General features: G+C 33.8%; 233 protein-coding genes and 2 tRNA genes (2 of these 235 only partly in view). 113 read left to right on the forward strand and 122 right to left on the reverse strand.

Annotated features, from left to right (window positions below; translation table 11 throughout):
- From D9R05_RS03655 to D9R05_RS03720, 14 genes are all read right to left on the reverse strand, one after another.
- On the reverse strand, positions 1-193 hold the beginning of the coding sequence (locus D9R05_RS03655; RefSeq protein ID WP_121665880.1) for a tetratricopeptide repeat protein. 455 nt of this gene lie to the left of the window's left edge; only the first 193 of its 648 coding nucleotides appear in the window; it begins with the start codon at positions 191-193; its stop codon lies off the left edge, out of view.
- A gap of 145 nt (positions 194-338) precedes the next feature.
- On the reverse strand, positions 339-1,424 hold the full coding sequence (bioB, locus tag D9R05_RS03660) for a biotin synthase BioB (protein WP_121665881.1): 1,086 nt from the start codon (positions 1,422-1,424) through the stop codon (positions 339-341).
- A 92-nt stretch (positions 1,425-1,516) separates the two neighbouring features.
- Complete coding sequence (locus D9R05_RS03665; RefSeq protein ID WP_121665882.1) at positions 1,517-2,674, reverse strand: beta-ketoacyl synthase N-terminal-like domain-containing protein; 1,158 nt, start codon at positions 2,672-2,674, stop codon at positions 1,517-1,519.
- A gap of 230 nt (positions 2,675-2,904) precedes the next feature.
- Positions 2,905-4,170: an adenosylmethionine--8-amino-7-oxononanoate transaminase gene (gene bioA / locus D9R05_RS03670; RefSeq protein ID WP_121665883.1), complete on the reverse strand. Its 1,266-nt coding sequence runs from the start codon at positions 4,168-4,170 to the stop codon at positions 2,905-2,907.
- On the reverse strand, positions 4,170-4,790 hold the full coding sequence (gene bioD, locus D9R05_RS03675) for a dethiobiotin synthase (protein WP_121665884.1): 621 nt from the start codon (positions 4,788-4,790) through the stop codon (positions 4,170-4,172). Before bioD ends, bioA begins: the two co-directional genes overlap by 1 nt.
- Positions 4,787-5,200 carry a putative signal transducing protein gene (locus D9R05_RS03680; RefSeq protein ID WP_121665885.1) on the reverse strand — a complete coding sequence of 138 codons (414 nt, stop codon included), beginning with the start codon at positions 5,198-5,200 and terminating at the stop codon, positions 4,787-4,789. Before D9R05_RS03680 ends, bioD begins: the two co-directional genes overlap by 4 nt.
- Complete coding sequence (locus D9R05_RS03685) at positions 5,197-6,339, reverse strand: aminotransferase class I/II-fold pyridoxal phosphate-dependent enzyme (RefSeq protein ID WP_121665886.1); 1,143 nt, start codon at positions 6,337-6,339, stop codon at positions 5,197-5,199. The genes D9R05_RS03680 and D9R05_RS03685 overlap by 4 nt, the downstream gene beginning before the upstream one ends.
- 19 nt (positions 6,340-6,358) lie before the next feature.
- Positions 6,359-6,778, reverse strand: a complete 420-nt coding sequence (gene mnhG, locus D9R05_RS03690) for a monovalent cation/H(+) antiporter subunit G (RefSeq protein ID WP_121665887.1) — start codon at positions 6,776-6,778, stop codon at positions 6,359-6,361.
- Complete coding sequence (locus tag D9R05_RS03695; protein WP_121665888.1) at positions 6,771-7,073, reverse strand: cation:proton antiporter; 303 nt, start codon at positions 7,071-7,073, stop codon at positions 6,771-6,773. The genes mnhG and D9R05_RS03695 overlap by 8 nt, the downstream gene beginning before the upstream one ends.
- The gene (locus D9R05_RS03700; RefSeq protein WP_121665889.1) at positions 7,070-7,540 is read right to left on the reverse strand and encodes a Na+/H+ antiporter subunit E; all 471 of its coding nucleotides are present in this window, start codon (positions 7,538-7,540) and stop codon (positions 7,070-7,072) included. Before D9R05_RS03700 ends, D9R05_RS03695 begins: the two co-directional genes overlap by 4 nt.
- 4 nt (positions 7,541-7,544) lie before the next feature.
- Positions 7,545-9,056, reverse strand: a complete 1,512-nt coding sequence (locus D9R05_RS03705) for a proton-conducting transporter transmembrane domain-containing protein (protein ID WP_121665890.1) — start codon at positions 9,054-9,056, stop codon at positions 7,545-7,547.
- Complete coding sequence (locus D9R05_RS03710; protein WP_121665891.1) at positions 9,053-9,406, reverse strand: Na+/H+ antiporter subunit C; 354 nt, start codon at positions 9,404-9,406, stop codon at positions 9,053-9,055. The genes D9R05_RS03705 and D9R05_RS03710 overlap by 4 nt, the downstream gene beginning before the upstream one ends.
- A 2-nt stretch (positions 9,407-9,408) precedes the next feature.
- Positions 9,409-9,822, reverse strand: coding sequence for a Na+/H+ antiporter subunit B (locus D9R05_RS03715; protein ID WP_121665892.1), 414 nt, complete (start codon positions 9,820-9,822; stop codon positions 9,409-9,411).
- Positions 9,823-9,834: 12 nt separating this feature from the next.
- The gene (locus D9R05_RS03720; protein WP_121665893.1) at positions 9,835-12,147 is read right to left on the reverse strand and encodes a putative monovalent cation/H+ antiporter subunit A; all 2,313 of its coding nucleotides are present in this window, start codon (positions 12,145-12,147) and stop codon (positions 9,835-9,837) included.
- Between the two features lie 252 nt (positions 12,148-12,399).
- Here D9R05_RS03720 and D9R05_RS03725 point away from each other — a divergent pair, with 252 nt between their 5' ends.
- From D9R05_RS03725 to D9R05_RS03745, 5 genes are read left to right on the forward strand one after another with little or no spacing between them, the layout of a single operon-like run.
- The gene (locus D9R05_RS03725; RefSeq protein WP_162984888.1) at positions 12,400-12,894 is read left to right on the forward strand and encodes a DUF2975 domain-containing protein; all 495 of its coding nucleotides are present in this window, start codon (positions 12,400-12,402) and stop codon (positions 12,892-12,894) included.
- Position 12,895: 1 nt separating this feature from the next.
- Positions 12,896-13,402, forward strand: coding sequence for a DUF2975 domain-containing protein (locus tag D9R05_RS03730; protein WP_121665895.1), 507 nt, complete (start codon positions 12,896-12,898; stop codon positions 13,400-13,402).
- A gap of 3 nt (positions 13,403-13,405) precedes the next feature.
- Positions 13,406-13,612 (forward strand): helix-turn-helix domain-containing protein, encoded by a 207-nt coding sequence (locus D9R05_RS03735; protein ID WP_121665896.1) that lies wholly within the window; start codon positions 13,406-13,408, stop codon positions 13,610-13,612.
- Between the two features lie 34 nt (positions 13,613-13,646).
- Complete coding sequence (locus D9R05_RS03740; RefSeq protein ID WP_121665897.1) at positions 13,647-14,591, forward strand: DUF4421 family protein; 945 nt, start codon at positions 13,647-13,649, stop codon at positions 14,589-14,591.
- A gap of 60 nt (positions 14,592-14,651) precedes the next feature.
- Positions 14,652-15,413, forward strand: coding sequence for a FecR domain-containing protein (locus tag D9R05_RS03745; RefSeq protein ID WP_121665898.1), 762 nt, complete (start codon positions 14,652-14,654; stop codon positions 15,411-15,413).
- A 73-nt stretch (positions 15,414-15,486) separates the two neighbouring features.
- Here the strand turns inward: D9R05_RS03745 and D9R05_RS03750 are convergent, their stop codons facing one another.
- The 5 genes from D9R05_RS03750 to D9R05_RS03770 form a co-directional block, all read right to left on the reverse strand.
- Entirely contained in the window at positions 15,487-15,765 is a 279-nt protein-coding gene (locus tag D9R05_RS03750) for a F0F1 ATP synthase subunit epsilon (protein WP_121665899.1), read from the reverse strand.
- A 27-nt stretch (positions 15,766-15,792) separates the two neighbouring features.
- Positions 15,793-17,304 (reverse strand): F0F1 ATP synthase subunit beta, encoded by a 1,512-nt coding sequence (gene atpD, locus D9R05_RS03755; protein WP_121665900.1) that lies wholly within the window; start codon positions 17,302-17,304, stop codon positions 15,793-15,795.
- Positions 17,305-17,431: 127 nt separating this feature from the next.
- The gene (gene glmS / locus D9R05_RS03760; RefSeq protein WP_121665901.1) at positions 17,432-19,279 is read right to left on the reverse strand and encodes a glutamine--fructose-6-phosphate transaminase (isomerizing); all 1,848 of its coding nucleotides are present in this window, start codon (positions 19,277-19,279) and stop codon (positions 17,432-17,434) included.
- Between the two features lie 2 nt (positions 19,280-19,281).
- The gene (locus tag D9R05_RS03765; protein WP_162984889.1) at positions 19,282-20,817 is read right to left on the reverse strand and encodes a DUF4270 domain-containing protein; all 1,536 of its coding nucleotides are present in this window, start codon (positions 20,815-20,817) and stop codon (positions 19,282-19,284) included.
- A gap of 1 nt (position 20,818) precedes the next feature.
- Positions 20,819-21,646: a glycogen/starch synthase gene (locus tag D9R05_RS03770; protein ID WP_121665903.1), complete on the reverse strand. Its 828-nt coding sequence runs from the start codon at positions 21,644-21,646 to the stop codon at positions 20,819-20,821.
- A 111-nt stretch (positions 21,647-21,757) separates the two neighbouring features.
- Between D9R05_RS03770 and panC the strand changes: the two genes are divergently transcribed.
- Genes panC through D9R05_RS03800 form a run of 6 tightly spaced genes read left to right on the forward strand, consistent with a single transcriptional unit; the run spans position 21,758 to position 27,656 of the window.
- Entirely contained in the window at positions 21,758-22,606 is an 849-nt protein-coding gene (panC, locus tag D9R05_RS03775) for a pantoate--beta-alanine ligase (protein ID WP_121666207.1), read from the forward strand.
- Between the two features lie 22 nt (positions 22,607-22,628).
- Positions 22,629-22,976 (forward strand): aspartate 1-decarboxylase, encoded by a 348-nt coding sequence (gene panD, locus D9R05_RS03780; RefSeq protein ID WP_121665904.1) that lies wholly within the window; start codon positions 22,629-22,631, stop codon positions 22,974-22,976.
- Positions 22,977-22,982: 6 nt separating this feature from the next.
- Positions 22,983-23,951 (forward strand): lysylphosphatidylglycerol synthase transmembrane domain-containing protein, encoded by a 969-nt coding sequence (locus D9R05_RS03785; protein WP_121665905.1) that lies wholly within the window; start codon positions 22,983-22,985, stop codon positions 23,949-23,951.
- A gap of 38 nt (positions 23,952-23,989) precedes the next feature.
- Positions 23,990-25,135: an alpha/beta hydrolase gene (locus tag D9R05_RS03790; protein ID WP_121665906.1), complete on the forward strand. Its 1,146-nt coding sequence runs from the start codon at positions 23,990-23,992 to the stop codon at positions 25,133-25,135.
- Between the two features lie 3 nt (positions 25,136-25,138).
- Complete coding sequence (gene radA / locus D9R05_RS03795) at positions 25,139-26,500, forward strand: DNA repair protein RadA (RefSeq protein WP_121665907.1); 1,362 nt, start codon at positions 25,139-25,141, stop codon at positions 26,498-26,500.
- A gap of 31 nt (positions 26,501-26,531) precedes the next feature.
- The gene (locus tag D9R05_RS03800; protein WP_121665908.1) at positions 26,532-27,656 is read left to right on the forward strand and encodes a M23 family metallopeptidase; all 1,125 of its coding nucleotides are present in this window, start codon (positions 26,532-26,534) and stop codon (positions 27,654-27,656) included.
- 75 nt (positions 27,657-27,731) lie between these two features.
- Here D9R05_RS03800 and D9R05_RS03805 read toward each other — a convergent pair whose 3' ends face one another.
- Both D9R05_RS03805 and D9R05_RS03810 read right to left on the reverse strand, forming a co-directional pair.
- Positions 27,732-28,694 carry an OmpA/MotB family protein gene (locus tag D9R05_RS03805; RefSeq protein ID WP_121665909.1) on the reverse strand — a complete coding sequence of 321 codons (963 nt, stop codon included), beginning with the start codon at positions 28,692-28,694 and terminating at the stop codon, positions 27,732-27,734.
- A gap of 12 nt (positions 28,695-28,706) precedes the next feature.
- Positions 28,707-29,471, reverse strand: coding sequence for an exodeoxyribonuclease III (locus tag D9R05_RS03810; protein ID WP_121665910.1), 765 nt, complete (start codon positions 29,469-29,471; stop codon positions 28,707-28,709).
- 126 nt (positions 29,472-29,597) lie between these two features.
- Between D9R05_RS03810 and D9R05_RS03815 the strand changes: the two genes are divergently transcribed.
- The 3 genes from D9R05_RS03815 (at position 29,598) to D9R05_RS03825 (ending at position 37,840) form a co-directional block, all read left to right on the forward strand.
- A complete protein-coding gene (locus D9R05_RS03815) occupies positions 29,598-33,011 on the forward strand; it encodes a hypothetical protein (RefSeq protein WP_121665911.1) in 3,414 nt (1,137 codons plus the stop codon).
- 99 nt (positions 33,012-33,110) lie between these two features.
- Positions 33,111-34,754, forward strand: a complete 1,644-nt coding sequence (locus D9R05_RS03820) for a S8 family serine peptidase (RefSeq protein WP_162984890.1) — start codon at positions 33,111-33,113, stop codon at positions 34,752-34,754.
- A 293-nt stretch (positions 34,755-35,047) separates the two neighbouring features.
- On the forward strand, positions 35,048-37,840 hold the full coding sequence (locus tag D9R05_RS03825; RefSeq protein WP_121665913.1) for a BspA family leucine-rich repeat surface protein: 2,793 nt from the start codon (positions 35,048-35,050) through the stop codon (positions 37,838-37,840).
- 77 nt (positions 37,841-37,917) lie between these two features.
- Here the strand turns inward: D9R05_RS03825 and D9R05_RS03830 are convergent, their stop codons facing one another.
- From D9R05_RS03830 to D9R05_RS03840, 3 genes are read right to left on the reverse strand one after another with little or no spacing between them, the layout of a single operon-like run.
- Positions 37,918-38,154, reverse strand: a complete 237-nt coding sequence (locus D9R05_RS03830; protein ID WP_121665914.1) for a hypothetical protein — start codon at positions 38,152-38,154, stop codon at positions 37,918-37,920.
- Positions 38,155-39,699, reverse strand: a complete 1,545-nt coding sequence (locus tag D9R05_RS03835; RefSeq protein ID WP_121665915.1) for a glycine--tRNA ligase — start codon at positions 39,697-39,699, stop codon at positions 38,155-38,157.
- A gap of 48 nt (positions 39,700-39,747) precedes the next feature.
- Positions 39,748-40,629, reverse strand: coding sequence for a hypothetical protein (locus tag D9R05_RS03840; protein ID WP_121665916.1), 882 nt, complete (start codon positions 40,627-40,629; stop codon positions 39,748-39,750).
- A 62-nt stretch (positions 40,630-40,691) separates the two neighbouring features.
- On the opposite strand from D9R05_RS03840, the gene D9R05_RS03845 reads away from it, so the two are divergent.
- Both D9R05_RS03845 and D9R05_RS03850 read left to right on the forward strand, forming a co-directional pair.
- Positions 40,692-41,372, forward strand: coding sequence for a ComF family protein (locus tag D9R05_RS03845; RefSeq protein ID WP_121665917.1), 681 nt, complete (start codon positions 40,692-40,694; stop codon positions 41,370-41,372).
- Positions 41,373-41,419: 47 nt separating this feature from the next.
- Entirely contained in the window at positions 41,420-43,033 is a 1,614-nt protein-coding gene (locus D9R05_RS03850) for an Ig-like domain-containing protein (RefSeq protein ID WP_121665918.1), read from the forward strand.
- On the opposite strand, the gene D9R05_RS03855 is transcribed toward D9R05_RS03850, so the two are convergent.
- Entirely contained in the window at positions 43,020-43,796 is a 777-nt protein-coding gene (locus D9R05_RS03855; protein WP_121665919.1) for an amidohydrolase, read from the reverse strand. The genes D9R05_RS03850 and D9R05_RS03855 overlap by 14 nt on opposite strands.
- A gap of 197 nt (positions 43,797-43,993) precedes the next feature.
- Here D9R05_RS03855 and D9R05_RS03860 point away from each other — a divergent pair, with 197 nt between their 5' ends.
- The 4 genes from D9R05_RS03860 to D9R05_RS03875 all read left to right on the forward strand — a co-directional run bounded on the left by D9R05_RS03860 (position 43,994) and on the right by D9R05_RS03875 (position 46,692).
- Positions 43,994-44,326, forward strand: a complete 333-nt coding sequence (locus tag D9R05_RS03860; protein ID WP_121665920.1) for a single-stranded DNA-binding protein — start codon at positions 43,994-43,996, stop codon at positions 44,324-44,326.
- A 177-nt stretch (positions 44,327-44,503) separates the two neighbouring features.
- Complete coding sequence (locus D9R05_RS03865; RefSeq protein ID WP_121665921.1) at positions 44,504-45,241, forward strand: ferritin-like domain-containing protein; 738 nt, start codon at positions 44,504-44,506, stop codon at positions 45,239-45,241.
- Positions 45,242-45,287: 46 nt separating this feature from the next.
- Positions 45,288-46,118: a ferritin-like domain-containing protein gene (locus D9R05_RS03870; RefSeq protein ID WP_121665922.1), complete on the forward strand. Its 831-nt coding sequence runs from the start codon at positions 45,288-45,290 to the stop codon at positions 46,116-46,118.
- 106 nt (positions 46,119-46,224) lie between these two features.
- A complete protein-coding gene (locus D9R05_RS03875; RefSeq protein ID WP_121665923.1) occupies positions 46,225-46,692 on the forward strand; it encodes a CBS domain-containing protein in 468 nt (155 codons plus the stop codon).
- A gap of 199 nt (positions 46,693-46,891) precedes the next feature.
- On the opposite strand, the gene D9R05_RS03880 is transcribed toward D9R05_RS03875, so the two are convergent.
- Positions 46,892-47,794: a histone deacetylase family protein gene (locus D9R05_RS03880; RefSeq protein ID WP_121665924.1), complete on the reverse strand. Its 903-nt coding sequence runs from the start codon at positions 47,792-47,794 to the stop codon at positions 46,892-46,894.
- Positions 47,795-47,803: 9 nt separating this feature from the next.
- Positions 47,804-49,864: a methionine--tRNA ligase gene (gene metG / locus D9R05_RS03885; protein ID WP_121665925.1), complete on the reverse strand. Its 2,061-nt coding sequence runs from the start codon at positions 49,862-49,864 to the stop codon at positions 47,804-47,806.
- 110 nt (positions 49,865-49,974) lie between these two features.
- Here metG and D9R05_RS03890 point away from each other — a divergent pair, with 110 nt between their 5' ends.
- From D9R05_RS03890 to D9R05_RS03910, 5 genes are all read left to right on the forward strand, one after another.
- A complete protein-coding gene (locus tag D9R05_RS03890; protein ID WP_121665926.1) occupies positions 49,975-50,589 on the forward strand; it encodes a hypothetical protein in 615 nt (204 codons plus the stop codon).
- A gap of 59 nt (positions 50,590-50,648) precedes the next feature.
- The gene (locus D9R05_RS03895; protein WP_121665927.1) at positions 50,649-51,548 is read left to right on the forward strand and encodes a S66 peptidase family protein; all 900 of its coding nucleotides are present in this window, start codon (positions 50,649-50,651) and stop codon (positions 51,546-51,548) included.
- Complete coding sequence (locus tag D9R05_RS03900; protein WP_121665928.1) at positions 51,548-51,907, forward strand: YraN family protein; 360 nt, start codon at positions 51,548-51,550, stop codon at positions 51,905-51,907. Before D9R05_RS03895 ends, D9R05_RS03900 begins: the two co-directional genes overlap by 1 nt.
- A gap of 60 nt (positions 51,908-51,967) precedes the next feature.
- Positions 51,968-53,230, forward strand: coding sequence for a hypothetical protein (locus tag D9R05_RS03905; protein ID WP_121665929.1), 1,263 nt, complete (start codon positions 51,968-51,970; stop codon positions 53,228-53,230).
- A 104-nt stretch (positions 53,231-53,334) separates the two neighbouring features.
- A complete protein-coding gene (locus D9R05_RS03910; RefSeq protein WP_121665930.1) occupies positions 53,335-53,976 on the forward strand; it encodes an SDR family oxidoreductase in 642 nt (213 codons plus the stop codon).
- Positions 53,977-54,038: 62 nt separating this feature from the next.
- Here the strand turns inward: D9R05_RS03910 and D9R05_RS03915 are convergent, their stop codons facing one another.
- From D9R05_RS03915 to D9R05_RS03960, 10 genes are all read right to left on the reverse strand, one after another.
- The gene (locus tag D9R05_RS03915) at positions 54,039-54,425 is read right to left on the reverse strand and encodes a VOC family protein (protein ID WP_121665931.1); all 387 of its coding nucleotides are present in this window, start codon (positions 54,423-54,425) and stop codon (positions 54,039-54,041) included.
- Between the two features lie 5 nt (positions 54,426-54,430).
- The gene (locus D9R05_RS03920; RefSeq protein ID WP_121665932.1) at positions 54,431-54,889 is read right to left on the reverse strand and encodes a DUF1801 domain-containing protein; all 459 of its coding nucleotides are present in this window, start codon (positions 54,887-54,889) and stop codon (positions 54,431-54,433) included.
- Between the two features lie 4 nt (positions 54,890-54,893).
- A complete protein-coding gene (locus D9R05_RS03925; protein WP_121665933.1) occupies positions 54,894-55,403 on the reverse strand; it encodes a DUF4199 domain-containing protein in 510 nt (169 codons plus the stop codon).
- 104 nt (positions 55,404-55,507) lie between these two features.
- Positions 55,508-55,924: a LuxR C-terminal-related transcriptional regulator gene (locus tag D9R05_RS15725; protein WP_121665934.1), complete on the reverse strand. Its 417-nt coding sequence runs from the start codon at positions 55,922-55,924 to the stop codon at positions 55,508-55,510.
- 6 nt (positions 55,925-55,930) lie between these two features.
- The gene (locus D9R05_RS03935) at positions 55,931-56,878 is read right to left on the reverse strand and encodes a 2-hydroxyacid dehydrogenase (protein WP_121665935.1); all 948 of its coding nucleotides are present in this window, start codon (positions 56,876-56,878) and stop codon (positions 55,931-55,933) included.
- Positions 56,879-56,880: 2 nt separating this feature from the next.
- Positions 56,881-57,279 (reverse strand): acyl-CoA thioesterase, encoded by a 399-nt coding sequence (locus D9R05_RS03940; RefSeq protein WP_121665936.1) that lies wholly within the window; start codon positions 57,277-57,279, stop codon positions 56,881-56,883.
- A 297-nt stretch (positions 57,280-57,576) separates the two neighbouring features.
- Complete coding sequence (gene recO, locus D9R05_RS03945) at positions 57,577-58,296, reverse strand: DNA repair protein RecO (RefSeq protein ID WP_121665937.1); 720 nt, start codon at positions 58,294-58,296, stop codon at positions 57,577-57,579.
- Positions 58,296-60,578, reverse strand: coding sequence for a type IX secretion system anionic LPS delivery protein PorZ (porZ, locus tag D9R05_RS03950; protein ID WP_121665938.1), 2,283 nt, complete (start codon positions 60,576-60,578; stop codon positions 58,296-58,298). Before porZ ends, recO begins: the two co-directional genes overlap by 1 nt.
- A 128-nt stretch (positions 60,579-60,706) precedes the next feature.
- On the reverse strand, positions 60,707-62,050 hold the full coding sequence (gene gdhA / locus D9R05_RS03955; RefSeq protein ID WP_121665939.1) for an NADP-specific glutamate dehydrogenase: 1,344 nt from the start codon (positions 62,048-62,050) through the stop codon (positions 60,707-60,709).
- 213 nt (positions 62,051-62,263) lie between these two features.
- Complete coding sequence (locus D9R05_RS03960) at positions 62,264-63,406, reverse strand: cystathionine gamma-synthase (protein ID WP_121665940.1); 1,143 nt, start codon at positions 63,404-63,406, stop codon at positions 62,264-62,266.
- A 95-nt stretch (positions 63,407-63,501) separates the two neighbouring features.
- Here D9R05_RS03960 and D9R05_RS03965 point away from each other — a divergent pair, with 95 nt between their 5' ends.
- A complete protein-coding gene (locus D9R05_RS03965) occupies positions 63,502-64,302 on the forward strand; it encodes a DUF3298 and DUF4163 domain-containing protein (RefSeq protein ID WP_121665941.1) in 801 nt (266 codons plus the stop codon).
- An 11-nt stretch (positions 64,303-64,313) separates the two neighbouring features.
- Positions 64,314-64,667 carry an arsenate reductase family protein gene (locus D9R05_RS03970; RefSeq protein WP_121665942.1) on the forward strand — a complete coding sequence of 118 codons (354 nt, stop codon included), beginning with the start codon at positions 64,314-64,316 and terminating at the stop codon, positions 64,665-64,667.
- A gap of 161 nt (positions 64,668-64,828) precedes the next feature.
- On the opposite strand, the gene D9R05_RS03975 is transcribed toward D9R05_RS03970, so the two are convergent.
- Positions 64,829-65,314: an acyl-CoA thioesterase gene (locus D9R05_RS03975; RefSeq protein ID WP_121665943.1), complete on the reverse strand. Its 486-nt coding sequence runs from the start codon at positions 65,312-65,314 to the stop codon at positions 64,829-64,831.
- Between the two features lie 145 nt (positions 65,315-65,459).
- Between D9R05_RS03975 and D9R05_RS03980 the strand changes: the two genes are divergently transcribed.
- The 5 genes from D9R05_RS03980 (at position 65,460) to D9R05_RS04000 (ending at position 69,631) form a co-directional block, all read left to right on the forward strand.
- Positions 65,460-66,332, forward strand: coding sequence for a YicC/YloC family endoribonuclease (locus D9R05_RS03980; RefSeq protein ID WP_121665944.1), 873 nt, complete (start codon positions 65,460-65,462; stop codon positions 66,330-66,332).
- A complete protein-coding gene (gene gmk, locus D9R05_RS03985) occupies positions 66,332-66,904 on the forward strand; it encodes a guanylate kinase (RefSeq protein WP_121665945.1) in 573 nt (190 codons plus the stop codon). Before D9R05_RS03980 ends, gmk begins: the two co-directional genes overlap by 1 nt.
- 5 nt (positions 66,905-66,909) lie before the next feature.
- The gene (gene nadD / locus D9R05_RS03990; protein ID WP_121665946.1) at positions 66,910-67,494 is read left to right on the forward strand and encodes a nicotinate (nicotinamide) nucleotide adenylyltransferase; all 585 of its coding nucleotides are present in this window, start codon (positions 66,910-66,912) and stop codon (positions 67,492-67,494) included.
- Between the two features lie 214 nt (positions 67,495-67,708).
- Entirely contained in the window at positions 67,709-68,713 is a 1,005-nt protein-coding gene (locus D9R05_RS03995; protein WP_121665947.1) for an NAD(P)H-dependent glycerol-3-phosphate dehydrogenase, read from the forward strand.
- A 21-nt stretch (positions 68,714-68,734) separates the two neighbouring features.
- On the forward strand, positions 68,735-69,631 hold the full coding sequence (locus D9R05_RS04000) for an EamA family transporter (RefSeq protein WP_121665948.1): 897 nt from the start codon (positions 68,735-68,737) through the stop codon (positions 69,629-69,631).
- On the opposite strand, the gene D9R05_RS04005 is transcribed toward D9R05_RS04000, so the two are convergent.
- The 5 genes from D9R05_RS04005 to D9R05_RS04020 are packed head-to-tail and all read right to left on the reverse strand — an operon-like array spanning position 69,628 to position 72,310.
- Entirely contained in the window at positions 69,628-70,023 is a 396-nt protein-coding gene (locus tag D9R05_RS04005) for a hypothetical protein (RefSeq protein WP_121665949.1), read from the reverse strand. The two genes, D9R05_RS04000 and D9R05_RS04005, sit on opposite strands and share 4 nt — an antisense overlap.
- Positions 70,024-70,026: 3 nt before the next feature.
- Positions 70,027-70,197 carry a hypothetical protein gene (locus D9R05_RS15445; RefSeq protein ID WP_162984891.1) on the reverse strand — a complete coding sequence of 57 codons (171 nt, stop codon included), beginning with the start codon at positions 70,195-70,197 and terminating at the stop codon, positions 70,027-70,029.
- Positions 70,198-71,220: a phenylalanine--tRNA ligase subunit alpha gene (gene pheS, locus D9R05_RS04010; RefSeq protein ID WP_121665950.1), complete on the reverse strand. Its 1,023-nt coding sequence runs from the start codon at positions 71,218-71,220 to the stop codon at positions 70,198-70,200.
- 52 nt (positions 71,221-71,272) lie between these two features.
- Positions 71,273-71,953 (reverse strand): hypothetical protein, encoded by a 681-nt coding sequence (locus D9R05_RS04015; RefSeq protein ID WP_121665951.1) that lies wholly within the window; start codon positions 71,951-71,953, stop codon positions 71,273-71,275.
- A gap of 3 nt (positions 71,954-71,956) precedes the next feature.
- On the reverse strand, positions 71,957-72,310 hold the full coding sequence (locus D9R05_RS04020) for a hypothetical protein (RefSeq protein ID WP_121665952.1): 354 nt from the start codon (positions 72,308-72,310) through the stop codon (positions 71,957-71,959).
- A gap of 49 nt (positions 72,311-72,359) precedes the next feature.
- On the opposite strand from D9R05_RS04020, the gene D9R05_RS04025 reads away from it, so the two are divergent.
- Positions 72,360-72,872: a CvpA family protein gene (locus tag D9R05_RS04025; RefSeq protein ID WP_121665953.1), complete on the forward strand. Its 513-nt coding sequence runs from the start codon at positions 72,360-72,362 to the stop codon at positions 72,870-72,872.
- Between the two features lie 48 nt (positions 72,873-72,920).
- Here the strand turns inward: D9R05_RS04025 and D9R05_RS04030 are convergent, their stop codons facing one another.
- From D9R05_RS04030 to D9R05_RS04085, 12 genes are all read right to left on the reverse strand, one after another.
- On the reverse strand, positions 72,921-73,547 hold the full coding sequence (locus D9R05_RS04030) for a carbonic anhydrase family protein (RefSeq protein WP_121665954.1): 627 nt from the start codon (positions 73,545-73,547) through the stop codon (positions 72,921-72,923).
- A gap of 30 nt (positions 73,548-73,577) precedes the next feature.
- Positions 73,578-75,158 (reverse strand): SulP family inorganic anion transporter, encoded by a 1,581-nt coding sequence (locus D9R05_RS04035; RefSeq protein ID WP_121665955.1) that lies wholly within the window; start codon positions 75,156-75,158, stop codon positions 73,578-73,580.
- Positions 75,159-75,257: 99 nt separating this feature from the next.
- Positions 75,258-75,563 carry a hypothetical protein gene (locus D9R05_RS04040; protein WP_162984892.1) on the reverse strand — a complete coding sequence of 102 codons (306 nt, stop codon included), beginning with the start codon at positions 75,561-75,563 and terminating at the stop codon, positions 75,258-75,260.
- Positions 75,564-75,636: 73 nt separating this feature from the next.
- The gene (locus D9R05_RS04045) at positions 75,637-76,389 is read right to left on the reverse strand and encodes a tetratricopeptide repeat protein (RefSeq protein WP_121665957.1); all 753 of its coding nucleotides are present in this window, start codon (positions 76,387-76,389) and stop codon (positions 75,637-75,639) included.
- Positions 76,390-76,391: 2 nt separating this feature from the next.
- Positions 76,392-78,161 carry a BatD family protein gene (locus D9R05_RS04050; protein WP_121665958.1) on the reverse strand — a complete coding sequence of 590 codons (1,770 nt, stop codon included), beginning with the start codon at positions 78,159-78,161 and terminating at the stop codon, positions 76,392-76,394.
- Positions 78,162-79,043: a tetratricopeptide repeat protein gene (locus D9R05_RS04055; RefSeq protein ID WP_240462918.1), complete on the reverse strand. Its 882-nt coding sequence runs from the start codon at positions 79,041-79,043 to the stop codon at positions 78,162-78,164. It abuts the gene before it with no gap.
- Positions 79,018-80,067, reverse strand: a complete 1,050-nt coding sequence (locus D9R05_RS04060) for a VWA domain-containing protein (protein WP_121665959.1) — start codon at positions 80,065-80,067, stop codon at positions 79,018-79,020. Before D9R05_RS04060 ends, D9R05_RS04055 begins: the two co-directional genes overlap by 26 nt.
- Positions 80,068-81,078, reverse strand: coding sequence for a vWA domain-containing protein (locus D9R05_RS04065; protein ID WP_121666209.1), 1,011 nt, complete (start codon positions 81,076-81,078; stop codon positions 80,068-80,070). It lies immediately after the preceding gene.
- Positions 81,062-82,744, reverse strand: a complete 1,683-nt coding sequence (locus D9R05_RS04070; RefSeq protein WP_121665960.1) for a BatD family protein — start codon at positions 82,742-82,744, stop codon at positions 81,062-81,064. The genes D9R05_RS04065 and D9R05_RS04070 overlap by 17 nt, the downstream gene beginning before the upstream one ends.
- 1 nt (position 82,745) lies before the next feature.
- Positions 82,746-83,612, reverse strand: coding sequence for a DUF58 domain-containing protein (locus tag D9R05_RS04075; RefSeq protein ID WP_121665961.1), 867 nt, complete (start codon positions 83,610-83,612; stop codon positions 82,746-82,748).
- 85 nt (positions 83,613-83,697) lie between these two features.
- Positions 83,698-84,702, reverse strand: coding sequence for an AAA family ATPase (locus tag D9R05_RS04080; protein WP_121665962.1), 1,005 nt, complete (start codon positions 84,700-84,702; stop codon positions 83,698-83,700).
- Between the two features lie 141 nt (positions 84,703-84,843).
- Complete coding sequence (locus tag D9R05_RS04085; protein WP_121665963.1) at positions 84,844-85,641, reverse strand: DUF4382 domain-containing protein; 798 nt, start codon at positions 85,639-85,641, stop codon at positions 84,844-84,846.
- Between the two features lie 190 nt (positions 85,642-85,831).
- Between D9R05_RS04085 and D9R05_RS04090 the strand changes: the two genes are divergently transcribed.
- From D9R05_RS04090 to D9R05_RS04105, 4 genes are read left to right on the forward strand one after another with little or no spacing between them, the layout of a single operon-like run.
- Entirely contained in the window at positions 85,832-86,584 is a 753-nt protein-coding gene (locus D9R05_RS04090; RefSeq protein WP_121665964.1) for an SDR family NAD(P)-dependent oxidoreductase, read from the forward strand.
- Positions 86,585-86,587: 3 nt separating this feature from the next.
- Positions 86,588-87,721 carry an ATP-binding protein gene (locus D9R05_RS04095; RefSeq protein ID WP_121665965.1) on the forward strand — a complete coding sequence of 378 codons (1,134 nt, stop codon included), beginning with the start codon at positions 86,588-86,590 and terminating at the stop codon, positions 87,719-87,721.
- 60 nt (positions 87,722-87,781) lie between these two features.
- Complete coding sequence (locus D9R05_RS04100) at positions 87,782-88,507, forward strand: metallophosphoesterase (protein WP_121665966.1); 726 nt, start codon at positions 87,782-87,784, stop codon at positions 88,505-88,507.
- A gap of 29 nt (positions 88,508-88,536) precedes the next feature.
- Positions 88,537-89,136, forward strand: a complete 600-nt coding sequence (locus tag D9R05_RS04105; RefSeq protein ID WP_121666210.1) for an autotransporter outer membrane beta-barrel domain-containing protein — start codon at positions 88,537-88,539, stop codon at positions 89,134-89,136.
- 173 nt (positions 89,137-89,309) lie between these two features.
- On the opposite strand, the gene amaB is transcribed toward D9R05_RS04105, so the two are convergent.
- On the reverse strand, positions 89,310-90,863 hold the full coding sequence (gene amaB / locus D9R05_RS04110) for an L-piperidine-6-carboxylate dehydrogenase (RefSeq protein ID WP_121665967.1): 1,554 nt from the start codon (positions 90,861-90,863) through the stop codon (positions 89,310-89,312).
- 63 nt (positions 90,864-90,926) lie between these two features.
- On the reverse strand, positions 90,927-91,469 hold the full coding sequence (locus D9R05_RS04115) for a 3-hydroxyanthranilate 3,4-dioxygenase (protein WP_121666211.1): 543 nt from the start codon (positions 91,467-91,469) through the stop codon (positions 90,927-90,929).
- A 203-nt stretch (positions 91,470-91,672) separates the two neighbouring features.
- On the opposite strand from D9R05_RS04115, the gene D9R05_RS04120 reads away from it, so the two are divergent.
- The 9 genes from D9R05_RS04120 to D9R05_RS04160 all read left to right on the forward strand — a co-directional run bounded on the left by D9R05_RS04120 (position 91,673) and on the right by D9R05_RS04160 (position 108,457).
- A complete protein-coding gene (locus D9R05_RS04120; RefSeq protein WP_121665968.1) occupies positions 91,673-92,737 on the forward strand; it encodes an isoaspartyl peptidase/L-asparaginase family protein in 1,065 nt (354 codons plus the stop codon).
- 123 nt (positions 92,738-92,860) lie between these two features.
- Positions 92,861-98,401, forward strand: a complete 5,541-nt coding sequence (locus D9R05_RS04125; protein ID WP_121665969.1) for an alpha-2-macroglobulin family protein — start codon at positions 92,861-92,863, stop codon at positions 98,399-98,401.
- A 10-nt stretch (positions 98,402-98,411) separates the two neighbouring features.
- Positions 98,412-98,807: an RDD family protein gene (locus tag D9R05_RS04130; protein WP_121665970.1), complete on the forward strand. Its 396-nt coding sequence runs from the start codon at positions 98,412-98,414 to the stop codon at positions 98,805-98,807.
- Positions 98,808-98,833: 26 nt separating this feature from the next.
- Complete coding sequence (gene pbpC / locus D9R05_RS04135; protein ID WP_121665971.1) at positions 98,834-101,200, forward strand: penicillin-binding protein 1C; 2,367 nt, start codon at positions 98,834-98,836, stop codon at positions 101,198-101,200.
- Positions 101,201-101,308: 108 nt separating this feature from the next.
- Positions 101,309-101,797, forward strand: a complete 489-nt coding sequence (locus D9R05_RS04140) for a GbsR/MarR family transcriptional regulator (RefSeq protein WP_121665972.1) — start codon at positions 101,309-101,311, stop codon at positions 101,795-101,797.
- Positions 101,798-101,807: 10 nt separating this feature from the next.
- A complete protein-coding gene (locus tag D9R05_RS04145; protein ID WP_121665973.1) occupies positions 101,808-102,941 on the forward strand; it encodes an efflux RND transporter periplasmic adaptor subunit in 1,134 nt (377 codons plus the stop codon).
- A 9-nt stretch (positions 102,942-102,950) separates the two neighbouring features.
- Positions 102,951-106,115, forward strand: a complete 3,165-nt coding sequence (locus D9R05_RS04150) for an efflux RND transporter permease subunit (RefSeq protein ID WP_121665974.1) — start codon at positions 102,951-102,953, stop codon at positions 106,113-106,115.
- On the forward strand, positions 106,115-107,512 hold the full coding sequence (locus tag D9R05_RS04155) for an efflux transporter outer membrane subunit (RefSeq protein WP_121665975.1): 1,398 nt from the start codon (positions 106,115-106,117) through the stop codon (positions 107,510-107,512). Before D9R05_RS04150 ends, D9R05_RS04155 begins: the two co-directional genes overlap by 1 nt.
- A 114-nt stretch (positions 107,513-107,626) precedes the next feature.
- Positions 107,627-108,457: a phosphatase PAP2 family protein gene (locus D9R05_RS04160; protein WP_121665976.1), complete on the forward strand. Its 831-nt coding sequence runs from the start codon at positions 107,627-107,629 to the stop codon at positions 108,455-108,457.
- 153 nt (positions 108,458-108,610) lie between these two features.
- Here the strand turns inward: D9R05_RS04160 and D9R05_RS04165 are convergent, their stop codons facing one another.
- Both D9R05_RS04165 and D9R05_RS04170 read right to left on the reverse strand, forming a co-directional pair.
- Positions 108,611-109,126, reverse strand: a complete 516-nt coding sequence (locus D9R05_RS04165; RefSeq protein ID WP_121665977.1) for a YciI family protein — start codon at positions 109,124-109,126, stop codon at positions 108,611-108,613.
- Positions 109,123-109,596, reverse strand: a complete 474-nt coding sequence (locus tag D9R05_RS04170; protein ID WP_121666212.1) for a CYTH domain-containing protein — start codon at positions 109,594-109,596, stop codon at positions 109,123-109,125. The genes D9R05_RS04165 and D9R05_RS04170 overlap by 4 nt, the downstream gene beginning before the upstream one ends.
- Before the next feature lie 116 nt (positions 109,597-109,712).
- On the opposite strand from D9R05_RS04170, the gene D9R05_RS04175 reads away from it, so the two are divergent.
- Positions 109,713-111,383 (forward strand): mechanosensitive ion channel family protein, encoded by a 1,671-nt coding sequence (locus D9R05_RS04175; protein WP_121665978.1) that lies wholly within the window; start codon positions 109,713-109,715, stop codon positions 111,381-111,383.
- Here the strand turns inward: D9R05_RS04175 and D9R05_RS04180 are convergent.
- The 12 genes from D9R05_RS04180 to hemH form a co-directional block, all read right to left on the reverse strand.
- Positions 111,355-112,836 (reverse strand): MltF family protein, encoded by a 1,482-nt coding sequence (locus D9R05_RS04180; protein WP_121665979.1) that lies wholly within the window; start codon positions 112,834-112,836, stop codon positions 111,355-111,357. The two genes, D9R05_RS04175 and D9R05_RS04180, sit on opposite strands and share 29 nt — an antisense overlap.
- Before the next feature lie 76 nt (positions 112,837-112,912).
- Complete coding sequence (locus D9R05_RS04185) at positions 112,913-113,581, reverse strand: NAD(P)H-binding protein (protein ID WP_121665980.1); 669 nt, start codon at positions 113,579-113,581, stop codon at positions 112,913-112,915.
- A 137-nt stretch (positions 113,582-113,718) separates the two neighbouring features.
- Complete coding sequence (locus D9R05_RS04190; RefSeq protein WP_121665981.1) at positions 113,719-114,789, reverse strand: PA0069 family radical SAM protein; 1,071 nt, start codon at positions 114,787-114,789, stop codon at positions 113,719-113,721.
- 78 nt (positions 114,790-114,867) lie between these two features.
- A complete protein-coding gene (locus tag D9R05_RS04195) occupies positions 114,868-115,485 on the reverse strand; it encodes a porin family protein (RefSeq protein WP_121665982.1) in 618 nt (205 codons plus the stop codon).
- 94 nt (positions 115,486-115,579) lie between these two features.
- Positions 115,580-116,545 carry a glycosyl transferase family 90 gene (locus tag D9R05_RS04200; RefSeq protein WP_121665983.1) on the reverse strand — a complete coding sequence of 322 codons (966 nt, stop codon included), beginning with the start codon at positions 116,543-116,545 and terminating at the stop codon, positions 115,580-115,582.
- Between the two features lie 143 nt (positions 116,546-116,688).
- Positions 116,689-117,471 (reverse strand): enoyl-CoA hydratase/isomerase family protein, encoded by a 783-nt coding sequence (locus D9R05_RS04205; protein ID WP_121665984.1) that lies wholly within the window; start codon positions 117,469-117,471, stop codon positions 116,689-116,691.
- Positions 117,468-118,928: a sensor histidine kinase gene (locus D9R05_RS04210; protein ID WP_121665985.1), complete on the reverse strand. Its 1,461-nt coding sequence runs from the start codon at positions 118,926-118,928 to the stop codon at positions 117,468-117,470. The genes D9R05_RS04205 and D9R05_RS04210 overlap by 4 nt, the downstream gene beginning before the upstream one ends.
- Positions 118,929-119,006: 78 nt before the next feature.
- Complete coding sequence (locus D9R05_RS04215) at positions 119,007-119,549, reverse strand: CopD family protein (protein ID WP_121665986.1); 543 nt, start codon at positions 119,547-119,549, stop codon at positions 119,007-119,009.
- Positions 119,525-119,671, reverse strand: a complete 147-nt coding sequence (locus D9R05_RS15450; RefSeq protein WP_162984893.1) for a hypothetical protein — start codon at positions 119,669-119,671, stop codon at positions 119,525-119,527. The genes D9R05_RS04215 and D9R05_RS15450 overlap by 25 nt, the downstream gene beginning before the upstream one ends.
- Positions 119,661-119,930: an addiction module protein gene (locus D9R05_RS04220; protein WP_121665987.1), complete on the reverse strand. Its 270-nt coding sequence runs from the start codon at positions 119,928-119,930 to the stop codon at positions 119,661-119,663. The genes D9R05_RS15450 and D9R05_RS04220 overlap by 11 nt, the downstream gene beginning before the upstream one ends.
- 32 nt (positions 119,931-119,962) lie before the next feature.
- Complete coding sequence (locus D9R05_RS04225; RefSeq protein WP_121665988.1) at positions 119,963-121,342, reverse strand: MATE family efflux transporter; 1,380 nt, start codon at positions 121,340-121,342, stop codon at positions 119,963-119,965.
- Complete coding sequence (gene hemH, locus D9R05_RS04230; RefSeq protein ID WP_121665989.1) at positions 121,342-122,376, reverse strand: ferrochelatase; 1,035 nt, start codon at positions 122,374-122,376, stop codon at positions 121,342-121,344. Before hemH ends, D9R05_RS04225 begins: the two co-directional genes overlap by 1 nt.
- Before the next feature lie 176 nt (positions 122,377-122,552).
- Here hemH and D9R05_RS04235 point away from each other — a divergent pair, with 176 nt between their 5' ends.
- Complete coding sequence (locus tag D9R05_RS04235; protein WP_121665990.1) at positions 122,553-122,933, forward strand: hypothetical protein; 381 nt, start codon at positions 122,553-122,555, stop codon at positions 122,931-122,933.
- A gap of 28 nt (positions 122,934-122,961) precedes the next feature.
- On the opposite strand, the gene D9R05_RS04240 is transcribed toward D9R05_RS04235, so the two are convergent.
- Complete coding sequence (locus D9R05_RS04240) at positions 122,962-123,858, reverse strand: helix-turn-helix domain-containing protein (protein WP_121665991.1); 897 nt, start codon at positions 123,856-123,858, stop codon at positions 122,962-122,964.
- Between the two features lie 207 nt (positions 123,859-124,065).
- On the opposite strand from D9R05_RS04240, the gene hemA reads away from it, so the two are divergent.
- From hemA to D9R05_RS04320, 16 genes are all read left to right on the forward strand, one after another.
- Positions 124,066-125,322, forward strand: coding sequence for a glutamyl-tRNA reductase (gene hemA / locus D9R05_RS04245; RefSeq protein ID WP_121665992.1), 1,257 nt, complete (start codon positions 124,066-124,068; stop codon positions 125,320-125,322).
- Positions 125,323-126,240: a hydroxymethylbilane synthase gene (gene hemC / locus D9R05_RS04250; RefSeq protein ID WP_121665993.1), complete on the forward strand. Its 918-nt coding sequence runs from the start codon at positions 125,323-125,325 to the stop codon at positions 126,238-126,240. It begins immediately after the preceding gene.
- A complete protein-coding gene (locus D9R05_RS04255) occupies positions 126,240-127,985 on the forward strand; it encodes a TrkH family potassium uptake protein (protein ID WP_121665994.1) in 1,746 nt (581 codons plus the stop codon). The genes hemC and D9R05_RS04255 overlap by 1 nt, the downstream gene beginning before the upstream one ends.
- Before the next feature lie 11 nt (positions 127,986-127,996).
- Complete coding sequence (locus D9R05_RS04260; protein WP_121665995.1) at positions 127,997-128,701, forward strand: potassium channel family protein; 705 nt, start codon at positions 127,997-127,999, stop codon at positions 128,699-128,701.
- Complete coding sequence (locus D9R05_RS04265; RefSeq protein WP_121665996.1) at positions 128,679-129,329, forward strand: uroporphyrinogen-III synthase; 651 nt, start codon at positions 128,679-128,681, stop codon at positions 129,327-129,329. The genes D9R05_RS04260 and D9R05_RS04265 overlap by 23 nt, the downstream gene beginning before the upstream one ends.
- The gene (hemE, locus tag D9R05_RS04270; protein ID WP_121665997.1) at positions 129,322-130,350 is read left to right on the forward strand and encodes a uroporphyrinogen decarboxylase; all 1,029 of its coding nucleotides are present in this window, start codon (positions 129,322-129,324) and stop codon (positions 130,348-130,350) included. The genes D9R05_RS04265 and hemE overlap by 8 nt, the downstream gene beginning before the upstream one ends.
- On the forward strand, positions 130,351-130,842 hold the full coding sequence (locus D9R05_RS04275; protein WP_121665998.1) for a DUF6973 domain-containing protein: 492 nt from the start codon (positions 130,351-130,353) through the stop codon (positions 130,840-130,842). It abuts the gene before it with no gap.
- Positions 130,832-131,734, forward strand: a complete 903-nt coding sequence (gene hemF / locus D9R05_RS04280) for an oxygen-dependent coproporphyrinogen oxidase (RefSeq protein ID WP_121666213.1) — start codon at positions 130,832-130,834, stop codon at positions 131,732-131,734. Before D9R05_RS04275 ends, hemF begins: the two co-directional genes overlap by 11 nt.
- A 50-nt stretch (positions 131,735-131,784) precedes the next feature.
- On the forward strand, positions 131,785-132,141 hold the full coding sequence (locus D9R05_RS04285; protein ID WP_121665999.1) for a four helix bundle protein: 357 nt from the start codon (positions 131,785-131,787) through the stop codon (positions 132,139-132,141).
- 21 nt (positions 132,142-132,162) lie between these two features.
- Positions 132,163-133,152: a porphobilinogen synthase gene (hemB, locus tag D9R05_RS04290; protein WP_121666000.1), complete on the forward strand. Its 990-nt coding sequence runs from the start codon at positions 132,163-132,165 to the stop codon at positions 133,150-133,152.
- A gap of 124 nt (positions 133,153-133,276) precedes the next feature.
- A complete protein-coding gene (locus D9R05_RS04295; RefSeq protein ID WP_121666001.1) occupies positions 133,277-134,392 on the forward strand; it encodes a CNNM domain-containing protein in 1,116 nt (371 codons plus the stop codon).
- Complete coding sequence (locus tag D9R05_RS04300; protein WP_121666002.1) at positions 134,373-134,846, forward strand: methylated-DNA--[protein]-cysteine S-methyltransferase; 474 nt, start codon at positions 134,373-134,375, stop codon at positions 134,844-134,846. Before D9R05_RS04295 ends, D9R05_RS04300 begins: the two co-directional genes overlap by 20 nt.
- A gap of 46 nt (positions 134,847-134,892) precedes the next feature.
- Positions 134,893-136,032 carry a serine hydrolase domain-containing protein gene (locus D9R05_RS04305; RefSeq protein WP_121666003.1) on the forward strand — a complete coding sequence of 380 codons (1,140 nt, stop codon included), beginning with the start codon at positions 134,893-134,895 and terminating at the stop codon, positions 136,030-136,032.
- A 129-nt stretch (positions 136,033-136,161) separates the two neighbouring features.
- A complete protein-coding gene (locus D9R05_RS04310; protein WP_121666004.1) occupies positions 136,162-136,875 on the forward strand; it encodes a 3'-5' exonuclease in 714 nt (237 codons plus the stop codon).
- Positions 136,876-138,546: an ABC transporter ATP-binding protein gene (locus tag D9R05_RS04315; RefSeq protein ID WP_205589267.1), complete on the forward strand. Its 1,671-nt coding sequence runs from the start codon at positions 136,876-136,878 to the stop codon at positions 138,544-138,546.
- A gap of 53 nt (positions 138,547-138,599) precedes the next feature.
- Positions 138,600-139,466, forward strand: coding sequence for a sterol desaturase family protein (locus tag D9R05_RS04320; protein ID WP_121666005.1), 867 nt, complete (start codon positions 138,600-138,602; stop codon positions 139,464-139,466).
- A 9-nt stretch (positions 139,467-139,475) separates the two neighbouring features.
- Here D9R05_RS04320 and D9R05_RS04325 read toward each other — a convergent pair whose 3' ends face one another.
- From D9R05_RS04325 to trhO, 8 genes are all read right to left on the reverse strand, one after another.
- On the reverse strand, positions 139,476-139,955 hold the full coding sequence (locus tag D9R05_RS04325; RefSeq protein ID WP_121666006.1) for an SRPBCC family protein: 480 nt from the start codon (positions 139,953-139,955) through the stop codon (positions 139,476-139,478).
- Between the two features lie 117 nt (positions 139,956-140,072).
- Positions 140,073-140,729: a CoA transferase subunit B gene (locus D9R05_RS04330; RefSeq protein WP_121666007.1), complete on the reverse strand. Its 657-nt coding sequence runs from the start codon at positions 140,727-140,729 to the stop codon at positions 140,073-140,075.
- A 3-nt stretch (positions 140,730-140,732) separates the two neighbouring features.
- A complete protein-coding gene (locus D9R05_RS04335; RefSeq protein ID WP_121666008.1) occupies positions 140,733-141,434 on the reverse strand; it encodes a CoA transferase subunit A in 702 nt (233 codons plus the stop codon).
- 116 nt (positions 141,435-141,550) lie between these two features.
- Positions 141,551-143,893 carry a penicillin-binding protein 1A gene (locus tag D9R05_RS04340; protein ID WP_121666009.1) on the reverse strand — a complete coding sequence of 781 codons (2,343 nt, stop codon included), beginning with the start codon at positions 143,891-143,893 and terminating at the stop codon, positions 141,551-141,553.
- Positions 143,894-143,906: 13 nt separating this feature from the next.
- Positions 143,907-144,392 (reverse strand): gliding motility lipoprotein GldH, encoded by a 486-nt coding sequence (locus tag D9R05_RS04345; protein WP_121666010.1) that lies wholly within the window; start codon positions 144,390-144,392, stop codon positions 143,907-143,909.
- A complete protein-coding gene (locus D9R05_RS04350; protein WP_121666011.1) occupies positions 144,385-145,551 on the reverse strand; it encodes a PSP1 domain-containing protein in 1,167 nt (388 codons plus the stop codon). The genes D9R05_RS04345 and D9R05_RS04350 overlap by 8 nt, the downstream gene beginning before the upstream one ends.
- 144 nt (positions 145,552-145,695) lie before the next feature.
- Positions 145,696-146,025, reverse strand: coding sequence for a hypothetical protein (locus D9R05_RS04355; protein WP_121666012.1), 330 nt, complete (start codon positions 146,023-146,025; stop codon positions 145,696-145,698).
- A 16-nt stretch (positions 146,026-146,041) separates the two neighbouring features.
- Positions 146,042-147,073: an oxygen-dependent tRNA uridine(34) hydroxylase TrhO gene (gene trhO / locus D9R05_RS04360; protein ID WP_121666013.1), complete on the reverse strand. Its 1,032-nt coding sequence runs from the start codon at positions 147,071-147,073 to the stop codon at positions 146,042-146,044.
- 367 nt (positions 147,074-147,440) lie between these two features.
- On the opposite strand from trhO, the gene recA reads away from it, so the two are divergent.
- The 4 genes from recA (at position 147,441) to D9R05_RS04380 (ending at position 151,114) form a co-directional block, all read left to right on the forward strand.
- On the forward strand, positions 147,441-148,454 hold the full coding sequence (recA, locus tag D9R05_RS04365; protein WP_121666014.1) for a recombinase RecA: 1,014 nt from the start codon (positions 147,441-147,443) through the stop codon (positions 148,452-148,454).
- Positions 148,455-148,586: 132 nt separating this feature from the next.
- The gene (locus D9R05_RS04370) at positions 148,587-149,006 is read left to right on the forward strand and encodes a hypothetical protein (protein WP_162984894.1); all 420 of its coding nucleotides are present in this window, start codon (positions 148,587-148,589) and stop codon (positions 149,004-149,006) included.
- 15 nt (positions 149,007-149,021) lie between these two features.
- Entirely contained in the window at positions 149,022-149,573 is a 552-nt protein-coding gene (locus D9R05_RS04375) for an RNA polymerase sigma factor (RefSeq protein ID WP_121666016.1), read from the forward strand.
- Positions 149,570-151,114, forward strand: a complete 1,545-nt coding sequence (locus tag D9R05_RS04380) for a hypothetical protein (protein ID WP_121666017.1) — start codon at positions 149,570-149,572, stop codon at positions 151,112-151,114. The genes D9R05_RS04375 and D9R05_RS04380 overlap by 4 nt, the downstream gene beginning before the upstream one ends.
- Positions 151,115-151,117: 3 nt before the next feature.
- Here D9R05_RS04380 and D9R05_RS04385 read toward each other — a convergent pair whose 3' ends face one another.
- Positions 151,118-151,858 (reverse strand): lysophospholipid acyltransferase family protein, encoded by a 741-nt coding sequence (locus tag D9R05_RS04385; RefSeq protein WP_121666018.1) that lies wholly within the window; start codon positions 151,856-151,858, stop codon positions 151,118-151,120.
- A gap of 78 nt (positions 151,859-151,936) precedes the next feature.
- On the opposite strand from D9R05_RS04385, the gene trpS reads away from it, so the two are divergent.
- A complete protein-coding gene (gene trpS / locus D9R05_RS04390) occupies positions 151,937-152,905 on the forward strand; it encodes a tryptophan--tRNA ligase (protein ID WP_121666019.1) in 969 nt (322 codons plus the stop codon).
- A gap of 155 nt (positions 152,906-153,060) precedes the next feature.
- On the opposite strand, the gene D9R05_RS04395 is transcribed toward trpS, so the two are convergent.
- From D9R05_RS04395 to dprA, 4 genes are read right to left on the reverse strand one after another with little or no spacing between them, the layout of a single operon-like run.
- On the reverse strand, positions 153,061-153,447 hold the full coding sequence (locus D9R05_RS04395; protein ID WP_121666020.1) for a hypothetical protein: 387 nt from the start codon (positions 153,445-153,447) through the stop codon (positions 153,061-153,063).
- 11 nt (positions 153,448-153,458) lie between these two features.
- The gene (locus tag D9R05_RS04400; RefSeq protein ID WP_121666021.1) at positions 153,459-153,680 is read right to left on the reverse strand and encodes a PLD nuclease N-terminal domain-containing protein; all 222 of its coding nucleotides are present in this window, start codon (positions 153,678-153,680) and stop codon (positions 153,459-153,461) included.
- A gap of 33 nt (positions 153,681-153,713) precedes the next feature.
- The gene (locus D9R05_RS04405; RefSeq protein ID WP_121666022.1) at positions 153,714-154,313 is read right to left on the reverse strand and encodes a hypothetical protein; all 600 of its coding nucleotides are present in this window, start codon (positions 154,311-154,313) and stop codon (positions 153,714-153,716) included.
- 50 nt (positions 154,314-154,363) lie between these two features.
- Positions 154,364-155,464 carry a DNA-processing protein DprA gene (gene dprA, locus D9R05_RS04410; RefSeq protein ID WP_121666023.1) on the reverse strand — a complete coding sequence of 367 codons (1,101 nt, stop codon included), beginning with the start codon at positions 155,462-155,464 and terminating at the stop codon, positions 154,364-154,366.
- 97 nt (positions 155,465-155,561) lie between these two features.
- Between dprA and D9R05_RS04415 the strand changes: the two genes are divergently transcribed.
- The 7 genes from D9R05_RS04415 to D9R05_RS04445 all read left to right on the forward strand — a co-directional run bounded on the left by D9R05_RS04415 (position 155,562) and on the right by D9R05_RS04445 (position 162,627).
- A complete protein-coding gene (locus tag D9R05_RS04415) occupies positions 155,562-156,527 on the forward strand; it encodes an HU domain-containing protein (protein ID WP_121666024.1) in 966 nt (321 codons plus the stop codon).
- Positions 156,528-156,571: 44 nt separating this feature from the next.
- Positions 156,572-157,084, forward strand: a complete 513-nt coding sequence (locus D9R05_RS04420) for an acyl-CoA thioesterase (RefSeq protein WP_121666025.1) — start codon at positions 156,572-156,574, stop codon at positions 157,082-157,084.
- A gap of 14 nt (positions 157,085-157,098) precedes the next feature.
- Entirely contained in the window at positions 157,099-158,433 is a 1,335-nt protein-coding gene (locus D9R05_RS04425) for an MATE family efflux transporter (protein WP_121666026.1), read from the forward strand.
- A 94-nt stretch (positions 158,434-158,527) separates the two neighbouring features.
- The gene (locus tag D9R05_RS04430; RefSeq protein WP_121666027.1) at positions 158,528-159,643 is read left to right on the forward strand and encodes a vWA domain-containing protein; all 1,116 of its coding nucleotides are present in this window, start codon (positions 158,528-158,530) and stop codon (positions 159,641-159,643) included.
- Between the two features lie 15 nt (positions 159,644-159,658).
- Complete coding sequence (locus tag D9R05_RS04435) at positions 159,659-161,122, forward strand: magnesium chelatase (protein WP_121666028.1); 1,464 nt, start codon at positions 159,659-159,661, stop codon at positions 161,120-161,122.
- 110 nt (positions 161,123-161,232) lie between these two features.
- On the forward strand, positions 161,233-161,454 hold the full coding sequence (locus D9R05_RS04440) for a hypothetical protein (RefSeq protein WP_121666029.1): 222 nt from the start codon (positions 161,233-161,235) through the stop codon (positions 161,452-161,454).
- Positions 161,455-161,529: 75 nt separating this feature from the next.
- Complete coding sequence (locus D9R05_RS04445; protein ID WP_121666030.1) at positions 161,530-162,627, forward strand: sulfotransferase family protein; 1,098 nt, start codon at positions 161,530-161,532, stop codon at positions 162,625-162,627.
- On the opposite strand, the gene D9R05_RS04450 is transcribed toward D9R05_RS04445, so the two are convergent.
- Entirely contained in the window at positions 162,602-163,243 is a 642-nt protein-coding gene (locus tag D9R05_RS04450; protein ID WP_240462920.1) for a 2OG-Fe(II) oxygenase, read from the reverse strand. The two genes, D9R05_RS04445 and D9R05_RS04450, sit on opposite strands and share 26 nt — an antisense overlap.
- Before the next feature lie 247 nt (positions 163,244-163,490).
- On the opposite strand from D9R05_RS04450, the gene D9R05_RS04455 reads away from it, so the two are divergent.
- Entirely contained in the window at positions 163,491-163,940 is a 450-nt protein-coding gene (locus tag D9R05_RS04455; protein ID WP_121666032.1) for a 6-pyruvoyl trahydropterin synthase family protein, read from the forward strand.
- Positions 163,941-164,085: 145 nt separating this feature from the next.
- Complete coding sequence (locus tag D9R05_RS04460) at positions 164,086-164,838, forward strand: UDP-2,3-diacylglucosamine diphosphatase (RefSeq protein ID WP_121666033.1); 753 nt, start codon at positions 164,086-164,088, stop codon at positions 164,836-164,838.
- Here D9R05_RS04460 and D9R05_RS04465 read toward each other — a convergent pair.
- From D9R05_RS04465 to recJ, 3 genes are all read right to left on the reverse strand, one after another.
- Entirely contained in the window at positions 164,835-165,173 is a 339-nt protein-coding gene (locus D9R05_RS04465) for a DUF6686 family protein (RefSeq protein ID WP_121666034.1), read from the reverse strand. The genes D9R05_RS04460 and D9R05_RS04465 overlap by 4 nt on opposite strands.
- 63 nt (positions 165,174-165,236) lie before the next feature.
- Positions 165,237-165,434, reverse strand: a complete 198-nt coding sequence (locus D9R05_RS04470) for a hypothetical protein (protein WP_121666035.1) — start codon at positions 165,432-165,434, stop codon at positions 165,237-165,239.
- A gap of 173 nt (positions 165,435-165,607) precedes the next feature.
- A complete protein-coding gene (gene recJ, locus D9R05_RS04475) occupies positions 165,608-167,299 on the reverse strand; it encodes a single-stranded-DNA-specific exonuclease RecJ (RefSeq protein ID WP_121666036.1) in 1,692 nt (563 codons plus the stop codon).
- Positions 167,300-167,391: 92 nt separating this feature from the next.
- Between recJ and D9R05_RS04480 the strand changes: the two genes are divergently transcribed.
- Complete coding sequence (locus D9R05_RS04480) at positions 167,392-167,982, forward strand: carboxymuconolactone decarboxylase family protein (RefSeq protein ID WP_121666037.1); 591 nt, start codon at positions 167,392-167,394, stop codon at positions 167,980-167,982.
- Here the strand turns inward: D9R05_RS04480 and D9R05_RS04485 are convergent.
- The gene (locus D9R05_RS04485) at positions 167,979-168,251 is read right to left on the reverse strand and encodes a hypothetical protein (RefSeq protein WP_162984895.1); all 273 of its coding nucleotides are present in this window, start codon (positions 168,249-168,251) and stop codon (positions 167,979-167,981) included. The genes D9R05_RS04480 and D9R05_RS04485 overlap by 4 nt on opposite strands.
- 133 nt (positions 168,252-168,384) lie before the next feature.
- On the opposite strand from D9R05_RS04485, the gene D9R05_RS04490 reads away from it, so the two are divergent.
- Both D9R05_RS04490 and D9R05_RS04495 read left to right on the forward strand, forming a co-directional pair.
- Positions 168,385-168,804, forward strand: coding sequence for a hypothetical protein (locus D9R05_RS04490; RefSeq protein WP_121666039.1), 420 nt, complete (start codon positions 168,385-168,387; stop codon positions 168,802-168,804).
- A gap of 144 nt (positions 168,805-168,948) precedes the next feature.
- Positions 168,949-169,350 carry an ankyrin repeat domain-containing protein gene (locus tag D9R05_RS04495; protein WP_121666040.1) on the forward strand — a complete coding sequence of 134 codons (402 nt, stop codon included), beginning with the start codon at positions 168,949-168,951 and terminating at the stop codon, positions 169,348-169,350.
- 53 nt (positions 169,351-169,403) lie between these two features.
- On the opposite strand, the gene rsmI is transcribed toward D9R05_RS04495, so the two are convergent.
- On the reverse strand, positions 169,404-170,075 hold the full coding sequence (rsmI, locus tag D9R05_RS04500) for a 16S rRNA (cytidine(1402)-2'-O)-methyltransferase (protein WP_121666041.1): 672 nt from the start codon (positions 170,073-170,075) through the stop codon (positions 169,404-169,406).
- Positions 170,075-171,118, reverse strand: a complete 1,044-nt coding sequence (locus tag D9R05_RS04505; protein WP_121666042.1) for a hypothetical protein — start codon at positions 171,116-171,118, stop codon at positions 170,075-170,077. Before D9R05_RS04505 ends, rsmI begins: the two co-directional genes overlap by 1 nt.
- A 101-nt stretch (positions 171,119-171,219) precedes the next feature.
- On the opposite strand from D9R05_RS04505, the gene D9R05_RS04510 reads away from it, so the two are divergent.
- The 7 genes from D9R05_RS04510 to D9R05_RS04540 all read left to right on the forward strand — a co-directional run bounded on the left by D9R05_RS04510 (position 171,220) and on the right by D9R05_RS04540 (position 180,038).
- Positions 171,220-171,855: a thymidine kinase gene (locus D9R05_RS04510; protein ID WP_121666043.1), complete on the forward strand. Its 636-nt coding sequence runs from the start codon at positions 171,220-171,222 to the stop codon at positions 171,853-171,855.
- Positions 171,856-171,858: 3 nt separating this feature from the next.
- The gene (gene alr / locus D9R05_RS04515; protein ID WP_121666044.1) at positions 171,859-172,968 is read left to right on the forward strand and encodes an alanine racemase; all 1,110 of its coding nucleotides are present in this window, start codon (positions 171,859-171,861) and stop codon (positions 172,966-172,968) included.
- A 184-nt stretch (positions 172,969-173,152) separates the two neighbouring features.
- Complete coding sequence (locus D9R05_RS04520) at positions 173,153-174,139, forward strand: aspartate-semialdehyde dehydrogenase (protein ID WP_121666045.1); 987 nt, start codon at positions 173,153-173,155, stop codon at positions 174,137-174,139.
- A 144-nt stretch (positions 174,140-174,283) separates the two neighbouring features.
- Positions 174,284-174,535, forward strand: coding sequence for a hypothetical protein (locus D9R05_RS04525; protein ID WP_162984896.1), 252 nt, complete (start codon positions 174,284-174,286; stop codon positions 174,533-174,535).
- 197 nt (positions 174,536-174,732) lie between these two features.
- Positions 174,733-177,138, forward strand: coding sequence for a TonB-dependent receptor (locus D9R05_RS04530; RefSeq protein ID WP_121666215.1), 2,406 nt, complete (start codon positions 174,733-174,735; stop codon positions 177,136-177,138).
- A 65-nt stretch (positions 177,139-177,203) separates the two neighbouring features.
- Positions 177,204-177,767: a type 1 periplasmic binding fold superfamily protein gene (locus D9R05_RS04535; protein WP_121666047.1), complete on the forward strand. Its 564-nt coding sequence runs from the start codon at positions 177,204-177,206 to the stop codon at positions 177,765-177,767.
- Between the two features lie 114 nt (positions 177,768-177,881).
- Complete coding sequence (locus D9R05_RS04540) at positions 177,882-180,038, forward strand: prolyl oligopeptidase family serine peptidase (RefSeq protein WP_121666048.1); 2,157 nt, start codon at positions 177,882-177,884, stop codon at positions 180,036-180,038.
- Between the two features lie 150 nt (positions 180,039-180,188).
- Here D9R05_RS04540 and D9R05_RS04545 read toward each other — a convergent pair whose 3' ends face one another.
- Both D9R05_RS04545 and D9R05_RS04550 read right to left on the reverse strand, forming a co-directional pair.
- A complete protein-coding gene (locus D9R05_RS04545; protein WP_121666049.1) occupies positions 180,189-181,097 on the reverse strand; it encodes a M28 family metallopeptidase in 909 nt (302 codons plus the stop codon).
- A gap of 10 nt (positions 181,098-181,107) precedes the next feature.
- Positions 181,108-181,740, reverse strand: coding sequence for a hypothetical protein (locus D9R05_RS04550; protein ID WP_162984897.1), 633 nt, complete (start codon positions 181,738-181,740; stop codon positions 181,108-181,110).
- Positions 181,741-181,846: 106 nt separating this feature from the next.
- Between D9R05_RS04550 and D9R05_RS04555 the strand changes: the two genes are divergently transcribed.
- Positions 181,847-182,812: an ABC transporter ATP-binding protein gene (locus D9R05_RS04555; RefSeq protein WP_121666051.1), complete on the forward strand. Its 966-nt coding sequence runs from the start codon at positions 181,847-181,849 to the stop codon at positions 182,810-182,812.
- Between the two features lie 2 nt (positions 182,813-182,814).
- On the opposite strand, the gene D9R05_RS04560 is transcribed toward D9R05_RS04555, so the two are convergent.
- The 8 genes from D9R05_RS04560 to pdxA all read right to left on the reverse strand — a co-directional run bounded on the left by D9R05_RS04560 (position 182,815) and on the right by pdxA (position 189,069).
- A complete protein-coding gene (locus tag D9R05_RS04560) occupies positions 182,815-183,267 on the reverse strand; it encodes a transcription elongation factor (protein WP_240462921.1) in 453 nt (150 codons plus the stop codon).
- The gene (gene mtgA, locus D9R05_RS04565; protein WP_121666052.1) at positions 183,254-183,958 is read right to left on the reverse strand and encodes a monofunctional biosynthetic peptidoglycan transglycosylase; all 705 of its coding nucleotides are present in this window, start codon (positions 183,956-183,958) and stop codon (positions 183,254-183,256) included. The genes D9R05_RS04560 and mtgA overlap by 14 nt, the downstream gene beginning before the upstream one ends.
- A 39-nt stretch (positions 183,959-183,997) precedes the next feature.
- Positions 183,998-185,356, reverse strand: coding sequence for an acetyl-CoA carboxylase biotin carboxylase subunit (gene accC / locus D9R05_RS04570; protein ID WP_121666053.1), 1,359 nt, complete (start codon positions 185,354-185,356; stop codon positions 183,998-184,000).
- Positions 185,357-185,444: 88 nt separating this feature from the next.
- Positions 185,445-185,963 carry an acetyl-CoA carboxylase biotin carboxyl carrier protein gene (accB, locus tag D9R05_RS04575; protein ID WP_121666054.1) on the reverse strand — a complete coding sequence of 173 codons (519 nt, stop codon included), beginning with the start codon at positions 185,961-185,963 and terminating at the stop codon, positions 185,445-185,447.
- Between the two features lie 23 nt (positions 185,964-185,986).
- Positions 185,987-186,982 (reverse strand): beta-ketoacyl-ACP synthase III, encoded by a 996-nt coding sequence (locus tag D9R05_RS04580; protein WP_121666055.1) that lies wholly within the window; start codon positions 186,980-186,982, stop codon positions 185,987-185,989.
- 216 nt (positions 186,983-187,198) lie between these two features.
- The gene (gene rpmF, locus D9R05_RS04585; RefSeq protein WP_121666056.1) at positions 187,199-187,396 is read right to left on the reverse strand and encodes a 50S ribosomal protein L32; all 198 of its coding nucleotides are present in this window, start codon (positions 187,394-187,396) and stop codon (positions 187,199-187,201) included.
- A 12-nt stretch (positions 187,397-187,408) separates the two neighbouring features.
- The gene (locus D9R05_RS04590) at positions 187,409-187,951 is read right to left on the reverse strand and encodes a YceD family protein (RefSeq protein ID WP_121666057.1); all 543 of its coding nucleotides are present in this window, start codon (positions 187,949-187,951) and stop codon (positions 187,409-187,411) included.
- Positions 187,952-188,022: 71 nt separating this feature from the next.
- Positions 188,023-189,069 (reverse strand): 4-hydroxythreonine-4-phosphate dehydrogenase PdxA, encoded by a 1,047-nt coding sequence (gene pdxA, locus D9R05_RS04595; RefSeq protein WP_121666058.1) that lies wholly within the window; start codon positions 189,067-189,069, stop codon positions 188,023-188,025.
- 116 nt (positions 189,070-189,185) lie between these two features.
- Between pdxA and D9R05_RS04600 the strand changes: the two genes are divergently transcribed.
- Positions 189,186-189,785, forward strand: a complete 600-nt coding sequence (locus D9R05_RS04600) for a riboflavin synthase (protein ID WP_121666059.1) — start codon at positions 189,186-189,188, stop codon at positions 189,783-189,785.
- 42 nt (positions 189,786-189,827) lie between these two features.
- Positions 189,828-190,436: an MCP four helix bundle domain-containing protein gene (locus D9R05_RS04605; protein WP_121666060.1), complete on the forward strand. Its 609-nt coding sequence runs from the start codon at positions 189,828-189,830 to the stop codon at positions 190,434-190,436.
- Here D9R05_RS04605 and D9R05_RS04610 read toward each other — a convergent pair.
- The 5 genes from D9R05_RS04610 to mce all read right to left on the reverse strand — a co-directional run bounded on the left by D9R05_RS04610 (position 190,411) and on the right by mce (position 192,601).
- The gene (locus tag D9R05_RS04610; protein WP_121666061.1) at positions 190,411-190,674 is read right to left on the reverse strand and encodes a hypothetical protein; all 264 of its coding nucleotides are present in this window, start codon (positions 190,672-190,674) and stop codon (positions 190,411-190,413) included. The genes D9R05_RS04605 and D9R05_RS04610 overlap by 26 nt on opposite strands.
- Positions 190,674-191,177, reverse strand: a complete 504-nt coding sequence (locus tag D9R05_RS04615) for a hypothetical protein (protein WP_121666062.1) — start codon at positions 191,175-191,177, stop codon at positions 190,674-190,676. Before D9R05_RS04615 ends, D9R05_RS04610 begins: the two co-directional genes overlap by 1 nt.
- A 35-nt stretch (positions 191,178-191,212) precedes the next feature.
- A complete protein-coding gene (locus D9R05_RS04620; RefSeq protein ID WP_205589268.1) occupies positions 191,213-191,914 on the reverse strand; it encodes a flavodoxin family protein in 702 nt (233 codons plus the stop codon).
- 154 nt (positions 191,915-192,068) lie between these two features.
- Positions 192,069-192,142, reverse strand: a tRNA-Ile gene (locus D9R05_RS04625).
- A gap of 54 nt (positions 192,143-192,196) precedes the next feature.
- Positions 192,197-192,601, reverse strand: coding sequence for a methylmalonyl-CoA epimerase (mce, locus tag D9R05_RS04630; RefSeq protein ID WP_121666064.1), 405 nt, complete (start codon positions 192,599-192,601; stop codon positions 192,197-192,199).
- Positions 192,602-192,711: 110 nt separating this feature from the next.
- On the opposite strand from mce, the gene rbfA reads away from it, so the two are divergent.
- A complete protein-coding gene (rbfA, locus tag D9R05_RS04635; RefSeq protein ID WP_121666065.1) occupies positions 192,712-193,113 on the forward strand; it encodes a 30S ribosome-binding factor RbfA in 402 nt (133 codons plus the stop codon).
- A gap of 2 nt (positions 193,114-193,115) precedes the next feature.
- Entirely contained in the window at positions 193,116-194,318 is a 1,203-nt protein-coding gene (locus D9R05_RS04640; RefSeq protein ID WP_121666066.1) for an ABC transporter permease, read from the forward strand.
- Positions 194,319-194,322: 4 nt separating this feature from the next.
- Here D9R05_RS04640 and D9R05_RS15455 read toward each other — a convergent pair whose 3' ends face one another.
- The 4 genes from D9R05_RS15455 to D9R05_RS04660 form a co-directional block, all read right to left on the reverse strand.
- Positions 194,323-194,871, reverse strand: coding sequence for an SRPBCC family protein (locus tag D9R05_RS15455; RefSeq protein WP_162984898.1), 549 nt, complete (start codon positions 194,869-194,871; stop codon positions 194,323-194,325).
- Positions 194,872-195,315: 444 nt separating this feature from the next.
- The gene (gene dusB, locus D9R05_RS04650) at positions 195,316-196,311 is read right to left on the reverse strand and encodes a tRNA dihydrouridine synthase DusB (RefSeq protein WP_121666068.1); all 996 of its coding nucleotides are present in this window, start codon (positions 196,309-196,311) and stop codon (positions 195,316-195,318) included.
- 69 nt (positions 196,312-196,380) lie between these two features.
- Positions 196,381-196,788 carry an outer membrane beta-barrel protein gene (locus tag D9R05_RS15675; RefSeq protein WP_121666069.1) on the reverse strand — a complete coding sequence of 136 codons (408 nt, stop codon included), beginning with the start codon at positions 196,786-196,788 and terminating at the stop codon, positions 196,381-196,383.
- 2 nt (positions 196,789-196,790) lie between these two features.
- A complete protein-coding gene (locus D9R05_RS04660; protein WP_121666070.1) occupies positions 196,791-198,743 on the reverse strand; it encodes an outer membrane beta-barrel family protein in 1,953 nt (650 codons plus the stop codon).
- Between the two features lie 225 nt (positions 198,744-198,968).
- Here D9R05_RS04660 and lepA point away from each other — a divergent pair, with 225 nt between their 5' ends.
- On the forward strand, positions 198,969-200,765 hold the full coding sequence (gene lepA, locus D9R05_RS04665) for a translation elongation factor 4 (protein ID WP_121666071.1): 1,797 nt from the start codon (positions 198,969-198,971) through the stop codon (positions 200,763-200,765).
- Between the two features lie 46 nt (positions 200,766-200,811).
- On the opposite strand, the gene D9R05_RS04670 is transcribed toward lepA, so the two are convergent.
- Positions 200,812-201,351, reverse strand: a complete 540-nt coding sequence (locus tag D9R05_RS04670) for a hypothetical protein (protein WP_162984900.1) — start codon at positions 201,349-201,351, stop codon at positions 200,812-200,814.
- A 124-nt stretch (positions 201,352-201,475) separates the two neighbouring features.
- Between D9R05_RS04670 and D9R05_RS04675 the strand changes: the two genes are divergently transcribed.
- A complete protein-coding gene (locus D9R05_RS04675) occupies positions 201,476-202,237 on the forward strand; it encodes a YebC/PmpR family DNA-binding transcriptional regulator (protein WP_121666073.1) in 762 nt (253 codons plus the stop codon).
- Here the strand turns inward: D9R05_RS04675 and D9R05_RS04680 are convergent.
- Positions 202,234-204,129, reverse strand: a complete 1,896-nt coding sequence (locus D9R05_RS04680) for a cation:proton antiporter (protein ID WP_121666217.1) — start codon at positions 204,127-204,129, stop codon at positions 202,234-202,236. The genes D9R05_RS04675 and D9R05_RS04680 overlap by 4 nt on opposite strands.
- Positions 204,130-204,305: 176 nt before the next feature.
- Between D9R05_RS04680 and D9R05_RS04685 the strand changes: the two genes are divergently transcribed.
- From D9R05_RS04685 to D9R05_RS04730, 10 genes are all read left to right on the forward strand, one after another.
- Positions 204,306-205,169 carry an MBL fold metallo-hydrolase gene (locus tag D9R05_RS04685; RefSeq protein WP_121666074.1) on the forward strand — a complete coding sequence of 288 codons (864 nt, stop codon included), beginning with the start codon at positions 204,306-204,308 and terminating at the stop codon, positions 205,167-205,169.
- A gap of 8 nt (positions 205,170-205,177) precedes the next feature.
- On the forward strand, positions 205,178-206,848 hold the full coding sequence (locus D9R05_RS04690) for a S8 family peptidase (RefSeq protein ID WP_121666075.1): 1,671 nt from the start codon (positions 205,178-205,180) through the stop codon (positions 206,846-206,848).
- A gap of 5 nt (positions 206,849-206,853) precedes the next feature.
- Positions 206,854-208,725 (forward strand): M1 family metallopeptidase, encoded by a 1,872-nt coding sequence (locus D9R05_RS04695; protein ID WP_121666076.1) that lies wholly within the window; start codon positions 206,854-206,856, stop codon positions 208,723-208,725.
- A 59-nt stretch (positions 208,726-208,784) separates the two neighbouring features.
- Positions 208,785-209,150 (forward strand): ribonuclease P protein component, encoded by a 366-nt coding sequence (gene rnpA, locus D9R05_RS04700; RefSeq protein WP_121666077.1) that lies wholly within the window; start codon positions 208,785-208,787, stop codon positions 209,148-209,150.
- Between the two features lie 7 nt (positions 209,151-209,157).
- Positions 209,158-210,783, forward strand: coding sequence for a S41 family peptidase (locus D9R05_RS04705; protein ID WP_121666218.1), 1,626 nt, complete (start codon positions 209,158-209,160; stop codon positions 210,781-210,783).
- 3 nt (positions 210,784-210,786) lie between these two features.
- Complete coding sequence (locus D9R05_RS04710) at positions 210,787-210,987, forward strand: hypothetical protein (RefSeq protein ID WP_121666078.1); 201 nt, start codon at positions 210,787-210,789, stop codon at positions 210,985-210,987.
- On the forward strand, positions 210,965-211,447 hold the full coding sequence (locus D9R05_RS04715; protein WP_121666079.1) for a nucleotidyltransferase: 483 nt from the start codon (positions 210,965-210,967) through the stop codon (positions 211,445-211,447). Before D9R05_RS04710 ends, D9R05_RS04715 begins: the two co-directional genes overlap by 23 nt.
- 31 nt (positions 211,448-211,478) lie before the next feature.
- Positions 211,479-212,264, forward strand: coding sequence for a DUF1853 family protein (locus D9R05_RS04720; protein ID WP_262696561.1), 786 nt, complete (start codon positions 211,479-211,481; stop codon positions 212,262-212,264).
- An 80-nt stretch (positions 212,265-212,344) separates the two neighbouring features.
- Complete coding sequence (locus D9R05_RS04725; protein WP_121666081.1) at positions 212,345-213,148, forward strand: DUF547 domain-containing protein; 804 nt, start codon at positions 212,345-212,347, stop codon at positions 213,146-213,148.
- 152 nt (positions 213,149-213,300) lie between these two features.
- Positions 213,301-213,972, forward strand: coding sequence for a TIGR04283 family arsenosugar biosynthesis glycosyltransferase (locus tag D9R05_RS04730; protein WP_121666082.1), 672 nt, complete (start codon positions 213,301-213,303; stop codon positions 213,970-213,972).
- An 80-nt stretch (positions 213,973-214,052) separates the two neighbouring features.
- Here the strand turns inward: D9R05_RS04730 and D9R05_RS04735 are convergent, their stop codons facing one another.
- From D9R05_RS04735 to D9R05_RS04755, 5 genes are all read right to left on the reverse strand, one after another.
- Positions 214,053-215,591: a SulP family inorganic anion transporter gene (locus D9R05_RS04735; RefSeq protein ID WP_121666083.1), complete on the reverse strand. Its 1,539-nt coding sequence runs from the start codon at positions 215,589-215,591 to the stop codon at positions 214,053-214,055.
- A 263-nt stretch (positions 215,592-215,854) separates the two neighbouring features.
- On the reverse strand, positions 215,855-216,295 hold the full coding sequence (locus D9R05_RS04740) for a GNAT family N-acetyltransferase (RefSeq protein ID WP_121666084.1): 441 nt from the start codon (positions 216,293-216,295) through the stop codon (positions 215,855-215,857).
- Positions 216,296-216,307: 12 nt separating this feature from the next.
- Positions 216,308-217,216 carry a cation diffusion facilitator family transporter gene (locus D9R05_RS04745; protein ID WP_121666085.1) on the reverse strand — a complete coding sequence of 303 codons (909 nt, stop codon included), beginning with the start codon at positions 217,214-217,216 and terminating at the stop codon, positions 216,308-216,310.
- A 6-nt stretch (positions 217,217-217,222) separates the two neighbouring features.
- Positions 217,223-217,654, reverse strand: a complete 432-nt coding sequence (gene rpiB / locus D9R05_RS04750; RefSeq protein WP_121666086.1) for a ribose 5-phosphate isomerase B — start codon at positions 217,652-217,654, stop codon at positions 217,223-217,225.
- A gap of 519 nt (positions 217,655-218,173) precedes the next feature.
- On the reverse strand, positions 218,174-218,413 hold the full coding sequence (locus D9R05_RS04755) for a putative signal transducing protein (protein ID WP_121666087.1): 240 nt from the start codon (positions 218,411-218,413) through the stop codon (positions 218,174-218,176).
- A 439-nt stretch (positions 218,414-218,852) separates the two neighbouring features.
- Between D9R05_RS04755 and rnr the strand changes: the two genes are divergently transcribed.
- Positions 218,853-221,051: a ribonuclease R gene (gene rnr / locus D9R05_RS04760; protein WP_121666088.1), complete on the forward strand. Its 2,199-nt coding sequence runs from the start codon at positions 218,853-218,855 to the stop codon at positions 221,049-221,051.
- Positions 221,052-221,108: 57 nt separating this feature from the next.
- Here the strand turns inward: rnr and D9R05_RS04765 are convergent, their stop codons facing one another.
- The gene (locus tag D9R05_RS04765) at positions 221,109-222,317 is read right to left on the reverse strand and encodes a T9SS type A sorting domain-containing protein (RefSeq protein ID WP_162984901.1); all 1,209 of its coding nucleotides are present in this window, start codon (positions 222,315-222,317) and stop codon (positions 221,109-221,111) included.
- A gap of 167 nt (positions 222,318-222,484) precedes the next feature.
- On the opposite strand from D9R05_RS04765, the gene D9R05_RS04770 reads away from it, so the two are divergent.
- Positions 222,485-223,162: a head GIN domain-containing protein gene (locus D9R05_RS04770; protein ID WP_121666090.1), complete on the forward strand. Its 678-nt coding sequence runs from the start codon at positions 222,485-222,487 to the stop codon at positions 223,160-223,162.
- 85 nt (positions 223,163-223,247) lie between these two features.
- Positions 223,248-223,940 carry a LysE family translocator gene (locus D9R05_RS04775; RefSeq protein WP_121666091.1) on the forward strand — a complete coding sequence of 231 codons (693 nt, stop codon included), beginning with the start codon at positions 223,248-223,250 and terminating at the stop codon, positions 223,938-223,940.
- A gap of 35 nt (positions 223,941-223,975) precedes the next feature.
- Here D9R05_RS04775 and D9R05_RS04780 read toward each other — a convergent pair.
- From D9R05_RS04780 to D9R05_RS04790, 3 genes are all read right to left on the reverse strand, one after another.
- Positions 223,976-224,046 (reverse strand) — tRNA-Cys (locus D9R05_RS04780).
- Positions 224,047-224,097: 51 nt separating this feature from the next.
- Entirely contained in the window at positions 224,098-224,454 is a 357-nt protein-coding gene (gene folB / locus D9R05_RS04785; RefSeq protein WP_121666219.1) for a dihydroneopterin aldolase, read from the reverse strand.
- Between the two features lie 37 nt (positions 224,455-224,491).
- The gene (locus tag D9R05_RS04790) at positions 224,492-225,208 is read right to left on the reverse strand and encodes a ZIP family metal transporter (RefSeq protein WP_121666220.1); all 717 of its coding nucleotides are present in this window, start codon (positions 225,206-225,208) and stop codon (positions 224,492-224,494) included.
- A gap of 101 nt (positions 225,209-225,309) precedes the next feature.
- Here D9R05_RS04790 and D9R05_RS04795 point away from each other — a divergent pair, with 101 nt between their 5' ends.
- The 5 genes from D9R05_RS04795 to D9R05_RS04815 all read left to right on the forward strand — a co-directional run.
- Positions 225,310-226,986: a glutamine--tRNA ligase/YqeY domain fusion protein gene (locus tag D9R05_RS04795; protein WP_121666221.1), complete on the forward strand. Its 1,677-nt coding sequence runs from the start codon at positions 225,310-225,312 to the stop codon at positions 226,984-226,986.
- A gap of 106 nt (positions 226,987-227,092) precedes the next feature.
- A complete protein-coding gene (locus tag D9R05_RS04800) occupies positions 227,093-227,467 on the forward strand; it encodes a YtxH domain-containing protein (protein ID WP_121666092.1) in 375 nt (124 codons plus the stop codon).
- Positions 227,468-227,476: 9 nt separating this feature from the next.
- Complete coding sequence (locus D9R05_RS04805) at positions 227,477-227,878, forward strand: phage holin family protein (RefSeq protein ID WP_121666093.1); 402 nt, start codon at positions 227,477-227,479, stop codon at positions 227,876-227,878.
- Between the two features lie 11 nt (positions 227,879-227,889).
- A complete protein-coding gene (locus D9R05_RS04810) occupies positions 227,890-228,123 on the forward strand; it encodes a DUF6327 family protein (RefSeq protein WP_121666094.1) in 234 nt (77 codons plus the stop codon).
- 138 nt (positions 228,124-228,261) lie between these two features.
- A protein-coding gene (locus D9R05_RS04815; protein ID WP_121666095.1) for a M16 family metallopeptidase crosses the window boundary here: on the forward strand, positions 228,262-230,686 show its 5' portion. Its footprint extends 416 nt past the window's final position; only the first 2,425 of its 2,841 coding nucleotides appear in the window; it begins with the start codon at positions 228,262-228,264; its stop codon lies beyond the right edge, outside the window.

Here is a 230,686-nt window from a genome sequence, read left to right on the forward strand (position 1 = left end):
CTGCAGTTTCAATGTAACTTATAGCTTTATCCCAATCTGTTAATTTCAGTTCTAAAGCTATTTTTTTTCTTAAATCAATTTTAACTTCCGGTTGAACTGCAAAATTTAAACTGTCTTTAAGACTGCTCAATTCAGTTTGAGAGAAACAAAAATTACCTAGAAAAAAAATTAATAAAAATAAGTGCTTTTTCATAAACTAAAGACGTATCCAAAGTAGCTAAATAATCAAAATTAAAGTTAATCGGAAAAATAAGGTCTAACAAATTACAATTTTTATAACCAAAAAAAAACCAAGCCGTTTGACTTGGTTCTTGTATTCTATTAAATTTTAAAGCTTTTTAAGCTTTTCTTTTTGCTTGCGCTTCTAAGTTTTTTTCAATTTTGTGTCCCGGTCTAGACCATCTTGGTTTTTCACCTAAAGACTGATGAACAGAATCTTCGGCTTCTATTGTTTCTCGCTGACTATGCTTCTCAAAAGGTTTTTGAACATTTAAGCCCAACTCTTTAAAAAGTTGCATATCTTCAGAAACATCAGGATTTGGGGTTGTTAATAATTTATCTCCAGCAAAAATTGAGTTTGCTCCGGCAAAGAAACACATGGATTGTCCTTCTTTACTCATATCTGTTCTCCCTGCAGACAAACGCACTTGTGTTTCGGGCATAACAATTCTTGTAGTTGCTACCATTCTAACCATATCCCAAATAGGAACTTTTTGCTGCTCTTCCATAGGGGTACCCTCAACTGGTACTAAAGCATTAATCGGCACAGATTCCGGTTGGGGATTTAGTCTTGCCAAGGCAACTAACATTCCTGCGCGATCCTCTTTGCTTTCTCCCATTCCTATAATTCCACCACTACAAACAGTTACGTTTGTTTTTCTAACGTTACTTAGAGTTTCTAAACGATCTTCATATCCACGTGTAGAAATAACTTCTTTATAATATTCTTCTGAAGTATCTAAGTTATGATTATAAGCATACAAACCTGCTTCTTCTAGACGTTTTGCTTGATTTTCTGTAACCATACCTAAGGTACAACAAACTTCCATATCTAGCTTATTAATGGTTCTTACCATTTCTAAGACATTATCAAACTCAGGTCCGTCTTTTACATTACGCCAAGCCGCTCCCATACATACGCGAGAACTTCCAGAAGACTTTGCGCGCAAAGCTTGTGCTTTTACTTGTTGCACACTCATTAAATCATTTCCTTCTACATCTGTGTGATAACGTGCCGCTTGCGGACAATACCCACAATCTTCGGGACAACCGCCTGTTTTTATAGATAATAAAGTAGAGACTTGAACCGTATTTGGGTCGTGATGCTTTCTATGAACCGTTGCCGCTTCGTACAACAATTCCATAAAAGGTTTATTGTAAATTTCTAATATTTCTTCCTGCGTCCAGTTATGTCTAATTTCCATATTTCTTATCGCTTAAATGCCAAAAATAATAAAAGCCAAGCATACATCGGTGATCTTGAGCCAACTTTTTATAATACTAATGAACAGTGTTTTTAACGTGAAACAATTACACTCACCGCATTACCACCAAAACCAACTGCGTTCACCATAATTGTGTTTAATTGTTTGGGTATATTTTTATTGCTATAAAACGGATTTTCAATGAAATGTTGTTCTTCTAACATCAACATTGCCATTTCTAAACTCATCGCGCCTGAAGCTCCAAAACTATGACCAATATAAAATTTATTTGAAGTTAATGCGGGTAATTCCTCCGGAAAAACTTGTTTAATAGCCGATAACTCAGATGTGTCTCCTTTTTTAGTTCCCGGAGCATGCAACACAATAGCATCAACATGTTTTAAGCCAGCTTTTTTTAGAGCCATTTGCATTGAAGTCTGTAAACATTGCGCATCGGAAGAAATAGAAACACTGTGCTTTAATTTTTCTGAACCAAATCCGTAACCTATTATTTTTAAGCCTTTATTTTTTTCAGTAGTTTTTTCTAAACAAAAACTTGCTGCAGCTTCCCCTAAAATCATGGTATTTTTATCTTTAGAAAAATCCATACTTCGGTTCGGAAAATCGGTTTTTCCAATAGGCGCATACAATTTTAATGCTTTCATTTGAGCAATTGTAAACGGTGTTAGTGGTGCTTCTGAACCGCCCACTAAAAACTTTTTACTCATGCCACTTTCTAACCAAGCCACTGCGTTCAACACCGAATGAAGCGCTGTAGAACACGTTATAGAATGACTTAAAGCTACACCCTCAATTCCTAAGTCTTGCATAACCCAAGAAGAGATATTACCAAGTGTTGTGCTTGGCGAAGCTAAAGTTGAAGATACTTTTTTGCTTAGAAATTCTTGATGATATTTTTCAAACAACGCAGTTGCTCCTCTTGATGATCCTATATTAACACCCACTGTTTCTTTCTCCCATCCTGCTTTTTTTATAGCCTTTCTAGCTGAAAAAATTGCATTTAAGACTGTATCATCTATTTGGTGGTATTTTTGATTTTCAGCCTGTAGACTTATAATTTCTTTACGATCCTCTTCTGTGATTTTGCTAACATAAACTTCCTCATCCTGAAATGGAACTTTTGAAAAAAGTGATTTTCCTGAGAGGTAATTTTTCCATACACTCTTTTTTGAAGTTCCTAAAGCAGAAATCGAGCCAGACGAGACAATAGCTATTGGGTTGATGGGCATCTATTTTTTTTGGCAAATATCTGAACTTAAATCCACAAAAAAAACTCCGGAAAAAAACCGGAGTTTCTTAGAAAAAATTAGGTTACCCCATACCTAATTTTCAATAACCCTTCATATAAACATATGATAATACTAATATCTCAATAAATTTATTAAAAAACAATTAATTTTTTATTTAATTAGCATTAAGCCGTATAATTGTTCAAACTTACAGGCATTATTTTTAATTATCACAAACCATCTAACACCTCTACTATAGCTTTATAAACTTCTGCTAACTCTTCCTGCTTAATTACATAAGGGGGTACAATATAAATTGTTCTTCCTAAAGGTCTTAAATAGACTCCTTTACTTAAAAAAGTATTAAAAATTTTATTCCTAGCTTTTCCATAACGCTGCAAATCTACCGCCAGATCTAATGCAAAAATCACCCCCATCGTTCTTGTCGCATTAACTTTTGGATGTAGCTTTATTTGCTCTTCAAAAGCGAGATTAGCTTCAGTTATTTTTTTTATTCCCTGTTGAATTTTTTCAGAATTCAATAATTCTATTCCCGCAAGTGCCGCTGCACAAGATAAAGGATTTGCCGTATACGTATGTCCATGGAACAATCCTTTTGCTAGATCATCATCATAAAAAGCATCAAATATTTTTTGTGAACAAGAAGTGGCTCCCATAGGCAACAAACCAGCAGTTAAGGCTTTAGACATACAAACCACATCGGGTTGTACCGATAAATAATCTGATGCGAATTTTTTTCCGGTTTTTCCAAAACCTGTCATCACCTCATCGGCTACCAAAATAATATCGCGGGTTTTACAAAAAGCCAAAATTTCCTGTAATCCGTTTTTATCGTGTATTTTCATCGCAGCAGCACCTTGTACTAAAGGCTCATAAATAAACCCGGCAAGGGGCGTTTCTTTATGAATTGATTTTATTTGCTCTAATATTTCTCCGGTATTTTTTCCGTTGGGCACCGGGATTCGTTTTACCGACAAAAAATGATCTTCAAAAGCGCCATGATAAACCGATAGATTAGAAACTGACATGGCGCCAAAGGTATCGCCGTGAAAGCCCTCTTCAAAAGCTAACATAGTTTTTCGCTCATGATTTTGGTTGTGATGGTACTGAAGTGCCATTTTTATACCAACTTCAGTAGCAGTTGATCCATTATCATTAAAGAAAATTTTCTGCTGCTCAGAAGGTAAAATACCAATCAATGCTTCCGCTAAATCTACGGCAGGTTGATGTGTAAACCCTGTAAAAACAACCTGATCTAATTGTTGCATTTGCCGATTAACTTTGTCAAGAATATAATCGTTACAATGTCCGTAAATCGACGTATACCAAGAACTAATAGCGTCTATGTATACGTTATTATCTTCATCGGTAATATAAACGCCTTTGGTCTTTTTTACGGCTAAAATTTCTTGCTGAACTTTATGTTGTGTTAACGGATGCCAGATATATTGCTGGTCGCGTTCTGTTATATTCATTATAAGGATTTTAATTTTTTCTGAAATAAATTTGCGTATTCTTTAACCACATTTTCATCAAAATAAGGTTCTTCTTCTATTCTTCCGATAATAGGAACACCGGTCATTTTTTTGATGATATTCTCGGTTGAAGGATTTTCTTCTCCACTGAAAATAATTCCGCTACAGCTTAAATTCCTCGCTTTTAAAGTTTCAATACTTAACAAGGTGTGATTTATACTGCCTAAATAATGGCGAGAAACAAGCACCACTTTATCGCTAGGCTGGATTAAATCGATAATTGTTTCGGTATTATTAATCGGCACCAACAGACCTCCGGCTCCTTCTAACACCAAATCATTTTCAGTTTTTGGTCTTTTGATGCTGTTTGCTTTAATTTTTATTTTATCTATTTCTGCTGCCGCATGCGGACTCATGGGTGTTTTTAAAGCAAATGCGTTGGGGTGAAAAACACTCTTTTTATTCAAAATTAGCTTTTTCACTTTATCGGTATCGCCAAAATCTAAATCGCCTGCCTGTATGGGTTTAAAATAATCGGCTTCTAAAGCCTCGGTAATTATGGCAGAAACAAGCGTTTTTCCTACTTCAGTTCCAATTCCTGAAACAACTATGGTTTTCATGAGATATTAAATTTTTGATTGCAATTTTCGCAGCGATATTTATAGGATACGTATAATGGCAAAACAACTACAAAGAGACAAATTATAAACGAAAAAAAAGATCGAAAGTCTGTAATACTTGTATAATAGCGGACTTTTTCGCTCTTGCATTTAGGGCATTCTATCGCATTTTTTTCGTCATCTAAAGAAAATTCAGAAATGCTTTGCAATACTTCTTCAGCAACTTTTTTGTCTTGCTTCCAAACTTTTAATTTTACGCCTCCAATAGCATTGCTTACTAACGGATCAGTATCAATAGTATATTGATCTGTTAAAAAAGCTTCAATTCCTTCTGACTCTATACGACCTTTTATAATCTGTGCTTCAGCAGAATACTGAAAGCGTGCAAGCGTAATCATTTTATCATTCATACAAACTGTTTTAACAGAGATAATGCTTCTTCCATTTCTTCCTTTGCGGTAAAACTATGCAAACAAAAACGCAATCGCTCTTTATCTTTAGCGACGGTTGGCGCTAAAATAGCTTTTACCCAAAAGCCTTTTTCGGCTAATAAAGCTGAAATTTCTTTTACTCTTGTAATACCAGAAAACACACAAGATTGAATAGCAGAATCACTTTCTATAAAATATTTTTCTAAATCCAATTCTTGCTGAAGTTTTTTAAAAACTATAATATTTTGCTGAAGTTTTTTTGGCGAATCACTCGTTTCTAATTCTTGATAAGCCGCATAAATAGTAGCTAATGAATGTGGTGGTAAAGCAGTGGTATAAATAAAACTACGGGCATAATTTGTTAAAAAATGACGTAATTTTTGATCTCCTAAAATAGCTGCGCCATGAGCGCCAATAGCTTTTCCGAAGGTTATTATTCTAGCAAAGATTTTGTCTTCTAACTGCAATTGCTGAATTAACCCGCTGCCTTGTTCTCCAAAAACCCCAACAGCGTGCGCCTCGTCTACAATTAAAAAACAATTGTACTCTTCACAAATTGCAGCTAATTTTTTTAAATCTGGTGAATCGCCATCCATTGAAAAAACACTTTCAGTAACCACAAAAATGTTTTCGATTTTACCTTTTAGCTTTGTTATTTTTTCAACTAAATCGATGAAATTATTATGCTGAAATTTTTGACTTTTTGCTAGGCTTAACCGAATTCCGTCTCGAATAGAAGCGTGCGAAAGTTCATCAAATAAAATAAGATCGTTGCGCTGTGGAACGGAAGACAGCAAACCAAGATTAGCATCGTAACCGGAATTAAACAACAAACAACTTTCTGACTGATGAAATTTGGCAAGCTGATTTTCTACAGTATTGTAAAGTGAATAATTCCCGGAAATTAAACGAGAACCTGTAGCACCGTTTTTTAGCAAGTAATTATTTTCTAAAATAGTTGAGGCTTGTTTAAAAATACTTGCAGAACGTGCAAAGCCTAAATAATCATTAGAAGAAAAATCGATTTGTTGATCAGGAAAATCATTCAAGTTTCTAAACGAATTGTTTCGTTTTCTCTCGTCAATTTTTTTTAGGATTCCTGATGGGTAATTTTGCACAAAGGATTAAAAATTTAGATTAATTTTCTGAAGACTTTTCTTCGGTTTTTTCTGTCTTTTTTTTCTTGTCTTTTTCTTCATCTTCTAAGCCGCTTGTCAACACGTGCGAATTCTCCTTATACTTCCCCTCCAATTCATCTAAGACAGAATTTTTCCACATTCCAACACCTAAAAAATAAGATGCTCTACCAATTAAATGAGCTCCTACCGGTGCAGTTAAGATTATAAACAAAATAATTGCCAAAACACGAGAAGTAACCGAAAGATCATCAAAATAAATAGCAGCACTAGCTAAAATTAGTCCAACACCTAGCGTAACTGCTTTTGTGGTTACCGAAATTCTTAGGTATGTATCTGGCATTCTTACAAAACCAATAGCAGCCAATAAAATAAAAATGGCGCCAAAAGTAGATAATATAATTATCGCGATATCACTCATCTTTTTCCTTTTTTTCTTTTCCTTTTGCTTTTGTTCGCTTTTCTAAATAATAAGAAAATGCTACCGTACTCAAAAAAGCAATCAAGCCCAAAATCATAGCTATATCTAAAAAGGTAGATTGATCGTAAACAATACTATACATCGCAATTAAAGTAATACCTATGGTGATGAGCAAATCTAGCGCCACCACTCTATCGGCAATACTCGGACCAATGACAAAGCGATAAAAAACCAATAAAACCGAAAGGGCTAAAATGGGCAATATGATATAATATAAATATTCTTCTATGGTCATCTTAAAATTTCAAGCAATTTTCGTTCAAATCCGTTTTTTATATCTTTTATAAACTCTTCTTTATCGGTAACATACATTGCGTGAACATACAATACTTTTCGATCTTCAGAAACATCTAAACTTAAGGTTCCCGGAGTTAGCGTAATTAAATTGGCAAGCAAACTAATTTCTAAATTTGTTTCTGCCTCTAGCGGTACTTTAACAATTCCCGGCGTCATATAGAACTTTTTTGTTACCACATCAAAAGCTACTTGCAGATTTGCCTTAATTAATTCAAAAAGAAAAAAGAAGATGAATGCAATTAATTTAGGTATTATTTTAAAATATTTTGCATCGCCGCGTGTTATTACAAAAAGAATAATAAAGCTTAGCACAAAACCGAACACGTAATTAGCGAATTGAAAATCTCCGGTAATGGCTACCCAAATAAATGTAAGCAATATGTTTGATAAAAATCTATTTTTCATCGTCTTAACTTTTTGGCATTACCGCTTTAATGTATTCTCCGTGGTTTAGTAATTCTCCTGCAATTCTGCTAGATATTTGCTGAATATGTTCTGCTCCAAACCCGATGTACAAAGATACTAAAGTAAGAAACACAACCGGAGCGATAAATTGCACCTTTCTTAAGTTTGTCATATCTTCAAAATACAAAAAATGTTCGCGTTTTGGTAGTTTTACAGGGTTTTTCCAAAACACTTCACTCCAAACTCGCGCAATAACGATTAAGGTTAACAAACTAGCAAAAATAATACCGCCAATAACTATATAATTATTAGTATCTAAACCGGCTAAAATCAAAGATATTTTTGGCCAAAATCCAGAAAGTGGCGGTATTCCTATTAGCGAGAAAAAAGGAATAGCGATCAGTAAACTTAATTTTGGATATTTTTCATATAAACCGCCTAAGCTTTTTATATTAATTGTCCCTTTAATACGGTAAATAACACCGCTAATCATAAAGAGGTTTGTTTTTACTATAATATCGTGAATCAAATAAAAGATCGCTCCGGCAATAGCAGCTTCGGTAAACATTCCTAACCCAGCAATCATAAACCCGATGTGGCAAATGATAAGGTATGAAAACACTTTACGCACATTTTTCTGAACCAGCGCCCCAATAGCACCGCTAAATAAAGTAAGCACCGCAATAATTAGAAGAATATCATCTAATAAAATATCGTCTAAAAAAATTAAGGTGAAAATTCTAATAAGCGCATAGACACCGACTTTGGTTAATAAACCACCAAAAATAGCCGAAACTGCCGAAGGTGGCGTATGATAAGACGCAGGCAACCAAAAATATAAGGGGAAAACAGCCGATTTAATTCCGAAACCTATTAAAAATAGAATCGCAGCAACTTCTACCAATCCTCTGTTTTCTAGTTTAGGAACAATCACCGCTAAATCTGCCATATTTAACGAGCCTGTTAAACCGTACATTACGGCAATAGCGGTTAAGAAAATTATAGAAGCTAAAATATTTAAGGTAAAATATTTTACGGCGCCTTCAATTTGTGGTTTTTCTCCTCCTAAAGTAATTAATACAAAAGAGCTGATAATAATAATTTCAAACCAAACATATAAGTTAAAAATATCGCCGGTTAAAAAAGCACCGATTAATCCCAAGAGTAAAAAATGAAAGATAGGAAAATACCCAAAGCGTAGTCGCGCAGGAATTACCGAAGCCGAGGAATAGCTAGAAACGGCCAAACCAGAAATAGAGGTTAATAAAACTAAAGTTGCTGCAAGCGTGTCGGCAACAAAAGTAATACCAAAAGGAGCATCCCAGCTTGCTGCTTGAACAGTCTGCGTTCCATTTGTCCAAACGTGGAAAAATAACCAGCCAGAAAGCGCCACACCCACGAGGCTACCGCAAATACTAATGATGCGCTGAAGATCTATTCTGCGCCAAACAAACATAAGTATTATACTTAGCAAAAGCTGAAATAATAATGGATAGGTAACTACTTGTTGCATCATACTTCTTCGTCGGTTGCATTCATTTTATCTATATCATCAGTATTTACCACTTTATAGGCTCTTTTTACCAAAATAATAGCAAAAGATTGGAGTCCGAAACTGATAACAATAGCGGTTAATATAAGCGCCTGCGGAACAGGATCTGCATAAATTTCTGAAAACATTTTAGCATCTTCAGGTATAATTGGCGGATGCCCTTTTGTAATTCTTCCCAAAAGGAAAATCAGCAAATTTGCTCCGTTACTAATAATTATTAAACCGATAATTAATTTTACTAAACTTCTTCGTAAAATCATATACAGTCCTGCTGCATATAAAACCCCGGTCATTATTGCAAGTAATAATTCCATAATTAAGCTGACTCTGAGATTGTAAAGATTATCGTTAAAGTTACTCCTTGCACTACCAAATACACGCCAATATCAAAAAATAAAGCAGTACCGATAGAACCAATAACAGGTAAAGGATGATGTAACCAAAGTCCGGTCATAAACGGTTCATCAAAACCAACTACCGGCAACAAACCACTTAAAAATGAAAGCGCCAAACCGGCCGGCATTAAATAACCCGGATGAAATTTTAATAGTTTTTTAGTGTCCTTTAATCCGTTGGCAAAAGCATGCAACACAAAAGCGATTGAAGCTATTAAACCACCTACAAAACCACCGCCCGGTAAATAATGACCACGCAGCAGAATGAATATTGAAAATAGTAACAATATTGGAAGTAAATAATTTGATGCCGTACGTAATATTATTGTTTTCATCTTCTTTCTACTTTATCGTTGGCCTCGTTCTGTTGATTTCAATCGTAATTTTAATAAACCAAAAACTCCAATTGCGGCAATAGCCAATACAGATATTTCTACCATGGTATCTGCTCCTCTAAAATCAACTAAAATTACGTTGACTACATTTTTCCCGTGTGCTTCAATGTAAGAATTCTTCGCATAAAACTCACTTATTTCCTCATTAACCGGTTGTGCTAAAACCTCTAGTGCCAAAATAGAAATTAAACCACCAAAGGCGATTGATAAAATTCCATCTCTAATTCTATTTTTATAGTCTGACAAAGACAAGTATTTTGGAAGTCTATACAACACCAAAACAAATAGTATGACCGTTAAGGTATCAATAGCAAACTGTGTCATTGCTAAATCCGGCGCGCTATAAAATACAAATAATAAACAAATAGAATAACCCATAACTCCCATTGCAGCTACAGCGGCTAATCTTGATTTTGTAAACACGGTAAAAATTATAGCAAAAAACATGATGCCTACAACAATACCTTCATAAATAGTTAATTTAGAAAAAGAGGCATAATCAATTTTATAAGTGGTGTTTTGCAATAAAACCCAGGAAACCAATGCTACTAAAAAAACGATGATGGTAGAAACATAATTTCTTAAATAACCATTTTGAAATGTGTTTGTCCAGAGACTTGAAAATCTTTCAAACACATTATTAAATTGTTCTAAGATATTTTTTGGGGAAATTACTTCTAACGAATTGATGAAGTTTTCTAGTTTCTTTGACGGTTTCAATAAAAAATACATAGCCACTCCAGAACCAATGGTAAGCGCACTTAAGGCTAAAATTGGTGTAAAGCCATGCCAAAATTTTAAATGAATTTCCTCGGTAGGTAAATTTAAGGAAGAAACAATTGGTTTTATTAAAGCCCCCTCAATTAACCCCGGAAATAAACCGAATAAAATTCCAAGCGAAGCCAATAAAACGGGTGGAAACCAAATAAAGAAATCAGGATATTTTGTTTCCTTAAATTCTTCCGGTAATTTTCCGAAGAAGGGCTTAATTCCCGCAACATAACCCGCATAAGAAATAAATACGTTTGTGATTAAAGCCAAAGCGGTAAGCAATACGACTGAATTCTCAAAATGCAGCGTTCCTTCATAAATTAAATCTTTTCCGATAAAACCAATACTTGACGGAATTCCCGCATTAGAAAGTGCCGCTAAAACACCGGCAATCGCAACAGGAAGCATCACTCTTCGTAACCCGCGAAGTTGGGTAACATCTCTGGTTTTTGTTCCTAAATCTATGGCTCCGGTAATTAAAAATAAAGTTGCTTTATAAAGTGCATGAACCAAAATAAAAACTGCTGCGGCTAAAAGAGAGGCTTCGGTTCCTAAACCGATTAAGAAAACTAAAATCCCTAATGCTGAAATAGTTGAATAGGCTAAAATCCCTTTTAAATCGGTTCTAAAAATCGTGTGCACTGCGGAATAAAGCATGGTAATTCCGCCGACAATTATAAGTGAAGTATTCCAAAAAGCCTCTCCACCTAAAACCGGTGTTAATCTTAATAATAAATAAATTCCCGCTTTTACCATTGTTGCCGAATGCAAATAGGTAGAAACCGGAGTTGGTGCTTTCATCGCGCCGGGTAACCAAAAGTGAAAAGGAAACTGTGCCGATTTGGTAAAGGCTGCGCCAAAAATTAAAGCAACTGCTAAAATATAATATTCGCTTCCGGTGATGACGGAAGGATCTTGCATCATTTCTGCAATAGAATAAGTTCCCGAAATACTTCCTAACACAATTGCTCCCGCAAGTAAAAGAAGTCCGCCAATGCCGGTAATTCCCAAAGCAGTTAAGGCTGATTTTCGAGAAGCTTCATTTGTATTATTAAATCCAATTAAGAAAAAAGAACTAATACTGGTTAATTCCCAAAAAACGAATAAAGAAATTACATTATCAGACAACACTAATCCCAGCATTGCTGCCATAAACGCGCTTAAATATCCGTAAAAGCGGTCGAGAAATTTATGTGTTTTTAAGTAGGCAGAAGTATAAGCAAAAACCAAGAAGCCAATTCCGGTAATCATCAGCGAAAAAAGCAATGAAAGTCCGTCTAAGGTAAAACTTAGATTTACACCAAAAGAAGGAATCCACTCGTAGTTTCTGACAATGGTTTTTCCTTGAGAAATTTCACCAATAAATTGAGCAAAATAAATGAATAAGCCAAGTGGCAAAAGACTTGGCAAGAGTGAAAATTTCCCTTTTACAAAACGCCCCAAAAATATAAGGAGAACAGAAAAGGAAAAACCCGTTAATATTGCTGTTAGCATATTTTTAAATCTGAATTACAAATATAAAAGTATTATTTGAAGTGGCTCAGGTTCTACCAATTATCGCACTTAGGTTTAACAACTTCATAACATTATTGTATTATTCAACTTTCTTTAAAAAATTATTGTTATTCGATAATTTTAAATACATTTGTTATTGAAAAACGATAATTTAAAAACATGCGAGTATTACAAATTCTTAAAACCCTAATCAATTTTTTGTTTATTATATATACATTGGTATATATTTCAATGATTTTTCTCTGTATATATTTTTTATGCTTTGAACATGAGATTCCTTCATTTTTAAATATAAAAATAAACAACCTCAGAATTAGCCATACCAGCGAAATTACTGAAACAGGTAAAGCAATATCTTTTTTTATCACTTATTTTATAGTCTTAAGCTTAACCTTAGGTAGTTTATTTTTTCTTCGGAAATTTGTACACGACATTAAACCAAGAAATATTTTTACCAAAAAACAAACACATTATCTAAAACGAATTGGACAATGTATTGTCGGGGCAACTTTAGCAAAGTTTATATTTACTATTTTATGGAGGTTATATTTTAATATAACAAATGGAGACTTAAGTGCAGAAGTTTATGCTGAATTAGGTTTTGGTGCTACCGATCTTTTTGGAAATGAATTCTTCATCATTTGCATTGGCTTATTTTTCCTGTTTCTTGCAAAATTATTTAGCATCGCTCAACGTCAAAAAGAAGAAAACGAATTAACTATTTAAGATGAAATATATCCTCAAAACTTTAATCGATTTCATGTTCTATTTATTGGGATTAGGAATTTTGTGTATCGCCTTTTTATTCATAATAGGATTGTATAACTTAGATTTTAAATATCTTTTTATGATTAGCGCTCCTGCAGAAAAAATCACAGCAGCTGTAATCATAATCGGTATTTTAAATTGTATCATTTCAATACTATTTTTCTTTGGTGTGGGCTATCTACGCGAAGCTGTAAAAGCGTTTATGGAGAAGAAAATATTTCAATTAAAAACGGTTTTATATTTTAAGCGTTCAGGAATTTATTTATCCAGCTGTGCAACTTTAGGTTTTATTTCTCGTTCGTTAGCTATTATTTATTTGAGAGTTGATAATAATGGATCTGGTTTTGGTTTAGGATATTCCAGTTTACTTATTTTTATGCTGATTTGCGGCTTATGTTTTATTTTAATTAGTCATGTATTAAAAGAATCGGTTGCTCTGAAAGAAGAAAACGATTTAACAATTTAAAAAATGAGCATCTATATCAACCTCGATAAAGTATTGGAAGATCGCGACATGAAATCTCATGAATTAGCTGAAAAAATAGGAATAACGCGTGCCAACCTTTCTATTTTAAAAACCGGAAAAGCCAAAGCCGTTCGCTTTTCTACCCTAGAAGCCATCTGCGAAGTTTTAGATTGCCAACCCGGCGATATTTTAGAATATAAAGCCGACTAACACAATAAATTTTCAATTTTTACTATAGCTATATATGAAGCAATTATTTTCGGTTATTTTTTTGAGCTTAGTATTTTTTTGCAACGCACAAAAAGACAGCACCACCGGTCCTCATTATAAAAAATACCTCAATAAATTATCGGTAGATGCATTTACACTTAGTCGTTCTAACGAATTTGAAATTTATAATGAAACCAAAGATAAACGCTTAGCCTTAATTCCTAATCGAAAAACTACCTTAGGTTTTTCGGCTAATTATGACATTTTAGCTTTTGGTTTTAGTTTTGCGCCGCGCTTTTTTACTGAAAATAAAAACAACAAAGAATCTACGCTCTATTCTTTTTCAACGGCTATCACACCAGGACAGTGGATTCATAAACTTGATGTTTTTTACCAAAAAGGAATGACATTTTACCCTGAAGAGGCGGATAAAATATATATTCCTGATTTAAAAAGCTTTAAAATTGGTGGCAAAACATCGTATAATTTTAATGAAAATTTTTCGTGGCGTGCCCGAAATTTTGGTAACGAACGACAATTAAAAAATGCCGGTAGTTTTATTCCCTCACTTTTTTACAATTACACCTCACTTCAGGATATTGAAGAAGTTCCGTACAGCACCAAGTCAAAATTTATAAATATTGCCATAGCTCCGGCTTATTATTACAACTGGGTAATTAACGATCATTTTTTAGTTTCCGGCGGACTTTCGGTCGGACTGGGAATGACGCAAACCATTGCCAGTGGAAACAACGTTACTAGTTTACTCACCACCAGCAGTCTGGACATTTCATTAGGCTATCATTCCGATAATTTTTTTGGCGGTATAATTTCGCGCGGAACCATTCAGAAGCGTCCCAACAGCGCCAATGTAATTGCAAACGACACCACACGTTACTTTTCATTTATTGTAGGTTATCGATTTAATGCACCCAAAGCTTTAAAGAATTTTGTCGGTAATTTAAAAGAGAAGTTGTAAGAGTTTAAAAATTTGATTTGTATTTTGACAATTAAAAGAAAGTATACAAATATTATTTCAATGAGAAAAAACCACTATCCATTTATAGTTTTTTTGAGTTTATTTTTAATGTTCATAACAAGCTCTTGCAGCCAAACTGTAAAAAAAGGAGAAAGTAAGCTTATAGTAGAGCAGAATGGCAAAGACTATAATTTTAAAATAGAAGAATCCGGTTTAAAATTAAATCCTGAAAATGAAATACAATGCTCCAATTATTACAGCTACAAAAGCAATACTGAAACAGGTTTTCAGATAAATGCCGGAAAACTAAAAAGAGTTATTTCAGCATTAACCGATATTGATGAAATTAATATCAGCATCGAAGCTGATACTACTTACGGAAAATTCTTTAATATAGATTATAATGGAAAAATTACATCAGAAAGTAATGAGTTTATTTTAAATAAACTATTGGAGTATTACAAGTTAGAAATGATTCCTACTGAGAAAAAAGTAGATGTATTTATGCTAGGTATTATCGAGCCAAATAAACTTAACCCTATTCATAACGACAAATCTATACCAATAAAGTCAACTCTTAACCGTATTGAAAATCAATTCATTTTTAAGAATTTACCGTTAAATGTTCTTGCAAAACAACTTCAAAATTTTTATAACCAACGTTTTGAATATATTGATTCAAATGATAAAACGTATAATTTAAAAATAGAAATGAAAAATGATTTAAATAAAACAGTAAGTTTTCTAGAAAAAGAATACGGAATTAGCATTTCTAAAAAGGAAATAGAAACTACTATTTACAGAGTCGTAAAGAAAGATTGAAAAATTATCTTAAGCTAAAAAAAAGCGCATTCTTAAAAAAGAATGCGCTTTTTAATATTATTTGTCAGAAAAATTAATCTGCTAAAATAACCGCTTTATTATTTTTCATTTCGAGAACCCCACCTTTTATATGTAAATGGTATTTATTATCAGCTTGTTTTACAAACTGATCCTCAACCGCTTCTTCAACAGTAAACGTTCCTTCAATTTTAACATCGCCTTCTTCTAATACAGAAACAATAGGCTCGTGATTATTCAGCATCTGAAATTCTCCTTCTACACCCGGAACAGTCACTGAAACTACCTCAGCGCTTAATAATACTTTTTCCGGAGTTACAATTTCTAAATACATAAGATTTTTTTTGCGTGGTTGTAGCTATTATGATTCTGCTAACATTTTCTCTCCTGCTTCAATAGCATCTTCGATACTACCTTTCAAGTTAAATGCTGCTTCAGGAAGATGATCTAATTCACCATCCATAATCATATTAAATCCTTTGATAGTCTCTTTAATATCTACCAACACACCTTTAAGACCCGTAAACTGCTCTGCTACGTGGAAAGGCTGTGATAAGAAACGTTGAACACGTCTAGCTCTACCAACCGCTAATTTATCTTCTTCAGATAATTCTTCCATACCAAGAATAGCAATAATATCTTGCAATTCTTTATAACGTTGTAATAACTCTTTTACACGCTGTGCACAGTTATAATGAGCTTCTCCTAAAATATCTGCCGTTAAAATTCTTGATGAAGATTCTAATGGATCTACTGCTGGATAAATACCAAGCTCAGCAATTTTACGAGATAATACAGTTGTTGCATCTAAGTGGGCAAAAGTTGTTGCCGGCGCCGGATCCGTTAAATCATCTGCCGGTACGTAAACCGCCTGTACAGATGTAATCGATCCTTTTTTAGTTGATGTAATACGCTCCTGCATCGCCCCCATTTCAGTTGCTAAGGTTGGTTGGTAACCTACCGCAGATGGCATACGTCCTAAAAGTGCTGACACCTCTGAACCTGCTTGCGTAAAACGGAAAATGTTATCGACGAAGAAAAGTACATCTTTTCCTTGTCCATCTCCTGCTCCATCACGGAAGTATTCTGCAATTGTTAATCCAGAAAGCGCTACACGAGCACGTGCTCCCGGTGGCTCATTCATCTGTCCGAATACGAAAGTTGCTTTCGATTCTTTCATCGCGTTTTTATCTACTTTTTGTAGATCCCATCCACCTTCTTCCATGGTATGCATAAAGTCGTCTCCGTATTTAATAATACCAGACTCAAGCATTTCTCTTAAAAGGTCATTTCCTTCACGTGTACGTTCTCCAACTCCAGCAAATACTGAAAGTCCACCGTGACCTTTTGCAATATTATTAATTAACTCTTGAATAAGTACGGTTTTACCAACACCAGCACCCCCGAAAAGTCCAATTTTACCACCTTTTGCGTACGGCTCAATCAAGTCAATTACCTTAATACCGGTAAATAAAACTTCTGTAGAAACCGAAAGGTCTTCAAATTTTGGAGCTTCACGGTGAATAGACATTCCGTCTTTTCCGGTTTTTGGTAATTCTCCCATACCATCAATAGCGTCTCCAGTTACATTGAAAAGACGTCCGTAAACATCATCTCCAATTGGCATTTGAATTGGGTTTCCTGTTGCAACCACTTCAGTTCCGCGACTTAATCCATCGGCAGAATCCATAGCAATGGTTCGCACAGTGTTTTCACCAATATGCGTTTGAACCTCAAGAACTAATTTTGACCCGTCTTTCTTTGTAATTTCTAAGGAATCGTAAATCTTTGGTAATTCAGCGTTCTCTGTGTTAAACTCAACGTCAACAACAGGACCGATAATTTGAGCAACTTTACCTGTAACTTTAGACATTATCTAATTCTTTAATTTATAGTTTGTAATGCGGAAAAATGTCTTTGCTTTTTCCGGCTGCAAAGATAGCTAATTTTTATGATATCTTACACCTGTATTTTCGAAAATTAATTTCTTCCTAAAAAAATTATTCTACCGTTACCGATTTCGCTAAGTTCCTAGGCTGATCTACATTTTTACCTAGCATTACCGCAATATGATACGAAAGTAATTGTAAAGGTATTGTTGTTAAGAGCGGCGTAAAGGCTTCAATTGAATCTGGAATTTCAATTACATAATCTGCTAATTCTCGTACATTTTCATCTCCTTCTGTCACAATACCGATAATTTTTCCTTTACGTGATTTTATTTCTTGGATATTACTGACTACTTTTTCGTAATGCCCTTTTTTGGTAGCAATCACAACTACCGGCATCATTTCATCAATTAAAGCAATTGGTCCGTGTTTCATTTCGGCAGCCGGGTAGCCTTCTGCGTGAATGTATGAAATCTCTTTCAACTTTAGCGCACCTTCTAAAGCTACTGGAAAATTAAAGCCTCTTCCTAAGTATAAAAAGTTGGCTGATTCTTTATATTTTTCAGCTACAACTTGAATGTGCTCATTAGATTCTAAAGCTTTAGTAATTTTATCAGGAATCATTTCTAATTCGCGCAAGTAATAATGGAAATCAGTATTATTAATTGTTCCTTTTGCTTTTGCTAATTTTAAAGCAATTAAACTCAAGACGGTTATTTGTGTGGTAAATGCCTTTGTAGAGGCTACACCAATTTCGGGTCCGGCGTGGGTATATGCTCCGGCGTGAGTTTCTCTAGAAATAGAAGAACCAACCACATTACAAACACCAAAAACAAAAGCTCCTTTTTCTTTTGCCAATTTAATTGCAGCCATCGTATCAGCAGTTTCTCCAGATTGAGAAATTGCGATTAATACATCGTCTTGATCTATTACAGGGTTTCTATATCTAAATTCTGAAGCATATTCTACCTCAACAGGAATCCGTGCTAAATCTTCAAAAATATATTCGGCTACTAAACCTGCGTGCCAAGAAGTTCCACAAGCCACGATAACAATGCGCTTAGCATTTAAGAATTTTTCCAAATTATCATCCACACCAGCCATTTTAATGATACCTTTATCTACAAGCATTCTACCACGGTAGGTATCGGTAATTGCCTTTGGCTGTTCGTAAATTTCTTTTAGCATAAAATGATCAAAACCATTTTTTTCAATTTGTTCCAAATTCAATTGTAGCTTTTGAACATACGGAGCTACTTCGGTATCATTTTGAATTTTTCTAAGCTTTATATCTTTTCCTCTCCTAACAACAGCCATTTCTCCATCTTCCAAATAAATAGCGTCGTTTGTGTATTCTATAAAGGGAGAAGCATCAGAGGCAATAAAAAACTCATCGTCTCCCACACCGATTGCCAATGGACTTCCTAAACGAGCCACTACAATTTCGTCTGGTTTACTTTTATCAAAAACCGCAATCGCGTAAGCTCCTATTGTTTGGTTTAAGGCGATTTGTACAGCCTTACCTAATTTTACATCTTCTTGCTTTTTCACGTCCTCAATTAAATTAACCAACACTTCAGTATCAGTATCTGACGTAAAAGTATAGCCTCGCTGAATAAGTTCTTTTTTTAAGGTTCCGTAATTTTCAATAATTCCATTATGAATTATAACAAGATTTCCTGAATTGGAATAATGTGGATGGGAATTAACATCGTTTGGAACCCCGTGTGTTGCCCAACGTGTATGCCCTATTCCAATAGTTCCATCGGTGCTAATTTCTTGCTCCAAACGGTTTTTTAAATCCTTGACCTTACCTTTGGTTTTGCTGATTTTTAAATCCTTGCCATCATAAAGTGCAATTCCTGCACTATCATATCCTCTATACTCTAAACGCTGCAATCCTTTTAAAACGATAGGATAAGCATCTCTTTTTCCTATATAACCAACAATTCCACACATAATTATTCTGCTTGTGTATAAAAAATATTCAACTTTAATTTTTTTGTATCCGTAGGAGCATTTACTCCATGTAAAACAGTTCCCTCTTGAGAAATTGATGCTGATGATGGCGCTATATCTATTTCCTCTTCCTCTGCTACCTCTACAGCTATTTGACTTACAACATTTACATTTTGAGTAACATAAACTCCTAAACGCGTGTTAGTTGAGTCGTTATTAATAATATTATGAATATAATCTGTAATTCTCAATTTGTAAAAACGATTGCCGTTTTCGTCTGTCGAAAGCGGACCTAAGTGATTAAAGCGAGAAGTGCTCCCATTATCTGTAGCTGATATGTCATTTGCGTAATCTGCCAAAATACTACCATTATTAACATCATAGATAAATATTCTTTCAGGCTCATGATCTCCTTCCGGCACCTCAGACTCGTTTACATAAAAGCTTAGGTTTGCTTCATTTACCAACCAATTTGAATCTCTAATAGAATCTAATTGTTGTGTATCCTTAAAGATATCTATAATTGCCAATGAACCCTGACCTCCTTTTAGGTATAAGTTATCTTGTGAAGGAATCTCTTCATATTCACTTTCATAAACATTTACAATATTAGGTCCAAAGGTTAGTCTAAACTCATTATTATTTTCTATTTCTTCTCCATCTATATCTTGAATAGTAGATCTGTAATATAAAGTTATGTTAGCACGGTTTTCTATTTGGTCCGGCTCTGAGGATGGATTTAAATTAAGTAACATTCCTATCCCTTCTTGAATACTAGGATCTACTTTAAAATAAAGCCCTCTAAAATAGTTTCTAAAATTATCTTGACTTAAAAGCACAGATGTCCCTTCTTTATCAATAATTTTATCTTGAAAAAAGTCTACCGGCAAAGCCAGTCTTAATTTTGGATTAGTTCTAATGGTATCAAGTCCACCATCATCGTTTGGCTCGTAAGTAATAATTTCATTAGCTGAAGGTGTAAAATTATCAACTTCTAAAATTGGGGTGCTTTCTATATTTTGCTCAAATTGTTCTTGTTGATCTGAATAATATACCTGAGGCTCATAGTTATTATTAGGATCTGTACTTCTCAGAAAATAATTAGACTCATGGATTGAAAAATTAATAGGACCGCTCCCAAAAATAGAATCTAAAACATAAGTACTTCCATTGGAAGATTGCTCTGTAATACTACTGTAATAAGGAAAGGTTAAAATTACGCTATCTAAAACGGTGTTATCACCAAAATCAGGATCCGTAGACTCCAACCTAACTTGCGTTAAAATATTCGCATTTGTTTTTCCGTAAACCGGGTCATTAAAAACACCCAGGTTATGGCCTGTTAACGCACTTGTTTGAATTCGTTCAATTTTACGATTATAGGCATCAATTTCTACCTCATCAAACAACAAGGCGTCAAAATTATTATTTCCTACAATATTACTTCCTACTTCACTAAAATCATCCTCACAAGAAGTGAAAGAGATTAATGCAATAAAAATTAATGCAAAAAATCTCATTACTTTTTTTATATTCATTCTAATCATTTTCTGTTTCATTCAACACATCCTTCAGATAAAACTCCTGGTAGGCTTGTGCAAATTCTTCTTTCGATTTAAAATCTAAAACCGGTTTATCTATAGCTTCCATATACTCATCTAGAGAGCTTGGAATTTCTGCACTTCCTTTTATAACAGCATCAGAGTTATCTATTGCTGTTTTCATTAGGTTTTCGTAATTCGGTGCTTTTTCCAGGTGAGCTACATTTTCATCAGATAAGCCATCAAAAAGCACTTTTTTGTACATATCTTCAGCTAAATCAGCTTCAAAACCTTTGTCATAAACCGAAGTAACTATTTTCGACTTATTGAACAACGGTTCATTTCCATAATAATTGCGTAAATACAATGGCAATAATGAAGCCAACCAACCATGTACATGAATAATATCTGGCGACCAGTTTAATTTTTTTACCGTTTCGATAACGCCTTTTGCAAAAAAGATAGCACGTTCATCATTATCTTCAAATAGATTTCCATCTTCATCCGTAAAAGTTGCTTTACGCTTAAAGTAATCTTCGTTATCTATAAAATAAACCTGCATGCGCTCTTTTGGAATAGAAGCAACTTTAATGATAAGCGGCATATCAAGATCATTAATCACCAAATTCATTCCAGACAATCTAATTACTTCGTGTAATTGATGTCTTCTTTCATTGATATTTCCAAACCGAGGCATAAAAATACGTATCTGTCCGCCTTGACTATTCACCATTCTTGGTGCTTCAAAAGACATTGATGATATTTCTGTTTCCGGGAGGTATGGGATTACCTCTGAAGATACGTACAAAATGCGCTTATCTTTCATAAAATTTTTACTCTTTGTATTACTATTAACGATAAAAAACAGGCAAAATTACAAAATTTTATGCAGTCTGCCAGTAATATATTAGTTTTGCACGACTTAAATTTGAAACGAGTGCAAGTATTTTATAAGAAAAAGGAACTGATTTCCTTTGTTAATGCGCAAAAAGAAGCGGCTAAAATCATTGGTTTTGTACCCACCATGGGAGCGCTTCATGAAGGACATTTATCATTAATTGCCGAAGCAGAAAAAACTTGCAATTTAGTTGTAGTGAGTATTTTTGTAAATCCGACACAATTTAACAATGCTTCTGATTTAAAAAAATATCCACGAACACTAGAAAATGATCTTAACCTTTTAGAAAAGCAATTTGATAATTGTATTATTTTTGCTCCTTCTGAAAATGAAATTTACGAAGATGATCTACGTGCCGAACATTTTGACTTTGGTGCATTAGCCAAGCAAATGGAAGGGAAATACAGAGACGGACATTTTGACGGTGTTGGCACTATTTTAAAGCGTTTATTTTCTATCATCCAACCCGATAAAGCTTTTTTTGGCGAGAAAGATTATCAGCAATTTTGCATCGTAAAAAAACTGGTTAAAATTACCGGTCAACCGGTAGAAATAATTGGCTGCCCAATTCACAGAGAAGCTAACGGACTTGCTAGGAGTTCTAGAAATAAACAACTTAGCGAAAAAGAAAGAGAAGAAGCCGGTCTTATTTTTGAAACACTAAAACAAGTGCAAGAAAAATTTGGCACAGAATCTGCTTCAAGTATAAGAAATTGGGTTGAAGAAAAATTTGAAGCAAATAATACGTTAGATCTGGAGTATTTTGAAATTGCCGATGCAGATTCATTGGAGCCCATTGAAGAAAAAAATAATAAAAAAAAATACCGTGCATTTATTGCCACTTATGCCAATAATGTAAGGTTAATAGATAATATCGCACTAAATTAAAAACGTTTTATAACTTACCCTTATGCAAATTCATGTTGTAAAGTCTAAAATCCATCGTGTTAAAGTTACTGGAGCCGATTTAAACTATATTGGCAGCATTACCATAGACGAAGACTTAATGGAGGCAGCCAATATTATTGAAGGTGAAAAAATTCAGATTGTAAATAATAATAATGGCGAAAGATTAGAAACTTACGTTATTCCCGGTCCTAGAAATAGTGGTGAAATTACACTTAACGGAGCCGCGGCAAGAAAAGTTGCCAAAGGAGATATTCTTATTTTAATCACTTATGCAATGATGAGTGTAGAAGAAGCAAAGGCTTTTAAACCTTCGCTTGTTTTTCCTAACGATGAAAATTTATTAGCTTAGCAAATCTTGCAAAAAAAGAAACGCATAAAACTATTAAAAATAATACTCCCACTCGCTTTAGGAGTTTTTTTAATCTTTTATTCTGTACAAAGTGCAAGTCCAGAAGAACGGCAAGCTTTATTCAATAATATTTTAGATGCAGATCCTTTTTGGATTTTTCTATCCTTAGCTTGCGGAATTTTATCGCACCTTTCTAGAGCTTATCGGTGGAAATTTCTGTTAGAACCTTTAGGTTATAAACTAGGTTTTGCTAATAGCTTTATGGCTGTAATGGCAGCTTACTTAGCCAATTTAGGCATTCCCCGATCCGGTGAAGTTTTACGAGGCGCCAGCATTGCCACTTATGAAAATATTCCTTTTGAAAAAAGCTTCGGCACCATCATTTCAGAGCGTGTTGCAGATCTTGTAATGCTATTACTTATTTTAGGAATTACTCTTATTTTTCAAGCAGAAACTATTCTGCCTTATTTTCAAAAGCACAATATCAATCCGTTTTTTACGCTTATTTTACTTTTTATCCTTGTTGTTTTAGGCGTTTTTTTTATTAAAATTTTACAACGTTCCACACATCCTTTTTTAGTGAGAATAAAAAATTTCGCCAAAGGAATTTTAGAAGGAATGAACAGCATTCTGCATATGAAGAAGAACAAACCGTTTATTTTTCATACTATTTTTATTTGGCTAATGTATATTTTAATGTTTTATCTCGCAAAATTTTCGGTTACAGGAACAGCTTCGTTAGAAATTGGTGCTGTTTTAGTAGCTTTTGTGGTAGGCTCATTTGCTATTTCTATAACCAATGGCGGTATTGGCATTTATCCTATTGCAATTGGTGCCGTTTTATTGCTTTTCGGAATTCCAAAAGAAGATGGCGAAGCTTTCGGTTGGGTGGTCTGGGGAACACAAACACTCTTAAACCTTGTAATTGGCGGTTTATCGATGTTTTTTCTTCCTATTCTAAATCAAAAAAAGTGATTTTTTTTGTTATCTTTCCATTCCTAAAATTCCAAACCATGAAAAAGTATATCGTATTCATGTTACTGTTTTATTCAGTGACGTTAATAGCGCAAATTGAATATAAAGTTGTCCAATCGGAAACACTTCAAGATAGTCGAGAGATAAAAATTCAACTTCCGAGAAATTACAACAGCAATCCCGAAAAATCTTATCCTGTTTTTTTTGTACTCGATGGCGATTATTTATTTGAACCGGTTGCAGGAAATGTAGATTATTACAGTTACTGGGAAGACATGCCAGAATCTATTGTAGTCGGTATTAATCAATCAGGAAAAAGAAGAAAAGACTCCGAGTACGATAAAGAAACATATTTACCCACCAAACAAGGAGCAGAATTTTTTGAATTTATTGGCGGCGAACTACTTCCATTGATTGATAAAAATTACAGAACAGCAAAATTCGCCATCATTGTTGGACACGACCTCACGGCAAGTTTTATGAATTACTATCTTTTAAAAGAGAATCCGCTCTTTAAAGGTTATATTAATTTAAGTCCAGATTACGCGCCAGATTTAAAAAACAGAGTAGCTAATGCATTAAGTAAAAGTGAGTCTAAAATATGGTATTATTTAGCTACCGCAACCGATGATATTAAAGCCCTGAAAGACGATAATATTGCAATGAATAAATTATTAGAAAGTATTGAAAATGATAAATTCTATTATTATTTTAATAATTTTGAAGATGCGACACATTATTCACTTGCAGGAAGAGGAATTCCGCAAGCCATAGAAAGTATTTTTTCAATTTATCGCCCTATTAATCAAAAAGAGTTTGAAGAAAATGTAATTCCTACCAAAGGTACTTTTTACGAATATTTACTCGATAAATATACCACGATTGAAGAACTTTACGGATTAGATATAACAGTACGCGTAAACGATTTTATGTATATTTCTGATGCTATTGAAGATAACGAAAAATGGGAGCAATATAAAGATCTAGGAAAACTTGCTAATGATGAGCATCCTAATAAAATGTTGGGCAGTTATTTTTTAGCTCGCCATTACGAAGAAACCGGTGATACAAGAAAAGCTATGAAAGCCTATCAATCTGCTTTTGCCTTAGAAGAAGCCGCTTACCTTACCAAAGATATGATGCTAAAAAAAGTAGAACAAATTAAACAAGACTTCGGTTACTAATTTATGGCTAAAACAAAAACTACTTTTTATTGTCAAAACTGTGGTGCCCAACACTCCAAATGGCAAGGGCAATGTTCTTCTTGTAAACAATGGAACACCTTAGTTGAAGAAGTTATTCAAAAAAAAGACACGAAAGACTGGAAGACCGAAAAATCACCAGTAAAAAGAACACCAAAGCCAACTTTAATTAATGATATCCAATACGAACAAGAAACACGTTTAAACACCAATAATAATGAGCTTAATCGTGTTTTAGGCGGAGGTCTTGTTCCAGGTTCTTTAACCTTACTTGGCGGAGAACCCGGTATTGGTAAAAGTACCTTATTGTTGCAAATTTCTCTTCACCTAAATTATAAAACCTTGTACGTTTCAGGCGAAGAAAGTCAGCAACAAATTAAAATGAGGGCAGAACGTATTAATCCAACTCCTGCCAATTGTTATATTCTAACCGAAACAAAAACACAACAAATATTTCGGCAGATTGAAAAATTAGAGCCAGAGATTGTCATTATCGATTCTATACAAACTCTTCATAGCGATTTTATTGAAAGTGCTCCCGGAAGTATCTCGCAAATCAGAGAATGTACTTCAGAGTTAATAAAATTTGCTAAAGAAACTCACGTGCCGGTTTTATTAATTGGCCACATTACCAAAGAAGGAAGTATCGCCGGACCCAAAATTTTAGAGCATATGGTCGATACGGTTTTACAATTTGAAGGCGACCGAAATCATGTGTATCGAATTTTACGTGCTCATAAAAATCGTTTTGGCTCTACACACGAATTAGGAATTTACGAAATGCAAGGCGAAGGTTTGCGCGAAGTTACCAATCCTTCAGAAATATTAATTTCCAAAAATGATCAAGACCTCAGTGGTACTGCTATTGCTTCAACCTTAGAAGGAATGCGACCGTTAATGATCGAAATTCAAGCCTTGGTAAGTACCGCGGTTTACGGAACCCCACAACGTTCCACAACCGGTTATAATGCCAAACGACTAAATATGATTTTAGCAGTCCTAGAAAAAAGGGCAGGTTTTCGATTAGGTGCTAAAGACGTTTTCTTAAATATTACCGGAGGAATTTCCGTAGATGACCCCGCTATAGATTTAGCCGTTGTTGCCGCCATACTTTCTTCTAATGAAGATATTGCAGTAGAACGTGATATTTGTTTTGCAGCAGAAGTAGGTTTAGCCGGAGAAATTAGACCTGTACCGAAAGCTGAACAGCGCATTTTAGAAGCCGAAAAATTAGGCTTTGCTACAATTTTAGTTTCTAAACAAACCAAACTTCCTCAGAAAAAATTCAACATTACCATTCAAAAAGCATCACGAATTGAAGAAGTAGTAGAATATTTATTCGGTTAAATTGGCATAGTTCGTGAATTAATTTCTTTTGATGAAAAAGAAAAATAATTTATGCTATTTGCTATTCTTCAGCATTATTGTAATAAGCTGTTCAAAACTGAATTCTGTTACCGATGCGATTACAAAGCCAAACGCTAGAAAAATTTATAGCCGAGAATTTAACGACCGACAACCGGTTTTTGATAGATGGGAAGAAGATTTTGAAAAGGCAAAACACGATAGTCTTCAAGTAAATTTACCTTATGCTGAAAAAGGAACTTTTTTTCCGCATCTAGCACAAGTTTACAGCTATTCAATTAACCTTCAAGAAGGAACAGTTTTTACTGCTGAAATTGAAAAAGATTCTAGCAATCAACGCATTTTTATTGATTTATTTGAAAAAAGAGATTCAACTTTCATTCCTGTAAAAAACAACGAAATCTCCCAAAATAAATTAAGTTTTACTCCGAATAAAGACGGAAACTATAAAATCATTATTCAACCAGAAATTGGTGCTCATTCTAATTTTTTCATCTCTTTGTTTACAAAGCCGACTTATTATTTTCCGGTAGCAGGTAAAGGAAATTCTGCTATTCAAAGTTTTTGGGGAAATACTAGAGATGGAGGTAAAAGAAGTCATGAAGGAATAGATATTTTTGCTAAAAGAGGAACACCGGTTGTTGCGGCAACTAAGGGAAGAATCAGCCGAACAGGAAACCGCGGTCTTGGCGGAAAACAGGTTTGGCTTCGCGAAGGTTTATTTGGAAATTCTTTATATTACGCCCATTTAGATAGCATAATTGCAAAATCTGGAGCTAAAGTTAATGTAGGAGATACGCTAGGCTTGGTTGGAAACACCGGAAATGCAAAAACTACTCCGCCACATTTACATTTTGGAATTTATAAAGGAGGCGCTATAAACCCCTTACCTTTTGTCTATAAAAGTAAAAAACTTCGCAAAGAAGATTTTCCTGTCAATTTCACTAATGAATTTTTATCAGTAAAAACAGAAAAAGCTAATTTAAGGCAAGGTCCAGGTACATCATTTAATAAAATTGGAGAGCTTACTGCAAAAGACACTTTACAATTATTAGGCGAACATAAAAATTGGCTGCACGTAAAAGCCACAAAAAACCAACAAGCTTTTATTCATCAAAGTCTGGTCAAAGCTTTGTAATATTAGTTTCAAAATAATTTGTAAATCCCTACGAAGTTATAAAAAACTTGCAGGGATTTTTTAATTGAATAAATACTACCTGTCTTCCAACAAACGTGAAAGCTCATCATATTTTGGTGTTAAAATAACTTCTATTCTTCTATTTTTTGCTTTTCCTTCAGCTGTATCGTTACTTGCAACAGGCGCATATTCTCCTCTTCCGGCAGCGGTTAGGCTTTTAGGATTTATGCTTTTATTTTCTTCTAAAATATGAACTATAGCCGTAGCTCGCTTCATAGAAAGGTCCCAATTGTCTTTTAAAGCCCCGTTTCCGCCGTAAGGTACATTATCAGTATGCCCTTCAATCAAAACGTTAATATCAGGATTCTCTGCTAATACCGCACCTAATTGTTTTACAGCTTGTCTTCCTTGCGTGCCGACAGCCCAACTTCCTGAGCTGAATAATAACTTATTCTCCATAGAAACGTACACTTTTCCGTTGCGTTGTTCTACGGTTAAACCTTTCCCTTCAAAATTGGTAAGTGCGGCTGAAACACTGTTTTTTAAAGCATTCATTTTTGCATCTTTTGCCGCTATTAAATTTTCTAAATCATCTATTCTTCTAGATCTTTCTGCCAAACTTCTTTGCAATTCTTCTAGTCGGCTTTTTTCTGTATTTAATGCTTTTTGCTTCTCTTCTAATTCAGTTAACAACTCACGATTTCTTTTTGAATTTTCTGCTAATGCAGAAGAACTATTTTCTTCTAAGGCATCATAAGATTTTTGTAAATTTTCAAGGCTTTTTTGCAATCGCTCCATTTCTCTTTGCTGCTCTTTTTTGGCTTGAACATTATTATCGTACTCTTCTAGTAGCCGACTATATTCACTTGAAGTAGCCTCGCTTTTTTCTTTACAGTCTCTCATGTTTTTAGAAAGCTTCTCATGAGTTGCTTGCAAATCTTTATATTCTTGCTCTAAATCATTAAACTTTTTTGCAGGAACACAAGAGGTTAACAAGCTTGCTGATATAATTGAACTTAATATTATTTTTTTTATCATTATTTCTTATTTTTAAATGGTTAATTCTAATAAAATTGGACAGTGATCGCTATGATATGCTTCCGATAAAATAACGGATCTTTTTATATTTTCTTGCAGTGGAGTAGAAACTAATTGATAATCTATACGCCAACCTTTATTATTTGCTCTCGCATTTGCACGATAACTCCACCACGAATATTCTACAGATTCTTGATTTAAATACCGAAAAGAATCAATAAAACCGCTATTTAAAAAGCCGCTAAGCCATTCGCGTTCTACCGGTAAAAATCCCGAGACATTTTTTAAGCGTACTGGGTCGTGAATATCTATGGGTTCGTGGCATATATTGTAATCGCCACAAATTACTAAATTAGGGATTTCTTTGTTAAGTTTATTTATGTACTCCTGAAATTCATCCATATATTGTAACTTAAAATCTAAGCGCTTTATATTGGTTCCCGAAGGTAAATATAAACTCATAACCGAAAGATCATCAAAATCTAATCTGATATTTCTTCCTTCAAAATCCATCGATTCTATTCCTGTTCCGTAACTCACATTATTAGGTTCTATCTTGCTTAAAATAGCAACACCACTATAACCTTTCTTTTGAGCCGGATACCAATAACAGTATTTGTAACCTAATTCATGAAAAACTGTTTCGTCAAACTGATCCGGATTGGCTTTTATTTCTTGCAAACAAACCACATCTGGGTTTGCTTGTGAAAGCCAGGTTGTAAAATCTTTACGAAGTGCTGCACGAATACCGTTTACATTATAAGAAATGATTACCATTGTATAGTTTTAAAACAAAAATAAAATTTTTAATCAATGAAGCTAACTTGTCACAAGATTTAGATAAAAAGAATTAAAAATCAATATCAGTTAAAATATTTTTAAAATGATTTAGTTTTACTCATGATGCGAATCATTATGTGTTTACTCTTTTTTTGTGCTTCAATTTTTATGGGTCGAGCACAAGAAAATCCAGTTTACGCGCAACAAAAAAAAGTTGCGGTGCAGGACACTATTCGCATAGATTCTGTGAGTATTCGCCCGGACGGATTTCAACTATATTCCGCAGAAGGCAACCTCATTGATACCACAAAATATCGTATTAATTTTGCAGAAAGCTATTTAATTCTCAGTGATAGCTTAAAAATACAACAAGATTCTATTGCCGTTACCTACCGGAAATATCCGGAGTTTTTAACCAAAAAATACTATCAATTTGACCCTTCTATCATTTCTGAAGGCAATAACAATCAGCAAATTTACAAACTCGGACAAGCCAACAACACACCCCAATTTACTCCTTTTGACGGCTTAAACACCAGCGGTAGTATTTCTCGTGGCGTAACCGCGGGTACCAATCAGAATACCGTTTTAGATTCTGAATTAGACTTACAAATTTCCGGTAAAATTTCTCCCAAAATCGGTTTACGAGCTTCCATTCAAGATTCTAATATTCCCATTCAAGAAAGCGGTTATTCACAAAATTTAGATGAATTTGATCAAGTTTTTATTGAACTTTTCGGTAAAAATTGGAACATCAGAGCGGGGGATGTCAACTTAACACAAACCGAATCTTATTTTGCTAATTATACCAAAAAAGTACAAGGTTTATCGGTGGGTGCAACCTTAAATCCCGACGGAAATAAAACCGAAGTTTTTGCTGCCGGTGCTTTAGTGCGTGGAGTTTTTACACGAAATCAGTTTCAGGCGCAAGAAGGAAATCAAGGTCCGTATAAATTAACCGGCCCCAATGGCGAGCTATTTGTGTTTATAGTTTCGGGAAGCGAAGCGGTATTTGTAAACGGAATTCGTGTAGAACGCGGCGAAAATGAAGATTATATTATTGATTATAATGCCGGCGAAATTATTTTCAACGCTACATTTCCGATTACTTCAGAAATGCGAATCACGGTTGAGTTTCAATATGCAGATCGAAATTATTCGCGTATTGTAGCTACCGGCGGCGGAAAATATTACGGTGAGAAAATTCAGCTAGGGGCTTTTGTTTATTCTGAAAATGATTTGCAAAACCAACCGCTTCAGCAAAATCTTAGCGATGATCAAAAACAAGTTTTAGCTGATGCCGGCGATGATGAAAGTGAAATGATTGCGCCCAGTGCAGTTCCTGATACTTTTGATGAAAACAAAGTTTTGTATCGAAAAGAACTGCAAAACGGAGAAGAAGTTTTTGTGTATTCTACCGATCCCGATGAAGAATTATTCAACGTAAAATTTAGTTTGGTCGGCGAAAATCAAGGAAATTATGTGTTAAGCAACGCAAGCGCCATCAGTAAAATTTATGAATATGTGGCTCCCATCAACGGAATTCCACAAGGAAATTATGCACCCGTCACCCAACTTTTTGCTCCTAAAAAATTACAAGTCGCGGTAGTAAATGGTGCTTATCAAGCTTCAGAAAACACCGCTATAGATTTTGAATTAGCCGGCAGTAAAAATGACGAAAATTTATTTTCTTCTTTAGATGATGACGATAACGATGGTTTTGCCGGAAGAGTTACAGCTCAACAAAATATTTGGAAAAACGATACCGAAAAAATTGAAGCTTTTGCTGCTTTTAATTACATTCAGGAGCGTTACCAAAGTATTGAGCGTTTGTATAATGTTGAATTTAATCGTGATTGGAATTTAACCAACACGCCCACCGGAAACCAAAGTTTTGTAGATGCGGGTGTAAATTACTTGAGCGAAAAACGCGGTTCTGCAACCTATAGTTTTCAAAAGTTAGATTATACAGATAATTATAGCGGAGCTCGACAATTACTTCAGTATAATTTAAAATTCGGTAAGTTAAGCACACAGTTAAGCGGAAGTTTTTTAAAAAGTAATGCCGAAATTTTTGATTCAGAATTTCTTCGCCTCTATACAAATCTCGTGTATGATTTTGGAAAAGTTTGGACCGGAACTAGAATATCTTTAGAAGACAATGAACAAGTTGATAATGAAACCAACGAGCTTACAGGCATAAGCCAGCGGTTTAACAGCTACGAAGTTTACACCGGAATTGGTGATAGTACCGATGTTTACGCTGAAATTGGTTACCGATACAGGGTAAACGACAGTTTACGGAACTCAGCTTTGCAGCGTGTAAGCAGTTCTGATAATTATTATTTACGTTCGCAATTGATTAATGCAGAAAACACCAAGCTTTCGGTTTTTGCAAATTACCGGAAATTGAATAATCAAGAAGAAGGTGTTGAAGATGAACATTCATTAAACTCTAGAATTTTATACAATCAATTTTTGTTTGATAAAATTTTGAATCTCAACTCGGTTTACGAAACCAACAGCGGGACACTTCCTCAGCAAGAATTTACCTATGTAGAAGTAAACGCAGGTGAAGGACAATACACTTGGAACGATTATAACAACAATGGAGTACAAGAATTAGAAGAGTTTGAAATTGCCCCTTTCCCCGATCAGGCAACTTATGTACGTGTTTTATTGCCCAACCAAATTTTTATAAAAACGCATCAGAATAAATTCAGTCAAATTGTAAGCCTTAATTTTCAGCAATGGAGTAAAAACGAAAATGGCACTAAAAATTTCTTATCTCATTTTTATAATCAGACTGCCTATTTAATTGATCGAAAAATAGAACGCGAAGGCGATAATTTTGATGTCAATCCGTTTAACGATGATGGCAAAGAATTGGCGGTAAATCTTAACTTTAGAAACACCTTATTTTTTAACCGCGGAAAGCAGCATTACACCACTTCTTACAGTTATATTTCTACCCGAAACAAGAACTTACTAGTCACCGGATTACAAGAAAACGCTATACAAAGTCACCAAATTACCTTTAACCACAAGTTTGATGAAAGCTGGCTAATAACACTAAAAAACCATTACACCGATACGCAAAGTATATCGGAAAATTTTGAAAATAGAAATTATAAAATAGAGAGTTTTTTAGGTAACCCGGAACTTTCTTATTTGCTATCGCAACGTACCCGTTTTGATGTTTTTTACCAATATGAAAATCAAATAAATTTACAAGGGGAACAAGAAGAATTAACCCAACATAAATTGGGCGCATCTTTTACATTTAATAATGCACAAAAATATTCCTTAAACGGCGAAGTAAATTACATTTACAACGATTTTACAGGCAGTCCGTTTTCTCCTGTTGCCTACCAAATGTTGCAAGGTTTACAACCCGACAAAAACTACACGTGGACACTTTTAGCACAAAAAAAATTGACCGATTTTTTAGATCTTAATCTTTCTTATTTTGGCAGAAAAAGCGAAAGTTCAGATACTATCCACACCGGAAGCGTACAATTACGAGCTTATTTTTAGTTTTTTTAACTACTTGGAAATTTATTTTTATATTGCATAACGTAAATTTTTATTAATCTCAACTTTTTGAACTTTATTAAAGTTGAACAAATTTTTCAAATGAAAATAGCACTCTTAGTTTTTAGTATCTGTTTAAGTTTTTTTTCCTACGGTCAAATAGAACACGAACATGTTACAAATGAAATTCTAGTTAAATTTAAAAACGATCACCCTAACGAAAATAAAATCAGTAGTTATTTTGAAAAGCCAGAGTTAAACAGATTACACAATATAATTAAAGTTTCTAATTATGAAGTAATAAGAAACTCAGAAAGCAACACTACGGTATTAATTCAATATCAAAATAATCAAATTAGTTTACAAAAAGTAATTGCCATGTATAAAAACACAGAAGTTTTTGAATATGTGGAGCCAAATTATATAGCAACAGCAGGAGGAAAAAAAATGACAACTATTCCTAATGATGCTGAATATTCAAGACAGTGGGGGTTAAAAAACGACGGAACCTTTGCTGATGCTCCAGCAATAAGCGGTGCAGACATACAAATGGAACAAGCCTGGGATATAGAAAAAGGCGATGATGATATGATTGTAGCTATTATAGATTCAGGTTTACGACTATCACATCCTGAATTCTCAGGTAGAATATGGACTAATACAGATGAAGTTTTAGACGGAACAGATACTGATGGAAATGGGTTTGTAGACGATATTTTTGCAGGTTGGGATTTTATAAATAATGACAATGATCCTACAGATGATCACGGTCATGGAACAAATGTGGCTGGTATTGCTCTTTCTTCGGGAGATAATTTTTATGGTTATGCAGGTGTGAATTGGAATTCTCAAGTTATGATTTGTAAAGCTCTTAATGCAAATAATAGTGGAAGCTACGCAGCTATGGCTGGAGCTATTTATTACGCCGTAGATAATGGAGCTAAAGTAATTAATATGTCGATTGGAGGTAGTGGAAGCTCATCCGTATTAAATGATGCAATTGATTATTGTTACAATAATGGAGTAGTGTTAGTTGCTTGCATGATGAATTTCAATAATAATATAAGCTATTACCCCGCAGCTTATGATAAAACAATTGCTGTTGGTTCAACAGATCCAGATGACACTCGAAGTAATCCTTTTTTCTGGAGTCCAACAAGTGGCAGTAATTATGGAGATCACATAGATATAGTAGCTCCAGGAAATTATATATATGGTTTAAGTTATGATTCGGATACAAATTATAACACTTATTGGGGAGGCACTTCTCAAGCATCTCCGTTGGTTGCTGGAGTTGTTTCACTTCTTTTAGCACAAAACCCTTCTTTAACTTTTGAGGAAATTAGAACAATATTACAAGAATCTTCAGAAGATCAAATTGGAGATCCTACGGAAGATAGTAATGGATTTGACATATACTATGGTTACGGAAGACTTAATGCAAAGAATGCACTCACTCATCAAATGCTTAATTCTGGAGATTTAAAAAACCCAAATAGTTCAGTAATAATTTCTCCAAACCCTATAGAGAGTTATAAAATCTTAAATATTACTAACCTAAAAAATTCTACATATACCATTTCTATTTATAACACACTAGGTCAACGTTTTTATAGTGTAAAAAAAGTAAATCAAAAGAAAGTATTAAGCCTAGAATTACCAAAACTTAACAGTGGAACTTACTTTATAGAGATTATAAACGAATCGAACCATACTTCAACTAATAAAAAACTAATTGTCAATTAATCAATACTTTTCAAGAAGAAAGATGATTATAAAATCAAACTATTAGTTTAGTTATATTGTTTTTGATCAATTAATGTTTAAACCAAAAAAGCACCGAATTTAACGGTGCTTTTTTGGTTTAAATATGAAGAAGCTTTATTCTTTCTTTTTTAAGGCCAGTTCTAATTCTTGAATTTTAGCGTTTTTTGCCTACTAAAATTAGGAAAAAAGCGTGCAATTACGAGCTTACTTTTAGATTTTTTTAACTTATTTTAAAAATTTGTTTTATATTGCTTAGCGTTAAAACTAATTTTATGAAAAATCTTTACACTCTTATTTTTTTAACATTTATATCTTTTACTATAAATGCACAAAACCAACCGTTTATTACTACATGGGGGGTTTCATCATTTGATGGCTTAGATATTACAATTCCTACTAAAGGAACAGGTTATAATTATACCATTGATTTTGGAGATGGAACTGTAGAAAATAATGTAACGGGCGACGTTTCTCATACCTACAATTCTTCAGGAATATATACAGTAAGTATTACTGGGGATTTCCCTAGAATATGCTTTGGAAACTATTGGTTTACCACATCTAATATGGAAGATAAAATCGCTTCTGTGGAGCAATGGGGTGATATTCAATGGTACTCTATGAGTGAAGCCTTTTACGGGTGTGATAATTTAAATATTAATGCAACGGATATTCCAGATTTAAGCCAAGTAACTGATATGAGTTCTATGTTAAGAGAAGTAAATTTCATTAATTCATCAATTAATAATTGGGATGTTTCAAATGTGACTAATATGAGTTACTTATTTGCTTATGCAGACTCATTCAATCAACCACTTGATAATTGGGATGTTTCGAGCGTAATCAATATGGAGTCTATGTTTTGGGAGGCTTATAGTTTCAACCAATCAATAGATAATTGGGATGTATCCAATGTAACTAATATGGTAGGCATGTTCTCTAATGCCGCAGCTTTTAATCAGGATATTGAAAATTGGGATGTATCCAATGTAACTAATATGGCAGGAATGTTCTCTTCTACAGGAGTATTTAATAAATCTTTAAATAATTGGAATACATCTAATGTAACTGATATGTCAGGAATGTTCAAAAACGCAAATTCTTTTAATCAACCTCTAAATAATTGGAATACATCTAATGTAACTAATATGAATTCTATGTTTACAAGCAATGGGGAATTTAATCAGCCTCTTGATAATTGGGATGTATCGAATGTCACTAACATGGGGGAAATGTTTGCTTCAAAAAACACAGGTATTCAAATGTCTTTTAATCATTCTCTTGAAAATTGGGATGTTTCGAATGTGACCAACATGGGGGAAATGTTTTTTTCTAATTCTTCTTTCAACCAACCTCTAAATAATTGGGATGTTTCAAATGTTAGTCTTTTGTCGGGTATGTTTTACAAAGCCACTTCCTTTAACCAACCTCTCAATAATTGGGATGTTTCGAACGTAACTTTTATGACAGGAGTTTTTTTTAATGCAACTACATTTAATCAGGATTTATCGGCTTGGGAAATAAACACCACAAATTTAACTAACTTTCTATCTAATTCTGGTTTGGATATTAATAATTACGACTATTTTTTGAGCCATTTAAATACTTTAGGTTTGATGAATGGATTTCTAGTAGCTGATGGACTTGAATATTGCGATCAAAGTTCGCACGATTACTTAGAAAACATTTTAGGGTGGAATATTCTAAGTGATAGCCAATCGCCAAATTGCAACTCCATAAACGGCGAAATAACCTATGATGAAAATAATAATGGTTGCGATCCAGCCGATCAAGGGGTTTCAGGTTTTATGGTTAACGCAAACGACGGTACAGATGATTTAAAAACCTATTCGAGTAATGGCAGCTATACTTTAGGAACAATTGGTACTAATTTTACCGTTTCAGTTATGAATTATCCTAGCTATTACTCTATAAGTCCGGCAAGCCAAAATGTAACTTTTAATACTTCTTCTACTGAAGTAGTCGATTTTTGTGTTACTGCCAATCAAAATATCGAAGATTTAAATATTACATTATTACCTACTAGTGAAGCGCGGCCCGGTTTTGAAGCTGACTACCAATTAGTAGTAGAAAATCTAGGAACTCAAAATGTTGCTAACGCAACGGTAACCGTAGATTTTGATGACGCCATGCAAAGCTTTGTTAGTGCTAGTGTAACGCCAACTTCTACTACCACAAATCAATTAAGCTTTGACATTACTAATTTACAACCGCTTACCAATCAAAAAATTGATTTTACCCAGCAAACTTTTCAGCCGCCCACAGTAAACGGCAATGATATTTTAAACTTTAACGCCACAGTGACACCTAACGCTAACGACAATACGCCAACTGATAACACATTTATCTTTGATCAAGTCGTGGTAAATTCTTACGACCCTAATGATAAACAAGTTTTACAAGGCGAGGAGATTTATGAAGAAGAGACCGATGAATATTTAGATTATCTTATCCGTTTTCAAAATACAGGAACAGCAAGTGCCATTAATGTTCGGATTTTAGATACGCTTCATCCAAAATTAGATTACAGCACCTTAAAGCCGGTAAGTGCAAGTCATAATTACCACATTGAAATTACAGATGAAAACCAAGTAGAATTTATTTTTGATAATATAAATCTTCCCGACGAAAATACTAATGAACCTGCAAGTCACGGATTTGTAGCTTATAAAATTAAACCGAAAAGCGATGTAGCAGTTGGAGATTTCATTGAAGGTGATGCGCGTATTTATTTTGATTTTAATGCGCCTATTATTACCAATATGGCTTCTACTGAAATTATTGATGATCTTAGTACTGATCCATATATCTTTGAAAGCTCTATTAGTTTGTATCCTAATCCGACACAGAACATATTGAATATCGAGACTAAGAATAAAGCTGAGATAAAAAAATTAAAGCTTTTTAACCTTAACGGTATCCAGATAGAAACAGTTGTTAACAACAAAAAACAACTTAATGTAGAAAACCTAAGCAATGGAATTTATTTTATTAAAATTACCACAAACCAAGGAACTGTAACCAAACGATTTGTAAAAAAATAGATTTTTCACAAGAATACAACTATCAAAAAAAAGCACCGGATTTAACGGTGCTTTTTTGGTTTAAATATGAAGAAACTTTATTCTTTCTTTTTTAAGACTAGTTCTAATTCTTGAATTTTAGCGTTTTTCTCGCTTACTAATAATCTTTGGTATTTTGCTTCGGCTATAAAATAAACAACAATAAATATATTTTGAACAGTCATTGAAATATATTCCTTTCCAATCGGAAAAAAACGTGCTATTAATAACAACATAAATATTGCCATTGCACTTAAACTCATGTATCTCCAAAATTTCTTATTCTTTAAAATCATCTATTTACCTTTTTGCATCCAAGTTCTAAAATCTACCTCTTTTGCAATGATATTTTTGACTTCTGAAATCGGCACACGTTTTTGTTCCATCGTATCGCGATGACGAATGGTTACTTGATTATCTTCTTTGGTGTCGTGATCTATAGTAATACAAAATGGTGTTCCGGCAGCGTCTTGACGTCTGTAACGTCTTCCTACAGCATCTTTTTCATCATAGCTTACATTAAAATCCCATTGTAATTCTTCCATCAATTCACGAGCAATTTCAGGTAGACCATCTTTTTTAACCAAAGGCAAAATAGCTGCTTTATACGGCGCTAAAATAGCCGGTAGTTTTAAAACCGTTCGTGTGCTGCCGCCTTCCAATTCCTCTTCTTTTAAAGAACTAGAAAAAACCGCCAAAAACATTCTATCTAAACCAATTGATGTTTCAATTACATACGGCACATAATTTTTGTTCATTTCGGGATCAAAAAACTGTAATTTTTTACCAGAATGTTCTTCGTGTGCTTTTAAATCAAAATCAGTTCTCGAGTGAATTCCTTCTAATTCTTTAAAACCAAATGGAAAGTTGAATTCAATATCGGTTGCTGCATTGGCATAATGCGCCATTTTTTCGTGATCGTGAAAACGGTAATTTTCTTCCCCTAAACCTAGCGAAGCGTGCCAATTTTGGCGTGTTTCTTTCCAATGTTCAAACCATTTAAGTTCATCTCCGGGACGCACAAAAAATTGCATTTCCATTTGTTCAAACTCACGTTGACGGAAAATAAATTGACGCGCTACAATTTCATTTCTAAAGGCTTTCCCTATTTGAGCGATTCCGAAAGGAATTTTCATTCTCCCGGTTTTTTGTACGTTGGCAAAGTTTACAAAAATACCCTGCGCGGTTTCCGGACGTAAATATAAATCGGTTGCGCTATCGGCAGAAGCACCTAATTTTGTGCCGAACATTAAATTGAATTGCTTCACGTCGGTCCAATTTTTAGACCCACTTTCCGGACAAGCAATTCCCAATTCTTCAATTAAGTCTTTTACGTCGGCTAAATTTTCTTCGGTTAAAGATTTTGCTAAACGCTCTAAAATTTCCTTTTCTTCTTTTTTATAGCGAATTACACGCGGATTGGTGTTAACAAATTCAGCTTCATCAAACTTATCGCCAAAACGTTTACGCGCTTTTGTAATCTCTTTTTGCGCTTTTTGATTGATTTTTTCGGCGTGATCTTCTACCAAAACATCAGCTCGATAACGCTTTTTTGAATCTTTATTATCAATCAACGGATCGTTAAACGCATCTACGTGACCAGAAGCTTTCCAAGTGGTTGGATGCATTAAAATTGCAGCATCTAAGCCCACAATATTTTCGTGCAATTGCACCATGCTTTTCCACCAATATTCTTTGATGTTCTTTTTTAACTCTGCTCCGTTTTGTCCGTAGTCGTAAACTGCGCTCAGCCCGTCATAAATTTCTGAAGATGAAAAAATATAACCATATTCTTTTGCGTGCGCAATTACTTGCTTAAAAGTGTCTTGTTGTTTTGCCATAAAGCAAAAATAAAAAACCCTTTGAATTAAAGTAGCCTGCGAGAAAAATTATTTTAAAGTAAAACTGGTAGAACCGATTAAGGTTGCACTATCAAAAATATTAATGACATAGCGCCCTTCTTTTAAGCCTTTTTCGGCAACTTTAACTAGCATACAAATATCTAACTGCTCATTATTATAATCAATAGAATTTACCGAACTATAGCGTAAGGTTTTCTCTTTAAATTTGATTGTTTTTTTTGAGCCTAATAAATTATTCTTAGGATTGATTACTTGCACAAACAACTGTCGTTCTCCTGCTTCAATAATTGGATTTTCGTTTATGGTAAAACAAACTTGTAATTGTTCTGCTCTATTGGCATTGGTTACTTCTACAGCCTCTTTATTATTACGTAAAATAACCGCTTGCCCATTAATTTCTGAAAGTTGTAACACGGAAGCTTTTTTTACTTTTTCGGCTAATTGTTTGTTTTGCGTATTTACAGAATCAATAATCCGCTGATTTTTAACAAGAATGCTGGATGTACTGTCAATCTCTGAGCGTAAAAAAGTATTTTCTTTTGATAAACTATCTACTGTAGTAACTAAACGTTGTTTTTCTAATTTAAGCACTTCAACTTGCATACGGTATTTTTGCAGACTACTTAAATTACCGTTCATTTTTTTAAGGCTATCTGTCAACTCTGCAATTCGATCTTGTTCAGCTTTTAAATCAATTTTCAAGTTCTTATGCTGCTCCATTAAAAGCTGATAATCTTCTTTCAACTCCTGCAATTCTTTTTGTAATTGCTCATTTTCTTTCTCAACTAAACTATTATTTTGCTTATTTTCTTGATAAAAGTTTACCGTATAAATGCCCAGACCAACCAAACAAATACATAAAATAGCAATTAATATTTTTAGAACCTTTGTATTCCTTTTTTCACTCATATAGAATAGATTAACGCAATATTTTGTACCTTACTATTTTAAGGTAAAAATTATGAGCTAACGTGATTGCTGATTTATTCAACTTATTTTTTCCTAAAACTTGCGTAACCTGCAATAAAACTCTTCTTAAAAACGAAGATCTTATTTGTCTGTTTTGCAGACATCAATTGCCACTTACCAACTTTCATCTAGATAACGAAAATACGGTAAAAAAAGTATTTTATGGAAGAGTTCCTTTAGTAAATGCTACTTCGTTGCTCTTTTTTTATAAAAAAGGAATTACGCAACGTCTTTTGCACGCGTTAAAATATAAAGGTGAAAAAGAAGTTAGTGCCTATTTGGGCTCTTGGACTGCAACTGAATTGGAAGAAACCAATTGGATTAAAGATATAGATGTCATCATTCCGGTGCCGCTTCATAAAAAGCGGTTAAAAAAACGCGGTTACAATCAAGTTGAAGGCTTTGGTAGAACCCTGGCAAATCATTTTTCCATTCCGTATGAAAGCAATGTACTTATCAAAAAATCTGCAACAAGAACCCAGGTTTTTAAGGGTCGCTTGGCTCGTGCTGTTATAAAACCACATCATTTTAGTTTACAACAAAAAGAAAAAATCACCGGGAAACACATTCTTTTAGTAGATGATATTGTTACTACCGGATCTACTTTAGAAACCTGTGCCACAATTTTGCAAGAAAGTCCAGATGTAAAAATTAGTGTTGCTACAATGGCAATTACTATCTAGTAAAAAAAATAATTGTTTCTTTGTGTAAAAATTTATTTCCTGAAAGAATGCTAAAGCGCTTTTTACTTGTTTTTTGTTTTATTCTGTTGGCTGCAAATATGTATAACTGTGCCAAAAAAGGGATGCCAACCGGCGGAGCCTTAGATACTATTCCGCCAAATTTTGTAGGTGCTTCTCCAGAAAATTTTTCGACGAATGTTACCACCAAGGAAATCAGAATAAACTTTAACGAATACATTAAATTAGAAGACGCGCAAGAGCAAATTATTGTATCTCCACCTTTAAATCCTAAACCGGAAATATCGCCTTTAGGAAGCGCTAGCAAAAATATTAGAATTAGAATTAGTGACACTTTAAAAGAAAACACCACCTATTCTATCAATTTTGGAAACAGCATTGTTGATAATAATGAAGGAAATCCATTTTCTTATTTCCGCTATGTTTTTTCAACCGGTGATTATATAGACTCCCTGAGTATTAGTGGAACTGCCATTAACTCATTAAAAAGAGAAATTGAAGCTAACATTGCCGTTATGCTTTACGAAGTAGATTCTACCTACACAGATTCTACAATATATAAAAAACCACCACAATATATTGCCTATACAAAAGACAGCGTTTATTCTTTTTCTGTTGAAAATATGAAAGCCGGAACTTATCAAATAGTAGCTTTAAAAGACAATAACAACAATTATACTTACGAGCCAAAAAGCGATAAAATTGGATTTTTAGCTGAACCTATTGAGGTTCCCACCGATAACTCTTTTGAATTGAAAATTTTTAAAGAGCAATTAAATTTTGAAATAAAGCGAACAAAACAACTGTCTAAAAATCATTTAATTTTTGGTTATGAAGGAAAGTCTGAAGCTACAAGCATTGACTTACTTTCTACACAACCGGAAGAATTTGATTATAGAATTATAAAAGATCCAGATAAAGATACATTGCATTATTGGCACAAACCTTTTATTGAGCAAGACAGCCTCATTTTTATGGTTTCTAACAAGGATTATTCTGATAGTTTAGTGGTAAAAATTAGAGATATGGAATCGGATTCTTTAGAAATGCGTGCATCTCCAAAAGCTGCACTTGCATTTGACGAGAATTTTGAAGTAACTGCTAATACTCCGCTAGAAAAAATAGATGCCGATAAAATTTCAATTCTAGATAGAGATTCGCTACAAGTTTCGTTTAGCACTACAAAAGATAATTTTAACAATAAGTTTATTTTCAATTTCAAAAAAGAAGAAGATCAACAATACAAAATAAAATTATTGCCCGGATCATTTACAGATTTTTACGGTAATAAAAATGACACTTTAGCCTATTCCTTAAAAACCAAGGCTTATTCAGAGTTAGGAAATTTAAATTTCACTGTAGAAAACATTCAATCTTATCCAATTATTGTTCAAGTGATTACTGAAAAAGATGAAGTTTATCGCGAACTAATTCACCAAGAAAAAGACGGAAACAAATTTGTTTTTAATCAATTAAAACCCAGCACATATTACGTTCGGGTAATTTATGATGAAAACAATAATGGCATTTGGGATACCGGAAGTTATCTAGAAAAACGACAACCCGAAAAAGTTTTTTATTACCCTAAAAGTTTTACTATTCGCCCCAATTGGGATTTTAGCGAGACCTTTATTTTAAAGTAAACTCATCCCGATCCCTTAAAAAACCAAATCGCTCGCGAGCATCGATTAATTTATCTTTGTACAGCGTAATAGTTTCCGAAAAGATACGGTCAAAATTTTTAGTAGATTGATGTGTTCCCAACATATCGTAAACTGCAGAATGCCCAGAATAGGCATGTTTATTCCCATCTTCGCCCACTCTGTTCAACCCAATTGTGTAACTCATATTTTCAATGGCACGGGCTTTTAGTAGAGCATCCCAAGCGGGAGTTCTTTTTGCCGGCCAATTTGCAACGTATAATAAAAGATCGTAATCTGTTGTGTTTCTAGACCAGACCGGAAAACGTAAATCATAACAAATTAAAGGACAAATTTTCCAGCCTTTATAATTGATCATCAATTTTTCTTTTCCGGGACTATATGTTTTTTGTTCACCTGCCAATGTAAAAAGATGTTTTTTACTGTAGGTTTTAAAAGTAGCATCGGGAAAAACAAAAAATAAGCGATTATAGTACTCGCCCTTATCCTTAATAATAAGACTTCCGGTTAAGGCTATTTCATGTTTTTTTGCCATTTTTTGCATCCATGTTACCGCTTTTCCTGTTTCGGTTTCAGCAAGTGATGCCGCATTCATAGAAAAACCTGTAGAAAACATTTCCGGTAAAATTATTAAATCGGTAGGTTTTTCTAGCTCTTCAATTTTAGCTGAAAACATATCTAGATTGGCTTCAATATCTTCCCAATAAAGCTCAACTTGTAATAGACTAACGCGTAAATTTTCCATACTCTAAAATTACAAAAATCTATAGGAATGCATTAAAAAACTAAGGATAGAAATAATCATTTACAAACGACTACAAATGTTTGTAAACGATTTTAAATGTAAACAATTATTTATCAACCAGTTAAAAACTACATTTCAATACATATTTGCACTGTTGAATGGAACTAATGAAATTCAATATAAAAAATAGATATATTATGAATGCTTTAAAAAACAAAGTTCAATTAATTGGAAACTTAGGAAACGACCCGGAAATTATTAGTTTAAAAAATGGAAAAAAATTAGCGAAATTTTCTTTGGCTACGAATGAAAATTATAAGAACAAAGAAGGTGAGAAAATAACAGAAACGCAATGGCATAATATTGTAGCTTGGGGAAAACTTGCTGAAATAATAGAAAATTATTTAAGTAAAGGAAACGAAATTGTCATGGAAGGTAAATTAGCTTCAAGAACCTTTGAAGATAAATCAGGTGAAAAAAAGTGGATTACTGAGGTAGTTTGTCAAGAATTGGTGATGATGAAAAAATAAATTCAAAATTAACAAAATTAAACATTTGTTAATTTATATTAATGAAAATGAAATTAATGTAAAAAACGCCAGTAATTAACTCTTTTTAACAGCGAATAACAAAGTTTTAACCTCTCAAATAAAACCAAACGGCAAGTTGCTCCGTAATTTTCGTGTAGATTAACAAAACTTAGAATTATGAAAAACAAAAAAATTAAAGTAGAAGAAGCTGTTTCAAGAGGAAGTAGAAATAGCCGAAGACGATTTTTAAAAATGAGTGGACTTGCTGTTGCTGGTACAGGTTTATTGTTAAGCTGTAGCGACGATGATGATTTTACAGAGCCAACAGATCCAGATCCGGATGTTTTTGATCTTGGAGCAGGAGACCTTGGAGTTCTTAATTATGCATATGCACTAGAACAGCTTGAAGCAGAGTTTTATACCAGAGTTCTTAACGGAAGTTATTGGTCTGGAGCTGCTATGGAAGAAAAAAATATCTTACAAGATTTATATAATCACGAAGTAAACCACCGTGAATTTTTTAATGCCGCTTTAAATGAAAATTTTGATGCTGATGTAGTGTTACCAAGTTCATTAGAATTTGATTTTTCTAGTGTAGATTTTAACAATAGAGATTCTGTATTAAGTACAGCACAGTTGTTAGAAGATACTGGTGTAAAAGCTTATAATGGAGCTGGTAAACTTATTGAAACCGGAACTTATTTGGTAATTGCGGGTAAAATTGTTTCAGTAGAAGCAAGACATGCCGCAGCTATTAGAAGTATTCGAGGTGGAGATATGGATGATTTTAAACTATTTGCAGGAGATGATATTATTGATTCTTCAGGATTAGACGGTGCAGAAAACCCTTCAGTAATTATTGAAGCTGCAGGAGGTTTTATCACCACTCCATTTACTGCAAACGAATTGCCATAATTTTTAAGGCAATCAAATTAAATCACTAACATTTAAAAAAAACATTATGAGTATTATAAAATTTTTAGACGAATTTACTTCTGATAATTTAAAAGACAGAGGTTCTTCAAGAAGAGACGCATTAAATACATTTAGTTCTTTAGGTAAGAAAGCTGCCATGGCTGCTGTACCTTTCGGATTAGGTGCAGTAAGTCAAAAAGCAAGAGCTACAACAACTGCTTTTCAAAATGATTCTATTACAGATGCATTACAATTAGCATTAACGCTAGAATATTTAGAAGCTGAATTCTATAATAAAGCACTTGATTCTGGAGTTTTACCAACCGGTAAACCAGAACAGATTTATATGCAAATTGCTAAACATGAAAATGCCCACGTAACTTTGTTACAAACCGCATTAGGATCTAGTTCTATTCCTTCTCCTGAGTTTGATTTTACAGCCGGAGGTTTATTTGATCCATTCAACGAAGATGGAACAGGACAAGAAACTGCTTACGGACAATTATTGGCATTAGCTCAAGCATTTGAAGATACAGGAGTGAGAGCATATAAAGGTCAAGCAGGAAATGTAATGAGTAATCCAGATGTATTAACAACTGCATTGCAAATTCACTCGGTAGAAGCTCGTCACGCTTCAGAAATTAGAAGACTACGTTCTCTTGACGGATGGATCACCTTAAATGAAAGAGGTGACAACATGCCATCTCAGACACAGGCAGTTTATAATGGTGAAGAAAACTTAATTCAAGGGGGAGTAGATGTATCTACACTTGGAAGTGGAGATCCGTTTACTGCTGCAGCGTCTTCTCAAGCTTATGACGAAATTTTAACCGGTCAAGAAGCTTCAGATATTGCTGGTTTATTTATAGTTCAGTAAGCTATATAAAATTATTATTTAAAAAGTCCCGTGTATAGCGGGACTTTTTTTATTTCCAAATCTCAGCTAAAATACTTATATTTAAGTGAATCTAAACTTTTTAGTTATGGGAATTAAAAGCTTTCAAGGAAAACATATTGGAGAAGAAGCCTCATTATCAGAGAATATTAAAGTTGAAGATTTTATGACCCGGAATATGTTTGTTTTTAAAGAAGGGCAACATATTCTTGAAGTAATGGAAAGCCTCATAAAAAATAGAATTTCCGGTGGCCCCATAGTTAATCAAAAAGATGAATTAGTTGGTATTATTTCTGAAGGAGATTGTATTAAGCAGCTTTCTGAGTCCCGTTATTACAATCAACCAATGGATAATATGAACGTTGAAAACTATATGGTTAAAAAAGTAGAAACGGTTTCTCCGGACATGAATTTATTTGATGTGGCCAATAAATTCTTAAGCTTAAAAATAAGACGTTTTCCGGTTTGCGAAAACGGAAAGCTAGTAGGTTTAATTAGTCAAAAAAATGTACTAAAAGCAGCGCTAGAACTTCACGGATATAATTGGAAAAGCTGATTAAGAATCATTGTTGCCCCATAAAGAAACAAGATCGCTTCGCTTTTTGAACCAAGAATCAAGACTTGAAGTTAAACAGTATTCACATAAAGCTATGATTTTTATATTACAGAAGTAAAAATTCTTAACGGTTGATTTACCGAAACCCAACAATAGTGATATGTTTTTTAAGCTAAAAAATTACTCATACACTAATAAATTAAAAATAAATTCCCTGTGCTAGACGATAAGTATTTGCATGCGCCTCAACAATATGTTTTATTTCTGTAGAATAACCTCCACCCATACTGCATTCCACTGGTAAATTATTAGCTTTTAGCGTTTCTAATACAAAACGATCTCTTTTTTTACAAGCCTCAATACTTAAGCTTAGCTTCCCTAATTTATCAGTAGCCAATACATCCACACCACTTAAGTAAAATACAAAATCAGGTTTTACGTTTTCTAACAAATCTGGCAAAGTTCTCTCAAGAGCCGTCAAGTATTCTTCGTCTTTTGTTTCAACCGGTAATCCAATATCTAAATCTGACTTTTCTTTTTTAAACGGATAGTTTTTTTCGCAATGCATGGAAAATGTAAAGACAGAATCATCACCTTCAAAAATTTCTGCAGTTCCATTACCTTGATGCACATCTAAATCGACAATTAAAATTTTATCTGCCAATTTTTTTTGCTGAAGATAGCGTGCCGCGATGGCTTGGTCGTTCAGCATACAAAAACCTTCTCCACGATTTGTATAAGCATGATGGGTTCCCCCAGCGATATTGAAAGCAATTCCATATTGAAGCGCAAATTTTGCAGCTTTTATCGTTCCGCCAGCAATTAATCGCTCACGATAAACTAAGGCTCTAGAAAGTGGAAATCCGGTTCTTCTAATTTCTTTCTGACTTAATTTTAAATTCAGAAAATCATAATAATATTCAGCATCGTGAACGGCTAAAATATATTTATCATTCGGTATTTCAGGTACAAAAAAATTCTCTTCAGTACAGGTTCCTTCATGTAATAATTGCTGCGGAAGCAACTCATACTTTTCCATCGGGAAACGATGTTTCGGTGGCAACGGATAAACGTAACTTGAGTCAAAAGCAATTTTAAGCATAGAAATTTCTTAAGAAATCATTGTTCCGCTTTTAACATTATCTTCATCTGGATTCACAAAAACCAATTTTCCTTCAGCATTTTCAGTCATTAAAATCATCCCTTCGCTTAACGTTCCACGCAATTTTATCGGTTTTAAATTGGCGACAACACTAACTTTTTTTCCTACAATTTCTTCAGGTTTAAAATGTTCTGCAATACCCGAAACGATGGTTCTTTTATCGATTCCCGTATCAACCTTTAAGACCAATAATTTTTTAGCCTTCGGCATTTTTTCAGCTTCAATAATGGTTCCTACGCGTAAATCCAGTTTAGTGAAATCATCAAATTCAATCAGTTCTTTCTGCGGAATTACTTCTTCAGCTTCGGTTTTATTTGCTTTTTTAGTAGCTTCTAACTTATCCAGCTGTTTTTGAATTTCATCATCTTCCACTTTCGCAAATAGCAATTCAGCTTTGCCAATTTGGTGACCTTCTTTTAATAAAGCTTTTTCAGTAGAAATATCGTCCCACGAATATACAGCATCACCTAAATTCAAAATTTTACTCAATTTTTTTGAAGTAAACGGCAAAAATGGTTCGCTTAAAGTTGCCAAAGCAGAAGCAATTTGAAGCGCGACATACATCACGGTTTGTGTGCGTTCTTTATCAGTTTTAAAAGTTTTCCACGGTTCTTCATCAGCTAAATATTTATTTCCTAAACGTGCCACGTTCATCATTTCGGCTTGCGCTTCGCGGAATCTATATTTTTCAATAGAGCTTGAAATTACCGCCGGATAAGCCTTAAGTTCTGCTAAAGTTTGTTGATCAATTTCATTTAATTCAGCTGGAGCAGGAATTTTTCCGTCGTAATATTTATTCGTAAGTACTACAACTCTATTGATGAAATTACCGAAAATCGCAACTAATTCACTATTATTTCGCTGCTGAAAATCTTTCCATGTAAAATCGTTATCTTTTGTTTCCGGTGCATTTGCAGTTAACACATAACGCAACACATCTTCTTTACCCGGAAAATCTTCTAAATATTCGTGTAACCAAACCGCCCAATTTCTTGACGTGGATAATTTATTACCTTCTAAATTTAAAAATTCATTTGCGGGAACATTATCGGGTAAAATGTAACTACCTTCCGCTTTTAGCATTGTCGGAAAAATAATGCAGTGAAAAACAATGTTGTCTTTTCCTATAAAATGAACCAATTTGGTGTCTTCGTCGCGCCAGTATTTTTCCCAATCGGTATTTTCACGTTCTGCCCATTCTTTTGTTGCTGAAATATAACCGATTGGCGCATCAAACCATACATAAAGTACTTTTCCGTCTCCGCCTTCAACAGGAACAGGAATTCCCCAATCCAGATCGCGCGTTACCGCACGCGGACGCAAACCGTCGTCTATCCAAGATTTACATTGCCCGTACACATTAGATTTCCAATCTTTTTTATGCTCTTTTAAAATCCATTCTTTTAACCAAGGTTCGTATTGATCTAAAGGTAAAAACCAATGGCGTGTCTGTTTTAAAATAGGTTTTGCACCGGTTATGGCTGATTTCGGATTTATTAAATCGGTTGCATTATGTGAGGTTCCACATTTTTCACATTGGTCGCCGTAACTTTCTTCAAAGCCGCATTTTGGGCAAGTTCCTACCACAAAACGATCGGCTAAAAATTGTTTTGCTTCTTCATCGTATAATTGGTCGGTGACTTCTTCAATGAATTTTCCTTCCTCATATAATTTTTTAAAAAATGCTGAAGCGGTTTTATGATGCGTTTCTGAAGAAGTACGGGAATAATTATCAAAATTTATCCCAAATTCTTGAAACGATTTTCTGATGATTCCATCGTATTTGTCGACAATATCTTGTGGCGTAACGCCTTCTTTTTTTGCTTTTATGGTAATGGGCACACCGTGTTCATCGCTTCCGCAGACAAAAACCACGTCTTTTCCCATTTTCTTTAGGTAACGTGTATAAATATCGGCAGGAACGTAAACACCCGCCAAATGACCTATATGAATTGGACCGTTCGTGTACGGTAAAGCAGCAGTAATTGTATATCTTTTTGGTGTACTCATTTCATAAATTTTAATGCGTAAAGGTAAGAAAACAAGCGTATTTTTTATAAAGAATTGCGCAGAAGTAAATTTTGACTATTTTTAGATTTTCTTAACTAAAATTTTACACGATGAAAAAATTAAAATTTATTACGTTTTTATTAGTTTCGCTTGTGTTTGCTACAGCTTGTAGTAGTGATGATGACTCAGGAAATGACAATAACACCCCAACCCAAGAAAACCAATTCGTTTTTGACGGAGATACTTTTCCTTTAAAAGCTGGCGCATTAGAATATTATGGTAATGAAAGTGGCTTACATAATACAGATATAATATTTGTTACTACAGAAGTTGATGAAAATGAAGAACCTGAAGATGAAATCTTTAACAGTATTTATTTTGAACTTTTTACAACGAATGAAAACTTAGAAACAGGTGATTATAGTTTTTTTGAGGGAGAAGCACCTAATACATTTTCAGACTTTTCTGATATTAGTATAGCAAGTGGAACAGCAGAAAATCCTACCCTCAAATACTATGAGATAATCTCTGGAGAAATAACAGTTGTTAGCAAAAATCCGTATGAATTTATATTTGAAGGAGAAGCTGTAAACTGGGATGATGAAAATGATATAGTAGATTTTTCTGGTCATTATAAAGGAGACATGTATGAGTTTGATTACAGCGATGAAGAAGGAAGACCAGAAAATAATTCCGACTCAAAATCTGTTTTCAAAAAGAAATAAGTAAAAGCTTACATAGTTATTTTAAAAGCATTAGTTTTAATTTTACTAATGCTTTTTTCATGATTATACCTAATAAACTTCAAGAGAGTGATAAAGTAGCCATTGTAGCTACAGCACGAAAAGTTATACAAGACGAATTGCAACCTGCCATAAAATTGTTAGAAAGCTGGAATTTAATTCCGGTTATTGGTTCTAGTATTGGCTTAGAAGAAAATCAATTTGCGGGAAGTGATGAAGAACGCGCTAAAGATTTTCAGCAACAATTAGACAATCCGAAAATTAAAGCCATTTGGTGCGCAAAAGGCGGCTATGGAACCGTGCGTATTTTAGATAAATTAGACTTTTCAGCATTCATGAAAAATCCGAAATGGATTATTGGTTATAGTGATGTTACAGCTTTGCATTCTCATATTCACAATTTTAAAATCGCTACTTTACACGCGCAAATAAGTTTAGGTTTAGATGCCAAATCTGAATCAACTCTGGAAAGTTTAAGAAAAGTACTTTTTGGAGAAAAAGTTCAGTATAATTTTAAAACTTCAAAACTGAATAGATTCGGAAAAGCTGAAGGCGAAATTATAGGCGGAAATTTATCCGTTTTATATTCGCTCTGCGGAAGTAATTCAGCTATAAAAACAGCAGGAAAAATTCTTTTTCTAGAAGATCTTGATGAATATTTATACCACATCGACCGAATGATGCAAAACCTAAAGCGCAACGGAATGCTAAAAAACCTTGCCGGTTTAATTGTTGGTGGAATGAGCGATATGAATGATAATGAAATTCCGTTTGGAAAAACTGCTAAAGAAATTATTGCTGAAACCGTAGCAGAATACAGTTTTCCGGTAGCATTTAATTTTCCCGCAGGTCATATTGAAGATAACCAAGCAATTATTTTAGGTAATGAAATAGAATTAATTGTTTCTAAAGAGAAATCAACTGTAAACTATTTGGAATAATGGCGCAGCATAACGATTTAGGAAAAAAAGGTGAGCAATTAGCAGTAGATTTTTTGATAAAAAAAGGATACAAAATTCGCGAACAAAATTTTCGACATCAAAAAGCTGAGGTTGATATTATTGCTCAAAAAGAAAATACACTTTGTGCCGTTGAAGTAAAAACCCGTAGCACACCAGAATTTGGCAATCCACAAGATTTTGTAAAACCACAACAAATACAACGCTTAGTAAACGCCATAGATTACTATGTAAATGAAAATAATCTCGATGTAGATGTTCGTTTTGATATTGTGGCAATTATAAAAAATAAGCAAGGCACCAAATTAGAGCATTTAGAAGATGCTTTTCTCTTTTTTTAAAAAACACAACGCTTTTTTATAAAAAATGATAGTTTTGCACAAGAGCAAATTAATTTAGCAATGAAAAAAATATTACTTTTTAGTTTACTTTCACTTGTTTTCACTAGCATCAGTGCACAAATAAAATATGAAAAAGGCTATATTATTAGAGATGATAATAGCCGAGTGGAATGCTTAATTAAAAATGAAGACTGGGAGAATAACCCAACAAGTTTTAAATATAAACTTACCGAAAACGCAAGCGTTTCTAAAGGAAATTTAAAGACCATAAAAGAGTTTGGAGATAACGCTAAAACATTCAAGTTTGTTCGTGGTGAAAATGTAAAGTTAGAACGAAAATCAAACGGAATAAACACATTAGGTTTAGAAAGGCGAGCAGTTTTAAAAGAAGAAACGCTTTTTTTAAGAGCGCTTGTAGAGGGAGAAATAGATTTGTATAGATATGTATCTGGTCCCGTAAATTATTATTTCTATAAAAAAAATGATCGAGATATTTTTGTGCCCTTAATATATAAAAAATATATTACTGCTAAAGGAAGTCAAAAAACAGTAAGAGAAAATAATCGCTATAAGAACCAATTAGCAAGTGTTTTTTCTTGTAAAGAGTTAACTGAAAAAGACTTTACAAGATTAGATTATCATAAGAAAGACCTTGTTAATTTATTTACTTCTTATCACCAATGCATAAACTCTGCATATACTATATTTAAGGAAACAAGCAGTAATGATGAAAAAGCCGAATTTAAACTCACTCCAAAAATAGGAGCTAATTATTATTCGTTAGAATATACAGACCCCTCTTTATTTGTTGATCCTACTTCATTCGATAAAGAAATCAACTTTACAGCCGGAATCGAATTAGAATATATTTTTCCTTTTAATAGAGGAAAATGGTCGGCGTTTTTAGAGAGTCGTTATAGTAATACTTCAAGTGAAGTTTCTTACGAAAACCCGAATAATGCATTTAATGGTAAGTATAGAAAGATAAGCGTTGATTACAGCTTTATCCAATCTTCATTAGGAGCAAGACATCGTATATTTTTATCTGATAAAGCAATAATTTTTGTAAACGCTGCTTTTGTATTTAATTCAACAATCGGCGATGCTAAATTAGAAGCTACTCAAGATAACAATGTGAGCAATTATTTATATGGTTACGACATCTCATCTGTTGGTAACTTTGCATTTGGAGCCGGCTTGATGCTTCATGATTTTCAAGTAGAAATTAGATACAACACTGCCACAGACCTACTTAATGACTTTGGAAACACTAAGCTACAATTACAAGGCTTCACTTTTCTTTTAGGTTATACGCTATTTTAAAATATTTAATTCCATCCTAAAATCTTTGTTAATCCTTTGTTATTTAAGGCTTTTTTGAGAAAAGTTCCCTCTCTCATTGCTTAACTTTAAAGAAAAAGTTAATCATGGAAAAAATATTAGTAGCCGGAGCAAACGGCACCACAGGAAAAGAAATTATAAATCTTTTACAAGATCATTCGAGTTTTGAACCTATAGCAATGATTCGAAAAGAAGAACAGCAAGCTCAATTTGACAACCAAAATGTAAAAACTGTTTTAGCCGATTTGGAAGGCGATCTAACTGAAGCGGTAAAGGGAGTTGACCGCGTTATTTTTGCAGCGGGTTCCGGGGGAAATACAAGCGACCAAAAAACCATTGATGTTGATGAAAACGGAGCCATTAATCTAATTGATAGAAGTAAAGCTGCCGGCGTTAGAAAATTCGTAATGCTAAGTGCGATGGGAACCGATAAGCCTAGCGATAATCCTGATTTAGAGCAGTATTTAAAATCTAAAAAAGCAGCGGATGATCATTTAAAAGCGAGCTTTTTAAATTACAGTATTGTAAAACCTGGGAGACTAACCAACGCAGAAAAAACGAACCGTATTAAAGCTAAAACGCGTTTAAATGAATATGGTGAAATTTCTAGAAAAGATGTTGCTCAAGTTTTGGTAGATTGCTTACCTCCAAATATGCTTCAAAATAAAGACTTTGAAATTTTATCGGGCGATAAAGCGATTGAAATTGCTCTGACAGAAGTAAAATAAATTCCTATTCAGAATAAAAATTAAGAACCTCGCAATTTTGCGAGGTTTCTTTATTTGTAGAATTATAAAAAGGCTTCGTCTTTGGGTTCCCAAAGTTCAATTTTATTGCCTTCAGGGTCGAGAATCCAGCCAAATTTTCCGTATTCAAATTCTTGCATTTCATCTACTATTTCAACGCCTTCTTCTTTTAAAATTTTCAGTAATTCTTCTAAATTTTCTACACGAAAATTCATCATATATTGTTTTCCTGAAGGCTTAAAATATTCAGTATCTTCACTAAACGGACTCCATTGCGTGGAGCAATCGTTTCCGTTTTCATCTTTCCACCAAAAGGTTTTTCCGTACTCATCGGTTCCTAAACCTAAATGTTTGTCGTACCATTCTTTTGCGGCTTTCGGATTCTTACTTTTAAAGAAAAATCCGCCTAAACCGGTGACTCTTTTTTTCATAATACTTATTTTTTCTTGAGGTTATTTTCGTAAATCTCGATAAAATCTTCAGGGGTCATTTTAGTGCATAATTCAGCTAGTAAATTAAATGGAATTTTCTTTACATTTTTAAACCGAATACAACTTTTTCCCATATCGAGTTTTGTGCTTACGTGTTTCGGGTATTCTTTTACAAACCACTCGTGTAATTTTTTATCGGCATAAATTCCGGAATGATAAAGAGCGATGAAATTTTTCTGTGAAGCAATACTCATAAACGGTAACGGCAATTCCGGATCGCAATGATAACCGTCAGAATATGTACTTTTTGGCACTACATAACCAATCATTCCGTAATTGATACATTCTTTAAATCCGTCGGGTAAGTTTTCTTGTATTGTTTTTCTCAATTTGGAGAATACTTCCTTTCTTTCCTCGGGAATCTGAGCGATATATTCTTCGGGTGTATGGGCTTTATAATTCATAATTTTATTTTTTTCGCTGTAAAATTAAGGCTGAAAGTAACGAAATTATAAGTCCGATAACAAACACGGTAGCAAACATAATAAATGCCATCATAAACGGACTTCCCATCATTTCTGCTTCTGCTTCTAATTTTTCTTTCTGAAGCTGAAATTCTTCCGGCGGTAGCGTTTCTTTTAAATTCGCTAAGGAATAATCCATATATTCTGTCATAAAATCTGGATTAATTTCGCTGGTATAAATAAAGTCGGCAATGCCAATTCCAACACCTGCCAAGACAGCAATTCCTAAACCGATTAATAGTGCTTTTCCAAAGGAAACTTCACCATTATTTACATGGTCTCGAAAATGTTTTATGCCGAAAAAAATAAAAGAAAGCGAAGCCAACATCGTGGCATAACCCACGATTTCTTGTACGGAATAACTTAAGCCCATGCCAAGCCATAAGGCCAATAAGAATAGAATTAATGCCATTAATAAACCGTAACTACCAAATTTTAAAATTGTTTTTTTCATAGATTAGTTAATTAAAATTTCAGTTTCAAAACTATACTTAACGTTGATTTTCAGCCTCATACTAAAGTGCCAAATCGCTCATACTTTTGTATAAAATAGGAATTTTAAATGATCTGAAGCTCTTTTGCAATTTGAACTGCTTGCGTTCTTCGCTTTGCATTTAATTTTGAAAGTAAACTGGAAACGTGCGTTTTTATAGTGCTTTCTGAAAGAAATAATTTCTCGGCAATTTCTTTATTAGATAAACCTTCAGAAACTGCTTGTAAAACTTCATATTCACGATTGGTAATTTCCAATTCTTCAATTTTATTGGCGTCAATTTCAGATTGTGGTTGATTTTCTTTTTTCTGCTGAAGACTTTTTTTGTTTAAAACCACACCAATTCCAAAAAATACCAGTGCAATTATTGCGATGACAATTTCAATAGTTACATTTCCAGTAATAAGCGAATATTCTCCTAATTGAAATAACAATAAGATTGAAAAAATTAAAGCGGCAAAAACCAGAATTGTTTTTTTCATAAACCTTTAGGCATTTACAATTTTCGCTTTTATTTTATCGACAATAGTTTGCGCAAGTTTTTCTTTACTTTCTATTGTCCAACCTGCAATATGCGGAGAAAGCAACACGTTTTCGGCTTCAATTAAATACTGAAAAGCTTCCGGCATTTCCATTTTAGAAGTGAATAAATTTTCGAACGATGTTTTCTCATATTCCAATACATCGAGTCCGGTGCCTAAAATTTTTCCGCTTTTTAAAGCTTCAACTAAATCATTCGTAACTACACTTTTTCCTCTTCCCGTATTGATAAACCAAAATGGTTTTTGAATCGAGTTTATAAATGTTGAATTTACTATGTTTTTGGTCTCTTCAGTCAATGGCGTATGTAAACTAACAACGTCTACTTTTTGTTGAAATTCAGCAAGCGAAACTTGTTTTGCATCTTTATTTGCTACGTTTTCTTGAATATCGTAACACAAAACTTCGCAATCAAAACCGCGTAATTTTTTGGCAAAAGCTTTTCCCATATTTCCGTAACCGATAATTCCCACGGTTTTTCCGTCTAATTCATAACCACGATTTTCCTCGCGTTTCCAAATTCCGTTTCGTACTTCTTGGTCGGCTTTTCGTAATTTATTCAACAAACCTAATAACATGGCTAAAGCGTGTTCGCCAACTGCATTTCTATTTCCTTCGGGTGCAGAAAATAATTTTATTCCTTGTTTTTTAGCAAAATCGGTGTCGATATTTTCGAGACCCGCCCCTAAACGTCCGATGAATTTTAAATTATTTGCAGCTGTTAAAAATTGTTTATCCAGCGTGAATCGGCTTCTAATAATTACTCCCTCATAATTTGAAATTTTCTGTTCTATAGTTTCTTTGGAAGAAGTATAATCTTCATGGTTTTCAAAACCAAGTTCAGTTAATTGTTGAATTAATAAGGGGTGATTGCTATCGAGGTGAAGAATTTTCATGATTATTCGAAATAAGGATGTGTAATTTCAGGTGTAATTCGAGTGGGTTTTTGCTTTTTTAAATCGATTAAACACCAAGTGGTTTTTGCTTTTACCACCATTTTATTATCGCTTTCGCGGAATATTTCTGTGCAACGTTGACTTTTAATATTTCCGTAGTTTTCGATCCACGTTTTTAGAATCAATTTTTCCCCTTTAAAAGAAGGTCGTTTATATTCAATAAAATGATCTAAAACCACCCAACCTACTTTATTTCTAATTTCTTCTGAAGTTTTAGTTTTCCAATGTTTTTCGGCCACATCTTGAATCCATTGTACGTAAGTCACATTATTAACGTGGTTTAATTGGTCAATTGCAGATTCAGGAATCGTAATGGTATATTGAAATGAAATAGGTTTCATAAAGGCGCTTTAGCCTCAAAGATAATTATATTCTTAATTGATTGGCACCGCCAAAGGGTTTAATACGCCTATACTTGCCTCGAAACTTAAAATTTGTTTCTTAACCAATGCCTCGCGGGCTTGCCCCGAGGTCGTTTACTTGAAATGAAAAATTACTGAATCTGTGTTGCGTTAAGGGTTACTCACTCACATTATCTTATTGGTATTTGTGACTGCTAGCATTTGTAGTGATAGCTTTTTGAAGTGAAACGGAAAAAACTACAAACGGAAAGCCTGACCCGAAGGGAAACGTTCAGGTTATGAAAAAAGTTGATTAAGAATTTCTAAGGATTTTGGCTTTCTAAATCCTTGTAAATGCAATTGAAAATATAGCAACAGCATTTCTAAAAAACTTTGTCGCCTTATCTTATTAAGTTTAATACTAGCAAAATTATCATAATCAGATTTTAAAAATTGCTTTAAAAGTTCTGAATTTTGGTTACTAATACAGTATTTATTAGTTTCAGCAATCTGAAAATCACCATCTAACAAATTAAAATAAGGGTGTTTTGTCGAAGATAAATTAGGAGAAAAACCTAAATAGTGTGTGAGATGGACCAAAAAAAACAGGTGGAAATTTGCAAATTTTTCCAATTCATCTAGTTTTTGAAAAGCTTGACTTAGAAAACGATATAAGGCTATATTTTCTTCTTCTTCTTGAATTGTATTTTTTAATGTTTCGGCCAAAAACATACTAATTGAAGACTTATAAATATCCGTGTGTAAATTTTTATAAGGAATATCTATTTTCGCCTCGCGAATACTTTCTAAAGTATTTTTATTCTTATGGTTTGCTACAATTTCTAATTGTGTAAGCGACTGAAACATAGCTTTCTTCAGCTTTCCTTTTTTTGATTTTAAAATATTACGCAGTAAATAGGTTTTTATACCGCTACTTTCTGTAAAACAAGTTACAATAAGGTCTGCCTCTGAGTAGCGAAGGCTATGAATTACAATTGCTTTTGTAGTAATAAGCATTACCGGATGATCATAATTTTTGCCACTTTTGTTTCTAATTGATCTTCTGAAGTTATTAAAACCATATAAACCCCCGAAGCTACTTTATGTTTTCCGAAAGCCTTTGTATCCCATTGCACACTGCCTCCCTCTGAAAATTCTTCGTATACTAAATTTCCTTCAATATCCGTAATTTTTACGTTTGCATTCTCCATTAATCCATCTATTGTTACCAAACCGTTGTACTGTGGACGCACGGGATTAGGGTATGCCCTAACATTTTCTAAATTATCTGCTGTGGCTGTTGCCGTGCCTCGAAAAGCTAACAAGCCTTTATCGGTGCCAATGTAAACTTTTCCGGAAGCGTCATCAATTGCGATATCTGAAATAGTATTTGAAGGTAATGGGGAGTTATCTTTGGTGAATTGATAAATCGTCTCTTGCCCATTTGATGAAAGGTAAAAAGCCCCTGCACCTGTTGCAATCCATTTATTATTATTACCATCTACAGTAATACCAATAATGTTGAGACCGGCAAGTAATTCTTGTGCGACACCATCTTCATCCTCTATAATAATTTGATTAGTGCTAACATTAGAGTTCTCAAACATTCCTGCTGGATTAAATAAAACACGTAAACCTCTACTTGTACCTACCCAAAGTTGATTATTGTTATCTAAAGCTAAAGAATTCACATAGTTTTCTGGTAGATTCCCAGCTCCTTCACCTCCCTCTACTTTTGCAAAACTATTTGTTGCTGGGTTATAGCCTATGATACCATTACTATAACTTCCAAAGTAAATGTTTCCAATATTATCGATTACTAATTCCGTTAAGCCTAAATTATCTCCTGTTGCATCAGGTACTATTTCAGTAATATCAAATGTTTCAATTTGGTTATTCTCTATATCTAACTTAAATAAGCCTTTTTCAACTTTAGAAGCATTGCCCCACAAATTCCCTTCTCTATCAAATGCAGCTCCATTTACCCAAACATCGGTTGTTAAAGCTGTACCTACTACCGACTCAAGAGAAGAATTGCTAGCATCATAACGGTTAGCTATTTCTTCATTTTGTATATCAACTATACCATCAAAATAAGAACTTAAAATTACTTGACCAGTTTGTGCAGGATTTATAGTTGCTTTTACAATATTCCTCGCATTTAGCATAAAATAAGGAGTGTTAAACCATTCATCATTAATTAAATGACTAATTCCTCTTGAATTTATTGGAAATGCATTTAAAAACCCATCATATTCTCCATAGGTAACCCAAACCTCATTTGGAATAGTCTCTAAATCGAATACATCATTCTGGATAGGTCCCGAAGGACTTAAAAAATTAAATTGAAAGGGGTTTGTAGTACGGGTTTGCAGAAGGCCTTGAGTATTATCTCCGATAAAAATCTCACCTAAGTAAATTAAAGCTGCACTATAGTTTGTAGACATCCCTGAAGGGCTTCCGATATTTGCGACGGGATTTAAAACTTGATCATATATTTTAACACCGTTAATTAATGTTACCACCAATTGATCATTATTTACACGAAGATCTGAAATAGTACTGTTAAACTGTAGTTCTTGAACAAAATCATTTTGCTGTAAACGCAATAATGAGTTTGATTCGTCGATTACATACAAGGAATTGGAAAGACTTACAACTCCCAGAAAAGTGCCGGAAGAAATAGTTTGCCAAACACTAAAATCAATTAAATTAGGATTAGTAACTCCAGCATAACGAACCCCGTTTTCTTTAGTTGCTGCGTAAATTCTATTTTGATAAACGGTGGTTTGAGTAACTGCTAATCGACTTCCGCCATCGCCAATAAAATAAGTGTCACCAAATTCTAAATTCGCTAAATTAAATTCTGAAATACCATATTCTGTAGCTATAAATAAACGATCATTAAACTCAAAAAAATGATTGATTTTTCTTTCTGGCGGTGGAATGGTTTGTTTTTCTACAATATCTATAAAACTAGTGACTTTTTCTTCGTTTGTGTTATAAACATCAATCAAGCCATTTTCATATCCAATTATCAAAAGGTTATAACCCCCAGAATAATGAATTGTAGAAATACTTTCTCCAGAAAGTCCATTAACGGATGATATTTTTTCAATTTCGCCTGTGTTTCTTTGATAAGTAAAAACCGCATTTTCTGCTGCAGCATAAACTTTTCCATTCCCGTAAGAAACATCTTTTATTTGATTATACGAGAATAAATCTTCCCAACTATTGCTAAAATCTTGTGAGATAACGAGGCTGGGGATTAAACAAAAAAGTATGATAAAATATTTCATTAAGCAAGCATGTGTATTTCTATTAACTTATGGTGTTAGCTTTTATTGCTTTATATATACAAAGATAAGCGGTAAACAAAAAAAGCCGCAAAATAAATGCGGCTTTTAAAATATTTTTAAAATTACTTTTAAACTGCTCCTTGCGCTAGCATTGCGTCGGCAACTTTTACAAAACCGGCAACATTTGCTCCTTTTACATAATCTACATAACCGTTTTTATCGGTTCCGTACTTTACGCAAGCTTCGTGAATATCGTGCATAATGGTAAATAATTTCTTATCTACTTCCTCTGCTGACCAACTTAAACGAAGTGAATTTTGAGACATTTCTAGTCCAGAAGTTGCAACTCCACCAGCATTTGATGCCTTTCCTGGAGAAAATAAGATTTTTTCTTTATGAAAAACTTCAACAGCTTCTGGTGTACAAGGCATATTTGCGCCTTCTCCTACTACAAAACAACCATTTTTCACTAAGGTTTCTGCATCTTCTTCTTGCAATTCATTTTGTGTCGCACAAGGTAAGGCTACATCACATTTTTCTCCCCAAGGTGTTTTTCCTTCGGTATATTTTGCTTTAGGATATTCGTTTAAATATTCTTTTATACGTCCTCTTTTTTCATTTTTCAGCTCCATTACAAAAGCTAATTTTTTCTCGTCTATTCCTTCTTCATCGTAAATATATCCTGAAGAATCTGAAAGTGTTACTACTTTTCCGCCAAGTTGCGTTACTTTTTCAGCAGCGTATTGCGCTACATTTCCAGAACCTGAAATTACAACCGTTTTTCCTTCAAAAGTTTCGCCTTTAGTTTTCAGCATACTTTGTGCAAAATACACGTTTCCGTATCCAGTAGCTTCTGGTCTAATTAAAGAACCACCATAAGAAAGACCTTTTCCTGTTAAAATTCCGGTAAACTCGTTTTGCAAACGTTTATATTGACCAAACATAAAACCAACTTCACGTGCACCTACACCAATATCTCCGGCAGGAACATCTGTATTGGCTCCAATATGTTTAGATAATTCTGTCATAAAGCTTTGGCAAAAACGCATTACTTCATTATCAGATTTTCCCTTAGGGTCAAAATCTGAACCTCCTTTACCACCACCCATTGGTAATGTAGTTAAGCTGTTTTTAAATACTTGCTCAAAGGCTAAAAATTTAAGGATACTTAGGTTTACTGAAGGGTGAAAACGCAATCCGCCTTTGTATGGGCCAATTGCTGAGTTCATCTGAATACGGAACCCTCGGTTAATCTGAACTTCTCCGTTATCATCTGTCCATGGTACTCTAAACATGATTACACGTTCTGGCTCTACCATGCGCTCTAAAAGCTTTTTGTTTTGGTATTTTTTATTTTCTTTAATAAATGGAATTACAGTTTCTGCAACTTCTCTTACAGCCTGCATAAATTCAGGCTCATTGGCGTTTCTTTTAGAAACAGAATCCAAAAAATCTTTTACACTTTTTTCCATAATTTATTGTAAAATGTGGTTTTAAAAAATCAAAAGTCAACTAGTTATGCAAATATATAGGTTATAAAATGAAGCGGACTTAATTTTTTTGCATTCTTGTTAATTTTAAGGTTTTTTTAGGCTTAGTTTTTTAAAAATTCTTCTAGTGAAGAAAAAAAGCTTCAGAAAAAATACTGAAGCTTTTCAAATTTCTATTAATGCGATCTCAAATTTTTAACCAAGCGCTTGTTTTAAATCTTCAATAAGATCATGCTTATCTTCAACGCCAACACTCAATCTAATTAAAGAATCTAACACGCCGGTTTTCTTACGTTCTTCAGCAGGAATAGAAGCGTGTGTCATACTTGCCGGATGACCCGCTAAAGACTCTACACCGCCTAAAGATTCTGCTAGTGTAAATACTTTTAGTTTTTCAACAAAAGCAACGGCATCTTTTATATTGTCTCTTTTGGTTGTAAATGAAACCATACCGCCAAAATCGCTCATTTGTTTTTTAGCAATTTCATGATTTGGATGATTTTTTAATCCCGGCCAATATACATTAGCAACTTTTGGATGGTTATTTAGGAAATCTGCTACAGCTTTTCCATTTTCGCAATGACGTTGCATTCTTAAATGAAGCGTTTTGATACCACGCAATACCAAGAAACTATCTTGTGGACCCGCTACCCCGCCACTTGCATTTTGTATAAAGTATAGTTTTTCTGCTAAAGCATTGTCTTTAATAACTAGAGCTCCCATAACTACATCACTATGACCGCCCAAATACTTTGTGGCGCTATGCATAACTATATCAGCTCCTAAGTCTAACGGTTGTTGTAAGTAAGGTGTAGCAAATGTGTTATCTACGCCTAATAAAACATTATGTTTTTTGGCGATTTTTGAAACTGCCTCAATATCAATAATCTTCATCATTGGATTAGTGGGCGATTCTATCCAAATCAGTTTCGTATTGTCAGTAATATGTTTTTCAATTTCGCTGGCATCTTGCATCCCTATAAAATTGAATTTAATTCCAAAATCTTTAAAAATACTAGTAAACAAACGGTAAGTACCACCATACAAATCGTTGGTTGAAACAATTTCGTCACCGGGCTTTAATAATTTCAACACAGCATCTATGGCTGCTAAACCTGAAGCAAAAGCTAAACCGTGTTTTCCATTTTCAATACTTGCCAACGAGTTTTCTAATGCTGAACGCGTTGGATTTCCGCTACGAGAATATTCAAACCCATTATGCCCTCCTGGTGTAGATTGAGAATAGGTTGAGGTTTGATATATAGGCGGCATCACCGAACCATAGGCCGGGTCAACACTTTCTTGCCCTCCATGAATGGTTTTTGTATTGAATTTCATAATTTTATTTTAAAGTTTAAGCAAATGTAGCATTCACTTTGGGCATAAAAAAAATACCACTTATCTTTAATCACAGTTTAACATATCTCTATTCTATGAAAAAAATTGCCTTGCTTTTTTGTTTATGCTTTGCTTTTACTGGCTGTTTAGATGACCCAAAAAAGCAACCTGCTACTGAAGAAAAAAATAATAATCAACCAAAAGAAGAATTAGCTTTCACAACTGTGGCTCTAAATAGCAAAACTATTGAAGGCTGCGCAGAAAAAGAATGTCCTCGAGTGCAAGTAAGTTATCTTAAAGCAGAGAACAGACCAACAATTTCAGAAAACATTAATAGAATAAATGAAAAAAACTTAATAGGAATTTTTAGTGCGCCGGAAGAAAAAAAACCAGATCCGGAGAACTTAGAAAAAGCAATTGAGCATTTTATTACTGATTATTTTTCTTTTAAAGAAGAATTTCCTGAATCTCCGGCAGATTATGAGGCTGAAATTTCTCAAGAAATGCTTTACCAAAATGATTCCTTATTCGTGATTAAAACAAATTTTTATCTTTTTACCGGTGGCGCTCATGGGTATGGCGCTACAAGGTTTCAACATTTTAGTACCACTACCGGAAATGATTTAACCCAAGCTGATTTACTTTCAGATAAAACAGCATTTACGGCTTATGCTGAAAAAAAATTCAGAGAAAAATTTAATATTCCTTCTGGCGAAACCATTAACAGCACCGGTTTTTTCTTTGATGATAATACCTTTACTTTACCCGAAAATATGGCAGTAACCAACGATAGTATTCAACTTGTTTACAATCGATATGAAGCTGCTAGTTATGCTGAGGGCGAATTAAAACTTTCGTTGCCAAAAAGCGAAGTTCAACAATGGATTAATTATTAAAAAACAATAGTTTGAAAAAAGTATATTACCTTTCTACTTGTGATACCTGCAAAAGGATTCTTAAAGAAGTGGAGCTGCCTGAAAATTTTGAAAAACAAGATATTAAAAAAGAGCCGTTAACTAAAAATCAAATAGAAAAACTACACGAAAAAACCAGTAGTTATGAAGCTCTATTTAACAAACGTGCTCAACTTTATAAGAAAAGAGATCTTAAAAATAAAAACCTGACAGAAGAAGATTTTAAAGAGCTTTTGCTAGAACATTATACTTTTTTAAAACGACCAGTTTTTGTTGTAGACAATCAAATTTTTGTAGGTAATAGCAAAAAAACTGTACAAGAATTAAAAGCTTTTTTAGAGGCTTAAGGGTTAAAAAAAGTGGCTGTCTAAAAAGTCTATTTTTGTCAACCTAAACTTGATTAAGGTTCTCTTACTGATTTGTTTTTCACTATGAGATTCTAAAATAAATTCAGAATGACGCTTTTTTAATCTTTTTAGACAGCTACTTTTATGTAGAAACTCTTCAATTAAATTTTTCCCTTTAAATCCTTAGGTTTTACTTGATGTTTACGCGTATCCTCTTTTGTTAATACTTTAAAATCTTCGGTCTTATCTAAGTGTTCTAAATTGTAAAATAACTTTTCTGGAAGCTCTATTAATTTTCTGGTTTTTAAATCTATCCACGAACCCATCATTTCGCAACGCGCACAATTTTTACCATTGTGATCGTAAATATTGTGTAGAAATTCAAAAAACATACCGTCCTTAGAAAGCCCCTTTAACTCTAAAGAAACCTTTACCGGTTTTTCTGATAAAATTTCTTTGAAATAATAAACGTGTTCATAAAAAACCACCGGACCAATATTGTGTTTGGCTAGTTCATCTTGACCAAATCCATTTTCAATTAAATAGCTCATCCTTGTGTGGCTCATAAAATTCAAATAAGCCGAATTCGCCAAATGTCTATTGGCATCGATATCGCTCCAACGGATTTCAAATTCTTTTAAATACATAAAGCTTTTTTTTCAAAAATACACATAAATAGTATGCATGCATAACAAAAGCTTGTTAAAGCAAATCTATCTTTTCAATTTCTCGAACTGATAAATTACAGCGAAATAATTTTCCGTAAATTTGTGCAACTTTTAATTTAAAGAAATGATCCAGTCCATGACAGGTTTTGGAAAGCAAGTTATAGAGCTTTCTCAAAAAAAAATTAGCATTGAAATAAAATCACTTAACAGTAAGAATTTAGATTTAAATGCGCGCATGCCATCGCAATATCGCGAAAAAGAGCTGCAATTGCGTAATTTAATTTCCAAAAACATGGGCCGCGGAAAAGTAGATTTTTCGCTTTATGTAGAAATTACCGGCGAAGAAACTACCGCTTCAGTAAACGCTTCTGTCGTAAAAAAATACATCAATCAGCTGCGGGATTTAAAGCTTGCAGGAATTGGCAGCAATCAAGATGCAGATTTACTAGAAATGGCTATGCGTCTCCCAGACGCCTTGAAAACCCAACGCGAAGAAATTGATGAAGATGAATTTATTGCCATAGAAAACGGTGTAAAACAAGCGCTTGTAGAAATTAATCAATACCGCTCTGATGAAGGAAAAGCGCTGGAAAAAGATTTTAAGCTTCGGATAGAAAATCTTCAAAACCTGTTGGCACAAGTTATAGAAATTGATCCTGAAAGAATTGAAGGTGTCAAAGAACGCTTGCAAAAAGCAGTAGGAGAACTTAAAGAAAATGTAGATGAAAATCGTTTTGAACAAGAACTGATTTATTACCTCGAAAAATACGATATTACCGAAGAAAAAATTCGACTAAAAAATCATTTAAGCTATTTTGAAGAGAGCTTAAACTCAGAAGATTCTAACGGAAAAAAATTAGGTTTTATCGGACAAGAAATCGGTCGTGAAATCAATACCATTGGGAGCAAGTCTAATTACGCACCTATGCAAAAATTAGTGGTACAAATGAAAGATGAGTTAGAAAAAATAAAAGAACAATTGCTAAACGTTTTATAATGATTGAAGGAAAGTTAATTGTATTTTCGGCACCATCAGGATCAGGAAAGACTACCATTGTACGCCATCTTTTAAAGCAAAAAGAACTCAATTTAGATTTTTCTATTTCAGCAACCTCAAGAGCTCCAAGAGAAGAAGAAATTGATGGAAAAGATTATCACTTTTTATCCTTAGAAGAGTTTAAAAAACGCATAAAAGAAGACCAATTTTTAGAGTGGGAAGAGGTTTATCGCGATAATTTTTATGGCACATTAAAAAGTGAAGTAGAACGTATTTGGGCAAATGGAAAACACGTAGTTTTTGACATTGATGTTGTTGGCGGATTAGATATAAAACACATTTACCCAGAAAAAACCTTAGCCGTTTTTGTTGAACCACCAAGTATAGAAGAGCTAAAAAAGCGACTAAAAAAACGCCAAACCGAAACAGAAGATCGTATCAATATGAGAATTGCGAAAGCTTCTATAGAAATGGCCACAGCACCGCAGTTTGATTTTATTATTGTAAATAACGATTTGCAAACTGCTTTAGACGAAGCCTATAATTTAGTCAAAGATTTCATTCAAAAATAAACGTAGTGAACAAAAAAGTAGGATTATATTTTGGTACGTTTAACCCAATTCACATTGGCCATATGGTCATTGCAAACCATATGGCAGAGTTTACCTCTTTAGATGAAGTATGGCTTGTGGTAACGCCGCACAATCCTTTTAAAAAGAAAAGCTCTTTGTTAGAAGATTATCATCGGTATGAATTGGTGTATCGCGCTACCGAGAATTTTGATCACATCAATCCTTCTAATGTAGAGTTTAACTTACCACAACCCAATTATACCGTTAATACTTTAATTCATTTAGAAGAAAAATATCCGGAAATAGATTTTGCTTTAATCATGGGCGAAGACAATTTAAATACGCTTCATAAATGGAAAAACAATGAAGTAATTTTAAACCGTCATGAAATTTTTGTTTACCCAAGAATTACAAAAAGCAAAAAAGATTCGCCACTTAGAAATCATGAAAAAGTAACCCTAGTCGATGCACCGGTAATGGAAATCTCTTCAACCTTTATTAGAAAAGCCATAAAAAAAGAAAAAGATATACGCCCCTTACTACCTACAAAAACCTGGGAATATATTGATGAAATGAATTTTTATCGATAAAAAATTCATATAAAAAGCCGCTTTACTAAATTAACTTCAGTAAAACGGCTTCAACTAAATAACCAACCAAAAAATCTATATTGATAACGAGCGCATTTCCATAAAAATTGTGCTCTTTTTCAACTAAATATGTTAAAGTTCTAAAGACTTCCTTTCACATCTTTATAGCCATACTTTAAAATTTGCGTATTTTTGAAATAGAATAAAATGTACTATGGAAAACACCCCAAATTTTGCAGTAATAGGAGGAGGAAGCTGGGCAACAGCAATTGTAAAAATGCTTTGCGAAAATGTAGCAACCGTACATTGGTATATGAGAAATACAGTTGCCATAGAGCATATTCAAAATGAAGATCACAACCCAAATTATCTGAGTTCTGTAGAGTTTGATGTAAGCCAATTACACTTAACCAATAAGATTGATGAAGCTGTAGCTGAAGCAGACATTGTTATTTTTGCCATTCCTTCTGCATTTTTAAAAAGCGAATTAGATAAATTAAGCATTCCGCTAAAAGACAAAATTATTTTTAGCGCTATTAAAGGAATTGTTCCCGAAACCAGCCTAATTGTTGGCGAACACTTTCATGAACATTACGAAATTCCATTTGAAAATATTGGTGTTATAACTGGTCCGTGCCACGCAGAAGAAGTTGCCTTAGAACGATTGTCGTATATTACCATTGCTTGTGCAAACGAAGACAACGCAAAATTATTAGTAAAATACCTTAGCAGCGATTACATAAAGTGTAAAACCAGCGAAGATATTATTGGTACAGAATACGCTGCTATGCTTAAAAACATTTATGCTATTGCAGCCGGAATTGCACACGGGCTTGGATATGGCGATAATTTTCAGAGTGTTTTAATGAGTAATGCCATTCGCGAAATGAAGCGGTACATCAAAAAGACCTACAAAATGAAACGAAACATTAACGACTCAGCTTATTTAGGTGATTTATTAGTAACCGGTTACTCCATTTTTAGTCGAAATAGAATGTTCGGAAATATGATTGGAAAAGGCTACACCGTAAAAAGTGCAAAAATGGAAATGAGCATGGTTGCTGAAGGTTATTACGCCACCAAAAGCGCTTATGAAATAAATAGAGCCAAGAAAAAGAAGAAAGCAAAAACACCTATTATAAATGCGGTTTATAGTATTCTTTACGAGAATAAAAACCCGAAAAAAGTATTTTTAAAACTCACCGATAAGCTCGATTAATCATCTTTATATTTTAATTTTTTGAAAAACTCAGCTTTAAAAGGAGGAATATTAGTCGCACTTGGCGCTTCTTGTTACGGAGTTTTAACCACGTTTGTAAAACTAGCTTATCAAGAAAATTTAACGCCGTATGAAGTTACTTTTGCACAATTATTATTAGGCTACTTAGGATTAGTTGTGTTAGATTTCGTCTTAAAAAGGAGTTCTTCTGCAAAAAGAAAAGTAAAACCGACTCGAAAAAATATTATTCAATTAGTTTTAGCCGGAACTTCTCTTGGTTTAACCAGCATATTTTATTATTTATCGGTACAATATATTAGTGTTTCAATTGGCATTGTACTGCTTATGCAAAGTGTTTGGATGGGCGTTGTGGCAGATGCCGTTATTTCTAAAACCTTCCCGAATTTTTTAAAACTAACAGCTGTTATTATCATTTTATGCGGTACACTTTTAGCCACTAATATTTTCTTTGAAGAAATCACACTCGACCTTAAAGGTGTTTTGCTTGGCTTGCTAGCAGCCGCTTCATATACAGTAACTATTTACACCTCCAATAGTGTTGCACTAAACCTAAGGTCTCTTTCCAGAAGCAAGTGGATGACATTAGGCGGTTTATTAGTTGTGATACTATTTACAGCTCCACAACTTCTTCAAAATTTTAATGCTGAAATATTTTTAAAATGGGGACTTATCTTGGCTGTATTAGGTGCTGTTTTACCTCCAATTTTATTGACTTCAGGAATGCCAAAAATTAATGTGGGTTTAGGTGTAATTATAACAGCTTTAGAACTTCCTGTTGCTGTTTTAATGGCTTATTTTATATTGGATGAACGTGTTTTCTTTTGGCAATGGGCAGGAATTATATTAATTCTTTTTGCCATTGTAGTTATGAATCTGCGGAAAGTAAAAAAAGCTTAGTCTGCTAAAATTCCTTCTTCTTTCATCAACGGAATTTCTCCTTGAGCCGATTCTTTTATCGTATTTTTTTTGAATAAAAACTTCTTGTGAAACATCGTATTTTCAGCAAAATAAGAAACCGAAAACTCATTGTTCAACTTTAAAATTTCCGGTTGAAGTAATTCTACTTTCGCAAAAGACTTAGCCGGTAAAATTTTTAAACTATGCCGCATTGTAGAGGTAATATCCTTCTTATCGGAACCGGAAGAAACAATTAAAACCGTTTCTATAGGAAAGTTATTTTCATTTAAAATATAAACATTCCAATCGTGCGTTCTAAAATCTTTATTCCACTCGCGTACTGCCGCTAAATAAACGCCTTTTACCTCTGGTATTTCAATATCTTTTTTCAAGAATTAATCGTTTAAGCGATGTTTAATTTTAAAATAAATTATCGATAAAATTATTGCGGCAACCGCTAATAAAATTAATCCGATCGTAATTTTTAATAAAGCGATGATAAAGGTTACATAAATAATTACGCCAAATACAATAATTGCTAATACAAAAAAGCCAAATTTTTTCATCTATAATACAGATTTAAATTGCTCTAAAAAACGAACATCATTTTCGTAAAACATTCTTATATCACTTATTTGATATAGCAGCATTGCAATACGCTCTATTCCCATTCCAAAGGCAAAACCAGAATATTCATTCGGATCTATATTACAATTTTTCAATACATTAGGATCTACCATTCCGCAGCCCATAATTTCTAACCAACCGGTGCCTTTAGTAATTCTATAATCGGTTTCGGTTTCTAAACCCCAATAAATATCAACCTCAGCACTTGGTTCTGTAAACGGGAAATAAGACGGACGTAAACGAATTTTAGATTTCCCAAATAACTGTTTGGTAAAATAAAGTAAGGTTTGCTTTAAATCTGCAAAAGATACTCCTTTATCAATATACAAACCTTCTACCTGATGAAAAATACAGTGCGAACGTGCTGAAATGGCTTCGTTTCTGAAAACACGACCCGGAGAAATTGTTCTAATAGGCGGCTTGTTTTCTTCCATATAACGAACTTGCACACTAGAAGTGTGCGTTCGTAAAAGAATTTCTTCAGGATCGGTTTGAATAAAAAACGTATCCTGCATATCTCTAGCCGGATGGTATTCCGGAAGATTTAAAGCGGTAAAATTATGCCAGTCATCTTCCATTTCTGGTCCTTCAGAAACATTAAAGCCTATATTTGAAAAGATTTCTGTGATCTGATTTTTCACTATAGAAATAGGGTGACGCGAACCGATCTCAATAGGCTCGCCTGGCCTTGAAAGATCTCCATAAACTCCTTTTTCTTCTTGTTTACTTTCTAGCTCAGCTTTTAGCTGATCTACTTTTTGTTGCGCTGCTGTTTTTAATTGATTAATGCTTTGCCCAAATTCTTTTTTCTCTTCGTTCGGTACATTTTTAAATTCAGCAAAAAATTCATTTAAAACTCCTTTTTTTCCAAGAAATTTAATTCTGAACTTTTCTATCTCCTCTAAAGAATCAGCTGTAAAGCTTTCTACATCAACTATATAATTCTTAATCTTTTCGATCATGATTCGCTTCTATTAAAAGGCAAAGTTAATAAATTTAAACGCTTAAAAAACTTTATACAGCAGCTTCTTTTTTATCTTTAAAAATATAATTCATTAAAAAGAAAACAGCAACAGCTCCGAAACTATGCCAAAGCCAATGCGTACCCATTTCAAATAAATCTAGTCGTTTGTCTAAGATTCTAAAGAGTATTGCGAGACTAAAAGAGCCAACCGCGTAGAGAATTTGACTTCCGTTTTTAAAGCTAGTTTTAATAAGGTAAATCGCCACCGGAAGCAGTAAAGCTAAAGCCGTCCCGATATAACCGATAGAAATTTTGAATTTTGTCGGCCAATCGATTAACCTTACACCGAACAGAAGTAAAAATACCAATAGTAAAAGTCCTATTTTTTGAAGCCAATTATTACCGTCTTTAAATGTGAAATAAATTGAAACTGCCAAACACAGTACCATAATTGGTATCCAATCCATCAGCAACCATATTTCATGACTTCGGGTAGCGTGATAAATACTTCCGCCAATAAAACCAATAAACAATATTGGAATTGCAAAAGCTAAAAATAAATGTTGCTTATAATTCCTATAGACATGATAAGAAAAGTATATAATTATGACCAAAAATAATAGGTTGCTACACGTATTAAAAGGCTCTACAGGAAATCTTCCGGCAAGGGTTTCTTTGTAAATTGGTCCGCTATCATTCGGAAAAGTTAATAGTAAAGAAAATCCCTTCATCGATTAAATATATTCTTTTTCTTGAAAATATTGAACGATGGCTTCTTTCATCATAATAGCCTGTTCACCAGCTTTTAAAGCAGGTAATTGTTCTACAATTTTATAATGGGGCCAACCGTCTTCATCAATGTAATCAAAATCATAATAACCGTAAGGCTCCAGCAATCTACAAATTGCTATGTGCATTAAATCTATTTTATGATCTTTTTTAAATCTTCTATGTAATTGACCTAATTCTTGTACGCCAATTAAATAAATGATACCATCTAAATCTAAAATTTCTCCGTCTGCAAACTGATCTGAAAGTTTTTGTTGAACTTCTTCCCAGTTTTTCTTTAATTCTTCATCTCTTGCCATAGCCGCAAAGATAAGTAACTTCTTTTTCTAATTTAATTATATTTGGCTTATGAATATAATTGATATAATTATTGGGATAATTCTGCTTTTTGGCCTGGTTAGAGGTTTTATGAAAGGGTTTATTGTAGAGTTAGCTTCGCTTGTAGCCTTGGTTTTGGGAATTTATGGCGCCATAAATTTTTCGCATTTTGCTTTAGATTATCTAAACGACTATGTTTCTTGGGATCAAGAATATATTAAACTTGCAGCTTTTGCTTTAACCTTTTTACTGATCGTAATTCTAATTTTAATACTCGGAAAATTACTCACAAAACTTGCAGGATTAATTGCTTTAGGAATTGTAAATAGAATTTTAGGGGGTGTTTTTGGAACATTAAAATACGCTTTTATTATAAGTGTTTTGTTGATGCTTTTAAATGGCTTCAATAAAAACATTAGTTTTCTTGAGGATGAAAAAGTTGAGAATTCTGTATTATATAAACCTGTAGAAACTTTAGCTCCAATGGTTTTGCCTCCAGTATTAGAAGAGTTTGAGGAACAGAATCGATTTTCTATTGAATAAAAAAAGCTACCTACAATAGATAGCTTTTTTATTCAAAAATAATGAATGTTATAACATTTTTATCTTGCCTGTTTTTAACGAGTATACGCCGCCAACAATTTTTATTTCTCCATTGTTTTCCATTTCCTTGAGAATCGAACTTTTTTCTCGAATTCTATCTATGGTGAGTTTTACATTTTTTTCTACCACAGCCTGAACAAAATCAGGGTTTTTAGAAGTTTTTTCTCCATTAACCTCAACGGCCTTTACAGCAGGTTTTATATTTTCTAGCATCGAAGTTATATTGCCTAGCTCAACTCCATCACAAGCTGCACTTACCGCTCCGCAACTTTCATGGCCAAGGACAAAAACTAATTTGCTTCCGGCAACTTTGCAAGCGTATTCCATACTTCCAAGAATATCGGTGTTTTCAAAATTTCCTGCTACACGAGAAACAAAAATATCACCAATAGCTTGATCTAGAACTGTTTCTACCGGTACGCGGCTATCTACACAAGACAACACAACTGCTTTTGGGTGTTGACCTGCGGTTGCGCTTTCCACTAAAGTTTTATTATTTTTATCGTTTAATTTTTCTTCAATAAAACGTTTATTCCCTTCTAACAAGTCATTTAAAACTTGATCAGGTGTCATTACTTCTTGTTCTTTTTTGGTAATGATTTTATCTATTTTCATAACCTATAATTCTTTTGTTAAAATTAAAATTTATGCGGTTTGCTTTTTATCTTTTTCAAAAAACTTTTTATAACTATCTGGATTTTCTTCTACTCCACGTTCAGAGATAATTTTGATGGTTATATTTCTTTCTTTGGCTTGGATTGAAAATTCATCTAAAATCTCAATAACGTCATAATCTAAACTTCGTGTTTTACGAACATCTAATTCTAAAAAAGCATCGTCTGGCAAGTTATGAAGTTCTCGTGAAATTGCTCCCTTATTTAAAAAAGACACCTCTTCAGCTAAAGTCATTTTAAACTTATTATCGTTCACATCGTACCCTTCTTTATGTAAAAAATGTGAGTTTCTATAACTATTCAATAAAATCACAACAATTCCTACCGCTAAACCAAGGCCAATCCCTATTAATAAATCAGTAAATACAATACCTACTATTGTTACAATAAAGGGTAAAAACTGTTTATAACCTAGGTTAAACATTTGTTTGAATAAAGATGGTTTTGCTAATTTATACCCTACAATAAATAAAATAGCAGCTAAAACCGCTAAGGGTATTTTATTTAAAAGAAACGGAATTGTGATTACCGAAATAAGTAAAAAGAAGCCGTGAATTATTGCTGAAGCTTTTGTTTTTCCGCCAGATTGAATATTTGCTGAACTTCTTACAATAACTTGTGTAATTGGTAAACCTCCAATAAATCCTGAAACAATATTTCCTGTTCCTTGCGCAAAAAGTTCTCTATTGGTTGGTGTTATTCTTTTTTGTGGATCTAACTTATCAGTAGCTTCTACACATAATAATGTTTCTAAACTAGCTACTATGGCAATAGTTACACCGGTTATCCAAACTTGAGGATTAGTAATGGCGCTAAAATTAGGAAAAGTAAATTGACCAAAAAAGTCTGCTGCACTTTCTGGTACTGGAACTTGAACCAAATGGTCTGGAGAAATTGCAAACTCTCCGGTTCCGTTCATTGCAATATAATAAGCAACCCCGGCAACAACTGCCACTAAGGGTCCTGGTATAATTGTAAATATTTTGTGTTTTTTGCTTAATACTTTTTCCCACAAAAGCAAAATAGCTAATGAAATTACCGTAACCATTACAGCTCCAAGGGAAATATAATCTAACATATTTACAAGTTCTGTAAATGTGTTTTCACCATCAGATTGACTAAAACTTAATTCTCCATGAGCAACTTTATCGTACCCAAAAGCGTGTGGGATCTGCTTTAGAAAAATGATAATCCCAATACCGGCAAGCATTCCTTTGATTACCGAAGAAGGAAAATAATAGCCAATAACTCCGGCTTTTAAAACCCCTAACAATATTTGTAATGCGCCACCAATTACTACGGCTACTAGAAAATTCTCGAAACCTAATGTTGCAATGGCTCCTAATACTATTACAGCAAGTCCTGCTGCAGGTCCACTTACTCCTAACGAAGAACCGCTAATTGCACCAACTACAATACCCCCTACAATACCGGCTATTAATCCAGAAAACAACGGAGCGCCACTTGCTAGGGCTATTCCTAAACATAAAGGAAGTGCGACAAAAAACACCACTATACTAGCGGGTATATCTTTATTTAAATGTTTAAACATAGAAACTTTTTTAATAATTAAATGAACGTCAAATTTTAAAACATTTCTAATTTGCTTTTACACCTTGACTAAGTGTACAAATTAAATTTGGAAAAAGTTCTATGCCATTTCTGGAGGCGGAGAAAGCAGCTCAAAATAAATAATTTCAGTACTACGCTTGTAATGTATCTGAAAAGCTTTTTTATTTAAAACAGTAAAAACAAAATTTGGTTCACCTTCTGAAAATAATTTCCACTGATTTTCCTTTACGTTATTTTCATCGCTAGAGCCAGAAGTATGTTCTTCCTCTTCAGAAAAGTTGAATACATAAGAAACATCAGCATTATGCTTAATTAATGTAACCGCAGTGGGCGTGATTAAAAAAGCAGCAAAAAGAAGAATAAATATTACCGCTAATGTTTTCAAATCAATTGCTTTAAGAAAGCCAAGATAGAAAAAAAGCGGCAATTTTCCTATCAGCAGATTACTAAATAAGATATTAGAGTTTCTTTAAAGCCTCTTCTTTTACCCAGCCTTGCGTGCCATCGCTCAACTCAATTTTTACAAAACCACTAAAATCTTCGAGAACAGCAACTTTTGTTCCCTCGTGTAACAAAAATGATTTTTCTGCTCTATTATTTGGTTCGGTTTGTACAGCAATTTCTTCCGTGAAAATAATTGCAAATTGATTGTTTTGTTGAAGGTTGTATTGTTGAAAGGCAAAAATAAAACTAAGAATACAAAGAATAATACTTACCAAACTTAAACTAAAGAACAAACGCTTTTTTCTAGTTTGAACTGAAAAGTAATAGACCAAAAACAATGCTATAAATCCGATTGAAAAAATGATTGTTAGCCAAGCCCAACAATTAAAATTATAGGTTGAAATTAGATTATTAATCATTTTTGCCAGACCGGTTTTTGGCACTTCTTCTATGGCATCAATTTTCATGTTTTCAGCAAAAGACAGGTTATTTTTTATGTCCTCGTCATTCGGGTTTAACTGCAAGGCCTTTTCGTAATAGTAAATGCTTGGCGCTACGTGATTCAATTTGTAATGCGCATTTGCTAAATTAAAATACAAGGCAGTAGATATTTTATCTTGACTTAAAATTTGCTCATAATTCTCGATTGCTTTTTCGTAATTTCCATCATTATAAGCTTGGGTAGCATTTTCAAATAAAGCTTCAGGCTCTTGTGCGAAAATACTTGTTACGAAAAATAATGCGGCTATGTAAACTATATTTTTCATCCTTAAATTTGCTTATCTAATCCTGCAATTACCTCAACTGCCTTTTCATAATCTTGCTCCATACTTGTTTTTGAAGCCGGGGTATATCTTGCATATTCACAACTTTCTAATAAACTGATGAATTTTGCAGTATCCTCTTGAGTTACTCCTTTTTCTGTCAGCAAGTTTTTTATTTTCTCTTTGCTCATCTCTCCTGTTTGTATAGAGAGTTTTGCTCTTAAGTAATTATGTAAAGCTCGCTCTAGAGAATCGTAAAAAGCTTGCTGATTTCCTAAGTTTTTCTTGGCTTCAGAAAGGTATTTTTTAGCCAATCTATCGGCTTTTCTCAATCGTTTTCCTTGTACATCGTTTTTGTATGCCTCACGTTTTTTTCCGAAAATTATAGCTAACGGAATTGCTAAAAAAGGAACTATTAACAATATCCAAAAAAGTGTGCTCTTAAAAAACCCATGTCTGCCTTTTTCCTTTAGGTTCGGCGTCAACTTTAAATACCTAAATTGTTTTTTCTCTGTCGGCACCACCTGTTTCTGCGTTCCGGCTGTAGTGGTTGTAGATTCTCCATTGGTTAATTGCGTTGGCCCATTTTCTACATTTACCATTAACTCTTCAGAAGTTATGGTTTTATAGCTTTCTGTTCGAACATCAAAATAAGAAAAAGAAATCGGTGCAATAGGATATTTACCTTTCAACTGCGGAACAATTGTATAATTATCAGTTATACCTCCATACATCCCATTCAAATTTGTCTTTACATCCTCCTGATGTTCTGGCTCATAAACTTCTAAAGATGCCGGAGTGGTTAATTTTGGAAGTTGAAAAAGTTTTAAATTTCCATTTCCCGAAACACGCACTTTGGCTTGTAAAGATTCTGTGGCGTTTAAACTGCTTTTTGTAGTGCTTACTGAAAAATTAAAACTTCCTACAGCTCCTGTAAAACTTGCTGGTTTCCCTTCAGTTGGTAAAGGTTTTACCTGTATTACTTTTCGGTCTGCTGCAATGGTTTTCTGGATAGTTTCTGAAATTCTTCTACCAAAAATATCTCTTCTATCTGAAGGCACTTGTACTGAAACATTCAGCGTAAGCGGTTCAATAGTTAATTCTCCTGTTTTCTGCGGATATAAAACCGTCTGTTGTAGAACCACATAGCGATATTCTTCTCCTTTATAGGTTCCGTTTTTTACTTGCAAGCGACCAATATCTATATTTTGACTCCAAAAGTCTGTGTATTTTGGACTATCTATTGGCCGCCAATCGCTGACATCTACACGCGGACTTACATATAATTTATATTGAAGCGAAATTCCTTCATTTAGATAAGGATTGGCTTTAGAAATTTCAGCAACTAAATGAATATTATCTGACGCAATTAACTCAGAATTATTTCCGTCTGTTGGTTTATCTACAGCTGTAGTAACTTCAACCGTAACTGGTGTAGTTTTATAAACCTCACCATCTATTTGAATCTCGGCTTGTCCAATTTTAAATTTTCCTCGCTTTGTTGGCTGTAAATAATAGCTGTATTTTTTTTGATACGTGCGTTTTCCGTTTAAATAACTATAACTGATTGATTGGTTTGGCCCGCCAACAACACGGAAATTAGTAAAATCTGGCGGATTAAAATTGTCGCCATCTTCATTCATTGTAAAATCTACCCGAAGACGCTCATTAATGCCCAGTTTTTCCCGGCTAACTTCGGCTTCAAACTGCACTTGACTAAAGGCAAATCCGCAGATAAAAAAACCGATTAAAAATAAGATGATTTTACTTTTCATTTACCAATCTTTTTCAGTCTTTCTTTTTTGTCCTTTTTCTTTTTTGGCGTTTATTTTATCCTGAATTTTTTTCTCTTGGTTTTCCATCGCCTCTAAGAGATTATTAATTTGCTGTGGAGAAAGCTGACCTTGAGCAGGCTGTTGTTGCTGATTTTTTTCAGCATTATTTTCATCACCTTTTTCTTGTTTAGGCTGTTGCTGTTCTTGTTTTTGCTGATCGCCTTTCTCCTTTTCTTTATCACCTTTTTTCTGATCCTGATCTTGTTTCTGGTCTTCTTTATTCTCCTTATTGTTTTGTTGATCTTCGCCTCCTTCTTTTTGATCTTGCTTTTCGTTCTCTTTTTTATCTTCGCTTTTCTTATCCTTATTTTTGTCTTTATTATCTTTATTTTGTTGCTGCTCTTTTTTTAGCTTTTCTTTTGCTAAGGCAAGATTGTAGCGCGTTTCATCATCTGTAGGGTTATTCCTCAACGCGTTTTTGTAAGCTTCTACTGCCGCAGCATAATTTTTTTCTTTCATAAAAGCATTACCTTGATTATGGTATGCATTATGTTTAAGGTCCTTGCTTGTAGTAAGGACAGAACTTTGTTGCAAACGTTGCGCTGCGTTTTGAGATTTATCTTTATTGTAGTACAAATTTCCTAAATTGTAGCGCGCTTCAGCATTTTTATTGTCTTTAGAAATTGCTTCTCTATATTTTGCTTCTGCTAAAGGGAAATTGTTTTCTGACAAAGCTTTTTTAGCCTCTGCCATAAACTGCTTTGCTTCTTTATTGTTTTCTTCCTGAGCTTTTAAGTTGAATGATAAAAAAAGCATCAACAAAAAAACTACCCGAAAAAAAAGTGTCGTATTTTTTTTATTCGTCATCATTTTTCTTTTCATTGAATAAATTTAAGCGTTTTACCCAAGAGGTTTTTCGCTCTAATAAGAACACATCTATCACTATAAAAAGTATGCCAAAACCTAAAAACCATTGAAACTGATCTTTATAATCTGCAAATTTCTTCGTTTCAAATTCTGACTTTTCAATATTTTGTAAAACTTCTTCAACACGTTTTATAACTTTATTGGTATTGCTTCCATCAATATATTCGCCATCGGTTTCCTCGGCAATTTGTTGTAAAGTTTCCTTGTTCAGTTTTGTAATAACAGTTTCACCTTGATTGTCTTTTTTGTATTGCTGTGTTACTCCATTTCTTTTTATAGGAATTGGACCTCCTTTTGCAGAACCAACACCAATGGCAAAAATTTTAATGCCATTTTCTGCTGCTTCTTCAGCAATAGCTTCAAGGTTTCCGCCGTGATCTTCACCATCACTAATTAAAAATAAAACACGATTTGTTTGTGCTTCATCATTATAATAGGTTTTTGCTAACTCAATTGCTTCATTTATCGCCGTTCCTTGACTTGAAACCATATCGGTATTCATACTTTGCAAAAACAACTTGGCAGAACCGTAATCTGTAGTAATTGGCAACTGTGGAAAAGCGCTACCTGCATAGGCTATAATCCCAATTCTATCGCTTGTTAAATTATTGATGATTTGCGTAACCAGCTGCTTAGATTTATCTAATCTATTGGGTGCAATATCTTCGGCTAACATACTTTTAGAAACGTCCATGGCAAAAACAATATCTACTCCAGAGCGTTTTACGGTTTCCATTTTGGAACCGATTTTTGGGTTTACTAATGCCAAGACAAAGCAAGTGAAAGCCAGCAGTAATAGAATTAATTTTACCCAAGATTTGAATACCGATTTATTAGGACTCAGTTTATCAAGTAATTCTTTTTCGGCAAATTTTTGTTGTGCCTTTTTTTTCCATAACAACATGGCCAAAAACAGCAATACCAGTATTGGAATAACAAGCAAAAGCCAAAAATATATTTTTTCTTCAAGTACTAGCATTTATACAAAACTTCTAAAAATTGTGTAACGCAAAGCTATTTCTATTAAAAGTAGTAAACCGGCTAAAATAGCTAAGGGTCTAAATTTTTCTTGGTAGTTATAATATTTAAATTCTTCTATTTCTGTTTTTTCTAATTTGTTTATTTCTTCGTAAATCTGTTCTAATTTACTGTTGTCTGTTGCTCTAAAATATTTTCCGTCAGTTTTTTTAGCAATATCTTTTAATAAATCTTCATCAATTTCTACTTGAATTCTACCGTACCGAAAACCTCCAGAACGCGATAAAGCTACCGGACTCAATGCCATTCCGTTTGTTCCTAGGCCAATAGTGTAAGCTTTTATGTCATATTCTATTGCTAAATCTGTAGCGATTTGTGGATCTATAAAACCGGCATTATTTACGCCATCTGTTAGCAAAATAATAACTTTACTTTTTGCCTTACTATCTTTTAACCGATTTACAGAAGTAGCTAAACCCATGCCAATTGCAGTTCCACTTTCCATAATATTGTTAAACTGAACATCGTCTAAGGCATTTAAAATAATAGATTTATCACTAGTAATAGGCGTTTTGGTATAACTTTCTCCTGAAAATAAAACCAAGCCAAAACGATCGTTTGGACGACCTTCTATAAATTCTGAAGCCACATTTTTTAAAGCATCCAAACGGTTTGGTTCTAAATCTTTTGCCAACATACTTGCCGAAACATCTATTGCCATAACAATATCTATTCCTTGTGTTTTGTTGGTCTTTGTAGAAACATCTACTGTTCTAGGTCTAGCCATTGCTGTTATTAATAAAGCTAAAACCAATAAGCGCAATACAAACAAAAAAGGTTTTAATTTTGGCAACAAACCTTGTTTTACCTTAAAGCCTTTTAAGCTAGAAATTTTCACTTCTGGGCTTTGTAGATGTCTTTTCCAGAAATACCATAGCCCAAGCAGCGGCATTACTAAAAAAAGCCAAAACCATTGCGGATTTTCAAAAGTTACGTTATTCCAATCCAGCATTTTTATTACTATTAAATTCAACAGAATTTATAATTCGGTTACTTATTTCTTCTAAATCTTCATTGTCGTCTGCATAAGAAACAAAAACATTTTCATTTCCGTTGGCGGCACCAAAATAAAGGCTCACATAATTTTTCTTTTCTTGTTGTCCCGTAATTGGGTTTTTTATTGAAAAGCTACCGTGTACCTTTAAGCCTTCCACACCATCTGCCGCAACAAATTTCTCTTGTTTAAACAAAATATTCTTAGCGCCAATCTCTTCTAATTGTTTGGCTCCGTTTTCTCCCGGGTTTTCTCCAAAACTGTTTTCTGCAGGAGAGCGTCCAAAACTCATGGTAAAAACTCGCACATAAAGTTCGCCTTCTAATTGACCATAAGCAAAGTTTTCTTTTATTAATTTTGCTTGCTTTTCTGTAGTTGCAGTTGGTAAAATAGTTATAGAATCTGGATTTTCTCTAACTAAAACTTCAGGTGTTATTATAGAAACTGCGGGATATCCGTATTCACTTTGCACCCAATCCCCTTCTAATAATTCCTTAGCAGAATTTTGAATGACTAAATTTTTAGCATAATCTAAACCTTTAATTCCTATAAAAGCTCCTAATCCAACTAGTACAATTAGCGCACTCGCGATGCTAATAGCCCAGATTTTTCTTTTCCTTTTTTGTTGAATAATTTTTTCTTGATAAGCTTTATCTTTTAGCAATTCTTCTTCGCTTGGCTCAGGAATAGCGGTTTTAAATGCTTCAATATCATCGCCAATTGTTTTTCTGTCTTCTTTAGCGGTTAGTCTGTCGGGTTTTATGCCGGCAAATTTTGCTAAATCTGCACGTTTTAAAATTGCTTCTAAACTGGCAATTACACTTTCTTTTAAATATAACTTATTGCTGTTTTTTAGGTCTTTTAAAATAGCGATTAATTCATTAGTTGTGCTTTCTAATGCGCGATCATCAATCTTTTCATCCAAATAACGCCGGACTGCATCAGTTAAATCAGAATAGTATGATTTTACATCGCCACGTTCTAAGACATCGCTTTCATCTAATTTTTTAAGCGTAAGCATTGCCTTATCGTAAGGCGGAATTTCTTTTTTAGCTTCATCTCTTTTCTTCTTTTGTTTCAATAAAAACCAAGTAAGAATAGCTAGTAAAATAATAATTCCCAACAGCCACCAAAACCAAGATGGAATAGAAAAAGATTCTTCAATTTCTAGCGAGGGTTTTATAGGATATAACTTTTGCTTAGTAGTATCTACTACAACATTTTTTACTTGAACTTGTAAAGAATCAGTAAAAAACGCACTATTATTAATAAGAATACGCTGTCGCGGAATGGTATAATTACCCGAATCAAATTGTGTTAAATTATATTCCTTAATAAGTTGAAAACGTTTTTCAATACTTGTTGTATCTACTTTTAATGAAGTGACCATTTCTAGCGGAATAAAACTTTGGCCTTCAGGGAAAATAACTTGATCGGTAGAGTCTGTTTCAACTTTTATTTGATAGGTAATTTGTTCGCCTATCTTTATGGAAGTGCTATCTATCTTTGCGCTTACTTCTTGTGCTCTTGTTGAAGTTTGAACAAAGAATAAAAAAAGCAGGATCATAAATCCGGTGAGAGACCGAAAAAATTCTGCGAAATATGATTTGCTATTTTTTTTCATATTAACCTCTCCGTTTAAAATATCCTAATAACTTTTTGACATAACTTTCACCTACTTGCATATTTATTGCCCCGGCACCACTGAGTTTAAACACATTGTTGAAATAACCTTCTCGTGAGCGAAAATAAGCCTCATAATTTTTTCTAACGCTCTTTGCTCCAGTATTTACCAGCATTACTTCGCCGGTTTCTTCATCTTTCATAGGCACCATTCCTACGTTTGGCATCTCTTTTTCGCGTTCATCATAAACGCGAATTCCGGTAACATCGTGTTTATTTCCTAAGATTTTTAAAGTTTTTTCATAATTATCAGTCATAAAATCTGAGAGAATAAAAACAATTGCTTTTTTCTTCATCATATTTTGTAAGAATTTTAGCGCAGCCGTTAAATCAGTTTTCTTGCGTTGTGGTTGAAACTCTAACAATTCTCTGATAATTCTTAGAACGTGAGAACGTCCTTTTTTGGGTGGAATAAATAATTCTATTTCATCTGAAAATAAAAGTAAGCCAATTTTATCGTTATTCTGGGTAGCTGAAAACGCCAAAGTCGCAGCAATTTCAGTCACAATATCTTTTTTGAAATTTTCCTTAGTTCCAAAAAATTCTGAGCCTGAAATATCAACCACGAGCATCATGGTTAATTCGCGTTCTTCTTCAAAAACTTTTACAAAAGGCTCATTATAACGAGCGGTGACATTCCAATCTATACTTCTTACATCATCTCCAAATTGGTATTGACGCACTTCGCTAAAGGTCATACCGCGACCTTTAAAGGTAGAATGATACTCGCCGCCAAAAACATGATTGCTTAAGCGACGGGTTTTGATTTCAATTTTCCGAACTTTTTTGAGTAACTCCTTTGTATCCATTTATTTGCAAACAGTTTTCAAAAAAACATTAGCAGAGCTGTTCAAGCATTAGACTGTTTACTGCCACTACAGACGTTAATTGCTGTTATGGCACTTCAATTTCATTTACAATTTTACCAATAATATCTTCTGAAGTTACATTTTCTGCTTCAGCTTCATAGGTAATTCCTATTCTATGGCGAAGTACATCGAGCACCACTGCTCTAACATCTTCAGGAATAACGTAACCTCTGCGTTTTATAAACGCATAACATTTTGCGGCAGTTGCTAAATTGATACTACCACGAGGTGAGGCTCCAAAAGAAATTAAAGGTTTTAAACTTTCTAATTTATATTTTTCTGGATAACGTGTAGCAAAAATAATATCGAGGATATATTTTTCTATTTTTTCATCCATATAAACGTCGCGAACGGCACTTTGTGCTCTTAAGATTTGCTCTATAGAAACTACCGGATTTATTTTCTCAAAACTCCCTTTTAAGTTGGCACGCATAACCAATTGCTCATCTGCCATTTGTGGATAATCGATAACTGTTTTTAGCATAAAACGGTCAACTTGTGCTTCGGGTAATGGGTACGTTCCTTCTTGCTCAACCGGGTTTTGCGTTGCCATTACCAAAAATGGCTTATCAAGAATAAAGGTTTCTTCACCAATGGTAACTTGCTTTTCTTGCATGGCTTCTAATAAAGCCGATTGCACTTTTGCCGGCGCGCGGTTAATCTCATCTGCCAAAACAAAGTTGGCAAAAATTGGTCCTTTTTTTATACTGAAATCATTCAATTTCATATTATAAATCATCGTACCAATAACGTCGGCGGGAAGCAAATCTGGTGTAAACTGAATTCTACTGAAGGATCCATGAACGGCTTTGGAAAGCGTATTAATCGCTAAGGTTTTTGCTAGTCCAGGAACACCTTCTAATAAAATATGCCCTTGTCCTAAAAGTCCAATCAACAATCGTTCTATCATGTGTTTTTGCCCAACAATGACTTTGTTCATTTCGTTGGTAAGTAAATCTACAAAAGCACTTTCTTTTTCTATTTTTTCGTTTAATCCTGCGATATCTACCGAGGTTGTTGACTCTTCCATAATTAATATAACATTTTATCCAGTAGCTATTTTACTAACGGTGCAAATTGTAAAAATATTCATTGAATAGCTGTTAACAATAGGTTAAAACTAAACAAGGCGGTAAATATACCGCCTTGTTTGCTTATGAGTCAATTAAAATTACTCAAAATTTATTTCTCCTAAAGTTGTGGTTTCTCCATTTTCTACTTCAACATCTGTAATTGTTTCAATTTCAAACCCTAACCCAACTTCTGGCTCTAAAGTAATTGTATATGTTCCTGCTGGAACTCCACTAAGTTCAAAATTACCATTAAGATTACTATAGGTCGAAATTTCATTTTCTCCATTTGTAGCGGTAATTAGTGTTGGTGTTGTTATTGGTAAGATAGTACCGCTTATAAAACCTGTTTCTGCAAGGGCTTCAATTCTTATTACCGGTTTTAATGAATAACCTCCGTTTCCTTTTGCTACAATTGATTTTTCTACATCAAAATCTAATAAATATTCGTAAGTAACATCAGATTCTAATGTTTGATTTAATTGAAGTTTTAATCCCGACTGTTGTGCGCTTGGCGTATCTAAATTTGAAGTTTCACCATCTACAACAATAGTATTATCCTCCCCTAAAATTAATCTGATTTGAGAAATAATTCCTGCAGGAATTTCTTCTTCTTCCGTTAACATAACACTCGCTCCTCCTGTTAATTCTAGCAAATCATAAACCCCAGCATTTACGTTATTTATTTCAACTTCATTTTCTTCACCGGTATATTTAATAACAATTCTCTCTATATCTACGTTTACCTCTTTATAATCTCCCGGATTATCTACCATCCGTAAACTCATTTTCGCATTTCCTTCACCAGAAGAAGAGTTTGAATCATCATCGCTGCAGGCTCCTAACAAACTCACGCTAACTATTAATGCTACTAAATACTTCAAATTAAATCGTTTCATGATTTTTCAATTTTTTATTTGAAACAATTTTAGAAAGTAATAACAACTGTTAAAAGATGATTAACGCTATTTAACCTTTCGCTTAACATAGACTTAACATGAAAATAGCACTTTTAAAAAAATAATTAAGTCAACAATTAGGGCTTTTTCTCCTTATAAAATTTAGTAGCTTTATATCTGAAAAAAAATTATGGAAAAAAACGTACTCATAACAGGAGCCACTAGCGGAATAGGAAAAGCAACAGCTATACGACTCTCTAAAGAAGGGTTTAATCTGATTTTATGCGGAAGAAGAACACAACGTTTAGAATCCTTAAAAAATCAACTTTCATCGTTTACAGAAATTTACACCCTCAATTTTGATGTTAGAAATCAAGCAGACATAAAAAATGCGATAAAAAGTTTACCCGAAAAATTTCAACACATTGACGTGTTAATCAATAACGCAGGAAACGCGCACGGACTCGATTTAATTCAAGAAGGAAATACTGATGATTGGGATGCCATGTTAGACATTAATGTAAAAGGTTTACTTTATATGAGCAAAGCTATTCTACCGGAAATGGTTTCTCGCGGAAATGGACACGTAATAAATATTGGCTCTACCGCAGGAAAAGAAGTTTACCCAAAGGGAAATGTGTATTGCGCGAGCAAACATGCGGTAGATGCAATAAATCAAGGAATGCGAATGGATTTAAACGGAACCGGCGTAAAAGTTGGTGCTATAAACCCGGGCTTGGTTGAAACCGAATTTAGTGATGTTCGCTTTAAAGGCGATCAAGAAAAGGCTAATAAAGTTTATCAAGGTTACAAAGCTTTACAAGCTGAAGATATTGCCGATATTATATGGTTCGTTATCAGCAGACCTTATCATGTAAACATAGCCGATTTAATGGTGATGTGCACAGCACAAGCTTCTTCTACTTTAGTCGACAAAAATTAAACTATGATTAATAAACGCTTGCTCATAAAAAATTTACTGGCTCATAATGATGAGAACAGTTTTTATGATAAAAAGCGAAAAATTAATATGGGCGAAAAAGAAGGCAAAGCAAAATTTCTAAAACACATTTGTGCGCTTTCCAACAGTAATCCAAAAAACAATAGTTACATTGTAATTGGCGTAGAAGATGAAGACAACAGCGTTGTAGGTGTCGATTTTTTTGATGACAGTAAAATTCAAAATTTAATCAATGCCTACTTAACAAACCCACCGTTGGTAACGTATGAAAATGTTTTATTTCCGCATTTACCCAACGGAAAAGTAGTTGGTTTAGTAAGCATTCGCCCAAATGAAGGGAAAATTTGTTCGCTCAAAAAAAATATCTGGAAATATTACGGCGGCATGGTTTTCTTTAGAGACGGAAGCATTAGCATGCCAAAAGCATTTGATATTGAATTGAAAGACATAAATTCTGAAATTGTTAAAGCCATTGAAAATCACTCGCAAAACACCATTAAATATACCTTAGACGGTGTGTTTGATTTTATGAATAAAAGCAAAGACTTTCACCCTACATATAAAGTTTTTAAAGAATATTTTGTGGTTTGTTGGGCAGGTAAAACCCAAAAAACTAAAGAAAACACCTATTTATCTCGTGTAAATATTGAGCTGATAAACGAGCAAGTAAAACTATTCTATTCAGATTTAGATGAAATTAGCATTAGTTATGATGACGATAGCTTCAAAATAATAGAGTATGTTCACCTAGGTTTATATGAAAGCTACAAATACTACCCGCTAGAAGAGGTTACCTTCAAATTTAAGAACAATATGAGTTATGAAATTGAAAGTGAGATGGTTTTTCAACCACCAGAATTCCCTAAACAAACGCTCTATCATATTTTCAACAACAACAACACCATTCTTAAAAAGATAAAACGAGGAGAAAGTCTAAGTCACATTCAAGAAAAAGATTTTTTAAAACTTCCCGCCACATATTTATTGTGTCATTTAAATGGCTTTTCTGAAGCGATTGAAATTCTAGAAAATGCAAAAATTCATTTAAAACCCTATCCAAAAATTTATGCCCGCTATAAAGAAAGTATGCGTATACTAAGAAAAGTTAGATACAGTTAGCGTATTAAAGTTTTACCAAAAAAAGGGCTTGTTTTTATTTTTTCCTTATTTTCGGATACTATGAGAACATTTGCAATAGGAGATATTCACGGCGGTTTAAAAGCGTTAAAGCAGGTTTTAAGCAAAGCTGAAATAACTTCAAAAGACACGCTTATCTTTTTAGGGGATTATGTAGACGGATGGAGCGATTCTGCAAACGTCGTTTCCTATTTAATTGAATTAGCACAAAAAAACACCTGCATTTTTATTAGAGGCAATCACGACGATTTAGTGCAACATTGGCTCGAGACCGAAGAAATGAATGAAAAATGGTTGCAACACGGTGGCCAATCGAGTATTGATGCTTACCGAAAGTTATCTTCAGAAGAAATTGAAAAGCATCTTCATTTTTATCGTGAAATGGTAAATTATTTTGCTGATCAAGAAAACCGACTTTTTTTACACGCCGGATTTGCAAATATGCATGGTCCGGAACATGAATACGATGATTATACATTTTACTGGGACAGAACTCTTTGGGAAACAGCGCTATCACTCGATAAGAATCTAAAAAAAGATGACCTTTTTTTCCCAAAGCGTTTAAAATTATTCGATGAAATTTATATAGGTCATACGCCAACCACCAGAATAAGTAAAACTAAACCTGTAAATGCCGCAAATATTTGGAATGTGGATACGGGTGCAGCTTTTGAAGGACCGTTATCTATGATTAACGTTGACACAAAAGAAATTTTTCAAAGCGATCCGGTATATAAATTATACCCTGAAGAAGCAGGAAGAAATTAATGATTACTTTTAACCAAAAAATAATGATGATGAAAAAAACGCTATTTGCAACTTTTTTGAGCCTGATTTTTGCTCAACAAAATTTTGCACAAACTACAACCGAAGAATCAACAACTACAAAAACGGAAGTTGTAAGCACTACAATTAACGACACTGATTTTCCTAAAAACGAAGTTAAGCTTAACATTGCCAACACGATAGCTATCGCATCTGTGGAAGTTGGTTACGAACGCTTTTTTGATTTTCATCAATCTGTAGCGGTAGAATTTTTAATTAACGACCGTATAAATTATCATACAGAATCAGGATCAAGAAAATTTAATACCAACAGTTTAAAGTTGGGCTACAACTATTATTTTGGAAATGAAACTGCAGGTTCCGGAATTTACGCCAATCCTTTTTTAAAATACCGTTTTGGTGATTTTGAAGAAGAAGAAAACAATGCAAAAGTTGAAACCGATATGAATGCGTTTATGCTAGGAATTGGGATAGGCTACAAATGGAACTTTAATAACAAATTTGTAATTGGACCTTATGCAACTGTTGCTAGAAATTTTAGTGACGAAGTTAAAGATCGTTTTACCGCAATTGAATTTAATGCAGGATTAACAGTTGGTTATCGATTTTAAAATTCCATAAAAAATAAAAGAAACTGTCTAAAAAGTCTATTTTCTGTCAACCTGAACTTGATTCAAGTTCTCATTCTGATTTGAATTTCAGCAATATGAGATTCTGAAATAAATTCAGAATGACATTTTTTTAATCTTTTTAGACAGTCTTCATTATACTTAAAATTTAATTTTTACAAATCAAACTTGATTCCTTGAGCAAGTGGAAGCTCTGTCGTATAATTTATGGTATTGGTTTGTCTACGCATATAGATTTTCCAAGCATCAGACCCAGATTCGCGACCACCGCCGGTTTCTTTTTCACCACCAAATGCTCCACCAATCTCAGCACCTGAAGTACCAATATTCACGTTTGCAATTCCGCAATCAGATCCTTCAACAGAAAGGAAACGCTCAGCTTCACGTAAGTTATTCGTCATAATTGCAGAAGATAAACCTTGTTTTACACCATTTTGCAAATCTAATGCATTTTGAACATCACCACTGTATTTCATAATATACAATACAGGTCCAAAAGTTTCGTGTTGTACAATGTCATAATGATTTTCAGCTTCAGCAATTGCAGGTTTTACGTAGCATCCACTTTCATATCCTTCTCCTTCTAAAACGCCGCCTTCAACTAAAATATTTCCGCCTTCTTCTACAACTTTCTTAAGAGCAGTTTGATAATTCTTAACTGAATCTTTATCGATTAACGGACCAACATGATTATTTTCATCTAATGGATTTCCGATGCGTAATTGCTTATAGGCATCTACCACTGAAGATTTCACTTTATCATACACATCTTCGTGCACAATTAGCCTTCTGGTAGAAGTACACCGCTGACCGCAAGTTCCTACAGCTCCAAAAACAGCACCAATAACCGTGTTCTTAATATTGGCGTCTGGCGTAACTATAATCGCATTATTTCCGCCAAGTTCTAAAAGTGATTTTCCTAAACGCTTAGCAACAGCTTGCGCAACAATTTTACCCATTCTAATAGATCCTGTTGCAGAAATTAAAGGCACGCGCTCGTCGTTGGTCATCATTTCACCAACTTTATAATCGCCTGTAATTAAAGAGGAAATTCCTGCAGGAACATTATTTTCTGCAAAAACACGTGCTGCAATATTTTGACAAGCAACGGAAGTTAATGGTGTTTTCTCAGATCCTTTCCAAATACAAGCATCTCCGCAAACCCAAGCTAAAGCCGTATTCCAGGACCAAACCGCCACTGGAAAGTTAAAAGCTGAAATAACTCCAACAACCCCAAGCGGATGGTATTGTTCATACATTCTATGTCCTGGACGTTCGCTATGCATGGTTAACCCATGCAATTGACGAGATAGCCCTACGGCAAAATCGCAGATATCTATCATTTCCTGAACTTCACCAAGCCCTTCTTGATAAGATTTTCCCATTTCAAAAGAAACCAATTTTCCTAAAGGCTCTTTTAAGCGGCGTAATTCATCATTAAATTGACGAACTACCTCACCGCGTTGCGGAGCTGGCCAAGTTCGCCATTCTTTGAATCCTTTATCAGCTGTGGTAATTACTTTTTCGTAATCTTCTTTTGTGGTAGCTTTTACTTTTCCTATTAAAGAACCGTCTACCGGAGAATACGATTCGATTACATCTCCATTACTAAAAAAATCTTTTCCTGTAGAAGTTCCGTTATTTATGTCTGTTAAGCCTAAATCTTTTAAGGCTTTGTCTATTCCAAATTCCTTTGCAATGTTACTCATGGTAAATTCGTGGTTTTAGTTTACTAATAATTAGTTTGCTACGAATGTAGAAAAAATCAAGCATTATTCCTCATCTGCCACAAAACGTTTGTCAACTGGCATTTCAGTTCCGCAATTATCGCAAGTGCGCAATTCTTTGCTGCTATAGAATTCTTTAAAATGTTTTAAAAAATCTTTTTCAATATCTTCTAGCGGAAAATAAACTTCATATAATTTATGGTTGCAATTATCACAAAACCAAAGCAATCCGTCTTTACCCGGTAAATCTTTTCTTTTTCGCTCAATGACCAACCCAATAGAACCTTCTTTTCTTACCGGAGAATGCGGCACTTTTGCAGGATGCAAATACATATCGCCCGCACCTAATTTCATGGTTTTCTTTTCACCATCTTCTTGAATATGAACTTCAATATTTCCTTCTAGTTGATAAAATAATTCTTCGGTCTCATTGTAATGGTAATCTTTTCTGGCATTGGGCCCAGCAACAATCATAACAATATAATCTCCCGCATCTTTATATAAATTTTTATTTCCTACAGGTGGTTTTAAGGTATCGCGGTTTTCCTCAATCCACTTTGTTAAATTAAAAGGTTTTGCTATGGACATAATTTTAAATTTTAGAGACAATAAATTTAAAAAAAGCATTTCAATTAAACCCGACTATTAGTTTTTATTTGGGCGCAACCCAAGGGTCGGGCTATTCGTTATATCTTTTTTCGTTTACACAAAACAAAAAAAGGATGCCACTTCTATCCCTTGCGCAAAAAATATTATCTTAGAACATTTACATTCAAATTGAACACTGGGTTATGAAAAAAATAATTCTTCTATTAAGTATTTTTATCATCAGTTTAGGCTGCGAAAATGCTTCACAAAATTCCTCTAAAAAATCGAAGCAAAAAAATAATACCGAAACACTACAGCAAGAAAAAAAAGCTGAATTCGGAATTGTAATTCACGGCGGAGCTGGTTTCATTAAAAAAAGTAATCTTTCAGATTCTTTAGAAAATGCTTATCGGGCAAAACTGAAAGAAGCTATTCTTACCGGAAATAAAATTCTAGAAAATGGCGGCTCTGCTGTAGAAGCAGTTCAGCGGAGTATTAATATTATGGAGGATTCGCCTTTGTTTAATTCTGCAAAAGGAGCAGTTTTAAATCACGAAGAAAAAGCAGAATTAGACGCTTCAATTATGGACGGAAAAACGTTGAATGCCGGAGCTGTAGCCGGCGTAACAATTATTAAAAATCCGATTAACCTAGCTTTCGAAGTTATGGAAAATTCAGAACACGTGTTGCTTTCCGGAAAAGGCGCCGAAAATTTTGCTAAAGCTAGAAACCTAGAAATCGTTGAACCTTCTTATTTTATTACCGACAAACAGCTCCAAAATATTAAGCGTATAAAAAAACAAGCAGAAAATAAACAGGCTACATTTTACAATAGTGATATAAATGGTGAAAAATTTGGCACCGTTGGCTGCGTAGCATTAGATAAAAATGGAAATCTTGCTGCCGGAACTTCTACTGGTGGCATGGCGAATAAAAAATTTGGCAGAATTGGGGATTCTCCAATTATTGGTGCCGGAACTTACGCCAATAACAAGACATGTGCGGTTTCAGGAACAGGTTGGGGAGAATATTATTTACGCGGTGTAGTTGCTTATGATATTTCGGCTTTAATGGAGTATAAAGGTTTATCATTAGCGGAAGCAACCAACGAAGTTATTCACAAAAAACAGCCTGAACTTGGCGGAAATGGTGGAATTATTGCCATCGATAAAAACGGAAATATTTCAACAGAATTTAACACGGCCGGTATGTTTCGAGCAAGTTTGGTAAACGACAGTTTATCGATCAAAATGTTTAAAGAAAATTAATTCTGAAAAACTACATCCAACTAAATCCAAGAAGCAAAAATTAAGAGCTATTATTTAAATAAAAATCTTATTGGCAGAAACTTAAATTTCTTAGTAACTTAGGAAGCATAAAATTTAGTTTTCATGCGTCATTTTCACTTCTTACTAAGCATTTTTCTATGCTTCAGTTTTATTGCTTGCGATAATTCTTCGTCAAAAAAAACCGATAATCTTTATCAGTTTAGAGAATATATTTCTTTTCATACACAAGGGCGACACTCTGCTTCAGAACCTATCCGAATAGATTTAGCAAAACCGCTTAATCAGTTTGAAAGCTCACAAGAGATTCCACAAAAATACGTTCAAATTTCTCCTGAAATTGAAGGCAAACTTTTTGTTGAAAACAATAAAACACTATTATTTAAACCTTCAAAAAAACTTCAGCCCAACACAGAATATACCGTTAGCATTTCTTTAGAAGATTTATATAAAACGGTTGAAAAAGAATTTGAAGAATATACGTTTAGCTTTAAAACAATTGAACCAAATTTTAAAGTAGAGCTTGGCAACTTGCAATCATACTCAAAATCCTGGCAATATGTACGCGGAACTATAGAATCATCAGATGAAATTAGCCTTGCAGAAGCTAAACAATTATTAGAAGCGAGTCAAAATGAAGAAAATTTAAGCATCAAGTGGACCCAAGAAAATAAAAATTCACGTTATTTTTCTTTTACAATAGACAGCATTCAGCGAGATATAGACGACAGCGAAATTCTAGTTTCGTGGAACGGTAAAGCTATAAAAGCTGATAATGTTGGCAGCAATACATTTTTAATTCCCGGACAAAATAGCTTTCAAGTTATTGATGTAAAAACAAACACCGGCGAGCAATCTTCCGTAGCCATTAATTTTTCTGATCCTATTGATGAACAACAAGAATTTTCAGGCTTAGTAAATATTCAAGATCAAGAAAATTTACGTTTTGAAGTTGAGGGAAATGTGCTTAATGTTTACCCAAATGAACGCATTACGGGAAAACTAAAAGTTGAAGTTTTTAAAGGCATAAAAAACACACAAGGTTTTGCCTTAAAGCAAGAATTTTCAGAATACATTTCTTTTGAAGCTTTAAAACCAAGCGTGAAAATGATTTCTAGCGGAGCTATTTTACCGAGTTCTGCCAATACGCCAATTTATTTTAAAACGGTAAATCTTGCGGCGGTAGATGTGCGCGTAATCAAGATTTTTGAAAACAATGTTTTACAATTTTTACAACAAGCAGATTTAAAAAGAACCGACTCGTATAATTTACGTCAAGTAGGAAGAAAAGCAGCTCAAAAAACTATAAAGCTCGAAGTTTCCAACGCTTTTGAGCAAAGCAATTGGAAGGCACATGCGTTAAATTTATCTGATTTAATAAGAACAGATCCCGGTGCAATCTACCAAGTAGAAATCAGTTTTAGAAAATCATACAGCACCTATAATTGCGGTTCAGAAACAACTGACGAGGAAGAAATTATTGCTGCCGAAAAGGCGTTTCCTGAAGAGCAATTTCGCGAAGAACAATATTGGGATAATGAGTTATATAATTGGCGACAGACACCTTATAACTGGAAAGAAAAAGACAATCCGTGTAGTTTATCCTATTATCGTGAAAATCGTTTTGTGCGTCTAAATGTGTTAGGATCAGATTTAGGTTTATTGGTAAAAGAAAGCAGCAATAAAACCTATCATTTTGTAACTACAAACTTGCTAAACGCAGAACCTGAAGTCGGTACAAAAATCACGCTGTATAATTTTCAGCAACAAAAGATCACTTCTAAAAACACCAATATTAATGGATTTTTAAAAGTAGAAAGTGATGAAAAAGCGGCTTTTGCTATTGCCAAAAAAGGCGATAATTACGCATACGCAAAATTAGATGATGGAAACGCTTTATCGCTTAGTAAGTTTGATGTTTCCGGGAAAAAGTTACAGCAAGGTTTAAAAGGATTTTTATACACAGAACGTGGTGTACATCGTCCAGGAGACAGCATCCATCTTACGTTCGTATTAAATGATAAAGCAAATCCTATTCCGCAGGAACATCCTGTTCAACTTTCTGTGAATGATGCCCGCGGAAAATTAGTTCAACAAGAAATTTTAAGCGAACATAAAAATCCCGCGAGAGCAAAAAACGGAATGTATTATTTTCCTATTGCAACTCAAAAAAATGATCCTACCGGAAATTGGACAGCTACTGTAAATATTGGTGGAGCTCGCTTTACAAAATACCTAAAAGTAGCTACTGTAAAACCAAACCGATTAAAAATTAAGTTAGATTTTGATCAAGAAATTTTAAAAGCAAATCAGCCCATTTCAGGAAATATCACTTCAAAATGGCTTCACGGCGCACCGGCTAGAAACTTAAGAACTGAAGTTGATGTTAAATTAACGCCTGCCGCTTCTGCATTTCAGGAATTTAAGGACTACAATTTTACCGATCCAGTGCGTGATTTTGAAACAGTTGAAATGAAATTAGTCGACAAAAAACTTTCTGAAGACGGGAAAACCAACTTTCAGAAAGAAATAGAACTCAACAAAAAAGCACCGGGAATGTTGCAGGCTAGTTTTCTATCGAAAGTTTACGAAGGCGGCGGTGATTTTTCTATGGATGTTTTTTCAAAAAACTTGGCGCCTTATTCACATTTTGTTGGATTAAAAACGCCAGAAACCAAACGTTACGGATCTTATGATACCGATAAAGAAATCTCATTTGATGTAATTAGTTTAACCGATGATGAAAAACCAGCTGCCAATAGAAAACTTCAAGTTTTTATTTACAAAATTGATTGGCGTTGGTGGTGGAATCGCGGAAAAGATAATTTATCGCGTTATGAAAATACAGAAGTTCACCGCACGTTTAAAGAACTAGAAGTAACAACCAACAGCAATGGGAAAGCAAATTTTTCGGTAAATATTCCTGACAGAGAAGGCGGGCGATTTTTAATTCGCGTTATCGATGAAAAATCGGGTCACGCAACCGGGAAAATCACCTATTTCTATAAAAATTGGTGGCGAAATTCTGGCGATAAAAATTCTGAAACAGCAAAAATGTTGGTTTTTTCTGCAGATAAAGAAGAGTATAAAGTTGGCGAAGAAGCCGTTATAACATTTTCTTCTTCTGAAAATGCACGAGCTTTAGTTAGCATAGAAAACGGCTCAGAGGTTTTATCAACACAATGGATTAAAACTGAAAAAGGAACTACGAAAGTCAGCATTCCATTAACCGAAAAAATGGCTCCGAATATTTACGCGCACATTTCTTTACTACAGCCACACGCGCAAACTAAGAACGATTTACCAATTCGTTTATATGGCGTGATTCCTATACTGGTAGAAAATCCGGAAACTAACTTGCATCCGGAATTACAAATGCCAACTGTGTTAAAACCTGAAGAGCATTACAGCGTTCAGGTGAGCGAAAAAAACAACAAATCTATGACCTACACATTGGCGGTAGTCGATGAAGGATTATTAGACTTAACTCGTTTTGCTACACCCGATATTCATAAAGCATTTTACGCTCGAGAAGCTTTAGGCGTAAAAACGTTTGATATTTTTGATGATGTTATCGGCGCATTTTCCGGCAGTGTCGATCAGATTTATGAAATTGGCGGAGGCGATTTAGCCGCAGGAGCTAAAAACAGAAAAGCAGACCGCTTTCAGCCTGTTGTAAGTTATCTCGGTCCTTTTCATTTAAAAGCTGGAGAAACCGCTAAACATAAATTATGGATGCCAAATTATGTTGGTTCAGTAAGAACCATGCTAATTACCAGCAATCAAGAAAAAGCGGCTTATGGAAATGCAGAAAAAACGGTTCCGGTTAGAAAACCGCTTATGGTTTTAAGTTCTCTTCCTAGAAAACTTTCTCCGGGAGAAGAAGTAACGCTTCCGGTTACGGTTTTTGCGATGGAAGAGCACGTGAAAAATGTTCGTGTTGAAGTAAAAGCTGATGAAGCTTTTATTCCCGTTGGCGAAAGTGTACAGAATATTTCTTTTGATGCTGTGGGCGAAAAAATTGTCAATTTTAAGTTTAAAATCAAGGCTAAAAATCAACCACAAAACATTCAGGTTTATGTAAGTGGAAATGGAGAAAAAGCAAAAACAGCGGTTGAAATAGACGTTGAAAATCCGAATCCTATTTCACAAAAATCAACTTCAATAACTTTAGAAGAGAATTTAGCTAAATCGCAAAGCTTTTCAACCTTTGGCGTTAACGGAACCAATAGCGCTAGTATTGAGTTTTCTACCTTACCACCGATGAATGTAGATAAACGAATGGAATATTTAATTCGTTATCCGCACGGTTGTATAGAACAAACTACTTCCGGAGCTTTACCGCAACTTTTTTTAAGCGATGTAGTTGATATCACTTTTCGGCAGAAAAAGGAGATCGAAGAAAATATAAAAGATGCTATTGAAAAATTAAGTGATTTTCAGCAAATTTCCGGCGGACTCTCCTACTGGCCCGGAAATCGTCAAGAAAGTGATTGGGGAACAAGCTATGCCGGACATTTTATGCTTGAAGCTAAACAAAAAGGATATGCTTTACCGGTTTCATTTTTATCTAATTGGATACGCTTTCAGCAACAAAAAGCGCGTCAGTGGCGAAATTCTTATACCACTTATAACGCGAGTTTAAATCAAGCTTATCGTTTATACACCTTGGCACTTGCAGGTCAACCAGAATTAGCTGCAATGAACAGGTTACGAGAATCCGGAGAAATGAATAATGCGGCAAAATGGCGTTTGGCAGCGGCTTACGCATTAAGCGGTAAAAAAAGTGTTGCCCAAAAAATTGTAGCTTCGGCAACAATTTATTTCGAAAAAAATGAGGCAAATAAATATACCTACGGATCTCCTTTTCGTAATAAAGCAATGGCCTTAGAAACTATGATTTTACTAGATGATAATTCGCAACGAGAATTGGCAGTTTCTTTAGCTAAAGGTTTATCTTCTCAATCTTGGTACAGTACACAAGAAACGGCTTACGCTTTACTTTCTTTATCAAAAATGGCAGCAGAAAATGGCGGAAAATCGGTAAAAGTCAGTTATACTATCAATGGAAAAAATGAAGAAATTTCAACTGAAAAAAGTATTGCGCAACGAGATTTATCAATTAAAGAAGGAGAAAATACAATTGATATAGAAAACCTTCAAAGCAATATTATTTATGCAACTATTTCGCAAAGCGGAAAACTACCTTTAGGAGAAGAATTAAAAGAAGAAAGTAAACTTTCTGTGACCACTGAGTTTTTAGATGCTGCGGGCGAAAAAATTAATGTTCAAAAATTACGTCAGGGTACAGAAATTACCGCAAAAGTAACTGTTAAAAATTCTTCGATGGATAATATTGACGACATCGCCTTAACTCAAATTTTTCCAAGCGGCTGGGAAATTGTAAATACCAGTTTTACCGATTTTGCCGGCGGAGCACAAGGGAATGCAACTTATAAAGATATTCGTGACGATCGGGTTAATTTTTATTTCGACTTAGATCGTTCAAAATCAAAAGTGTTTACCGTTAAATTAAATGCTTCTTATTTGGGGAAATATTATTTACCCGGAACACAAGCTGAAGCAATGTATGATAGAAGTTACTTTGCAAGAAACAAAGGACAATGGATTGAAGTAAAAAATTAAAAAAATATTGATGAAAAAAATTGAATATCCCTGTGTTTTCTTGCGCGTTAAAGCTGCTGTCATTGATGCGATTGTTCTTATTATTTTAATTATGATTACCTCAACTGTTTTTAGTGATATTGGAGAAGTTCCTGTTTATACAAAAGTGATTGTTTTTTGCTTTATTTTTTTAGGCTACGAACCGCTTATGCTTAGCATTTTCGGCGCCACATTTGGTCATAGAATGATGAGTTTAAAAGTCCAACAAGATTCTAAAGATAAAAAATTGAACATTATTAGTGCATTTTTTAGGTTTGTTATAAAAGCACTTTTAGGATGGATTTCGCTTTTGACTATTTCTTCAGACAAGAAAGGAAAAGCGATTCATGATAAGGCTGTAAAATCTGTTGTTATACTTGATAAATAATTGAACAAAATTCATTTCAAAATTTTATGAGCAAAAAAAATCGCTTTAAAAATTTTCACCGCTTTATAAAAAAACACCGAATAAGTTTAGGGGTTTTCTTGGTGATTTTTTTAGCCTGGTTTTTTTGTTTACCCACAACTATTTTTGATGAACCCACCTCTACTGTTTTAAAAAGCAAAGAAAATTTATTGTTGGGTGCACGAATTGCAGACGATGGACAATGGCGTTTTCCGCAGCAAAAAAATGTTCCACATCGGTTTAAAAAATGCATCCTTTATTTTGAAGATAAATATTTTTATAAGCATCCCGGTTTCAATCCTATTTCAATAAGCAAAGCTTTTTGGGAAAATATCACCACCAATAATCGCCGGGGCGGAAGTACAATTACACAGCAAGTTATTCGGCTTTCTCGGAATAATCAAAAAAGAACATACCTAGAAAAATTCATTGAATTATTTCAGGCAACGCGACTTGAAACACGTTATTCTAAAGATGAAATCTTGAATCTGTATGCAACTTATGCTCCTTTTGGCGGAAATATTGTAGGCTTAGAAACCGCTGCTTGGCGTTATTTTGGTATTCCCGCTAAAGATTTAAGTTGGGGACAATCTGCTGCTCTGGCAGTTTTACCCAATGCACCGGCATTAATTTTTCCGGGTAAAAACGAAGAAAAACTACAACAAAAAAGAGATCTATTATTACAAAAATTGCATCATCATCAAGTGATTGATGAAACTACGTATCAGCTAGCTTTACAAGAAAAACTTCCTCAAAAACCCTTACCGCTTCCTAAAATTGCGCCACATCTTACCGAAAAAGCTCGTAAAGAACACAAAGGGAAACATCTAAAAAGTTCTATTTCTTATTCGCTTCAGCAACAAGTAAATCAACTTGCAAAACAACATTATGAACATTTAAAACAAAATGAAATTCATAATCTAGCTATTCTCGTGTTAGATGTAAAAACTCGGAAAGTTTTAGCTTACGTCGGTAATAGTCCAACTACAACACAAGATCCGTATGTTGATATTATTCAGCGACCTAGGAGTACCGGTAGTATTTTAAAACCATTTTTATTTGCCTCTTTATTAGATGAAGGAACGATCTTACCCGAAAGTTTAATTGCCGACGTTCCTACACAAATAAATGGCTATTCTCCGGTTAATTTTGACAAGAAATTTAGAGGAGCTGTTCCTGCAAATAAAGCGCTGGCAATGTCTCTAAATGTTCCTGCGGTTAAAATGCTACAAACGTATGGACTACAAAAATTCTATCATAAACTTCAAGAAATTGATCAGCATTATATTAATAAACCGGCAGATTATTACGGCTTATCCTTAATTTTAGGAGGTGCAGAAAGTTCGCTTTGGGATATTACAAAAGCCTATGCCGGGATGGCTTCTAGCGTAAATTTTTATACTAATTCTTCTAGTGAATATCGAAATCAAGAATTTACAGAACCTAGCTATTTAGCTTCTTCAGAAATAAATTTTGGAGAAAATAAATTATCAAAAACTTGGTTAGGCGCCGGTGCCATTTACAAAACCTTAAATGTATTGCAAGAAGTTAACCGTCCGCAAGAAGAACTCAACTGGCAATTTTTTGATAATGCGCAATCTATTTCGTGGAAAACCGGAACTAGTCACGGTTTTAAGGACGCTTGGGCTGTTGGGGTAAATGCGAAATATGCGGTTGGCGTCTGGGCGGGCAACGCAGATGGCGAAGGCAGACCGGGACTAACAGGATTAGAAGCTGCCGCTCCGCTTTTATTTGATGTGTTTAAAAAATTATCGGAATCTGCCCCATTAAAAATTCCGTATGATGATTTAATTGAAGTAGAAACCTGTATAAAAAGTGGACAATTAGCAGGAATTTATTGTACTGAAATAGAAAAAAACTGGATTCCTAAAAATGGAACACGTTCAAAAACCTGCATTTATCACAAACAAGTTTTTTTAAATGCTGAAGAAACCTATCAGGTTAATTCTTCGTGTTATGAATTAGCCGAAATGAAAGTGCAATCCAAATTTGTTTTACCGCCTTTACAAGAGTTTTATTATGCTGATGCGCATCCCGAATATCAACCGCTTCCTCCTTTTCAAAAAAATTGTTTAAAGCCCGGAGAAAAAACAATGGAATTAATTTATCCAAAAAAAGAAGCGCATTTAATTCTTCCTAAAAACTTTAATGAAAAAAGTAATCCGTTTGTTTTAAAATTAGCCCATCGAAATTCAGATAAAATTGTGTATTGGTATATTGATGATACATATATGGGGAAAACTGAAAATTTTCACGAATTAAGCTTATTACCCAAACCGGGAAAACACATGCTTACCATTGTAGATGAAGATGGCAATACGCTAAAACAATACTTAACTATTGAAGTAAATTAGCTAAACTAAATAACAGAATACCCTATTTTTTTAACAACAATTTAAGTTTCTTTAGTTCGGTTAGTTCCGAACTTAATGTATTTTTGCGCTCTAAATTTAAAGCAAGATATGAATTGTTGTTCTCCAGAAAAACGAAAACTTATTGAAGAAATTGGCTTGCATTTTGAAAAAAATCATCAATTAGCTCCATTAGCTGCAAGGATTTATGCCATGATGATTCTTTCCCCTGCAGATGGTCACACGTTTGATGAAATACTTTCTACTACCCAAGCCAGTAAAAGTTCGGTTTCTACACAACTTAATTTGTTACTTCAAATAAAAAAAGTTGAATATTTCACAAAATCGGGCGACCGCAAAAGATATTTTAGAGCTAATAAAATGTATCTAAAATCTACTTTACAAGAATATCTTGAAAGCATTTCTAAAGAAATTCAACTTATAGAAAAAATTGTAGACTTCAATTCTAAATACAACAAAGAAAAATTTGAAAGCAACGGACAAATAGCTTTGCTCTTTAAAGATTATTTAAAATGCCAAAAAGAAAATATTAAGAATACCATTAAAAAAATGTCAACTATTAAAAATATCAACTCATAATTATAACTCGATGAAAAAATTATTCAATTATATAGCTATTATTTTGGGAGTCTTACTTCTAAGCTCTTGTGGTGACAATAAAGGAGGTCAAAACGCCCAGGCTGCAAACGCTCCACAAGCAAAACCTTATCCGGTAATTGAAGTTCCTACCAAAACGGTCACCGCTTATACTTCTTATCCCGTGAGTATTGAAGGAATTGTGAATAGTGAAGTTCGCGCTAAAGTTTCTGGTTATGTAACCGATGTTTTGGTTGATGCCGGTGAAAAAGTAAAAAAAGGGCAACTTCTCTTTAAACTGGAAACCGAATCTTTATCTGGTGATGCTGAAGCTGCACAAGCGAATGTAAATGCCGCTCGGGTAGAAGTAGAAAAACTTAAACCCCTGGTAGAAAAAGATATTATAAGCGAAGTACAATTGGAAACTGCCAAAGCGCAGCTTTCCCAGGCTGAAGCAAATTATAATAGTATTGCCGCAAGTATCGGTTATGCAAATATAAAAAGTCCGGTAGATGGTTATGTTGGCAACATCAATTTTAGAAACGGTGCCTTGGTTTCTCCGGGTGATCCTACGCCGCTAACCACAGTTTCTCAAACCGATGAAGTTTACGCTTTCTTTTCTATGAACGAAAAAGACTATATAAACTTTATTCAGGAAGCTTCAGGAGAGAATATGGAAGAAAAAATAACCAATATGCCTGCGGTTAGTTTAGTACTTGCCAATGGAAATGAATATAGTGAAAAAGGAAAGATTCAAACTATTTCTGGTCAGGTTGACTCTTCTACCGGGACAGTAACCTTTAGAGCAAAATTTCCGAATCCAAACCAAATACTATCCAATGGAAATAGCGGAAAAATTCGAATTCCAAAAACCTATAATGACGTAATTGTGGTTCCCGAAATTTCGAGTTTTGAACAGCAAGGGAGAACTTATGTTTATAAAGTTCAAGGTGATAGTATGGCCGTATCTACACCAATTACTGAAACTTCCAGGGTAAACAATTTAATAATTGTTAACTCGGGAGTAGAAAAAGGCGATAAAATTGTTGCCGAAGGTGTGGCTCAACTTCGAAACAATACTCCAATAAAACCGCAAGAAATTCCTTTTGATAGTATTGCGAATTCTATTAATACAGTATTTAAATAAGACTTTAAGATGCTAAAGAAATTTATAGAAAGACCGGTATTATCTACGGTCGTTTCCATTATAATTGTGGTATTAGGTGTGTTGGGAATTTCAACACTTCCGGTAACGCAATATCCAGATATTGCCCCTCCAACGGTTCAGGTTTCGGCTAATTTCCCGGGAGCGAATGCTCAAACAGTACTGGAAAGTGTAATTATTCCTATTGAAGAACAAATAAATGGGGTTGAAGGAATGGATTATATTACCTCAACCGCCAGTAACAACGGTAGCGCCAGTATTCAAATATTCTTTGATCAGGGAGTAGATCCAGATATTGCCGCGGTAAACGTTCAAAACCGTGTGGCACGTGCTACACCTTTACTGCCGCAGGAAGTAACCCAATCTGGGGTAACCACGCAAAAAGAACAAACCAGTGCATTGATGTTCTTTACCGTGGTTTCAGACAACGAAGAATATGACGCAACTTTTATTCAGAATTACCTGAATATTAACGTGATTCCAGAATTACAGCGTATTAACGGGGTTGGGAACGTAAATGTATTTGGCGCCAAGAAATATGCGATGCGAATCTGGCTTCAGCCTGAAAAATTAGCGGCTTATAATTTAATCCCTTCAGATGTTATTGGAGCCATTAATGAGCAAAGTCAGGAAGCTGCTGCGGGATCTTTAGGTCAAAATAATGCTGAAGCTTTTGAATATGTACTGCGTTATAGCGGAAGATACCAGGACGAAGATCAATACCGAAATATTATTATTAAAGCCCTTGATAATGGGCAATACCTAAGGTTAGACGATGTTGCAGAAGTTGAACTGGATGCCGAAGGTTATAATGTTATTGGATATACCAATGGTAAGCCAGGAGTGAATATGGCTGTTTACCAAACGCCAGGTTCTAATGCCCAGGAAATTATTGAAAATATTCACCAGAAGCTGGACGAAATGGAAGAAGATTTTCCAACCGGGCTTTCGGTATATATAAATTTTGATACCAACGAATTTCTTACCGCTTCTATAGATAAAGTGATTTTAACGCTTATTGAAGCGTTTATACTGGTATTTATTGTAGTTTTTATATTTCTTCAGGATTTTAGGTCTACCCTTATTCCTGCCATTGCGGTACCGGTTTCCATAATTGGTACATTCTTTTTCTTAAACCTGTTTGGGTACTCTATAAACTTACTAACGCTATTTGCGCTGGTACTGGCTATTGGTATTGTAGTAGATGATGCTATTGTAGTAGTAGAAGCCGTACATGCAAAAATGGAAGAAGGAGCTAAAGATGCCATAAGCGGTACAAGAAAAGCGATGGACGAAATTACCGGGGCGATTATTTCTATTACGCTGGTAATGGGAGCGGTATTTATTCCCGTAACTTTTATCACGGGACCCACAGGAGTTTTCTATGAACAATTTGGGGTGACTTTAATTGTAGCTATTGCAATATCTGCAGTTAATGCTTTAACTTTAAGTCCTGCGCTTTGTGCCATTTTCTTAAAACCACATCGTGAAGACGAAGAACATAAGAAAAAGAATTTTTTACAGCGCTTCTTTAGTTCGTTTAATACCGCTTTTAAAGTAACTACTGACAAGTATGTGAATTCCCTTTCATTTTTAAGTAAACATAAGTGGATTACAGGGCTAATCCTTGTAGCTGCGGTACTTGCTATATTTTGGGGAGCTAAGACTACTCCAACCGGTTTTGTACCAGATGAAGATCGTGGAATCTTATTTGTAAATGTTGAATTACCTGCTGGTGCTTCTTTAGACAGAACCGTAGGAATTACTTCAGAATTAGAGAAAAAAGCGCAACAAATAGAAGGTGTACAAGGCGTTTCTTTAGTAAATGGATATAGTTTAATTGGTGGAGCAGGAAGTAACTATGCGCTTGGTTTCATTAAATTAGACGACTGGAGTGAACGTGAAGAAGATCATCTTTCGGTAGAATCTATCCAGGGACAATTATTCCAGATTGGCGCCTCGTTTTCAGATGCCCAAATGTTATTCTTCTCCCCACCCAGTATTCCAGGTTTTGGGGTTTCAGGAGGATTTGAAGCTAAATTGTTAGATAGATCGGGCGGTAGTTTCAAAGAATTAGACAACCAAACACAAAGTTATCTTGCAGCACTTTCTCAACGACCAGAAATTCAGTATGCGCAAAGTTCTTTCAATACAAATTATCCGCAGTATGAAATGGATTTAAATATTCCGAAGGCAAAAGAAGCAGGAGTGGATATTTCTACTATTTTTACAACTCTGCAAGGTTATATTGGAAGTATTTATGCAGCAGATTTCTCGAGATTTGGTAAGCAATATCGAGTTTACGTACAGGCTTTACCCGAAGATCGTTCAAGTACCGACGATTTAAATTCATTATTTGTTAGAAACTCGCAGGGAGAAATGGCACCAATAAGTGAATTTGTTAGTTTAAAACGAGTATACGGTCCACAATCGGTAACCAGGTTTAACCTGTTTAACTCGGCAACTATAAATGGTGCACCGGCACCCGGCTATTCTTCGGGAGATGCTATTGCTGCCGTAGAAGAAGTAAATGCCGAATCATTACCATCTAATTTTAGTGTGGATTATAGCGGGCTTACCCGGGAAGAAGTTTCGGCAGGTTCTCAAACAACTTTTATTTTAATTCTAAGTATCCTGTTTGTTTACTTTATACTTTCTGCTCAGTATGAGAGTTACCTCATCCCGTTTGCGGTTTTACTATCACTTCCGGTAGGAATTATGGGATCGTATTTGTTTACAAAATTTACAGGGCTTCAAGCCAATATTTACTTCCAAATCGCTTTAATAATGCTGTTAGGACTCCTGGCGAAAAATGCCATTCTAATCGTTGAATTTGCTATGCAGCGACGAAAAGCAGGTCTTTCTATTGTAAATGCAGCTTTAGACGGAGCCAAGGTTAGGTTAAGACCCATTTTAATGACCTCCTTCGCCTTTATTATTGGGTTATTACCATTAGTTTTCGCAGGTGGAACTGGTGCTGCAGGAAACCGTTCTATCGGTACAGGAGCCGTAGGAGGTTTATTAGTAGGAACCATTTTGGGGGTATTTATTATCCCAATTCTCTACATCATATTTCAATGGTTACAGGAAAAAATAACCGGGGAACCGGAAGCAGCTAAAGCAGAAAACAAATCAATTTCTGAAAAAAATCAATAATGAAAAGAAATAGAATCTATAAATTATTGCTTGCAGGAGCCGTACCCTTTCTACTGGTTTCCTGCTTTGCAGCCAAAGAATATGATCGACCAAATATTGTAGAAGAAGAAAATTTCAGAACAAATAATCTTCCGCAAGATAGTCTATCTATGGCAACAGTTTCATGGAGAGAGGTTTTTAATGACCCTATATTACAGCAACATATTGAAACAGGTTTAGAAGAAAACATTGATATTCGTGTAGCTTTACAACAAATTTTAGCTGCAGAAGCTTACGTAAAACAGGGAAAAGCTGGATATTTTCCTAGCCTTAACGGAAATGCTTCTTTAACGCATCAAGAACTTTCTCAAAACAGTCAGTTTGGAGGATTTTTCTCTTCGATAAATCAGTATGAGATTTCAACAAGTTTATCTTGGGAAGCCGATATTTGGGGAAAAATTAGAAGTCAAAAACGTGCTTTTGGAGCCCAATATTTACAAAGTGTTGCGGCGCATAAAGCAGTTAAAACACGTTTAATTGCTAATATTGCTTCAACTTATTATCAATTATTAGCAACAGATGAACAAATAAAAATTACAAAAGAAACTATTAAAAACAGAGAAAATAGTTTAGAAACAACCAAAGCGCTAAAAGACGCAGGAAACGTAACCGAAGTTGGTGTAAAGCAAACAGAAGCACAATTATATACTGCAAAAGCTATTTTGGTTGACTTGCAGCAGCAATCGCGATTACTAGAAAACACCTTATCTATTTTATTAGGCGAATCGCCTATGGAAATTCAAAGAAGTGAACTAGAAACACAAACAATTACTACAGAATTAAAGGCTGGCGTTCCTGCACAACTATTAAGTAATCGTCCAGATGTTTTAGCGGCCGAATACAATTATCGCAACGCTTTTGAAATGACCAATGTTGCCCGAAGTAATTTTTACCCATCTATAACTTTATCGGCAACCGGTGGTTTGCAAAGTTTAGATTTTGATAATTTATTCAGCACCAATTCGCTGTTTGCAACTATAGTGGGAGGTTTAGCTCAGCCTATTTTTAACAAGCGACAAATTCGTACACAATTTGAGGTTTCTGAAGCTCAACAAGAACAAGCAAGATTGGAGTTTAAGCAAGCCATTTTAACGGCTAGCAAAGAAGTTTCTGATGCCATGTTTTCTTATGATGCTGCTACAGAAAAAATTGAATTAAAACAAAAAGAATTTTTAGCTTACCAAAAAGCAACCGATTACTCTGAACAATTGCTCAACAATGGGTTGGCAAATTATTTAGAAGTTTTACGTTCGCGCGAAAATGCTTTAAACTCTCAATTAGATTTAATTAATGCAAAATTTAATCAGTTAAAATCTATGGTAGATCTTTATAAAGCACTCGGCGGCGGTTGGCAATAAATTTTCATAGTTTGTAATTTTTGATTGATTGTAAGAACCGTTTCATGAGAAGTTATGAAGCGGTTTTTATTTTAATTATTTAACAAACACAATAAAAGCTTAAAAAATTGTATGATGAAGAAGATTATTTTAATTCTATTTTTAACTTTTCAAACTGTTTTATATAGCCAAAATAAGCAAAAAGACAGTCTGCCAACTACTTGGGAACTTCTAAAATATGATGGAGAAAGTGCTTTTAAAGGTTTAACAACAACATATACACAACCTTTAAAGTGGCAAAAAGATGATTTTTTAACCGCGGGAGCCATCATTTTAGGTACTGGAGCACTTTATGTTTTTGATGAAGAAACCAATAGGTGGTTTGAAAATCAAGAACCACATATTCCGGGAATTATTAAAGATTTCGGTTGGTATTATGGTAGTCCGCAGAACAATTATGCAGTAAATGGTGCAATCTATCTTTATGGCTTATTCACTAAAAATGAAAAGGTAAGAAAAACAGGCGTCTTGCTTATTTCAGCCGCATCTACCGCCGGACTAATTCAAACCATTGCCAAAACAGCCATTGGACGGGCACGGCCAGGAACAAGAGAAGGCAAAGGATCTTTTAAACCTTTCAGTAAAGAAGGTGGTTTTCATAGCTTTCCTTCTGGTCATACTATTCTTTCTTTTACCACAGCTTACGCTATTGCAAAGCAATTTAAAAATCCGTTTATAAAAGCAGGTATTTATGGCGTGGGAATGATTGCCCCAATATCTAGACTTTGGGCAGGTGCGCATTGGTTAACCGATGTAGGACTTAGTATGGCAATAAGTATTTTAGTTGTAGATACAATAGATAATTACCTTACGGAAGAAAGAGATTATGGAAATCCATATAAAACTAAAATTAGTTGGAAATTTCAAATAGGTTTAGGGAAATTTGGACTAATAGGAACATTCTAATTCTTATCTTTTAATAAATTACTTAAGATTAAACAAAAACTTTGAAGAGCTTATGGGGTAATTATGCAAGCTTTAAAATTGAAACATGATCTAACTTTAAAAGTGATTTATATATTACCGAAAAATAATTTATTGAGACTATAAAGCGGTTTTTTATTTTAATTTACTTCCTTTTGCTGTCCACCACGGGTGAATTTCTACCGTTAATCTTTCTGCTTTTACCATCGGATCCAACCTTGCTAAACTATCTGCCATTTTTTGGGTTGGCGTATTGTAAACCACAATTCCGCGAATTTCGCCATTATCGCCAAACGGCCCGGTTAAACTTGTGTAACCTTCTTGTGCCATTCGTTCTAAATGTGCTAAATGTAGTTTCTGTAAATTTGCAGTTTCCGTTGAATCTTGATTTCGGTTCTTTCCGGTTTTGAGAAAAACCATAAAATATTTTTGCATTAAATAAGTTGTATCGCCTTCTTTATAGGTAAAAACTTTATAACCTTGCTTCTTTAAGGCTTCCGTTTGTTCTTCAATGGAAGGTTTTCTAGCAACAATACTATCAGAATTTTTAATGTTTTTATTTGAAACTTCTTTTTGAGGATTGTCTTTTAAAATCATTTCGCAAGATGTGCAAAGTATAATTCCGCAGATTAATAAAAATAGTTTTTTCATTTCATCCAATTTTTATATGGGTTGCTAATTAATGCGGAATTATAATATTTTTTTTCGCCAGTAACTTCTTTTCCAATCCAATCTGGAAAAATTACATTTTCGTTTTCGTTTTTTAATTCTACTTCTGCAACAGTTAAGCCTTCATTTTCCCCATAGAATTCATCAACTTCAAACGTATGATTTTCAGATTTTACCAAATAACGCGTTTTTTCAATTTTTCCGGGTTCGCAAAGTTCCAATAATTTTTTTGCATCGTTTACGTCAATTTGTTTTTCCCATTCAAATCGTGTTAATCCGTTTGCTGAAGATTTTCCTTTAACTGTTATAAAGGCTTTATTTTCTGTTATACGAATTCTAGTGGTGCGCTCCGGATGAGAGTTTAAATAGCCTTGTTTTATTGAATAAGATTGATAAGCATCTTTTTTGTACTGATTTGTTTCGACCAAAAATTTACGCTCAATTTCTTTCATCATTATTTTTTCAATAAAAATAGGCTTCATTTTTTAATTTTTAAGCAGATTTTTATCTGTGTAGCAAAATTTTTAAAAATTAACTACATTTACTATAACCAACCTTAATCTATACTATGCGTTTTTTTGTTGCATTATTTTTGTGCTTATTCTCAATTAGCTTAACAACTGCCACTAATTTTCAAGCTGTTCAACAAGATTCTGTCGCAAAAGAACAGGATATGTTGAAAATAAAGGAAGGATTTCCTGTTATTGGAAAAAATCATCAAGAATTATTTTCCTTCTATGTAAAATCTGGTGCATTAAATGCTTCGGAAAGAGCAGCAAGAGTTTCAGAAAAAATTCAACAAATAGACGCTGGTGGTTTTCAAAAAGATTCATTAGAAATTATAACGCAGTCAGAAGAAACAGACATTGTCTATAAGAATTCCATTCTTTTAAGTATTTCTGAAAAAGACGCCTTGGCCAACAATAATACTAGAGATTCGCTTGCAAATATTTATCTAACTTTATTAAAAGAAAATATTAGTATTGCTGAAGAAAACTATATTCCCACAAATATTTTTTTAAAAATTGGCTTAACAATTCTCATTTTATTAGGCTTATGGTTAGCATTAAAACTCATTGCTTTTCTAAATAAAAAAACCATAAATTTTATTGAAAGAAAAAAAGAGAAATGGCTAAAAAGTTTAACCTACAATAACTACACATTTATTACACCAGAGCAAGAATTAAACGTAATTCTCCTAATGATGAAAATTGTTAAGTGGATTTTAATTTTATTAGTAGTCTATGTATTCTTTCCACTTATTTTTAGTGTTTTTGAATTCACAAGAGGCTGGTCTACTTATTTATTCGATTTAATTTGGTCTTCTTTTGGCAAGATTTTTTCTGCTGCCTGGAGTTATTTTCCTAACCTTTTTAGCATTATCGCTATTGTATTAGTGATGCGCTATTTTATTAGGTTTATAAAGTATATTTTTAAAGAAATTGAAGCCAAAAAATTAGAGATTTCAGGTTTCCACTCAGATTGGGCAATGCCGACATACAGTATTATTCGGTTTTTGCTGTACGCATTTATGTTTGTATTAATTTTCCCCTATTTACCGGGCTCAGACTCTACCGTTTTTAAAGGTGTTTCTGTTTTCCTAGGTGTATTATTATCCTTAGGATCTTCTTCTGCAATAGCTAATATGATTGCCGGTTTGGTTATCACCTATATGCGACCATTTAAAATTGGAGATCGCATAAATATTGGAAACACTTCTGGTAATGTGGTAGAAAAAACCCTGCTGGTAACCCGATTAAAAACAATAAAAAATGAAGAAATTACCATTCCAAATTCTGCGATTTTAAACGGAAATACGGTTAATTATTCTTCTTATGCAGAACAAGAAGGGTTAATAATAAATACCACCGTAACTTTAGGCTACGATATTCCTTATGAGAAAATTTATGAAGCCTTAATAAATGCAGCTTTAAAAACTAGTTTAATTGAAAAAAGCCCAAAACCATTTGTGTTGCAAACCAGTTTAGATGATTTTTATGTTTCTTATCAATTAAACGCTTATACCAAAGAAGCCAATAAGCAAGCTCTTATTTATTCTGAATTGCATCAACACATTCAAGATTGTTGTAATGAAATGGATATCGAAATTCTATCTCCACATTACCGTGCGCAACGCGATGGAAATATGACTACTATCCCTAAAGAGTATTTAGAAAACGACTATAAAGCTCCTCATTTTAATGTTTCTTTTAAGAAGAAGGAGGATTCAGCGGAATAAGTTTTCTATAATGATCAAAACGCAAGAAAATTTCTTTTACATATAAAAAGGGTTCTCTTCCTCGCACAAAACCATACCTGACTTCGGGTCTACTAAAATATTCCCTGGAAGACAATTTAAGCATATAATCTTCTACATTATCATCCCAAACCAACGGGTTTTCACCGGCAGATTTTGTTAATCGTTGCGCATCGCGCACGTGACCTAAGCCACAATTGTAAGCTGCCATCGTAAATTTTATACGCTGAATACTGTCCTTTACCTTGGTGAATTTAGATGCCATTTGCTGTAGATAAGTAGAACCGGCTCTTAAATTTTCAGCGGGATTTGTAACATCTTTTACGCCTAGATCTTTTGCTGTTGCGGGCATAATTTGCATTAAACCTCCGGCGCCCGCCCAAGATTGTCCCTTTGGTTTAAAACGGGATTCTTGATAAATTTGAGAACTTAATAAACGCCAATCCCAACCTATACGTTTTGCATTTTCCTTAATAATTTCATCGTATTGACTTATTTTTCCTTGATTTTTACTGTAAAAATCACTTTTAATTCTCCTTCTGTATGATTTTTTATTCTTAAAATATTTATTGTAAACCACGTAATAATAATCTTGCTTTTTGATTTTTTTCATCCATTTATTCACTCTGCTTAGAAGATCAGGTGAATTTTTTCGGACGGCCCAAGCAATTCGCTGTGAAAAACTAATCTCGGTATCAATATCTAAAATAGGATTGTATGTTTGGTTTATTGCGGCAACATTATAGTCTGAAATAGTAAAGTCTATTTCTCGGTCTACCACCATTTTTATAATTTCATCTGTAGTTTTGTTTCCCGAAACGGTTTCTATATTTATTTTTCCGCCAATTTCTTGACTCAAATTTTTAAGACGTTGGTAATACGAAGAGTTTTTTCTCACGTGTACCGTTTTATCCATCAACTCAACCGGGTCTCCTACAAGTTGTTTTTTAATTTTATACATCGGTAATTTTCGCCAATTTTTTGGTCGGCGCTGTACTAAAACTTGATGTGTTAAATAATGATGATTTGTAAAGTTAACAACCTCTTTTCTAGGCTCTGTAATAGAAAGTCCGTACGCAATTAAATCGCCCTCACCATTGTTCAACATATTAAAAAGCTGATCAATATCTTCAGCAACTTTTATACGCAATTCTAAATCTAGATCTTTGGCTAAACGCTCTACCAGTTCATACTCAAAACCCATTGCTTTTCCTCGATATAAAAAATAGCTGGTAGAATTATAAATTGTAATAACAGTTAAGAATCCGTCTTCTTTAATTTCTTCTAAATCTCGTTGAAGTTCAGGTTTTTTTTCAACAGTATTTTCTACAATGGTATTTTTCTTTGTTTCATTTTTACAGCTCAGAAAAAAAAAGGGCAATAAAAAAAAGAGTGTTATTTTCGGAAGATTTTTTAACAAGTAAAATTTTATCATTCACATTTATTTAGAACTATAATATAAAATATTTTTATGAATTAACCTAATTTCAATGCTTTACATAAAATTTCAATTAATTTTTTGAAGCTATTTTTTTGATTTCTTCTGATTCTATTATTGTTTTTGAATATGAATTATTTGCCAAAAAAATCATTGCATCAGCTATATAATTTGGATGAATAGAACGGAATTTTTTTAAGGGACCGCACATTAAAAAGTTGGCAAGTTTCATTACTTGTTTCCACAAAAATTCAAATGGTCGTTTTTCTTTTCGTTTTCCCGAAATTAAAGACGGACGTAAAATATAGGTTTCTTCAATTTTTTGCTGAAGCACCGCATTTTCCATTTCGCCTTTTGTTTTGTTATAGAAAAATTTACTCTCCGCATTTGCGCCAAGAGCAGAAATTACTACAAATTTTTGAATGTTATTTTTCTTGGCAAGTTTTGCCGCAGTTAATGGAATGCCATAATCTACTTTTTTATAAACCTCATTATCGGGCGTCTTTTTTTGCGTAGAACCCACGCAGCAAAAAACCTCATCGCCATTAAAAAGATCTTGATAATTTTCTAACTCAAATAAATCGATAAGGTGTTCTTCAATTTTTTCGTGTTGTAGATTTACGCTATTCCTAGAAAATAATTTCACTTTTTTATAGCGATTATCAGTCAGTAATTTTTTTAGTAGAATATTACCCGTTAATCCTGTAGCGCCTAAAATAATTGCTGTCTTTTTTTGTTCCATGAGCCCGAAAGTTTGCTTCATTTAAAAATACACAATTTCAACGAAGAGAAACTACATATCTACTTTAGTTCTTTAAGCGGTTTATTTTGAAAACGTGATGCTGAATTAAGTTTAGGCTGCCAACACATTCTAAAAAACTAAAACAATTTGTATTGCGGACTTTTTAGTTGAAGAAAATGCGACTTATCTAAAGGCGCAATAGATTCATTCTTCAAAAATTTTTGTTTTGCAATTTTAAACTGTTGCGCTATCTGTTTAGCAAATTCTCCTTTACCCTTCATACGAGTCCCAAATCGGCTGTCATTTAAATTTCCGCCGTGGCAAGCTTCAATTTGATGCAAAACTTTTTCTGCTCTATCGGGTAACGTTTTTTCTATCCAATCCTTAAAAATTTCGGCGATTGCTCCATTTAAGCGAACAATAGTATAACCGACAGAATTTGCGCCAAGTTCACTCACTTTTTTAACTAAAGGAAAAATTTCGTGACTATTAATCGATGGAATTATAGGCGCCATCATCACATTTACAGGAATATTATTTGAAGAAAGTGTTTCTACCACCTTCAGTCTTTTTTTAATGCTAGCTGTTCTTGGCTCTAAAATTCTGCGCGTTTCTTCCGATAAAGAAGTAATAGAAATATTCACCCGAATTAAATTGAATTCTGCCAATTTTTTTAAAATATCTATGTCACGTAGAATTAAAGCATTTTTAGTGATAATTCCGGTTGGGTGTTTATACTTTAGCATTACTTCTAAACACTTTCGTGTAATTTGAAGTTTCTTTTCAACCGGCTGATAACAGTCTGTATTTCCTGAAAAAATAATCGTGTCGCCGTCCCAGTTTTTATTGTTCAGTTTTTTTTCTAATAATTGCGGCGCATTTTTTTTGACTAAAATTTGTTGCTCAAAATCTTTTCCGGCAGAATAACCCCAATACTCATGAGAGTTTCTAGCATAGCAATAAATGCATCCGTGTTCGCAACCTTGATATGGGTTTGCAGAATAGCCCATCCCGACATCAGGACTGTTTACTTTATTAACAAAGGTTTTTGGAAAAACTTCTTGAATATGAGTTTTATCATCTTCAGGTTTTTCACCTTCTTTATAGCAATATTCCAGAAAATCATCCTCAGGAATATGCTTTAATTCAAAGAATTTATTGGCAACATTTTTTTGCGCTCCTCTTCCTTTTTGATATAATTTACCCATAAAACAACTCGACTCCTTAATAAGAGTCAAAGTTATTTATTTTTTGGACTAATTCCTATTTATTGGATATTTTCCTTATTAAAATAATATTCCAATATTAAATCCATATCTAATATTGCGTCCACTATTACCGGTATTATTATTAATTATATCTGTAACGCCAAACTGGCTATCGTATTCAACATACACTTTTGTAAAGCTAGACAAATTAAACTTTATCCCTATTCCTAAAGAAACACCAAAATCTGTCGATTCAAAAGCTTCTTTCAAATCGGTTTCTAATGTCGAATCTTTAGCCTGAATTAGATATCCAGCATATGGCCCTAAATTTAAAAACCAATTTTTTCTAGAACCAAAATGCCAAGAAGCCATTATTGGAAGTGTAAGGTAATTTAACTTAATATCTGTTTCAACAAAATTTGAATTCTCTTCAGAAATTGCTGCATTAGACAGTCCTTTTTTATCGAATATTAATTTTGCTTTTATTCCCCAATTCTTAGAAAGATAATATTCTGCACTTCCTGTTATATTAAAACTTACAGAAGGATCCGGCTGCAAAAAGCTATTCTGAAGAATAACAGAAGAAATATTCAAACCGGGACCAAAGCCGAATTCGAAATCTGATTTTTCTTGTGATACTCCCTTTTGAAAAATTAAAAATGAAACTAAAATAAAGAGGTAAAATTTTTTCATCATAATAAAATTAGTTGGGCGGGAATATAGGATTATTACAATAAAATAACGTTACCGAATAGTAAACAATTATATTTAGTAGAAATTCTACCTAAGTTTATAATTGTCCGGTCTTTTCAAAATACTTGCGCATCACTAATAAAGAGATAATTTCTTCGCGTTGTTTATTTTTAAATTGATCTACAAACCGATGCGCATTTTCTATAATTTGCTGTGCTTTTTCAGGATGTTGCAAAAAATAATTTAATTTTTCTTCTACGTTAGAATAATCATCATTTAGCGCTATATAATGTACATCAGGTTCCAGTAAACCTTCCATAAACCACGTTTCAAATTTTGGTTTTGGCATTACAGCAATAGAGTTAGAAGACATTACCCATTTTAAATTAGAAGCTACATCATTACCTTCTATACAAAGTATAAATTTATATTGTAGTTGTTCTTCTATGGTCATTCGCTCTACCATCCACGCTGGATTGAGTTCGTTTTGGTTTACTTTACCAATATTACATAAGGGATGATTTTTATATTTCTCTAAAAACCGAATGCGCTGCGGTTGTGTTGGATGAACTTTTCCACGACTTATGAGTTGATCTTTTTTTTCGGTAAAGCTTTTCTTATCATTTTGAATGAAAATAAAATGCCGCACTTTATTCCATTTTAATAGAACAGAATTGCTGTTATCTTTATGAATTGGTCTACTTTTTACAAAAGTAGGTTCTTCGGGAATGTGTGTAATATCGCCGAAAAGACAATTTACTTTTAACTCCTGCGGAAAATAGCGTGCAAATTCCCTAAAATCGAAAAAGTAAGTTTTTCCTTCTTTTAATTTAAAGGAAGAAAGCGATCGTGCTTTTTTTGAAAGTTGACTATTCTTAGGCAAAGCATTGTAATAATCAACCCGCTTTTCTATTTCTTTGATAGATTCTGGCGAAATGCTTTTTAATTTAGAAGGTAACTTTTGCTGGAAAAATACATTGGGAAGCAGCAAGCGTAAATAATTCTTTACATAATAAAGAGCCTTACTGTTTTTATGTTTGGAAGACATGCGCTTACTTTCCATAATCTGAAATGCTAACTGATTGTTTGCGTTAAGGATGGAGCGGTTTGTTGAAGCTCTTTTTAAAATAATGCCTTAGCAGAATTTTAAAAAAGCGACCCGCGAGAGCCTGCCCCACGCTTTTCGCGTGGGGAACGCCCTAGTAATTATTTGTTCGGGAAATTTGGTTTTTCTTTATTTAAAAAGGCAGAAGTTCCTTCTTTAAAATCTTCGGTTCCAAAACTTTTTCCGAAACCTTCAATCTCTTTATCGAAACCGTTTACACCGTCTTCGTAATTTGCATTTATTGCATCGATAGCTTGGGAAATGGCAACCATTGAATTTTTCATGATTTTACCGGCAATTTTTTCTGTAAACTCCATTAATTCTTCAAGCGGCGTTACGTGATTTACCAAACCATATTGTAAAGCTTGATTGGCATCGATCATTCCGGCGGTCATAATCATTTCCATTGCGCGGCCTTTGCCAACTAATTGCGGTAAGCGTTGCGTTCCGCCATAACCAGGAATTACGCCAAGCGAAGTTTCAGGAAGTCCTAATTTTGCATTTTCGCTGGCAATTCTAAAATGTGCTGCCATCGCCAATTCTAATCCGCCGCCAAGCGCGAAACCATTTACGGCTGCAATTACTGGTTTTTTAAAATTCGCGATCATATCAAAAACTTCTTTGTGACCTTTTGCTGAAAGGTCTTTTCCTTCTTCAACTGAATAATCTGCAAATTCTGAAATATCGGCTCCGGCAACAAATGCTTTTTCTCCGGTTCCTGTTATAATAATAACTTTTACTTCTTCGTCTTGCTCTAATTTTGCAAATGCTTGACGAATTTCGCCTAAGGTTTCGCGGTTAAGCGCGTTTAATTTTTTTGGTCTATTGATGGTTACCAGAGCGATTCCATCGTTATTTTCGACTAATAAATTGTTATAACTCATACGTTTTGTTTTGGAAATTTTACGATAAATGTTGTTCCTTCTCCTTCTTTAGAGGTAAAGGTTATGCTTCCTTGATAGGCTTCAATTATTGTTTTTATAATTCCTAATCCAAGTCCCATTCCGCTGGATTTGGTAGTAAACTTAGGTTCAAAAATACGATCTTTATTTTCTTCTGAAATACCCACGCCATTATCTTTAATAAAAATACAGGCGTTTTTTTCATCGGTTGCCACGTGAACGCATATTTTTGGTTCTGCTTCGTTTTCGGTAGCTTGAATGGCATTCTTTACTAAATTGGTAAGTACTCTAATAAGTTGTGTTCTATCAAACTTCACTAAAATTTCCTCTTCTTCTGAAGTGAATGAAATATGCGAATCATTAAAAATATCTAAGGCTAATTTTACAATTTTTGGAACGTTTAAGGATTCGTTTTGCTGTGCCGGCATTTTTGCAAAATTAGAAAAAGCCGAAGCAATAGAACTCATCGTATCTATTTGCTGAATTAAAGAGCGACTAAAATCTTTTATTTTTTCATCAATTTCAGGATCGTTAGCGTCGAATTTTCGCTCAAAACTCTGTACGCTTAATCGCATTGGCGTTAAGGGATTTTTAATTTCGTGTGCCACTTGCTTTGCCATTTCGCGCCAAGCTTGTTCGCGTTCGCTGGTTGCTAATTTTACAGCGCTTTCTTCTAATTCATCAATCATAGAATTGTAAGCTTTTACCAAGGATCTTATTTCTTCTGAAGCTGACTGAATAACGATTTTTTTATTTTTTTTATCAAATCGCGTCGCATGAATTTTTTCGCTAACTGCTTTTAAACTTTTGGTAATGTATTTTGATAAGAAATATGACAACACAATTGCCGCAATGATCATCAGTAAATAAACTTGTGCCAAAATTTCTAAAAAATCGCGCAGTTGCTTGTCTATAAAACCATCATCTTCTATATGTGGCAAATTTAAAATTGCAAGCGGCTTAAAATAATTATCGGTTATATAGGTGTAAGATGATTGGTAATCTTCTTCTTTTTCTCCAAAATGGTATTTTACAAAGCGTTTGTCTTTAGAATTTCTAAGTCCCTCGAGCGCATAATCGGGCATTTTTGTACTCGCGGTATCCCTAAAAAAAGTAGCTTTAGAAGATTTTAAAAGTTTTCCGTTAAGATTATAAATATTGATTTCTGTGTTATGAATGTTTTTCAATTCATAAATTTTATCCTTAAAAATTAACGGAATATGTTCTGCATCTACCGGATAGGTGGTCGTTTTTATTTCGTAATTAATGCTCGCTCTAATAGAAGCTTCTTTGCGTTTTAATTTGTCTTTTTGGTATGCTCTAGCCTCATCTTTATATTGGTAAATGGTAACGGCGGCAATTAAAATGGAAGCACCCAGCACCAAAAAAATCATGCTAAAAAAAATGCGGGTTCTTAAGGAGCGTTTAAAAAGCTTCATTTTTTATTTTTTGCTTGATTTTCGAGAGGTTTCTTATGGCTTTATCTCGGTTTCTACTGAAACAACTATTGCGCCAAGTTATTTCTTTTCGCGAATGCGTTTGTAAATTTTAAAACCGAGCATCAGCATAATTGCTAAAACAAAAATTCCGATGACACCAAAAATCCAGTTGACAGCATTTTTTAAAATTACTAAAAATACAACCGAAAAAAGAATTAAGGTAGAACCTTCATTCCATAATCGCATTTGATTAGATGTCCATTTTACAATGTCGTTTTGTAATTCTTTAAAAATTAAATGACATTTAAAATGATATAAAAACAATAAAAATACAAAAACAAGTTTTACGTGCATCCAGCCTTGTTGTAACCAAACAGGTTGCAAAATGAGTAATATAACTGCAAAAATTGTCGCCAATATTGCTGATGGCCACGTAATGATAAACCACAAACGCTTGGTCATAATTTTTAACTGCTTGCCTAAAATTTCTTTTTCCGGAGAGGTTTTTTGAGAGGCTTCAATTAAATACACAAACAAGCGCGGTATATAAAACAAACCTGCAAACCAAGTGATCACGAATATTAAGTGGAGTGATTTTATGTAATTGTAATATTCTTGCATTTAAGGCTTTTTTGCTGGGTTTTGAAACGAATACCTAATCCTTTTTGTTGAGATTCATAATATTCAATAGCTTCTTCAATATCAAAAAGGGCATTGGATTCAAAACGAATTTCAAACTCCATATTTTTTGTTTAATCTTGCTTTTACTTCATCAAATGAAAGAGTTTCAGCTTTTCCGCCTTCATATAATGCTAATCTTCGCTCAAGTTCCTGGTATTGCTCAGCTGATAAAATATCTTTTTCATATAAAATAGAATCTTCACGAAGTACATGTGCTTCATCATTCAATAAAACTTTTACCTTATTCAGTTTCTCAATATCATCACAAGCAATAATCGCTTTTAATAATTCTATTTTCAATTCATTCATCTTGCGTTCCATAACTTCTCATTTCATACAAAGATAACGGATTTTTATGGCTTTTGAACTGATGCCGCTTTTTCCATTTCTGAAGGTTTTAAATGTAACCGAATTTCACGATTTAAGAAAAAGCCTGTTACAATAGTTGAAATGACATCGGCTAGCGGAAAAGAAATCCATACGCCTAACTCACCAAAATAGTTCGGTAAAATTAAAATTAACGGAATGAAAAAGAATCCTTGTCTAGTTAATGTCAATAATAGTGCAGGAACCGCTTTTCCAATAGCTTGAAAATAAGCTGAACCAATTAGTTGCAATGAAATAATAGGAATCGCTGCAAAAACCCAACGCATAGCGGGCGGCGTTTCACTTATAATCCGTTCATCTTGTGTAAAAACTGAAACAATCGCTTCAGGAAAAATCATAATAACTGAAAACACAACTAGCGCCAATAAACAGGAGCCAATAATCGCTTTATTAATACTTTCACGAACACGCTCCGGTTTTTTTGCGCCATAATTATAACCGGCAATCGGAAGAAAACCTTGGGTAACCCCCAACACAGGAAACAACGCAAACATTAACATTCTTGCAATAATCGCATAAATTGTAACCGAAGTTTCTCCGCCAAGATCAAACAATATATTATTCATTAATAAGTACGTAATACTCACAACGGCTTGTCTCGCAAGTGTAACAAAACCCAACGCTCCAATTTCTTTTAAAATAGGAAAATCGATCCCAAAGTGTTTAAAATTGATTTTTAATTCTGAATGATCAGAAAGAAAAAACCACAAAATATAAAGAAAACAAAGAATATACGAACCGGTTGAAGCCCAAGCCGCACCGGTCATTCCCATATCGAGTACGTTTATAAAAAAATAATCGCCCACTAAATTTCCTACGGATGGAATGACCATGGCGACCATTCCGAATTTTGGTTTTCCTTCAGCTCTAATCACGTTGTTTCCCATCATCGCCAAAGCCAAAATCGGAACGCCATATAATACGATTCTGTAATAAATTTTAGCGGGTTCAAAAATTTCACCTTTTCCGCCGAAAACAGGAATAATATCATCTATAAAAATTAAGCCGATAATCATTAAGGAAACGCAACATAAAACTGTAATCGTAATTTGGTTACCGAAGGTTTTTAGCGCTTTTTCATAATTATTGGCTCCCAACGCACGCGAAATAATAGAAGATCCGCCTATGCCAATCGCCATTCCTAAGGCGGCAATAAAAAATGAAACCGGCAAAACCACATTAATTGCGGCTATCGCAGTTGGACCAATCCAATTTCCTACAAAAATAGTATCGACTAAAATGTTGAGTGACATCACCAAAATCCCGATTGAGGCCGGAACTGATTGTTTTATCAACAGTTTACTGATAGGTTGATTTCCAAGCGCTGCCGAGTCAACTTTTGCCATTATGCTTTTTCGGTTTCGGGTTGGTTTGCCCACTCGTCAATCCAACGACTAAGCGTTTTTACCCAATCTTCACGATCGTTTAAACACGGTACAACAGTAAATTCTTCACCGCCAACTTCTTCAAAAATCTCTTTTCCTTCCATGGCAATTTCTTCTAAGGTTTCTAAGCAATCTGAAACAAAAGCCGGGGTTACAATGGCCATTTTTTTCATTCCGTTTAAACCAAATTTTTCGATAGTTCTATCGGTGTATGGTTTTAACCACGGATCGAAACCTAAACGCGATTGAAAGGAAACACTATATTTATTTTCCGGTAAACCAAGTTTTTCTGCGACCAAGCGTGTGGTTTCAAAACACTGGTGACGGTAGCAAAATTGATGCGCCGGCGATGGTGTTTTGCAACAGCTTCCATCTATTTGACAATGAGAATTGGTAATATCACTTTTCTTAATATGTCTTTCCGGAACGCCGTGATAACTAAACAATAAATGCTCGTAATCTACATGTTCCAGCTTTTCTATAATGCTTTTAGAAAGTACATTTATATAATCTGGATGATTATAAAACGGCGGAACAGTTGTAAATTTTATCTGCGGAAAAAACTCTTGTTGCAATTCTTCTGCTAATACCAAAATAGTTTCTGTAGTAGCCATGGCAAACTGCGGATATAACGGAAGTAACAAAACTTCATCTACACCTTTATCTACCAATTCTTGCAAACCAGATTTTAAAGATGGCTCTCCATAACGCATTGATAATGCAATGGGAACGCTGGTAAAATCGTCAATTTTTTCTTGTAAGCGTTCAGAAAGTACGATGAGTGGCGAACCTTCTTCCCACCAAATTTTTTGATAAGCTTCTGCCGATTTTTTTGGGCGAGTATTCAGTACAATTCCTTTTACAATAAAGGCTCTCAATAACCACGGAACGTCTATTACGCGTTCATCCATCAAAAACTGATCGAGGTATTTTTTTACATCTTTAGGGTCTGTACTTTTTGGCGAACCCAAATTAACGAGTAAAACTCCTTTCATGTTATTTTTTTTTCAAAGGTAAAGTAAATCACTAAACCCACATTTTTAGATCTTATTTTATTCTTATAAAACGATAATTAAATTAAATATTAGGTTTAACTATTATTACTCTCTAGTAAAAAGTCAATTAATTCAATTTATTTTTATTACCTTTATACATATAAAACTAATTTATCATGAAAATTAAAAATTTTTTAACCGGAGTTTTTTTAGTGTGCTCATGCTTAACTTTTGCTCAAACTAAAAATGATACTAAAACTGAAACAAAAAGCACTTCTGCTGTTACTGAATTTAAATTTGAAACAAAAAACATTGAAGCGCTAAAGAAATTTGATTGGAATATAGTTCATGATTTGTTTGAAGAAAATGAAAAAGACCAAGATATAACCTTAGCCTTTGCTTTTGAAAATCCTGATAAAACTAAAAAAACAGGGATTAGAATTGATGATTTTAATTTTAAAATCACCGGAAAAACCGCCGATGCGAGTACGCTTATAAAAACAACAAAATCTTCAGTTGAAAATTTTATTAACCTTAGTGAAAAATATGACGATTAGTTCGTTTATTTAATCAATCAAAACCGTATCAAGTTAAATTAACCGACTGAATATATTTTTTTGGCGTGGTTCCAAATTTCTTTTTAAAAGCGGCAATAAAATGACTTGCCGTGCTGTAACCTACGCGTAAACCGACTTCGTTTACATTATGCTGTCCGGTTTCTAAAAGTTTTCTGGCGTAATCCATTTTATAATCAAATAAAAAACCGAAAACAGTATCACCATAAATTTCTTTAAAGCCTTCTTTCAATTTCTTTAGACTTAAGCCAATTTCATCAGAAAGCTCTTGTAAGCTTGGCGGTTCTGCCATTCGATTTAAAATTATCTCCTTAGCTTTTCTAATTCTTCGTACATTATCTTCATCAACCAAAAACGGACACTGTTCTACATCGGCTTCTTCTGGGCGGTTAAAATATAAACCGATAAGTTCGTAAGCTTTTCCCTTTAAATAAATTTTCTTGACTGAAGGATGCAAATTAAAATTTAAAATCTGACTTAGAACTACTGCCATTGACGGACTAATATTCAACTCTTGATAATATTTTTTATCGCGGTTGTCTTCCTTTAGAAAATCGATGTAATTGGCTTCTTCAGAAAAAAGTCCGTGAAATTTTTTGATAGAAACAAAAACCGAAACCAACCATGATTTTGAAGAAACCTCTACATTCAACGGCAATTCTTGTGTAGGGTTGTATAGCAATAATGCTTTTTCATCAGCCAGATTTAATGCATAACGACCTTCGTTAAAATTAAATTTAGCGCTTCCTTTCACACAAAAATGAAATTGAATAAAATTTCGATGAATATCGCGCTGTGTTTTCTCTACGCTATCTGTCTCATTTTGATAGGTTAAGATTTTAAAACCCTCTTCAATATCAACTACATTAAATGAACTTTCAGCGTTGTTTTTGTCGTCTATTTTCATTGCTCTACACGTGTTTTTTATTTAGAATCGTTCTAAAGTAATAAAGCCATAAGGGCTGTTATTCCTGTAAAAATAAACTAAAAAGCCGGAAAATAACCAGATAATCATCAAAATAACTTATAACGATACTAAAAGTTCTTTTAGCGTTACTTTTATAAAATCAATCGTTTTAAATTTGCTCCGAAATATTTTCGGATAAATTCTTCCATGAAGAACTACAACATATCAAAACATAATTCATTTTACGCTATTGGCCTAAACTACCAAAAGGCAGATGCTGATATTCGCGGGCATTTTAGCTTAGATGAAGAACAAAAAAAAGCACTTATTCTTGATGCAAAGACTGAAGGGATAGACGGTATTTTGGTAACTTCTACTTGTAACCGAACCGAAATTTATGGTTTTGCACAGCATCCCTTTCAGCTTATAAAATTATTATGCCAACATACTCGTGGTACGGTTGAGGAGTTTGAAAAAGTTGCTTACGTTTATAAAAACCAAGAAGCAATTAGTCATCTTTTTAAAGTTGGCACCGGTTTAGACAGTCAGATTTTAGGTGATTTTGAAATTATCAGTCAGTTAAAATATGCTTTTATGCTTTCTAAAAATGAAGAAATGACCAATCCGTTTTTAGAGCGATTGGTAAATTCTGTAATTCAAGCAAGCAAGCGTATTAAAAATGAAACCGGCATTTCTTCAGGAGCAACTTCTGTTTCCTTTGCTTCAGTTCAATATATTTTGAATGAAGTTAAACATGTTTCCGATAAAAAAATATTGCTTTTCGGAACCGGAAAAATAGGAAGAAATACCTGTGAAAATTTGGTAAAGCATACCAAAAATGATCATATTACTTTAATCAACAGAACAAAAGGAAAGGCTGAAAAAGTTGCTGGAAAATTTAATTTAATCGTAAAAGATCACGCCGAATTACAAGCGGAAATTCGCGATACCGATATCTTAATTGTAGCCACCGGAGCGCAAAATCCGACCATTTCTAAAGAGCTAATTTACCCGAAAAAAGACCTCTTAATTTTAGATCTTTCTATTCCTAAAAATGTTGCTGATGATGTAGCAGATTTAGATAATGTTAACTTACTGCACTTAGATCATCTTTCTAAAATGACTGATGAAACCTTGGCAAATCGCAAAAAATTTATTCCGGAAGCCGAAGCAATTATAGAAGAAGTAAAAGCAGATTTTAAAGCTTGGTTAGAAACTAGAAAATTTGCACCCACCATAAAAGCGCTAAAAAAGAAATTGCGCACTATGAAAGATAATGAGCTTAATTTTCAACGTAAAAAAATAGCCGATTTTAATGACGAGCATGCCGAAATTGTAAGCAACAGGATCATTCAAAAAATAATGAATCAGTTTGCCAATCACTTACGTGACGATGCCGATGCTACCGATGAAAGTCTTGCGCTTATTCAAAAAGTTTTTCAACTAGAAGATAACCGAAACTAAATGTCTAAAGTAATTCGCATAGGAACCCGCGATAGCGAATTAGCGCTGTGGCAGGCTAATACCGTAAAAAATAAATTAGAAAAACTAGGCTATAAAACTAGCTTGGTTCCTGTAAAATCTACCGGCGATCTCAATTTAGATCAACCGCTTTACGAAATGGGAATAACCGGTATTTTCACCAAAACTTTAGATGTAGCAATGATCAAAAATGAAATTGATATTGCTGTACATTCTATGAAAGATGTGCCAACTGCTTTACCAAAAGGAATTGTAGAAGCCGCTGTTTTACCCAGAGCCAACACGAGCGATATTCTAATTCACAAAGGGACAGATTTTTTAGCCGAAAAAAACGGAATTATTGCTACCGGAAGTCTACGCAGAAAAGCGCAATGGTTACATAAATATCCCGAACATTCAGTCGTGAATTTACGGGGAAACGTAAATACGCGAATGCAAAAATTAAACGATAATAACTGGAACGGAGCCATTTTTGCAGCAGCCGGTTTAGAACGAATTCATTTAAAGCCTGACAATTTTATTAATTTAGATTGGATGATTCCTGCACCGGCACAAGGTGCTATGCTAGTTGTGGCAAAAAAGAAAGATGAGTTTTCAAGAGAAGCTTTAGCCAATTTAAACGATGAAAAAACCAATGTTTGCGTACAAATAGAACGTGAATTTTTGCGCGTTTTAGAAGGCGGTTGCACCGCGCCTATTGGAGCTTTAGCAACTATAAAAAATGGCGAAGTTTCTTTTACCGGCGCATTATTTAGTTTAGACGGAACAAAAAAATTAGAAGAAAAAGCTAGTTTTTCCTTAAAAAATTACAAAAACAAAGGTAAAGAAGCTGCAAATTCTATACTTTCAAAGGGTGGAAAAGAGTTGATGAACTCCATCAAAGCTAAATTAAACAGCTAATGCTTAAAAAAATAAGCCAATCTAATATTGCCCTTTGGTTTTTAGACCTTATTTTACTGGCCTTTTTAATATTTGATTTTGGTTTTGAAAGCTATAAAGATTATCGCCTTTACAAGTTAATTGCGCTGCCTGCATTACTTATTGCTCTTTTAGGATTCAATTATTTTAAATACCGAAACTTCAATAGCAATATAAAGGTTAAACGAAGCTCGCGTTTTAACCTAACTATTCTTTCTTTTTTAGTACTCTTAGAGTTACTATTGATCATCTTCAATTATCAAAATTCTTTTATTGAAACTTTTTTTGAAGAACGCTATGTTATTGAATACGGCTTATTATTTTACTTCTTTATTCGGCTAACTTTTTTCGTCAGAAGAATTTACGACATCTATTTTAATCCGGCGATTCTTTTTATCGGAAGCTTCGCGATTGTAGCGCTTTCGGGGTCTTTTTTACTAATGCTGCCTGAAGCCACCACAAACGGAATCACTTTTACCGATGCTTTATTTACCTCAACAAGCGCCGTTGCCGTAACGGGGTTAATTGTTTTAGATACAGCCAAAGATTTTACGCCTTTTGGGCAAACTATAATTATGGTTTTGTTTCAATTAGGCGGATTAGGAATGTTAACCTTCACCTCTTTTTTTGCTTATTTTTTTAAAAGTGGTTCATCTTTTAAAGAAAGCCTTTTTATGAAAGATGTTTTAGGCAATGAAAAACTCAGCAGCATTATGCAAACTGCCATGCGCATTGTAGTTTTTTCATTAGTTGTAGAAGGCATTGGCGCCTTGCTTATTTTTAGTTCTTTAGAAGGAGACGATACGTTTCAAAACCGAAGTTTTTTTGCTGTATTTCATGCAATTTCTGCTTATTGCAACGCGGGTTTTTCAACTTCATCTAGCGGGTTTTATGAAGAAGGTTTGCGCTTTAATTATTACATGCAATGGGTGGTTATGGTATTGATTATTTTTGGTGGTTTGGGCTATTCTATTGCTTCTAATTTTATTCAGTATACAAAACGATTTTTAGTTAACCTTTTTTATAAAAGTCGTAAAAAATTTATTGCCAGAATTATTACCTTAAACACTAAAATCGTCATCTATACCACAATAATTTTAGTTGTTGCCGGAACCGGGTTTTTTCTAATTTCCGAACAAGAAACAAATCTCGCCGAACACACCTCTGCTTTTGGTAAATTTACCACCGCTATGTTTTCTTCTGTTACTACTAGAACAGCAGGTTTCAACACGGTAGATTTAACAAATTTCACTATTCCGGGAATTTTGTTTATGATTTTTTTAATGTGGATTGGTGCTTCTCCAGCTTCTACCGGAGGCGGAATTAAAACAACAACTTTTGCCTTAGCAACACTTAATGTTTTTTCTATCGCAAAAGACAAACCCAATATAGAAATTGGTACGCGTCGCGTAGCTAGAGAAGCTGTTCAGCGTGCATTTGCCATTATATCTATTTCGTTAGCTTCAATCGGGATAGGCATTTTATTATTGCTTATTTTAAACCCGCAGTTTACATTGTTGCAAATTGCTTTTGAAACATTTTCGGCTTATAGCACGGTAGGCTTATCTTTAGGAATTACTTCCGCGTTAAGCGAACCTAGTAAATATGTAGTTATTTTTCTGATGTTTTTTGGGAGAATAGGATTGATTAACTTTATGATTGGTATTTTAAAAAGTGTAAATACGAATGAATATAAATATCCGAAAGAGAATATTTTAATAAATTAATTTAGCTGAATATGAAGATTGTTGTCATCGGACTTGGAAATTTTGGAATGTCGTTAGCGGTTCATTTAGCCGATTCTGGAAATGAAGTAATTGCGGCAGATCAAAAATTAGAGAAAATCGAGCTTATAAAAGATAAGGTTTCGCACGCTGTCTCTATGGATGCAACAAATGAAAACGCTTACAATTCACTTCCGCTAAAAAATACCGATGTGGTAATTATTGCCATTGGCTCGCATGAAGGAGCAGCCTTAATGAGTACAGCAATTGTAAAAAAAATTACGAAAGCAAAAATTATTACACGTTCGTCTTCCGCGATACAAGATACAATTTTAGAAGCGATGGATGTTGATCAAATTATTCATCCGGAACAAGAATATGCCGAGCGTTTAATGAAAAAAGTCAACCTAAAAGGAAGTATAGATAATTTTGAAATTGATGAAGATTACCTAGTTTCTGAAGTTAGCGTTTGCAATTCTCTTATTGGAAAAACCTTGATGCAATCCGATTTTAGAAAAAAATATAAACTGAATATAATTACCATCCTTCGGAAAAAGGAATACTCAAATTTTATCGGCAAAAAATCAACTAAAAAAGAAGTTATCGGTATGCCCACGCCAGAAACAAAATTCCAGCAAAATGATGTCTTGGTTGTTTTTGGAAAAGATAGCGATATTGAAAATTACTTAAAAGAGCATGTCAACAATTCTGAGCAGTAAAATACTTGAGCAGAATCAGTTTTCACTGCTGTTAAATGCAAATATCAACATTGTGCAATATAATGCTATACATATTCATTTTCATCAAAATCTTGATATGCCAACTCAAGTTGAAAATGCAATTATTACTAGCAAAAATGCCTTTAAAGCAATCCAAAATAAGGTAGAAATTAAGCAAGCTTTTGTTGTGGGAAACAAAACAGCTGAATTACTAAAAAATGCTGAAATTTCAATAGCAGAAAAAGCAGATTACGGGAAAAATTTAGCTGATATAATTTGTAAAAATCACGCCGAAAAAAACTTTCACTTTTTCTGTGGAAACAAACGAAGAAATGAAATTCCCAATATATTAAGAGAAAACAAAATTACTTTTATAGAAACAGAAGTTTACAAAACAACCTTGAATCCGAAAAAATTTAAACAAGAATTTGACGGCGTTCTTTTTTATAGCCCAAGTGGCGTGCAAAGTTTTGTTCAGCAAAATAAGCTAAAAAATACAACCGCATTTTGCATTGGAAAAACCACTGCAAGTGAAGCAAAAAAACATACAGAAAATATCATAATTGCAAATCAACCCACTGTAGAAAACTTAATAGTTCAAGTGGTAAAAAAATACAGAAATGATTAAAAACGATTTATTTTTAAAAGCCTTAAAAGGCGAAAGCGTAGAGCGACCGCCGGTTTGGATGATGCGTCAAGCAGGACGTTATCTACCAGATTTTATGAAGCTGAAAGAGAAATACGATTTCTTTACACGCTGCAGAACACCCGAATTAGCTACGGAAATTACCGTAATGCCAATTCATCAAGTCGGTACCGATGCGGCTATTTTATTCAGCGATATTTTGGTTGTTCCGCAAGCTATGGGAATCGAAATTGAAATGAAACCCGGCGTTGGTCCGTTTTTACCAGATCCTATCAGAACGCCAGTTCAAGTCAATGACATTAGAATTCCTGATGTTTATGAAGAATTAGGTTATGTTTACGAGGCAATAAAAATGACCAAAAAAGAATTGAACGATGAAGTTCCGCTTATTGGTTTTGCCGGTTCGCCGTGGACAATTCTTTGTTATTTAGTGCAAGGTCAAGGCTCTAAAAACTTTGATAAAGCCAAAGAATTTTGCTTTAAGCGCCCAATGGCTGCGCATATTTTATTGCAAAAAATTACCGATACCACCATCGCTTATTTAAAAGGGAAAGTAGAAGCCGGCGTAGATGCGGTACAACTTTTTGATTCCTGGGGTGGCATGCTTTCGCCAACCGATTATCAAGAATTTTCGTGGAAATATATGCAACAAATTATCGATGCGTTAAAAGATGATATTCCGGTAATTGCTTTTGGTAAAGGTTGCTGGTTTGCATTAAAAGAAATGAGTGAATCTGGTGCTTCGGCTCTTGGTGTAGATTGGACGTGCTCGGCTAGAAATGCCCGTTATTTAAGTGGCGGAAATATCACCTTGCAAGGTAATTTTGATCCTTCTCGTTTATTTTCACCACCGCGAGAAATAAAATCGATGGTGCACCAAATGATCGATGAATTTGGAAAAGACAAATACATTGTAAATCTTGGTCACGGTATTTTACCGAATATTCCGGTGGAAAATGCAAAAGCTTTTGTAGATGCCGTTAAAGAATGGCAACCGCGATAAATGAAAATCTGGGAAACCATAAAGCGTTTTAAACTAAGACAACTTTTTGTGTTATCTAAAACGCTTTTGCTAAATCCCATTTATATTTTACCGACTTACAGCGCCACAAAAGAAACGCTTAAAATTTGTGATGAAAAATTTGGAGAAGCACATCATCAAAATAACAAATCCAATGCTTTTCGGCACGCGTTATGGAATTTTTTAATTGCTGAAAGATGCTTTCGCGGAAATAATTCGGTAGAAAAGTCACTTTTTTGGGCTAAAAAAATAACTGATTTACACGAAGAACTTTCGCCTAATAAAAGTTTAGCTAAATTCATGGATTTGCATAATAATGAAATCGGAAGAAAACTTTTTCAGCAAAAAATAAACAAAGAGAAAATCATTCCTGTTTTAGAAAAATATATGAAAAGTGCCTTAGAAATTTCAATTGAAAAAGAAGCACAATCAAACCCGAGTAAACTGATTTATATTGAAAATGATGAAAGATAAATTTTACGCATATATACAAGAATTACAAGATCGTATTTGTAAAAAACTGGAAGAAACAGACGGAAAAGCCAAGTTCCAACAAGATCTTTGGGAGCGTGAAGAGGGCGGCGGCGGAAGAACTCGTGTAATTGAAAACGGAAACATATTTGAAAAAGGCGGTGTAAATATTTCGGCAGTTCACGGTCCGCTGGCACCGGCGATGCAACAATATTTTCAGGTGGGTGATGTCAATTTTTTTGCCTGCGGATTGAGTTTAGTGATTCATCCAAAAAGTCCGATGATTCCTACTGTTCACGCAAATTGGCGCTATTTTGAAATGTATGACAAAGAAGGAAATGTAATCGATCAGTGGTTTGGCGGCGGACAAGATTTAACGCCTTATTATTTAATTGAAGAAGACGCAAAACACTTTCATCAAGTTTCAAAAAATGCTTGCGATAAGCACGATAAAGCCTTCTATCCTGAATTTAAAAAGAAATGCGACGAATATTTTTGGAATGCGCATCGTGATGAAGCTCGCGGAATTGGCGGGTTATTTTTTGATCATTTAAAAGCTTCCGACGAAAAAACGATGCAAGATTGGTATGATTTTGTTACCGAAGTTGGCGACAGCTTTTTAGAAGCCTACATTCCTATTGTTGAAAAACGAAAAGATTCAACTTTTACAGAAGAGCAGAAAAACTGGCAAGAAATTAGAAGAGGTCGCTATGTTGAATTCAATTTAGTTCACGATAAAGGGACTTTATTCGGCTTAAAAACCAACGGAAGAATAGAAAGTATTTTGATGAGTTTACCGCCAAAAGTTCAATGGCAATACGATCATCATCCCGAAAAAGGAAGCGAAGAAGAAAAGTTGGTAGATGTTTTGAAAAACCCCAAAGATTGGGCTTGAAGTAGCTTTCAGCAATTGCCTTTTAGCTATTAGCCAAAAAAGAAATTAGAATGAGGAATTATAAAAATTACTTGGTTTGGAAAAAAGGACACCAGCTAACGCTTGATATTTATCAACTAACCAATAATTTTCCTAAAGAAAAGCTTTTCAATTTAGTAAGTCAAATGAAAAGAGCAGCAAGTTCAATTCCAACAAATATCGCGGAAGGCTGCGGAAGAAATTCAGAAAAAGATTTTACCAGATTTCTTTATATTGCATTTGGTTCTGCAAACGAATTAGAATATCAAATTTTATTAAGTATAGATCTTAATTTTATAACAACAGAAAAAGTTATTACAAGTAGAGGAAATCAAAAAAATGCTCAATGCATTAATACAAAAAATAAAAAGCTAAAGGCTAAGCGCTAATAGCTAAAAGCTAAAAAAACCATGTTCCCATTAAATAGAAATAGAAGATTACGCACCAATGAAGCGATGAGAAGTTTGGTGAGAGAAAATTTTTTAACACCAAAGGATTTTCAAGCGCCACTTTTTATCGTGGAAGGAAAAAATAAAAAAGAAGAAATTGCTTCAATGCCGGATTATTACAGGTTCAGTTTAGATTTACTTCAGCAAGAAGTTAAAGAATTGTGGAGTCTCGGTATAAAATCGGTTTTGCTTTTTGTAAAAGTTGAAGAAAACTTAAAAGACAATCAAGGAAAAGAAGCCGTAAATCCTGAAGGATTAATGCAACGTGCTATAAAAACAGTTAAAGATGCTGTTCCCGAAATGGTCGTGATGACCGATGTGGCTTTAGATCCCTATTCAATTTATGGTCACGACGGCATTATTGAAAACGGAAAAATTTTAAACGATGAATCGGTTAAAGCTTTAGCAGAAATGGCAGTTTCTCACGCAAAAGCAGGAGCAGATTTTGTAGCACCAAGCGATATGATGGATGGCAGAATTTTAATTATGCGTCAGTCGTTAGAGCAAGAAGGCTTTACCAACACCGGCATTATGAGTTACAGTGCTAAATATGCTTCGGCATTTTATGGGCCTTTTCGCGATGCGTTAGATTCTGCTCCGGTTGATGCGCAAAATATTCCGAAGGATAAAAAAACCTACCAAATGGATCCGGCAAATCGTAATGAAGCAATTAAAGAAACCTTGATGGATGTTGAAGAAGGCGCTGATATTGTAATGATAAAACCGGGTTTATGCTATTTAGATATCGTACGCGATATCAAAAATGAAGTAAATGTCCCAATTTCTGTTTATCAAGTTAGCGGTGAATATGCGATGATTAAAGCTGCTTCAGAAAAAGGATGGTTAGATCACGATGCCGTTGTTTTAGAACAATTGACTGCGATTAAAAGAGCGGGAGCTGACTTTGTAGCAACGTATTTTGCTAAACATGCTGCCAAATTAATTTCGTAACAAACTAAAAACCCTTGATAAAAAAATTCATCAAGGGTTTTTTATTAAAATTTAATTTCTTTTTAAGTAGTTGGCTTTTTTTAAATTTTTACCTTGTAAAAAATTAACCATAATGTCATAACGAATGACCCTATTAATAGTTTACGCGCTACTTTCAATTTTCATCTCCTTTTTATGTTCGGTTTTAGAAGCAGCTTTGCTCAGTTTTACGCCAACATTTATTCGTATAAAGCTTAAGGAAGGAAAATCTTATGCCAAAACATTAAACAATTTCAAGAAAGATATAGACAAACCGCTTATTGCAATCTTAACGCTAAACACTGTTGCTCATACCGTTGGAGCGATTTTAGTTGGTGTTCAAGCTGAAAAAACCTTCGGAAGCGGAAATAATTCTGTTGGTATTGTTTCAGCAATAATGACGGTTTTAATATTGGTAGTTTCAGAAATTATTCCGAAAACCATTGGCGCAACCTATTGGAAATCTCTTGGAAATTTTACCGCTAAATTTTTAAAAATTATCATCTTTCCGCTTCGTTATACCGGAATTTTATGGTTGATGATGTTAACCACACGATTGGTCGGAAAATCGGCACATAACCCAAGAATGAGCCGCGAAGAATTTATGGCAATTACGGATGCCGCCGAAAAAGAAGGCGTTTTTAAAGAAAACGAAACCGCCTTTATTAAAAACCTTTTAATGTTTAAATCGGTGCAGGCTAAAGATATTATGACCCCCTTTTCAGTGGCGGTAACCGAAGATCAATCTATGACTATTGAAGATTTTTTAAGTCAACATAAAAACTTAAAATTTTCGAGAATTCCAGTTTATAATAATAAACCCAATAATATTTCAGGCTTTATTTTAAAAGACGACGTGTTAGAACATATGATTGATGAAAAAGGTAAAGAGCCGCTTGCTTCGCTAAAACGCGAATTACTTATTACACATTCTTCTACGCCAATTCCGCGTTTATTTGATTTTTTTGTTGAAAAAAGAGCACATCTTGCCGTGGTTACCGACGAGTTTGGCAACACCGTTGGCTTAATTACGATGGAAGATATTATTGAAACCTTGCTCGGTTTAGAAATTATGGACGAAAGTGACAGCATTGAAGACATGCAACATCTAGCTAGAAAAAACTGGGAGCGTCGTGCTAAACGCTTAGGGATAATTTCTGAACCTGAAGCCAAAGAAAAAAGCGATCCGCAAATTGATAATGATGAGGAAAGCGCAACTTAAAACACCTTTAGGAATCGCTTTAATTGAGGGTGATTCACGTGGAATTTCAAGAATTTCTATTGTTGAAGAAAACAAAGAAACTTCAACTGAAATCCCCGAAGAGTTAAAAACTTGTGTTAGACAACTTTCTGAATATTTTCAAGGAGAACGCCAGCAATTTGATTTTCAACTAAATCCGCAAGGAACCGAATTTCAGCAAAAAGTTTGGCAAGCTTTACAAGAAATTCCCTACGGAAAAACAACTTCTTACCTAGAACTTTCTAAAAAATTAGGTGATGTTAAAGCAGTTCGCGCCGTAGCAGCTGCCAACGGAAAAAATCCGTTATGGATTGTTACTCCTTGTCATAGAGTTATTGGCAGCGATGGATCTTTAACTGGGTATGCCGGCGGTTTATGGCGAAAAAAGTGGTTGCTAAATCACGAAAGTCCTTCGCCACAGCACAAACTCTTTTAAGCTCAAGATTATTTTATACCTTTCTAATCGTTTTTCCATATAACTTATGAAAATATTCAAACGAATTTTAATCAGTCTTTTCCTTCTTCTAGGATTAGGCGTTGCTTTGCTATATATTTTTGATGCCGATTATATTTTAAAAGGCGTCAGAATTATTTATTTAAAAGGTTACACTTCAGTTTATATTGATGATTACCCACATTTTGAAAACCGTAAAATTGAAAGTGGAAAAACACAAGAATGGCCTATTCATAAAAATTATAATAAAATTTCTGCTACCAAAAAGCTACAAGAAACCCATAAAGAATTAGGAACAATCGCATTTTTAATCATTAAAAATGATAGCATATGGTATGAAAATTATGCTGAAGATTACGGGAAAATGGCTAAAACCAATTCCTTTTCTATGGCAAAAAGCATCACTTCAGCCTTATTAGGAAAAGCGATTCAAGATGGATATATAAAAAACTTAAACCAACCCGTAGCAGATTTTTTTCCGCAGTTTGATAATCGTCTAAGCGTGGGCGATCTTTCTTCCATGGCAAGCGGATTAAATTGGGATGAAAACTACTACAATCCTTTCTCTATGACGGCTCGTATTTATTTAGATGATGATATCCGTGAACTTTTACTCAGTTTAAAAGTGGTAGAAAAACCTGGCGAAGAATTTAAATATTTAAGTGGAAACACCGCTTTATTAGCCATGGTAATAGAAAAAGCAACTCAAAAAAAATTATCTAATTATTTAAGCGAAAGCTTCTGGAAACCCTTAGGAATGCAAACTTCTGCTCTTTGGCAATTAGACAGCAAAAAAAGCGGACTAGAAAAAGCCTACTGTTGCATTGCTTCTAACGCAAGAGATTTTGCGAAATTCGGAAAATTATATAGCCATTTTGGTAATTGGAACGGTAAACAATTACTCGATTCTAGTTTTGTGAAAAAATCAATTGAACCACGTTTTAAGGAAAGTCCGCAATATGGCTATGGCTTTTGGTTGAGTAATTTTAAAAACAAAAAAATATTCTCCATGCGTGGTATTTTAGGGCAATACGTAATTTCAATTCCCGAAGACGATCTTATAATTGTTAGACTCGGACACAAAAGACAAACGAGACCTGAAGGAAAAACTTTCCCCGCAGATTTTTATACCTATATTGAAGAAAGTTATAAAATGTTTCAAAATTAGGGCGTTGCCTATCGGGTCGGGCTATTCACTATATTTTTTTTATGATTTAAAAACATAAAAAAGGATGCCGTTGCTATCCCTAACGCATTTGTTTTATAAATTGTACTTTAGAATTCTATAATTTCAACTATGCTCAAAAAAATTAAACTCGAAAACATACTCTTTCTCGATATAGAAACCGTTCCTGAATTTGCTTCTTATGATGAAATGAGCGATCTAAAAAAAACACTTTGGGAACATAAATCTAAATATCAGCGAAAAGAAGATTTTACCGCAGAAGAGTTTTACGATCGAGCAGGAATTTGGGCAGAATTCGGGAAAATTGTGTGCATTTCCGTAGGTTATTTCACCTTTAAAGGCGACATCAGAAATTTTAGAACTACTACTTTTCACGGTGATGAAGCGCAACTTTTAAAGGAATTTAAAAATCTTTTAACCAGTTATTTTAATAGACCTCAACATTTACTTTGCGCGCATAATGGCAAAGAATTCGACTTTCCATACATTGCCAGAAGAATGCTTATTAACGGGATAGAATTGCCTTTTAAACTTGATTTATTCGGAAAAAAGCCCTGGGAAGTTCCGCATCTAGATACCTTAGAATTATGGAAATTCGGCGATTATAAGCATTTTACTTCCTTAAAATTAATGACAAATGTCTTAGACGTTCCTTCGCCAAAAGATGACATTGACGGCAGCGAAGTGCGTGATGTTTTTTATGAAGACAAAAACATTGATAGAATAATTACGTATTGCGAAAAAGACGTGGTAGCGATTGCCCAGATATTCTTACGTTTACGACAAGAAGAATTATTAGATGATTCTGAAATAATTTCGGTATAAATGGAAAAACTGCTTCACATACAAAATTTATCGGTTTCTTTTGAGGAGAGAAAAGTGCTAAAAGACATTAATTTTTCACTTCACAAAAATGAAATTTTAGGGATTGTAGGTGAGTCCGGTTCCGGAAAATCTTTAACAACACTTTCTATTTTAGGCTTGCTTCCACAAGCGGCAAAAATTGATGAAGGAGAGATTTTATTTGAAGAAAAAAATCTTCTTACTTTTTCTGAAAAACAATTCCGAAAAATTCGGGGCAATAAAATATCGATGATTTTTCAAGAACCAATGAGTTCTTTAAATCCTTCTATGAAATGCGGTCCGCAAGTGGTCGAAATTCTGTTAGAACATACTAATTTATCTCAACGTGAAGCAAAAAAAGAATGCTTAAATTTATTTGAAAAAGTAAAATTACCCGAACCAAACGAATTATTTAACGCATATCCACATCAAATAAGCGGTGGACAGAAACAACGCGTGATGATTGCCATGGCAATTGCGTGTAAACCCAATATTTTAATCGCCGACGAACCGACAACAGCGCTTGATGTTACCGTGCAAAAAGAGATTTTATTGTTGCTGAAATCCATTCAGCAAGAAACAGAAATGAGCATCATTTTTATCTCGCACGATTTGGCGTTGGTTTCAGAAATTTCAGATCGAGTTGCAGTAATGTTTCAAGGCGAAATTGTAGAACAAAATTCAGTTGAACAATTATTTCATCAACCTAAAGAAACCTACACCAAAGCACTTTTAGCTTCAAAACCTTCTACAAAAGAACGCGTAAAAACCTTACCTACAGTGAAAAATTTTATGGAAAGCACTACTTCTTTTGAAGTCGAAACGCTTGAAGAACGAAAAAAACGGCACGATAAAATTTACAGCAAATCGCCTTTATTAGAAGTACAAAATATAGAAAAGGAGTTTGTGAGCGATGCCGGAATTTTCAAAAAAAATAGAGTGGTAAAAGCCGTAAACGATGTTAGTTTTAAAATATATGAAGGCGAAACGCTAGGTTTGGTAGGCGAATCGGGTTGCGGCAAATCTACGTTAGGAAACGTAATTTTACAGCTTGATAAAGCAAGCAGCGGGGCAGTTTTTTATAAAGGAAATGATATCACCAAAATTCGAGGAAATAAACTTCGTGAATTGCGAAAGGAAATTCAGTTGATTTTTCAAGATCCGTTCTCTTCCTTAAACCCAAGAATACCGGTAGGAAAAGCAATTATGGAACCGATGGAAGTTCATAAATTGTATAAAAACACAAAAGAACGGAAGCAAAAAACCATTGAATTATTAAAACGTGTCGGTTTAACTGAAGAACATTTTTATCGCTATCCACACGAATTTAGTGGCGGACAACGCCAACGGATTGGTATTGCGAGAACAATTGCCGTAGAACCTAAATTAATTGTTTGCGACGAGTCGGTTTCGGCTTTAGATATTTCAGTACAAGCGCAAGTATTGAATTTACTGAATGAATTAAAGGAAAAATTCGGATTTACCTATATTTTTATCTCACACGATTTAGCAGTTGTAAAATATATGGCAGATCAATTATTGGTGATGAATAAAGGTGAAATTGTAGAACACGGCGATGCTGATGATGTTTATGCCAAGCCACAAAAAGAATATACACAAGAATTAATTAATGCGATCCCAAGAGGTATTTAAAATTTAACTCAAAGTACTTTTAAAATTCCTATTTTCTTTTATATTGTTGAAATATGAAGGAAAAAATAACATTGGACGATGTCCTCTCTAACGCTCCAGATTTAATTCTATATGCTGCGCCAATAATGATTAGCTTGGCTTTATTAGAGTTTTACCTTAGTTGGAAACAGAAAAAAAAACTATACGAAAAAAAGGATTTTTTTGCTTCATTGACGATTGGGTTGGTTTCGGTATTTCAAAATTTGTTGATTAAGTCACTTTTATTCGGTTTTGTTATTTGGGTTTATAACATCGTTCCGTGGAGCATTCCGGTAAACTGGTGGACTTCTATTATTTGTTTTTTTGCTTTAGACTTTTGCCGTTATTGGGCACATAGAATGGGACACGAAACCAGTTTGTTTTGGGCAACACACGTAACGCATCATAATTCTGAAAAATATAATTTGTCTACTTCGTTTCGCCTTTCGTGGACGCAACAACTAAAAGTCGTGTTTTTTCTGCCCATCAGTTTAATGGGTTTTCATCCAGTGGTGTTTTTTATTTGTCACCAAATTGCGGTTTTATATCAATTTTGGATTCATACGGAATACATTAGAAAACTACCAAAATGGATTAGTTTTCTCTTTGTTACGCCTTCTCATCATCGGGTTCATCACGGAAAAAACGTGCATTATTTAGATAAAAATTACGGTTCTACTTTTATTATTTGGGACCGAATGTTTGGAACTTTTCAACCAGAAGATGAACAGGCGATTTATGGCATTTTAGATCAACCGAAACATCATAACCCAGTAAAATTAGTCTTTCACGTTTGGGGAGATATTTTTAGAAAAATGAAAAAAGAGAAAAATCTTAAAAAAGCTTTTCTTCTTTTATTTCAACCTCCGGATTTATTGTATGAAAAAGAAAAGTCGAAATGATTTTAATTCTTATTTTGAAAGAAATTGTTTCCACTTATTTGATTCTGCAAAAAGCTTTAATTGTTTGTTTCTGATTATCAAGAAATTTACCATATAGCTTTTTAGAAAAATTATATCCGCTAATTTTCCAATAAAACCAAGTGGAGATTTATATTCAAACTCATCAATCAGTAAAGTTTCATTAGCGTTTATTTCTTTGAAAGTATGCTTATGACTAAATCTTTTAAAGATACCTTTCTGCATTTCATCAACAAAGTAAAAAGGGAAATTATATTGGGGGATTTTAGAAGTTAGTTTTTGATATACGCCTAAATGTTTTGCTCTCCAAGTAACTTTTTCTCCTTGTTCTAATAAACCAAATTTTCTTTCTGAAATTACAGTTTCGTCAGTTTGTTGAGTTGATGCAGTATGAAAATCAATACTTCGTGATAAATCAAAAACTCTTTCTCTTGGAGCTTTAATATATGTTTTTGTAATGATTGTTGGCATCTGCGAAAGCGATAGTAGCGGCATCCTTTTTTAATTTTTTGTGAAAGAATTAAAAAAGATATAGCGGATAGCGCGGTCCCGGTTTTTCTATAAAAATCGGGATTCGCCCTAACTATTTTACAATTTCATCTCTGGAATTTCTCCTTCTACGATAAGTTTTCCTTCAGTGGCTTTTTCGATCTCTTCGACACTAACACCTGGAGCGCGTTCGATTAGTTTAAAGCCTTCTTCGGTTACATTTAAAACGGCTAAATTGGTGACAATTGTAGTGACACAACCAACGCCGGTTAATGGAAGTGTGCATTTTTTAAGCAGTTTAGATTTTCCTGCTTTGTTTGTATGCATCATGGCGACAATAATATTTTCGGCAGAAGCCACCAAATCCATCGCGCCGCCCATACCTTTTACCATTTTTCCGGGAATTTTCCAGTTGGCTATATCTCCATTTTCGGCTACTTCCATAGCGCCCAGAATGGTAAGATCAACATGTTTTCCACGTATCATCCCAAAACTCGTCGCTGAATCGAAAAAACTTGCGCCCGGTAAAGCGGTAATGGTTTGTTTTCCCGCATTAATTAAATCGGCATCTTCTTCGCCTTCAAAAGGGAAAGGTCCCATTCCTAAAATTCCGTTTTCACTCTGAAATTCTACTTCTATATCGTCTCGCACAAAATTGGCTACAAGCGTTGGAATACCGATTCCTAAATTTACGTAATAGCCGTCTTTTACTTCTTTGGCAATGCGTTGTGCAATTCCGTTTTTATCTAAAGCCATAGTTTATCTTTTTGGTCGAACTGTTCGTTGCTCAATTCTTTTTTCGTAATCTTTCCCTTGGAAAATTCGTTGTACAAAAATTCCTGGTATGTGAATTTGATTAGGGTCTAACTCGCCAGCGGGAACTAATTCTTCAACCTCAACAACGGTTACTTTTGCAGCTCCGCACATATTTGGGTTGAAGTTTCTTGCGGTTCCTTTAAAAATTAAATTTCCGGCTTCGTCTCCTTTCCAAGCTTTTACAAATGCAAAATCTGCTTTGTAAGCTTCTTCTAACACGTACATTTTATCTTCAAATTTACGCGTTTCTTTGTTTAAGGAAACTTCTGTTCCGTAACCTGCGGGTGTGTAAATAGCAGGAAAACCTTGTTGCGCGGCTAAGCATTTTGCAGCTAAGGTTCCTTGTGGGGTTAGCTCAACTTCTAATTCGCCACTTAACATTTGACGCTCAAATTCAGCGTTTTCTCCCACATAGGAAGAAATCATTTTTCTGATTTGGTTTTTCTTTAAGAGTAAACCTAATCCAAAATCGTCTACACCGGCATTGTTAGAAATGCAAGTGATATCTTTAATATTTCTTTTTACCAATTCTGAGATAGCATTTTCAGGAATTCCGCTAAGACCAAAACCGCCTAACATAAATGTCATGCTGTCTTCAACGCCTTCTAATGCTTCTTGAACATTATTAACTGTTTTTCTAATCATTTGATCCTTAAATTTTACGGAAAAATACGAAAAATCTAAGATTGCAACAATTAAAAAAGCCCTTCAAAATAGAATCTCTATTTTAAAGGGCTCATTTTTTTAGTGTCAAAAAATTATTAAAAATCTAATTCGTCAGAAATTTCTTCTTGAGGATCTTCTTCTGTTGTTTTTTCTCCTTCTGTCGGATTCACTCCATCGCAATCTACTTGAATACTTAACTCTTCAGGACGTTCAAAATCTTCTTTTGAAACGTTTAACTCTTCGTCTTCATATAATTTTTTCATATATATTCCCCAAATCGGTAAAGCCATAGTTGCTCCTTGTCCGTAAGTAATTCCTGGAAAATGCACAGAGCGGTCTTCACCACCAACCCAAACTCCGGTTGCTAAGTTTGGCACCATTCCCATAAACCAACCATCACTTTGATTTTGAGTAGTACCCGTTTTTCCGGCAATAGAATTTTTAAAATCGTAAGGATAACCAGTTACTGCTCTTTTATAATGGGGAGCATTTACTGCCCAAGTTGTCCGCAATCGTTGTCCTGAACCATGTTGCGTTACACCTTCCATTAGTTTTACGGTAACATAAGCAGCTTCTTCGCTCATTACGTCTTTACTTTCGGGAACATGTTGATATAAAATTGTTCCGTTTTTATCTTCAATACGCGTTACAATTACTGGTTTTACGTAAATTCCTTTATTGGCAAAAGTGCTGTACGCTGAAACCATTTCAAAAACACTTAAATCTACCGAGCCTAAAGCAATAGCAGCGACAGGATCAATCTCTGAAGTGTTTACGCCTAATTTATTTAATAAATCAATTACAGGCTCTGGTCCGGTTTTATCCATTAATCGTGCACTAATTGTGTTTAGTGAATTAGCTAATGCGGCTTTTAGAGTAACCATTCCCCCATATTCTCCTCCAGCATTTTTTGGGGTCCAATCTTCTGAAACTCCATGTTTTCCTGCTGGAATAGTGTGTTGCGTATTGGGCAGTTGATAACAAGGTGAAAGATGCAACTGGTCTATAGCCGTGGCGTATAAAAACGGCTTAAATGTAGAACCAACTTGACGTCTTGCTTGTTTTACGTGTTCGTATTTAAAGTGTTTGAAATTGATACCCCCGACCCAAGCTTTTACTTCTCCAGATTGTGGTTCCATAGACATCATTCCAGAATTCAGGAATGACTTATAATAGAAAATAGAATCTCTTGGGGTCATAATTGTATCGATATCTGTTTCATTCTCCCAGGAAAAGATCCGCATTTCTCGTTCCTTATCAAAAGATGCAATAATTTCTTCTTCAGAAAAATCTTTGGCCTTCATTTCTTTCCATCGGCTGCTGTTCTTCATCGCACGGCGAACAATACTATTGATTTCTTCTTTGGTTACACCTCTAAATGGAGCTGTTTTATTGTTTTTATTTTGACGATTAAACTCCTTCTGCAAATGAGCCATATGCATTTTTACAGCATCTTCGGCGTGTTGCTGCATTCTATAATCGATACTGGTATAGACTTTCAATCCGTCTCGATAAATATTGTATTCTTCACCATCGGGTTTTGGGTTTTTATCTATCCAATCTTTTAAGAAGCCTTGTAAATAAGCTCTAAAATAAGTCGCCATTCCCTCATCGTGTCCTTCCGGGCTATAGTCGATTTTTAAGGGTAATTGTTGTAAGGAATCTTCTTCAGTCTTTGTTAAGAACCCATTTTTTTCCATTTGGTTCAAAACAATATTTCTGCGTTCTAAAGAATTTTGTTTGAATTCGCTTTTTCTTGGATTATAAACAATTGGGTTTTTAAGCATTGCTACTAGCACAGCAGCTTCTTCAGTTTTTAAGTCCTTAGGTTCTTTTGAAAAGTAGATCCGAGAAGCTGAACGTATTCCTACTGCTTGATACAAAAAATCATATTTATTTAGATACATCGTAATGATTTCTTGCTTGGTATATTGCCGCTCCAAACGAACAGCAATAACCCATTCTTTAATTTTCTGAAAAACTCTTTCAATCTTACTATCAGGAGTAGTTGAGAAAAGTAATTTTGCCAATTGTTGTGTAATGGTACTTGCCCCTCCTTTCGATCCCATATAAGCAACCGCACGTAAGGTACCGCGAGCATCTATTCCCGAATGTTCATAATAACGTTCATCCTCTGTGGCAACAAGTGCATTAATTAGGTTATCGGGTAATTCTTCAAATTTTACTGGCGTTCTATTTTCATTATAATATTTCCCAAGTGTTTCTCCGTCTGAAGAAAAAACTTCTGTTGCTAAGTTTGTTTCAGGATTTTCAAGCTGGTCGAATGTTGGCATTTCACCAAAAGCGCCCCAACCGGCCAATAAAAACAAAAAAATAGCGGCTAAAATCCCTAATGCAAATAGGCGCCAAAACCATACAATATATTTTCTATAGGAAGATTTTTGTTTCTTGTTTGTTGATTTTTTTTGTGAACTCACGACTGTTGCTAAATTAATTTACGTTCTCTATTCTAAATCCTACTTCGGTAATTCCTTCTAGTTTTTCAATGGGGTTTACACTCCCATTTTTTCGCATTGCTTGCTGAATATTTATTTGGTAAGCACCCTCCTCAGGAAACTGTACTCCTTCTTTATACCACAATTTATTTTCTTTAACATCACCAAAACCCTCTCCCATAAATTTGCCATCAGGATATGCCATTTCATATTCTAAAGTATCTGTAATAACTTTTCCATTAGGGAAATTCATTTCAGTAATCAAGAAAAGGTTGTTGTAATTATACGTATTGTTATTTCTTATATTTATAAATAAATTATACGGCTTTAACTTATCTAAATCTTTTATTTGAAAACTTACAATAGAATCTTTATGCCAAGATTTGCCTACACTTTTATAAGAATCAAAAACTTGTTTAGAATCGCAAGAAATTGTTAACCCTAAAGCAGTAAGCAATAAAAGTACCAAAAATTTACGCATTGTTTTTAGGCCTTTTTTTTCGTTGTTTTTTTCGTTTGTTTCTTCGTTTTTTTTGTTGTCCTTTTTTGGGCTTATCAAAACGCGTTAAACTATCTTGACCTACAACGTTACCAAAGTCAACTTTATTTTCTTTTTCTAATTCAGCTGAAAATTCTTCTAAACTGGCAACGGGCTTTTTATTTTTAGCGGCTTCGATTATTTTTTTAACCTGATCGGTTTTTAGCTCGTACCAATTCATCCATTCGCCTTCATAAGCATACCAAAGTGACCCTTTAAAAATATCAATTTTTTGACAAACTGCTGTTCCTTTTTGGGTTTGAAGTTTGCTGTCTTGCTTCGGAAGTTCTTTAAGCGCATCTAAATAAGAGTCAAGCTCATAATTCAAACAGCATTTTAATTTTCCGCATTGACCGGCTAATTTTTGTGGATTCAAGGAAAGTTGTTGATAACGCGCCGCCGACGTAGTTACCGATCTAAAATCTGTTAACCAAGTTGAACAACATAATTCTCTTCCGCAAGAACCGATTCCGCCCAAGCGAGCTGCTTCTTGACGAAAGCCTATTTGACGCATTTCTATTCGAGTTTTAAACTCGTATGCAAATTCTTTGATCAGTTGTCTAAAATCTACACGATCTTCAGCAGTATAATAAAAGGTAGCTTTTGAGCCGTCACCTTGAAATTCTATGTCACTAATTTTCATTCGTAATTTTAAACGAATGGCTATTTCTCTAGCGCGTTTTTTAATTTGTTCTTCACGATTTCTAGCTTCGGTCCAAACATCAATATCTTTTTGAGAAGCTTTCCTATAAATTTTTAAAACTTGATCGCTATCTTCTTTAACGCGTTTTTTTCGCATTTGCACTTTTACCAATTCGCCGGTAAGGCTTACTTGACCAACATCATGTCCCGGTGAAGCTTCTGTAGCAACTATATCGCCAATTTGAAGGCTTAGTTTTTCTACATTTTTATAAAAATGTTTTCTTCCGTTTTTAAAACGTACTTCTACACAATTAAATGCTTCTTGCCCGTTTGGCAAACTCATATTTGAAAGCCAATCGAAAACTGATAACTTATTACAACTGTCGGTTCCACATGAACCGTTACTTTTACATCCTTTTGGCTGACCGTCTTTTCCGGTCGAGCAACTTCCACACGCCATATTTATTTATATCTTGAAACCTTTATTCTGAAAAAATAAGGTTGAGCATTAGTATTTCTTTTAAAAGGTAAAGATACCAATTTATTATGAGCAAGCATGAAGTTTTCTAAATGTTGAAGTCTTTAGAAAGTTTATTTTCAATTTCTACAACATTGTCCAGATATTCCAAAGCAATAATAAAGACGTAACTGTAATAAAGCCCAAACTAATTGAACCCAGTTTTTTATTTCTATAAACATATAAAAATAAGGCTATTGAAATTAAAAGAAGTAGAATGGTTATTCCTGTAGTTAACCGAGCGTTATGTAAAAACTCAGGAAATAAATTTAAATAAGCTGTCTTGGCATCTTTAAATGAATCGTGCCGCTTAAAAATTAAAATCCAAAGAATAAATTCTAGCAGCGCTACAACTGAAAATACTGAGGAGATTCCTAAATAAATTTTATCTTTTAAAGAAGTTTCTTCAGTATTCATATTGCTAATTTACAAATCACGCCTTAAACTTCAACACTTCAGATCTTCCTTTTTTGAAAATTTTATTGCTGTTATGTTTACCGCGACGAAGCGCCTTTTGCTCTTCGTAGGGTAAGGCATTAGTTTCCTTACAATCAACAGAACAGCAACTATCCATTTTTTTGGCACATTCTTTACATTGAATAAATAATAAATGGCAAGCTTCATTGGCGCAATTTACGTGCGTATCACATGCATTTCCGCATTGGTGACAGTGCGCGATTACATCATCAGAGATTTTTTCAGCACGACGATGATCGAACACGAAGTTTTTTCCGATAAATTTATTTTCGAGTTTTAAATTTTCAACTTGACGCGCGTATTCAATAATTCCGCCTTCAAGCTGAAATACGTTTTTAAATCCGCGGTGTTTATAATAGGCACTGGCTTTTTCACATCGAATTCCGCCGGTGCAATACATTACCAAATTTTTATCTTCTTTATGCTCTTTTAAATCTTCTTCAATGATATCTAATGAATCTCTAAACGTATCGACATCTGGGGTAATTGCACCTTGAAAATGACCGATTTCACTTTCGTAATGATTACGCATATCTACCAGAACCGTATTGGGGTCGTTTAATAAATCATTGAATTTTTTTGCGTCTACATGAACGCCTTTTTGTGTTACATCAAAGGTATCATCATTAAGTCCGTCGGCTACAATTTTATCACGAACTTTCACCTTCAGTTTTAAGAATGATTTTACATCATGTTCAATCGCTATGTTCAACCGAACGCCTTCTAGAAAATAAATTTCATCAATAAATTTTTTAAATTCATTAAAGCGCTTTGCCGGAACAGAAAGTTGTGCGTTTATACCTTCATGAGCTACATAAATTCTCCCCAAGACTTCAAGTGCGTCCCAAGCTACAAATAAATGATTTCTAAAAAGTTCTGGATTGCCAATTTTGGCGTACTGATAAAAAGAAAGCGTTAGTCGGTCTTCACCGGCTTCATCTAATAATTGCGCTCTCTCTTGTGCACTTAATTTATTGTACAGTTGCATGCTATACTAATTTTAAAAGTTGTTACAATTGAGGCTGCAAAGATAGTATAAAAACACAAAAAAGCCCGTGAAATTTTTTCCGGGCTTTTTTGTGAATGGCTAATTCATTGTTTACTTTAATTTGTTTCTCTAGAAAAAAGTAAGCAATGTCAGCCACCATCAAGTTTGCAACAAGATATACAAGCTACACTTGTTTTGGTGATTAATCCATTCAGTAATATATATTGTTTAAGAAACCTCACTGGTTTTCTTTTCTTGTTTTTAAGTAGATACAAAAAAATTAAAAAGGTTGCGTAGAGAATTGTGATGCAGAAAAACTTATAGTACCTTAGCGATTCTTCAAGAACATTTTAGTAAGCCTAAAAATATGAGTAAAGACAAGGAAAAAGAAGCAAAAATGAAAGCGTTAAAGTTAACGCTAGACAAGTTAGATAAAACCTACGGCAAAGGGACGGTAATGAAAATGAGCGATCAAGCTGTACAGGATGTAGAAGCTATTTCTTCTGGATCTTTAGGTTTAGATTTAGCCTTAGGTGTTGGCGGTTATCCTCGCGGAAGGGTGGTAGAAATTTACGGACCAGAATCTTCCGGTAAAACCACTTTAACTTTACATGCCATTGCTGAAGCACAAAAAGCTGGCGGCGTTGCTGCTTTTATTGATGCAGAGCATGCTTTTGACCGTTTTTACGCAGAAAAATTAGGGATCGATATTGAAAATTTAATTATCTCTCAACCAGATCATGGAGAGCAGGCTCTAGAAATCGCCGATAATTTAATTCGTTCAGGAGCAATTGATATTATTGTAGTTGACTCGGTTGCGGCTTTAACACCAAAAAGTGAAATTGAGGGTGAGATGGGTGATTCTAAAATGGGATTACACGCTCGATTAATGTCGCAAGCACTTAGAAAGTTAACCTCTTCAATTAGTAAAACAAACTGTACCGTGATTTTCATTAATCAACTTCGTGAAAAAATCGGAGTTATGTTTGGTAATCCAGAAACTACAACTGGAGGAAATGCTTTAAAATTCTACGCTTCGGTTCGTCTCGATATTCGTCGTTCAACGCAAATTAAAGATAGCAACAGCGATGTAAAAGGAAACAAAACCCGCGTAAAAGTGGTTAAAAACAAAGTAGCACCGCCGTTTAAAACTGCAGAATTCGACATTATGTATGGAGAAGGCGTTTCTAAAGTAGGTGAAATAATTGATATTGGTGTAGATTACGAAATCATAAAAAAAGCCGGATCTTGGTTTAGTTATGAAGACACTAAATTAGGACAAGGAAGAGATGCAGTAAAAACGCTACTTAAAGACAATCCTGATTTAATGGATGAGCTAGAAAAGAAAATAACCGAAGCTATAAAAATAGCAACTTCATAGTTTAATAAACATATTTTTAAAAAAGCCTGCGTAATACGCAGGCTTTTTTTTGGTTTAAACGCAACCTTTTGGAATTACGCTCATCTACTTATATAAACTAAGTGCCTAATTAGCAAAGTTTAAGAAAGTACGATGACGAAAAAAAGCCTTATATTAATAAGTTTTCTTTTTCTATTGGCAGGTTGCTCTTTAGATGATGAAAGTCAAGTGGATTTTACCTTAGAGCTTGTTCCGGTAATGGATGCTGATTTACCTGACACCCTATATTTTGGTAATGAATACAGGTTTCAGATTACGTACAATCGACCTACTACTTGCCATTATTTTGAAGGATACGATTATACTAAAACTAAAAACGAGCGAATAATTGGCGTAGTAAATAGCGTGATAAATGAACCGCCTTGTGATTCACTTACAGACGATTTACGCATAGAAAACTTAAACTTCGTCGTGGAACGAGACGATTTTTATATCTTTAAGTTTTGGCAAGGAGAAGACGATGAAGGGGCACCCATTTACCTAACCAAAGAAGTACCTGTAAAAATTGAATAATTAAAAAACGAATATTTGAGTATTGAGCAACTCATAAAAAAGTGTAAGCAGCAAGATTTAAAATCGCAAGAACAGCTCTACCGTTTATTTTCGGCAAAGCTTTTTGGGGTTTGCTTAAAATATTCTCGAAATTATCAAGAAGCTCAAGATAATTTACAAGATGCTTTTTTAACAATTTTTGATAAAATAAAACAATACCAAGGAAAAGGGTCTTTTGAAGGTTGGCTAAAACGCATTGTTATTAACACAGCATTGCAACGTTATAGAAAAGAGCAACGGGTCTTTGAAATAATGCACGAAGAAAATATTAAGGAACCCGAAGTAGAAATTATAGAAGAAGATATTTCTCTAAAATTTTTACTAAGCATAATACAAGAATTACCAGACCGGTATAGAATGGTTTTTAACCTCTATGCTTTAGATGGTTTTTCTCATAAAGAAATTGCAGAAATGATGAGTATTTCTGTAGGGACTTCAAAATCTAATTTAGCGAGAGCACGCCAAATTTTGAAAGAAAAAGTAGCCGAAAAAAAAAGTATGAATAAGCCTACAAGTTTTGCAAAATGAAAGATAAAAAACATATAGATAGGATTTTCCAAGAGAAGTTTAAAGACTTTGAAGCCAAACCGAACAAAAAAGTTTGGGGAAATCTGAAAAAAGAACTTCAAGAAAAGAAGAAAAAGCGCCCGATTGCTATTCCGTTATGGTATAAAATTGGAGGAGCAGCAGCAGTTTTAATTGGTGCTTTATTGCTGAGCAATGCTTTGTTTTTTAACCCTACAAAAGAAAACAATGTGGTTACTTCTCCACAAAAAAGTAAAGAGTCTATAAAAGTTGAGTCAAAAGAGAAAACCTTTACTACTTCAGAACAAGAAGAGTTTAATCATGATAATGGTGTAGCTACAGAAAGTTTTTCAATAAAAAATAAGGCTCAAAAAGCTATTGAAGAAAAAAAACAAAACAAATTTTCAACTCCTAAAAACTCTTCGGTTGCAACAGCAACTTCAGAAAAAAACAACGCTCAAAAAAATAAGTCGTTAAATTCTACTGCTGTTAAGAATAATGTAAGTGACAAAAATAATTCAGAAGAATCTATAGGAATAGCTTCTGCTAAATCTTCAAAAAAATCGGGTGATAATTTTAAAAATGAAGCTACAATTGCAGCAGCTTCTCAAGAAAATACTTCGAAAAATTCTTCAGAAAAAAACAGCTTCAACAAAATAGAAAAAACTACAAATTCAGTTGAAAATAATTCGCTTACAAATGACGAAAACAATACTAGTCTAGCGGAAGTAGAAACAGAAGAAATTATAACTAAAGAAGAAAAACCTTCTTTAATTGAAGAGGCAAAAAAACTGGAAGAAGAAGCTACTAAAGAAGAGCAAAAAACAAGCGAAGAAAAATTGACAAAGTGGGCTGTAAAACCAAATGTTTCTCCGATTTATTACGGAAGTCTTTCTGGCGGAAATACTATAGACTCGCAGTTTAACAACAATAGTTCTAGCGGAGAAGTAACAATGGCTTATGGGGTGAATTTTGCTTATGCACTTTCTGAAAAGATAAATATTCGCTCTGGTGTAAGTCGTGTAAATATGAGCTACAACACCAATGATATCGTTTTTACCTCTTCGGTGAGCGCTATGAATTTGCAGGGACTTCGTAAAAATAGCAGTTCAGAAAATATTCAGGTGTTAAGTCAAGCAGAGGTTGGTTCTTCTGAGTTGCAAGGAAGAGGCGTTCCGTATACTTCAGGAACATTAAATCAGCAATTAGGTTTTGTTGAAATTCCGTTAGAAATTGAATACGCTTTATTAAATGAACGCTTTAATATTAATGTAATTGGCGGTGCGAGCACATTGGTACTTAGTGATAATTCTATTGCTATAAACTCTGCCGGCGGAACCACAGATTTAGGAAAAGCTAATAATCTAAACGATTTAAGTTTTAGTACAAACCTTGGACTTGGCTTAGGTTATGAACTGAATAAAAGTTTTGATTTGAGCTTAGAGCCAACATTTAAATATCAACTCAATACATTTTCAGGAAATACCAATGGTTTTAAACCTTATTACTTTGGAGTTTACACCGGTTTAAGTTTTAAGTTTTAAGAATTACTTTTTATCCTTTATCAATTCATCAAAAATAAGCGAACGCACTTTATCGCTTAAAATGCGTTTCTCTGTGGGTTTATAATCTTCCGTTGGAATAAAATTTAAAATTTTAGCTCTCATTTTACCCGGACTCGCTTTTAAAAAAGTATACGAAAAACGTTTTTTGTTATCATAGAAAACTAACGGCACGATCGGGATTTTATGGTCTATGGCTAGACGAAAAGCCCCATCTTTAAAATTATCTAATACAATACTTAAATCGTCGGGAACGCCACCTTCAGGAAAAATACAAATACTAATACCTTGACTTAATCTTCTTTGTGCTTGTTCAAAAACAGCATTTCTACTTTTCACGTTACTTCTATCAACTAAAATACACGTACGTTTATAAAAGAACCCAAAAATAGGAAATCTTGCTAGCTCACGTTTTCCTACAAATACAAACGGATTTTTAATACAATATAACATCAGCATAATGTCTGTCATAGAAGTATGATTGGCAACAAACATGTAGCTTTTGCCTTGAATAGGTTTTTCTATTTTTTTTAAAACAGGATAAAATCCCATACCAAATAATACGGTTTTTGCCCAAATTCTAGCCAGGTAGAAAAATTTTGGATAGTATTTTTCCCGCGAAGTAAAAAGTAACAACAGCGGAAATAACACAATAATGGTAACCGTAATTAAAAGGTAAAACCATATTCGCCATAAACCAATTAAAATAGCTTTCAGAAATTTCATAAGCTTCAAAAATAAGAAAATGTATGGAGCAAATTCTATAAAAAATATACCTTTACAAAAAAATAAATTTTACCTGATATGGCCAGAATTCTAACCGGAGTACAAAGTACCGGAACTCCACACTTAGGAAATTTGCTTGGCGCGATTATTCCCGCTATAAATATGGCAAACGATTCTAATAACGAATCGTATTTATTTATTGCCAATTTACACACTTTAACGCAAATAAAAGATGCGCAAACTTTACGAGAAAACACCTATTCTGTTGCGGCAACTTGGCTTGCATTTGGGCTAGATATAGAAAAAACGGTTTTTTATCGGCAAAGTGATATTCCGCAAACAACTGAGCTTAGCTGGTATTTAAGTTGTTTTTTTCCTTATCAGCGTCTTACTCTTGCTCATTCTTTTAAAGACAAGGCCGACCGTTTAGCTGATGTAAATTCAGGACTTTTTACTTACCCGATGTTAATGGCGGCTGATATTTTATTATATGATGCAGAATTCGTTCCGGTTGGTAAAGATCAATTACAGCATATTGAAATGACGCGTGATGTGGCTTCTCGATTTCACGCACAAATGGGAGAAACTTTTGTGATGCCGGAAGCTAAAATTGAAGAAAACACTAAATATATTCCCGGAACCGATGGTGAAAAGATGAGTAAATCGAGAGATAACTTCATCAATCTTTTTACAACCGATAAAAAATTGCGTAAACAGGTTATGGGAATTCAAACCGATAGCACGCCCTTAGAAGAACCAAAAAACCCGGATACGTGTAACGTTTTTAATTTATATAAAGTAATTGCTTCTGAAAAGCAAACTGCAGAAATGAGGGCTAAATACGAAGCCGGTAATTTTGGCTATGGTCACGCAAAACAAGCTTTGTTTGAATTGCTTGTCGAAAAATATAGTGAACAGCGCAAAAAATATACGTATTACATGAATAATCTTGATGAGCTAGATGCTGCACTCGAAAAAGGAGCCGAAAAAGCACGACAAACTGCAAATGCCGTTTTAGAACGTGTTCGTAAAAAATTAGGATACTAAATTAGTTATTAGAGCGCTTCGCTTTTAGAAGGTATAAATTAGATAAAAAGGTTGTTTAAAGAAATGTATTTACGTCAACCTTAACTTGATTCAGGTTCTCATAATAATTAGAATGAGGTTCTGAATCAAGTTCAGAATCTCATTTTTTTTTTGCTTTATTTCAGTTCTTCAGAAAAAACCAATACTTTCGGTTCTTTAAAATGATAAACCAATTCTCCTTGACGTTCTATTTTTATTTCTGAAGCCCGTAATTGATTGTTGACTTCAATTAAAGAATAATCTGTCTTATCTGCAGAAATTTCTTGTTTAAAGGATTCTAGTTCAATTTCAAATTCTTCTACTTTTTCTGTTTTTGAAATTTTGCTATTGGTTAAATCTTCAATCAAGATAACCTCGTACATATTCTCTCCAAAATTATCGAGCTCGATAGAAAGTTCTAAATTGCTTAGATATAACGGATCTTTAGGCGCTTTTTCTTCTTGACAAGCGAATAATATTGTTGCTAGTAAACCTAGCGATAAAAATTTAATGGTATTTTTCATAGGTATTTATTTTAGTCTGAATATTTACATTGCTTTCTTCCAACAAGAAAATATAAAACAGGACCAATTAATGGAATAAAACCTATAAAAATCCACATTATTTTCTCATAATTTTCAAATCTTTGTCGCAATACATCGATTAGTGTAATTAAGCCGAGAAATAAAGATATCAGAAGTAAGAAAAGTTGCCAAAAAAACAATCCATAAGAAAAATCATTAAGTAAAATTTCCATAAAATAATTTTTTCTATTATAAAATTATGAAATTTAAAACGTATAGCCTAGTCTAAAATATAGCTTTAGGGCAATAATGTTTTCAGCTTCAAGTCTTATGCGATTGTCTTTGGTTTCAAAGATGTGCATTAAACCTAAACCTGTAGCAGCTTCTAATGTAAAATGATCCCAATAAGTTCTACGTATTCCCCAAGTTGGGATAATTGTTAATTGATCGCGAATTTCAACTTCTTCACCAATAGTGAAAACTGTAAACAAGTTTGGATTATAGCTTGTTTCTAAGCTTAAAAAATTACCCGAATTCTTAGTGATATTTTTGTTTTTTTGTAATCTCTTTTGTAGGTTATAATACCATCTTGGTTCTAATGTGATAACAGGAGTAAGTCCAAAAGTAAGGTTATCTTGATCAAATAATAAACCTTCGTCGAAATAAATATCTAAGCCAACTTCAGTCCGTAAAGAAATACTATTTGATAAACCCAATTCATAATTACCCCAAACACCTAAAAATCCAGTTTGTACACCAAATATAGATTTTTCCACACTTGCTGTTGAAGAATTTACTTGCTCTTGTGCTTTTAATGAAAATAAGCTTACAAGGCTAATGCAAGCAATAAAAAATAGTTTCTTCATATTTCGCTATCATTTTAAAATGCCAAAACTATAATTTTTTTTACTACATTCTATATAACTTCATACATTTTACCGGGTAATGGTCTCACTAAATTATTCAACTCTAAATTCAATAAAAGCGGTGCTATTTTATAAGTGGGCATTTTTATAACCAAAGAAAGTTCGTCTAATTCTGCTTTCCCTTTTTGTTGTAATGCTTTTAGAACTTTTTCTTCATCTTCGGTAAGATTTATAAATAATTGTGGCTGTGTTTTTTTGGGTTGGTTTTTCAAATCCCAATTCAGCATATATATTAAATCTTCCGGACAGGTAAGCATATGTGCTTGCTGACTTTTTATAAGATTATTACAGCCTTTACTAAAAGCATCGGTTGTTCTACCGGGAACGGCAAAAACATCTCGATTATAAGAATTTGCAATATCTGCAGTAACTAGCGACCCACCTTTTTCTGCACTTTCTATAACTAATGTAGCTTGACTTAATCCTGCTATAATTCTATTTCGACGTAAAAAATTGTTCCGATCAAAAGTTGCACTACTCCAAAAATCAGTCATTAATCCGCCATAGTTTTTTACCTCATCAACATATTTTGCGTGTGATTTCGGATAAATTTGATCGAGCCCGTGTGCCAAACAACCAACGGTTTGTAAGTTGTGCTTTAATGCAGCTTTATGCGCACAAATATCAATACCGTAAGCAAAACCTGAAATAATAACGGGATTTAACGGCGCTAATTTTTCTATTAAATTTTCACAAAAAGCAATTCCTTGGTTAGTCGCTTTTCGAGTTCCCACAATGCTGATGAGTTTTTTTTGCTGAAGATTTATATTGCCTTGCTGAAATAATAAAATTGGAGCATCAATACAATGTTTTAGCTTTTCGGGATATTCAGCGTCTTCAAAATAACGAATCTCAATAGCGTTATCTTTTATAAAACCTAGCTCACTCTCGGCTTGATGTAAATAATCGGAATTATGAAGATCTTTCAGTTTAAAATTTCCAATTCCATCTATTGCCTTTAATTCACTCTTACTAGCTTTAAAGATTGCTTCAGCAGAACCCATCGTTCGTAATAATTTTTTTGCTGAAATATCCCCAATATTAGGTACGCGTTGTAAAGCTAAAAGATAAAGTAATTCTGAAGTTGTCATAAAAGAGAGCTCTGCTTTAAATGTACAGAAAAAGATTTGTTCATAAATTTTATATGGCTTCTTTTTTACTATTCAAAAAAAAACTACTTTTGTATATATGAGGATAGAAAACTACATTAAAGATTTATTATATCGTTACGAATGCGTTGTCATTCCTAACTTTGGCGCATTTCTTAGTCAGCGTAAACCTGCACAAATTCATGAGACTACACAGGCTTTTTATCCGCCTAAAAAAAGTATTTCTTTTAATGCACAATTAACTGACAATGACGGTTTATTGACCAATTACATTAGTCAGGTTGAAGATATTTCATACCAAGAAGCGATTCAGAAACTAACCGAATTTGTTTCAGAATTAAAAACTTCACTAAACGAGATAGGAAAAATTGAACTAGAATATATCGGTACATTTTACCTAGAAAATCAGCAACTCGCTTTTCAGCCTTCTTATCATCATAATTATTTATTAGAAGCTTTTGGTACAGAAATGTACACCTCAAAAGCTATTGCGAGAACGAATTTTTCTGCAGTAAATGTAAAAGAAACAACTACAGAAAATAAAGTTGAGGAAAAAACTACACCGGTAAAATCGCTTCCTAAAAAAGAAGAAGAAAAAAGAAGCATCCCTATTTGGCGTTATGCCGCAGTAGGTATTGTAGCTATTGGTTTAACAGGTTTTTTAGGAGCTAATTGGTATAGCCAAGATGTAAAAACTCATAATATAGCTGAACAGCAAAAAGCAGCAAAAAAAGTAGAACAAAAAATTCAGCAAGCCACTTTTGCTATCGATAATCCACTACCGGAAATAACGTTTAAAGTAGACACGCAAACCGGAAAATATCACGTAGTGGCAGGTGCTTTTCGATTAAAAGAAAATGCAACACAAAAATTAACGCAATTACGCGATCAAGGTTTTAAGGCAAGAGAAATTGGCACCAATAAATATGGGTTACATCAAGTAATTTACAGTAGTTACGAAAACCGTTTAGAAGCGCTAAAAGCACTTAAAATTATTAAAAAAGATCACAATCCAAATGCGTGGTTATTAGTGCAAGAACTTTAAGCTTCTCTTAACGTTACAAACCTTATCTTTGCCCAAAAATAGATATGGAACCAAAATCTCCAACAGATTCGCGCACCATTTTAACCGATTTAGTTTTACCGAGTGAAACCAATCCGCTAAATAATTTATTTGGAGGCGAGTTATTGGCGCGTATGGACCGTGCAGCAAGTATCGCCGCAAGACGCCACAGTAGAAGAATTGTAGTAACCGCATCTGTAAATCACGTAGCTTTTAAACGAATGATTCCTTTAGGAAGTGTGGTAACCGTTGAAGCTAATATTTCTCGCGCGTTTAAAAGTTCTATGGAAGTTGTGATTGATGTTTGGGTAGAAGATCGCGAAAGTGGCTTACGCAACAAAGCAAATGATGCAATTTATACCTTTGTAGCTGTAGACGATAGCGGAGCGCCGGTTCCGGTTCCACCAATAAAACCTGAAACTAAAGAAGAGCAAGAACGCTACGATGCCGCTCTGCGAAGAAAACAATTAAGCTTAGTACTTGCCGGAAAACTAAAGCCTAGCGAAGCAACTGAACTCAAAGCTTTATTTGAAGATTAAAAAAGCCATGTACGATGGCCAACACACCAAAAGTTTCCTTTAAAGAAATTAATAAAATTGCGATACCTGCTATTATTGCGGGAATTGCAGAACCGCTTATTTCGTTAACCGATATTGCGGTTATTGGTAATGTTGAAAAAAATTCAGTTGAAGCTTTAGCCGCAGCGGGAATTGTCGGATCATTTCTATCGGCAATTATTTGGATTGTCGCGCAAACCAAAACAGCAATTTCAGCAATTGTTTCGCAACATCTTGGCGCCAACAGAATTCACGCTGTAAAAACCTTAATTCCACAGGCAATTTTTTTCAATTTATTATTGAGTTTCGCGATTTACGGAATTACAGCTTTTTTTGCTGAAAGTATTTTTAGCGCTTATAATGCTGAAGGATTAATTCTCGATTACACCGAAGAATATTACACGATTCGTGCATTAGGCTATCCGCTAACGCTGGTAACTTTCGCGATTTTCGGGATTTTTAGAGGTTTACAAAACACGCTTTGGGCAATGAAAGCCAGTTTAGCCGGAGCTGTTGTAAATGTAGGATTAGATTACTTGTTAGTTTACGGAATAGAAGGTTTTATACCGCCAATGCATTTAGCGGGAGCAGCTTATGCAAGTATCGCGGCCCAAGCTACGATGCTGATTATCGCTTTGTATTTTTTCTTCAAAAAGACTCCGTTTCATTTAAAATTGAGTTTCAATATAAATCCTCGAATGAAACCGCTTTTATTAATGGCTGCCAACCTTTTTGTTCGCACCGCAGCTCTAAATTTTGCTATTTATTTAGCAAACGCGTATGCAACCGATTACGGAAAAAATTACATCGCAGCACAAAGTATTTTAATGAATATCTGGCTGTTTTTCTCCTTTTTTATCGACGGTTATGCAAATGCCGGAAATGCTATTGGCGGTAGATTATTGGGTGCAAAAGATTATGTTCGGTTATGGAATTTAAGTAAAGACATCAGTAAATATGCAGTTTATATTGCATTAATTCTCATGGCTATATGCGGAATTTTTTACACGCAGATAGGTGAAATTTTCAATAAAGACGTGGTTGTTCTTTCTTTATTCAGTTCTGTTTTTTGGCTTGTTCTAGCAATGCAACCTATCAATGCGATCGCTTTTATGTTCGACGGAATTTTTAAAGGTTTGGGAGAAGCAAAATATTTACGGAATGTTTTGCTTATCGCTACTTTTTTAGGTTTTACGCCAACTTTACTTATCGCCGATTATTTCGGTTTAAAACTCTACGCTATTTGGCTCGGTTTTTTTGTGTGGATGCTTATAAGAAGTTCTACCTTGGTTATTAAATTCCGAAGAAAATATTTACAGAAAGAAGTCTGACTTTTTTTTAAAACATTAGTTTCAGTTTAACATCTGTAGCATTTCTACTCTTTCCAAAATACCTTATTTTTAAAGATAAATTTAGGAGAATGCTATGAATGATGTTCGCAAAGGATTTATTTTTAAAAATTATGAAGCGCCTTACCAAAGTCCGTTTGAAAAATTATTTGAAATTTTTAAAGAATTAATCACGTTTACTTCAGGCGATTTCGATGAAGCAATCGATTGGTTACGCCAATTAGATAAAGAATATAAATTAACAACAGAAGATTATACGATTGATGATTTTATTGAAGATCTAAAGAAGAAAGGATATATTCAAGAACGCATAAAACCCGACGGCAAAGGCGGAATGGCAATTACTTCAAAAACAGAACAAGCTATTCGTCAACGCGCTTTAAATCAAATTTTCGGAAAAATGCGCAAAGGAAATTCCGGAAATCATAAAACCAAGATCAAAGGAAATTCTGATGATACAACTGGAGAATTCAGAAATTATCAATACGGCGATTCAGTTGAAAAAATTTCAGTTACTGAAAGCTTAAAAAACGCACAAATTAACCACGGAATTGGTAATTTCAATCTAACTGAAGATGATTTAGTTGTAGAAGACAGCCAATACAAAGCGCAAATGAGTACGGTTTTGATGATTGATATTAGCCACAGTATGATTTTGTACGGTGAAGATAGAATTACGCCGGCAAAAAAAGTTGCCATGGCCTTGGCAGAACTCATTATTACGCGCTACCCAAAAGATACGCTTGATGTAATTGTTTTCGGAAATGATGCGTGGCCAATTAAAATTAAAGATTTGCCCTATTTGCAAGTCGGTCCGTTTCACACGAATACGGTCGCCGGATTGCAATTAGCAATGGATATTCTTCGCAGAAAAAGAAATTCCAACAAACAAATTTTTATGATTACCGACGGAAAACCAAGTTGCTTGCGGTTACGCGATGGTACGTATTATAAAAATTCAATGGGATTAGATCCGCATATTACCCATAAATGTTACAATATGGCGGCTCAAGCAAGAAAATTAAATATTCCAATAACCACATTTATGATCGCTTCTGATCCTTATTTGCAACAATTTGTAGAAAATTTTTCAGAATCTAATCAAGGAAAAGCCTATTACACCGGTTTAGACGGATTAGGAGAAATGATTTTTGAAGATTATGAAGCCAACCGAAAAAAAAGAATACGATAAAATAGAAAAAATACTATGAATTTAACTAATATAAAAACCTTTGGCGAACTCAAAAAAACGGGTTATAAATCGCGCGGAATTAAAGAAGAACTCCGAGAAAATTTACTTGAAAAAATTAAAAAAAAGGAAACCGTTTTTAAAGGTGTCCACGGTTACGAGCACAGCGTAATTCCTGAATTGGAACGCGCTATACTTTCTAAACATAATATTAATTTACTCGGTTTACGTGGCCAAGCAAAAACTAGGTTGGCGCGGTTAATGGTTCAATTATTAGATGAATATATTCCGGTAGTGGAAGGTTCAGAAATTAATGACGATCCATTTGAGCCGATTTCTCGTTTTGCAAAAGAACTCATTTCAGAAAAAGGAGATAAAACACCTATTTCTTGGTTGCATCGTGATGAGCGTTTTTCTGAAAAACTTGCCACACCAGATGTTACGGTAGCCGATTTAATTGGTGATGTTGACCCGATAAAAGCGGCAAATCTAAAATTGAGTTATGCCGATGATCGCGTTATTCATTTTGGTATGATCCCGCGAGCCAATCGCTGTATTTTCGTCATTAATGAATTGCCCGATTTACAAGCTCGAATTCAAGTGGCATTATTCAATATTTTACAAGAAGGCGACATTCAAATTCGTGGTTTTAAATTACGAATGCCGCTCGATTTACAATTTATTTTTACCGCAAATCCTGAAGATTACACCAATCGCGGAAGCATTGTTACGCCGTTAAAAGATAGAATTGGGTCGCAAATTTTAACCCACTATCCTACTTCAATTGAAATTGCTAAAACCATTACCGAACAAGAGGCAAATTTAGAAGCCGAACAAAAAAATCATGTAAAAGTTCCGGAATTGGCTAAAGATTTATTGGAACAAATAAGTTTTGAAGCGCGCGAAAGTGAATATGTAGATATTAAAAGTGGAATTAGCGCACGGATGAGTATTACTGCTTTTCAAAATTTATTGAGCACCGCCGAACGCAGAGCTTTACATAATGGCGATGAAAATACGATACTTCGTTTTGGCGATTTTATGGGCGTAATTCCTTCAATTACCGGAAAAGTAGAATTGCTTTATGAAGGTGAACAAGAAGGCGCGGCTTTTGTGGCGCAACAATTGATTGAAAATTCGGTGAAAACTATTTTTCCAGAGTTATTTCCGAAGATTGAAAAACTTCAGAAAGAAAATGAAGAAAACCCGTATGATGAAATTACCCAGTGGTTTTTTGAGTCAAGCGGCGTAGAATTAGCCGACAATTTAACGGAGAAACAATACAATAAAACCCTCAATGAAATTGAACCGCTTAAAGATTTAGTTGAAAAATATCAACCCGATTTAAGTGAAAACGAACGTTATTTCGTAATGGAATTTGCACTCTGGGGATTGGCAGCTTTCAATAAATTAAGCAAACATCGTTTTAATGAAGGTTTACAATTTCAAGACTTATACGGAAATTACATCAATAATTTATAAAGACAGATAATATAAAACTGGTGTTTTAAATAGTACTTTCAAGTTAAAAATCTCTGAAAAGAACCTGTTGTTTTACTAAATAAGCTTAACTTCCTTGTAAAACAACAGGTATGTTAGTAAATATTCAACAAAAAGAAATTCCTAAACCCGACGAAACCGAACCCGGTAAAGAATATGGTGTCTATTCTTTTGAAGAGTTCTTTTTTGAAAACTGGGCATATATAACTATTGTTGTCATCCTTGCTGTTATTGTACTTCTTTATGGACGTTATAAAAAAAAAGAACGTCGTGAAGATTTTGAAAAGCTAAAAAAAGAACAAGAAAAAAGTTAACTGTTTTTTTAAATATTACTCATTCTCCTTTATTTTGCTAATAAGAATACTGTATTTTTGAAGCAAAGGAATAGCATGAAGAAAGCTTCAGAAAAACCCATCTTTTTTATTGTTTGTGCCGGTAGGTCTGGCAGCACTTTAATGCAATTAATGCTAGATGCCAACCCTAATATTATTGCTCCAATAGAATCTAGATTCATCATTTTTTTATACGCCAAATACGCCCATACAAGAAAGTGGAATTATAAGCAATTATTACAATTTTATGAAGATCTTTTTTTAGATGAAAAAATTTATTACTTATGGAATTTAGATCGTGAAAACCTTAAACAAGAAATTTTAAATCAACCTTCTAACACCAGCTTTTCTCAGCTTTGTAAACTTGTTTACGCACATTATATTTCTTTTTTTGAAAAAGAAAACAAACAAATTATTGTAGACAAAAACCCAATCAATTCACTTTTCATTCCTGAGCTTTTAAAGTTATTTCCTAAGGCAAAATTCATTCATCTAATTCGTGATCCACGCGCAAGTTGTCGATCTCACTGTAAAGCTGAAATGCAACCTAATTATTTTGCTGCGGCATATATGTGGAAAGATTATAATACTGCAATAGAAAAAAACAAAAGTAAACTTCCTAAAAATAGGTTTTTATCGGTTTACTACGAGCATTTTGTAGATAACCCTATAGATACATTAAAAGAAATTTCACAATTTTTAGGAATAGAGTTTAATTCAAAAATGCTCAATTTTAACGAGCACCTTAAAAAAGGAATTGTAGAAGAATTAATTGAAAAAAATACCGCAGAAAGCAAAATGAAACTTCAGCTGTTTCATAAATATCATAAAAATACAAAAAAACCAATTAATAAAAATTCTTTGAATCTGTGGAAAAATGATCTTAGCGAAGAAGACATTGCAGTGATTGAAAAGATTTGTATGTCTTTTATGAAGCAATATAATTACAAAACTGTTTCAGACATAGAAATAAAAACTCCTTTTTTAGAAAAACTTACACATCAAGTGAAAAATTATATTATTAAAATATATTATTTATCACCTGTTTTTATGCGAGTTTTTTATTCGAATATTAATTCTTCATTAAAGCCAAAAATATTCCATAATATTTCAGATGAAATAAAAAAACTTAACGCGTCTTCAACCAACCGGTAATACTTAAACGTTTATCAAATTGTACCGGTTTTACTTCGTGCTCTAAGAATTGACTTTCAAAAATCACCATTCTGCCAGGCATCGGATAAATAATTTCTTCGGTGGTGTTTTCTTTATAAATTACCAATTCTCCGCCATTTTCTTTTTGCCAAGTTTCATCGTTAAAGTAACAAACCATAGAAAGTTTTCTACGACTATCGTTTTGAAATGTATCTAAATGTCGTTTATAAAAAGTGCCTTTTGGGTAAACCGCATAATGAAATTCTTTATGCAAAATTCCCATAAAACAAGTTCTGTTTAAGTAATTTACAAGCTCATTAATTTTAGTAAAAAACAGCTTTTCTGTTTCGTTTTGCTCCGCTTCATTTATCCAAAGAATAAAATCGCCGCGAATCGTTTTCTCAATCGCCTCATTTGTTTTGTTACCAATGGCCGATTTTTTAAACTGGTCCTCTTCGTATTTCTCGAGTAAAGCTGTTCTTAATATTTCAACTTCTTCTAGCGAAAAAAATTGATCTACAATACAAAATTTTTGCTCAGACAGATCTTCTATAACCTGCTCAAACTGCCGATTTACCTGGAAATCTAGCTGTTCAAAAAGTTCTACACTATTCACTTTAATGTTAAAAAAAGCCTTGCAAATTTAGTCTATTATTAGATACAAAATGATTTTTCTAAAAAAATTCAAATCAAATACTCAAAAACCAAAAATCGTTCTGCTTAACTATATTGTGTAACTTTGCAAACAATAATATAAAACACAAAGAGGTGGATATTTTAAAATTCTTAAGCGGTCCGGGATTATTCTTGATCTTAGCTGTAGCATTAATTGCCGTAATTGTCTATAAAAAATTAAAAAAATAATGAGCAATATTCGCATTACCAAGCAATTTAATTTTGAAACCGGCCACGCACTTTATGGCTATGATGGCAAATGCAGAAATGTTCACGGCCATAGTTATAAGCTTAGCGTTACCGTAATTGGCACACCGATTGACGATACTACCCACGTAAAATTTGGAATGGTCATAGATTTTGGCGACCTCAAAAAAATTGTAAAAGAAGAAATTGTAGATAAGTTTGATCATGCCACTGTTTTCAACAAAAACACACCACATTTAGAACTTGCTAATGAGTTAGAAAAACGTGGCCATAATGTTATTTTGGTAGATTACCAGCCTACAAGTGAGCAAATGGTGATTGATTTTGCCGAAAAGATTAAAGCGCGGTTGCCAAAAAATATTCAATTACATTCCTTAAAATTACAAGAAACCGAAACCAGTTTTGCAGAATGGTATGCAAGTGATAATTAGGGCGTTTCCCTAACGGGTCGGGCTTTCACTACTCGCTTTTCTCAATTTTTTATGCTAAAATTTTAAAAGAGCTTAAACAAAGCGTTCAATCCCTAACGCAAAAGCATCCACAGAAATAAGTATATTTGACTTTATAAATTAGTTTATGCAAATTCCCGAAGGCAAAAAAATATATTTTTCCAGCGATAATCATTTAGGCGCACCAACTACCATTGCCAGCAAACCTCGTGAAGAAAAGTTTGTAAAATGGCTAGACGAAGTGCAAAAAGATGCCGCTGCAATTTTTCTTTTAGGTGATTTATTCGATTTTTGGTTTGAGTATAAACATGTTGTTCCCAAAGGATTTGTGCGCGTTCTCGGAAAACTCGCCCAAATAAAAGACAGTGGAATTCCTATTTATTTTTTTGTAGGAAACCACGATTTATGGATGGACGATTATTTTGAAAAAGAACTCAATATTCCCGTTTATCACAAACCGCAAGAATTTACTTTTAACAACAAAAAATTTCTCATCGGTCACGGCGACGGCTTAGGTCCTGGAGATAAAGGTTACAAACGGATGAAAAAAGTCTTTACCAATCCGTTTTCAAAATGGTTGTACCGCTGGTTACATCCCGATATTGGCGTTCCGTTGGCAAAACATTTGTCTGTTAAAAACAAACTGATTTCAGGCGATGAAGATGCCAAATTTTTAGGCGAAGAAAATGAATGGCTTGCACAGTACGCCAAGAGAAAATTAAGCCAAAAACATTACGATTATTTTGTATTTGGTCATCGGCATTTACCAATGGAAATTGAAGTGGGCAGAAATTCTACTTATTTTAATTTAGGCGACTGGATTACGCAGTACACTTACGGCGTTTTTGATGGAGAAAATTTTAGTTTACAAGAATATTAATTAGCACAAGTTTTTAAATATTCATGTTGCTCTAATTTAAAAATTGTACCGCCTAACAATTCATTTATATCCTCTAACTCTTCGCTGTTCACGGCCAATTCTATTTTCTCTGAAGGTGTTCTTAATAACAAAGACCGACATTTTCTAGACGTTCTGCAATTCTCGCAACATTGCTGATTAGTGGTTTCTAAAACATGTTGTTGAAAAATCCTTAGCTCTTCTAAATTTAAATAAAAACCTGTATTCCTAAAAACCACTTGAATTTTATCACCCTTATTTTTCCAGAAAAAAGCGAGGCCAAAATTATTGCGATAAATAAATTGTAGATCTTCCATTGATTGCAAAATTTACAATCAAAGATATTAATTATTTAGAATTGTTCTAAACAAAAATTCACTTTATTTCTCTTGTTCTTTTTTACTAACATATTTTCCGATAAAATATGTTCCTAACAGAGGAATCATTATAAAAGCGGTATAATCTTGCCACCAATTAAGTTGATTAGCAATTATGGCAAAAACCGCCATTCCTGCAATTGCTAAAATATTATGTAAGGGTAAAAAATTTTTGTTTTTTAAAGATGATATTCGATTCATAACTAAAAGTTTAAAACTTAAATATAACAATTTTAATAGAGCTAAAAAACCAACTGTTTTTGCAAAAGGGATAGCAACGGAAATCCTTTTTAATTTTTAGTGAAAAAAAATAAAAAGATTGTAGTGTATAGCCCGACCCGAGCTTTTTTAAGCGAAGGGTTTTGCCCAAATTTTTATTGCAAATCTCTTAGCTTTAGTTGAAGAGAAACATTTCCGTTCCATTCATTTTCATCGATAGAATAGACCGCATCAAATGGCTTTTTATGTTCTACTAGAGAAAATTTTTCGCCTAAATTAAAACCTATTGCTCCTATAAATTTTTTATCTGGCAACTGCTGAACGCTACATTTTAAATGTTTTTTTTCTTGTCCAACTGGCTTTGCAAATCCTGTATCGCATAAATTTTCGCTTAGAAAAACGGGCGTCATATTTCCGGGACCAAATGGCGCAAATTGCTTTAAAATACGATAAAACTTTGGCGTAATTTCTTTTAGCGCTAGGCTCATATCTATTGCTATTTCTGGTGTTAATAAACGCGGTTCTATACGTTGAGAAACGACTTCTTCAAATTTTTGTTTGAAACCTTCGTACTGTTCTTCTAACAAAGTTAATCCCGCAGCGTATTTATGTCCGCCAAATTGTTCAATAAAATCGGTGCAAGCTTCTAAAGCATTATATACGTCAAAGCCTTTTACAGAACGTGCCGATGCTGCTAATTTATCTCCACTTTTGGTAAACACCAAGGTTGGACGATAATAGGTTTCTGTAAGTCGTGATGCCACAATGCCAATAACGCCTTTATGCCAATCTTCTTGGTAAACAACGGTAGTAAATCTTTTTTGCTCGTTGGCCGTTTCAATTTGCTGTAAAGCTTCTTGAGTTATAGATTTATCGGCTTCTTTTCTATCGCTATTAAATTGATCTATTTCTTGTGCGAATTTCTGCGCTTGTTCTAAATTTTCTTCAGTTAATAATTCTACAGCGTGCAAGCCATGTTTCATTCTTCCTGCAGCATTTATGCGCGGTGCGATTATAAAAACTACATCGGTTATGGTGAGTTTTTCTTTTTTTACCTGATCTAAAATTGCTTTGAATCCGTTACGCGGAAGTGTGTTAATTACTTGTAATCCGTGATAAGCCAAAATGCGGTTTTCTCCTGTAATAGGAACAATATCTGCTCCAATAGCCGTTGCTACCAAATCTAAATAAGGTAATAAGGTTTCAGCAGAATTACCAAGCTTATGTTCTAGGGCTTGAATTAATTTAAAGCCAACACCACAACCACACAATTCCTTGTAAGGATATTCGCAATCTTCTCTTTTTGGGTCTAAAACGGCAAAGGCTTTTGGAATTTCTTTTCCCGGCCGGTGGTGATCGCAAATAATAAAATCGATTCCTTTTTCTTTAGCGTAAGCAACTTTTTCGATTGCTTTTATTCCGCAGTCTAAGGCAATAATTAACGTAATATCATTATCGGCTGCAAAATCTATTCCCGTATAAGAAATACCGTAGCCTTCTGCATAACGATCTGGAATGTAACTTGCAATTTGTGGCGATCGCGTTTTCAAATAAGAACTCATGAGCGCAACGCTTGTGGTTCCATCAACATCATAATCACCATAAACCATTATATTTTCGTTTTCGTTAATGGCTTTTTCTACCCGATTGACCGCTTTTTCCATATCTGTCATCAAAAAAGGATCATGTAGTTTTGCTAAACTTGGTCTAAAAAAGTGCTTGGCTTCTTCAAAAGTTTCTATACCGCGCTGAACCAATAAATATGCAATAGCTTGGGGCACCTGCAAATCATTCTGTAATTGAGCTACTTTATTAGCATCAGGTTTTGGTTTTAGAGTCCAGCGCATAGAAAGAAAATTTAGCGAATAAAATTACAAATTTCAATTCTGCTAGATTATACTTATCTTTCTTATTTCTAAACAACTTTATAAAACAATTTATGCCCTTAGTTTCTCCTTTAAACCCAAACCACGATCAAGAAACCAAAGAACTTGCCGAATTTTTTAATGAAACACTCGGTTTTTGCCCCAACAGCGTACTCACAATGCAACATAGACCGGCAATTAGCAAAGCTTTTATTCAGTTGAATAAAGCGGTTATGGCGAATGAAGGAAAGTTGACTTCAGCTTTAAAACGAATGATTGCTTGGGTAAGCAGCAACGCTACAGGTTGTAGGTATTGTCAAGCACACGCCATTAGAGCTGCAGAACGTTACGGAGCTGAACAGGAGAAACTAGACAATATTTGGGATTATAAAACTCATCAGGCTTTTTCTGAAGCAGAACGCGTTGCGCTAGACTTTTCTTTAGCGGCATCTCAAGTTCCCAATGCGGTTGATGAAAACTTAAAAAAACGCTTATATAAATACTGGAATGAAGGTGAAGTTGTAGAAATGCTAGGCGTTATTTCTCTTTTTGGTTATTTAAACCGATGGAATGATTCTATGGGAACTTCTATTGAAAAAGGCGCCGTAGAAAGTGGTGAAAAGTATTTGCAAAAAACCGGATGGAATCCTGGAAAACACGCTTAAATAAATTCTTCTAAAAGGAAAATTGTTAATGCTGCAATAAGTAAAAAAATAACAGAAAAAATTAAGATTCTTTTTCGTGTTCGTTGTTTATTTTCTTTTTGTAAACGGATTCTAATTTTTTGAAGTTCTTCCGGTGATATTTTTTCAATAGGAATTCCTGCTTGTTTACTTTTTACTGAAGAGTATTCTTTATCAAAATAAGTAGAACGAGAACGCGCGTTATTTTTTAACGTTGTAATCATAGCATGTACCGAACCTCCAAAACTCATGTAAAAAAGTGCTTTATTATTGCTCAACCCTTAAAGATAGTAAATTTCTTTCTTTTTTATTTTTGTAAATTCATATTCATTTTTCAAGCCCATAAAAATTAAATACCTTTCGCTTATTATTATAAATATAATTATGGATCAAGAAAAGCTGAAGTTTAAACATAAAAACACTTTACGTCATCTCATTTTTCTACTGCTAGGAATTTTGTTTATGATTATTGGTTTTGTGGCCTATTACACCACCAAAGATTTTTTCTACTTTTACCTTATTGCCATCGCAAATATTGCTATTATTTATGTACTCATCAATTCGCAAATCAAAAAAAATCAAGTGGTTTACGATGCTATTTTTTTAAAATATCGATTAATAAATTCACCCGTACAACGTATAAAAATTGATGATATTTATACGTACGAACAAATTGAAAAAAGTTTACGTGTAGAGCTCAAAGACCACAGTATTACCGAAATAAACCTCGCAAATTATCAGGAAAATTCTGTGCAAGAATTTAAAAATTTACTCCAAAAATTATGCGATTATAATGCTTCATAATTTTCTTAGAAGCTCATTCTCTTCATATTAGCATGATGATTTTTTAAAATTTTAGTTGAATTAGTGGAACAATTATCAATTAATTTAGTCTATTATAATAGAGTAACGTACTCAAGACTAAAACATTAATCAAAATTATTCATCATGAAAAAAACAATTTTAACACTGGCTTTAGCTTTAATTTCTGCTATAAGTTTTGCAAACATTAATGCTAACGTAGAAGAACCACAACCTATTTCTACTTACGAATTAGACGCAAAAGAAACACTTAATTCTTTTTGTAAAGCAGTAATGAAGGGAAATATCAATGTTGTAAAACAACTAATTGATTTAGGAGAAGACGTAAACCAAAAATCATTAGGTAAAACGCCGGCAATGTACGCCGCGCGGTATAACAAAGCTGAAGTTTTAAGTTTATTAATTGCTCACGGAGCTGATTTAAGAATTACCTCTGATTCTGAAAAATACACTGCTAAAAAATTTGCAGAACTTTCTAATGCAAAAGAAGTGTTAGCTGTTATTCAAGCTACAGAACAGAAAAAATAGTTCTTAAAAAAATCATCACAAAGGTGGTTTGTTGCAACTTGCGATAAACCACTTTATTTTTTGCCCGAAACAATTATTACAATTTCGCCTTTTGGTGCTTTTGCTTGAAAATGACTTTCCACTTCTTTTATGCTTCCACGGATCGTTTCTTCGTGCATTTTAGAAATTTCTCGTGAAACAGAAACTTGACGATCTTCTCCAAAATATTTTGAAAAATGACCCAATGTTTTCAGTAATTTATGAGGCGATTCATAAAAAATCATGGTTCTTTTTTCTTCGGCTAAAATTTCTAAACGCGTTTGGCGTCCTTTTTTTACCGGTAAAAATCCTTCGAATACAAATTTATCATTTGGTAAACCACTATTAACTAACGCAGGGACAAAAGCTGTTGCGCCAGGTAAACAATCGACTTCTATATTATTTTCAACACAAGCTCTAGTCAGTAAAAAACCGGGATCAGAAATTGCCGGTGTTCCTGCATCACTTATTAATGCTGCGGTTTCTCCACTATTTAAACGGTCTGTAATTAACTTTACTGTTTTATGTTCATTATGCATATGATGACTGTGCATTTGCGTGGTAATTTCAAAATGCTTCATCAATTTTCCGCTTGTTCTCGTGTCTTCAGCTAAAATAAAGTCGACTTCTTTTAAAACCTTTACCGCTCTAAAAGTCATATCGTCTAAATTGCCGATGGGCGTTGGGACAATAAACAGTTTTCCCATTAGTCAAATCTATTTTCTATGGCTTCTAAAAAACGAGCTTCGTACTCCTCTTTTCCTTCCCAATTATTATAATCAGGTTTTATTTGTTCCTGAATAAAACTTTGTGCTTCTGCGAAATTTTCAATTGTATTAAGTTGTGAAAGTACGCGGTTATAATCTGCCGCATTGCCATCAAACAAATGCTTTATATAAGCTAACCTGTCATTTAGGCCAATGTTAATTCCTTTTTTTAAACGGTCATTTAACGAGCGTTTTTGCCCTGCTAAATCGTTGGTTTTTTTTGATTGGTCTTTCGGCTCAAATTCCGGGATTTCTGGCTGAAATAATTCTTCTTGTTTCGGCGTTTCACTTATTGGACTTTCATTTTTTTCTTCTTCTTGTGTTTCGTCAGAATTTTTTTCCGCCTCTTTTTCTATCGGTTGTTCTTCATTTGAAGTTTCTTTTTCCTTAGAAGAATTGGTGTTTTTAGAAACTGGTTCAAACTGCGGCAATTCATCGTAATGAACGCCCAAATCGCGCAATTCGTCTTTTGTTTTTTCTTCTTTTTCGGGAAGAATTTCATCTAAGACCTCATCTACTTGTTGCGATTCAGGAAACATTTGAGCCACGATATCTTTTATTTTCTCTGTATTTGGCTCGGTAATGGCCTCTTCATTGTGTTCTAAACCATCGGGGCGATAATTTCTTTCCTTAATTTCTTTAATTATTTCCATCGGCATTTCTGCCACAATGCTTTTTATCAACTCCGTATTAGGTTGCGTAAGAGGTTCTGTGTTATGTTCGGTTCCGTCGAGTCGTGTTTTATCTGCTTCATTTTTTTTAGGTTTTTCTTCAGCAGTTTTTTCACTTAACGCTTCCTCAATTTGTTTTTTTCCAATGCTCGGTTGCGGATCCGAAAAGTGTTTTTCAGCAAAAGATAAAACCGATAATTTTTCATACAAAACACCGGTTACGGCCTTTAATTCGTGCACATCTGCTTTGTTTTTCAACTGTAAAATTCGGTGTGCAATACTTAATAATTCTCCTTCAAGCGACTTCTTCATAACTTTATGCTTTACTTTTTTGGGGCGGTTGTATTTTTAGTAAATTTATCTTTCATTTAATGTAACAGGAATTTTCCTGTTTTAGTGCTGAAAATTACAAAATGTTTCTCGAAAATACAGTAAATCAGGAAGAGCAATTTGGTTGGATTGAAGTTATTTGCGGAAGTATGTTTTCCGGAAAAACCGAAGAACTTATCCGCCGCTTAAAGCGTGCGCAATTTGCCAAGCAAAAAGTAGAAATTTTTAAACCCGCGCTAGATAGACGTTATGATGAAGATATGGTTGTTTCTCACGATGCTAATGAAATTCGTTCTACACCTGTTCCCGCAGCAGCAAACATTAGAATTTTAGCAGATAATTGCGATGTAATTGGGATTGATGAAGCGCAATTTTTTGATGATGAAATTGTAACCGTTTGTAACGATTTGGCCAATAAAGGCGTGCGCGTTATTGTTGCCGGATTAGATATGGATTTTAAAGGAAATCCCTTTGGACCGATGCCAAATTTAATGGCAACAGCAGAATATGTAACCAAAGTGCACGCGGTTTGTACAAGAACTGGAAATTTAGCACAATACAGTTTTAGAAAATCGGCTAATAAAGATTTAGTTATGTTAGGCGAAACCGAAGAGTATGAACCTTTAAGCAGAGCTGCCTATTACAAAGCCATGCTTACTGAAAAAGTGAAAAAAATTGAGCTGAACGATATTGAAGAAATCTCGAAGAAGAAAGAATAATTTATGGCAAAAACGCACGAAACTATTTTAGAAATAAACCTAAAATCTTTAGAACATAATTTTAACTATTTACGTTCAAAAATTTCTGGAAACACCAAAATTATGGGTGTTGTAAAAGCGTTTGCCTACGGAAGTGATTCTGTGAAAATTGCTCAAAAACTACAAGATTTAGGCATCGATTTTTTTGCCGTCGCTTACACCCACGAAGGAATTTCTTTGCGTAAGGGCGGAATTAGCAAACCCATTTTAGTTCTTCACCCACAATCTGCCAATTTTGAAGAAATTATTCAGCACTGCTTAACACCGAGTATTTACAGTAAATATGTGTTAAAGCATTTTATCGCTTCCGCGGAAGCCCATAAACAAAAGCATTATCCTATTCACTTAAAATTGAATACTGGCTTAAATAGATTAGGTTTTGATCCAGATGAAGTCAATTATATTTTAACACAGCTCAATGATACGAAGAGTGTAAAAATTGAAGGCATTTTTTCTCATTTAGCGGCTAGCGAAGATCCAGGTGAAAAAGATTTTACCATACAACAAATTGAAACCTATAAAAAAGTAAGTCAAAAAATTAGTGAAGGATTACATTATAAACCCACTCAGCATTTATGTAACACTTCAGGGATTATAAATTATCCCGAAGCACATTTTGATATGGTGCGCACCGGAATTGGCTTATACGGTTTCGGAAATTCTGCTGAAGAGGATAAAAAATTAATTCCCGTAGCTTCTCTAAAAACTATCATTTCTCAAATTCATCATATAAAAAAAGGGGAAAGTGTTGGTTACAATAGAAAATTTAAAGCAGAAAAAGACTCGAAAACAGCGACGCTTCCATTGGGTCACGCAGACGGAATCAATAGAATTTACGGCGCACAAAAAACCAATGTTTTAATCAATGGAAAACTTGCGCCAATTATCGGTAATGTTTGTATGGATATGCTGATGATTGATATTAGCGGAATAGATTGCAAAGAAGGCGACGAAGTAATTCTCTTCGGAAAAGAAAAAAGCGCCGAAGAATTTGCAAATAATGCCGGAACTATTTCTTATGAATTAATTACCTCCATTTCACAACGCGTTAAAAGAAAAATCATAGAATCGTAGTCACCGCTACACTATTCATTTAACTCTAATTAAACCCTGTTCAAAAGGCAGGGTCTTTTTTTCAAATTCTATAAACCGAAAGCTTTTCGGTTTAAAATTGGCTGTTACTTCCCTATTCTGTAATATCTTTGCAAAACCTAAAGAAGGTATATTTTATTAATTAATAGATTAGAATTTCAGTACAATGAAAGTAGCTGTTGTTGGAGCCACCGGAATGGTTGGCCAAGTGATGCTAAGCATTTTAGCAGAAAGAGATTTTCCCGTAACCGAATTAATTCCTGTAGCTTCAGAAAAATCTGTAGGAAAAGAAATTGATTTTAAAGGAAATAAATATAAAGTTGTCAATCTTGAAACAGCAGTAAAACGAAAACCTGAAATTGCTTTATTTTCTGCAGGTGGAGAAACCTCCTTAGAATGGGCTCCAAAATTTGCAGAAGCAGGAACTACGGTAATTGATAATTCTTCTGCTTGGCGAATGGATCCGACTAAAAAATTAATTGTACCGGAAATTAACGCCGAGGCTTTAACTGAAGATGACAAAATTATAGCCAACCCAAATTGTTCTACCATTCAGTTGGTATTAACGTTAAAACCACTTCACGATAAATTCAAAATAAAGCGCGTAATCGTTTCAACCTATCAATCGATTACGGGAACCGGCGTAAAAGCAGTACAACAATTAGAAAGTGAATATAACAATGAAAAGGCAGAAATGGCTTATCCATATCCTATTCATAAAAATGCACTTCCGCATTGCGATGTTTTCTTAGAGAACGATTATACGAAAGAAGAGATGAAACTCACGCATGAAACGAAAAAGATTTTAAATGACGATTCTGTTTTGGTTTCAGCAACTGCCGTTAGAATTCCGGTTGTTGGTGGTCACAGTGAATCGGTAAATATTGAATTTGAAAACGATTTTGAAATTAGTGATATCAAACAAATTCTTAAAGATTTCCCAGGCATTACTTTACAAGATAATCCTACGGTAAATGTATATCCGATGCCTATTTATGCAGAAGGAAAGAACGATGTTTTTGTAGGTCGAATTAGAAAAGACCATTCACATCCGCGAGCTTTAAATATGTGGATCGTTGCCGATAATCTTAGGAAAGGCGCAGCGACAAATGCTATTCAAATTGCTGAATATTTATTAAAAGTGAATGCTTAATAATTGATTGTCAAAAAAGTAAACCAACTAAATTTGTCGTTTTTTAACATTTAGTTGGTTTTTTCTTTTATAGCTTTGCATTCAATGTTTAGTCAGCGATTTAAAAATAGTACCGCATTTATATTCTTGTTTACTTTCTTATTATTGAAAGTAGCAGGACTGCACAGTTTCTCTCATCAGGATGATTTACAAGGAGCAGAAGATTGTGTTTGGTGCCATTTATCAGGAACTGACACGCATACACCGGTTATTCCTGCAGAAGAAACCTATGAAATTGCAACTCCTGTTGTTGTAGATTCAGCTTCTGAAGAAATAAGTTTTTATAACTTTATTCCTTCTTCAAAAAAACCGGTTTGCCTTATATTCAATAAACCTCCCCCTTTTTATACCGTTTAATCAATATTCTATTGAATAATAATTCGGTTTGATTTTTTTTCTGCCACTTTTTGCGATTGTTATGAGGCTCTATTCCTGTACTAACAATTTATATCTGGTAGTTTAAAAAACAAATCCTTTTTATTCAGTATCAGTCATTTTTTTCTAGGCGACTTCCTGAAAAAATGAATTTTATTAATGGTATAAAATTTTATAAAATGAAAGCTATTTCAGCGCTTATTATAATTATAGCGTTTAGTTTTTCGGTACAAGCACAAAATTGTTCAAATACCTTAACTGGTAAATTAGTCGATTTTCATAACGGAGATCCCCTAACTGATGCCATCATTCAAGTTGATGGAAAAGACATAGAGGTCTATTCAGATTTTGATGGAAATTTTAAAATCAACGATTTATGTGAGGGAAAACTTGAACTAAAAATTTCACATCCGGAATGTCAAGATCTTATTTACCCTGTTTTAATTGAAGGTAATACTTCAGTAAAAATAAAATTAGAGCATCACTTAAAAGAATTAGGCGAGGTTCTTATAACTGGAAGACAATACATTCAGCAAACTAAAACCGGACAAGAGCAACGTATAGAAAAAGAAACACTAGAAAAATACAGTTCAGCTACTCTGGGCGATGCTTTAAAAGAAATAAGTGGAGTTTCTTCTTTAAATACCGGTAACCGTGTTGTAAAACCAGTAATACAAGGTTTACATAGCAGTCGTGTACTTATTATGAATCACGGTGTTCGTATGGAAGATCAACAATGGGGAGCAGAACACGCCCCTAATATCGATTTAAATTCGGCAGGAAATATTAGCGTTGTAAAAGGAGCTTCGGCACTTCAATATGGTGGCGATGCCATTGGAGGAACCATCATTGTAGAGCCTGAAAAGATTCCTGTCAAAGATACTTTATACGGAAAAACTATACTTTCGGGCTCTACCAATGGTCGTGGAGGTTCAGTTACCTCAAGCTTAGTAAAAAGCTTTAAAAACGGATGGTATGCAAAAGCACAAGGAACAGTTAAAAAATTTGGTGATTTTGAAGCTCCAGATTATGTACTTTCAAACACCGGAAACGAAGAAAAAGACTTCTCTCTAAACCTTGGATTAAATAAGTTTTCTTCGGGTTTTGATATTTTTTACAGCTATTACAATACAGAAATTGGAATTTTAAGCTCATCTCATATCGGTAACGTAAGCGACCTTATAAGAGCAATTAATAGTCCAGCGCCTTCTATAATTAGAGATTTTACTTATGATATAAATCCTCCTAAGCAAGAGGTCGAACATCATTTAGCACGTTTTAAATATTACAAGCGGATTGAAAATTTAGGAAAATTAAATGTTCAATATGATTATCAGCTTAATAATCGGCTAGAATATGATATTAGAACTGGCGATGACCGCGGAAAACCTTCTTTAGATCTAGAGTTACAAACGCATACGCTTACAAGCAATTTTAAATTTGACGCCAACAATGAATACCTCATTAACGTTGGAATAAACAGTAATTATCAAGAAAATTTCCCCAATCCTGCAACTGGTGTAAGAAGACTAATACCTGATTATAAACAGTATAAGCTTGGTGTTTTTGCTAGCGGAGAATACAAAATTGATAATCACTGGTTAGCTGAAATGGGTTTTCGATTTGATTACACTCATCTTGATGCAGAAAAATTTTACTTAAAATCAAGATGGAACGAGCGTAATTATGATGAGGATTTTGCTGATATTATTGTTGAAGATTTTGGCACGCAATATTTAACCAATCCGGTTTTTAATTTTAATAATTTTTCAGCCACCGGCGGAGTTAGTTATACTTTTAATCAGTTTCAACTGAATGGAAATTATGCACTTGCCAGTCGAGCACCAAATCCTGCTGAATTATTTGCCGATGGCTTACACCATTCAGCTGCAATAATAGAGTTAGGAGATTTACGTTTCGGGAAAGAAACTTCTCATAAGTTCAGTATTTCATTTACTAAAAATAAAGGCGATTTCAGCTTTAATATCTCGCCTTATTATAATTATATAAATAACTTTTTGCTTCTAGAGCCCAACAGCGTAGAAACTACTATTCGAGGTGCATTTCCAGTTTGGGAATATCGACAAGTAAATGCTCGTTTATTTGGCGTAGATATAGATTGGAATTACAGAATGTCTGACAAATTTAATTACCGTGGGAAATTTGCTTACGTAAACGGAAGAGATACAAAAAACAATAAATACCTTATAGATATGCCTCCTGCTAACTTGGCGAATACAATTAGTTTTCAGCAGAAAAACTGGCATAATTTAAACTTAAATTTGACAGGCGATTTTGTTGCTCGTCAAAACCAATATCCTGACAATAATTTTTATTACAATGTGCTAGAAAATGACAATTATGTAAATACACTTGTCGATGTAAGCACTCCTCCAGAAGCATATTTTCTGGTAGGTTTTAATGCACGAGCCACTTTTTATCCTTTTAAAAAAGGCAGTTTGGAAGTTGGCTTCAGTGCAAATAATTTATTGAATACTTCTTACCGGGATTATTTAAACAGATTGCGTTATTACGCCGATAACCTCGGAAGAAATTTCACTTTACAATTAAAATTTAATTATTAAAAACTGTCACTGAAATAAGTCTTCAGTGACGCATAAATCAAATATAAATTTAAAAACAAATAATGATGAAGAATTTAAAATTATTAGCTCTTTTTATTACAGCAATCGCATTTACTTCTTGCTCGGACGACGACGATGCTCCAGAAGTTATTAACGAAGAAGAGGTTATTACAGATGTTTCCTTAACATTTACTAATGAAAGTAACGAAGAAACAACCTATACATTTACCGATCCACAGTATAGAGATGAAAATTATGTTGACCCGGTTATTTTATTAAATGAAGGTGAAATTTACCAAGTAGAAACAAATTTTTACAACAACTCTAACCCGCAAGATCCTGAACTAATTACAGCAGAAGTACAGGAAGAAAGAGACGATCATTTTATAACCTATAGTTTTTCTGAAGCTTCGGTAGATTTAAATCGAACAGACAGCGAAGCTTCAACCGACAGTAACGGTGTACAAATAGGCTTATTTACAGAATGGATTACTACTGCAACAAGCAGCGGAGAAGTAATTGTTCGTTTAATACACCAGCCAGAAAGTAAAGACACTTCTGATGGTTACGGAAGCTTTTCAGGTGGAGAAACTGATGTTGAAGTTTCTTTTGATATAGAAATTCAGTAATATAACTATTGTCAGGATAGTAAAAAACCTCGCTAGTGTTAGCGAGGTTTTTTATTTCACCCTTGAGCGCTATAACTTTTTTAAGTAAATTTGAAAACATTCAATCTCTTGATCATGAAAAAAATTATTCTTCCCTTTATTATGTTGTCTTTAATTGCTTGTAAAGAAGATAAAGACCAAAAAAAAGAAACTCAAAAAAATAAAATCACCTTGAATTATCCTGAAACTAAAAAAGTGGATACGGTAAATACCTATTTCGGTACCGAAGTAAATGATCCGTATCGCTGGTTAGAAAACGATAGAAGCAAAGAAACTGAAGCGTGGGTAAAAAAAGAAAACGAAGTCACATTCGACTATTTATCGCAAATTCCTTATCGCGATTCTTTAAAGCAACGTTTGTCAGAATTATGGAATTACGAGAAAGTGGGCGCTCCTTACAAAGAAGGCGATTACACCTATTTCAGCAAGAATGATGGTCTACAAAATCAATATGTAATTTACCGCTACAAAACCGGCGAAAATCCTTCAACAGCCAAAGTATTTCTAGATCCAAACAAATTCAGTGAAGACGGAACAACTTCGCTCGGCGGAATGAGTTTCTCTAAAGATGGAAAAACCTTAGCCTATTCCATTTCTGAAGGCGGAAGCGATTGGCGAAAAGTCTTGATCATGAATATTGAAACTAAAGAAATTATTGAAGACACCTTAGTTGATATTAAATTCAGTGGATTATCGTGGAAAAGTAATGAAGGTTTTTTCTACTCGAGTTACGACAAACCTAAAGGAAGCGAGTTGTCTGCAAAAACCGATCAGCATAAATTATATTATCATAAGCTAGGAACTCCACAGAAAGAAGACAAACTTATTTTTGGTGGAACCGAAGCTGAAAAACACCGTTACGTTGGTGGAAATGTTTCTGAAGATAATCGCTTTTTAACCATTAGAGCGAGCACATCAACTTCAGGAAATAAATTGTTTTTAAAAGATTTATCGCAACCCAACAGCGAGTTAAAAACAATTATCGGAAATACCGAAACCGACACCTATCTTATTGAAAATAAAGACAGCAAACTATTTTTAGTCACCAATAAAAATGCGCCTAATAAGAAAATTGTTACCGTAGATGCTGAAAATCCAATGCCAGAAAATTGGGAAGATTTTATTCCGGAAACCGAAAATGTTTTAAGTCCGTCAACTGGCGGCGGATATTTTTTCACCGAATATATGAAAGATGCGGTTTCTATTGTAAAACAATATGATTATGAAGGAAATTTAATACGCGAAGTAGATTTACCTGGAATTGGTAGTGTTGGTGGATTTGGCACAAAACAAGAAGAAAAAGAATTGTATTATTCATTCACCAATTACATTACGCCTGGAAGCATTTATAAATACGATATTGAAAACGGAACTTCTGAACTTTACCGTAAACCAAAGATTGAATTTAATACGGAAGAATATGAAAGCAAACAAGTTTTCTATACCTCGAAAGACGGTACTAAAATCCCGATGATTATAACACATAAAAAAGGAATTGAACTCAACGGAAAAAACCCGACAATTCTTTATGGTTATGGAGGATTCAATATTAGTTTAACACCATCGTTCAGTATTGCAAATGCGGTTTGGATGGAACAAGGTGGAATTTACGCCGTACCAAATCTTCGTGGTGGTGGCGAATATGGAAAAAAATGGCACGATGCCGGAATTAAACAAAAGAAGCAAAACGTGTTTGACGATTTTATCGCTGCCGCGGAATATTTAGTTGAAAACAATTACACCTCTAGCGATTATTTAGCTATTAGAGGAGGTTCTAACGGCGGACTGTTAGTTGGCGCTACAATGACGCAGCGACCACAATTAATGAAAGTAGCTTTACCGGCTGTTGGCGTGTTAGATATGTTACGTTATCACACATTTACTGCAGGCGCAGGTTGGGCGTACGATTACGGAACTGCCGAAGATTCTAAAGAAATGTTTAATTATTTATACAAATATTCGCCGGTGCATAATGTAGAAAAAGGAACCGAATATCCGGCTACATTAGTTACTACCGGAGATCATGACGATCGTGTAGTTCCTGCGCATAGTTTTAAGTTTGCGGCAGAGTTACAAGAAAAACAAGCAGGAGAAAATCCTGTTTTGATTAGAATTGAAACAAATGCCGGTCACGGTGCCGGAACTCCCGTGAGCAAAACCATCGAGCAATACGCCGATATTTATGGCTTTACTTTATGGAATATGGGGTATAAGAAATTACCAAATAAATAAAGCTTTAAATTGAAATAGAAAGCTGTCTGAAAAGTTTGTTTATGTCAACCTCAACTTATTTCAGGTTCTCATTATACTTAAGAAAACAAATGAATGAGATTCTGAAATAAATTCAGAATGACAAATTTCACTACTTTTTTGACAGCTTTTTTAATCCTGAGGAATAAACTTTAATTCTCGTTCTGAAGTTGCAATTTCCATAATCGCTTGATAAATATAGTTCGCTACATTTACTTCGCCTGAAATATTGAGGGTTTCAATTGTGTCGGTCGGTTTGTGATAGTGTTCGTTTCCGCCAGTATGAATTCCAAGCACTGAAATTTCTTTTTTATAAAACGAAACGTGATCAGACCCGCCAACAGAACCTGCGTGAACTACCGGATTTATGTTATTCGGTTTACCTAAATTTCTCATAAGTTTTTCACCTTCAGGAAAAGTTCCTGCGCCGCCCATGTAAACATGCGATTTTTCATTTAGGCTTCCCAACATATCCATATTGATCATTAATTTGATATTTTCTATGGGAACAATCGGGTTTTCTACAAAAAACTGACTTCCTAATAAACCTTGTTCTTCTGCACCGAATGCAATAAAAACTAGACTTCGTTTTAAGTTGTTTTTATGAGCTATAATTTTTTCAGCTATTTCTAATAAAGCCGCTGTTCCGCTGGCGTTATCATCGGCGCCGTGATAAATACTATCGTCTTTTTTTCCTAAATGATCGTAATGCGCGCCAAGAATAATTACTTCCTTTTTCAAAATGGAATCATTCCCTTCTACTAAACCTAACACATTCCACGTGGTGCCGCTAGTTGTATCTTTTCGTAATTCTGCTTCAAATTCTTGAATAAGTGTTGGAATATTATTTGATTTAAAATCGTTTACCAAGTAATCTACAACTTGTTCATTTGCTTTAGTTCCAGGAAATCTCCCCGCTAAAGAATCGGCGGTTAAAAACTGAATATGATTTTCTAATTCTTTTTCGGTTATTGTTTCTTGCGAAAATCCTTCCGCGAAAGCGTATAAAAATATCACAAAAAATAAAGTCAAATGTTTCATTCAGATCATTTTATTTGAAGTCAATTTCAAAATTATCGATTTTTTGATCGTGATAATAAAGTTCAAAATTTGGTTCTTTCTGATCCATTATAACCAAAAAATACATAGTAGCTGTAAACTTTTTAAAAGGTGTGGGCGTGTAATAAGTTACGCTTTTTCTTGGATTCCTTTTGTTTCCGAAATTAATTGGGATCTCGACATTTTTGTATCCCGAAATACTATAGTCTTCAAAAGAATCGTAAACATCTGGATCATAATCTGGAATACTTTTATATTCTTCTCCATTCTCATTTAAGATTTTTTCTTTTAAAACGCGATTAGTTCGCTCATTAGGAACAAAAATAGTAATTGGTAAATAGCCCCCATATTCTACAAATCGATAACGCAGTTTATTAACCGTGTCTACTAAAGAAAACCCATTTGAATCTACAGGCTTTTTGTCTAAGGCTTTAACTTTACACTTAACCATAATTTTGGCTAACCGATCATCTCGGCTTCTTGTAGTAGAATTTAAATTAAAACTAGTTGAAACTTCTCTTGCTTTTTTAAATTCTATAGAATAATCTTTAGATAAATCTTCTTGAGAAAAGCAAAGTCTTTGAAATGCAATGATAAAAATTAAGATAAAATAAAAATCTTTCATAAAACTTCTTTTAAACATCATAAATTGGTTATTGAAAAACGTTCAATTTACTAATTTTTATTCCATATAAAAATTATCATCTATTTTTGAAGTTAAACCTATAAATATGCTTCAGGTAAAGAATGTCGTTTTTTCTTATCAAGACAAACCTACTTTAAAATCGATTAATTTTGAACTGAAAAAAGGAGAACACACGAGTATAATTGGTGAAAGCGGTTGTGGAAAAAGTACATTATTAAAAGCTATTTATGGTTTATTAGATCTAGATGATGGAGAAATTTTGTGGGAAGAAGAAAAAGTTTTAGGACCGGCTTTTAATTTAATTCCGGGTCATGATAAAATGAAACATTTAGCGCAAGAATTTGATTTAATGCCGTTTACTTCTGTAAAAGAAAACATTGAAAAGTTTTTAAGCAGACAGCGTCAACATGAAAATGACCAGCGGACCAATGAGTTGTTAGCTGTAATTGATTTGGAAGATTTTGCTGATAAAAAAGTGAAACTTTTAAGTGGCGGACAAAAACAGCGCGTGGCTTTAGCACAAGTTTTGGCGAAAGAACCCGAATTACTTTTGTTAGACGAGCCTTTTAATTTTATTGATAATTTTAGAAAAAATAAACTCCGTCGAAATTTGTTTACTTATCTAAAAAAGCAAAACATCAGCTGTGTGTTTGCAACGCACGATAGTACCGATATGCTCGGTTTTTCAGATAAAACACTTGTCATGAAAAACGGTGAAATTGTCGCAGAAAACACACCCGAAAAATTATATGATTTTCCGCCATCGTATTATGTAGCTTCTCTTTTTAATGAGGTTAATTCTTTGAAAGCTGAACTTTTTGGGATAGAAAAAGGAACGGTGTTAATTTATCCTTCAGAAATAAATGTTGCTGAAAAAAGCTTAAAAGCAATCGTAAAAAAGTCTTATTTCAACGGAAATAATTATTTTATTGAAGCAATTTTAGAAACTACTGAAGAGAGAATTTTATTTACGCACGAGGAATTTATTCCAGCAGAATCAATTGTTTTTTTGAATGTTTCTGAAGAATTAATTCAAAAAAGAAGGATTTAATTTTATTGAACTTCTGTAATTAAAATCTCTTTTTGCTGAAAAGAAAACGAGTCACCTTCAGTTTTACCTAACATATTTTTCGCAATAGGAGAATTCGCACCAATCGCAAAATAGGTTTCATTATCGACTTCTAATTTTCCTACTGAAATACAAATAAGATAATTTGCGGTAGTTGTTTTAATTAAACTTCCCAGTTGAATTTTTCCCGATTCTTTTCGCTGAATAGCAAGTTCTAAAATTTCTTCTTGCTCTTTAAATTGCTTTAATTGAACTGAAAGCTGGTTAATTTCAGCATTAATCATTTCTCTGGAAGTTTCATATTTATCGCCAGCGCTGCTCTTGGTTTCATTTGCCAAGGCTTCATCTAAATCGGTTAACGAATTTTTAATTCTATCTATTCTACTCTTTAAATATTCGCGGCATCTTTCAAAAAGAATACGTTTAGTTTTTTTCAATTTTCTTTTCTTTTTCTTCAAAAATTAAAGGTCCGTAATAATTCATTTGCTGTAAAATCCAACTTTTTCTACGTTGAATATAAGGCGTCGGCGGGTTTGCACGATAATCTCTAGGATTGGGTAAAATCGCGGCAAGCGCAGCGGCTTCAGAAGAACTTAATTGCGAGGCTTTTTTCTTAAACCAAAATTGTGAAGCGGCTTCTGCACCGTAAATTCCGTTGCCCATTTCGATACTATTGAGGTAAACTTCTAAAATGCGTTCTTTTGTCCAAATAGTTTCAATTAAAAAAGTAAAATACACTTCTAAGCCTTTTCTAAGCCAATTTCTTCCCGGCCAAAGAAAAACGTTTTTTGCGGTTTGTTGACTAATAGTGCTCGCTCCGCGAATTCGTTTTCCTTTTTTATTATTTTCAATCGCTTTTTCGATGGCTTCAAAATCAAATCCGTTATGGTGAATAAAATTCTGATCCTCACTACAAATTACGGCTTTTTGAAGATGAGGTGAAATATTTTCCATTGGTTCCCAATCGTGTTTCCAACTAGTATTTTCTTCAGAAGTATTTTCTATAGAGCGAATTACCATTAAAGGTGTAATCGGTACAGGAACCCATTTAAATACAACAACCAGCACAATGGAAAGTAAAAAAAGCCAAGCTAAAAATTTTAGTAAAAAGCGAAGAAGTTTTTTCATTAGAGAGCTAAAAAAACCCCGAAGAATCGGGGTTAAATTTTATTGATGATCTTTATATTTATCATCCATCACAAAATCTTCCATAAACTTTGTGGTGTAATTTCCTGATATATAATCCGGATGATCCATTAGTTGTCTGTGAAAAGGAATAGTTGTTTTTACGCCTTCAATAACAAACTCATCTAACGCGCGTTTCATCTTATTAATTGCCTCTTCTCTAGTTTGAGCTGTGGTAATTAATTTAGCGATCATTGAATCGTAATTCGGCGGAATTAAATATCCACTATACACGTGTGTATCAATTCTTACTCCATGACCACCTGGTGCGTGTAAATTACCAATTACTCCCGGTGAAGGTCTAAAGTTATTGTAAGGATCTTCGGCATTAATTCTACATTCAATAGAATGCAATTGCGGGAAATAATTTTTACCCGAAATAGGAATTCCTGCAGCAACTAAAATTTGCTCTCTAATTAAATCATAGTCAATTACTTGTTCTGTAATTGGGTGCTCTACCTGAATACGCGTATTCATTTCCATAAAATAGAAATTTCTATGCTTATCAACCAAAAACTCTACAGTTCCGGCACCTTCATATTTAATGAATTCTGCAGCTTTTACGGCTGCTTCACCCATTTTTTTACGCAATTCATCAGTCATAAAAGGAGAAGGAGTTTCTTCTGTTAACTTTTGATGACGACGTTGCACAGAGCAATCTCTTTCTGATAAGTGACAAGCTTTACCACGGCTATCTCCTACAACTTGTATTTCAATATGGCGTGGCTCTTCAATAAGCTTTTCCATATACATACCATCATTTCCGAAAGCAGCACCAGCTTCTTGACGAGCGGATTCCCAAGCAGGTTCAAGATCTTCCTCTTTCCAAACTGCACGCATTCCTTTTCCACCACCACCTGCAGTTGCTTTAAGCATTACAGGATAGCCCATTTTTTTAGCTACTTTTTTACATTCTGCAAAATCTTCTAAAATTCCGTCAGAACCAGGTATACAAGGAACTCCAGCTGCTTGCATTGTTGCTCTTGCAGAAGCTTTATCTCCCATTTTTTCTATCATTTCTGCAGAAGCACCAATAAATTTTATATCGTGTTCTTGACAGATTTTAGAAAACTTAGAGTTCTCAGATAGAAAACCATATCCTGGGTGAATAGCATCTGCATTAGTGATTTCTGCAGCTGAAATTATATTTGGTATTTTTAGGTAAGATTCACTACTTGGCGCAGGACCTATACAAACGGCTTCATCTGCAAAACGAACATGCAAACTATCTGCATCTGCTTTGGAATATACTGCCACCGTTTGGATACCCATTTCTTTACAGGTTCTAATTACACGAAGTGCAATTTCTCCTCTATTGGCTATTAGTATTTTTTTAAACATCTCTTAAAATTTTAAATTTTAAAACTAGAATTTTAAACTATCTTAAATGAGTTCACAATCATTTAAAAATTTAGCATTTAAAATTTTCTTAGGATGGATCTACCAAAAATAAAGGTTGATCAAATTCTACCGGAGAAGAATCGTCTACTAATACTTTAACGATTTTACCACTCACTTCGCTTTCAATTTCATTGAAGAGTTTCATCGCTTCAATTACACAAAGTACGTCTCCTTCTTTTACGCTATCTCCAACCTCAACAAAAACCGGTTTGTCTGGAGAAGGTTTACGATAGAAAGTACCAATAATTGGAGATTTTACAGTAATGTATTTAGAATCATCAGATTCTTTACTTTCTGCTTTTTCTTCTGAAGCTCCTCCGCTTGATGCTTGTTGTTGTGCTGGTGCTGGCGCCTGCTGTTGCATAGGCTGTTGTGCCGGCATTTGTTGTGGCATTCCTCCCATTGGGATTTGCTGCACAATTGTAGTTTCTTTGTCTTCTGAAGAAGTTTTAATGGTGATTTTAACATCATCCATTTCTAACTTCACTTCACTAGCTCCTGATTTAGCTACAAATTTTATTAAATTTTGAATTTCCTTTAATTCCATAATAATAAGGTATTTTTTGTTTTTTAGGAGTTATAAGCCCATTTTAGGTAAATAGAACCCCAGGTAAATCCACCTCCAAAGGAAGCAAAAATAAGATTATCTCCTTGTTTTAATTGGTTTTCAAAATCGCTTAAAAGTAAAGGCAGCGTTGCAGATGTTGTATTTCCGTAACGCTGAATATTCATAAGTACTTTAGAGTTATCTAAATTCATTCTGTTTGCTGTAGCATCTATAATACGCTTATTAGCTTGATGAGCTACGAGCCAATCTACACTTTCGGGAGTTAGATTATTCCGCTTCATAATTTTTTCACTTACCCCTGCCATATTAGAAACAGCAAACTTAAAAACAGTTTTTCCATCTTGCTGAACAAAATGTTGTTTTTTATCTACAGTTTCATGACTTGCTGGAAGTAAAGAACCTCCGGCATCAATTTTTAAGAAGTTTCTACCGATTCCGTCACTTCTCAAGTATTCATCTTGAAATCCATAACCTTCTTCATTGGGTTCAAATAAAGCTGCTCCGGCACCATCTCCAAAAATGATACAGGTAGCTCTATCTTCATAATTTATGATAGAAGACATTTTATCTGCACCAATTACTAATATTTTTTTATATCTGCCTGACTCTATATAGCTGGAAGCAGTAGACATTCCGTATAAAAAACTAGAGCAAGCCGCTTGCAAATCATAAGCAAAAGCATTTACTGCACCTATTTTACTAGCTACATAAACACCAGTGGCGGCAACAGGCATATCTGGAGTGGTAGTTGCAAAAATAAGCATATCTATTTCTGCAGGATCAATATTTTTCCTTTCAATAAGGTCTTGCGCAGCTCTAATCCCTAAATAAGAAGAGCCTTTATCTGGATCCTTAAGTATTCGCCTTTCTTTAATACCGGTACGTGTGGTTATCCATTCGTCGTTGGTCTCAACCAGGTCTTCTAACATTTTGTTAGTTAAAACGTGGTCTGGCACATAAGATCCTACAGCGGTTATAGCTGCTTTTATGTTGTTCATAAAAAAAGATTTATTACACAAACGTAGGCTCTTTCCTACAAAATAATCTGATGAAATTACAAAATTTCACGAAAACAGGGTGCAAATTAAGATGTTTTTAGGACTTAATCAACTGAAAGCTGTTTTGTTTTTAAAATAGAGCCAAATTTATGCTTAAAAAAAACCCTCATCGGTTGGATGAGAGTTTTATATCAATTTCTTGTTTATTTAGAAAGCCTAAGCTTCTACTTCTTCTGTATTGTCTATTAAGACTTGTCCTCTGTAATATAATTTTCCTTCATGCCAGTGTGCTCTGTGAAAAAGGTGAGCTTCTCCTGTAGTAGGATCGGTAGCAATTTGAGGAGCTTTCGCTTTGTAATGCGTTCTTCTCTTATCTCTTCTGGTCTTCGATATCTTTCTCTTAGGATGTGCCATAACTATGTGTTATTATTTATTGTCGTTTAATAATTTTTTTAACTCGTTCCAACGTGGATCAATTTCCTCGTCGCTATCTTTTTCTTCTTTTTGTTTAGGAGCTAATTCTTCTAGCCTATCAAGTATTTCTGAATTTAAAGAGCCGTCTTCTACTCCCGGATGTATTTTTTTATACGGAACGGAAAGAATAATAGCTTCATAAATGTACTGCTGAACCTGTATTTTATATTCGCCGTGCGGAATGATTAATAACTCTTCATTTTCGTCATTATATTCTTCACCAAATTTAATAACCATAGAAAGCTCTCCTTCTATTGGCTGATCAAAAGGCTCGTTAGTAACATCGCAGTTTACGTTTACTACTCCAGCCACTTTAAAATCTAACTCTAACATGGTTGATTTTTTTTCTAGGCTGAGATCTACTTTAACGTCTACTTTGTTAAACTCATCATACTCAAATAACTCAAAGAACGCATTATCTATTTGATAATCATAATGGTGCCTCCCTACTTTTAATCCAACAAACTGGATTTCATACGCTTTAAACTTCTTCATTACATCGGCAGTTTCGGGCGTGCAAATATATAAAATATAATGAATTAACTATATTTATTAACAAAAAATGTTTACAATTTTTTTGACTGCTTTTTTAGCGGATTTTTAGTGAGTTCCTGATACTCTTCTCTATTTTTAAAAATTTCTAGTGCTGAAAAAACTGCTTCTTTGAATGATCTAAAGTCTGCTTCTCCTTTTCCGGCAATCTCATAGGCGGTTCCATGGTCTGGCGAAGTTCGTATTTTTTTTAGTCCAGCGGTATAATTTACACCTTTACCAAAAGAAAGCGTCTTAAATGGGATTAAACCTTGGTCGTGATAGGCTGCTATTACTGCATCAAAATTTTTAAAATTTTTACTACCAAAAAAACTATCGGCAGAAAAAGGACCAAAAACTAATTTTCCTTTATCATTAATTTTTTGAATGCTTGGTTTTAAAACTTCTTCATCTTCTTTTCCGATAACACCATTATCTCCACTATGTGGGTTAATACCTAATATTGCAATTTTTGGCTTTCTTACTCTGAAATCCTTCTTTAGCGTGTCTTCTATAATTCCTACTTTTTTTGTAATGAGTTCTGGAGTAATTACTTCGGCAACATTTTTTACAGGAACATGGTCTGTTAATAAACCAACCTTTAACTGGTCTGAAATCATTAACATTAAACTATTGCCTTCTAAAGTTTTGGCGAGGTAATCTGTATGCCCCGGAAAATTAAATTTTTCTGATTGAATTACATTCTTATTAATCGGCGCGGTTACCAAGGCGTCTATTTTATTTTCTTTTAAAGCTTCGGTTGCAGCTTCTAAAGATTTAAATGCATACTCTCCAATTTTTTTGTCTTCTTGCCCAAAATTTACTTTCACATTTTCTTTCCAAACATTTACTACATTAAATTTTCCATCGATTGCTTTTTCGGGACTGTCAATTCCTTGAATGTTTAAACTTAATTTATAGTGTCTTTTAAAGAATGTAAGTAATTTATTATTGGCAAAAACTACCGGTGTACAAAAATCTAACATGCGAGAGTCTTCAAAAGTTTTTAAAACTACTTCGCTACCAATTCCATTTAGATCGCCAATACTTATTCCTATACGTATTTTTTGTTCTTTTTTCATTTATAAAATTTTTGCAACTTTTAAAGAAACTATTTTTGTTGAGTTTTACTTGAATTATTTCAACAAAATTATCGCTATTTTTGCTCACTACAAATGTAATTAAATAATTGGCAACTATGTTTACAGGAATTATTGAAGAAATTGGGAAAGTTAGCGCTATTGATCAGGAGGGTGAAAACCTGCATATAAGTATTAATGCTAATTTTACTTCAGCTTTAAAAATTGATCAAAGTGTAGCCCATAATGGTGTGTGCTTAACAGTTGTTAATTTAGACGATTCTAACTACACTGTAACTGCCATTAAAGAAACTTTACAAAAAACCAACCTAGGAAAATTAAAGGTTGGCGATGCTGTAAATCTAGAACGCGGTATGAAAATGGGTGCAAGGCTTGATGGCCACATTGTGCAAGGACACGTAGATCAAACCGCTATTTGTAAAGCTATTGAGCCACAAGAGGGAAGTTACCTTTTTACTTTTTCTTATGACCACGCTCTGCAAAATGTAACGATAGAAAAAGGCTCTATTACCATAAATGGTGTTAGTTTAACTGTTGTAAATAGTAAGCTTAATGAGTTTAGTGTAGCTATTATTCCGTACACTTATGGGCATACTACGTTTCAGTTTTTAAAAGAAGGCGATACGGTTAATTTAGAATTTGATGTAATTGGAAAATATGTAAAACGGTTGCTGGAAGTACAAAATAAAGCTGAATAATATCATTTAATTAATAAGCTAAATTTTTAAATTTATAGTAATATGTCTTTTTTCAATAAAATAAAATGGGTTTTAGGGATTCTATTAGTTTTTGTACTCATTGTGATGACAAATTTAATTGATAGAAATAATTTTGTTAGGGTTAAAGATTCTGTTGAAACAATTTATAAAGACCGGCTAATTGTAAAAGATTATATTTTTGATTTTTCAAAATCTATTCAGCAAAAGGAAATTGCTTTAATTTTAAATGATTCTAGTTTTTTTACACAAAAAAATACAGCAGTTAATAATCATATAAATGGAATTATTAACCGTTATGAGCAAACAAAATTAACTGCAAAGGAAACTCGTGTTTTTAGAAATTTTAAAAATAATTTTCAAGATTTGGTTAACTCTGAAAGTTCATTATTAAAAACGGGGTTTGCTAATAAAGATAAATCGATTAGTTATATTTCTAACATTAAACAAAACCTTAATGAGTTATCTGAAATTCAACTGAAAGAAGGCAGCAGGCAAATGTCTATCAGTAAAAAAGCAGTTGATACCGTAGAGTTGTTTACCCAAATAGAAATTTATTTAATGATTTTTCTTGCCCTTGGCATTCAAATTATTGTAATGTACAATCCTAAAGAAAAATCATCACAAAAATAGTTCCTATAGAAATAAATATTGGTAAAAAATATTTTAACCCTTTAGAAAATTTAGATTTCCCCCAAATTACTAAAGAAAAAATTGGCAGTAAAAAAGTTGCTGCTACCGCTATAAGTGAAGTAAGTTCATAAATAGCCCCTAATACCACATAGTCATAGATATTTATAGTTTTTGTCACTAACCAATATAGCAAAAGTATTACCGAAACAAGAGTTAATATTTTTGGTATATTTTTCATTAGTTTTTTATTTCTAGAAACTGGTGAAGCTTTTTTACCAAAGCTTGATGCTGGGTGTTTAGTTTAGCGATTACCGCAATTATTGGAAACCCCTCTATATCTTTTACATCTAGACTTTTTTGGTCTACTTTTTCTGGTAATTTAGTATTGACTATTTTTATAATTTTTGAAGCTTCTTTATTCAATTCTGACAAACTTCCATTCTTTAAAAGTTCGCTGTCAGGGTTTAATTCAGTTTCTAAATTTTCATAATCACTTTCTAATTCTGAAATAATAGCTTCTTTTTGGGTCTTATATTCGTTCAAACTTATGCGTATAAAACGCATTTCTAACATTGCTTCTCTATTTGTCTCTTGTAAATTTTGTAAACTATCTATCGCCTTTTCTTCGGTCGCAATAGTTTTTTCGAGGTCTTTATTTATTTTAAAAAAAGCGCTTATTACTTCATTCTGACAAGCTACTGCAGCGAATGTAATTAAAAAAAGTAGGATTGTTTTTTTCATAAAGGTTAAATATAAGAACGCAAACTTAATCTTTTCTAACGATATTCTGGGTTTTCAAAGTTCCATCTTTTTCCCTTGTCCCAATCTTCTCTTGAATTTCCATAGGCAGGATAACCGTTTTGTTCTTTTAGCATTTTTGCTAAATGCAATAAATTGTAAGTTAAAAATGTAGTGTTTCGGTTTGTAAAATCATTGTTCTTTGCATCGGACTCTTCATCTAAATAACTTGGCCCCGGGCCAACTTCTCCAATCCACCCGCTATCGGCTTGTGGCGGTATTGAATAACCTACGTGTTGTAGCGAATAAAGTAAACCCATTGCACAGTGTTTTACACCATCTTCATTACCGGTAATAATGCATCCGCCTACTTTTCCGTAAAAAATATACTGTCCTTTTTTATTTGTTTTTCCGCTCATTGCATAAAGCCGCTCAATAAGTTTTTGAGCAATAGAAGATTTTTCGCCAAGCCAAATTGGGGTTCCTACTATTAAAATATCGGCTTTAAAAATGCGATCAAATAATTGAGGCCATTCATCTTTTTGCCAACCGTGCTCGGTCATATCAGGATAAACACCACTAGCTACTTCATGATCTACCAAGCGTATTTCATCAACTTCAACTTTTTCTTTCTTCATAATATTTTTAGAAAGATTCATTAATCCGGAAGTATGACTAGTTTCTGGAGATTTTTTTAATGTACAATTTACATAAACGGCTTTAAGCAGGCTAAAATCCATTGCAGACAATTTAGGTTATCGTTTTAAAGATAAGCTATTTGTCTAATTTTTAAAAAAAAGTACTTTTCTTAAAAAATACTGATGCCCTATATAATCTAAAAATAAAAAGCCTTACAAACATTCTATTTGTAAGGCTTTTTTAAGATAAAATTTGTGGTCCCACCTGGGCTCGAACCAGGGACCCCTTGATTATGAGTCAAGTGCTCTAACCAGCTGAGCTATAGGACCCGAAACGGTTGGCAAAAATATACAATAGATTTTTAGGAGACAACTATTTTTAGCTTAATTTTTTATCTCCTCGCAAAGTTCTACCAAAACACCATGAGAAGATTTTGGATGTAAAAATGCAACTCGTTTATTATCAGCACCTTTTTTGGGATTTTCATTTAAGACCGTAAATCCCTTTGCTTTTAATTCTTCTATTTCTTTTTCAATATCATCTACCGCAAAAGCAATATGGTGTATGCCTTCTCCTTTTTTATCAATAAATTTTGCAATCGGACTCTCAGGATTTGTTGCCGCTAATAATTCAATTTTACTTTCTCCGGCTCTAAAAAACGAAGTCAGCACGCCTTCACTCTCCACGCCTTCTTCTTTATAAGGCTCTTCGTTTAATAACTGACTGTATAATTTATTAGCTTCTTCTAAGTTTTTAACAGCAATACCTAAATGTTCTATTTTTTTCATCTAACTTTTTTTAAAGGTTTTGTATTATAAAAATAGGCTTAATTGTAAGAAATTTTCTATTTTTTGTTCTACAAAAATACCATAACTTTTAAAAAGGCTACTTTTGCACTATGGAAGAAACAAACAGACAAAAAAAAATTGGTGGGGTTTTACAAAAAGACCTTACCGATGTAATACAAGAAGAATTAAGAAAAGCAGGTGAAAACCGTGTAATAGTTTCGGTTTCTAAAGTTCGAGTAACAACAGATCTTTCTATTGCGAAAGCTTATATTAGTATTTTTCCGAATGAAAAAGCTAAACCGATTTTAGAAGAGTTAAAATCTATAAAATCTCAACTGAAGCATCAAATTGCACTACGCACAAAAAATCAGCTTCGAAAAATGCCCGATCTTTCCTTATTTCTAGATGATTCTTTAGAGCATATAGATTCGATTGAAAAGGCTGTAAAAGGAGATGAAGAAGAAGATCCTATTAAAAACCCAGATTTACTAGACAAACGCAAAAAGTCTTAAAATTGAATTTTTCGTATTACATCGCCAAGCGGTATTTGTTTACAAAAAGCAAAAACAACGCCATCAATATTATTACCATTATTGCGGGTATTGGTGTTTTTGCCGGTGCTTTGGCTTTGTTTATTGTACTTTCAGGTTTTTCGGGTTTAAAAGAATTTAGTCTTTCTTTTTCTAATGAATTTGATCCAGATTTAAAAGTACTACCAACTACCGGAAAAACATTTTCTCTATCTCAAGAAGAAAAGAACCGATTAAAAGAAATTTCGGGCATCAAAAATTATTCAAGTATAGTTGAAGAACGTGTATTGCTGAATTTTAATAAGAAAAACTTACCTGCTTTTATTAAAGGCATAGATGATAATTATCTGAATGTTAACCACGTAGACAGTGCTCTTATTGCCGGAACGTGGCTACATCAACAAGAAAAACAAGTTGTAATAGGAGCAAGCATTTCGCGTAAGCTTTCATTGGGCGTGATGGATTACAGCGGAATGTTAAAAATGATGGTTCCTCGCCCGGGAAAAGGACAAGTTATCGACCCGAGAAAAGCTTTTCATTCAGAAAAAGCGATGGTTATTGGGGTTTATAACATCAATGAAGAACTTAACGGAAAATATGTATTTACTCCACTAACGTTAGCGCAAGACTTATTAGAGCTCGATGAAAATAGTATTTCAGGTATAGAAATAGAACTTAAAAACACCGAGCAAGAAATTGCGGTTACTCAAGAGCTTCGTAAAATTTTTGATGAAGAAAATTTCAGTATTAAAAATAGAATGCAGTTAAATGATAAACTCTATAAAATGCTAAACACAGAAAATTTAGCGGTTTATCTAATTTTTACGTTGGTGCTAATTATTGCATTATTCAACGTGGGCGGAGCAATTGTTATGGCAATTTTAGACAAGCAACATAATATTAAAACACTTTTTAATTTAGGCGCTCGCGCTAAAGAAATAAAACGAATATTCTTTTTGCAAGGTTCACTTTTAACATTTATTGGTGGTGTGCTTGGTTTATTTGTAGGTTGGCTAATTATCTTTTTACAGCTAAAATTTGATCTGGTTATGATTACTCCTACTCTAGCTTATCCTGTAAAATTAGTAGCCGAAAATTTTGTAGTCGTCTTTTTTACAATTATGATTTTAGGCGTAAGTGCCTCCTATATTGGGGCAACTCGGGTTGGAAAAATTCTAAGAGATTAAGAATTTATAAATTCAAATTCTCTTCAGATTCTTTTTTTATATGCCTTAAAACCCTCTTATGAATTCTGTGAATAATAAAGTCTGACCAGGACTTCCAATAAAACTCAGGTGAAATTGAAACTTTATACCAAGTAGTTCCTTCTATTTCTGTTTTATTACTATTTATTTTTTTTAGTTTAAATTGTCCTTTGTAAGACTTAAAATAACCTTCTAGATGTGGTGGGTGAACTTCATAAAATGGATTTATTTCATTCATCGGTATAGGTTGTTCTTTTACATCGAACTGAAGCAAAGTTGGTTTATTCCAAGTTGTAATTGGCTCAACAAAACTTCCGGTCGTAAAATTACAATATCTAACTGCTCCTACTCCATTTCCTTTAATTTCAGCATCAACTGGATATGAAATTCCTGTTTTAAATATCCAATCTTCAGGCTCTTCGAGTTTATCAAATTGAATTACATTTTCCCAGACTTTCTCTATAGGAGCATCAATAACAATTTTTGTTTTAACAGGAGTTAATTCAGCTGGTAAATTAATATAATCAAAACTCATAAAGCCTAAGCACAAAATAACAAGAAGAGAATTTACTATTTTCGATTTTAAAAATTTTCTTTCAGAAATTATAAAGCCAATATAAGATCCCAACCAAATGCTCAATAACAGCAACGGACTTGCCATTATAACACAAATAAGTCCTTCAATTGCTAAAACAAAAAGTAGCAAAATAGTGCAAAGTGCTGTGAAAAAACTTAATTTATATGCCTGAGCTTTCGTAACCTTTTTTCTTATACCAAAAATATAAGGTGGTAAAAAACCTATAAGAAAAGGTATCAAAATAAATAATAACCAACCATAACTTTCAAAAAGATAAATAGATAAATAACCAAGAGCATAAGTACTAATTATCGTAATTAGAATTGAAACTATACCCGCTCTAGTCCAAATTTCCCGCATTTATCAATATATAAAGTTATAATTTTATTAAAGCTCTGAACACTACCTACTAAAAACAAAATCACCAAACTCTTGTTCAACCTCATCAAAGGCAGCAAAAACATCGGCAGCATCGTCGCTGGTCACCATTTTCATGCGGTATTCTTTAAAATGTGGTATTCCTTTAAAGTAATTAGTATAGTGACGACGCGTTTCAAAAACACCAAGCTTCTCTCCTTTCCAATCGATTGCCATTTGCAAGTGTCTTCTAGCGGCTTCTACGCGTTCTATCATTGTTGGCGGATCTAAATGCTCACCGGTTTCAATATAATGCTTCACTTCTCTAAAAAACCAAGGGTAACCAATACAAGCTCGACCAATCATTGCGCCGTCTAATCCGTATTTATCACGCATTTCTACTGCACGTTCAGGGGAATTTACATCTCCATTACCAAAAACAGGAATGTGCATACGTGGGTTGTTTTTTACCTCAGCAATCGGATTCCAATCGGCATCGCCCTTGTACATTTGTACACGTGTTCTGCCGTGAATAGAAATTGCCTGGCAACCAACATCTTGCAAACGTTCAGCAACTTCTACAATTTTAATTGAATCGTTATCCCAACCTAATCTGGTTTTAACTGTAACGGGAAGTTTGGTATGTTTTACCATCGCTTCGGTTAAGGAAACCATCTTGTCGATATCTTTTAGAATTCCGGCACCGGCTCCTTTAGAAACCACTTTTTTTACCGGACATCCAAAGTTTATATCAATAATGTCGGGCCCTGATTTTTCAACGATTTCTACCGATTCCAGCATTGCTTCTAGATCGGCTCCAAAAATTTGAATTCCAATAGGGCGTTCTTTTTCGTAAATATCTAGCTTCATTACGCTTTTTGCAGCATCACGTATTAAGCCTTCAGAAGAGATAAATTCTGTATACATCACATCGGCACCTTGCTCTTTGCATAATGCTCTAAAAGGAGGATCGCTCACATCTTCCATTGGTGCTAACAATAATGGAAATTCGCCTACATCTATATCGCCTATTTTTGCCAAATCAATTTATTTTAGACCGCAAAATTAATAAATAAACAGCGAATAATATTTTTTTCAAGTATCGAACTCTTAATTTATGCGTTCGCGTTCTTTAGAGTCTATAGTTTTTTGGTTGCTCTTTAGTTTAAAATTACCGAAATTATAGGTGAAACCTAAACGGAAATATCTGTTTTCCGGTAGAGCATAAAAACCATTATCTTGGTTTAAATAATCTGAACGAAGCCAAGTTGCTTGTTGATTTAAAATATCGGCTACATGCATAGAAACCTCTGCTCTACCGTTCCAAAATGTTTTTCGTAAACCTAAAGAAATACTTGAAATTTCTTCCATTAAATAAGAACCTTGAATAAAGGAAGAAAAATATAAGAAGCTTACATCAGCAGAAAAAGTTTTGTCTTTTGTGAATTTAAAATTGTTATAAACCGAAGCATAAAAACCATCGGTTTTATTAGTCACTTGTTGATTATTGCTTTCTATAGCTAAAAAGTTTCATCTTCATAGTAAACCGATAAAATTGCCTGTGCGTACCACCATTTTTTGATGGATCTTCTATGTAAAAATTCCACTCCGTACGAATTACTTTCTAATACATTGGCATAAATAGAGCGTAAATTTAGCTGTTCGTTATCTTGAAAAACCAGTTGAGTTGCATTATTGCCGTTGTCACGATAATAAAAATCAAAAATATATGCATTTTTAAACGTGTAATTTAAATTGAAATTATTACTGATAGCTGCACTTAAATTAGGATTTCCCGATTGAAAATTATTTTCATTTAAAAAATACCGAAACGGATTTAAACTTTTATAACGAGGTCTTTTTATTTTTCTTCCGTAATCAAATGAAAATTCGTGGTCTTTAGAAAGCTTATATTTTATATGCAAGTTAGGAAAGAGCTCAACATAATCTCTTTTGGTTACTTGTTCTGTTCCGGTTGAATGTCCTTCTCTATGTGTGTCTTCTATTCTTAATCCAAAGGTTAAACCAAATTTATCCCAGTTTCTACTTCCTTCAGCATAAAAAGCAGTAATATATTCATGGTAATCAAACTCATCAAGCAGAGGAACTTCCTGAAAGCTTGATGCTGTAGTATTCACATCGAAAAACTCAAGTTTACTATTAGAGTCAATTCTAGATATTTTAGCACCGGTATTGAAATCTACATCTCCTATTTTTGTCTGAAAATCCGCTTGAAGAGCGTAAATATTTATCTTTTGATATGCTTCTGTATTAAAAGAGTTCTCATTAATTAACATTCCAGAAGGTAAAAAATAATCTGTTAAAACATCTTGTTTTTTATCCTGATGGTAATAGGTAAAATGTGCATCTACCGATAGTTTGGTTATTTCTTCATCAAAAAAATGAACGTATTTTATATTAGTAGCAGAATTTAGCATATCGTTATCTAAATTACTTCTCGTACTAAAAGTAGAATCTAACTGTTTTTGGTTATTAAAAATTTTAGTTTCCACTTCATTAAAAACATCTTCATTTGGAGAAAACAATATATTGCTATTTAGACTTATTGTGTTAGATTTATTAATCTCATAATCTAAAATAGCGTGTGCGTTTTGCGATACACTTCTTGTGGTTTTATCAAAATCTGTTTGCCAAGTTGAAAAAACTTCATCTTGTAGATTGATGTAATTGATATAACTCGTATCGGTCTTAAATTTCTTTAGCGGATTTATACTATAATTTATAAAGAAATTAAACTTCTTAGTACGATAGTAATGGCTTGTTCCTACTTGATATTTTGCATAAATCCCTTGAGAATAATTTTTATAAATGCTTCCTTTATAAGTTGGCAATAAAACCTTAGAAGTAATAATGTTTAAAATTGGACCATCTTCTGCATCATATTTTGCTGAAGGGTTATGTATCACTTCAATAGATCTAATATTTTCTGCAGAATAACTTTCTAACAACTGCTTTCGTTCTGTTGTAGAAAGATATACTTTCTGACTGTTTATATAAATAGTTGCTTGTTGATTTCTTACTAGTAAATCATTTTGAACGCTTATAACTCCGGGGGTTTGTTTAAGTAAGCTCCATGTATTCCCTGAAGATAAACTTGTATTCTCTACATTAAAAATAAGCTTGCCATCTTCTTTCCTAATATTAGGTTGTTTTATTTCTATTTGAACTTCAGATAAATGAGATTGATTTGTTGATAACACTATTGGGTTTAAAATTGTATCCTCAAGCAAATCTATTTGTAATTCTTCTTTCGTGAAACCCATAAAGCTAACATGAAGGACATAGCTTCCCCTAGGGATATCTTCAAAAATAAAGTCCCCCGATTTATTAGAAATCGTGCCTTGAATAAAGTCTGTATTTTCAGCAGAAAATAAACTTAAATTCACATATTCTAGTACCCGTTTATCTTTACCCAATACTTTCCCTGAAATGGAATGTTGAGCATGTAGCATAAAAGGAAAAAGAATTAAAATAAATAGTATTTTTCTAGTCAATAATCTAAAAATTGCTAAGCTGGTTTTCTCTTTGCAATGCAAGATAGCATAAACTTACCAAATAGAATATCAATTTTCCTTTTCAAAAAGCTATATTTGCAACAAATTTTCTCTTGAGTGGCTTAAAATGAGAATCTTATAAAAAAAGCCCTTAAGATTTTAACAACTGAAGTTGAGATATATATGAAGCATATCCGAAATTTTTGCATAATTGCCCATATTGATCATGGTAAAAGTACCTTAGCCGACAGATTATTAGATTTCACAGGTTCTGTTACCGATCGGGAAAAGCAAGAACAATTATTAGATAGTATGGACTTAGAACGTGAACGTGGAATCACTATTAAAAGTCACGCTATTCAAATGAATTTTCCATACAACGGAGAAGAATATACATTAAACTTAATAGACACGCCAGGACACGTAGATTTTTCTTACGAAGTTTCTAGATCTATAGCCGCTTGCGAAGGTGCTTTGCTAGTTGTTGATGCTGCACAAAGCATACAAGCACAAACTATTTCTAATCTTTATTTGGCATTAGAAAATGATTTAGAGATAATCCCAGTTTTAAATAAAGTAGATTTACCTAGCGCTAATCCAGAAGAAGTTACAGATGATATTGTTGATCTTTTAGGCTGCGAACGAGACGAAATTATTCCTGCCAGCGCAAAAACCGGTTTAGGAATAGATGAAATTTTAGCCGCCATTATTCAACGTGTTCCTGCTCCCTCAGGAAAAGTAGATGCGCCCCTACGTGCTTTAATTTTTGATTCAGTTTACAATCCTTTTAGAGGTGTAGAAACCTTTTTTAGAGTAATTAATGGAAGTATAAAAAAAGGACAACAGATTAAGTTTGTTAACACTAATAAAAGTTATACAGCTGATGAAGTTGGTACATTAAAGCTGAAACAATTTCCCCAAAAAGAAATTAAAACCGGTGATGTTGGGTATTTAATTACAGGAATTAAAGACGCACGCGAAGTAAAAGTAGGAGATACAATTACCGATGCCCAAAACCCCACCACAGAAGCTGTCGCAGGATTTGAAGATGTAAAACCTATGGTTTTTGCAGGAATCTATCCTGTTGATACCGAAGATTATGAAGAGCTTCGTTCTTGTATGGAAAAGCTACAACTAAACGATGCTTCATTGGTTTTTCAACCTGAAAGCTCCGCAGCATTAGGCTTTGGTTTTCGTTGTGGGTTTTTAGGAATGCTTCACCTAGAAATTATTCAAGAGCGCTTAGAACGTGAGTTTGATATGACCGTAATTACTACGGTTCCTAACGTTTCTTACTATGCTTTTACTAATAAAGAACCAGACGAAATTCTACTGGTTAATAACCCGTCTGACCTTCCTGAACCTTCAAAACTTGATCGTGTAGAAGAGCCTTTTATTAAAGCCACTATAATTACAAAAGCAGATTTTGTTGGCCCCGTAATGTCTTTATGTATTGAAAAACGAGGAGAAATTGTTAATCAAACTTATTTAACAACAGAACGAGTAGAGCTTACTTTTAATATGCCGCTAGCTGAAATTGTATTTGATTTTTATGATCGTTTAAAAACCGTATCTAAAGGTTACGCTTCTTTTGATTATGCTCCAATCGGTATGAAGCCGTCTAAATTAGTAAAAGTTGATGTTTTGCTTAACGGAAATACTGTAGATGCTTTATCTGCATTATTACACGTGGATAATGCTTACGACATTGGGAAAAAGATGTGTGAAAAACTAAAAGAGCTTATTCCGCGTCAACAATTTGATATTCCAATTCAAGCTGCCATCGGTGCAAAAATTATCGCTCGAGAAACCGTAAAAGCTTTACGAAAAGATGTAACAGCAAAATGTTACGGTGGAGATATTTCTAGAAAACGTAAGCTGTTAGAAAAACAGAAAAAAGGAAAGAAACGTATGCGCCAAGTTGGTAATGTAGAAATTCCGCAAGAAGCATTTATGGCTGTTTTAAAATTAAATGATTAAAAAAAAACCTCCAAATTTGGAGGTTTTTTCATAATATGTTTATTAGTTATTGACGTTCTAAAGTAATTTCTAAATCAACTTCTGCATCCAAGCCTGGCATACCAGCATTTGGCATTGCATAATCGTCCATCGTTAATTTTAGTGTTGTATCATTTAATACTTCTATAGTAGAAACTCCTGTTTCCCCACTCTCATCATCAGTTGTAGAGAACTCATTTCCATTACGCTCCCAAGTACCAGTTCCTAGAAAATCAGACATGGTTACTTCATCTGTAATATCTTGCCCCATTCCACTAACTGTAAGTTCAATAGTATAACTGCCTGAACTTTCATATGTTTGATCTTCATTAATCATTACTACATAATCATCAAAAGAAACAGACTGTCCAGTAAAGTTTAAAGTAATTGTTTGTCCTCCTGCACTACTTGTAGATTCTCCTTCGTAATAAACATCTGTAGGTTCCCAAGTACCTGTTAAGTCAGCTGATTGATCGATCCCTCCGTTATCTCCTCCATCGTCATCACTTGAACAAGATCCAAATGTTAGCGCTCCTACGGCAATAGCCATTAACATAAATTTTTTCATAATAGATTTAAATTTTATTAGTTTGCGGCTAATATAGTTTTTTTTGACAAAAATTTATTTATTTTATTAATATTTTTTTAACATAAAGCACATCCTTTATTGTTGATCTTATAAATCGATTATTATGGCAGGACATAGTAAATGGGCAAATATTAAACACAGAAAAGGAGCCCAAGACAAAAAAAGAGCAAAACAATTTACACGAGCTATTAAAGATATTAGTGTAGCCGTAAAAGAAGGTGGTGGACCAGATCCTGAATCTAACCCAAGCCTTAGAAACGCCATTGCAAATGCAAAAGGTGTGAATATGCCAAAAGACACCATAGAAAGAGCCGTTAAAAAAGCAAGTGGTGCAGATGCCGAAAATTACGAATCCGTTACTTTTGAAGGTTATGGCCCACACGGAATTGCTATTTATGTAGAGTGTACCACAGATAATACCAATAGAACGGTTGCTTCGGTACGCTCTATATTTTCAAAAAATGGAGGTAGCTTAGGCACCAATGGTTCTTTAGAATTTTTATTTGATAGAAAAGGAGTTTTTGTTATTGAAAAAGAAAAACTGAATCGTTCTATTGAAGAATTGGAACTTGAACTTATTGAAGCTGGAGCGGAATCTTTTGATAATGAAGAAGATTTTTTAACAATTTACACCGAATTCATAGACTATGGGAAAATGTCTGAAGCTTTAGAAAAATTATCTATTGAAGTTAAAAATTCTGAATTACAGCGAATTCCTCTCAACACAACAAAACTTCCTTTAGAAGATGCAAAGCAAATCGTTTCACTAATAGATAAGTTTGAAGATGATGACGATGTACAAAACGTATTTCACAGCTTAGAACTTACCCCCGAACTTCTAAAATCTATAGGGGAAGAAGATTAATTATCTTCTTCCTTTTGTTTTTGATCCGTATCGGCAACCGTACTTTCTAAATCGGTTTCTTCTTCATTTTCGTCTAGCTCTAATGTTTTTCCTAAATAAACAAGCATAAAGCCTTCTTCAATATCAACTTCTTGACTATTTGAAGGGATTATGCTTAAATCTCCTTGATTATCTTTTACAAATAATGGAATAATCTCAGGATCGGTTTTAGTAATTTCAATTAATCCGCTATAATGTTCCTGTGAATTAATTTTTATCTCTTGAATTACAGGATATTTTCGAGCTACCTCAGTCAACTTTATATAATCATCTGTATGCGAAAATAGGCCTTCTTTTGGGTTGTTTTCAGGATCAGACATTTCATCTGAAGAAACCACTCTAAACGATCCATTTTCACCAAAATGCTTTTGAAACTTTTCAATCGCCATATTATTGATATCTGAGTTTCCGGTGAGCGCCATTAGATACCCAACGTCATTAAGCTCGATATTATTTGATAAATCATCTTCATAAACACTTCCTTGAATGGCCTCTAGACCTAATTCTTTTGCCTTTTTAATATTAGTTCGGTTATTATCAACAAGGACTACGTGTCGTTTATTCTTTTTCAAATAGGTTGCAATTAACCTTGATATTGACGAAGCTCCAACAATTAAAATCCCTTCAGAATTTTTGAGAAAAACACCTACTAATTGCGCAAATAAACGAGCGGTTGTTGCATTTAATAAAACGGTTCCTAAAACCACCATAAAAACCAAGGGGGTAATATATTCTGCTCCATCTACACCTTGACTCGCCAGTTTTAAACCGAATAAAGAAGCTATACCAGCTGCAACAATACCGCGCGGTCCTACCCAGCTGATAAATAGTTTTTCATTAAATTGTAAAGAAGAATTAAAACTACTTATAAAAACTCCTAAAGGGCGAACTAAAAATACAACAGTAGCAAAAAGTATAAGTGCATTCCAGTTATACACCAATAATAAATCGTCTATATTAATATTTGCTGCCAGTAAAATGAATAAAATTGAAATAAGCAGAACACTAAGTGATTCTTTAAAGTATAAGAGTTCTTTAATATTTGGGAGATTAATATTTCCTAATACCATCCCCATAATAACGACAGCTAATAATCCACTCTCGTGTGCAAAAACATCAGACAATACAAAAACACCTAAAACTGTTGCAAGGGTAAATACGTTTAATAAATAATGAGGAATCACATTTTTCTTAATACAAAATGCCAAAGCGTGAGCAAAAGTAAAACCAAAGGTAAAACCGAATAAAACAATTTTTCCAAAACCTATTAAGGCGGTTTGTGTGAACTCTTTTCCTTCTCCGGCGCTAATAAATTCAAACACCAAAACGGCTACTAAAGCTCCAATTGGATCGATTAAAATTCCTTCCCATTTTAAAATTGCCGAAACATCTTTTTTAAGCGGGATATTTCTTAAAATAGGTGTAATTACTGTAGGGCCGGTAACTATAATCAGTGCTGCAAAAAGAAAAGATATTTGCCAAGAAAGGTCAAAAATAAAATGAGCAGCAATTCCTGCTCCAATAAAGGTAATGATAACGGCTACGGTAATCAGTTTTACAATTACAGGACCAACATTAAGTACTTCTCCACGTCTCAAAGTGAGCCCTCCTTCAAAAAGAATAATACTAATAGCCAAGGAAACAAAATAGAACAAGCTCTCGCCGGGAAACAATCCTGAATCTCCGTTCCAAATTGGCTCTATTAATTTACCTCCGTCTTCGGTAAATAATGTAGCAATTGGACCAACGGCTAAACCAATAAGAATTAAAGGTAAAATTGCTGGGATTTTAAATTTCCAAGCAACCCATTGGGCTAATATTCCTAAAATTATGATTCCGGCTAGTTCTAACATCAATCGTAAATTTACTGCAAAATAACTTCTTTTGTACAAAAAAAAACTTTTTTCGATAAAAGCTTTCTATAAAATCATTTTCATTAACAAACTATTGTTAAAACACTATAAAGCTGAGCTTAAAAAAATTCATTTTGTTATTTTGCGTCGTTAAATTTGAATTTAAACTCAATTATATGACGTTACATCCAATAGAAGCAGGAAATTTTAAACTCGATGGTGGAGCCATGTTTGGTGTAGTTCCTAAAACATTATGGACAAGAACTAACCCTGCTGATGAAAATAATATGATTGATATTGCTGCCCGTTGTTTATTAATTGAAGAAGGTGATAAACTTACCTTAATAGATAATGGTTTAGGTGATAAACAAAGCGAAAAATTTTTTAAACACTACCACCGCTGGGGTGATCATTCTTTAGACAAATCTTTACAAGAAAAAGGATTTCATCGAGATGATATTACCGATGTTTTTTTAACCCACCTGCATTTTGATCATTGTGGCGGAAGCGTACAATGGAACAAAGACCGAACAGGTTATGAACCTGCCTTTAAAAATGCTAAATTCTGGACCAATGAAGAACATTGGAAGTGGGCAATCCAACCTAACGCTCGAGAAAAAGCCTCTTTTCTTAAAGAAAATTTACTTCCGATGGAAGAAAGCGGTCAATTAAATTTTTTAGATCGAAATGAAAAAGGCTCAAATTTCTACGATTATTTTAATTTTGGCGTTTTATTTGTAGACGGTCATACCGATAAACAAATGATTCCTCATATCAGTTACAAAGGAAAAACAATTGTTTTTATGGCTGACTTATTACCTACTGCGGGTCACGTACCATTACCCTACGTAATGGGTTATGATACTAGACCTTTATTAACCTTAGCAGAAAAGCGTGCGTTTTTAGACAAAGCAGCTGATGAAGGCTTTTACTTATTTTTAGAACACGATGCTCATAATGAGCTCATAACGCTAAAACATACAGAAAAAGGCGTTAGACACGATAAAACCTATACATTTAACGAAGTATTTAATTCATAACAAATCAAATGAAAAGAAGATTTATTAAACCTACATTCGCTGCCCTTATTGCAGCAGTTTTTGCGGCATCTTGTGGAACTACCGGTCCGGTACTTACCTCAACTCCTATTGAAAATATCGATCAACAACCTTTAAAAAACTCTGCTTTAAGCGATACAGAATTAAAAGGTTGGGGAGGAGCTGATTTAAAAAAAGACACTATTCCTGGAATGAGTGTTCAAAAAGCTTACGATGAAATTTTAAATAACTACCAAGGAAAAACAGTAATCGTTGGTGTTATTGATAGTGGTGTAGATATAGAGCACGAAGATTTAAAAAATGTTATTTGGACCAATGAAGATGAAGTTCCTGGAAACGGAATTGACGATGACAAAAACGGTTATGTAGATGACATTCACGGATGGAACTTTTTAGGAGACGCTGTAAAAGAAAATATGCAGTTTGTAAGAATCCTTAAAAAGCTTAAGCCTAAATATGAAGGAAAATCTGCTTCAGAAATAAGTGAAGCAAATAAAGAAGAGTTTGAGCTTTATACCAAAGCACAAGAAGAATTCAACAAGGAGTATAATGATGTTCTTAAAAATAAGAACTATTACACACAACTTCAGCAACAAGTTAATGCTGCCCAAAATGCTGTTAGTACAAAATTAGGTAAAGAAGATTTTACCAAAGAAGAACTTGCAGAAATGGAAGCAGACACGCAAGAGTTAAAGCAGTCTAAAGCTTTTTTAATGCAAATCTTTAATAATACGGATGATCTTGCTGAAGTAGACAAACAATTATCTAGCGGAATCGAATATTTTCAAGGGAGATTAGATTCTCACTTAAATATGGAGCTAGACGGCAGAAAAACAGGTGATGATGTAGATGATTTAACCGATACAGATTATGGAAATAATGATGTAGATGGTCCAGATCCTAAAAAGGAAGATGCAAAGCACGGTACGCACGTTGCAGGAATTATCGCGGCAGAACGTAATAACGGTATCGGGATGAATGGTGTTGCTAAAAATGTAGAAATTATGGCTGTTCGTGCAGTTCCAGATGGCGATGAGTACGATAAAGATATTGCCCTTGCAATTCGTTATGCAGTCGATAACGGAGCAAAAGTAATTAACACAAGCTTTGGAAAGTATTTTTCTACACATCCAGAATGGGTGATCGATGCTATTAAATATGCTGCCAAAAAAGATGTTCTTATTGTAAATGCTGCCGGAAACGATGGTTTAGACCTAGATGGAAATCGCGTTTATCCAAATGATCAAGACCCGGTAAATACTGCAGAAATTTCTGATAATTTCTTAACGGTTGGTGCTTCAAATTATGAATATGGTTCAGGTTTAGTGGCTACATTTTCTAACTATGGAAAAACCAATGTAGATGTATTTGCACCAGGAACTAAAATTTGGTCAACTACGCCATTAGATAGTTATGAGTATTTACAAGGAACTTCTATGGCTTCTCCTGCAGTTGCCGGAGTTGCAGCTTTAATTCGTTCATACTATCCAAAATTAAGTGCCGCTGAGGTAAAAGAAGTTATCATGAAAAGTGGGTTAAGCACAACTGCAGATGTTATGGTTGCAGGAGATGCTGAAGATGTTAGACCATTCAACAATCTTTCTACTTCAGGAAAAATGGTAAACTTGTACAATGCCTTAATTATGGCAAGCAAAATGTAATTTTTATGAATTTTATTAAAAGTAGTCTTCTATTTATTACAATCATTTCAGTTGTTTCTTGCGGAACAACTGAAATGACTACCACTAATGGAAATCAATATACTAAATCTAATTATTGGCAACAACACGTAGATTATTCCATGGCGGTAGATGTAAACGTCAATAATTATCAATATACCGGAACGCAAGAATTAGTTTATTCTAACAACAGTCCTGACACGCTTCGTCAAGTTTTTTATCATCTATATTTCAACGCTTTCCAACCGGGAAGTCAGATGGATGTTCGTTCGAGAACTATTCAAGATCCAGATAGTAGAGTTGGTGATAGAATCAGTAAACTTTCTCCGGAAGAAATTGGTTATTTAAAAGTGAATAAGTTAACACAAGACAATAAAAATTTAAGCTATAAAGTTGCCGGAACTGTTTTGCAAGTAACTTTAGACAAACCTATTTTACCGGGTGAAAAAACGACTTTCAATATGAATTTTGAAGGTCAAGTACCTGAGCAAATTCGTCGTTCAGGAAGAAATAATGAAGAAGGTGTTGCTTTATCGATGACGCAATGGTATCCTAAATTAGCCGAATACGATTTTGAAGGTTGGCACGCCGATCAATATATTGGTCGCGAATTTCACGGTGTTTGGGGAGATTTTGATGTAAAAATCAGCATTGATAAAGATTATATTTTAGGCGGTACAGGTTATTTACAAAATCCTAATGAAATTGGTTACGGTTACCAAGATGAAGGAAAAGAAGTAACTCCATCTGGAGAAAAGTTAACCTGGCATTTTAAAGCACCAAAAGTACACGATTTTACTTGGGCAGCAGATCCGGAATTTGTGCATACCAAACGTACTGCGAAAGATGGCACGGTACTTCACTTTTTATATAAAGACAATCCATCTTACGAAGATGAAAATAACTTTACCGAGAATTGGGAAAACTTACCTGAAAAAACAGAGGAGTTGTTATTGTACTTTAATGAGCACATAGGTCAATATCCGTACGATCAGTATTCTGTAATTCAAGGAGGCGATGGCGGAATGGAATATGGAATGTGTACACTTATTACCGGAAACAGAACTTTTGGTAGTTTAGTTGGTGTAACCGCCCACGAAATGGCACATTCTTGGTTTCAGTTCTTATTGGCAACCAATGAAGCTAAACACGAGTGGATGGACGAAGGTTTTACCACCTACATTTCTAGTTTAGCAGAAAATGAAGTTATGAATAACAATAAAGAACGTCCACTTTCAAATTCATACCGCGGTTATTTTTATATGGCCAATTCAGGTAAAGAGCAGCCGCAAACTACCTATGCAGATCGTTATGAAACCAATCAAAATTATGGAATTACTGCCTACGCAAAAGGTTCGGTTTTTTTACGTCAGTTAGAATATGTAATTGGGAAGGAAAATGTTGCTAAAACCCTAAAACGTTATTTTTACGATTGGAAATTTAAACACCCTACGCCAAATGATTTTATTCGCGTAGCCGAAAAAGTTTCCGGAGCGCAATTAGATTGGTATTTAACCGATTGGACAAAAACTACCAACACTATAGATTACGCTATAAAAAATGTTGTTGCTGAAGGAAACAATACGAAAGTAACCTTAGAGCGCATCGGATTAATGCCAATGCCAATTGATTTAGAAGTTACCTATACCAATGGTGAAGTTAAACAATTTTATATTCCATTAACAATGATGTACTGGCAAAAACAAAATGCCGGAGAAATCTTAAATGATTGGCCTTGGGCTTATCCTTCAAAAACTATAGAATTATTGACTGGAAAAGAAAATATTTCTAAAATTGAAATAGACCCTTCACAAAAAATGGCTGATGTAAACCGAGATAATAACGTTTACAATAAATAGCATTTTTTTTAAAAATTGATAAACCCCGCAAAATTGCGGGGTTTTTTTATCTTTACCCTATGGAACAAAGCTTCGGAAAACAAGAAAAACTCAAGAGCAAAATTTTTATCGGTCAATTATTTGAAGAAGGAAAACAACTTAAAAAATACCCGATAAAATTAATCTACGTTCCTATTCCTTCCACAGAAAAAAAACATCAAGTTGGGGTTTCTGTTCCAAAAAGAGGCTTTAAAAATGCGGTAGATCGCAATTACTTAAAACGATTATTACGAGAGGCTTACCGAAAAAATAAGTATCTTGTAGCTTCCGCTGAAAAAAGCTACGCCTTAATGTTTATTTATCTAGGAAAAGAAAAAAAAGAATTTTCCGTTATAGAAAAACAGATGCAAAAATTATTGAACGAATTAGCAACGAAAGTATCCTAATATGAAGATGAAGAAGCGAATTTTACTCCCATTACTTGCCGTTGGAATATTTTTTTCGACTACAAGTTACAAATCAGATTTTTTTGAAATCGCCAAACAGATTGAAATTTTCACGACCTTGTTTAAAGAATTAAACATGAATTATGTGGATGAAACCAATCCAGCAGAACTTATGGATACGGCAATTACAGCGATGCTGGAAGATTTAGATCCGTACACTAAATTTTGGAACGAACAAGAAGTAGAACAAGCCCGCATTCAAAATTCTGGCGATTACACAGGAATTGGTGCTTCTGTAGAAACGCGTGAAGAAAAAATAACTATTGTTGAACCTTACAAAAATTACCCGGCAGATAAAGCCGGTTTAAAAGCCGGAGATGAAATTATTAAAATTGGAGATATAAATGTTTCAGATTTTAATGAAGACGCAGGAGAATTGTTAAAAGGAGCTCCGGGAACTTCTGTAGATTTAACGTTTAAAAGACAAGGAGAAGTAAAAAAAACTACCTTAAAACGTGAAGCTGTAGAATTAAATGCCGTTCCATTTTATAAATTAATGGACGGTAAAATCGGATATATTGTACTTTCAAAATTTACTCGAACCGCTTCAACTGAAGTTGCTAAAGCTTTACAAGAACTAAAAAAAGAAGGCGCCGAAAAAATTGTTTTAGATCTCCGCGGAAATCCGGGTGGTTTACTTTCAGAAGCTGTTAATTTAACCAATCTTTTTGTAGCCAAGGGAGAAACTATAGTTACCACAAAATCTGTCATTGAAAAATATAACAAAGCCTATCAAACACAGCGCGACCCAATAGATACACAAATTCCGCTTGCGGTATTAATCAACGGGAAAAGTGCTTCGGCCAGTGAAATTGTTTCCGGAAGTTTACAAGATCTAGACCGCGCGGTGATTATTGGCGCCAGAAGTTTTGGAAAAGGTTTGGTACAACGTCCTAAAAAATTAACCTACGGGACGCAATTTAAAGTAACCATATCTCGCTATTACACACCAAGCGGAAGATGTATTCAGGCCTTAGATTATTGGCATCGTGATGAACAAGGAAACGCAACCAGAACGCGCGAAGAAGATTATAATGAATTTACAACTCGTGGTGGAAGAAAAGTTTACGATGGTGGCGGAATTTTACCTGATATTAGCCTAGAAACTTCTGCTTACAGCGGTATAACCAACGCACTTTTAGAAGAAAATGCCATTTTTGATTTTGCAACCAATTATTATTATAACAATAAAGTAGAAAATTTAAACGATTTTAAATTTAGTAACAGCGATTATCAAGATTTTAAGAATTTTTTAGAAGAGACTAATTTTACTTACGAAACCAAAACTGAAAAAGAATTAAAAAAAGCACTTAAAACAGCAAAAGGTGAAGGTTTTAAGGAAGAAATTGCAAGTGAATATAAAGATTTATTAGCATCAATTTCAAAGGCTAAAAAAGAAGATTTAGAAGAAAAAAAGCCAGAAATTGAAAGCTTGTTAACCGATGAGATTTTAAAGCGTTATTTTTACGAAGAAGGTTTGTATACCTATTATTTAACGCATAATCCTGAAATTTTAGAGGCTAAAAAAGTTTTAAATAATTCCACTAAATATCAGCAAATTTTAAGCAAGTAATCAATGAAAATTTCTTTTCAAACCAAAGCAGAAAGCAATAAGCAACAACAAGCGGCATTTTCAAAATTAACGCCTGTAGAACGTTTTTATGCATTTTTGGAATTGAGTTTTCGTTTAAAAGATTTTCCGCAAAAAAATAAACCAAAAAAATCTTCAGAAAATTTTGTAATCAAAATTACCGATGAAACATTTATGGAAAAATAAAATCAACCGTTTTATTGAACTTTGTCAAAAAAACAGAGTAAGAATGGTAATGGTTGGCGGTGGTGCAGTTAATTTTCACGGCTATCAACGTCATTCTGCAGATGTTGATTTTTGGATTGAAACTACAGATGCTAATTTTCAAAATCTAGTAAGTGTTTTTAAAGAAATGAATTATGATATAGATGATTTTCCTGATGAAGTTAAAAATAAACAGAAAAATATATCGGTTAAATTCTCACCAAGTGATTTAAATTTAGAGTTAATTACTAATTTTTCTTCCTTTAAAACTTTTAATGAAGCTTATAAAAACAGTGAAATTGTTGAAGTTGACGGTCATAAACTTTTAAAGTGGCGTGTTTTATCTTATGATGATTTAATAGAAAGTAAACTTAGAGCACGACGCCCTAAAGATTTACTAGATGTACAACAACTTAAAGAAATAAAAAACACCAAAAATTAATTCAAAAAATCTATTACAATATCAAGGTTTTATAAAAACACCTTCGCTTTGGAAAGGTGATTTTTTAGGCTTAAATTCGTTTGAATTAGCAGAAAATAGTACAAAAAAACTACTGCCTGAAAATATTCAATTACCCGAAAATTTAGTCTTAGGAAAACGCGCTGAACGCTTTTTTGCTGAAGCGATATCGCAAACAAATAGCTATGAAATTATTGCTGAAAATATTCAAATAATTCACGAAAAGCAGACGCTTGGCGAATTTGATTTTTTTTTGAAAGAAACCCATTGCGAACAAATTTTTCATGTAGAATTAGTATATAAATTTTATGTGTACGACCCTTCTATTGAAAATGAACTAAACCGTTGGATTGGCCCGAACAGAAAAGATAGTTTAGTTAGAAAAATTAATCACTTAAAAAACCATCAACTGCCGTTGCTGTTTCGCGAAGAAAGTTTAGCTTCTCTGAAAGAATTAAAATTATCACCTAAAAAAATAGAACAAAAGGTCTGTTTTAAAGCTAATTTATTTGTTCCTAAAAAGCTTCAACATAGTTCGTTTTCTTACATCAATCAAAATTGTATTGTTGGGTTTTGGCTTCATTTAAACGAGTTTTCTGCAGAAGAATATGCCGGTTTTCAGTTTTATTCTCCTAAAAAGAAAGACTGGTCTATAGAACCTACTAATCATCACGAATGGAAAAATTATACTGAAATAAATAAAGAGATCAACTATTTATTTCAGCATAAAAAGGCAGCACTCCTCTGGATGAAAAAAGACGAACACACTTTTGAACGTTTTTTTGTGGTTTGGTGGTAAAAAAACCACATTTTATTTGTAATTTTTAACAACTATTTTTTACGCTGTTTCGTATTTATTTAAAAGCAAAAAATATTATTATGAATATATTCAATAATTTTACCAAGTTATTATTTTTTAGTCCGTTTTTGTTGATGATTGCTTGTGGTTCCAGCAAAAAAGAGGAGCAAAATCTTACCGCAGCACAAGAAAAAATAAACCCGATTGAAATTTCTAAAGATTTTTTTGATGCCGTAAAACAAGATAAAAATGCAGAAAAATATAAAGAAAAACTAGCACAAATTTCACCGGAAGTTTTACAGGCATCGCTTAAAAATGATCAATTAAAAAAAGCTTTTTGGTTAAACATTTACAATACCTACGTACAATATTTACTAAAGAAAAACCCAGATTTATATGAAGATAGATCTGCATTTTTTAGTGAAGATCGCTTTACCATTGCAGGAGAAAAAATGAGCTTAGACGATGTAGAACACGGAATGATTAGAGATTCGCGTGTAAAACTTTCCTTGGGTCATATTAAAGATCCGTTTGCTTCAAAATTTGAAAAAAAGCTCCGTGTTTCTGAAGTTGATTGGCGCATTCATTTTGCCTTAAATTGCGGAGCAAAAAGTTGTCCGCCGGTTCGATATTATTCCGTTAAAAACTTAGATGAAGAATTAGAACAGTCAGCTAAAACCTATTTAACCAAAGAAGTTACCTATAAAAAAGAGGAAGAAAAAGTATTTGTACCGCGATTAATGGATTGGTTTAGAGCCGATTTTGAGGGAAAAGATGGTGTGATAGAAATCTTGAAAAACTATCAATTAATTCCACAATCTAGCGATCCCGATGTTGAATTCTCAGATTATGATTGGACGCTAGATGTAAATAATTATCAATAAAATCATTGTATATTAATTAGTCAAGACCGCTTTGCTTTTAAAACAAAACTAAGGCTCCCTTGTACCTAAATTTTAAAACAATAGTAAACTACCTCTAGGCAAACCTCGAGATATTAAATATTTTGGCGGCGCCAACAAATTTTAAATTATAGATGAAGCTAAGCATTATTATTCCTGTATTAAACGAGGCATCAAATCTTAAAAAATTACTTCCTGGATTAACCCAAGAAAGTAATGAGATTATTATAGTAGACGGTGGCTGTACAGATAAAAGCAAACAAATTTCTGAAGCTTTTGGAGCAAAGGTTATAACAGCTCCTAAAAGTCGTGCAAAACAAATGAATGCAGGTGCAAAAATAGCAAAAGGCGATGTTTTATTTTTTGTTCATGCCGATAGCATACCACCCAATGATTTTTACAGCGCAATACAAAAAAATATTAGCGAAGAAACACCTTTTGGCTGCTTTAGATCCTTATTTGATACTAAAAGTAGGTTTCTCTTAATCAACAGTTATTTTTCTCGTTTTAAAGGTATGATGTTTCGTGGGGGCGGACAAACCTTGTGGATAACTAAAACGCTATTCGAAAAGCTAAACGGCTATGATGAATCCTTAAAATTAATGGAAGAATACGACTTTATAAAACGCGCCACAAAAGTAGCCGATTATAAAGTAATTCAAAAAGATGTGTTAGTAAGTCCACGAACCTACGATGACAATGGAAATTTTAAAACTCAACTGGTTTATGGCTTAATCATGTTCGGTTTTTTTAGAGGAATTCATCAAGATAAATTAATAAAATTCGGTAAACGTTGGTTGAAATAATTTTTCAATTAGAACTTTTTAGAAAAAAACAGCCGATAAAATTAAATTTTATCGGCTATTTTAATTGAGTTATTTTTCAATCAATAATTATCAGAAACTACCTTATAGGTTGGATCTTCAATAATATTGACATCAATAATTTTATCAGCATTATGCAACAATCTTCTACAGTCTGCACTTAAATGCTTCAAGTGAATTTTTTTACCTTCTTTTTCGTAACGTTCTGTAATTTTATTCACCGCGTCAATCGCACTCATATCGGTAATTTTACTTTCAGCAAAATCAATTACTACTTCTTCAGGATCATTTTCTACATCAAACTTTTCAGCAAAAGCAGCTGTTGACCCAAAAAATAGCGGTCCGTATAATTCATAGTATTTTACGCCGTGTTCATCTGTCCTTTTTCTTGCTCTAATGCGTTTAGCGCTTTCCCAGGCAAAAACTAAGGCCGAAATTATAACTCCAATTAATACAGCTAAGGCTAAATTATGCATAACAATAGTAATTATGGTTACTACTACCATGACAAAAATATCGTGTTTTGGCATTTTTGTAAACGCTCTAAAGCTGGTCCACTCAAACGTACCAATAGCTACCATAATCATAACGCCGGTTAAAGCTGCCATTGGTAATAATTCAATTACTGGTGCGCCCACCAAAATGATGACCAAAATAGTAAGGGCCGCAATAATTCCTGATAATCTAGCTCTAGAACCTGAGGATAAATTTACCAAAGTTTGCGCAAGCATTGGACAACCACCCATACCGTAAAAAAAGCCGTTAGCAATATTTGCTGCGCCTTGCGCTAGACATTCTCGGTTACTGTTTCCTTTGGTTTTAGTTATTTCATCGACTAAATTTAGCGTTAGTAAACCTTCAGTTAAACCAACCGCAGCCATAATTAATCCGTAAGGTAAAATAATCTGCAAAGTTTCTAAAGTAAACGGAATCTCAGGAATATGAAATGGCGGTAAAGTTCCGCTTACTGAAGCAATATCTACTACTTGTTTAGTATCTATATTAAAACCAAGAACAATACCAAAAACCACTATTATAGCTACTAATGAAGCCGGAATAGCTTTGGTAAATCTTGGAAGAATAAGAATAATAGCAATTGTTAGCGCGACTAAGCCCGCCATAATTAAAAATGGCGTTCCAGTCATCCAAGAAACTTCCCCATTAATTATAGTTTTAAATTGTTCTATTTGTGCCATAAAAATTATGACTGCCAGACCGTTTACAAAACCAAACATTACCGGCTGCGGCACCAAACGAATAAATTTACCGAGCTTAAAAACTCCTACAATTAACTGAATAACTCCCGCTAAGGCAACAGCTGCAAATACATATTCTAAGCCATGAGAATTCATAAGAGCAATTAAAACCACAACTGTTGCACCAGCTCCTCCGGAAACTAATCCTGGTCTGCCTCCAAAAATGGCGGTAATTAAGCCCATAATAAATGCACCGTATAAACCTACAAGTGGTGGAAAACCGGCAAGAATAGCAAACGATAATGATTCTGGAATCATAGTCATCGCTACGGTAAGCCCGGCTAGAATTTCGGTTTTGTAATTTACTTTCTGCTGAAAATCGAAAAGGTTAAGTACTTTTTTCATAACAAGTTAAAATCTTAACTATAAAGGCTTTCTTATTGGAAAGCTAAATAAATTTAGTGTTGAAATATTGGAAATAATCTCTTCCTTTCAAGAAAAGATAACAAGCTTTACGTGAGATAATTACCGCTATGGCGGCGTAAGCTTAAATTTATATGAATAAAAAAACGTTCTCATAAGAGCGCGCAAAACTATTGATAAAAAGCCTTTTGCACAAACAATTTGTAGTTAAACTTTGAGAATGAAATTTTAAGGATTTGTAAACTCTATTTTTTGATCATGGCAATATGCGGAATACCATCTTCTAAATAGTCTTCTCCTATTTGTTGAAAATTATGCGATTCGTAAAATTTAATCAAGTATTGTTGGGCAGATAGTTTTATGATTGAGGTTTTATATTCTTTTTGAATCGCTTTTATAGAAGCTTCTAAAATTTGATGTCCAAACTTATGTTTTCGCTGATTTTCTTGAACAACTACACGACCAATTGCGGCTTCTTTAAAATAAATTCCGGGAGCAAAACAACGTGTATAAGCGATTATTTTGCCTTCTTTTTTTCCGATTAGGTGAAGCGCTTTTTCATCTTTGCCATCAATATCTTGATACACACAATCTTGTTCAACTACAAAAACTTCAGAGCGTAATTGCAAAATCTGGTATAATTCAGAAAGACTTAATTCTTCAAATTTTTTACTAATAACTCTCAATAGATAATGACTTTAATCTTGAACAATAATGGCTTTGCTATCGGGTTTATTAAATTCAGGCTGAATATTGATATGATTAATATTAAATTCTTGCTGAACTACTTTTTCTATTTCAACTAAAATTTTATCAAATTCTGAAAGGCTAATATCTTCATGAAAATCCATATGCGCTTCTAAATGAATTTCATCTTCATTGAGCTGCCAAATATGAATATGATGCATATTTTTCACCTGTTTAATTTGGCAAACTTTTTCAACAATATCTTTAATTGCAATATCGTTGGGCGTAAATAGCATAAGTACTTGAAAAGAAGATTTCAGCAACGCAAAACCTACTATAATTAAATAGATAGCAATGCCGGCAGTGAGTAAACTATCTACCCAATAAATTTGATAGAATTTCATTAACAACCCGCCAATTAAAACGGCAACAGATGCTAACATGTCGGTTAATAAATGAAGGTAAGCAGAGCGCATATTCATATTGGCTTTGCTATCTTTTTTCATTAACAATACACTGAAACCGTTCCCGGCAATAGCTAAAATAGCCAACCAAATTACTAAGTTAGAATCTATAGTTTGCGGATTTAAGAAGCGCTCAATTGCTTCTTTTATCAATATAACCGCAATAACGATTAAGGAAGCTGCGTTTATAAATGCAGCAATAATTTCGGCACGTTTATAACCAAAGGTTTTACTAACGGAAGCGTCTTTTCCTGCTATTCTATTAGCTGCGTAACTAATTATTAAGGATACAACGTCACTAAAATTATGTAAAGCATCAGAAAGTAGCGATAGACTACCACTAATCAATCCGCCAATTACTTGCGAAGCAGTAATCAGTATATTCAATACAATCGAAATTAACAGATTTCTTCCGCTTAAGCTCGTATGCGAATGTGAATGTTCATGCTTACTCATAAAGTTTTATTGACAAGCAATTTTCTCTACTCTACGTTGGTGCCGCCCACCTTCAAATTTTGTATTCAGAAAAACTTTTACCATATCTAAAGCTTGATGAGCAGAAGTAAAACGAGCCGGAATACTCAGTACATTTGCATTATTATGCTCTCTCGCCAAGGCGGTAATTTCTGAAGTCCAACATAAAGCTGCACGCACATTTTGGTGTTTATTAGCAGTCATAGATGCGCCGTTTCCACTTCCGCAGATAATGATTCCAAAGTTTACTTTATCTTCTTCTACATCTTTTGCAACCGGATGTACAAAATCTGGATAATCTACACTTTCTTCTTCATTGGTACCATAATTGGTAACTTCTATATTTTGTTCTTTTAAGTAAGCTACAATTTTATTTTTATAAGTTGTACCCGCATGATCGTTGCCAATAGCTATTTTCATAATTTAATTTTAAAGGTTTATGCAAAGGTAACCAAAGCCTTTTTAACTCCAATTTTTAGCTTGTTAATTAAAAAATATAAATGCCTATTGTTTAAGGTTTTAAAATTAAAGGGGAATTGTGCATAAGTTTAGGTTACTTTTTATAAAGTATTTTTGCATTTTAAGATTAAAAATCAATAGAGAAAATATTATCAATTTTCAAAATAGACTTGTTAGAATTTCTTGAAAAGTTATGAAATGGTTAAATCTAATTGTTAACAGTAAAATCTGGGTTAAAAAGTAAACCTTATTTTTTGAAGCTATTTTTTAACTTTTGTTAATAAAGTCTAAAAACTACTTTAGAATCAGCTTTTTAAAATTAACAATGAAGTTGATAAGATGTTTACAAGCGTTCAACTTATAGATTTCCAAATTTTAATTGAATAAAATATACCGCTATTCACAAGCAATAATCATCATCATTTATTTTTTAAATTTTAAAGAAAAGAAAGATATAATATTTAATAGTGTTAACAAGTGTTAGACAATTTTAAGGTGATTATCGTTTTCAAAAGCTTGAAGAATTTTTAAAGCTTGTGAGTAATCTTCGGGATGTACTTTTAAAAAAATTCCGCCGAGTGCGTTAGAATAAAAAGGAACCAAGCCAACCAAAGTTTCATTCTGAAAGAAAAACCGAATAGCTTCTTTTTCTAACAAGAGTTTTAGCACGGCATATTCAAATGGATACGTAAAGGTAGCTAAGGTTATAAAATTCTGCATCGCATCTTTTCTTTAAAGATAAGATAAATCCTAAAAAAAGTAAGGCAGTTTATTTAGCAGTTCTGCTTATAAAAGTGATGTTATAATTGCTTTGAGTAGAAAATTGTTCGCTTACAGTTTTATTGAGCGAAATATTTACATAGTAAACAACAGCAACTACACCTAATAAAAAGATGATTGCAAATAAAAATGGAAGTTTACGCGCTTTAAGCATTTGATCTAGTATAAGCTATGTAAAGCAAATTATATTAACAAAAATAATAAATTTTATAATAAGTTTAACAAAACTGTGTAAAATTAAGATTAATAAATCCTTATAAATCTTAATTTGACGGTATTTTTTTAATTATATGTTAATTAACTACTTAACAAAACTTTAATTTTAATGCCTTCAATTGTCAAATTTTAACTGTAATTTTAAAGCAATAGAATAAATTAAATGGCAAAAGGAAAAAAGAAGAAAAAAGGACAAAAAAAAATTGAAAACCTTTCAAAAAAAATACTTTCAATATTAAGAAAACAGCCTACTGAAGCGCTGAACTATAAACAGATTGCGTCTAAACTTCAAGTAGATGATGCAAATAGCCGAAACCAAATTATTAGAAAATTAGCTCATTTGGCCGGTAAAAAACAAATTTTAGAAACCGATCGCGGAAAATTTCAGATTAATGCCAGACGCGATTATCACGAAGGCTACTTAGACATCACTTCAAAAAAAGATGGTTATGTAATAGTAGATGGTTTAGATGATGATATTTTTATACCTCATAAAAATTTAAATAAAGCTTTTGATGGCGATTTTGTACAAGTTTATGTGTATAAACGCAGAAGGCGCAATAATGAAGGTGAAATTACCAAAGTTATAGAACGTAAAAAAACCACTTTTGTGGGAGTTTTACAGATGCAAAAAAACTTCGGTTTTGTAGAAGTGAAAAGCGGAAAAATGTATACCGACATTTTTGTGCCGAAAAACAAAACCATGAAAGCCGAAGATAACACGGTGGTTTTGGTTGAAGTAGAAGATTGGCCAGATGATGCAGATTCACCTTTTGGAAAAGTAATTGAAATTTTAGGAAAACCCGGCGAGCATGAAACCGTAATGCAATCAATTTTGGTAGAAAACGGTTTGCCGCATGATTTTCCGAAAGAAGTAGAAGAATTTGCAGATCAAATCGATACATCAATTCAAGAAGGCGAAATTAAAAAGCGTCGCGATATGCGCGAAACGCTTACGTTTACAATAGACCCTAAAGACGCTAAAGATTTTGATGACGCCTTGAGCTTTAAAATTTTAGAGAACGGAAATTATGAAGTTGGTATTCACATTGCCGATATTTCGCATTATTTACAACCCGGTACCATTCTCGATGAAGAAGCTTACGAACGCGCAACTTCAATTTATTTGGTAGATCGCGTAGTACCGATGTTACCTGAAGTTTTATCAAATAATGCTTGTTCTTTACGCCCGCACGAAGAAAAATACACTTTTTCTGCTGTGTTTGAAATCAATAAAAAAGCAGAAGTTGTTAACCAATGGTTTGGAAGAACAGTAACTTACAGTGATGCTCGATTTGCTTATGAAGAAGCGCAACACATTATAGAAACTAAAACTGGTGATATACCGAGTGATATTTCTATAACCGATAAAATGTATAGTACTTCTCCAGCAATTGTAGAAGCGGTATTAACTTTAGACAGTCTGGCAAAAAAAATGCGTGCAAAACGCATGAGTAGCGGTGCTATTTCTTTTGATAAAGTGGAAGTGAAATTCAATTTAAATGAAGAAAATGAACCGGTTGGCGTATATTTTAAAACTTCTAAAGATGCCAATAAACTTATTGAAGAATTTATGCTGCTTGCCAATAAAAAGGTATCAGAATTTATTGGAAAAAAACAGCCTAAAAAAACCTTTGTTTACCGTTGTCACGATGAACCAAATGATGAAAAATTAGCTTCGCTTCAAAACATCGTTTCACAATTTGGACATTCGCTAAATTTAAAAGATAAAAAAGGTATTAACACCTCTTTAAATCGATTGTTGAAAGATGTACAAGGGCAGAAAGAGCAAAATTTAGTGGATACGTTAACCATTAGAACCATGAGCAAAGCTTATTACAGCACAAATAATATTGGGCATTACGGCTTGGCATTTGACTATTATTCGCATTTTACATCGCCTATTCGTCGTTATCCCGATGTTATGGTACATCGTTTACTACAAACTTATTTAGACGGACAAGAATCTGCTAGTCAAGAAGAGTACGAAGATAAAAGTGCGCATTGCAGTGATATGGAAAATTTTGCAACTAGTGCCGAACGTGATTCTATAAAATACATGCAGGTAAAATTTATGAAAGATCACGAAAACGAACAGTTTTTAGGAATTATTTCTGGTGTTACCGAATGGGGAATTTATATAGAAATTGAGCAAAATAAATGTGAAGGAATGGTGCGCTTACGTGATATTAAAGAAGACCATTTTGATTTTGATCAAGAACAATATGCTATTGTGGGTAGAAATACGCTAAAAACCTATCAATTAGGAGATGAAGTGTATGTAACCGTTAAGAAAGCAGATTTGGAAAAACGCCATCTAGATTTTAATTTAATCGGCAGTAAAACTGAAGTCGAAATGTAATATTATAAAAAAAGCTGGATAAGAATCCAGCTTTTGTAATTAAAATAAATTTTTAAATTACTCTTTTACAAACTTTATAGTTGATGTTTGTTTGTCATCAGTAATTTCTAAAATATAAACACCAGAATTAATTGAACTGATGTCAATATTTTCAGTGTAATTTATTTCTTTTATTAACCTCCCATCTAAGCTATAAATATTAATTGTTGGATTTTTTAATTGCTCTTTTGTGCTTAAGGTGATGCTATTTTTTGCTGGGTTAGGATACAATGTAATTGCATTCTTTTCAAAAGAATTATTATTCAATAGATTATTTAAATCTGTTGTCCACATGCCGGTTTGAAAAGTTTGTCCAATAAAATCTACTCCACCAAAAAAGTAAAGCGTATCATTAATAATAAAAGAACCCGGTGCCCAAATACTATTTCCAGGGTGTGGATTTAATACGGTCCATGAATCTGTAGCTGGGTCATACATCCAAAAAATAGAAGGATTAGTTGCATCGTGATTTTCTGCATCGCCGCTTAAAACAAAGCCTTTTCCGTTATGGGAGAATTGAGTTCCCGCAATTCTAGCTCCAGGTGCGGTAGCCATTTGATCCCAAGAATTATCAGAAGGATCAAAACGATACCAATCATCTCTAGCCATTTGCGGACTTCCATCGTGTCCTAAGCCGGTATAACTATAATTACCGATAGAGAAGTGGTACGGATGGTGTCTAGCTGTTCCTGGAAAGTCTATTAACTGTGTCCAAGTATCGGTTGCAATGTCATACTCCCACCAGTCATCTAAATTTCCTGAAGCATTATTACCTTTACCTACATATATTTTTCCGTATTGATCATTAATGGTAAAAGTTGGGTGCTTTCTTCCTGTACAAGGGCAGGAACTTAATTCTTCCCATGTTTCTGTAGTAGGATTATATTTCCATAAGTCATTTAAATCATTAGAAGTTCCTGCTCCAAAACCTAAATAAGCTTCGCCATTATAAACACCACCTATAGAAAAACTACGCGCCGGACCAGGAAAATCTGATAATGTTTCCCAAGAATCTGTAGTAGGATCGTATTTATTAAAATCTTTGGTAGGATTGTTATTTACATTAGTTCCTGTTGCAGCATAGCCGTAGCCGTTTAATGCCCAAGTAACAGGATGATGCCTTGTGTTATTTCCTAATCCCGTTTTACTTTGCCAAGTTTGAGCAAATACAAAAGTTGTAAAGCTTAAAAAGATTAGCGTAAAAAAATTAGTAGTATTATTTTTCATATAAATTGAGTATTGATTTTTAGAAATATAATGAAAATAATTTATATTTTTTAATAGTAGTTTTCTTTCCTGTTTTTTCTGTAGTTGAAAAAACTTTTTTAATTTGTAATTAGAAATAAATTTTATTTGGTCGGCTCTAAAACTGAAGTCGAATTGTAATATTTTGTATGATGAAAAAAACAGCATTTATACTTTTTGGATTAATGACAGCTAATGTACAAGCGCAAGAAATTGAAATTCCGATTACAGAATCTTTCAACGAAATAAAAATTTACAATAAAATTGAAGCGCGTTTAATTCCTTCAACAGAAAATAAAGTAATTGCTAAAGGAGTAGATAAGGAAGAAATTGAAGCAAAAGTTAAAAACAATACGCTTAAAATTAAATCAGACTTAGATAATATCTGGAGTGAAGACGATACCATTGTTGAAATATATTATACTTCTGCAGAAATTATTGATGCTAACGAAGGTTCTAATGTTACTAGTAATCAAAAAATTGTACAAGAAAATCTAACGCTTTCTGCACAGGAAGGAAGCAGAATTGCTTTAGAGCTGGAAGTAGAAAACTTAGAATCAAAAATTTATACCGGCGGTACCATAAAAGTTTGGGGCAAGGCATCTGCACAGGAAGCTTCTATTAAAGCCGGTGGAGAATATAATGCAGATGAATTATTAACCGAAGATACTAACGTTAAAATTAGTGCGGGGGGAAATGCTGCTGTTCACGCTAGCAATTCCTGCAAGGCAAAAGTTAGTGCTGGAGGTACAATTACCATTTATGGAAATCCTTCTTCTATTAAAAAAAAGACTAGCTTAGGCGGGAAAATTATTGAAAAGAAATAGTAAGGCTTCATAAGCTTCATAAGACTAAAAGGTTATTTGATATTTCATTTTATTACCTTTGTCGGTATAAAAGCAGTTTAATGCGATGATTCAAGATATTTTTGCAGCAGTACCTTTAGGAATTTTTTTAGCGTTTTTATTAGGTCCTGTTTTTTTTGTATTGCTAGAAACTGCTGCTATAAAAGGATTTAGAGCAGCTGTTTTTTTTGATATTGGCGTCATTTTATCTGACGTTGTTTTTTTACTGATCGCTTATTTTAGTACTAGCAAACTTTTAAATAGCATTAAAGACGATCCCGGATTATTTATTTTTGGTGGTTGTATTTTAGCTACTTACGGTATTGTAACTTTTGTTAAAGAAAAAAAAGCCATTCCACATCCCGATGATGCAGAACTTAGAAAACTTAAAAAAAGTGATTTTATAGGATTAGTAGTTAAAGGTTTTCTACTAAATTTTGTCAACATTGGTGTATTAGGTTTTTGGCTGGGATTAATCATTGTTTTTGGTCCTACAATGGATATGAATCCAGAACGTTTACTAGTGTTTTTTACGGCAGTAATTGTAACCTATTTTATTATAGATATTTTAAAAATTTTACTGGCAAAAAAATTGAATCATAAATTAACTCCTATAAGAATTTATCGCTTAAAAAAGGGCATTAGTATTTTAATTGTATTTTTTGGTGTTATCCTTATTAGTAGAGGTTTATTTCCTTCAGAAATGGATAGTTTAGAAAATAAAGTTGAAGAAATTATGCCGGGTGAAGAAGAGGTATAAAAAAAGCTTCCAAAAATTTTGGAAGCTTTTTTTTGAGGTGCCGAGCGGATTCGAACCGCTGTAGATGGTGTTGCAGACCACTGCCTAGCCACTCGGCCACGGCACCCTTTTAAGATAGGAATGCAAATGTAATAATTTTTAATTCATTTAAGCAAACTTATTGTTGCTTAGATAACACAATTGTTACATTTTCTACATCGCCACCCAATGGCGGATTGAGTTTAGAAACCTCAACTGTCGCTTTTTCAATCTGTTGTATTTCTTGTAAAGAACGATCTAAAATTCGTTGAGCAACGTGTTCTAATAATTTAGAACGAACTGCCATTTCTTCTTTTACAATTTTGTTCAAATGTACATAATCTACCGTATCACTCAATTCGTCGCTTTTTGCTGAAGCAGCTAGATTAGCCTCAATTTGCAAATCAATTCTGTAATCACTCCCTATTTTGCCTTCTTCAGTTAAACATCCGTGATGCGCGTAAACACGAATGTTATTTAGTTTTATAATTCCCACAACAATTTTTTTGCAAAGATACAAGCAATTAATTTTTTTAACCGATTAATTTTTCACCAATAATACCGATTAAAAAACCAAGGTTTGCGCCTAAAGCAGGCATCCAAGTGCGTTCTAATTTAGCTTGTGGTGCAATATCTTCAAAAATTAAATATAAAATTCCGCCGCTGGCAAAAAGCATTAACGAAGAAGTTATTTCGGGTTGATCTTGTAAAAAGAAATAGCCAATTAAAGAACCTATAATTCCACTAAAGCTCAAGACAAACAATAAAATTAAGGTTTTTTTAGCTGAAAAATTACTAGCACATAAATCTTGATAAGAATTAAAAGCTTCCGGTAAATTTTGTAAGCCAATAAAAATAGCTAGTAAAGTTCCGGTTTTTGTATCAGTAGCAAAAATAGCTCCCAATGCAATAGCTTCTGGAACAAAATCCATCAACATGGCTAATAATTGGGCAATTTTCCCACCTCTTTTTGCTAAAATCCTATCGATAACGAAAAATATAAGTGAGCCTAATACAAACCAAATAATAACCGGAAGAATAGATAGGTTTTTCATGCCTTTAGGAACCAAAACTAGTGCAAGAGCCGATAAAATTATTCCACCCCCAAAAGCGGTAATACCATGGTTAAGTTCTTTTTTAAAATTGTTTTCGCCTAATTTTTTGGAAAAATACCACGATAGTAATCCGCCAATAAAAACGGTAATTCCCGAAAAACCTGAAAAGAGTATAATTTTATGAAGCTGATTCATTGCTAAGTATTTTAATACTATAAATTTATAAAATACTTTCATGAGAACATTCTTGTACGTTTTTATTTTTGATAACTTTGCTACTTATCATTTTTAAGGTTATGACAGAAGAAAAAAAATCATTGAATTTTATAGAGCAAATTATAGAAGAAGATTTAAAGAACGGGTATAAAAAAGAAAACCTGAAATTTCGTTTTCCACCCGAGCCAAACGGTTATCTTCATATAGGTCATGCTTCATCAATCAATCTAAATTTTGGATTGGGTTTACGTTACAATGCACCAGTAAATTTGCGTTTTGATGATACCAATCCCATTAAGGAAGAACAAGAATTTGTAGATTCTATAAAAAAGGATGTTGAGTGGTTAGGTTTTAAATGGGAAAAAGAATGCTATGCTTCAGATTATTTTCAGCAATTGTATGATTGGGCTGTAGAAATGATTAAAAATGGCGATGCTTATGTAGATAGTCAAACTTCTGAAGCAATTGCAGAACAAAAAGGAACACCAACCGAAGCTGGAAAACCAAGTCCGTATAGAGATCGCTCTGTAGAAGAAAACCTTGAACTTTTTGAAGCCATGAAAAATGGCGGAACACCAGAAGGAAAAGATGTTTTACGCGCTAAAATAGATATGGCATCAAAAAATATGTTGATGCGCGATCCAATTATGTATCGCTGTTTGCATAAAAGTCATCATCGTACAAAAGACGAATGGAAAATTTATCCGATGTATGATTGGGCGCACGGTGAAAGTGATTTTCTGGAAAGTATTTCGCATTCATTTTGTACCCTAGAATTTCTTCCGCACCGCGAATTGTATAATTGGTTTGTAAATAAAGTAAGTCAACCTGAAGATTTTCAGCCAAAACAACGTGAATTTGCCAGAAGAAATTTAAGTCATACCGTGGTTAGTAAACGTAAGTTGGCACAATTGGTAGAAAAGAATTTGGTAGAATCTTGGGACGATCCTAGAATGCCAACCATTTCCGGTTTACGAAGAAGAGGTTACACACCGGCTTCCATTAGAAATTTTGCTGAATCTATTGGCGTTGGGAAACGTGAAAATATGATTGATATGTCTCATCTTGAATTTTGTGCAAGAGAAGACCTCAATAAAACTGCACCACGAGTTATGGGTGTTTTAGATCCGTTAAAAGTGGTTATTACCAATTATGAAGGAGATGAAGAATGGTTAGAAGCAGAAAATAATCCGGAAGATGAACAAGCCGGAAGCAGACAAGTTCCTTTTTCAAAGGAAATTTATATTGAAAAAGAAGACTTTAGAGAAGAAGCAAACCGAAAGTTTTTCCGTTTAAAACTTGGCAAAGAAGTGCGTTTAAAAAATGCCTATATCATTAAAGCCGAAAGTTGTGTAAAAGATGAAAACGGAAATATTACAGAAGTTCATTGTACTTATGATCCCAAAAGTAAAAGCGGAAGCGGCACCGAAGAATCTAAGCGTAAAGTAAAAGGAACTTTGCATTGGGTATCTATAAAACATGCTGTTGCAACTGAAATTCGTCTGTATGATCGTTTATTTACTGTTGATGATCCAACTGCCGATAAAGAGAAAGATTATCTAGAATTTATTAATCCAGATTCTTTACAGAAAATTACCGGTTATGTAGAGCCAAGTTTGCAAGATGCTAAAGAATTAGAACAGTTTCAATTTCAGCGAATTGGGTATTTCTGCGTAGATAAAACAAGTACCAATAAAAAACCTGTTTTCAACAAAACTGTAGGCTTAAGAGATTCTTGGGCAAAAAAAGGGAATTAAGAAGAATTTAGCATTGTGTTTCAAGATATTAACCGGTTATTAACAGCCAAAATAGTTGAACTCTCGTACATTTGATGTACATTAATTATTAAAACAAAAAACTATTATGGCAAATACAGGGAACACGATTTTAGCATTATTAACCGGCGCAGCAATCGGAGCTGGCGTGGGCTTACTTTATGCTCCAGATAAAGGAGAAAATACACGCAAAAAATTAAATAAAGAAGCTAAAAAAGCTAAAGGAAAATTAGACAAACAAGTTAGAGAAACGACTTCTCACTTAACTGAATCTGCTAGTCGTGCAAAACACGATTTTGAAACTAAATTAGACGAAACCTTATCTTCAGCAAGTTACAAAGCTGATGATATTTTAGTTGCGATGGAAGGAAAGTTAGAAGAATTGAGAAAAAAAAACGCTAAATTCCACGCAGAAGCTAAAAAAGAAGAGCTAAAAGGAAAAGCAAAACAATCAATAGCCTAAAATAATTGAATGGCATTTACCAAACTAACTGACCATATAGACGAATTAAGCGATAATATTCAATCATACATCGAAAGTATGATTGAATATTACAAGCTTGACGCCTTTAAAAAAACAAGTAAAATTACTTCCTTAATCGTTAAGTTATTCGTGATCGGAAGTATTTTTTTATTTTTTTTAGGTTTCATATCGCTTGGACTCGCCTTCCTTATCGGTAATGCCATCGGTACACTAAGTACTGGCTTCTTTATAGTTGGAGGTATTTATCTTGTTGGCTTTATACTGTTTATGCTTTTTGGCAAGAAGCACATCGACAATATTGTGATATCAAAATTTTCTAAACGATATTTTCGTGAAGATAGACTAGATGATGTTGTAGATGAACCACTGGAAGATGAAACTGCCGCTTAAAAATTTTTGTTATGAAAGCATACAATTCTTTTGACGAAATAAACCACGATCTTAAAATTTTAAAATTGCAAACTCGTATTAATAAAGAAAAGATAAAGCGAGATGTACATTATATTAAAGAAGATTTATCTCCCATAAGTTTAGTTGCTAATGTTGCCAGTTCCATAGCAAAAAAAGCTTTTATTATGAAAGCTGTTGCAAAAATTATTGGTATTAGGAAAGCAAAAATTGTAGGAAAAACATAAAATTAGGAACATAAATTTTATAGGCCGTTCTTGAAATCAATCAAGAACGGCTTTTTTAGTTAAAAGTATCTTAGGGTTTGTCGGTTCTATATATAAATTATATTTTTAGCATTCTATTAATCCCATATTATAAATCTTATGAAACTAAACCAAGTAAGCTTATGGGCTGCCGTTGCTATTTCATTTCTTTCATTTCAAGAAATTTCAGCGCAGCAATCACAAGCCACAGAAGCTAATCTTTCTAAAAAGATTCCCTTTAATCCCGAAGTTAAAAAAGGTGTTTTAGACAACGGACTAACCTATTACATTAGAAATAACGGCAAACCGGAAGATAAAGTAGAATTGCGCTTAGTTGTAAACGCGGGTTCTATTTTAGAAACAGAAGACCAGCGTGGACTTGCTCATTTTATGGAGCATATGAATTTTAATGGCACTAAAAATTTCAAAAAAAATGAACTGGTAGATTACCTGCAGAGTATCGGAGTAAAATTTGGTGCGCATTTAAACGCTTATACCAGTTTTGATGAAACCGTTTATATTCTTCCAATTCCAAGTGATGATCCTAAGAAATTAGAACAAGGTTTCCAAATTATAGAAGATTGGGCGCACAATGCCTTACTAAAAGGAGATGATATTGATGAAGAACGAGGTGTTGTCTTAGAAGAATATAGATTAGGACAAGGCGCTAGCCAACGGATGCTTAAAGAATATTTACCAAAAGTTGCATACGGATCTAAATACGCTAATCGTCTACCAATAGGAACAAAAGAAAATCTAGAGAATTTCGATTATGAAGATATTAGAAGTTTTTATAAGGATTGGTATCGTCCAAATTTAATGGCCGTTATGGCAGTGGGAGATGTAGATGTGGAAACCTCAGAAAAGAAAATCAAGGAACATTTTTCAGGTCTAAAAAATCCTAAAAACCCAAAAGAGCGTGAAGTTTTTGAAATGCCAAATCACGAAGAAACTTTAATTGCTATAGAATCTGATGAGGAAGCTTCTTCTGCGCGTGTTCAAGTGATGTTTAAAGACGAAACTAATGCAGAAGCAGATACAACTCTAGAAGAATATAGAAAGTCGATGGTAGAGTCTTTATTCTCGCAGATGATCAATAATCGCTTAGACGAATTACGCAACAGTCCAAATCCGCCTTTTGTTTATGGAGCAAGTTATCACGGTGGAACATGGGCAAGAACAAAAGAAGCTTATCAATCTTTTGCCATGACCGATGCTAGTAAGCAATTAGAAGCTTTAGAAGCACTTTTAAAAGAAAATGAGCGCGTAGAGCGTTATGGTTTTTATAAAGGTGAATTAAAGCGTGCAAAAAGCGATATTTTGGCGCGTTTAGAAAAATCTTTTAATAACCGCAACAAAAGAGAATCAAGTAGAGTAGTAGGCGAGTATATTAGAAACTTTTTAGAAAACGAACCTATGCCGGGAATTGAGTGGGAATATAACTTCCACAAAGAACAATTACCAACTATTCAAGTTGAAGAAATCAATAAATTAATTGAAGATTACATCAAAGATGAAAATCGTGTAATTGTACTTACCGGACCAGAAAAAGAAGATGTAGAAAAAGTTACTGAGGCAGAAGTAAGAGAATTATTAAACAGCATAGAAAATGCTGAAATTGAGCCTTATAAAGATGAAGCTGTAGCAGAATCTTTAATGACAACAATGCCTACAAAAGGAAGTATTGTAAAAAGTACCAGCAATAAAAAATTAGGAACAACCACCTTGACCTTGAGCAACGGTGCAAAAGTAACCTATAAAAATACAGATTTTAAAAACGACGAAGTCTTATTTGAAGCTTTCAGCTATGGTGGAACTTCGCTTTATTCTGATGAAGTTCATAAGGCTACTGCACTTGCCAATGGCGGTTTAACTGAAGCCGGTGTAAACGATTTTGATAAAGTTACACTAAACAAAATGTTATCCGGTAAAATCGTTTCTGTGCGTCCGTATATCGGTACGTATAGCGAAGGTTTTTCAGGAAGTGCTTCGCCTAAAAATTTAGAAGAATTATTTCAATTAACGCACTTGTATTTTACAGATTTAAACAAAGATGAAGAAGCTTATCAATCGTTTGTGAGCAAGCAGAAAGCATTTTTAGGAAATATGTTGGCAAACCCACAAGTATATTTTCAAATTGAAATGGGAGAATTTATCTACGGCGATAGTCCGCGTTATATGGGTTTCCCGACTCCAGAGAAAATGGATGCGGCCGATTATGATTTAGCCTATAAAAAATACCAAGAGCGTTTTGAAGATGCCGGAGATTTCCATTTCTATTTTGTAGGAAACATAGACGAAGCGAAATTAAAGGATTATGCTGAAACCTATTTGGCAAGCTTACCGGGTAAAGATTCTGATGAAATGTACAAAGTAATGGATTTTAGACCCTTAACCGGATCGCATAAAAAAGTGGTAGAAAAAGGAAAAGACCCTAAAAGTTCGGTTAGAATTACGTATCAAGGTGAAACTAAATACGACAAAAAAGAAGCATTTGCTTTAAAAACCTTAGGTGAAATTTTAACCATTAAATTAGTTGAAAAAT

It is taken from the genome of Mesonia aquimarina (assembly GCF_003667275.1).
GTDB classification, from domain to species: Bacteria; Bacteroidota; Bacteroidia; order Flavobacteriales; family Flavobacteriaceae; genus Mesonia; species Mesonia aquimarina.

What these genes read in the sequence shown, in the direction of transcription:
- bioB (WP_121665881.1), bottom strand. Translation starts at nt 1,424, where the DNA reads ATGGAAATTAGACATAACTGGACGCAGGAAGAAATATTAGAAATTTAC.
- D9R05_RS03665 (WP_121665882.1), bottom strand. Translation starts at nt 2,674, where the DNA reads ATGCCCATCAACCCAATAGCTATTGTCTCGTCTGGCTCGATTTCTGCT.
- bioA (WP_121665883.1), bottom strand. Translation starts at nt 4,170, where the DNA reads ATGAATATAACAGAACGCGACCAGCAATATATCTGGCATCCGTTAACA.
- bioD (WP_121665884.1), bottom strand. Translation starts at nt 4,790, where the DNA reads ATGAAAACCATAGTTGTTTCAGGAATTGGAACTGAAGTAGGAAAAACG.
- D9R05_RS03680 (WP_121665885.1), bottom strand. Translation starts at nt 5,200, where the DNA reads ATGAATGATAAAATGATTACGCTTGCACGCTTTCAGTATTCTGCTGAA.
- mnhG (WP_121665887.1), bottom strand. Translation starts at nt 6,778, where the DNA reads ATGAGTGATATCGCGATAATTATATTATCTACTTTTGGCGCCATTTTT.
- D9R05_RS03695 (WP_121665888.1), bottom strand. Translation starts at nt 7,073, where the DNA reads ATGACCATAGAAGAATATTTATATTATATCATATTGCCCATTTTAGCC.
- D9R05_RS03700 (WP_121665889.1), bottom strand. Translation starts at nt 7,540, where the DNA reads ATGAAAAATAGATTTTTATCAAACATATTGCTTACATTTATTTGGGTA.
- D9R05_RS03705 (WP_121665890.1), bottom strand. Translation starts at nt 9,056, where the DNA reads ATGATGCAACAAGTAGTTACCTATCCATTATTATTTCAGCTTTTGCTA.
- D9R05_RS03710 (WP_121665891.1), bottom strand. Translation starts at nt 9,406, where the DNA reads ATGGAATTATTACTTGCAATAATGACCGGGGTTTTATATGCAGCAGGA.
- D9R05_RS03715 (WP_121665892.1), bottom strand. Translation starts at nt 9,822, where the DNA reads ATGAAAACAATAATATTACGTACGGCATCAAATTATTTACTTCCAATA.
- D9R05_RS03720 (WP_121665893.1), bottom strand. Translation starts at nt 12,147, where the DNA reads ATGCTAACAGCAATATTAACGGGTTTTTCCTTTTCTGTTCTCCTTATA.
- D9R05_RS03725 (WP_162984888.1), top strand. Translation starts at nt 12,400, where the DNA reads ATGATTTTTCTCTGTATATATTTTTTATGCTTTGAACATGAGATTCCT.
- D9R05_RS03730 (WP_121665895.1), top strand. Translation starts at nt 12,896, where the DNA reads ATGAAATATATCCTCAAAACTTTAATCGATTTCATGTTCTATTTATTG.
- D9R05_RS03735 (WP_121665896.1), top strand. Translation starts at nt 13,406, where the DNA reads ATGAGCATCTATATCAACCTCGATAAAGTATTGGAAGATCGCGACATG.
- D9R05_RS03740 (WP_121665897.1), top strand. Translation starts at nt 13,647, where the DNA reads ATGAAGCAATTATTTTCGGTTATTTTTTTGAGCTTAGTATTTTTTTGC.
- D9R05_RS03745 (WP_121665898.1), top strand. Translation starts at nt 14,652, where the DNA reads ATGAGAAAAAACCACTATCCATTTATAGTTTTTTTGAGTTTATTTTTA.
- D9R05_RS03750 (WP_121665899.1), bottom strand. Translation starts at nt 15,765, where the DNA reads ATGTATTTAGAAATTGTAACTCCGGAAAAAGTATTATTAAGCGCTGAG.
- atpD (WP_121665900.1), bottom strand. Translation starts at nt 17,304, where the DNA reads ATGTCTAAAGTTACAGGTAAAGTTGCTCAAATTATCGGTCCTGTTGTT.
- glmS (WP_121665901.1), bottom strand. Translation starts at nt 19,279, where the DNA reads ATGTGTGGAATTGTTGGTTATATAGGAAAAAGAGATGCTTATCCTATC.
- D9R05_RS03765 (WP_162984889.1), bottom strand. Translation starts at nt 20,817, where the DNA reads ATGAATATAAAAAAAGTAATGAGATTTTTTGCATTAATTTTTATTGCA.
- D9R05_RS03770 (WP_121665903.1), bottom strand. Translation starts at nt 21,646, where the DNA reads ATGAAAGATAAGCGCATTTTGTACGTATCTTCAGAGGTAATCCCATAC.
- panD (WP_121665904.1), top strand. Translation starts at nt 22,629, where the DNA reads ATGCAAATTCATGTTGTAAAGTCTAAAATCCATCGTGTTAAAGTTACT.
- D9R05_RS03790 (WP_121665906.1), top strand. Translation starts at nt 23,990, where the DNA reads ATGAAAAAGTATATCGTATTCATGTTACTGTTTTATTCAGTGACGTTA.
- radA (WP_121665907.1), top strand. Translation starts at nt 25,139, where the DNA reads ATGGCTAAAACAAAAACTACTTTTTATTGTCAAAACTGTGGTGCCCAA.
- D9R05_RS03800 (WP_121665908.1), top strand. Translation starts at nt 26,532, where the DNA reads ATGAAAAAGAAAAATAATTTATGCTATTTGCTATTCTTCAGCATTATT.
- D9R05_RS03805 (WP_121665909.1), bottom strand. Translation starts at nt 28,694, where the DNA reads ATGATAAAAAAAATAATATTAAGTTCAATTATATCAGCAAGCTTGTTA.
- D9R05_RS03810 (WP_121665910.1), bottom strand. Translation starts at nt 29,471, where the DNA reads ATGGTAATCATTTCTTATAATGTAAACGGTATTCGTGCAGCACTTCGT.
- D9R05_RS03815 (WP_121665911.1), top strand. Translation starts at nt 29,598, where the DNA reads ATGCGAATCATTATGTGTTTACTCTTTTTTTGTGCTTCAATTTTTATG.
- D9R05_RS03820 (WP_162984890.1), top strand. Translation starts at nt 33,111, where the DNA reads ATGAAAATAGCACTCTTAGTTTTTAGTATCTGTTTAAGTTTTTTTTCC.
- D9R05_RS03825 (WP_121665913.1), top strand. Translation starts at nt 35,048, where the DNA reads ATGAAAAATCTTTACACTCTTATTTTTTTAACATTTATATCTTTTACT.
- D9R05_RS03830 (WP_121665914.1), bottom strand. Translation starts at nt 38,154, where the DNA reads ATGATTTTAAAGAATAAGAAATTTTGGAGATACATGAGTTTAAGTGCA.
- D9R05_RS03835 (WP_121665915.1), bottom strand. Translation starts at nt 39,699, where the DNA reads ATGGCAAAACAACAAGACACTTTTAAGCAAGTAATTGCGCACGCAAAA.
- D9R05_RS03840 (WP_121665916.1), bottom strand. Translation starts at nt 40,629, where the DNA reads ATGAGTGAAAAAAGGAATACAAAGGTTCTAAAAATATTAATTGCTATT.
- D9R05_RS03850 (WP_121665918.1), top strand. Translation starts at nt 41,420, where the DNA reads ATGCTAAAGCGCTTTTTACTTGTTTTTTGTTTTATTCTGTTGGCTGCA.
- D9R05_RS03855 (WP_121665919.1), bottom strand. Translation starts at nt 43,796, where the DNA reads ATGGAAAATTTACGCGTTAGTCTATTACAAGTTGAGCTTTATTGGGAA.
- D9R05_RS03860 (WP_121665920.1), top strand. Translation starts at nt 43,994, where the DNA reads ATGAATGCTTTAAAAAACAAAGTTCAATTAATTGGAAACTTAGGAAAC.
- D9R05_RS03865 (WP_121665921.1), top strand. Translation starts at nt 44,504, where the DNA reads ATGAAAAACAAAAAAATTAAAGTAGAAGAAGCTGTTTCAAGAGGAAGT.
- D9R05_RS03870 (WP_121665922.1), top strand. Translation starts at nt 45,288, where the DNA reads ATGAGTATTATAAAATTTTTAGACGAATTTACTTCTGATAATTTAAAA.
- D9R05_RS03875 (WP_121665923.1), top strand. Translation starts at nt 46,225, where the DNA reads ATGGGAATTAAAAGCTTTCAAGGAAAACATATTGGAGAAGAAGCCTCA.
- D9R05_RS03880 (WP_121665924.1), bottom strand. Translation starts at nt 47,794, where the DNA reads ATGCTTAAAATTGCTTTTGACTCAAGTTACGTTTATCCGTTGCCACCG.
- metG (WP_121665925.1), bottom strand. Translation starts at nt 49,864, where the DNA reads ATGAGTACACCAAAAAGATATACAATTACTGCTGCTTTACCGTACACG.
- D9R05_RS03890 (WP_121665926.1), top strand. Translation starts at nt 49,975, where the DNA reads ATGAAAAAATTAAAATTTATTACGTTTTTATTAGTTTCGCTTGTGTTT.
- D9R05_RS03895 (WP_121665927.1), top strand. Translation starts at nt 50,649, where the DNA reads ATGATTATACCTAATAAACTTCAAGAGAGTGATAAAGTAGCCATTGTA.
- D9R05_RS03900 (WP_121665928.1), top strand. Translation starts at nt 51,548, where the DNA reads ATGGCGCAGCATAACGATTTAGGAAAAAAAGGTGAGCAATTAGCAGTA.
- D9R05_RS03905 (WP_121665929.1), top strand. Translation starts at nt 51,968, where the DNA reads ATGAAAAAAATATTACTTTTTAGTTTACTTTCACTTGTTTTCACTAGC.
- D9R05_RS03910 (WP_121665930.1), top strand. Translation starts at nt 53,335, where the DNA reads ATGGAAAAAATATTAGTAGCCGGAGCAAACGGCACCACAGGAAAAGAA.
- D9R05_RS03915 (WP_121665931.1), bottom strand. Translation starts at nt 54,425, where the DNA reads ATGAAAAAAAGAGTCACCGGTTTAGGCGGATTTTTCTTTAAAAGTAAG.
- D9R05_RS03920 (WP_121665932.1), bottom strand. Translation starts at nt 54,889, where the DNA reads ATGAATTATAAAGCCCATACACCCGAAGAATATATCGCTCAGATTCCC.
- D9R05_RS03925 (WP_121665933.1), bottom strand. Translation starts at nt 55,403, where the DNA reads ATGAAAAAAACAATTTTAAAATTTGGTAGTTACGGTTTATTAATGGCA.
- D9R05_RS15725 (WP_121665934.1), bottom strand. Translation starts at nt 55,924, where the DNA reads ATGAAAAAAACAATTCTGGTTTTTGCCGCTTTAATTTTTTCAATCTTA.
- D9R05_RS03935 (WP_121665935.1), bottom strand. Translation starts at nt 56,878, where the DNA reads ATGAAAATTCTTCACCTCGATAGCAATCACCCCTTATTAATTCAACAA.
- D9R05_RS03940 (WP_121665936.1), bottom strand. Translation starts at nt 57,279, where the DNA reads ATGAAACCTATTTCATTTCAATATACCATTACGATTCCTGAATCTGCA.
- recO (WP_121665937.1), bottom strand. Translation starts at nt 58,296, where the DNA reads ATGCTTATTACTACAAAAGCAATTGTAATTCATAGCCTTCGCTACTCA.
- porZ (WP_121665938.1), bottom strand. Translation starts at nt 60,578, where the DNA reads ATGAAATATTTTATCATACTTTTTTGTTTAATCCCCAGCCTCGTTATC.
- gdhA (WP_121665939.1), bottom strand. Translation starts at nt 62,050, where the DNA reads ATGGAAAAAAGTGTAAAAGATTTTTTGGATTCTGTTTCTAAAAGAAAC.
- D9R05_RS03960 (WP_121665940.1), bottom strand. Translation starts at nt 63,406, where the DNA reads ATGAAATTCAATACAAAAACCATTCATGGAGGGCAAGAAAGTGTTGAC.
- D9R05_RS03965 (WP_121665941.1), top strand. Translation starts at nt 63,502, where the DNA reads ATGAAAAAAATTGCCTTGCTTTTTTGTTTATGCTTTGCTTTTACTGGC.
- D9R05_RS03975 (WP_121665943.1), bottom strand. Translation starts at nt 65,314, where the DNA reads ATGTATTTAAAAGAATTTGAAATCCGTTGGAGCGATATCGATGCCAAT.
- D9R05_RS03980 (WP_121665944.1), top strand. Translation starts at nt 65,460, where the DNA reads ATGATCCAGTCCATGACAGGTTTTGGAAAGCAAGTTATAGAGCTTTCT.
- gmk (WP_121665945.1), top strand. Translation starts at nt 66,332, where the DNA reads ATGATTGAAGGAAAGTTAATTGTATTTTCGGCACCATCAGGATCAGGA.
- D9R05_RS03995 (WP_121665947.1), top strand. Translation starts at nt 67,709, where the DNA reads ATGGAAAACACCCCAAATTTTGCAGTAATAGGAGGAGGAAGCTGGGCA.
- D9R05_RS15445 (WP_162984891.1), bottom strand. Translation starts at nt 70,197, where the DNA reads ATGAAAAAATTTGGCTTTTTTGTATTAGCAATTATTGTATTTGGCGTA.
- pheS (WP_121665950.1), bottom strand. Translation starts at nt 71,220, where the DNA reads ATGATCGAAAAGATTAAGAATTATATAGTTGATGTAGAAAGCTTTACA.
- D9R05_RS04015 (WP_121665951.1), bottom strand. Translation starts at nt 71,953, where the DNA reads ATGAAGGGATTTTCTTTACTATTAACTTTTCCGAATGATAGCGGACCA.
- D9R05_RS04020 (WP_121665952.1), bottom strand. Translation starts at nt 72,310, where the DNA reads ATGGCAAGAGATGAAGAATTAAAGAAAAACTGGGAAGAAGTTCAACAA.
- D9R05_RS04025 (WP_121665953.1), top strand. Translation starts at nt 72,360, where the DNA reads ATGAATATAATTGATATAATTATTGGGATAATTCTGCTTTTTGGCCTG.
- D9R05_RS04030 (WP_121665954.1), bottom strand. Translation starts at nt 73,547, where the DNA reads ATGAAAATAGATAAAATCATTACCAAAAAAGAACAAGAAGTAATGACA.
- D9R05_RS04035 (WP_121665955.1), bottom strand. Translation starts at nt 75,158, where the DNA reads ATGTTTAAACATTTAAATAAAGATATACCCGCTAGTATAGTGGTGTTT.
- D9R05_RS04045 (WP_121665957.1), bottom strand. Translation starts at nt 76,389, where the DNA reads ATGAAAAATATAGTTTACATAGCCGCATTATTTTTCGTAACAAGTATT.
- D9R05_RS04050 (WP_121665958.1), bottom strand. Translation starts at nt 78,161, where the DNA reads ATGAAAAGTAAAATCATCTTATTTTTAATCGGTTTTTTTATCTGCGGA.
- D9R05_RS04055 (WP_240462918.1), bottom strand. Translation starts at nt 79,043, where the DNA reads ATGAAAAGAAAAATGATGACGAATAAAAAAAATACGACACTTTTTTTT.
- D9R05_RS04060 (WP_121665959.1), bottom strand. Translation starts at nt 80,067, where the DNA reads ATGCTAGTACTTGAAGAAAAAATATATTTTTGGCTTTTGCTTGTTATT.
- D9R05_RS04065 (WP_121666209.1), bottom strand. Translation starts at nt 81,078, where the DNA reads ATGCTGGATTGGAATAACGTAACTTTTGAAAATCCGCAATGGTTTTGG.
- D9R05_RS04070 (WP_121665960.1), bottom strand. Translation starts at nt 82,744, where the DNA reads ATGAAAAAAAATAGCAAATCATATTTCGCAGAATTTTTTCGGTCTCTC.
- D9R05_RS04075 (WP_121665961.1), bottom strand. Translation starts at nt 83,612, where the DNA reads ATGGATACAAAGGAGTTACTCAAAAAAGTTCGGAAAATTGAAATCAAA.
- D9R05_RS04080 (WP_121665962.1), bottom strand. Translation starts at nt 84,702, where the DNA reads ATGGAAGAGTCAACAACCTCGGTAGATATCGCAGGATTAAACGAAAAA.
- D9R05_RS04085 (WP_121665963.1), bottom strand. Translation starts at nt 85,641, where the DNA reads ATGAAACGATTTAATTTGAAGTATTTAGTAGCATTAATAGTTAGCGTG.
- D9R05_RS04090 (WP_121665964.1), top strand. Translation starts at nt 85,832, where the DNA reads ATGGAAAAAAACGTACTCATAACAGGAGCCACTAGCGGAATAGGAAAA.
- D9R05_RS04095 (WP_121665965.1), top strand. Translation starts at nt 86,588, where the DNA reads ATGATTAATAAACGCTTGCTCATAAAAAATTTACTGGCTCATAATGAT.
- D9R05_RS04100 (WP_121665966.1), top strand. Translation starts at nt 87,782, where the DNA reads ATGAGAACATTTGCAATAGGAGATATTCACGGCGGTTTAAAAGCGTTA.
- D9R05_RS04105 (WP_121666210.1), top strand. Translation starts at nt 88,537, where the DNA reads ATGAAAAAAACGCTATTTGCAACTTTTTTGAGCCTGATTTTTGCTCAA.
- amaB (WP_121665967.1), bottom strand. Translation starts at nt 90,863, where the DNA reads ATGAGTAACATTGCAAAGGAATTTGGAATAGACAAAGCCTTAAAAGAT.
- D9R05_RS04115 (WP_121666211.1), bottom strand. Translation starts at nt 91,469, where the DNA reads ATGTCCATAGCAAAACCTTTTAATTTAACAAAGTGGATTGAGGAAAAC.
- D9R05_RS04120 (WP_121665968.1), top strand. Translation starts at nt 91,673, where the DNA reads ATGAAAAAAATAATTCTTCTATTAAGTATTTTTATCATCAGTTTAGGC.
- D9R05_RS04125 (WP_121665969.1), top strand. Translation starts at nt 92,861, where the DNA reads ATGCGTCATTTTCACTTCTTACTAAGCATTTTTCTATGCTTCAGTTTT.
- D9R05_RS04130 (WP_121665970.1), top strand. Translation starts at nt 98,412, where the DNA reads ATGAAAAAAATTGAATATCCCTGTGTTTTCTTGCGCGTTAAAGCTGCT.
- pbpC (WP_121665971.1), top strand. Translation starts at nt 98,834, where the DNA reads ATGAGCAAAAAAAATCGCTTTAAAAATTTTCACCGCTTTATAAAAAAA.
- D9R05_RS04140 (WP_121665972.1), top strand. Translation starts at nt 101,309, where the DNA reads ATGAATTGTTGTTCTCCAGAAAAACGAAAACTTATTGAAGAAATTGGC.
- D9R05_RS04145 (WP_121665973.1), top strand. Translation starts at nt 101,808, where the DNA reads ATGAAAAAATTATTCAATTATATAGCTATTATTTTGGGAGTCTTACTT.
- D9R05_RS04150 (WP_121665974.1), top strand. Translation starts at nt 102,951, where the DNA reads ATGCTAAAGAAATTTATAGAAAGACCGGTATTATCTACGGTCGTTTCC.
- D9R05_RS04155 (WP_121665975.1), top strand. Translation starts at nt 106,115, where the DNA reads ATGAAAAGAAATAGAATCTATAAATTATTGCTTGCAGGAGCCGTACCC.
- D9R05_RS04160 (WP_121665976.1), top strand. Translation starts at nt 107,627, where the DNA reads ATGAAGAAGATTATTTTAATTCTATTTTTAACTTTTCAAACTGTTTTA.
- D9R05_RS04165 (WP_121665977.1), bottom strand. Translation starts at nt 109,126, where the DNA reads ATGAAAAAACTATTTTTATTAATCTGCGGAATTATACTTTGCACATCT.
- D9R05_RS04170 (WP_121666212.1), bottom strand. Translation starts at nt 109,596, where the DNA reads ATGAAAGAAATTGAGCGTAAATTTTTGGTCGAAACAAATCAGTACAAA.
- D9R05_RS04175 (WP_121665978.1), top strand. Translation starts at nt 109,713, where the DNA reads ATGCGTTTTTTTGTTGCATTATTTTTGTGCTTATTCTCAATTAGCTTA.
- D9R05_RS04180 (WP_121665979.1), bottom strand. Translation starts at nt 112,836, where the DNA reads ATGATAAAATTTTACTTGTTAAAAAATCTTCCGAAAATAACACTCTTT.
- D9R05_RS04185 (WP_121665980.1), bottom strand. Translation starts at nt 113,581, where the DNA reads ATGGAACAAAAAAAGACAGCAATTATTTTAGGCGCTACAGGATTAACG.
- D9R05_RS04190 (WP_121665981.1), bottom strand. Translation starts at nt 114,789, where the DNA reads ATGGGTAAATTATATCAAAAAGGAAGAGGAGCGCAAAAAAATGTTGCC.
- D9R05_RS04195 (WP_121665982.1), bottom strand. Translation starts at nt 115,485, where the DNA reads ATGATGAAAAAATTTTACCTCTTTATTTTAGTTTCATTTTTAATTTTT.
- D9R05_RS04200 (WP_121665983.1), bottom strand. Translation starts at nt 116,545, where the DNA reads ATGGAAAGTAAGCGCATGTCTTCCAAACATAAAAACAGTAAGGCTCTT.
- D9R05_RS04205 (WP_121665984.1), bottom strand. Translation starts at nt 117,471, where the DNA reads ATGAGTTATAACAATTTATTAGTCGAAAATAACGATGGAATCGCTCTG.
- D9R05_RS04210 (WP_121665985.1), bottom strand. Translation starts at nt 118,928, where the DNA reads ATGAAGCTTTTTAAACGCTCCTTAAGAACCCGCATTTTTTTTAGCATG.
- D9R05_RS04215 (WP_121665986.1), bottom strand. Translation starts at nt 119,549, where the DNA reads ATGCAAGAATATTACAATTACATAAAATCACTCCACTTAATATTCGTG.
- D9R05_RS15450 (WP_162984893.1), bottom strand. Translation starts at nt 119,671, where the DNA reads ATGGAGTTTGAAATTCGTTTTGAATCCAATGCCCTTTTTGATATTGAA.
- D9R05_RS04220 (WP_121665987.1), bottom strand. Translation starts at nt 119,930, where the DNA reads ATGGAACGCAAGATGAATGAATTGAAAATAGAATTATTAAAAGCGATT.
- D9R05_RS04225 (WP_121665988.1), bottom strand. Translation starts at nt 121,342, where the DNA reads ATGGCAAAAGTTGACTCGGCAGCGCTTGGAAATCAACCTATCAGTAAA.
- hemH (WP_121665989.1), bottom strand. Translation starts at nt 122,376, where the DNA reads ATGAAAGGAGTTTTACTCGTTAATTTGGGTTCGCCAAAAAGTACAGAC.
- D9R05_RS04235 (WP_121665990.1), top strand. Translation starts at nt 122,553, where the DNA reads ATGAAAATTAAAAATTTTTTAACCGGAGTTTTTTTAGTGTGCTCATGC.
- D9R05_RS04240 (WP_121665991.1), bottom strand. Translation starts at nt 123,858, where the DNA reads ATGAAAATAGACGACAAAAACAACGCTGAAAGTTCATTTAATGTAGTT.
- hemA (WP_121665992.1), top strand. Translation starts at nt 124,066, where the DNA reads ATGAAGAACTACAACATATCAAAACATAATTCATTTTACGCTATTGGC.
- hemC (WP_121665993.1), top strand. Translation starts at nt 125,323, where the DNA reads ATGTCTAAAGTAATTCGCATAGGAACCCGCGATAGCGAATTAGCGCTG.
- D9R05_RS04255 (WP_121665994.1), top strand. Translation starts at nt 126,240, where the DNA reads ATGCTTAAAAAAATAAGCCAATCTAATATTGCCCTTTGGTTTTTAGAC.
- D9R05_RS04260 (WP_121665995.1), top strand. Translation starts at nt 127,997, where the DNA reads ATGAAGATTGTTGTCATCGGACTTGGAAATTTTGGAATGTCGTTAGCG.
- D9R05_RS04265 (WP_121665996.1), top strand. Translation starts at nt 128,679, where the DNA reads ATGTCAACAATTCTGAGCAGTAAAATACTTGAGCAGAATCAGTTTTCA.
- hemE (WP_121665997.1), top strand. Translation starts at nt 129,322, where the DNA reads ATGATTAAAAACGATTTATTTTTAAAAGCCTTAAAAGGCGAAAGCGTA.
- D9R05_RS04275 (WP_121665998.1), top strand. Translation starts at nt 130,351, where the DNA reads ATGAAAATCTGGGAAACCATAAAGCGTTTTAAACTAAGACAACTTTTT.
- hemF (WP_121666213.1), top strand. Translation starts at nt 130,832, where the DNA reads ATGAAAGATAAATTTTACGCATATATACAAGAATTACAAGATCGTATT.
- D9R05_RS04285 (WP_121665999.1), top strand. Translation starts at nt 131,785, where the DNA reads ATGAGGAATTATAAAAATTACTTGGTTTGGAAAAAAGGACACCAGCTA.
- hemB (WP_121666000.1), top strand. Translation starts at nt 132,163, where the DNA reads ATGTTCCCATTAAATAGAAATAGAAGATTACGCACCAATGAAGCGATG.
- D9R05_RS04295 (WP_121666001.1), top strand. Translation starts at nt 133,277, where the DNA reads ATGACCCTATTAATAGTTTACGCGCTACTTTCAATTTTCATCTCCTTT.
- D9R05_RS04300 (WP_121666002.1), top strand. Translation starts at nt 134,373, where the DNA reads ATGAGGAAAGCGCAACTTAAAACACCTTTAGGAATCGCTTTAATTGAG.
- D9R05_RS04305 (WP_121666003.1), top strand. Translation starts at nt 134,893, where the DNA reads ATGAAAATATTCAAACGAATTTTAATCAGTCTTTTCCTTCTTCTAGGA.
- D9R05_RS04310 (WP_121666004.1), top strand. Translation starts at nt 136,162, where the DNA reads ATGCTCAAAAAAATTAAACTCGAAAACATACTCTTTCTCGATATAGAA.
- D9R05_RS04315 (WP_205589267.1), top strand. Translation starts at nt 136,876, where the DNA reads ATGGAAAAACTGCTTCACATACAAAATTTATCGGTTTCTTTTGAGGAG.
- D9R05_RS04320 (WP_121666005.1), top strand. Translation starts at nt 138,600, where the DNA reads ATGAAGGAAAAAATAACATTGGACGATGTCCTCTCTAACGCTCCAGAT.
- D9R05_RS04325 (WP_121666006.1), bottom strand. Translation starts at nt 139,955, where the DNA reads ATGCCAACAATCATTACAAAAACATATATTAAAGCTCCAAGAGAAAGA.
- D9R05_RS04330 (WP_121666007.1), bottom strand. Translation starts at nt 140,729, where the DNA reads ATGGCTTTAGATAAAAACGGAATTGCACAACGCATTGCCAAAGAAGTA.
- D9R05_RS04335 (WP_121666008.1), bottom strand. Translation starts at nt 141,434, where the DNA reads ATGATTAGAAAAACAGTTAATAATGTTCAAGAAGCATTAGAAGGCGTT.
- D9R05_RS04345 (WP_121666010.1), bottom strand. Translation starts at nt 144,392, where the DNA reads ATGCGTAAATTTTTGGTACTTTTATTGCTTACTGCTTTAGGGTTAACA.
- D9R05_RS04350 (WP_121666011.1), bottom strand. Translation starts at nt 145,551, where the DNA reads ATGGCGTGTGGAAGTTGCTCGACCGGAAAAGACGGTCAGCCAAAAGGA.
- D9R05_RS04355 (WP_121666012.1), bottom strand. Translation starts at nt 146,025, where the DNA reads ATGAATACTGAAGAAACTTCTTTAAAAGATAAAATTTATTTAGGAATC.
- trhO (WP_121666013.1), bottom strand. Translation starts at nt 147,073, where the DNA reads ATGCAACTGTACAATAAATTAAGTGCACAAGAGAGAGCGCAATTATTA.
- recA (WP_121666014.1), top strand. Translation starts at nt 147,441, where the DNA reads ATGAGTAAAGACAAGGAAAAAGAAGCAAAAATGAAAGCGTTAAAGTTA.
- D9R05_RS04370 (WP_162984894.1), top strand. Translation starts at nt 148,587, where the DNA reads ATGACGAAAAAAAGCCTTATATTAATAAGTTTTCTTTTTCTATTGGCA.
- D9R05_RS04380 (WP_121666017.1), top strand. Translation starts at nt 149,570, where the DNA reads ATGAAAGATAAAAAACATATAGATAGGATTTTCCAAGAGAAGTTTAAA.
- D9R05_RS04385 (WP_121666018.1), bottom strand. Translation starts at nt 151,858, where the DNA reads ATGAAATTTCTGAAAGCTATTTTAATTGGTTTATGGCGAATATGGTTT.
- trpS (WP_121666019.1), top strand. Translation starts at nt 151,937, where the DNA reads ATGGCCAGAATTCTAACCGGAGTACAAAGTACCGGAACTCCACACTTA.
- D9R05_RS04395 (WP_121666020.1), bottom strand. Translation starts at nt 153,447, where the DNA reads ATGAAAAATACCATTAAATTTTTATCGCTAGGTTTACTAGCAACAATA.
- D9R05_RS04400 (WP_121666021.1), bottom strand. Translation starts at nt 153,680, where the DNA reads ATGGAAATTTTACTTAATGATTTTTCTTATGGATTGTTTTTTTGGCAA.
- D9R05_RS04405 (WP_121666022.1), bottom strand. Translation starts at nt 154,313, where the DNA reads ATGAAGAAACTATTTTTTATTGCTTGCATTAGCCTTGTAAGCTTATTT.
- dprA (WP_121666023.1), bottom strand. Translation starts at nt 155,464, where the DNA reads ATGACAACTTCAGAATTACTTTATCTTTTAGCTTTACAACGCGTACCT.
- D9R05_RS04415 (WP_121666024.1), top strand. Translation starts at nt 155,562, where the DNA reads ATGAGGATAGAAAACTACATTAAAGATTTATTATATCGTTACGAATGC.
- D9R05_RS04420 (WP_121666025.1), top strand. Translation starts at nt 156,572, where the DNA reads ATGGAACCAAAATCTCCAACAGATTCGCGCACCATTTTAACCGATTTA.
- D9R05_RS04425 (WP_121666026.1), top strand. Translation starts at nt 157,099, where the DNA reads ATGGCCAACACACCAAAAGTTTCCTTTAAAGAAATTAATAAAATTGCG.
- D9R05_RS04430 (WP_121666027.1), top strand. Translation starts at nt 158,528, where the DNA reads ATGAATGATGTTCGCAAAGGATTTATTTTTAAAAATTATGAAGCGCCT.
- D9R05_RS04435 (WP_121666028.1), top strand. Translation starts at nt 159,659, where the DNA reads ATGAATTTAACTAATATAAAAACCTTTGGCGAACTCAAAAAAACGGGT.
- D9R05_RS04440 (WP_121666029.1), top strand. Translation starts at nt 161,233, where the DNA reads ATGTTAGTAAATATTCAACAAAAAGAAATTCCTAAACCCGACGAAACC.
- D9R05_RS04445 (WP_121666030.1), top strand. Translation starts at nt 161,530, where the DNA reads ATGAAGAAAGCTTCAGAAAAACCCATCTTTTTTATTGTTTGTGCCGGT.
- D9R05_RS04455 (WP_121666032.1), top strand. Translation starts at nt 163,491, where the DNA reads ATGAGCAATATTCGCATTACCAAGCAATTTAATTTTGAAACCGGCCAC.
- D9R05_RS04460 (WP_121666033.1), top strand. Translation starts at nt 164,086, where the DNA reads ATGCAAATTCCCGAAGGCAAAAAAATATATTTTTCCAGCGATAATCAT.
- D9R05_RS04465 (WP_121666034.1), bottom strand. Translation starts at nt 165,173, where the DNA reads ATGGAAGATCTACAATTTATTTATCGCAATAATTTTGGCCTCGCTTTT.
- D9R05_RS04470 (WP_121666035.1), bottom strand. Translation starts at nt 165,434, where the DNA reads ATGAATCGAATATCATCTTTAAAAAACAAAAATTTTTTACCCTTACAT.
- recJ (WP_121666036.1), bottom strand. Translation starts at nt 167,299, where the DNA reads ATGCGCTGGACTCTAAAACCAAAACCTGATGCTAATAAAGTAGCTCAA.
- D9R05_RS04480 (WP_121666037.1), top strand. Translation starts at nt 167,392, where the DNA reads ATGCCCTTAGTTTCTCCTTTAAACCCAAACCACGATCAAGAAACCAAA.
- D9R05_RS04485 (WP_162984895.1), bottom strand. Translation starts at nt 168,251, where the DNA reads ATGAGTTTTGGAGGTTCGGTACATGCTATGATTACAACGTTAAAAAAT.
- D9R05_RS04490 (WP_121666039.1), top strand. Translation starts at nt 168,385, where the DNA reads ATGGATCAAGAAAAGCTGAAGTTTAAACATAAAAACACTTTACGTCAT.
- D9R05_RS04495 (WP_121666040.1), top strand. Translation starts at nt 168,949, where the DNA reads ATGAAAAAAACAATTTTAACACTGGCTTTAGCTTTAATTTCTGCTATA.
- rsmI (WP_121666041.1), bottom strand. Translation starts at nt 170,075, where the DNA reads ATGGGAAAACTGTTTATTGTCCCAACGCCCATCGGCAATTTAGACGAT.
- D9R05_RS04505 (WP_121666042.1), bottom strand. Translation starts at nt 171,118, where the DNA reads ATGAAGAAGTCGCTTGAAGGAGAATTATTAAGTATTGCACACCGAATT.
- D9R05_RS04510 (WP_121666043.1), top strand. Translation starts at nt 171,220, where the DNA reads ATGTTTCTCGAAAATACAGTAAATCAGGAAGAGCAATTTGGTTGGATT.
- alr (WP_121666044.1), top strand. Translation starts at nt 171,859, where the DNA reads ATGGCAAAAACGCACGAAACTATTTTAGAAATAAACCTAAAATCTTTA.
- D9R05_RS04520 (WP_121666045.1), top strand. Translation starts at nt 173,153, where the DNA reads ATGAAAGTAGCTGTTGTTGGAGCCACCGGAATGGTTGGCCAAGTGATG.
- D9R05_RS04530 (WP_121666215.1), top strand. Translation starts at nt 174,733, where the DNA reads ATGAAAGCTATTTCAGCGCTTATTATAATTATAGCGTTTAGTTTTTCG.
- D9R05_RS04535 (WP_121666047.1), top strand. Translation starts at nt 177,204, where the DNA reads ATGAAGAATTTAAAATTATTAGCTCTTTTTATTACAGCAATCGCATTT.
- D9R05_RS04540 (WP_121666048.1), top strand. Translation starts at nt 177,882, where the DNA reads ATGAAAAAAATTATTCTTCCCTTTATTATGTTGTCTTTAATTGCTTGT.
- D9R05_RS04545 (WP_121666049.1), bottom strand. Translation starts at nt 181,097, where the DNA reads ATGAAACATTTGACTTTATTTTTTGTGATATTTTTATACGCTTTCGCG.
- D9R05_RS04550 (WP_162984897.1), bottom strand. Translation starts at nt 181,740, where the DNA reads ATGAAAGATTTTTATTTTATCTTAATTTTTATCATTGCATTTCAAAGA.
- D9R05_RS04555 (WP_121666051.1), top strand. Translation starts at nt 181,847, where the DNA reads ATGCTTCAGGTAAAGAATGTCGTTTTTTCTTATCAAGACAAACCTACT.
- mtgA (WP_121666052.1), bottom strand. Translation starts at nt 183,958, where the DNA reads ATGAAAAAACTTCTTCGCTTTTTACTAAAATTTTTAGCTTGGCTTTTT.
- accC (WP_121666053.1), bottom strand. Translation starts at nt 185,356, where the DNA reads ATGTTTAAAAAAATACTAATAGCCAATAGAGGAGAAATTGCACTTCGT.
- accB (WP_121666054.1), bottom strand. Translation starts at nt 185,963, where the DNA reads ATGGAATTAAAGGAAATTCAAAATTTAATAAAATTTGTAGCTAAATCA.
- D9R05_RS04580 (WP_121666055.1), bottom strand. Translation starts at nt 186,982, where the DNA reads ATGAACAACATAAAAGCAGCTATAACCGCTGTAGGATCTTATGTGCCA.
- rpmF (WP_121666056.1), bottom strand. Translation starts at nt 187,396, where the DNA reads ATGGCACATCCTAAGAGAAAGATATCGAAGACCAGAAGAGATAAGAGA.
- D9R05_RS04590 (WP_121666057.1), bottom strand. Translation starts at nt 187,951, where the DNA reads ATGAAGAAGTTTAAAGCGTATGAAATCCAGTTTGTTGGATTAAAAGTA.
- pdxA (WP_121666058.1), bottom strand. Translation starts at nt 189,069, where the DNA reads ATGAAAAAAGAACAAAAAATACGTATAGGAATAAGTATTGGCGATCTA.
- D9R05_RS04600 (WP_121666059.1), top strand. Translation starts at nt 189,186, where the DNA reads ATGTTTACAGGAATTATTGAAGAAATTGGGAAAGTTAGCGCTATTGAT.
- D9R05_RS04605 (WP_121666060.1), top strand. Translation starts at nt 189,828, where the DNA reads ATGTCTTTTTTCAATAAAATAAAATGGGTTTTAGGGATTCTATTAGTT.
- D9R05_RS04610 (WP_121666061.1), bottom strand. Translation starts at nt 190,674, where the DNA reads ATGAAAAATATACCAAAAATATTAACTCTTGTTTCGGTAATACTTTTG.
- D9R05_RS04615 (WP_121666062.1), bottom strand. Translation starts at nt 191,177, where the DNA reads ATGAAAAAAACAATCCTACTTTTTTTAATTACATTCGCTGCAGTAGCT.
- D9R05_RS04620 (WP_205589268.1), bottom strand. Translation starts at nt 191,914, where the DNA reads ATGGATTTTAGCCTGCTTAAAGCCGTTTATGTAAATTGTACATTAAAA.
- mce (WP_121666064.1), bottom strand. Translation starts at nt 192,601, where the DNA reads ATGAAAAAAATAGAACATTTAGGTATTGCTGTTAAAAACTTAGAAGAA.
- rbfA (WP_121666065.1), top strand. Translation starts at nt 192,712, where the DNA reads ATGGAAGAAACAAACAGACAAAAAAAAATTGGTGGGGTTTTACAAAAA.
- D9R05_RS15455 (WP_162984898.1), bottom strand. Translation starts at nt 194,871, where the DNA reads ATGAGTTTTGATTATATTAATTTACCAGCTGAATTAACTCCTGTTAAA.
- D9R05_RS04660 (WP_121666070.1), bottom strand. Translation starts at nt 198,743, where the DNA reads ATGCTACATGCTCAACATTCCATTTCAGGGAAAGTATTGGGTAAAGAT.
- lepA (WP_121666071.1), top strand. Translation starts at nt 198,969, where the DNA reads ATGAAGCATATCCGAAATTTTTGCATAATTGCCCATATTGATCATGGT.
- D9R05_RS04670 (WP_162984900.1), bottom strand. Translation starts at nt 201,351, where the DNA reads ATGAAAAAATTTATGTTAATGGCTATTGCCGTAGGAGCGCTAACATTT.
- D9R05_RS04675 (WP_121666073.1), top strand. Translation starts at nt 201,476, where the DNA reads ATGGCAGGACATAGTAAATGGGCAAATATTAAACACAGAAAAGGAGCC.
- D9R05_RS04680 (WP_121666217.1), bottom strand. Translation starts at nt 204,129, where the DNA reads ATGTTAGAACTAGCCGGAATCATAATTTTAGGAATATTAGCCCAATGG.
- D9R05_RS04685 (WP_121666074.1), top strand. Translation starts at nt 204,306, where the DNA reads ATGACGTTACATCCAATAGAAGCAGGAAATTTTAAACTCGATGGTGGA.
- D9R05_RS04690 (WP_121666075.1), top strand. Translation starts at nt 205,178, where the DNA reads ATGAAAAGAAGATTTATTAAACCTACATTCGCTGCCCTTATTGCAGCA.
- D9R05_RS04695 (WP_121666076.1), top strand. Translation starts at nt 206,854, where the DNA reads ATGAATTTTATTAAAAGTAGTCTTCTATTTATTACAATCATTTCAGTT.
- rnpA (WP_121666077.1), top strand. Translation starts at nt 208,785, where the DNA reads ATGGAACAAAGCTTCGGAAAACAAGAAAAACTCAAGAGCAAAATTTTT.
- D9R05_RS04705 (WP_121666218.1), top strand. Translation starts at nt 209,158, where the DNA reads ATGAAGAAGCGAATTTTACTCCCATTACTTGCCGTTGGAATATTTTTT.
- D9R05_RS04710 (WP_121666078.1), top strand. Translation starts at nt 210,787, where the DNA reads ATGAAAATTTCTTTTCAAACCAAAGCAGAAAGCAATAAGCAACAACAA.
- D9R05_RS04715 (WP_121666079.1), top strand. Translation starts at nt 210,965, where the DNA reads ATGAAACATTTATGGAAAAATAAAATCAACCGTTTTATTGAACTTTGT.
- D9R05_RS04725 (WP_121666081.1), top strand. Translation starts at nt 212,345, where the DNA reads ATGAATATATTCAATAATTTTACCAAGTTATTATTTTTTAGTCCGTTT.
- D9R05_RS04730 (WP_121666082.1), top strand. Translation starts at nt 213,301, where the DNA reads ATGAAGCTAAGCATTATTATTCCTGTATTAAACGAGGCATCAAATCTT.
- D9R05_RS04735 (WP_121666083.1), bottom strand. Translation starts at nt 215,591, where the DNA reads ATGAAAAAAGTACTTAACCTTTTCGATTTTCAGCAGAAAGTAAATTAC.
- D9R05_RS04745 (WP_121666085.1), bottom strand. Translation starts at nt 217,216, where the DNA reads ATGAGTAAGCATGAACATTCACATTCGCATACGAGCTTAAGCGGAAGA.
- rpiB (WP_121666086.1), bottom strand. Translation starts at nt 217,654, where the DNA reads ATGAAAATAGCTATTGGCAACGATCATGCGGGTACAACTTATAAAAAT.
- D9R05_RS04755 (WP_121666087.1), bottom strand. Translation starts at nt 218,413, where the DNA reads ATGCAGAATTTTATAACCTTAGCTACCTTTACGTATCCATTTGAATAT.
- rnr (WP_121666088.1), top strand. Translation starts at nt 218,853, where the DNA reads ATGGCAAAAGGAAAAAAGAAGAAAAAAGGACAAAAAAAAATTGAAAAC.
- D9R05_RS04765 (WP_162984901.1), bottom strand. Translation starts at nt 222,317, where the DNA reads ATGAAAAATAATACTACTAATTTTTTTACGCTAATCTTTTTAAGCTTT.
- D9R05_RS04770 (WP_121666090.1), top strand. Translation starts at nt 222,485, where the DNA reads ATGATGAAAAAAACAGCATTTATACTTTTTGGATTAATGACAGCTAAT.
- D9R05_RS04775 (WP_121666091.1), top strand. Translation starts at nt 223,248, where the DNA reads ATGATTCAAGATATTTTTGCAGCAGTACCTTTAGGAATTTTTTTAGCG.
- D9R05_RS04790 (WP_121666220.1), bottom strand. Translation starts at nt 225,208, where the DNA reads ATGAATCAGCTTCATAAAATTATACTCTTTTCAGGTTTTTCGGGAATT.
- D9R05_RS04795 (WP_121666221.1), top strand. Translation starts at nt 225,310, where the DNA reads ATGACAGAAGAAAAAAAATCATTGAATTTTATAGAGCAAATTATAGAA.
- D9R05_RS04800 (WP_121666092.1), top strand. Translation starts at nt 227,093, where the DNA reads ATGGCAAATACAGGGAACACGATTTTAGCATTATTAACCGGCGCAGCA.
- D9R05_RS04805 (WP_121666093.1), top strand. Translation starts at nt 227,477, where the DNA reads ATGGCATTTACCAAACTAACTGACCATATAGACGAATTAAGCGATAAT.
- D9R05_RS04810 (WP_121666094.1), top strand. Translation starts at nt 227,890, where the DNA reads ATGAAAGCATACAATTCTTTTGACGAAATAAACCACGATCTTAAAATT.